A 194,886-nucleotide genomic window follows, 5' to 3' on the forward strand; every position below is an offset into this window, starting at 1 on the left:
GCATTCGGAAATGGATTCACCACCACATTTGTGGTTGCAGTTGCTGTGCAGCCATTCGTGTTTGTGACCGTTACGGAATAATTTCCTGATGAAGCTGCTGAAACATTCGCAATAACAGGATTATACGCATTAGAGGTAAAGCCATTCGGACCCGACCAACTGTTAAGAAAACCGCCGTTTGCAGCGAGACTTAAAGTCGCTCCAGGGCAAACCGGGCTGTTGGAAGTAATAGAAATCACAGGTGCTGGACGGACAGAAATATTCATAGTGTAGCTCATTGAGCAGCCAGCTGAACTGGTAACCACAAGTACATACTGACCGGAATAGGTCATACTAATGTTGTGGAACGTGGTACTCGCATAAGTAGAATGAACTCCGTTTGGTCCAGTCAGCAAATAGGTCGTTCCGGGACCGTAATAAACAGAATCCATTGAAATGGTTATGTCGCCTAATTCACAAGGGTAAAATGGATATGCTGGGCCAACCCAAATATTGTTCCATGCATTCGGATGGTATGTTACTGCTTGGCTTGCTGTCAAAGTACATCCACGATTCTGCACAACAACGGTATAGGTGCCCGGCGATGGATTAAATATTTGTGGATTTTGCTGGTTACTAGTATAATTACCGGGCCCTGTCCACTGGAAACTGGTTGCTCCAGGGGAAGTGGCTGTTAATTGAACAGCACAAAAATAGGGGAGTTGTTGTTGACAGTCAGCGTGGGGGTTTGCACAATTTTGCTCACTTGGCTAACGCATCCACCTGCATCCCTCACAACAAGTCCATATGTTCCAGGTGTATTTACTGTGAGTGTTGGTGTTGTGATATTTCCTGTCCATAAGTAGGTTACTGCACCAGTAGCCTTAACTAGCGAAAGGGCAACGTTGCCCCGGGCAAAGCGTTACTGGATTGGCATTAGATTATCTGCGCGCTCATGTGCAGTTTTTCCAGGAGATCCTTCCACCTCCATACGTTGGTGCACCGCTGTAGCCCGAATTGCTTTGCGTGATCCTGCAAATAAAATCGCCGCCGGGTGAAGGACAAATGGAACAGCCAAAATCTGCACCGGTTCCGCCATAGCACCCCGACCAGTTAACGGTTCCCTGATCATTTAACTTGGTCAGTAACACATCATTGCTTCCATATGGATTGCCTGGAAAATTGTTGACCGACAGGCCTGAATTGCTGTTTGATTCGCCGCAAGCAAAAACGGTTTGAATATTGTCAACGTAAAGGCTGTTGAAGGCATCATATCCAGGCCCCCCGATGAATTTGGACCAAACGAGATTTCCAGTGTTGGTGAATTTTGCAATAATTCCGTCCCCATTGCCCGGAGGGGATGTTGGTGTAGTTCCCAAAGCAGCAAGGTTGGTGCTATTTGTAAATCCAGCGACATAGATATTTCCTGAACCGTCAACAGCTACTGCATTTCCATCATCCAGTCCGCTGCCACCAAGATACCTGCCCCATTGCCGGGTTCCATTCGCCGGATTGATGCTGGCAACAAAAATATCAGTGCCACCGTTAAAAGTTCCGCCCTGAATTCCCGGTGAAGAAATTGCATTATTGCTTGCCGTGAAGCCGGTGATGATAATAGAAAACGGGTTCCCCGGAGGTCCATAGATGCAAACTCCCAGCACCTGGTCGTCGTTGAAACCGCTATAAAATGTGCCCCATTGACGCTGACCAGTGGTTGTGAACCGAGCCAAGAATCCTGCGATGAACCCGCTGGTGTTGGAGATATAGGGCTGATAGGTACCAGCAGTGGCAATTTCGGTTGAGCCGTTGGTGGTTGATGCTCCCCATGAATATATTCCCATATTCATCCACATCGATGCAGGTGCCAACGTCGCCGCCGCTCCCGCCATAATAAGTTGACCATACCCTTCCTCCGCTGGAATTGAATTTCACGAGGAATGCATCGTTGTCTCCACCAAAGTTATTTTGATGAATACTGCTATTGGGGCCGTTGTTTCCAGCAATTCCATTGTTGCTGAAAGTATTTCCTGTAGCGTAAAAATTTCCGGTGCCGTCCACATCGATCGCATAAATAAATTCATTGCCGTTGCCCCCGTAATAGGTAGCCCGCCAACCCCGCCCACTCCAAACCCGACCTCCACCGCTCCAAGACGGCCCCCGGCCGGACGGGCGCTCACCAAGCACACTGACCAAATCAGGATTTGCGCTGGCCAGATGAAATCGATTTGATGCCTTTGTCGTTGCTGTAACCAGCTCTGAAGATTCTCAGCGATTCCGGGCCGGGGGGGCCCCGGGCCCCCCCCGGCCCAAGCCCCCGCAACAGCAGCTAATGGTAACTGATTTTTCAAATGGGTGGCCCATTTAAAATGAATTATATAGTTGAAACAGTGTTGGGGGAGCGTGGGGGGGGGGGGGGGGGGGGGCCGGGGGGGGGGGGGGCCGGGGACTCCTCCACGCGCCGCCGGGAACGGCGGGCCGCCCCCCGCCCCCCGGGGCGGGGGGGGGGGGGGGGGGGGGGGGGGGGGGCGGGGGGGGCGCCCCCCCCCCCCCCCCCCCGGCGCGCCCCGGCCCCGGCCCGGGGGGGGGGGGGGGGGGGGGGGGGCGGGGGGGGGGGGGGGGGGGGGGGGGCGGGGGGGGGGGGGGGCCTGCCTCCCAAGAGAGGCTATTTGGTTGGCATAAAATACGGCAAGCCCTCAAACCACCTGCTCGGTCTTAAACTCCGAATTGGTGTGGAAGGTGATTTCGGGGTAATTCTGCTTTTCCATGTTCAGCGTCCATTCGGAGCCGGCAAGGAAAACCATGTTGTTGTCCTTGTCAAAGCAGATGTACTTGGGTTTGAGCCGCGCGAATTTCTCCAACACTTCCTTGTCATCCGAAGTGAGCCACAGTGCTTTGAAATAGGGCAGCGAATCAAAGTGGCAGGAGGCACCATATTCGTGCTGCAAGCGGTATTGGATGACCTCGAATTGCAATTCGCCGACGGTGCCGATGATACGCCTTGCGCCTGGTTCTTGGGTGAAAAGCTGCGCCACACCTTCGTCCGTGAGCTGCGTAATGCCCTTTTCGAGTTGCTTGCTCTTCATCGGATCATCGTTGATGAGTTCCTTGAAGATTTCGGGCGAAAAGGTCGGTATTCCCCTGAATGTGAAGTTGGAGCCTTCGGTCAACGTATCGCCGATCTTGAAATTTCCTGTGTCATACAAGCCGATCACGTCGCCCGGAAATGCCTCGTCTACGATACTTTTCCGTTGCGCCAAAAAGCTCGCAGGACTGCTGAAGCGCACTTTTTTATTCAACCGCACGTGGTGAAAGAAGGTGTTCCGCTCAAATTTGCCGGAGCAAACCCTCAAAAAGGCGATACGGTCACGGTGGCGCGGGTCGAGGTTGGCGTGGATCTTGAAAATGAATCCGCTGAATTCGTTTTGGGTGGGCTCGATGAATCCTTGGTCGGTCGGGCGTGGACGCGGAGTAGGCGCGATCGTGATGAATTTCTCGAGCAGTTCGCGCACGCCGAAGTTGTAGAGCGCACTTCCGAAGAAAACCGGCGCGATATGGCCGCTGTGGTATTCTTTTTCGTCGAATGCATCGTAAACGCCCTCGACCAATTCGACTTCCTCGCGGAGTTTGACCGCTTGTCTTCCGAGTTCCTTGTCCAGACGTGGATCGTTCAAGTCTTGAATATGAACCACATCCTTGGCCATTTTCTGGATGTCTGCATCGAAGAGGCGCAATTGCTTTTCTTCAAGGTCATAAACGCCCTTGAAATCCGAGCCAATGCCGATCGGCCAACTCAGCGGACGTACCTTGATGGAGAGCTTGGCCTCCAATTCGTCGAGCAAGTCAAAGGGATCTTGTCCCGGGCGGTCCATTTTGTTGATGAAGACGATCACCGGGGTGTCGCGCATGCGGCAGACCTCCATGAGGCGTTCGGTTTGTTCCTCGACGCCTTTGACGCAGTCGATCACGAGGATCACGGAGTCCACGGCCGTCAAAGTGCGGTAGGTATCTTCTGCAAAGTCCTTGTGGCCAGGCGTATCGAGCAAGTTGACGAAGGTGTCATGGTATTCGAATGCCATCACGGAGGTCGCCACGGAAATGCCCCTTTGCCGTTCGATTTCCATGAAGTCGGAGGCCGCGGTTTTGGTGATTTTGTTGCTTTTGACCGCGCCTGCGGTCTGAATAGCGCCACCAAAGAGCAGCAGCTTTTCGGTCAAAGTCGTCTTGCCCGCGTCAGGGTGGGAGATGATGGCAAACGTGCGCCGCTTGCTGATTTCCTTTTCGTTGCTCATGTTTTTCCGTAAACGAGGCGCAAAGATAGGAAAAAATAGGAGGGAGGGGTTAGGCGATGCGTTTCTCGAATTCATTGAGGAATTCGCGGAAGTAGCGGCAGTTTTGGGCGACGGTGTCGATGCGAATGTGCTTGAAGATTTCCGGACATTGACCCTCGCTGTAACTGCTGTTTTCTTTGAGTTCCCTTTTCGGGTTGTCGATCATCATTGGATTGTCTACAAAACTCAATTCCGACTTAGCGAATGCATTGAATCGTTCTATATCCGAAAAGATAAGCGCTTCAAGGGTTTGGATATTAAGCAGAAAAATCCCTCTGCCGTCGATCACCTTGTTGGATTCATTGAAGTAGGTTTGACGCTCCAGCTTCTTTTCCCGATTGTCCTCAAATGCGTCCAGGTCCCGAACAAAAACAATGACATCAGCCTGATTGTTCTCGTAAGCCTTTCTGAGAAGATGCTTCGTCTTTTGAGAATCGAGCATGCTGCCATGGATTTCACGCAGCAAAGTCTTGAAATTGACAATGTTTGCGAACTTCTGCACTAGAAGATTTGCAACGGCCTCCGTGTCATGCGGATGCTCGCCTATGATGCCAACCAGTTTCATTTGACCTTGTCCACCTCCAAATCAGAAAACCGCCAATAATCACTGAGATACATGTCAGACATGAAATTTTGGGCATTGGCGATTTCTTTGTCATCCAAATGCCGAAAAGTGGAACCCTTTTCAGGATCGAAGTCGGCAATGATGATTCGGTCCAATTCGTCTTTGTTGAGGATGTCCAAGACTTGGGGGGAGTGGGTCGTAAGGATGATCTGCTTGTTTTTCGACTGTTCCTTGAGGAAAGCCATGAGTTTTTGGAGTTGGTGCGGGTGGATACCTAGTTCAGGTTCCTCTACCGAAGTTACATAGGAAACAATAGTTGAACCTTTCAATGTGAAATTGATGTGGGAGGACTTACAGACCTCCATAATCAACAGAACAATACGTTTTGTCCCGTCTGAGAGATTCTGGAATGGGTAATAAGCGCCATTAATCTCAAACAAAAAACGAAAACCTTTAGCTTCATAGGTTTCATTCAGTATCCCTGGATCAATCCAACCTTCCTGAACTTTCATGTTGGTAATAGCGGTATATGCTCTTATCCATGGGATCAATTCGTCCTTTAGCTCATCAAAGGACTGTACAAGTATATTGCTAATTGATTTGCCATCAATGTCTTCATGTTTCTCACTCCTCCATTTTTGATTGACAATTTGAGAGAGCTGAGTTATTGAATTCAGGTCGTTCTCATCTTGATACAATTTACTCACAACGCCTTTTCGGAATGACCACCCAGCTTCAAAATTCGTCAAAAAGGGAATGGATTTTGGGATAGAATGCTTGAATAGGAAATTTCCAAACGGTGCAAATCCAGGAAAATCAGTGCTATTCGCATGAACTCTTATCCGTTCAAGCGAATTTTGGATGTTCAAATTTTCAGCATCGAGAACTCCGCGATTCAAAATGCCAAATACAATTGCATTCGGAGAGTCTTTTCCTTGGATAAAAACCAGTTTTGATCCGAAATCTGCCTCCCTCTCCAAAAAGGCAGGCTTTACATTGAGGGTTTCTTTAATCCCCTCCAACAAATTCGTCTTCCCCGTCCCGTTCTTCCCAATAATGATATTCAGCCCGGGCTTAAACGTCACGTCGCAGCTCACGATGGACTTGTAGCCTTCGATATGGGCACTGTGGAGGTAGGGTTTGAACTCTGACATCTTTTTCGAACTTTTTTCAAAGATAGACCAAACAGATATCAATGCATCACTGCAAACCGCTTGGAAACCCCGTCGGCTTGGAGCAAATACATTCCGTTGGGTAGGTGAGAAACGTTGACATCCGCTGAATTGCCTGTTTGGAATGTGATCGGGGCGAACGCTTCCCGGCCTTGTAAATCCAGTACCTTGACATTTGGCAGTTTTCCTGTTGAAACGCTGACATGAAGAAGCTCCTTCGCAGGATTGGGGAAAACATTCATTTGCAGGTCAACATCCACGGTTTCTTCCATGCCGATCGGTGTAAAGGTCGTCAGCGTGTACCGCTTCAAAAAGTCCCAGATATGCCGGCTCGCGTTGATGTCCATGTTGCGGTTGCCGCCGCTGCCCAAATCGCGGTTGGCGCCCGGCCATGCAAAGCCGCCGTTGACGACTTCATACAGCAAAACTTCGCTGTTTTGGTCGCCCAGCCAACGGTGGCTGATGATATGGGAGCCTTCATTGGCGGTGTCTGGCAAATTGACGGTGATTTCGTTGCCGAGTGCATTATTATGTGCTTTCCAGAGGTTGACCAACTGCTGAACGCTTCCCCAAATTCCGGGCAAACCGGTGTAATAGTAGATGACACTGTCTGCCGTGCCCTGAATCATCATCACAGGAACCGGGCGGGTCGTCTGACAATAGAACGCGGCGCTGTCTGCGATGCTGGCGCCGACCGCAGCCACAGCGGCTAAACGACCACTCAGCTCGCAAGCCAAGCGATGCACCATGAATCCGCCTTGTCCCATCCCAACGGCATAAACGCGGTTCAAATCAATTCCGTAGCGAGAATGCAGCGTGTCAATCAAAACATTGATGTAATCAACATCCTTGGTTCCAGAGCCAAATGGCGCATTTTGACCCACATTCCAATCCGAGAAGAAACCCCAAGGATGGCAAACGATGAAGCCTTCGGCGTCGGCAATGGGATTGAACTGTGTCAAAGTGTCCTCGTCGCGTCCGTCGGCGCCGAGGTAATGAAAGTCGAGTAACAAGGGTAGGCTATCATTGGAGGTCCAACCTGTCGGAAGGTGCAAGTCAAAGTTTCTGATGATGTTGTCATGCACAAAGCTGCCAGAAACGATCTGTCCCGCAGAAATTTGGGATATGGCAAGATATGCAATGAAGAGGATCAGTTTTTTCATCGATCGATCATTTTGAACCGTTGAAATTAGCTATCGTTCGCAAACAAACTACATGGCAATCATCAAGGAAGTTGGAATTAAAACAAAAAAAGTGGAACTTCACGGTAAGAATCACTATCAGCTTCTAGAGAAATATATCCTCGGATGATGGCTTTGCTTTGCCGAGTACATTTGTAAGTAATTGGCTTTTAAGCCTCTCAAGCTAGTATTTGCCTTTTAGCAGCTTCTATGAAATCGATCAACCTTACATTGTTTTTTGGCTTTTTCGTGATGGTTTTGTTTCAGCATTCTCCCCTTCGTGCTCAGTGCACAGGCGGGGCCAATGCAGGTTCGATTTCACCCACCACGACCTTTCAAACGATCCCATGTGCCAGAGCAGGAGAGTACTATACGTTTGTGGCGACAGCCGGAGCCACCTATACATTTAGCTTTTGCCAAGGAGGTGGAAACGGTAACGGCATCGATACCTATCTGACGATCCTGGACAATGGTGGCGCTGCAATACCAGGTGCATTCAACGACAATGCTTGCTTTCCAGTTTATTCCGAGGTTGTCTGGGTTGCCACGGCAACGGCCACCTTTCGCATTCGCATCAGCCTGCCGCCTGTAGGTTGCGGTGCCAATGCCACCTGCTTGACGCTCGCCTACCGTATGACCAATCCGCCAGGGCCCGGCGTCAATTGTGGCAATCCCATGATCATCGCAGCGTTGCCCTACTCAAACACTGGTCTCACAACCTGCGGAAACGGCAACACTTACACTAGTGCCCATGCCTGCGGAAGCACCTACATGAACGGCGAGGACTTCATTTTCAGGTATACAAGTCCTGGAAATGAATGTATTAACCTTTCTTTGACAGGCACATCCAACTGGGTCGGGGTTTTTGTTTACAACGGATGCCCCAACACCATCGGCACGACTTGCGTGGCTCAGGCGACCTCGGGGGCTGGCAATCCTTCGCTCAGCAACGTGCAACTCGTCGCTGCGGGAACCTACTATTTCTTGGTTTCCACGTTGCCTCCACCTAATTGCACGCCCTTCAACATTTCGATCAGCCGTTGCCCAACCGGTACGACTTGCAGTTATTCCAGGGTCATTCCAAGCTTGCCGTATTCACAGACTGCACTCACGACTTGCGGTTTTGGAAATGACTACAACAGCACACATGCTTGCACCGATGCCTACATGAATGGCGAAGATTTCATCTTCAGCTATACCATTACCTCCCCCAAGTGCATCGACATTTTCACGACCGGAACCACCAGTTGGGCTGGCTTGTTTGTGATGAACGGTTGTCCAAGTAATGTTGGCACCGCCTGTATTGCCAAGAATGTCAGCATTTTCGGCAACCCGACATTGACAGGTGTGCAATTGACAACGCCGGGGACATACTATATCATGGTGGACACGAAGCCGCTACCTAATTGTACCCCCTTCAACATTCTCGTCGATACCTGCCAGCCTGCCGTACCCTGTGGGTCCAATCCACCTGCTGACAACGGTTGCCTAGGTGCCACCAATATCTCCAACTATACCTCTTTTTGTGGCAACACAGATACCGTCCAATTTACCCCGGACGGGCCTGGAAACCTTCCCGGCACTTTTTGCGGCACGATTGAGAACAACTCCTGGTGGAGTTTTGTCGCAGATACCACCGTCGTGCACTTCTTCTTCACGGTCAGCAATTGTTACTTCGGAAATGGTATTCAGGCACAGGTCTTTTCAACTACGAATTGCACTTCCTTTACGGCGGTTTCTAACTGTTTCAACCCAGGAACTGCCACGAATGGCACGATTACCGCAACCGGATTGGTGCCGGGACAAACTTACTATTTGATGGTCGACGGCTATGCCGAAGACGATTGTGACTACACTGTCTCCTGGGATGGCGGTCCGTTGCCCGTTGAGTTTGGAAGCATCAATGCCCTTTTGGTGGATGGCAAAGTTCATGTGAATTGGGAAACGCAATCCGAAAGCAACTGCATGGGCTTCTTCATTGAGCGCGGCACGCCTGATAATTCCCGTGAAATCAATGGATTCCAATGGCAAGAGGCAGGATTCGTTGAAAGTCCATTCGGAACAACTTCCTCGCCGCAGTCATACTTTTTCATCGATAACGATGCCCCGACCGGAGATGCCTACTACCGCATTCGTGAAATCGACTACGATGGTTATTCGTCCTATTCCGAGGTACTCCGTGTGGTAGATGGGGTTGCCGCTGGAAATGATTTGTTGGAAATATATCCGAATCCAGCGCGTGACCGCATCTTTTTGAGCTTGGCCTTTGCACAACCGGGAGTGGCCAACTTCAGCTTGATTGATGTTTCCGGCAAAGTCATCTTTGCCCAGCAACTCGGTGAATTCCAGATGGGAACTTACTCGCGGCAAGTTGCATTGCCAAACCTGCCGATGGGAATCTATATTTATGACGTCACCATGGGAAATGAGCGCTTCCGCGGTAAACTGATGGTGCAGCAATAAGGGTAACGAACGGCTTTGAGCTGAATTTGAACGCGCGAATTCCTGGTGAATGCGTCCTGAAAGCATTTGTGTTGTTGGCGGAATCAAGTATTTTTCAATTTGGCAGCTACTTGCCTATATTGAGAAAAACTTGAGATATGGCCACCATTGAAACGCAAAAGACTTCCAACCGGGTACTGGAAGAGGGGCAACGCAGCAGCACCAATTTCTTCGATAGCGATCTTGTATTACGTGAATTGCTGGATGAAGCCTTAAACGGGCAAGCCAAGAGCCATTTATTGCCGCTGCTCGAACGATTGGGGGGCAAGGCAGCGACGGAAATGGATGCACTTTCCCTTACCGCTGACCGGAATGTACCCGAGTTGATCAAACGCGACAAGTGGGGACAAACCATCGATGAAATCCGGTTTCATCCAGCCTATTGGAGCCTGATGCAGATTGCCGTCGATTCGCAAATGCTCCGGTTAAAATGGGATCCCGAATTGCGCCAACGGTTTGCTGGTCAACGCCATAAAATGGGATTTGCCTTGGGATACCTCTTTGCCATGAGTGAATCCGGCCAATATTGTCCGCTTTGCATGACCGATGGCGTGGCGCATCTGATCGACCAATTTTGTGAACCGGAAGACAAGGACAGGCTCCTGCAGCACATTTTCACCGCCGACTTGGCTGATTTCTATACTGGGGCGATGTTTTTGACTGAAAAAGCAGGTGGCTCAGACGTCGGCGCCAATTTGGTTGAGGCAAGATCGCTTGGAAATGGCAAATACAGCCTTCACGGCGAAAAATGGTTTTGCAGCAACGTCAATGCGCAACTGATTTTTGCGCTGGCGCGAACGAATCCGGAAGTCAAAGGCACCAAGGGTTTGTCGATCTTCTTGATTGAACGGCAGCTGGAAAATGGTGAACGCAACCCGATCGAGATCGTCAGGCTCAAGGACAAGCTCGGCACCCGCAGTATGGCGAGCGGAGAATGTTTGCTCGATGGAACCGTGGGCACTATGGTAGGCCCTGAATTCCAGGGATTTCGCGTAATGACCGAGATGATCAATCTCTCGCGCATGTACAACAGCGTAGCCGCGCTTGCGGGTGGGCGGCGCGCATTGGTGGAGGCGTGGCAATTCCTCAGTTTCCGGAGAAGCTTTGGGAAAATTGCCTTGGAGCATGCTTTGGTCCGTGCCAAATTCTGGGAATTGGGCGCCTTGCACCTCGCCAATTTTCAACTCGTATGGCGCGCCATCAAGGCGATGGATGCCGCCGAAGAAGGTGATGAAAATGAAGCCGAACTTCTGCGATTTCTCACGCCGATGGTCAAACGGGATTCGGCAGAATTGGCAGTCTATCTCTGTCGGGAAAGCATGGAATTGATGGGCGGAATGGGATACATCGAGGACACGGTATTGCCCAAAACCATGCGTGATGTCATGGTTCTTCCAATCTGGGAAGGCGCGGGTAACATCATGATTTTGGACATGTTAAGGGCTGCATCAAAAAGTAAAGGTTTAGCGTTGTTGCTTGCGGAAATTGATTCGCTGTGCGTCGATAATTTGGTTTTGGGCCAAGCCATCCGAGAGGAAGCAAAGGTGTTGGCAGCGCGTTTTGAACAGATTCGATTGCTCTCGCAAGACGAACAGGAATATCAGGCAAAGGCAGTTTTGCTGAGACTCACACGCTGTTACCAAGCAGCATTGTTGTTGGGAGATTCCGGAAAGGATACGTCGGGAAGATGCTTTGTCGCATTAGATTGGTTATTAAGTGATTGGGTTAATTTTGAGGGCAAACGGAATGCACCGCCATTGCGTGCAGAGATCGACACATTGATCGGATGGGACTTTTGAAAACTTTTTCTGCGATTGGGGCTAAACTTGGGACACCATGATCAGATTCGGATGGTTTTGTCTGCTTTTTGGGTTTTCTGTTTTGACGCTGCATGCACAGGTATCGCTGCAAAAGGCCGATAGCCTGACCTTGCATTTTCCGGGTAAGCCGTTGGAAAAGGACCCTTATCCGCCTGCAGTTATTTTTCTCGATGGATACCTGATGGTCTTCCCAGGTGATTTTACTGCACATTTCTTTCAGAGGCAGGATACCGGATATGTCTATCGATCAACGATCAAGTTTTGGACGGAGAAAAATGGAAAGATCTTTTGGCGCCAAGCTTTTCAGTTTTTCGTCGCCAATGGCAGCCTTTGGGGGATTGGAGACCAGTGTCTCTATCGATATTCACTGACAAAACCGGAATCTCCCATCAAGACAATCAACCTGTTCGCTCCGGGGGGCCAATATTTGGTTGATTGCCCTTATGAACTTGTGAATGTGGGCCCAAAAGAAGGGGACATTTATCAACTTTATCTCCCAACACGCACGCTTTCGAGATCAAAAACGCTAATCCCATCAGACAAAGCCAAGCAAAAAGCAAACGCAGGCGCGATGTTCGCGAGATTCGATTTGATCCTGGACGACATGCCAAAGGTAATTGATCGGCAAGGATACGGGATCAATAGGCAGACAGACTTAACAGCCTTCGTAAACTTCCACTACTCGTGGTTACGCGAAGGAAACATTGTCACCGACGGCCGACAAATCTTCCATAGTACCCATGCCGACGGGAAAATTCGATGCTTCGATTTCAAAGGAGAACTCGTGGATTCAATCAATGCGATTGGAGAGATGTTGCCAAGGCAATACCTGAAATCACCAGATAAATTGACAAGGTCTGCTGTTACGGCCTCGATCGACGCCTCGGGCTACTATGATAACCTGATGACATTCAGTAACAAAGAATACCTCGTTAGACAATATGGATTGCCCAAAGGGGCAGATGGTATACGGGGCAAGCACCTACAGCTCATTAATAAGGTTTCGAAAAAGATCTATGAAATGCCCATTCCCTTGACCATCCACTACCTTAGAGTCGATCGAGACCAACTTTATCACGTCTCCGAATGGGATTTTTCAAAGGGATTTGTGAAAATTCAATTTTTTGACATCCATGTAAAGGAGAATGCCCATTGACCATCAAGGTCGGCCACAAAATGATGCAAGTACATACGTATTTCGAAACGGAAATTTACTTTGAAGCTGGTCCTGCACGGGTCTGGGACGCCCTGACCAACCCGGAAAAGACGCGCCAATACATGTATGGCGCCGTCATACACACAGATTGGGAGGAGGGTAGTCCGATTACCTGGGAGGTTGAGATCGGAGACGAACGGTTCGTTGCAGTCCAAGGGCATTTGAAAGAACTCAAGCTGTTCAAACGATTCGAATTCACCGTTTTTGTACCCAATTCCGGAGTCGCAGACATTCCTGAGAACTACATTACCACGACCTACGAACTGCACCGTGAAGGCGACCGCACACGCTTGCATGTGCGCCAAGGCGACTATTCCAAGGTTGACAATGGTGAAGCCCGCTACCTTGACACCGCCAATATCTGGCAAGCTGTAACCCCCAAGTTGATTGCCATTGCGGAATCCAGGGAATTGCATCCAAGCAATGATCATGCTTGATTTGACGGTGGTTTCCAGGCGCAGCATTCCTAGCTGACTCCAATTCCTAAAGCGGATCATTTTGTATTCCCAATGTCGAAGGCACCCAGCCTGCACCTTTGTCCATTTTCCATTTTCAATTCCCCATTCATTCTTAACTTCGCCAAATGAATGAAAACCTGAATCCCGCCTTTGATCGTTTGGTGAAAATTGTCCAGGAATTGCGCGAAAAATGCCCTTGGGACCGCGAGCAAACCAAGGAAAGTCTGCGCACACTGACCATCGAAGAAACATTTGAGCTCAGCGATGCGATTTTGCAAGACGATTGGCAGGAGTTGAAGACCGAAGCCGGGGATATCTTGCTGCATGTGCTTTTCTATTCGCGGTTGGGGGAGGAGCAAGGCCACTTTTCGACGGAAGACATGATCAATACGCTCATTGACAAGTTGATCCGTCGGCACCCGCATATCTACGGAAATGTACAAGCCGATTCCGCCGAGCAGGTGACAATCAACTGGGAGCAGATCAAAATGGAGGAGAAAAAGGATCAGAAGAAGAAATCCGTACTCAGTGGTGTTCCGCAAAGCATGCCGGCGCTGATCAAGGCTCAACGCATGCAGGAAAAGGTCGCCTCGGTTGGTTTTGATTGGAGCGAACCGGAGCAAGTCTGGCGCAAGGTGCAGGAGGAGTTGGAAGAATTCAAGGTTGAAGCCGATTTGCACAAGGCAAACGGCAACAATCTTGAGAAAATGGAAAAGGAATTTGGGGATTTGCTTTTCAGCTTGGTCAATTTTGCGCGCTTCATCAAAGTGAATCCAGAGGATGCTCTGGAAAAAACAAACCGGAAGTTTCGCAATCGCTTTGAATACCTCGAAGCCAAAGTCGCAGCGGCGGGCGGCAATCTAAAGGAGATGTCATTGGAAGAGATGGATGTGCTCTGGGAAGAAAGCAAAGCGCATTTCGCCTGACGAAAAAAAAGCCTGCTCCAACGAGGAGCAGGCATACCAACTAACCAAACTTACTGATCAACTTATCTTCTTATCTACTTCAGCGCAAAGATCAATTGCCCCGATCGACCGTGACAAAACAAAAGAAACCATATTCTTACATCTAAAAACTGGAAATGCCTGTGATTCAGCGCAGCAGTGATTGGACCTCCAATTGAATGGTGGATTGTTTATCGAAAAATGGCTAATATTAGCCCGGGTCAAATCGAAAGCATGACCACCGCCTATGGCTAGTTCAGAAAACATGGATCCCCTCTACAAGATCATTAAGCAGCTCTCTGAGGAGGAGTTTGATGATATCTATCAGAATCTTACCTCTAACAAGGCTGAGAAAAGCGCGCTCTTCCTCAAGACAATTCGGGAAAGCGACAATCCAGTGGAGGATTTTCTGGAGAAACAGGACATTTCCGCCTCGGCGTTTTATGTTTTGAAATCGCGCCTCAATCAAAAAGTTGAGAGTTTCCTGCTCAATCGACTGGGTGATCCCAAAATGGAGGCCATCCACAAGGTCTTCAAGGTCTATGACCTGATGTTCAACAGCCCCCGGGAAATATCGATTACGACACTCAAGCGTCTGGAAAAGACGATGATCGAGATCGACAATCCCCTCGTGTTGATGGTGGTTTATCGAGCACTAAAAATGCTCCACAACCACGACGATGAAAATCGCAACGAATACGACAAGCAGTTCAATCAGGCGGTCGCATTCTATCTGACAACGGAAAAGGCTATCAATGCCGTCATGGCATTTTTCAGGGCCTATGACCGCTGGTATCTCGGACGTCGCAAAACCGACTTTAACGAGATTATCAAGATCATCGAGAGTGTCAACAACCTCAACAATCTCTACGATTCCCAGCGAATCTATATTTGCAAATCCATCATTCACTTGTATTCCAGGCAGTTTCTGGACCTGCCCGAGCGTGTACTGGACATCATGGATCCGCAAGAGGAGGTCTTCGAACGCTGTTTTACGATCTTGGAAAATGGCAAGGAAGACATTCTCTTCAAAAACATCAACCTGATTTTTGACTTCCTGCGCTACCTCTATTACCACAATCAGAAGGCAAGGGACCGGGAAAAGATCTACTTCGAATTGCTCGACTACAAGATCGAGGAGCTTCTTACCGATTTCAATTTCGGAATGGAATGTTCGCAAATCTTGTTTTTCAAGCTGCAACGCCACCTGAACGAAGACACGTTGGAGGAGATGTTGCAGGATTACAAACAATACATTCGCAAGATCGACATCGATCCGGAGCGTATGGTGACGTTTGTGAACTATTCGATGTTTCAGGCCTATGTCGCCTTTTATTCGAAGAACTACGAAAACGCTTCCCGCATTCTATATCGGATGCGCAACAAGGTCAACCTTCGGAAATTTCCGCACATGGACGCCGAAGTCAAGCTTTTTTTGGCCTTCACCTATGTCTTGCAGGATGAAGTGGACCTAGCCAATCAATTGATTTTTAGCTTGCAGCGTCAGTTCAAGAAAAGCTACTTCAGCGAATATGACAATGGCCGCATGTTCCTGAAAATCCTGTCCAATCGCCTTAGCGGGAAGTCAGCGAAAAAGGTTGGACAGACGAAGAAGCTCCTTGAGGAATACCATGAGGCCAATACTGGCACGCAGGCTTTCCTTCCTTATCTTGATTTGTCGATCGCTTTCAGCAGTAACAAAGCGCAAGATTAAACGGATGGACTGCTGAAGTTGGTTCAGCACGGTGGAATATTGAAAAAGCGCTGGCAATTCAAAATTGTCAGCGCTTTTTCATTTACTCCGTTCAATCAAAAATTACTTAGGAAGACAGTAAAAAAAAAGGGATCAAAAAGATCCCATTTTCTAACTTCTAAAACAAGCCAAAACATCAAATGGTGATGGCCTGAAGATACCGTGAGTTGAGTGGTTTGTTGAGGTATTTCTTGACGAAGCGGTTGCTTGCTGCCCTGTCAATGTCTCTTGGACTGATCGAGGACGAAAGCATGATGATCTTACTCTTGTCAAGGATCGGCGATTCCAGCTTCTCAAATTCCTCCAAGAACTGAAACCCGTCCATGATCGGCATATTGATGTCCAGAAAGATGAGATCGGGCAAATTTTCTGCGACTTTGGCGTTCACACGCAAAAAGTCGAGTGCATCAGTCCCAGTCTGAAAAACCATCACCCTTTCGGAGAAGTTATTTGACTCAATGATCTTCTGATTGATGATGTTATCAATCTCATCCTCATCGATCAGCATTACGAATTTATAAGCTTGTGACATAAAAACTGAAGCATTACTGAAAGTCCATCGCCTTACAAAGCAATCCAAATATAAAGCAGCGTAAGGTTTTTCCCAACATATTTTCAAAAAATTACAAAAAAACTTGCAAAAAATGCAGGACTTGGGAATTCCATTCTTAGGAACATAAAAAAAGTCGCCCTCAGCGAGGGCGACTTTTTTTACATTCTCTTTGAGCGTGATCAGTGGGCGCTCAGGTAGCTTGCGACGCCTTCTGATGTGGCAGTCATCGCATCCTTGCCCTCGGACCAGTTTGCAGGGCAAACCTCGCCTTTTTCTTCGTTGTGTGTCAAGGCATCCACCATGCGGAGTGCCTCCTCGATGTTGCGGCCCAATGGAAAGTCATTGACCACTTGGTGACGGACGATACCAGCCTTGTCGATCAGGAACAGACCGCGGTAGGCTTGCGGTACGCCTTCGAATTCGAGCGACATGTTGCCGTTTTCGTCTTCGCTGTAGGCATACTCGCCAGCAAGGACGTCGTAGTTGCTAGCAATTGTCTTGCTCAGGTCAGATACCAAAGGGTAGGTGACACCTTGGATGCCGCCATTGTTCTTGGGTGTATTCAACCAAGCCCAGTGCGAGAAATGCGAATCCACCGAACAACCAATAAGTTGCGTGTTGCGCTTCTCAAATTCGGCCAATTTCTCTTGGAAGGCCAAAATCTCCGTGGGGCAGACAAAAGTGAAATCCAATGGATAGAAAAACAACACCACATACTTGCCCTGGAATTGGGACAATGTGAAGTTATCTTCGAAGTCTCCGCCGTTTACGACTGCGGTTGCACTGAAATCAGGTGCGGGTTTACCAACTAATACTCCCATATTCTTTACTGTACTTGTATTTTGGAATCAAATAGTTTCAAAGGAACGACCAACTAACGATCGTTTGGCTTCTTGAAATGGTTAACCACCGTTTGCGGTTTTGGTTTCATGATCTTTCTCAATTTTTCAGGCATCCTTCCAATTCGGGGCTCTTTTCTCCACGAATGCATTCATGCCTTCTTTCTGATCCTCACTTGCAAAGAGCAAGTAGAAGTTTTTCCGTTCAAAGAGCAGACCATCTTCAATGCTTGTGTCAAATGACTTGAGCACGGCTTCCTTGGCAAGTTGCACGGCAATCGGGGGCATGGCAGCCACCTGATCGGCGAGATTCAAGGCTTCGTCCAGATAGAGTTCGGGGGCTACAACTTTGTTGATCAGTCCTGCCGCATGTGCTTCTCGGGCCGAAATGAAGCTGCCAGTGAGCACCATTTCCATGGCCCTTGCCTTGCCAATGGCGCGTGTGAGGCGTTGTGTGCCGCCTGCACCCGGCATGACGCCGATTTTGATTTCCGGTTGTCCAAATTGTGCGGTTTCGCTTGCGACGATCATATCGCAGATCATCGTGAGCTCGCATCCTCCTCCCAATGCAAAGCCGCTTACCGCTGCAATCACGGGCTTTTTGGTGCGTTTGATGGCATCCCACTTGCTGAACATGTCTGTTTTGTGCATGTCGATGGCTGTCTTTCCAGCCATTTGCTTGATGTCGGCGCCAGCTGCGAAGGCACGCTCGTTGCCGGTGATGACGATGCAACGCGTCTCCGGGTCGTTGTCGAGTTCGCGGAAAGCGTGCACGAGTTCATCCATGAGCTCCAAGTTGATCGCGTTCAGCTCCTTGGGGCGGTTGAGACGAATCAAACTCACAAAAGGGCGCTTTGCACGCTCCACGAGGATAAATTGATATTCCATTGGGCCAACCATTTAGCCCGCGAAATTAGAAAGAAATCACCGAAAATGCAGGAGAACTAGCGAAGATCGTCATCCGATTCGCTACCGCTTTCCGCCGAAAGCGGCGGGGTGAGCAATTCGACGCTACGCAGCAACTGAAACATGAGCCATCCGACCAAGATGCCGACAAGTGCGGCCATGATAGCCCCGATGGGATAGGTATAGCCGGCATAGATTCTCATCAGTGCAAACACAAACACCAATGCCCACATGGCCATCAGATTCGGGCCTTGAAGCTGTTTGAGCCTTAGCCGCGCAAAGTGAAACACACCCGCCAAGGCAGCAATGCCCCAATCAGGCAAACTCACGCCCAAGGCGCGGCCATAAGCGGGAAGTTCAAGGCTGTGATGGAGGTACTCGAGTTGCACAGGAGAAGGCTGGAAAATGATCTTCGCCAGCAACATCGCCGCCTGGAAACTCAAGATAAACGAGGCCAATCCGAAAAAAAGACTGAAAACACCTGCTCCGGGCTTGGTCAGGTAAGTCACAATGGCCAAAAACACCAAAAATGGCACCCAAGCCTTCATGTCTCCCAGCAGCCCGGAATTCTGTTCCAAAAAATCACTTTGAAACACCGTCCGGATGAACCGGAAGGTACCCTTGTCTGCATCATCCAACCAAACTGCAAATGCACTCATGACGGTTCAACGGCTGAGGGGTTCGCATGTTTCGCAAAAAGAATCAGCCTTGGAGATGTGTTTTCTTCGAATTTTCCGCCGGCATAGTCCCCCCAAATGGTCGTGATTTCAAGTTCTGCCGCAGCAAAAAGCGATTCGAAGAGGCCAAGGTCGAACCCTTTGACACATTCCTTGAAATGATATTCCTTTCCGTCATCGACGAGATCGATGGTTTTGATCAGCATTCCATCTTCAAAGGAGCGGCGAATCGAAAAATGGATGCCTTCCCGGTCAATTTCCTGTGCGGGAACCAAATCTGCCAATACCTTGACAATGTTGAAGAAATCCAGAACAAAAGTTCCATCCGGCACCAGGCTGCGCTTTACATTTATCAGAACCTCGACATGTTCTTCCAGCGTTTCAAAATAGCCGAAGCTGGTAAAGAGGTTCAGAATGAAATCATAATCGCCATCGAGCGGCTGCCGCATGTCGTGCACGGCAAAGCGCAGACCTTCGGTAGCGGAGAGATTGGCGTCCGCGATGCTTGCTGCGGACAAATCGAGTCCGGTTACATCATAGCCATGTTGATGGATGAAGATCGAATGCCGGCCGCGTCCGCATGCCAAATCCAGAAAGCGGGATTCGGGGGGAGGAGCGAGGGCTTGCAGCAAATGGCTGATAAAGCCTTCGGCCTCCGCGTAGTCGCGGTGGCTGTACAAAATCGGGTACCATGGCGAGTCAAACCATGATTCAAACCATTGGCCCTGCATCCTTGGATTCGGTTTGGCGCAACTGCGTGGTCATTTGAGTAATTTTTTCCAGGGTATCGACAAACATGCCGAAGTGCTCGTCCTTGATCGTGCGCTTCATCAGGCGGGCAATCACACGCACATAATGGCTGTATTTGTCATAGAGCTTCTTGCCCTTGGGCGTCAAGTCAAGGTAGACCGCGCGGCGGTCGGTCTTGCTATTGACCCGCTTGACAAACTTCTGACGTTCGATTTTATCGATGATGGAGGTCAAGGTGCTCAGCTTGATGTTGAAGGCATCGCCAATCTCCTTCATTTTGCGACGGCCATTGATCGCCACGTACTGCAAAATCTCCATTTCCAATTCGGAGACTTTGAAATTGTCTTTGATATAGCGTTGATGCCTTCTGAAGACATCCCGCAACTCGATGAGACTTACCTCCAAGCGTTCAAGCTGGGTGGGTTCTCCGGTTTCATTTTCCTTTGGCATAAGCGAAACAGCGCTTTGGTGAATGTCCGGTTTTCCAGACCGATTATTTTTTGCCAGTCAGCGAAATTATCTCTTTCGGAATGATCGCCGATTTGGGTGATAAAGAACGGATGAATGTATTGATATCCAATAACTTAATTGAATATTGATTCCGATGTCGAAATAATTCGAATGTAAATCATTTCGAAGATCGATAAAATCTGTGAATCAAAAAAATACGGTTTCACGGAATTTTTCAAGTCATTTCCATTTTCCGCTTAGTTTTCTGAATTTTGGGAAGGTTGAAAAAGCCTTTTAGACAAGTACAGAAGATGGAAAAATTGATACAAGATTTTGCAGCACAGATGCGCGAGGGGATTGAAATCGGATCCAAGGCTGCATTTACGAAGCCCGAAAATGCGATTCACAATGTTTGCGTGATCGGCATGGGCGGATCGGCATTCGGAGGAGAAGTCGCCAAGAACTTCATTTCGGCAGATTGTCCCGTCCCTTTCGAAATCGTGCGCGACTACCGGATTCCGGGATATGTTTCCAAAAACACGCTTTTGATTGCAAGCAGCTATTCCGGCAATACAGAGGAAACGCTTGCCGCGCTGCATGCTGCCATTCCGCGCGGTCCCAAAATCGTTTGCATTACCTCGGGAGGCAAAGTGCTCGACATCGCCAAGGAAAACGGCTATGATCATATTCTCCTTCCAGGCGGCTATCCGCCTCGCACAGCCGCCGGATTCTCCATCATTCAGCAGCTGTTCATTCTGAAGGGTATGGGCCTGATCAAGGACTTCTCCAAAGCGCTGAACGAAGCGGTGGAGATCGTCGGCAAGTTTGATGGACACGATGATGCGCAGCTCATTGCCGAGCAGATGGTCAAGAAAATCCCGGTCATTTACAGTTCTCCGGCCTTCGAATCCATTTCCATCCGTTGGCGGCAGCAAATCGAAGAAAATTCAAAGCAAATCGCCTTTCACCACGTAATCCCTGAGATGAACCACAACGAACTCGTCGGATGGAAAAATCCTGAGGCATTGTTGGAAGATACGGTGGTGATCATGTTTCGCTCCAAGTACGACCATCCGCGCAACGTCATCCGCATGGACATCTGCCGCGATATGTTCACGGAATATGCAGACGCAGTAGTCGAGGTGAAGGCGGAAGGCAAGTCACATTTGGCGCAGCTGTTTTTCCTGTTGCACCTGGGCGACTGGGTGAGCTATTACTTGGCCCTGCTCAACAATGAGGATTCTATGCCGGTGGTGTCGATCGATTTCCTCAAAAACGAACTCGCCAAGCGCTAATACGATGGAAATTGGGCATGCAGTGGCGTTTTCTAACTGCGCGGGAATGTCCGTGCATCCATTGCATGCTCAACTGACAGGATTAATCTCCGCATGTTTTGCGGAGATTAGTAGTGTTATTCTCCGCAAATCCTGCTATTCACCGCATAATTTGCGGAGAATAGGTGTTCTAATCGCCGCAAAAGCGGCTATTCTCCGCAAAGCTGCCTATTCACCGCAAAATTTGCGGCGATTAGGTGTTCTAATCTCCGCAAAAGCTTCTATTCGCCGCAAAACCTGCACCGAATCATGAAAAAGGAAGTGAAAATCGGTTTGGCGATCCTTGCCGGGGTGTTGTTGCTTTACCTTTCCTTGACTTGGGTGAAGAGCATGCACCTGTTTGCCGTGAGTCGTTCGACGTATCAGATTCGTTTTCAGGATGTTTCCGGACTCAAGGGCGGCGATCAGGTGACGGTTTTCGGGTATCCCTCGGGGAATGTGGCCGCGATTGCGATTGACGGGGAAGGAGCTATTGTGACGATCAATTTGAGTGAAGATATCGCCGTGCAGACCGATGCCACGGCTTTGTTGCGCGTCAAGGAGATCATGGGCGGAAAAACCATCGAATTGACCCCCGGCAAATCTGGCAAGAAGCTGCCACACGATCAGCCCATTCCCGGTAGCACCTCACTGGATTTTTCATCAGCATTCGCCAAAACCGGGGAGTTTCTGGACAAATTCGACGCCAATGACGTCGATTCCCTGATGCAGGACATCACAAGGCTCGTGCATACCTTCTCCGATATGAGCGCGGAGTTGGACACGCTCGACACCCATGGCATGGTCAAGGATTTGCGGGAATCCGCGAGCAGCTTGAACCACATTTTGGCAGATGTTGAGCGCCGCAAATTGGTCGCGAGCATCGATCAAAGCCTCGGCAAGGTCAATCAGTTGGCTGAAAAGGCGGAAACTTCGTTGAATTCGATCACCAAGCTCACAGACCAAATCTCTGAGAAGACCCTTCCCAAAGCCGACAGCATGATGGCCAAAGTCAACGACATGCTCGGTGACAGCGAAGGCATGATCGACGACGTCAAGAAGATTCTGAAGCAGTTTCAGGATCGCAGCACCTTGGCGGGGCAATTGCTCTACGACCCTGCATTTGCCAATCAGGTGGATGGCACCCTCAAAAATTTGGACAAGACCCTCGATCACATTCGCACCAAGAAGATCTACGTGACGATGACGCTGTCCAAAGGGCAAAAGGTCTTCACGGAGGACCCAATCGAGGTCAACGGGGAGAAAGTTAAAAGTGAAAAGTGATAAGCGAAAAGTGAAAAATCGCCCGTTTGTCTGCCTATCCCAAAGCACTGGCTTGGGCTGGCAAACGGCAGTTCGGAGGTCCGAAATGACCAAATTCCCGATGATTTCGCACCCAGTCCAATGAAAAATGCGGATCGCTTCGTAATTTTCGGTCAAAGTTGGCCCGGATTTTGGGGGCAAGATTCAATCGGTTGATTATTGAAACAAGATATGATCAGGTATTTTCTCCTCTCGGTTTTGGCATTTTCCTGCACGATGGCCTCCGCCTCGGTGAAGCTTTCCGGCAGCATCAGCAAGTACAAGTTCACGATGGAGCTCGTATCGTCGACCGTGGACAAGGACTACGGCGTACGCGGACGCTACCAATATGCTGGAAAAACGGCCTATATGGATGTGAAGGGCAATCTTTATGACCATTCTGTTTTGCATCTGACCGAGTCATTTGAAGGCAAGGAAACCGGCAATTTCTACCTCGAATTGGACGACAACGGCGATTGGTCGGGCAAATGGATCGGCAACAACAAAGCGATGGAAGCCAAATTGGTCGTGACAAGCGGCGACATGGAAGAATTGGCACCCTACGATTTGTCTGCCTACACCGAAAAATGCAATTCGGCGCTGACTGGAACCTACGTCCATGAGTATTATTGGATCAACGATTTCCAATACGATGAGTCGGAACCCAATCTCGAGGTCGGATTCAACGGTGGGACCGTCACGATTCAGGAAATTGGCAAGGATAAGATCTCTTTTTCGTTTTCGATCACCTGCGGACCAACCTATCACGGTGCCTACCTCAGTGGAACAGCGACCAAGACCGCTCCGAATGAGTATACCTACAAGCAGTCACCCATGGACGACGGCGAAATTTGCCACGTGACCTTCACATTTGACGGCAAAAGCGTGAACCTCGGGCAGCAATCCGGAAACATGGAATGCGGTTTTGGTGCGCGCGCCTACGCCGAAGGCAGCTTTGACAAAGTCAACAACTTGGTGATCGAAAGCGACGAAGGCGAGATTTCGACGAGGGAAGCCATCGGACTCAAATAGCCGTTCACCAACTAAAAGCGCCTTTTATGTGATCATAGCCTGCACTATCGCGGTTCAGTGACCATGTGAAATCGGCATCCGTCCAAAAGCTGTCATCGCCGTGAACCATTTCAGGTAGCCAATAAGAGGAGAGCTCGTAACTGATTTGATGGTTGAAGCGATCAAGCTGATAGAGCTGCAGGTCCTTTTGTGCTATCGCCAATTTCCAACGGTCCATCCGTTCATCGTCGAAGACAAATTCTCCAGTGCCATCTCCAAGCTTCTTCTGAAAGCGTTCCCAAACCTCATACCATTCCTTGAGGCCCAATGGTCGTCGCATCGGTACAGTGGGTAATATTTTGGGGTTTTTTCCAGCCTTCTGCAAACCAATATCAAATCGTTTCAGAAAGGATGAATCCGGTCGTTGGCTTTTTCCCAAGCCTTCATCCGCTTTTTGAAGCATCATTTCGAGTAGATACTCCAATTCCGGTTCGGATTCCAAGGCATCAGGATCGTAGGCCTCCACCTCCAACATGGTCAGCGTCAGATAATACCATATCGGAGAGTATCGCCGATCCACTTTTTTCAATTCACCAAGAATGTAGCTTCGAAGCGTATTCCGCCTGGTTTTCTCTGCAAATTCGACCTTGCCGCCTGCCAGCCATTTTCGCGAATATTCCGAACCATGCCCAAGTTCGCGCTGCCATTTCCCGTTTTGGAAGAGAAACGCAAGAAATACCGGTTCGTAAGTTCGCTCCTGCCCGAGATAGATCTTTAGCTGATCGAATTCACTGGGTTGATAATCAAAGTCAAAGCACTGTCGAGCATTCAGTTGTGATTCCACCCATTCCGCTGTGAACGCACGCTCAATTTTAGATGAAGGAAAGGCGTAAATCCCGTCCATCGTAAAAACATGGGTTCCCACGCGCTGACTCAAGGTCCAAGTCAAAACACCGGGCTCCCGCTGCTCAGGTTTGGTCAGGGCACAGGAACAAAGGATAAATTGCCGTTGGAGGTCACACATAAGAAAATGCTTTGTTTTCAAAAATAGTGAGCAGTTAGAAGTTATCAAGTAGCAATTGCCAACAAAAATCAATCTTTGCCTGATCCATCACTGCTAACTACTAACTGCCAACTGCTAACTTGCGAACGCATGAATTCATTCGGTAAAATTTTCAGGATCACTTCATTTGGTGAATCGCATGGGGCAGGGATCGGCGTCGTCATTGACGGTTGTCCCGCAGGATTGAAGCTGGATTTGGAGGCGATTCAGCACGAACTCGACCGGCGCAAGCCGGGACAGAGCCGCATTACCACCCAACGCAAGGAAAGCGACACATTTGAATTGCTCTCGGGAGTGGTCGATGGCGTGACAAGTGGAGCGCCCATGGCCTTCCTCGTGCGCAACGAAGACCAACGCAGCAAGGATTATGACCATATCGCGCAGCAATTCCGGCCCAGTCATGCGGATTACACCTATTTCGCGAAGTATGGCATCCGTGATGTGCGTGGCGGCGGGCGCAGCAGTGCACGTGAAACGATCGCGCGCGTGATCGGGGGTGCGGTGGCACGCCAAGTGCTTGCGCAGGTCTGTGGAATGCAATTTCAAGCTTGGGTCAGTGCTGTTGGAAGTTTGAGCTTGAGTTCGAGCAACAGTTCGAATGATGGTTTTGGATTGGAATTCCCCTTCGAATTTGAGACGGACGACTGCGAAATGGTGCGTTGTCCTGATCCGACGATGGCCTCCAAAATGGTATCGGCGATTGATGAGGCACGTAAAGCTGGCGATTCGCTGGGTGGCGTGATCACCTGTTGCATCCGAAATGTGCCGGTGGGCCTTGGGGAACCTGTTTTTGACAAGCTCCAGGCAAGATTAGGCTACGCCATGCTGGGGATCAACGCGGTCAAAGGCTTCGAAATCGGAAGTGGATTCGAAGGCACCCAACTCCGCGGCAGCCAACACAACGACGCATTTTATACCGACGATTCCGGCCAAATCAGAACGCGCACCAACCACAGCGGTGGCGTTCAGGGCGGCATCAGCAACGGGGAAGAAATCTATTTTCGGGTCGCATTCAAGCCCACAAGCACGATTTTGCAGGACCAGGAAAGCGTGGATGAAGCCGGGAAAACGGTCGTTTTAAAGGGAAAAGGTCGCCATGATCCCTGCGTGGTGCCGCGTGCAGTGCCGATCGTAGAGGCGATGGCGGCCCTGGTAATGGTGGATTTTTGGCTGCGGGGGAAGGGAAATAGAATCTAGTAGTTCCTTGAAGGTGCAATCGTACCCTTCAATCACAAGAATTATTGCCTACTCAAAATCTCCCCCAAAGCATCCAAAAACCCGTAGGGATCATCCAAAAAGACAGCATGCGACGCGAGAGAAAGCGTATAAACATCGTTTTCCAGGACTTCTCGGAATTTGGTGATCGCAGCTTCATCAAACAACCCATCATCTTCTCCGAAAATGGCATAGGTCGGGACCGTTTTTGATACTTCCTCCAACAAGGGGAAATGGTTGGCCATGGTGTAGTGTTCCTTGTCAAAAAAGCCCTTCACCGGCGCGCTACTGCTCTTTTTAGCCCATTTTCCAAGCGGACTTTTGTTAAATTTTTTCTTGATCTTTTCTCCCGATTTGAAAGATTCTGATGGACTGTAGAGCCCACTGATCATCGCATACATGAAATTCGTGCTGGAATATTCCAGGGTAGTCGAATCCGATTTTGCCAAGGCCAAAATGCTTTTCGGTCCAATGGTGTCTTCGCGGATGTCCATAGCTACCAGGCAATTGGCTTGTATGGACCGGAAGCATGCGGGAAAATCCATCGGTGCTGAAATGAGTACAATCCCCGTCACCATTTCCGGATAAGCATCTGCAAATTTGACTGCGACTGCCCCGCCAAAGCTATGTCCAAGGAGATAGGCTTTTTTCACGCCGCGTTCCTTGAGCAAGCCGTGAAGGTCATTGACAGCTTCATCGAAGGTATATTCGCCAGTAAATGCCTCCGAACGGCCACACCCGCGTTGATCATACACCAAGACTTGATGGCCTTGCTTTGCCAACCTCGGCGCCATGTCAAATTCGAAATTTGCCGAATTATACCCAGGCCCACCATGCAAGAAAACCAATGTTTTCTCGGCATCGTTGGAGCCAAACCATTGGTGATAAAGCTGCTGCGCATTCACCGAATGCACCAACAAAAGGAGCGACAACGTGAGAAAGTGCTTTGCCATACAACAAAGATAAAAGGAAAGACAAGCAAGATGGCGTTGCAGGTGGCGATTGTTCAAAATCGGCAGAGGGTGGTGAAGTCGTTGTTGCTCGGTTTTCCTATTGCCAATCGATTCATTTTCGTCAATTGCAACCTCATTGCTTAGGTTTTATGTGATTTATCCATAGTGTGATAATCTGGTCCCCTGCGTTGGCAAAACCTAATCCGAATCGACTAGGTGCGCTTTGCCAACTCACTCGGCGGTTGGTGTTTGAGTTGGCAAAGCACTGTTGATAAGGTTTGGGGTCGGTGGCGGCTTTGCCAACTCTCACACCGCGTGCCTAGAGTTGGCAAAACCTATTCCGAATCTTCTCTGCGCGCTTTGCCAACTCTCACACCGCGTTGCTAGAGAGTTGGCAAAACCTCCCTCAACTTGGAGAGACCGCATTGCCAATTCATCGATCGTTTTTATCTTTGAAAAATACCAATCCAATACAAATGGCTAAAACTGAGCATTACTACACAAAGCTAATTCCAGGCAATTTCTATCACATTTACAACCGTTCGATTAGTGAATCGTCGTTATTCAAGGATGAAAAGAACCATGAATTTTTCATTCGAAAGCTAGATTTTTACCTTTCTCCTGTTTTGGAATTGTTTGCATGGTGCTTGATGGGGAACCATTTCCACCTTCTGGTACGCATCAAAACTGAAAGATCGGAAGAAGAACTGATCGTCGAGGAAGTTCACCTTCGTTTTCGGAAGTTGTTCCAGTCCTACGCAGTTGCTTTCAATCTTCAGGAAAAGCGTCATGGCGCCCTTTTTCAAAAGCCTTTCAAGCGAGCCCATGTTGATTCCCCGGAGTATTTCACGCAAATGGTGTACTATATCCACGCCAATCCGCAAAAACACGGATTTGCCAAAGATTTTCGAGAATACAAATGGTCCTCTTACCATTCATTTCTAGACACAAAAAACTCAAAGCTCAAAAAGGCAGAAGTACTAGATTGGTTTGGCGGCATGGAAGGCTTTCTTCGATTCCATGCAGAAGGTAAATTGGAACTTGAAAAGCGGCTTCTCATTGAAGATGACTAGGTAATTTGTGAAATCATTGTATTCGGAACGCGCGGCTTTGCCAACTTTCACACCGTGTGCTGGTTAGAGTTGGCAGAACCTATTCCAATTGATCGGTACGCTTTGCCAACTCCCTCGGCGGTTGGTGTTTGAGTTGGCAAGGCACTGGCAATCAATTAAGTGACCCGTGGCGGCTTTGCCAACTCTTACACCGCGTTCTGGATAGAGTTGGCAAAACCTATTCCAATTGATCGGTACGCTTTGCCAACTCCCTCGGCGGTTGGTGTTTGAGTTGGCAAAGGCTTTGGTTTCAAATAAATTGGCTAGGGCGGCTTTGCCAACTCTCCCAACGCGTTCTGGATAGAGTTGGCAAAACCTATTCCAATTGATCGGTACGCTTTGCCAACTCCCTCGGCGGTTGGTGTTTGAGTTGGCAAAGCTTTTTGTTTCAAATAAATGGTCAATGGCGGCTTTGCCAACTCACTCGGCGGTTGGTGTTTGAGTTGGCAAAGCACTGGTGTCAATCAATATGATATGGCGGCTTTGCCAACTCTACACCGCGTTCTGAATAGAGTTGGCAAAACCTATTCCGAATGCTAGGTACGCTTTGCCAACCCCTCGGCCCGGTTCGGGGTGTTTGAGTTGGCAAAGCATTGTTTAATAAGTGGGGTCGGTGGCGGCTTTGCCAACTCTCACATCGCGTGGTCAGTGAGTTGGCAAAACCGAATTTATTGATACCTAGCCCATCACCCGCCTTGGCGGGCCGTGATCACCTCCAAAGCATCACCCGCTTTCACCAAGGTGTCATTCCATTCGCTACGTGGGACCAACTCCATGTTCAAGGCGACGGCAATGCCTGTTTGCTGAAAAGGGATTCCGATGGCTTCAAACACGTCCTCCAAGCGGTTTTTTCCCTCGGGAAGCGTGATCGCTTCGCCATTCACCTTAATTTCCATGTTCCTTGCGGTAAAGTTCGCCGGTATCTGCGATGCATTTTTCCATCGGAGTATATTGGAAACCAATGGTTTTGGTGATTTTGCTTCCGTCGTAGTTGAAATGATGCCGCGAACTGCGCGTGGTTTCGCGGGTAATGATCGGTTCACGGTTGCGCAGATTGCCCATCCATTCATTGAGCTGTCCAGCAAAATTGGCCACGAAGGCAGGAGGGACGATGGAGGGTGGTTTGACACCCAGGCTTTTGGCAACCAATCCAAAAAAGTCCTTGTAAAGCATGTTTTCGCCCACAAGGACGAAGCGTTCCCCTTCGCAGAGTTCGCTTTGGAGCAGGTCCACGGCGGCGCGCGCCACGTCCTGCACGCTCACAAAGCCGGTTTTCCCGGGATTGTAGAACTTCAGCCCCTTCGCAACGCTGCTGAACAGCTTCGGACTACCCTGATCCCAATGCCCCGGTCCGACGATGATGCCGGGATTGCAAATCACAGCCCGCAGGCCTTCCTCCACGCCGCGCTGAACCTCCTGTTCGGCCAGGTATTTACTCCGACCGTAGGCCGAGTTCAGCGAACTCTTGATCCACTTGCTGTTTTCGTCGATTTTCGGGGCGCCGGCGACGCGGCCCAAGGCTGCAATCGAACTGATGTGGACAAGTTTTTTGACCCCGGCTTCGAGTGCAAAGTTGACGATGTTCGCCGTGCCTTCGACATTGATCCGCGTCATTTCATCCTTGCGACGGGGCCAGAAGCTCACGACCGCGGCGCTGTGAATCACTTGATCCACGCCTTCGAAGGCCACTTCAAGGCTTGACGTGTCCAAAACGTCACCTTCGACCAATTCGACGCCCGGCTCCGCCTTGACTTTCGCAGGATTGCGCACCAACAGGCGCACCTTCTCGCCGCGCGACAACAGCTCCTTCACGATGAATTGGCCCAGAAAACCGGTGCCGCCTGTGAGTAAAATCATTCAGCTTTTGCAGTATATTTGCGCAAATTTAGAACAAAACGCGCAATCATCGTCTTGCATGGATATAGAATCGCTTTTCAGGCCGCTCGAGCCCAAATTGATCCAAAAAAGGCTCACGCTCGACGATCATCGCCTCAGTGATTTCACCAAATTCAACTTCGGCGAATTTCCCTATTGGCAGGGGGCAGACATCGTCATCGTAGGCTGTCCCGAAGACCGCGGCGCCCGTGGTTTGACGGGTTCTGCCATGGCTCCCGATCAGATTCGTAGGCACCTTTATGCCCTTGCCGCCCCCAAACGCGACCTGAAAATCGTGGATTTGGGCAACATGGTCAAGGCTGATCGCATGATTCAGTACTACGACCGTATAGCGGACGTCGTCGAAGAGGTGGTCAAGGCCGGAAAATTGCTGATTTTCCTCGGTGGAAGCCAAGATATTGTCTACGGACAGTACAAAGGCTACCAAAAATTGACCGATAGCGTTGAATATGTCTGCATTGACTCGCAATTGGACGTCGAAGACAGTGATTTTGGCATTCACCACGCGAGCTACAACCACAAAATCTTCCTTCACAGCCCCAATTACCTGAGCAACTTCACCAATTTGGGGTATCAGAGCTATTTTGTACCGCTTTCGCAGAAGGTCAGGCTCAGGAATCTCTACTTTCAAGGTCTCAGACTCGGTGAATTGCGGACCAACCTGCGTGAAGCCGAGCCATTTTTGCGCAACGCAAGCATGGTGAGCTTTGATATGAGCGCCGTTCGATCCGGCGATGCGCCTGGTACTGCAAATCCATCTCCTGCGGGCTTCACCGCGGAGGAAATCTGCCAATTGGCACGGTACACGGGCATGAGCAACCGCGTGAGCAGTGTGTCCATTACGGAAATCCTGCCGATGCGCGACTTCAATGCGCAGACCACCTTGCTCGGGTCGATGCTCGTTTGGTACCTCATCGAAGGGTTTTTGAGCCGCCGCATCGACGAACCTGAAGACCTGTCGCGCCTGATCAAATACAGCGTAAGCCTCCAAGGAGGCATCCAAAATTTGGTGTTCTACAAAAATCCGCTGTCGGAACGTTGGTGGATGGAAGTGCCATATTCCGAAGGAATGGGCAGGAGAGAAGGGCGGACGGAACTTGTGCCCTGCAGCGAAAGCGACTATGAATTGGCGCGGCAGGATGAAATTCCCGAAAAATGGTGGCTTGCCCACTACAAATTGAAATGAAAATCGCAATTGTCGGCGCTGGTTCGGCGGGACTTTTCACCGCTTGGTACCTCTCTCAAATGGGCCACGGCGCTGATGTGACCCTGTTTGACCGCGGCGAACCCGGCCACGGAACGACTTGGAAGGCTGCGGGCATGCTGGCGCCCGTCCACGAAATCGAATTTCAAGAGTTGGATCTCCTGAAAGCGGGCATCGCGAGCCGCGATCTCTATTTCAATGAAGTCGCACCTGCGCTCGGCGAAATCGGGCTGCGGCATTATGGTTCCTTGGAAGTCGGTCTGAGTCAGGACGATACTGCCTATTTGCGCCGGCAATTCGAGTTTCAGCAAAGCCACGGCCTCGATGTCGAATGGCTGAGCGGGGCGATGATCCAAGAAGTCGAACCCTTTGTTTCCAAGAACATCGGGCAGGCGATTTGGAGCCACAAGGATACGCAAGTCGACAATTGGCTGCTCGTCAAGCGTTTGGTGGAGCAACTTCGGATGGCTGCCGTGACCATTCGACCAAATTCCGATGTTCAACATTGGTCGGTAAATGGCGATCAGAAGGTAGAATTGCGGATAAATGGTCAAAGCGAAGTGTTTGACAAGGTCTTGTTTGCTTTGGGAGTGCCTTCTGCCGAAATCCAAGCCAAATTGCCCTACCGCATTTATCCAGTTCGCGGCGAAATGGTCTGTCTGGAAACCCCACAAGATGACTTTCCGAGCACGCAGGTGCGCATCGTGAGCAAGGTTTTGGGAAATGCCTACGTCGTACCCAAGATGGATCGGATTGTTTGTGGATCCACATCCGAAGAAAAGGGCCTTGAAATGGTGAATACAGCGGGTGGGCTTTTGAACATCCTGCGGAAATGCCATGCGGTGATCCCGGCGATCTACGAAATGAACGTACAGGAGATTTGGGCGGGGCTGCGTCCTTCGACCTTGAATCGTTTGCCGATTCTTGCGAAAGAAAAGGATTCGGCTATTTTCCACCTCAATGGACTCTACCGGCATGGGATTTTGCTCGGTCCGGTTTTGGGAAAATCGGCAGCGCGTTTGCTGCTGGGGCTTGAAAGATTGCCCGAAACGCAAGCCTTCGACCTCGAATTGAAATAGTAAATCAGTTCAATGATCACATTAAAGTCGGTATGGAAAGGTTTTCAGGATCAATCGATTCTGGAAGATATCTCCTTGTCCATTCCGAATGGCGAAAAGCTATGTGTAATTGGTCAAAGCGGAATCGGAAAATCGGTGATGATGAAGTTGATGGTAGGGTTGTTGCAGCCCGACAAAGGCGAAATCTGGATCGAAGGGCAGAATGTCACCGAATTTCGACCCAAGGATTGGACGCCGATTTTGCGCGATTTCGGGGTGGTTTTTCAGGGCGCAGCACTGTTTGATTCGTTGAATGTCCTGGAAAATGTTGGCATTCGCATGATCGAGGAAAGGAGCGCAAAACCCGCCGAAATCAAGGAAAGGGTAGCGGAATCCCTGAAACAGGTCGGTTTGGAGCCGAATGAAGTTCTGACCAAATACCCCTCAGAACTTTCGGGCGGCATGCAAAAGCGTGTCGGCATCGCCCGCGCCATCGTCAACAAACCCAAGTACATCTTCTACGACGAGCCCACCACGGGCCTCGACCCCGTCAATTCCGGCCGTATCGACGAACTCATGAACAGCCTCGCGCAGGAGCAAGGCCGTACGAGTATCATCATCACCCACGACATGTACACCGTCAAGACGATCGCCACGCAAGTCGCCATGATCCATGATCGGAGGTTGCATTTTCATGGAACTCCCAAGGAATTCCTTGACAGTCAGGATCCTGAAATTCAACGATTCCTCGCAAGAGCCTAAAACCGAAGATATAAGCATCCCCAATTCTCAATTCTCAATTCTCAATTCTCAATTCAAGAAATGGCCAAACTAAAAACGATCTATGTCTGCACCGCCTGCGGTTTTGAGCATCCCAAGATGCAAGGCAAGTGCAACAACTGCGGCGAATGGAACACGCTTGTTGAAGACGTGATCGACGCAAGTCCGCAGGCCCGTGTCGTCGAATCCTTCGTTTCCAGCCATACCGGCGGGCAACCTCGCCATTTGAATGAGATTGACGACATCCGCGAGCGGCGCATCTTGACGCCGGACAAGGAAATGAACCGCGTTTTGGGCGGCGGCATTGTCGAGGGTTCGGTCGTCTTGTTGGGAGGGGAGCCCGGTATCGGAAAATCGACCTTGCTCTTGCAATTGGCCTTGCAGCTCAGCGGATTGAAGGTCCTGTATGTCTCTGGAGAGGAATCAGAAAAGCAGATCAAGATGCGCGCGACCCGCATTCCCTTCGACAATCCATCCTTGCTGTTGGCTGCGGAGACACATTTGGAGCGCATTTTGCAATTTCACAAAGATCACAAACCAGATATCCTGATCGTGGACTCAATTCAGACCGTTTTTTCGGCGACGATGGAGAGCGCGCCGGGATCGGTCTCGCAGGTACGTGAGTGCGCGCAACGCCTTATGCGCCTGGCCAAGGACACGCAGACGCCGGTCTTTTTGGTCGGACACATTACTAAGGACGGCGCTTTGGCGGGTCCAAAGGTGCTGGAACACATGGTGGACGTCGTTTTGAGCTTCGAAGGCGAGCGCCACAACAGCTACCGCATCGTCCGCACCAACAAAAACCGATTCGGCTCGACGCTGGAGCTCGGCATCTACGACATGAACGAGCAGGGATTGCGTGAAGTCACCAATCCGAGCGAGATTTTCCTCAGTTCGGCGGATTCTGGATTGAGCGGAGTTGCGATTGCAGCGACCTTGGAGGGTTTACGTCCCTTGCTGATTGAGGCACAGGCTTTGGTGACGCCGTTGGCTTATGGCACGCCACAGCGTTCGGCGACGGGATTTGACCTGCGCCGACTGAGCATGTTGTTGGCCGTCCTCGAAAAACGCTGTTCCTTCAAAATGGGGCAGAAGGACGTTTTTGTGAACATCGCCGGCGGATTGCGGGTCGATGACCCTGCCTTGGACTTGGGTTTGGTCTGCGCCGTCGTGTCGTCGATGCTCGACATGCCCTTGAACCGCAAGGTCGTCTTCGCCGCCGAAATCGGCCTCACAGGTGAAATTCGGGCAGTTTCCCGCATCGAGCAGCGAATCGCCGAGGCTGAAAAACTCGGATTCGAACAAATCTTCATCGCCGAAAGTCAGCTCAAAGGCTTGGAAGGAAAATTCAAAGGCTTGAAAATCAAAGGATTTTCGCGTTTGGAGGACGTGTTCCGGGCTGTTTTTGGTGGCGAATAGGCTTAAGGATACACCTGCCGGGCAGGTCTCCATTTTGAGCATGATTTGAGCTATCAATCTATAAATCAATTGTATGTGATCATCGCGAGAAGGATCGACGTCGCTGAAAACGAATTGATTCAAATTCCCATTTTTTCCCCCTGCGACAAATCATTTTTCCTTAATTTCGACCCTTGGAATGACATTTCTCAACCCCATATTCCTCTGGGCTTCGTTTGCGGTTTTAATACCGATCATCGTCCACCTGTTCAATTTCAGGAGGCCCAAGCGCGTTTCCTTTTCTGACATCTCGCTGGTCAAGGAGGTCAAAAAGTCCGTTGTCAAGCGTATGCGGTTGAGACAGTGGCTTTTGCTTGCTGCGCGTATCCTGACGATCTTGGCTTTGGTCTTCCTTTTTGCAAATCCCGTCTGGCGCAAAGACAATGCTGTCGTCGCAGTTGGGAATAGTTCCGTTGCCGTGATCATTGACAACAGCTACTCGATGAAAGGCGGGAACGACAAAGGCGAATATTGGGTTCAAGCCCAAGAATTTGCGCGGGAAATCATTGAAGCCTACGGCCGCAACGACGAATTTCTCGTCATGGGAAGCGATGAGCCCAAGTTGCATTTCAGCTTCGGAGAGCAGCAAGCGGCAGTCAAAGAGATTCGGAAGCTCGAAATCGCCCAAAATACAAGGTCGATGGCTGACATGGTTTCGGTCGCAGGAGACATTTTTTCCAATGCTTCGAATGCACGACGTTCGCTGTATTTTATCAGCGATTTCCAGACCTCTACGGTGTTGCCTGACAGTTTACTCACCTTGAAAATCGCTGATGGCGTGGATGTTACCTTGGTGCCATTGACGACCAGACAATTGAAAAACGCCTACATCGCCGACCACGCGATCACCACGCAGATTATTGAAAAGGAAAAGCCGGTCACCCTTAAGATGACCCTCGTCAATGACAGTCCGGAACCGCTCAAAGCCGTCGGATTACGCGTGGTCACCAACGGGGAAGACCGTCCTGTAGCTACTGAGGACCTGGAACCGGGCCAACGTTTGGACGTGAATGTGAATTTGTTGCCCAAGACTCCGGGATGGCAATCAGGTTATATTCAAATCGATGATCGCCCGATTGAATTTGACAACAAGCGTTTTTTCAGCTATTACGTGCCTTTTCGCGAGAAAATGCTGATCGTCGAGGAAAAGGTGAACCCCAAACTTCACCTGATGTTCGGGGGTGAAGTGGTGGATCAGTTTGAGGTCAAATTCATCTCCTCCAGAGAAATTGCCAGTGAGCAACTGAGTGACTATAAGTCAATTATGCTGGTTGGGCTCAATGAGATTACCACCGGATTGCAGCAAAAGCTCACAGCCCACCTTGCAGACGGGCGCAGCATTTTGTTTTTCCCCGGAGAAGAAATGAACCCTGCGGCCGTCAATCCATTTTTCCAGGCGATGAACTTGGGCCAATTCGGGCAAAAGGTCAAAAATGAGGTAGGGCAAGTGGCAGCGGGAGTGGACCTCGAGCATCCTGTATTTGAAGGTGTATTTGCCAAAAAGACACCGGGACGGAAATTTGATGCGCCTACTGCATACCAGTACTATGATTATCGCCCATCGAATGGCGCAATTCAAAACGTGATCCTTCGCTTGGGCAACGGATCGCCGATCTTGGTGGAGACACGTCCGGAAACAGGCCTGTTTTTCACATTCGCAATGAATCCCGCGGAAAGCTGGACGGATTTGACCATCAAAACGAGCGGATTGGCCTTGATGGTGCAATTGGCGAGGATGATGAATCAGACGCAGCGCGTCGAAGCAGTGATGGATCTTGGTGCTACTTCGATTTTACGTATCACGACGGAAGGCAAGGACATGATTCAAATGCGCGGGACAGAAGGCGATGAAAGTACACCCGAGCAGTTTGTGCAAAGCGGTGCAGTAGTTTTGAAGTTTGACAAGCTCAAACTCCAAGAAGGCAATTTCGACCTTGTTTTAGGTGACAGCATTCTGGAAAAAATCAGCTTCAACGTCCCGGATGCCGAGTCGCAACTTGCCGCACGGAGCGAACAGGAAATCCGCGATTTCTTGGCTAAAACTGGCAATGAGGCGATTCAGGTAAGCGCCGCGATTCGCGGGAGCTTTGGCGCGGAAATTCAAGCCCGCAACGATGGCGTTCCGCTTTGGAAGTATTTCCTGATCGCAGCTTTGGCGTTTTTGATCGCCGAATTTTTGATCTTGCGTGTAGGCACAAAACCCGCAACCACTTGATGGATAGTATTCTATTTCAAGATGTAACAATTGTCGATGTCCACTCCACCTGGAATGGAAAAAAGGCCGACGTCCTGATTGAAAACGGGAAAATCCAGAAAATCGCGCATCCGCATTCCCTTACGTCTTCAAAAACGACCGCGGGAGGATACCTTTCAACCGGTTGGGTGGATATGCGTTGCCAACTCAGCGATCCAGGCTATGAATGGCGCGAAGACTTGGAAAGTTTGTCTGCCGCTGCCTTGGCCGGCGGATTTACCCGATTGCTGACCCAGCCCAATTCAGTTCCGGTCATGGACAATGCCGGGCAGGTACGCGCATTGGTCGGACGCGCAGCTGCATTGCCCATCCACCTACACGTCGCAGGCGCGTTGAGCGTAGGTGCGCAGGGAAAAGACCTCGCAGAATTGTACGACATGGCACAAAGTGGCGCGGTGGCCTTCACCGATGGCCGCAAAGGCACCCAAACTGCTGGATTGCTATTGCGTGGTCTTCAATATGTTGTCCCTTTTAATGGCTTGGTGATTGACTCGCCGCTGGATCAGGCACTTGCAGAAGACTGTATGGTGGCCGACGGCATCAGTGCGGTGCGTATGGGCCTCAAAGGTATTCCGGCGATCGCAGAGCAAGTCAATATTGACCGGGATTTGCGCCTTTTGCAGCATTTTGCTGGCCGCTTGCATATCGGGCCGGTGACTACGGTCGAAGGCTTGGAGGTCATCAGGAAGGCAAAGGCAGAAGGAATCCGATTCACTGCCGAAACTTCTGCGTTGTACCTTTTGTTGGATGCAACTGAAAATGAGGAATTTGACGCGGTGACGAAGGTTTATCCGCCGTTGCGTGAAAAATTGGCGGTGCAGGCCCTCAGGGAAGCGGTGGCCGACGGCACGCTGGACGTGGTGAGCAGTGGGCATCATCCGCAAGGGAGAGAAGAAAAGACACACGATTTTGTGGATGCTTCTTTTGGTGCCGATACATTGGAGACGGCATTTGCTGCGATCGTTACAGGCATGAAAGAAGTTCCGCATTCGTTGGAAGCGGTCATTGCAGCATTGTCCACAAAGCCGCGAACCATCCTGGGATTGCCGAATGCAGGCATTGCCGAAGGTGCCGATGCCGAGTTGACCCATTTCGACCCATTTGGCACTTGGACTCCCCAATTGAGCGACATCCGTTCCAAGTCAAAATACAATCCATTGATCGGAAGGGAATTGCAGGGAATTGTATTGGGAACAATGGTCAAAGGAAAATACTATCCTCGAAACTAAGGGATTCCTATTGGTTGAAAAATGCAAAAGGCGCAACGGATCCAGGTTGCGCCTTTTGCATGCTATACCAGATGATGAAAATCTTATTGACCTACCGTCAAATTGCTTTTAAAGGAGGCTTTGATAGCTTCGATTTCTGCCCGCAAGGTTTCAATCTCTGTCTTCGAAGCCGATTGATCTGCTTGCATTGCCTCAATTTGAGCTTGCTGATCTTTCACGGCATTGACCAACAAGTAGGTGAAGGCCGAAGGGTCCACTTTCAAATATTCACCCGATGCATCCACCATATAAGGTGCAACTTGCTGCAACTCTTGGGCAATCACACCTACATAGACTTTCCCGATGTCTGCTGTGCCGCCGACCCCGTTGTATTCAAAGGTGACAGGGCGAATCGCTTTAAGCAAATCCATTCCATCAGCAAATGGCAAGACGTTGCGCTTGACACGCATATCGCTCAAAGTAGCCCAAGCACCTCCACCAGGCTTATAGGCCGCGCCGGTGGCGTCAAAACGGAAAAATTCGGTATTGGCACCGCAACCCGATCCGCCTGCCTGAATGACAAAAGCATCCACACCATTACAATTGTCGCCGAGATTCACGCGCAATTCGCTGGCATCTGAACCTGCATTGTAGCGGCCCATCCACAATGGATCGCTGTTTTCACTGTTGAAGGTCGGCCCGGCGTTGGCACCGGCAAAGTTGATGACATTGCCAAAGGAAGGAAGCACACCGGTATTCGGCGGATTTGCAATTCCGACGCGTACATCACCATTAACATGCAACCGCACGCTGGGTGCATTGGTGCCGATACCCACGTTGCCGCCAGCTGTTACGCGCATCCGTTCCGTTGCTGCAGTCCTTGTGACGAAATCAACGGCATCGGTGGTGCCTACATAATTGGTTGCTGCATTGGTCCCGCCATTTCCATTCAATGTCCAGGCAAGCGTATTCAGGTTGGTAGTGGAAAGCACCCTGCTCCAAGGCGTTGCAGGGTTGTTGTCGGTCTTGCGGTAGTACAATTCCTGGTCAAAAAAACTGCCGGAAATCTGCAAGGCGTAGTTGTTACCTGCATTGCTGTGGCGTGTATCAATCAGATGCCACCAAGAGTTGGCACCTGCTGGATAGTTTACCGGAACACTCGTTTCAAAAAAACCGGATTGTGCGCCTGCGCTGCCTTGCAAGCCGGCATCATTTCTCGTTTCCGTCCTCGAATTGCTGTTTCCGTAGCCAATCGTTCCGCTCGCCAAGTCAAGCCGGTAAAGCGGGGCAGGGGTTCCGATTCCCACATTGCCCGTGGATAAGACCCGCAACCGTTCCGTATTGGAGGTGCGCAGCACCAAATCAACCGCATCGGTAGTTCCAACAAAATTCGCTGCCGGGCTTGTTCCGGCATTACCCAAAAGTGCCCAATCTGCGGTTCCTGTTTGCCAGGATGGTCCACCAACGGTTTGCGTCAGCACCTGTCCATTGATTCCTGCCGGAATCACCGTCAAGGTACCATTCACATCTGCCCCAACGATTCTCGTTCCAATTCCAGCCAATGGATTTACGCGCACGTTGCCAGCGACGTGGAGCCTTTCAAGCGGCGTGGCAATTCCAATTCCGACATTCTGAGCGGTAACTGTTCCGGCAAGCGCTCCTGCGCTCATCGCAAATCCTGCCAACCATTGTTTGACTTTCATATCTATATTTTTGATGGAGACCCGAGCGTTGATCGAGGGATACTGTTGAATTTCGGATCAATGAGGCAATTTCTCAAAAACTGTCCAAAGAACAAAACAGTGTGGACCGAATAGAAGGGTAGAGGGTTGTGAATTCCGACTGATTTTCTGAGTTTTGACAAAATTTTTGAAACACAGGTGGTTATGGTGAATGAGAAACAAAGGATTGGCAGTCAAGAGGCAATAGCCCTTGAGGAAAAGTACGGAGCTCACAACTACCATCCATTGCCTGTGGTACTGAGCAAGGGCGACGGGGTCCATGTTTGGGACTTGGAAGGCAAGAAGTACTACGACTTTTTGAGTGCTTATTCTGCTGTAAATCAAGGTCATTGCCACCCAAGAATCATCAATGCATTCGTGGAGCAAGCCAAGAACCTCACATTGGTTTCACGGGCTTTTTATTCGGACAAGCTTGGCGTCGCGGAGGAATACCTTTCCAAATACTTCGGCTTCGAGAAGGTTTTGATGATGAATTCAGGAGCTGAGGCTGTTGAAACCGCCATCAAAATCGTGCGGAAATGGGGCTATGAAGTGAAGGGTGTCGAACCCCACAAGGCCAAAATTGTCGTCTGCAGTGACAACTTCCATGGCCGTACCACGACGATCATTTCATTCTCGACCGACCATGGTTCACGCGGCGGATTCGGGCCGTTTACGCCTGGATTTGAGGTGATTCCTTATTCCAGCATCCCTGCGATGGAGATGGCATTGGAAGATCCCAACGTTGTCGGATTCCTGTTTGAGCCGATTCAGGGCGAAGCAGGAGTGAAGGTCCCTGTCGATGGCTACCTGCGGGCGATCCGTGAGCAATGCTCCCGCCACAATGTGCTGATGATGGCCGACGAAATTCAAACAGGCATCGGCCGCACGGGCAAAAAGCTTGCTTGTGACTATGAAAATGTGCGTCCAGACGTATTGATTTTGGGGAAGGCACTTTCCGGGGGGACGATGCCGGTTTCAGCGGTGCTTGCTGATCGGGATGTCATGGATATGCTCCATCCCGGGCAGCATGGTTCCACCTACGGTGGCAACCCGCTTGCCTGCGCGGTCATGATGGAGGCCTTGCAGGTGATGGAAGATGAAGGACTTGCCGACAATTCGGAGCGGTTGGGACATATTTTCCGGGCAAGATTGGATGCATTGAACCATCCAATGCTTGAATTTGTACGCGGAAAGGGGCTTTTTAACGCGATCGGCATTCGCCCGATTGGTGGATTCAAGGCCTGGGACGTGTGCCTGAAGATGAAGGAAAATGGTTTGCTCGCCAAGCCGACGCATGATCATATCATCCGGTTTGCACCACCCTTGGTCATTACCGAAGAGCAGGTACAAGAGGCTTGCGATATCATTATTGCCTCCATCAAGTCTTTTGAGGTAGGGATTTGATCCTTCCTTTTTCCTTCTTTGGAGGAAAGTGACCGAAATCGAAAGATTCAAGCCTATGCGCTTGCGAATCAGTTGAATAGTTTCTATATTCCGAATGCCTACCTGTCGCAGGTATAGTTCGCTCTTGGTCCTTTTCGTTCAGTGCTACCACCTCCATCCATAGGTTGGTTTTGCCGCTGAATTGAGGGGCATTGGAACATCATCCGGCGACTGGGCGGCGAATGCGATGTTTTCGTTTCACTAAATTCCAGATGATTATGACCCAAAGTACATCAGAAGTTCAGGTTGAGCGCGAGGCATTGTTGGCCCGAATCCGAAATTGGGAGCGGGAACTTGACAGCTTGATCGCAGAAAATGGACAAGTGGTCCTCTTTGCGCATCAGGAAATAGACAAAAAGCTTGTGGCGCATTTTGAGAACCAATTTATCATCCAAAAAAACCGGCTTGATCAATTGAAACACCACGTCAAGCTCACCGGCGGAGACCTGAAAACGCAGGAATCGCTCGATGAATTTTCCGGTTTCTTCTCCAAATTACAGTCTGACTTTGTCGCCTTTTCCGAATCATTGTCCTGAATGGACTCTGACGGCGGATTGAAAATTCTGCGAAGATCCGGTTGGCAGCTGAGGATTTGGCTCACCGGTGCCTGATGCCGATCACGTTAGGAATTGGCCAAGCACGGTCGTTGGCGTCGGATTCAAAAAATCCGGTTTCATAGCTTCCAAAAAGGTCGATGTTGCAGTCCTTGGTTTGGAGGTATAGCGAAGCTTCAGGACCTCCCTCAAGGTACATGGCATTGTGCAAGTCAAGGTCGAGATCCAAGAGTTCGTTGATGAAATCGTGGACTGAATAGGGTGACCGGCAGAAAATGAACAAGGCTTTGCCTGATTTGTCCATTCCCATTACCACCATGCTCCATTTTCGAGGCTGCTGTGACCAACGATTGGCCTGCTTGCAATCGATCATCCGGATGCCTTGGGTTACGTTTTGGTATTGATCCAGTAAGGATTTCCAGTTCTGACATTCCCGGTCGATGATCTGAAAGGAGGGCAGCTTGGGTGAATTGGTTCCAAAGGCGATGAAAGTGTTGTCATCGTTGATCCGCGGGTTATAAACTTTGCCTCCCAACTTCATGTAGCCGACATTGGTGAGACCATCCATTTGGAACATTCCTGCATTCACTGCCGCTACAAGCCCAAATTCAGTGGACCATTGCTTGGCTGTTCGGGCCTTCCCTCCATGGTCGGCGGCGGCAAGTAGCTGGAATTCCCACTTGGTTGGATCAATTCGCACCACTTGAATTTTGCGGTTACCTACCTCAGAGGCTTGTTTCGCGGTCAATGTGGCGACTTCCATACCATCCTCCAATTGCTGCCAAATTCCTATGGGTTCGACTTGCGAAACTGCCCAGGAAAACCCGGAAAGGAGCAACATGGCAACGGTGAAGATTCTGCTCAGCACTTTTAGGCCCCGATTGGAAATTGCAGAAGGAGACAGAGATTCAAATCCAAGAGTAGCAGGATTCCCATGACAACCGTGATCCATATTTCTCGTTTTCGGATCGAAAGCAATTCCCTTGGAGTCTTGAAATTCAATAATATAATGGATGATACCTCCATCAATACAAGAAGAGCGATCCAAAATCCCATGAGTCCGGAAATTTCAGAATAGGCGATCTCTAAATAGGAAGAATCGTTTTTCAGATCCACGACGAATAACGAAACCACCACTTCGATCATGGCTAGAAGTGCAAACCCCGAAGCTGAAAGCGTGAGAATATACCCCCACCGTTTGCCAAAACAGAGCAGGATGCCGCCCACCAGGAATGCAATGGTCGACAGCAGCGTCGCGTTCATCAACAGGATCGTGCCTGCCATTTCCTTGAGGTAAAAAGAAAGCGGCATAAAAGCCAACATTTCCAAGGTAGGCTGCAGGATGATGTAAATTTGAACCGTAGGGACAATCACAAACAGGAGCCCCAATACCACAAAAATCCACCTCCAAATAGAAGCAGAAATGGGCAGCGCGCTGGCGGATACGGTACTTTTGGAATCCATTTTCAAATCGAATGGTCAAAGATACCATCCATTTCATGGTGTGCAAAACCCTGGTGATCCGATGGATATCCACAAAGCAATCATTCTCATTGTCGAAAATGGGCAGATTCATTACATCGGCAAAGACGTTATCCACATTGGAATTGTAGGGATAAAGGCGCTGAATCCACAAGATTGACGGCGATACTATCAGCTAAATCGTTCCAGTTCCGATAAACCCTCAGAAAAACTTGGTATTTGACCTTCGATTTGTTACAAATTCACAGGGTGATGTGGATAACTCTAAGGACGAGGATTTGGGAAGGAAAATGGATTGTATTTAATTAGATGAATGGAAAGATATGGGTTGGCCTGATGTCGTTCCTTTTATTGGAAGCATATGAAAAAGTTCAAAATTGTCATCGCCGCTGTATTAGCACTCTGCTTCGTAGAGGGAGCTTGGGCTATTGCCCCGGGCGGTGCCCTTGGAGGCGGCGGCAAATCCGCACAACAGCACCCACAACAAGAAGGTGCCATCGTATCCCAGCCGGCTCAGGCAGCAGGACCGTCTGCTACGGATACACGTCAAATGGAAGCCTCGGACATTACGCCGATCAAAGGCACGCAGGGGCAGCCTGAAAGCAAGGTCGCCATTGGCAAGCCTTCTTCAGAGGGTCAGGCAGGCAACGAATTCAATGAAGCAGAATTTGCAAAGATCGCCTCCGAGAATGCACGCAAGAAAGAGGTGCGCAGCCAACTCAAGCAAGCCTTGAAAAGCTACAGAGATGCGCAGAAATCAGATTCTCCAGACGCACCCAACGACTCTGAGTTGTTGCTGTATGTGATTTTGGCATTTTTGCTTCCTCCTTTGGCCGTTGGTTTGTACATGAATGGCCTTACCACTGAGTTTTGGATCTGCCTGTTGCTGACCATTCTCTTTTACATTCCAGGTTTGATCTACGCATTGATTGTAATCCTCAGGTAATTTACTGAGGTCTAGAAATATTAAAAATCCCTCGGTGACCCCGAGGGATTTTTGTTGTTACGCATTGTTATGCTGCTCGGACAGATGAGATCCAATGTTGGAAGCAAGTAGCGCGTCAATGAACCAGGTGGGAAACCATCTGCATCGATGATCGAAAGGTTGATAGGATAGGACTGCATCAAACGTTCGAATCAAAAGGGTGGAAGCAAAGGCATTCTCGATCAGCTATCAGGTCCAAGGTTCCAAATCGATCAAGGAAATAAGCAAATGCATCGCATTGTTTGACGCGATGGGATATGCAACGCCGCCGAATAGAGACTAAAAAAAAGCGGGCCAAGGCCCGCTTCAATGATCATTTTTTGAGTTTCCAGAAATCTCAGCGGCCGTGTTTCCAGCGGTTGCGCTGACGTGTGCTTCTGAAATTGACGGGTTTGCCGTACTTGGTGTTGAATGTGGAATGGAAGAAGTTCCTGACTTTGGCGCGGCCAAGGATCTCTTTTTGAGCCATTTTGGACGTGTATTTGGCTGTTTTTGCCGAATACCGTGCATGCTGAAAAGGTTTTGCGGAGACGTCACTCGTCTTGGCATCCTTGGTGGATTCGTCCTTTTCTTTCCGACCCCCACCTTTTTCCTTCTTTTCCTTCTTCTCCTTGTCATCCCCACCACCACCGAAGGTCAAATTTACCTCGGAGGATTGCTTTTCGGAGGTCAAAATTGGGCTGGCATTGACCTTTTCCCACTTCAGAAAAAGCACTGCCGCGACGCAAACCACCAACATTTTGATACGCATATCCTTCTTTTTCATGTAAACTTAATTCGAAAGTACAAACAATTCGGCATAACTGCTGCTTTTGACAAAAGGAATCTTATTCTTAATCGGTAAATTTGGACTCTATTTTGAGATGATTTGTTACTCTAATTGCTTCATGACACGTCGGCTACTTACCTTTTTGGGCTTCATCCTTCTGTTTTCCCTTGCCTCTGCACAGTCCACATTTACGCTGAGTGGAAAAGTCCGCGACGCTGAAACCGGCGATCCGCTTGCAGGCGCAGGTGTGTACGCACCCGGGAAAAAGGTCGGCGCTTACACGGATGAAAAAGGGAATTATTCCATTCAATTGCCGGCCGATACCGTGACGGTGGTTTTTACCTTCACAGGATATGGGACTGTGAAAGAGGTCGTAACCTTGACAAAAAACAGCAACCTGGATGTCAAGATCAATGAAACGGGTTCCACCATGGACGATGTTGTCATCGAAGCCAATTCGCTGGAAGAGAAGCTCAATAGCACCCAAATGAGTGCCAATAACCTCACGATTGTCGAGGCAAAGAAGATTCCGGCGCTTTTTGGCGAGGTCGATATCATCAAGACGTTGCAGTTGAAGCCGGGTGTACAATCGGGCGGTGAGGGGCTTTCGGGATTGTACGTGCGCGGGGGAGGACCTGACCAGAATCTGTTTCTTGTGGATAATGCCCCTGTTTACAATCCAAGCCACCTTTTTGGACTTTTCAGCACGTTTAATGGTGACGCCGTCAAGGACGTAACGCTTTACAAAGGCGGATATCCAGCGCAGTTTGGAGGCAAGCTCAGTTCGGTGATCGACATTGGTCTGCGGGAAGGAAACATGAAGAAGTTCTCTGGAAGCGGTGGTATTGGTTTGATTTCTAGCCGCCTATCGCTGGAGCTGCCCATTATCCGGGACAAAGTATCTTTGATTGTGGCAGGTAGACGCACCTATTTTGATGTCTTTACGCGCCAACTGAACATCATCAAAAAGGACAATCCCAATTACAACCCGATCCCGGACTACTACTTTTACGACTTCAATGCCAAGCTGACGATCAAAGCCTCACCACGCGACCAAATCAACGCCAGTTTTTATGGCGGTCGGGATAAATTCCGGTTCAATGCCGGTGATTTTGACTTCAAATTGGGATGGGGAAACTTGGCAGGAGTTGTCGATTGGAGCCACGCCTTCAATTCCAAGCTATTGCTCAAGGTGATGGGCACCTTTTCCGACTATGACTACGCATTTGACAATGTATTTTCACAGTTCAAATTCAAATTGAGCTCTGGGATTCAAGATTTTGCCGGGCAAACACAGTTGTTGTGGAAGCCGACGGACCGCCACAACATCAAATCTGGAATCGCCTATACACATCATGCATTTGCTGTGGGCCGCTTCAATGCCTCAAGTGAAGACAATTCGGTCAATTTCGAGAGTGGCCAGAATTTTACTGGAAATGAACTCGGAGCCTATATCAACGACGAATTTGTAGCGGGCAAAAAGCTCTCTATCAATGGCGGCTTGCGGCTTTCAGGCTGGGTCGGCGGTGACACTTCTTACTTCGGATTGGAGCCACGCGCATCTGCGAAATACAGCATCAGTGACAAAGTGAGCATCAAAGCGGCCTATGCGCGGATGTTTCAGTACGTGCACATGGTTTCGACATCCGGGGCCTCATTGCCGACGGATATGTGGTACCCATCGGGCAAGGTTGTGCGCCCGCAACGGAGCGACCAAGTCGCCGGAGGCGTGAGCATGCTCCTGGGAAAACAATTCCTGCTGAGTGATGAGGTATACTATAAATGGATGAACCGTCAGGTCGATTTCCGGGATGGCGCACAGATCTTTTTCAACGACGACCTCGATGGTGAATTCGTATTTGGGAAGGGGTGGGGCTACGGCAACGAAATCTATCTGGAAAAGAAACGCGGGCCTGGCAAAGGCTTGCTCGATCGTTTGAGCGGCTGGGTCGGCTATACGCTTGCTTGGAATTGGCGTCAATTTGCTGAAATCAATGATGGAAACAAGTTTCATCCGCGATTTGACCGCCGCAACGACATTACCGTCGTCCTCATCGAGGATCTTGGAAAACGTCTCAGTGTCTCTGCAACATGGGTCTATGGAACCGGGAATGCCGTGACGCTGCCGATCGCTTGGATGGTTTCCTCGGATCCCGTGCCAGGAAATGACATTAACATTATCCCAATTTACACCGAGCGCAATTCATTCAGGATGCCCAATTACCATCGCATGGACGTAGGCATGGTGTACAACATCCTTCCAAAATGGGGCGAATCAGACATTACCCTGAGCGTTTACAATGCCTACAGCCGCCGAAACGCCTATTTTCTTTATTTCGATACGGAAACGGAGACGCTACCCGGCACAGGGATTACTACTTTGACTGGATTCAAGGTCAAACAGGTGTCGCTTTTCCCGATCATTCCATCGCTTACCTGGAACTTCAAATTCTAAATCCATGCACAAGAATAGATTCATCGTATTGGTCAGCAGCATTTTGGGGATGCTCGCTTTTGGCTGTTTACCTGAAAAGGAAGTTGAAATCGAGATTCCGCCTTATGACCGGCAGCTTGTCGTCGAATGTTACATGGAAGTCGGAAAGCCGTTCAGGCTGCTTGAGCGAGAGTATCGGCTTTTTTGAACCACAGGACACGCCGATTATTGCAGGTGCCGAGGTGGTGATTTCCCACAATGGAATCCATGATACCTTGCCGCAGGGTTTGTTTTTTGATCCGGAGGGATTGAAGATATTCAACTTTGCTTCGAGCGAAGTCGTGCCGGCCGACTATACCACTCAGTATTCGATTTCTGTCAAGTACCCGGATGGAAGGCATGTCACGGGCGCGGCCAAAATCATGCCTCCGGTTCAGTTGGAGCCGATGACAGCCTCTTTCAATGCAGACAGCAACGCTTCCGTGCTCGTCAGGTGGCTCGATGAGCCCGGGCAACAGAATTTCTACCGTTTGGCATTGTTCAAGGGCAAGGTTTTTGATCCGAATCCTGACAATGAAAATACCCAATTGCTCGATTTCACGCTCGATGACCGCATTGGGGACGGGGAGATGTTCACCGTTGGAACGTTGTTTGATTATCAATCAGGCGATACAATCATCGCCCAATTGTACCATATCGACCAACCTTATTGGCGATACATCAATAGTTTGGACGATGCGGCAAGTTCAAACGGCAATCCATTTGCACAACCTGGCGTGATTCGATCGACGGTTTCCGGCGGAATCGGTGTGTTTACAGGCTACCTTTTCACACGAGATACCTTGATCATTCCGTGATGTTCAATTCCAAGCTGGAGAATCTTGCCTTCTGACTGTAATTTGACCTACAATTTTTCCTGAAAATCAGGTTTCAGGGAAAAACTGGATTATTTTTGCAGTCAAATTGCCGATTGATTCAGTATGCTTGAGAAAATTCCGCTTGAGACGATGCCGCAGGGAAAGAAGGATCCCGCGTGGATGGCCCAGTTTAAAGGTGGGTTGTTCAAGCAGGGTTCCAAGCAACTGCCTTTTCGTCTGTATGAACCTGAGGTGGTTGCAGGTCAAACCTACCCCTTGATCCTGTGGTTGCACGGGGTCAAAGGCCGTGGTGATGACAATCAGCGGCAAATCTCAGCCGGCAACAGCCATGCACCAGCCTTCTTCTCCAATCCGGAGGTACAAAAGCAGTTTCCAGCTTATGTGTTGGTCCCACAATGTCCCGATGGGAAATTTTGGATCAATTTCACCAACCTTCGCATTCGCAGACCGCTGAAAATGGCAATGGCGTTGGTCGAAAATGCCCTTGCAACATTGCCTGTTGATCCTACCCGGGTATATGTGGGCGGGCAATCCATGGGCGCTTTTGCAACGTGGGCCTTGCTTGCCGAGTATCCTAAAACCTTCGCGGCGGGCATTCCCGTCAGTGGAGGAGGAAGTACACGCAAGGCGAAACGTAGCATTGCATCGCCCGTTTGGATTTTCCATGGCGCAAGTGACCCCATTGTGCGCGTGGTGCGTTCGCGTGAAATGCATGAAGCATTGCAAGCTGCCGGAAAATCAGTGACATATACAGAGTTCCCCAATGGACGTCACGACATTTGGCCCGCTGTTTTCACGGAGCCCAATGTCGCCGAATGGTTGTTTGCCAACCAGACCCAAGCGGTCAAACGTCGGCGCTAAACCAATCAATATTCCGTTTCTAATTGACGTGAAGGCTATCTCTGGTGGCCATCATCCTCATCGTGCTTTTCGTCCGGATCAGGTGCTGGAGGCTCAGGTAAGCCCAATTCGTGGTTCAAGTATTTCTTGAGGTTGTAGATGTCCAAACGCTTGGCCATGATCTTTTTATCCTTGTCAAGGAGGTAGATCACCGGTGTGCTATAGATATCATAGAATATCCGGAAATTGGTTTTGTTCTGCGGATCAGCCACGTTTACAAAATCTTCCATTCCCTTTTCCTTGACAAACGCCTTCCATTTGTCGAGTTCCTCCTTGGTGGATACGGCAAATACATTGACGCCGTATTGCTTGTATTCTTTCAGCAGTTCGGCGAGTTGCGGCATTTCCTTTTTACAATGCCCGCAATCATGGGCCCAAAACACCAAGACAGTGTATTTTGCGTCCATTTTGTAAAGGCTTGTCGAATTGCCATTGATATCGTCCATGATCAAATTGACTGCCTTCTCGTCGCAATTGTTGTAGCGCATCTTGTAATAGCGGTCCTTGATTTTGCTCAATTGCGTACTGTCGACCCAATCTGCGCGTCCGCTGACGTAGTAGGAGCCCGCCATGTGTACGTAAATCTTGTCGAAGCACATCTGCTTGCTGCCACTCCACATGTTGGTAATCGTGATCACGCAAAATTTGAACACATCTTTGTTCGCCTGCGCCTTCACCATGATATCTTCAATGCTCATGATGATGGAGTCTGGATGCTGTACCGTGAGCCGATTCAGGTATTCCTTGATTTTGTTCTGAATGATCGGGGAGCGCAGCAACCGCTCATCACTAAAATCCACGAATTGCAAGTACTCAGACTTGTATTTCCTGAACTGAAATATTTTAGCTTCTTCGGCAGACATGCCGGTGGGGGCAGTCGCGACTTCAGGTTCTTGGGAGGCGTAAAGCAATTTCGATACGAATTTACCTTTGTTATCGGCAATCACCTTGTCACGGTAGGCCTTTACCTGCTTGTCAAGGTCTTGGAGGAGCTTGTCGATTTCCGTCTTGCGACCCTCGACCGTCGCCGGATTGTCCTTTTCGGCTTTCAGCTTTTCTGATTCCTTTTGTTTGGTCTCGATGAATTTCAGATAATCAAAGAAAATCGTGTTTTCGTCGCTGACCTTGACCTTCATCGCGGAAACCATGTTGGCGAGGTCGGTCTCCATCGAAATCTTGGGTTCGACGGCAAGGAATTCAAAATACTTCATCCCGGGCACTACAAACAGAAAGATTCCGCCTTCAAGTTCCGTGCCTTTGAAATTCACGATCCCGGTCTTGGGGACGATCATCGTGTCCTTGATATACTGCTTGGTTCCAAGGTAGTAGGCGATCATCGTGGTATCGCCCTCCTTTAAACCCTTGACTTTGAAACTGTAATCATATTCCTTGACATTCGCAGCGTGCACACTTCCGATCGTCAGGAACAAAACCAAGAGCAACAATCCTTTCTTAAGCATTGAATTTGTATTCATCTTTGCCATTCATGATTTGGGCATTGGGCCAAATTTAAGATTATCTCAAGAAATAGGGGAAGATTCCTGAAAACAAATGAATCCGCCAGCATTGGACGACAAAGCAAAGACCCTGCCAGAAGAAAAGGCACTGTCAATTTTGCAATTGATCAGCCAATGTCTTGCGGATTTGCAAATGGGAATACCGGTAGATGAGGGACTGAGTGAATTGGCATCCATTCCGCAACAGGAATTCCTCGCATGCTTCTTGGAGGATGGAATGCGTAAGGCATTCTGGATCAATGCCTACAATATCTTCAATTTGGTAGCTATGCGAAAGCGGATCCCGCAAACCAAATGGGAGCGATGGCAACATTTTTCCAGACGGCAATTTTCTGTGGCAGGTTTTGCAATGAGCCTGAATGACATTGAACATGGAATTTTGCGCAGATCCAAATTTTGGTGGGCACAAGGATGGCTTCGAAATCCGTTTCCCGTCGGCTGGAAAAAGCGATTGCAACTGGAAAAGGACGATCCGCGGATCCATTTTGCGTTGAATTGCGGAGCGAATGGTTGCCCTGCAATACGATTTTATACGGCTACAGGCGTCGAACAAGAGCTGGAATTGGCCACTATGGGCTTTTTTCATTCAGAGGTATTCTTGGAAGCCGACACTATTTGGGTTTCATCGCTCTTCCAAATGTATCTGGGTGACTTCGGCGGATTGAAAGGGTTGCGGAAATGGTTGACAAAATACGGGGCCGAACTCGAGATCGAACAAAAGCGCATTCGATTCAGGAAATATGATTGGACAACCAATCTTCAGAAGTTCAATGAATGAGGCCATTTTGGCGAGCGTTCCATACGCCAAACATGAACCTTTTTTCTTCTAATGGCCCCCCAATGAACAGAATCCACGCATTTTCGTCGAAAAAGTCGACAAGTTATGAACAGGAACGCCATTTCGACCAATACAAACGCATTTCAACTTAATCATCTGATAATCATTTATTTAGGCATAACATGATCATTCAAGAAACTCCGTAATCACTAAGTTATCCTCCAAATATGCCTTTGGAGCGAATCAATGCAGGTTTTGAAACATTGAAAAATTAGCTAGCTTCGAATTGGTTATCTAAGGTTTGTACCATAAATTCTGATTTAGAGATGAAAAACAGATTTGATGAATTGAAGTCGCTCGTGATGTCGCTGGAAGAAGATTTCGCAAAATTCTACCAAAAAAGCAACAAAGCAGCTGGTACCCGCGTGCGCAAAGGCATGCAGGATCTGAAAAACTTGGCACAAGAGATTCGTATCGAAGTGCAAAACGCCAAAAACGACTGATTGTCGTTTTGAAGGAATGAAAAGAATCAAGGCCCCCTCAAGGGCCTTTTTTCGTGGATCCAAGGCAAGAACTCAACCTTAATTGAATCCGTAGCCGACACCGACTCCGGCGCGCAAATCCAAGCCGTCAAATCTCATTCCTGGTTTCTGCGCGACCGATTCATCGCCATCACAACCTGCACATTGCATTGTGTAGACCGATTTTGCAAAGCCATAACGCGGTCCAACAAAAAGGTCGATTGCCAATCTTTTTTTGATGAAAAATTGATATCCGACTACAAATCCAACATTCAACGAATTGATGTTGACATTGACTTCAGCGTTCACTTCCTGGAAAATGTCGGGATCATAGGCAACAATCCCATAGGATTTTTTTACATGCTGCAGGCGCAGGTAGGTCCCAAGATAGGGGCCGCGGGGCACCTGACGCCTTTGAAACGCCAAAAAGTAGCGCAATTCAGGGGTGAGACCGATCAATTTGTAGTCAATGGGTTCCGGAAGGTTCGGCGAATAAACGGCAACCGTTGGTGCGCCGACCGCAAATCCAATTTGACCGGAAAATCTGGTTCCCAAACGTCGCTCCATTTGCACATTGAAAGTCGAAACAAAGAGGCTCAATGGATTGATTTTCAAAACCATGCCAGGGCTCTCACTGATCGGCTTCTGCGCCTTTGCAACCCCATGGAACCCGATTGCCACCGGCAACAGGATCATCAAGGAAGCACGCAAAAACGTTTTGAAGGAAATCATTGCTCAAAATTAGAACCTTTTGGCATCAGCGAAAATCAATTTCTTCAACAGGTTTCAATGAGAGCTGTCAAGACGTTTCGACATTCTGTAAGTTTGCGCAGGACAATGGTACATTCACTATAATCTCAATGGCTACCGAATCGTCTAAAATATTTCCAATTGCCTTCTGGGCGTTGATTTCGTCAGCGGTCATACTCTTGAGTGGAACCTGTCGCAAAGCTTCCTCACCGACAAATATCGGGTCAGATGTACTTTCTACGCAAAGTTTTGTAGGGCCTTGGGTAGCGAGTACCGTGGAAGTGGAGATCGTTTCCAAAGACAAAATTGGCGGGGATGATCACTTGCATTATGAGTCCAAGGAATTGGCAGCACAACAGGGCCGGAAGCCGGCCATGACGATCTACAACGCCGATGGAAGTTACAGGGAGGAGATCTTCTCGATAAGCGACTCATTGGTGCAGTCCAAAGCAGGCTTTTGGCACTTTTACCAAGATAGCCTGTTCATGCGCTTGGATGTCACAGGAAGTCCTAAAATCGCATTCCAAGCCGCCAAGCAGGGCAATGGGCTCAAGTTGTACAGCCGGATAGATTGGGACGGTGACGGGGCCAAGGACGATCAAATGACGGTCTCGCTCAAGCGCCCATGATTGCGCGCATCAACCGCGGCTAACCATCGCAAACATCTCCGCAAGCAGGATTTTGGCAAAGTCCTGATTGTTTCCCAAAGCATTTTGAAATGCCATCCAATCCGGTTTCGCATTCAATGAAAGTACTTTTGCAGATGTTGAGGCATCACTTGAAACACTTTCGCATTTAAGCTTGACGCTGAATGCTTTGAGGCCAGTAGCGTCGGAGATTTTCTTGGCCCATTCAAGGTATGTGCGATGCAACTTGTCGGTGACATCGGTTGCGCCGCCTCCACCGCCTCCAGGATTCTTGACTTGGATCGCTACGCCTTGCAGCACCACTTCGCTGAGGTAGGCAGCTTGATCACGTAGCAGTTGCCTTGTTTCGGCATCAATCTGAACCTTATCTGATTCCGAGGCAGTTATGTTATGACGGTCAATGAGTTCCTCCAAAGTTTGCACGCCATCTCCCGTCAAACGCAAGGCTGTCCTTGTAATTCCTGAAACCAATTCTCCACCGATGATCAAAAGTTCAAGATCCTCGCCCTCTGCCTGCTCTTCGAGGAGCCAAGTAGCATAGTCATCGGCAAAGGTATCGAGATGCAATTCGAGGTCTTGGAGATGCTTGAGATTGGAGGCCACCCCATGCCCATCAACGCTGAATGCCGGTAGACAACGGTAAATCTTGCCTTCGATCCAGAATTCGCCAATCAGGCGCTCCAACTGCGCTGTACTTGTTTGCTCGGAATCCAACTTGAACACTTTGCTGGCAGGAGTGGGGATCGCCAATTCCGCGAGGTAAAAGCGTGTGATCGGGAGGTCGCTGCAAATCGTTGTTCCCAAATGGGAATTGCTGCCCAGGATGGATCCTTGGAATACAATTTCCGTCTGACCGGCATGGGTGAATTTGACAGCTTCCTGTCCCCAGGCGACGGAGAGGTCCTGAACGGTGATTCCTGCGTTTTGGGCGGCTTCGATGAGTCGTTGTTGCATAAGATGATACGTGATAATTCTGGGTGAAAAAGGGAACCTACGATAGGCAAGCAGCAGTTCAGTTGCTTTCGGTGATTTCTCTGGACGGACCTTTTGGAAATTGAATGAGCTGAACGGCAATAATGGAAGTAATGCAGTAAGCTGTAAAGAAGTAAAATCCACTTCGAAGCTCTGCATGCATGTTTTCATTGGTTTTCAAGCTCAAGTAGGCGATGAATACACCGACCACAAAAACATCTGCCATGCTCCATTTGCTGATGAGTCCGACAAATTTATGCATGCGGTAGGTTGCGTTGCGGGAAGGCGAAAGTGCGACAAATCCCATGATCAAGGCTTTTGCAAAAGGCACCAATACGCTGAAAAGAAGTATGAGGAAGGCTACAAAACCGTTTCCGTTTTCATTGAGGCTTCCGATGGTGCCCAAAATACTGCGCGTTTCGTCCAGAACGGATTGCTTTCCAAGCAGCGGTATCGAAAAGGAGGCTTCAAGCGTCAAAAGATCATTCATCAGCCCGGGAATAAGCAAGCCAACTGAAATCAGCAGCAATACAAATCCGACCAAGTTTCTAGGTTCCAATGCCTTCATTCCGCCAAATTACAGGTTGCGCGTTGGATTGTCTCCACTTTGCCTAAAAAAAATCGAGGCAACCACCTTGCGGTGGTCACCCCGTCCTCGTATTAAATTCTTGAGTAGCCCGTATACAAATTAAGGAATGCTCTTGGCGACCACTTTGCCATTGCGCAGGAGCCTGAACTCCACGCGACGGTTGTTTTGGCGACCATTGGCATTGTCATTGGTGTCGATGGGGTCAAGTTCACTGAAGCCCTTGGTCATCAACTTGATGTTTTTCAATCCTTTGTCTTGAAGGTAGTTGTAGGCCATCTGCGAACGGTTTTCTGAAAGCGCCTGATTGTAATCCACCGAACCCATCGCATCGGTATGGCCGGCGATTTCAAGTGACAATTCTGGATGAAGCGCGAGGTAGTTGGCCAAAACATCGAGATTCTTCTTGGAAACATCCCGCAGATCAAATTGGTCGAAATCAAAATAGATGTTCCGGAATTCGAGTGCATTCAGCTCCTTGTAAAATGCCGCGTCATCGTCTGTGGCATTTACAGTGGCATTCCCTGCCTTGATTTCATCTTTGCCGCTTTCGAAACCCGCCTTGATTTCATCTTTACCGCTGAGTCCGGTCTTGATATCGTTTTTAGAAGTAGAAGGGGAGAAGGAAGTACTGCTTTCGCCGGTTCCAGCGTCCACCATTCTATTCAATTCAAGACCACTTGGGTTGTCAAAACCAGGCAATCCCCTCGGAGATGTATGGTCGACGACAATTCCCTCCACACCCTTGCGAAGCCGTACCGATTGGAGCACGACCTCGTCGTTGCGGATGATGCGCAATTCAGTCCGCCGATTGAATTGCCTGCCCGCATCGTTGTCGTTGGTTTCCATTGGCCGGTTTTCGCTGAAGTGATCGAGCACAATCCGATCGGGTGCGATACCTTTTTTGATCAAATAGGCGCGTGCATTTCTTGCTCTTCGATTGGAGAGATCCACATTGTAGTCAAACGTGCCAAACCAGTCGGTATGCGACATCAACGCGACTTTCAAATCTGGATTTTGGGACAGCAGCTCGATGGCCCGATCCAGTTCATCCGCCGCATCAGAACGGATAAAGTCTTGGTCAAAGTCGTAGTAGATGTGTTGAAGTTCTACCGCCGCCCGCGGTATCTCTTCAATCACCTCAGTTGGTTTGACCAGGAACATGTTCTTTTCCAGAAAGACATCATCTTCGTTCAGAACCGGAGTCATGATCGACTCAGAAACAGAGTTGTAGCCTTCAGCACTTGCTACGAGCGAATACGTTCGCTGCGGTTCCAACATAAAATAATACCTGCTGGAATCGGTTCCTGTCAGCACCGAATCCAATACTTCATTGGTCTCAACATCGACCAATCGCACCATTGCTTTGAGGGTGTCCAGTGTTTGGACGTCTTGTACTAAGCCCGCGATTTCTACAATATGGTAGCGACGAGGGTAGGGGTAATAAGGAAATCGAATGTGGTAAATGTCCTTTTCACCATAGCCGCCTTCCATTCCGCTGGCATAGTATCCGCTTTTGCCATCCAACGCCAACACAAAATAGATGTCGTCGTCAGGTGTATTCACGGGCGAACCCATGTTGAGCGGTTCCAACCATGCTGTTTTGTCCTGATCCGCAAATTCCGTGACGAAAATGTCAAAACCACCCATGCTTCCGGGACCATTGCTCGAATAGTAGAGCGTCTTTCCATCGGGGTGGAAATAGGGAGCATCTTCGTCGAAGGCCGTGTTGACGGTTGCACCCAAATTGATCGGTTCCGTCCACTTGGTCTTGCCTTCCTTTTTCACCATGTAAATGTCCCTGCCACCAAACCCACCTGGGCGATCGCTGGTAAAGAACATCACACTGCTGTCTGCGCTTTGGCAGATGCTCGCTTCATAGAATTTTGAGTCGAGCGGACGTTCCACCGTGCTGGGTTCGCGCCATTTTTGCTCGACATCATCAAACTTGGTCACATAGAGGCCACCGGCCTTTTTGTGACGGTAGATGTAGAGCGTCTGACCGTCGGCAGTGAGCGAAATCGTCGCATCATGCCCCGCAGCGTTTACCGGTTTCCCGATATTTTCTCCAGGACCCCATTGGCCGTCTACTTTGTGAGAGACATAGATGTCTTCGTCATAAAAGTAGATTTCGGGCTTGGCGCCCAAGCATTCCGGACGACGGGCAGTGTAGATCAAGACGCTGTCATTGGCTGAAATCACCGGGCTATGCTCGGAAAATTCGCTGTTGATCATGTCTCCCATGTTTTCGATCTTCACCTGCTCGGCATCGGCCTTGTTGGCGAGTTTCTTGGCATACAGACATTGCGTGATCCTGTTGTTCACCCATACATACTCAGGGCTGGATGGCTCATAACGTTCCGAATCCTTGTGGTAGGCCTCTACTGCGCGGTCAAAGTAGAGGTTGTAATGGAGCGTCAAACCATACCAGTAGTAAAACTCCTTGTCAATGTCGGGGTTCAGTTTCTCGACCTTCTCAAAATAGGGAAGGGCCTGATTCTTCTTGTAGGTAATGTAAAGGCATTTTCCCATCCAGAAGTTGTAGTAGGCGCTGTTGGCGTCTTCCTTCAACAATTCCTGAACATAGGGCAAGGCCTGCTGGAACTCTTCGTAGCGAAGATGTTCTTTAGCAGCCTTCAAGGAGTTCTTGTACTCCTTGTTGCTCCCGCCTTTGCCTTGACCAAAGGCAATCGACGAGCTAGCCAGCAAGAAAAATACGAGGAATCTGAACTTCATAATACGAGGAGGTTAAAACATCCGTTCTTCTTGGCAGCCCATCAAGGACTGCTGTTGAAAACTTATAGGATTTCCACGTCTTCCGTACTCAGAGGCGGTCGCAAGGACCCGAACTGCATCAACTGTGGATATGTTGATAAAATTCGATTGCAAGATATGAATTTTTCCGATTGTCAAGTAAAATCTTTGAAATTTTTTCAATTCACTTGATTCGAAGCGCATTTTATTCTTGATATATAGATGTTTATATGTTGATAACTCAACAATAACTTCAATCTTCTAGCGAAATAGACACATTTTGGATCAATGTGGGTAATTGTTGAAGTGGATGGTGTTAGCGTTCTGCAAACCAACGAACTACGCCGAAATTCAAGATTGAAGTGGATTTGAAATGAAAAGCAGTCGGAAATGGACTAATGGTTCTCTTTTGAAAGAATATCGTTAAAAAGAGAAGGCCCGAGCTTTTTATGCCCGGGCCTTCGTTGGTATTTCACAAAAATCTGGAAGGGTTAATTCTCCAGAATTTTCAATTCCGTTCTCCGGTTGAGTTGCTTGTTTTCCTTTGTGTCGTTGGCGACAACCGGTGACTTTTCGCCGTAACCTTTTGCCACCATGCGCTCCATGGGAATGCCCTTCTTCACAAGGAAGTCCACCACGCTCTGCGAGCGGTTTTGTGAAAGTGTTTCATTGTGCTCATCCGAGCCGTCGCTGTCAGTATGTCCGCCAATCTCGATTTTGAGTGTGGGGTTGTCCAGCATCAGTTTGTTGAGGCGCTCCAATTCCGAGACAGATTCAGGCCTCAAAGTTGCCTTGTCGACGTCATAGAAGATGTTGTTGAGCACGATACCTACACCGATTTCAATTTTATCAAGCGCTACATCTTGGACGACTTCTTGGAATCCTTCTGCCTTAGGAATGTTCACGTTCAGGGACTTAAACAGGTATCCTTCACGTTCCACTGTAATACCGTAGTTGCGGCCCGAAGGCAATGAAACGAGGTATTTTCCAGAGGCTGAATTCGAATTGAGTGTTGAAACGACGACGTTGCGGTCGTTGTCGATCACAGTGATTGCACCCTCCAGCGGAAGCCCCGTTTTTGCATCTGTGACGACGCCTTTGAGAATGGTCAAGGCATTGACTACAACAACCGGCTTCAGCGTATCCTCTGTCTTCACTACGACTGCAGGCTTTTCCTCCTCGATTTCGATTTTGTAGATGTCTTTTTCCCCGTAGCCGCCCTCTTTGGCCGATGCGTAGTAGCCGTCTTTTTTGTCAGCCGACAACACGAAGTAAATGTCATTGTCGGGTGTGTTGATCGGGTAACCCAGGTTTTCGGGTGTCGACCAGCTGCCATCGGGTTGCAAAGTGGTTTTGTAGATGTCAAAGCCACCCAAACAATCGTTGCGTCCGGTGCTCGAGAAATAGAGGGTAACGCCGTCGGGATGGAAGAATGGACTGTCGTCGGCAAACAACGTATTGATTTTCGGGCCGAGATTTTTGGGAGCGCCCCATTTTTTGTCGGGTTGGAGTTCGCTCATGTAGATATCGGTGTCCCCAAAGCCTCCAGCGCGATCCGAGGTGAAAAACATCCGTTTTCCATCTGGCGAGATGCTCACTGTTGTTTCGTAGCTCTTGGAATTCACAGGTTCCCCGACCGATTTTGGATCGGTCCACTTCTTTCCATCCAAATGGGATTCGAAGATGTCTCCTCCAGCCGGTGGATTCCGGTAAATGAAGAGGTTTTGACCATCCGGGGACAGTGCAATGGAGGCGTCCATGGCATTGGTGTTGATTTCCTTGATGGGGCGGGGATTTGCCCAGCCTTTTCCTGCTTTGTCGGCGATGTACACGTCTTCCAGTTCACAGGTGGGGTCACCTTTACAGCCGACATTGTCCGGGCGCACAGTGGTGTAGATCAACACGGTTTCGTCGGCATCGATGATAGGGCTGTGTTCCGAAAACTGCGTATTCACCGGAGGGCCAACGTTCACGATTTTTGCCTTCACGGGATTGGCGACTGCTTGTTTGGCATACTTGCAATGCTCGATTTCGCGGGCCATTTCAGCATGGCGGGGTCCTTGTTCGTAATCTTTGTCATCCCACGGGTGTACTGCACGATCGCTTCATCAAATTTAAGCGTGTAATGCAGGCATCTGCCGTAGTAGTAGCTGAGTTCGGGATCCACGTCCTTGTTCAAGCCAAAGGCCTTCTCAAAGTGCGGCAAAGCCTCCTTCTTCTCATAATTCTGAAACAAGCATTTGCCCAAAAGGAACTGAGACATCGAATTGTTGGGGTTGTATCCAACAGCTTCTCTCAAGAATGGGATCGCCGTTTTATATTCGTCGTATCCCAAAGCCTTTTCCGCATTCGCGAGTGCCTTCTTTTCATTTTGGCCGAAAGCGAAAGTGGTTCCGATCCCCAGGATCAGAACCACTGTTATTATCGATATTCTATTCATTCTAAGGAACTTAAACAATCTTGGTGAGAGTAATACTTGCGATTACTCAATAATGAACAATTCAACACGTCGATTCCACTTTTTGGACTCTGGACTGTCGTTGGGATAGATCGGCATTGCCTCACCCATTCCCGAGATATTCAGTCGTTTGGGGTCAATTCCGCGATCAGTCAGGTACTTGGCAACAGCCTTGGCCCGGTTTTCAGAAAGTTCCAAGTTATGGTCCTCACTTGCATCGGAGTCGGTGTGGCCGATCACATTCAGCTTCATGTGCGGGACTTTGTTCATCACGGTCACGACGTTTTCCAAATCCTTGATGTAGTCTGATTTGATCAAATGCTTGTCCACATCAAAAAATTGCCAGGTAATCACGAGCTTGTTGGCTTCCGTGAGTTTCTGCAGGCCGATATCTTCGTAGTGGCTGAGCAATTGACCGCTTGGAGCTACTCCAAAATCCTCATAATAAGGCAAATATTCGTTTGCCTTGACCCTGATCATGTATTTCCGTCCGCTTTCAACCGGGAACATGTAGTTTCCTGTTTTTGGATTCGTCGGCAAAACATCGATGACTTCATTGGTAACCGGGTCAACAAGTTCGACGACCGCATCCAAGGGTTTTTCGGTAACAGCATCTTTGATGGTTCCTGAGACCACGTTGTATTTGCCAACGGAGGAAGCAACCGGCACCACATTGGGATCGCATTGATCCACTTTCACTTCGATTTTGTATTCCCTGCCGCTTACGGGCAATACAAAGCGGTATTTAGCCCCATCTTCGACTACCGCTTTGGCAGTTTCAATTACCTCATCCGTTTCCTGGTCTATCAACATGACATCAGCCGCAACCGGTTTTCCAGTTTCCTTATCCAAAACTGTGCCAGCGATCACGTTGGTTCCTGGGATATCGGTGGATGGCGAAGCGAAATAGAGGTCTTTTTCGCCATAGCCGCCGGGACGGTCGGAGGAAAAGTAGAACCCTTCCGTACCTTCTTTCCAAACAAGGTAAATATCATCTCCAACGCTATTGAGCGGCCATCCGAGATTTTCTGGTTTCCCCCATGAGCCGTCGGGCTGCATTTTGCAGACAAAAAGGTCAAATCCTCCCATACTGTTATGGCCACGGGATGCGAAATACATCCTTTTACCGTCGGGGGTGATGAACGGAGCATCGTCGTCGTAAGGCGTATTGATGGATGCACCCAGGTTTTCTCCAGCAGTCCATTGGCCGTTGGCATCCAAAGTGCTTTTGTAAATGTCCTTCATTCCAAGCCCATCGGGCTTGTCGCTGACCCAATACAAAGTTTTGCCGCCTTCAGTGATAAATACCGAGCACTCGTTGTATTCCTTGGTGTTGATGTTGTCACCAATACTCTCGCGTTTGCTCCATTCGCCGTTTTCTCCCTCTTTATGGGAAACGTAGACGTCACCTTGGTTACGATTGTCGACGTAGTAAATGAGCGTATTTCCGTCTTCAGACAGGTTGATCGAGGCATCATGCGTCCACCGTGGGATCGGTTTGATGAACAATTTCGACTTGGCCCAAACATTGTTGCTGTAGTTCGCCTCGTAAACTTCCTCGTTAATGTCTTCCACATGGAAGCGACGGCGATTGATCTGATTTACACTACGCGGCTTTCTTGTGGTGTAGATCATGTATTGATATTCGTCGGAAAATGTCGATGAGTATTCAGGATAGGAGGTATTGACGTATTCCCCGAGGTTTTCGACTTTGTAGTTGACGACCTTCCGAATGGATTTTGGACCATTTTGACACTGGATAATCCGCATTTTTGTATCGGTATAGAGCCAGCTTTCGGGCTCAAGTCGAGACAGGTCTGCTTGGTAATAGGTGATCGCTTCCTCAAAGTTGAGGTTCATGTGCATGGCACGCGCCAAATAATAGTTGATGTCTTCGGCAATGCTCTGGTCGAGATTGAACGCTGCGACCAAATAGGGAAGTGATTGCGCTGGCTGATCACCCTCATATACTGACTTGCCCAGCATGTAGGCATATTTGGCGTTTTCAGGATCAAGGTTGAATGCGGCTTTCAGGTATGGTGCTGCCTTGATGTAGTCGGCCCGCTTGTAAAAACGCTTTCCTTTGCGGAAGGCTCCTCTCGGATTTGATTCGTTTGCGTAGCCCAGAGAACAAGTACTAAATATAGCCAAAAGCAGCAAGCCCAAGGTAAAAAAGAGCTTTTTCATTTTGCGTTTTTTGAATATCTGCTAAATAATTGATCGAAGCTAAAAGTAAAACTAAAAGCCGAAATTTCAAAAAGCGTTAAAAGCAAAAAAGCGACTCTTTGTGAAGAATCGCTTAATTATTTTTGCTGGAAAACGGCCGGTATTAGCGGCGTTCCCTGATCCTTGCTGACTTTCCAGTGAGCTTACGCAGATAGAAGATACGCTTGCGGCGCACAACACCACGTTTGACCAATTCAACCTTGTCAATGTTAGGTGAGTTGACAGGAAAGATACGCTCGACACCCACGTCGTTTGACATTTTGCGGACGGTGAAAGTAGCAGTGCCACCTTTACCTACACGCTGAATGCAAACTCCTTGGAATTGCTGGATACGCTCTTTGTTACCCTCTTTGATACGCACATGCACGTTGACGGTGTCACCTGCGCCAAATTTTGGGAAATCCTCCCTGCGGAACTCCGCCTCTACCAATTTTATAAGATCGTTCATCTTATTGAGCTTTTAGCTTTTGATGCTGTCCAAGAATTTTAAAAAGGAATGCAAATGTAATGGTATTTCCGTACCGAACAAACTCTGAATAAAAAATATTCATGCAATCATTCATCCAACAAGTCTGGACGTCGCTTTTTCGTCTTTTCCCAGGCCTGTTCATCGCGCCAACGCTCGATATGCGCATGGTTGCCACCCAGAAGCACTGCCGGGACTTCATGCCCCTCAAAGGATGCCGGCTTCGAATACATCGGTGCATCCAACAAATTGCTTTGAAACGAATCTGAAAGCGCAGAAGTCTCGTCGCCCAAGACGCCCGGCAACAACCGCACGATTGCATCGGTCAAAACGATTGCAGCAATCTCGCCACCCGTCAGCACATAGTCACCAATCGAGATCTCACGCGTGATGAAAAGATCCCGCACACGCTGGTCAATTCCCTTGTAGTGTCCACAAAGCAGGATAATGTTTTTGTAGAGGCTAATGCCGTTAACCATTTGCTGATTAAGGACTTCGCCATCCGGAGTCAGGTAGATCACCTCGTCGTATTCACGTTCCGATTTCAGTTTCCGGATCGCAGCGGCAATGGGGGCTACCATCAGGATCATGCCTGCACCGCCACCGTAGGGAGTGTCATCAATGCTTTTGTGCTTGTCGGTACTATAATCACGCAAGTCATGAACATGGATCTCGCAGAGCCCTTTGTCTTGCGCCCGTTTCAGGATGCTCGTCTTCAAGGGACTTTCCAATTGGGCAGGAACGCCTGAAATAATGTCGATTCGCATAGTGATTCAGTACCGTTTCAAATTGAAAAAGCCGGGAAACCCGGCTCTTTCAGTATTTTTCTAGACAGATTATTCGGCAGTTACATTGCCTTCAACCTTTTCGACCAATACAATGACCTTGTTGTTGAGAACCTCGACCACGCCACCTTCGGCTTGGAATTGGCTCTCGCCAGCGGTGGTCTTGACAGTGATCGGTCCCTTGTCGAGGGTCGAGATGACCGCGGCGTGGCCGTTGAGCACCTGAAACTGACCTTCGGAGCCTTGGACTGTCACAGACGAGACTTCGCCCGAAAAGACTTTCCTGTCTGGTGTGATGATGTCAAGTTGCATAATCGTCGCTTAGTTGACTGCTGCCAATTCTTTCTCACCTGCCTCAATCGCTTCTTCGATGCTTCCTTTGAGGTAGAATGCCTTTTCTGGAAGGTGATCAAGGGCGCCGTCCATGATCATGTTGAAGCCTTTGATGCTGTCCAACACATTCACAAACTTGCCTTTGAGACCGGTGAACTGCTCTGCAACGAAGAAAGGCTGGCTCAAGAAGCGCTGCACCTTGCGGGCACGCGAAACGGTGAGTTTGTCTTCCTCCGAAAGCTCGTCCATACCCAAGATGGCGATGATGTCTTGCAAGTCTTTGTATTTCTGCAAGATACCGATCACGCGGGTGGTGCAGAGATAGTGTTCTTCGCCGACGATGTCTGGCGAAAGCACTTTGGAAGTCGATGTCAATGGATCCACAGCAGGGTAGATACCCAATGCAGACAATGGACGTGACAATTCGGTGGTAGCATCCAAGTGGGCAAAGGTGGTTGCCGGTGCCGGGTCGGTGTAGTCGTCCGCAGGGACGTACACAGCCTGGATCGAAGTAATCGAACCGCGGCGGGTCGAGGTGATACGCTCCTGCATGGCACCCATTTCAGATGCCAAGGTTGGTTGGTAACCCACAGCGGATGGCATACGACCCAAAAGTGCGGATACTTCGGAGCCTGCTTGGGTGAAACGGAAGATGTTGTCGATGAAGAACAACACGTCACGGCCACCTGATTTCTCATCGCCATCACGGAAGTACTCGGCGATGGACAGACCGGAAAGGGCCACACGTGCACGTGCACCTGGAGGCTCGTTCATCTGGCCAAACACCAGGGTCACTTGGGACTCCTTCATTTCTTCCATATCCACAGCCTCAAGCGGCCAACCGCCTTCGCCCATCGCATGGTGGAATTTCGAACCGTAACGGATAACATTCGCTTCGATCATCTCACGGAGCAAGTCGTTACCTTCACGGGTACGCTCACCCACGCCTGCAAACACGGACAAACCGGAGTGTGCCTTTGCGATGTTGTTGATCAATTCCTGGATCAAAACCGTTTTACCCACACCTGCACCACCAAAGAGACCGATTTTTCCACCTTTGAGGTAAGGAGCGATCAAGTCGATGACTTTGATACCGGTATAGAGGATTTCAGCCTCGGTGCTCAAGTCTTCAAACTTAGGCGCCGAACGGTGAATAGGATATCCTTTGGGTGAATTGGGCTGTGCAAGTCCGTCAATGGCGGTACCGACCACGTTGAAGAGGCGGCCTTTGATACCTTCGCCGGTTGGCATCTCGATGGTGTGACCAAGGTCAATGACCTCGATGCCACGCTCCAAACCGTCGGTGGAGTCCATGGAGATGGTACGCACCTTGTTTTCACCCAAGTGCTGCTGCACTTCGAGGTAAAGGATCGATCCATCTCTGCGATTCACGATCAATGCATCAAGAATTTTGGGGAGTTGTACCCCTTCGCCGCTGAATTCGACGTCCACGACTGGGCCGATGACCTGCGCGACTTTTCCTTTATTCTGTGCCATTTACTATAAGTAATGTGTATTCTAAGCCATCTCAAAAACGGGGCAAAGTTAGAAAGGCATTTGGGAATAACCAATCGGAGTGAATGAAAATGTTCACATCTTGATTGTGAATAGGCCTGATTGTCCAAATTCGAGGAAATGAAACAGTAAGTCGAATCGCTCAATCCTGAATTCAATTCCCCAAATGAAAATGTACCAATTCAACCCAAATCCTGATTCTGCAAATTCTGCAAATTCTGCTCCATTTTGTCCCATTTCACCCGCGACATCGCCGAATGCTTCGTCAGCTTCTTAAACTGCTTTTCGTCCAAGGCCGCCCATTCCGCCTTGCCAAATTCCAAAATATGGCTCAATGGCTTGAAATCGCCGCCATTGGGGGTCGCAAACGAATTCCAAGGACATACCTGTTGGCAGATATCACAGCCATAAGCCCAGTTTTCAGTTTGAGCGCGAAGTGTGGGTGGGATATTTTCCCGGAGCTCGATGGTCAGGTAGCTGATGCACTTGCGGCTGTCGATTTGATAGGGGGTCAGCGCTTCGGTCGGGCAGGCGTCGATACATTTGGTGCATGTGCCGCAGTAATCCTTCATCGGACCGTCGTATTCTAGCTCAAGGTCGAGGATGATTTCGCCAATGAAGTACCAAGAACCCATTTTGGGGTGAATGAGGTTGGTGTTCTTCCCGATCCAACCCAATCCGCCACGGGTTGCCCAGGCTTTGTCCATGACTGGGGCAGAATCGGTGAATACCCGTGCATTGACTTCGCCGACATTCGCCTGAATCCATTCCAAAACGCGGTGGAGCTTGTTTTTGATCACCTTGTGATAGTCCTCGCCCCAGGCATACGTCGAAATCTTGGGCGCATCCGCAGGTTGATGGTGGGAAGGATCCGGAAAATAATTGAGCAAGACGCTGATCACAGACTTGGCGCCATCAACGAGCAACCTTGGATCAACCCGCTTGTCGAAATGGTTTTCCATCCAAGACATCGTTCCATGCCGGCCTTCGTGCAGCCATTGTTCCAAGTCCTTGGCCTCCTTTTCCAGAAAACCTGCTTTGGAAATTCCGACCAAGTCAAATCCCTGCAACGTGAGTTGCTGCTTGATTTGGGATGTGATGCTGGAGGACAGTGTGAGTGCGAGTGTGAGTGAACAGTGCTGACGCCAGGGCGTCAGTGAGGCAAAGCCTTCAGGGAATCCATATAGAATTTACCAAACAACATCGTCGGAAGTGCGCAATCCCCGTGGTTGAGGTTATTCGCAGTCTCGAAAATGCTTACGGTGGTCGCACCGGCGGCGATGAAGTGGTTGTAGGCCACGATGGTATTCTGATAATTCACCTGATCGTCGCTGCTACAGTAGAACATCTTCACCGGCGTTTTGGGGATCCAATCGTAGAGGTCATTGTCGCGAAGGGCTAACTTCAACGGGTGATTGGGATCGGCTTCGTAAGCTTCCATCACGGAATCCACGATCATGTAGCGCGGTACAGGATTGGAAACATTGTTGATTTCGCCAATCGAATGCGTACCGTCAAACATCGGCGGAATGATCGAGTCATAAGGCGGTTTCAGCAATTTGGTCGGATCATCGACGATATGGTAGATGTAGTTGTAGCTGAAAATTACGTAAGGAAGGTATCCGGGAGTGGGATAGGGGTCATACCCGACAATCACGGCCTCTTGCACTCCCGAACAATCATAGGGCCCGGCCATCGGTGCTGAACCGGTAACGGTAAATTCGTCTCCGTAGTAGTTTTGAATCTCGCGGTGGGTCGCCATCGTGGCATGCCCGCCTTGGCTGTACCCAAAGAGGAACAGGCGACCATCCCATTCACGACCAACCGTCGGCGCAAAGTCCCGGCAGGCGCGCAACATGTCGATGGCTGCGGTTGCCTCCGATTTTGCATGTATATAGTAATGTGGTCCAGGACCTTCGCCAAGGCCAAGGTAGTCAGGCAAGGCACAAAGGTAGCCGCTTGTGGCCATCACGATGCCGATGATCACCTCGCTGCCGCGTTGGCTCGCCATGTTGTAATCGGCTGTTTCCGTCCCGTGTTGATAACTTGCCAGTGGCATCGCCTCCAAATCAACCCCGGTCGGCACCGCAAATGCACCCGAAGCAAGGATGATCTTTCCAAAGGGATCGACCGTTTGGTAAATCATACGGTAAACGGCCACTCCGTATTCTGACCCCAGAAAGGAGGAGGCTCCGCCTCCCAACGTGTTGATGATCGAATCCACTTGGTCCACATTCCACGTTTCCATCAAGGATGTGGCCACAATCGCCCCGCGAGGGTCTGCTTTCGTGATCACCGGCTCCTCGTTAAAGTCCCCGCAACTTACCATGAGGGACAAGCAGGCGATCATCGCCAACACGTAGTTTTTCTTCATACTCTGTTTTCTGTTGGGGTTGAATCCCTTCACAAGTTAGAAAAGAGTTCCCTGATCTCCTGAGGGAAGGATGTCAAAATGTTTAAATGCCCTCTCAGTCGCCATTCTTCCCCTCGCAGTGCGCTTGAGGAAACCCTCCATGATCAGATAGGGTTCATAAACTTCTTCAATGGTTTCGGCTTCCTCGCCCACGGCCGTGGCGATTGTACTCAGCCCGACGGGTCCTCCCTTGAATTTCTCAATGATGGCTCTCAAGATCTTGTTGTCCATGTCGTCCAAACCGGATTCGTCGACATCCAATGCATTGAGCGCATATTTGGCGATTTCCATGGTAATGACACCATCGCCTTTGACCATGGCGAAGTCACGGTTTCTTCTCAGCAATCGGTTGGCAATACGGGGCGTCCCGCGGCTACGCCTTGCGATTTCGAGGGAAGCATCCTTCTCGATGGGAACGCCCAATACCTGCGCCGACCTGCGGATAATCCTTGCCAATGTCGCTGCATCGTAGTATTCCAGTCGGAAGTTGATGCCAAAACGGGCGAGGAGCGGGGCGGTGAGCAAGCCTGTGCGCGTGGTGGCACCCACGAGCGTGAACGGGTTCAAGGCGATTTCCACGCTCCTGGAATTCGGGCCGGATTCTATCAGGATGTCAATCTTGAAATCCTCCATCGCTGAATAGAGATATTCCTCGACGATCGGGCTCAGGCGGTGAATCTCATCAATGAAGAGCACGTCCCGTGGTTCGAGATTGGTCAAAACGCCGGCAAGATCCCCTGGCTTTTCCAGAATCGGTCCTGAAGTCGCCTTGATGTTGGAGCCGAGTTCGTTGGCAATGATATAGCTCAACGTGGTTTTTCCCAATCCCGGCGGGCCATGCAGGATCACGTGATCCAAGGCATCACCGCGCATTGCCGCCGCCTTTACGAAGATTTGAAGGTTTTCCACCAGTTTCAACTGCCCGGTAAACTCTTCAAACCGTTGCGGACGCAAGACAATGTCTTCGTCTTTGTCCAACGCATTTCCCGCGTCCATGATTGGGTCCTTCATACAAGTACAAGTATAGGCACCATCGGGGAATTAGAAATGAGAAATTAGAAATGAGAAGTGGTAGCGGAAGCAAATAGGTGGATCGACCTTCCAATCGCCTATCCAACCTAGAATTCTGGGTATCCTTTGGGTTGTGGATGCGCAAGAAGTAGAATCGCTTTCCGGGTCCTTGCTATTGTGCGTCGCCACGAATCCATTTGTCGCGTTGTTTCAGAGTCCTCCTTTTGAATCCCCATTTCTCATTTAACATTTGCTTGCGCGATTGCTTCGCAATTCTAATTTCTCATTTCCAACCTCTTAGCTATTTCCAACGTGTGTCTCCCGAAAAGTTCGCATATTTGCAGCAGGTAAAACGGGTTGGATATGACATTGATTGCTTCCATTTCAGGTATCAGAGGCACGATCGGCGGAGAAAGTGAAATGAATCTGACGCCTATCGACATCGTGAAGTTCACCTCAGCCTTCGGGATGTGGATGACAACGAAGTCCTCTTCGCGCAAAGTGGTCATTGGCCGCGACGCACGCCCTTCAGGAGAAATGCTGGAAAACCTTGTCAAAGGCACACTCGTCGGGCTTGGGTTCGAAGTGCTGAATCTTGGGCTCAGTACCACGCCGACGGTCGAGATGGCCGTTGTCGAATTTGAAGCAGCAGGCGGGATCGTGCTCACTGCAAGCCACAATCCGCAACAATGGAATGCTCTCAAACTTTTGAATCGCAAAGGCGAGTTTGTGACCAATAAGGCGGGAATTGACATTCAGGAAATTGCCAAGAATGGCTATTTCAACTTTGCGACCATTGATCAAATCGGAAAAGTCACTGAGGTTCAGGGTTTTGTTGATGTTCACATCCAGAAGATTCTGGACTTGCCATATATCGACTCATTTGCCGTGGGAGCCTCTGGCCTTAAAATTCTTGTAGATGGTGTCAACAGCAGCGGAAGCGTCTTTGTTCCCCAATTGCTTCGCGCAATGGGGATTACCGACATCATCGAGGTCAACAGTACACCTGACGGACATTTTGCACATAATCCGGAGCCGCTCAAGCAAAATTTGCTAGATACCTGCGCTGCCATTCAGATGCATGGTTGCGATCTGGGGATCGTCGTGGATCCTGACGTAGACCGGTTGGTTTTGATTGATGAAACAGGCGAGTTGTTTGGAGAGGAATACACCTTGGTGGCCGTAGCCGACTTCATGTTGCAACAGAAGAAAGGTGTGGTGGTCTCCAATCTTTCCAGCAGCCGTGCTTTGCGCGACCTTGCAGAAAGTCATGGCTGCGCCTATTTTGCCTCGGCAGTAGGCGAGGTGAACGTCACTGAAATCATGAAGCGGAAGGATGCCGTGATTGGTGGCGAAGGTAATGGAGGGGTGATCGCCCCTGATCTGCACTACGGGCGCGATGCGCTCGTCGGTATTGCAATTTTTCTCACCCATTTGGTGAAATCGCGCAAAAAAGTATCCGAATTGCGTGCTACCTATCCCGATTATTTCATGTCCAAGCAAAAGGCCGATCTCGACCAAGGCGTGGACATGCAGGAATTGCTGACCCAGTTGGAGGCAAAATACAGCGCCGAGGAGACCAATAACATCGATGGACTCAAAATCGATTTCCCAGCTTCTTGGGTTCATTTGCGCAAATCCAATACTGAGCCGATCATTCGCATTTATTCCGAGGCCAAAACACAGGCCGAGGCTGATCTTCTTGCCGACAATTTCAAGGCGGAGATTGTATCAATGGTTGAAAAAACGCAAGGATAATGAATAGGATTTACCTGGACAATGCTGCAAGTACACCCATCGATCAGGAAGTACTTGAACACATGGTTTCGGTTTTGCGCGACTTTCACGGAAATCCTTCTTCCGTACATGCGCACGGTCGCCAGCTGCGCACGATCATCGAAAAAGCGCGAAAAGAGATTGCAGAAATGGTAGGCGCCGCCCCTTCCGAGATATTTTTCACAAGTGGGGGTACAGAAGCCGACAATCTCGCCATCAAATGCAGTTTTGGTGCCGATTCGCCCTTGGGACAGATCATCAGCACCGAAATTGAGCACCATGCCGTAACGCATTCTGTGGAGCATGTCGCTGCAAAAGGTGTCCCGGTTACTTGGCTAAATGTAGATCAGGAAGGCTTCCCCGACCTCAATCAGCTGGAAGACCGCCTCAAAAACGGTCCACGAGCCTTGGTGAGCCTCATGCATGGGAACAATGAACTTGGAACGATGATCGATTTTGTCCAAGTTGCTGAACTTTGCCACCGCTACGGAGCGATTTATCATAGCGACACCGTGCAGACCATGGCGCATGTTCCGTACAAGCTCAGCGACATTCCAGTCAACTTTGTGACTGCATCAGCGCACAAGTTTTATGGTCCGCACGGGATTGGATTCCTCTACATCAAGTCGGGAACGCGGATTCCGCCGCTGCTTTGTGGAGGATCGCAGGAGCGCAACATGCGCGCCGGAACCGAAAATGTAGCTGGCATCGCAGCAATGGCCTACGCCTTGCGTAAATGCTACGGCAACCTCGAAGCCAAAAACGACCATCTTTGGTCACTGAAAGAACGCATGAAGGCCGGTCTTGAACGATCGATTCCTGGAATCACCTTCAACGGAGCCACCGAAAGAGGGCGTTCATTGCCGACCGTCCTGAACACTGCATTCCCATCCGTGGAAGAGGAATCGATGCTGTTGTTCAATTTGGACATTAACGGCATCAGTGCATCGGGCGGTTCGGCATGTACGAGTGGCAGTGTCAAGGGCAGCCATGTTTTGCACGGAATAGGTTGCACCGCTGCGCGCGCTTCCAACAGCGTTCGTTTCAGCTTCGGAATGCAAAATACGCTTCAAGAGGTGGACGAGGCATTGGCAAAGATTGAAAGCTTTGCTGCCGTTCGCGTATCGTAATCTCTTTATTGTAAGGATTCTACCCATGAAAATGGCCTCAAGAAATCTTGAGGCCATTTTCATGGGTAGCCAAAGATGACAAGTCCATTCACAAGGAAATGCATCCCCCCTGAAAACAGAAAAGACCACTCGGAAGTGATCTTTTTGTGGGGCGTACTGGATTCGAACCAGTGACCTTTGCAGTGTGAATGCAACGCTCTGAACCAACTGAGCTAACGCCCCAAAGCAGTTTTGGTTTGCCTATGGGGATGGGATGAAGTTGCCAATTTGGACTACTTTCTCAAACCCGATTCGCGCACCCAAACCAGCGGTGGGCCCACCAGGGATCGAACCTGGAACCACCTGATTATGAGTCAGGTGCTCTAACCGACTGAGCTATAGGCCCAAAATTCAAAAAACGTAGCTTTTAGCTGCCTTTTTTAAAGGTTTGGCAAATTACGGGAAGGGGAATGGATTTTCAAAATCACAATGGACAAGATATAAAAGTTTTGAGAAAAATTGTTCCTGAGCTGTTCATTTCCGATCTTGGACCGTAGATTTTTCGGTCACTTGAGAAATTCGCTTGCGTTGAAAAACATGACGAAAGTCAGTAAATAGGTTGATGGAACTCACGCATCAGGGTAAACAAGGTGGCTTTATTTGCATTCCAGACACTGATCAAAGTCGTTTATGATTTTCACAGAATATTCTTACAAAACGTTGGCAGCAAAGGTGGACCTGCTGGGAGAAGATGATTTGCTGAAGCGCATTTTCGTCCCGGTGGACTTTTCTGACTGCTCTGATAACGCGATTCGGTATGCAGTGGCAATCGCCATTCGTACGGGTGCAGAGATTTTCCTATTCAATAGCGTACAGGTGCCGCTTCAGGCTGCCGAAATGGCAACCTATCCCTTGGACGCCCTCGAAAAGGAAGCCGCGCATCGAATTGGGAATCTTGCCCAGGAAATCACGAATTGGCTGGACAAGGAACGCTTTCGCAAGCTGAAAGTCCATCATCAGGTTGCCATTGGCTTTGCAGCTGAGGAGATTGCACTAAAGGCCAAGGCGATGGAAGCTGATCTCGTAGTGATGGGCACGCGCGGGACCGGTGCGATTGAGGGGATGATTCTCGGTAGCAACGCAAGCTCCGTCGTACAAAATGTCACCTGTCCGGTGCTCGTGGTTCCTGAGGATGCCGAGTTTCACGGATTTGACCGGATCGCCTATGCCAGCGACATGCACGAGGTGAATGCCAAAGCCATACAGACTTTGGTTCATTTCGCCAGCCATTTTCACTCCGAAATCAATGTTCTGCATATTCTGACCAAGGCTGATGAGCTCTCCACAGAGCAGGCCAATAGCTTTCGCGAACAATTTAAGAAGGTTGCCAAGTATGGTAAGGTAAGCTTTCACATAGCTTATGCCGAGGATAAGTCTGTGGCGACGATGATTGAAGAATTCATGGATTCCAATGCTGTGGAGATCGTTGCGATGGTCACGCATCACCGGAGCTTTTTTGACAAACTTTTCCACCCAAGCCTTACCAGGCGCCTCACCGTACATGCACGAAAGCCATTGCTGGCTTTCCATTGACGGAAAATCCAACCAACGCAAAGACATCGGCTATACCTTTCAAAGACCGGATGAAATCCACTGAAAGCCAAGATACCCGTCCAAAAGAGGCAAAGTTCGATCACATCTGTGAGGCTTTGTTCTCCTCCGCCGCCGAGGGGCTCGTCGTGGTGGACCGTCGTGGAATTATCAAATTGTACAATCTCCGCGCCGAGGAAATGTTTGGATACACCCGCGAGGAAATGCAGGGGCAGCCGGTAGAACTGCTTGTTCCTGAAGCCTTTAGGGCCAAACATGTAAAAAACAAGGAGGGTTATCTTCAAAACCCAAGCACACGGTCCATGGGCATGGGGCTGGACCTTATGGCACGGCGCAAAGACGGAACAACCTTTCCCGTCGAAATCTCACTGAATTACTTCGAATCGGAAGGTGAGCAATATGCCATGGCGCTGATTTCAGATATCACGCGTCGGAAGGCGGTCGAGCAGCAGCTTGCCAAGCTCAACGAGGAATTGGAGGGTCGGGTACAAGAGCGCACGCATGAGCTCAGGGAGAGCCAGCATCTGTATAGCGTGATTGCACGCAACTTCCCCAACGGAAGCATCAATGTGTTTGACAGGGACTTCAATTACATCTTTGCAGAAGGGCGTGAATTGTTCAGAATGGGTGTAACAAGTGACCAACTGGTCGGCACCAATTATCTTGCCCGTCTTTCTCCCGTAGTACGGGAAACGGTTGGCACCAAGCTGAAAACAGTTTTTGAAGGCCATAGCCTTAGTTTTGACCTGGACCTCGAAGATAAGACATTTGAAATCCATGCAGTTCCGCTGCGCGATTCCGATGGACTTATCAGTCGTATCATGGTCGTGGAAACCAATACCACGCAACAAAAGCGCGCCGCGGCAGACATCATCAAGGCGCTGGAGAAAGAAAGACAGCTCAATGAGCTCAAATCGCGGTTTGTCTCGATGGCTTCGCATGAATTCCGCACCCCACTCAGCACAATTCTCACTTCCATCTCGCTGCTCAACAAATACACAGGTGCCGAACATGAGGAGCAGCGGATTAAACATTTTACCAGAATTCGCACATCAGTCCACAATCTCACTGCCATCCTGAATGACTTTTTGTCGCTTGACAAGCTGGAAAGCGGCATGTTGGCGCCGAACGCAGAGGATTTTGACTTGTTTTCCATGGTAGAAGACCTGATCGATGAAATGCAGTCCATCTGCAAATCAGGGCAGGTCATCAAACATGTTTATCAGGGCGAAAAGCAAGTGAAAGTCGATCGCAACATGGTGCGCAACATCATCCTGAACCTGCTTTCCAATGCCATCAAATATTCTCCGGATGGGAAAACAGTTGAAATTCAGGTACATGTAAGCGATGGAAAGATAAGGATGGATGTCCGCGATGAAGGAATCGGGATTCCCGAAGGGGATGTAAAGCATATGTTTGAACGCTTTTTCAGAGCGCACAATGCCATCAATATTCAAGGCACTGGCTTGGGCCTCAACATTGTGAAGAAGTACATCGATTTGATGAACGGGGATATCTGGTTTGAGAGCACACCAGGAAGGGGTTCGGTTTTTAGTTTTGTGTTACCTCAAAAGTTAATGTCATGAAGAAGATTTTGCTGATTGAAGACAATCCAGAAATGCGGGAAAACACCGCTGAGATTCTGGAGTTTGCAGGCTATCAGGTTTCTGCCGCCGTGAATGGACGGGAAGGCATTCAAAAGGCAAGGGAGGAGAATCCTGATTTGATTCTTTGCGACATCATGATGCCCGAGATGGATGGCTATGCGGTTTTGTTCTTGCTCAACAAGGACCCGAAAACGGCTGGAGTTCCGTTCATTTTCCTTACCGCGAAGGCAGATAAGAGCGAAATGCGCAAAGGAATGAACCTTGGCGCGGATGATTACCTGACCAAACCTTATGAGGAAATGGAACTGCTCGACGCCATCGAGAGCCGTTTCAAGCGCAGTGAAATCGTGCGGAAAGACTTCACCAATGACTTGACAGGGTTAAATGCATTTTTGGATGAGGCCAAGGGCAAAGAAGCCTTGGGGAAACTTTCAGCCGACCGCAAAACCAGGGTTTTCAAGCGCAAAGAGAATATCTATTACGAAGGCGAATATCCCAATAATCTCTATTTCATCATCAAAGGCAAGGTAAAAGGCTGGCGGATGAATGAGGACGGCAAGGAATTGATCACCGACCTTTACAAAACCGGTGAATTTCTCGGCTATTTGCCTTTGATTACGAATGTTCCCTTTACTGAAACTGCCACCGCCTTGGAGGAGACTGAGGCAGCTTTGATCCCTAAAGATGACTTTTTGGAGTTGTTTCATCGTGATCGCGACGTGGCTTACCGGTTCATCAAGATGCTCGCAAGCAATGTGCATGAAAAAGAAGAGAAGCTTTTGAGCCTCGCCTACAGCAGCGTGCGCGCGCGTGTCGCCGAGGCACTGTTGCACCTGCGTGATAGATATCAGGAGAAATCAACGGGACCTTTCAGCATCAGCATCTCCCGAGATGACCTTGCTGGAATGGTCGGCACAGCGACAGAATCGTTGATTCGCACGCTTTCTGAATTCAAAAACGAGCATTTGCTTGAAATTTCAGGACGCGAAATCACCGTTCTGGATACCCACGGGCTTGAACGTGCGCGTCAGTACTATTGATTCGCTGAAATTCCATGAGAGAAATCAGTTTTTTCGCTGACCGTTTTCATATCAGTTTTACCGACTTGGGATCAGCTTTGTGGAGTCAAATTCAGTACCCAAAAGACATAACAGGGGTCGTATTCTAAGAAATTGATTATTGGGCCGTTCCAAAGGAGTGCCGACAATTATGAAACAGCGAAGCTATAAAGTCCTTGTGCCGATCGATTTCTCCGAACATTCGAGGTATGCAGTGGAATTTGCGCTGAATTCATTCGGTAGCCGCTTGACACATCTTTTTCTGCTCCATGCCTACAAGGAAAATAGCCCCGGAAATGCCCCTTTGATTTCATTGATCGACATTTTGCGTGAAAAATCAGAACGCCTGATGCAGCAGGAAGTCCTGAATTTGAAGCCATTGATCGATGAGGGCAATGTCATTCTGAAGACCTACAGCAGGTTTGACGGGTTCCTCCATTCGATTTCAGAAATCGCAAATTCAGAGGATGTCGATTTGGTGGTGATTGGCACAAATGGTCATACCCACCCCAGACTCGATCAACGCGATGACGATCCGGGATTTCTGGTGCACAAACTCAACAAGCCCATCTTGCTGGTTCCAAAAATTGCTAATTAGGCCGCATTTTGGTTCCGAATTTGTCTGATTGACTCATTTTCGCTTCTTTTGAGCATTACAATTTTGTGATCTCCGATTCAGCGAAAATGAAGAAAATTCAGTCCCCTTTCCTGCAAATCGCCATCCTGGCATTGATGCTGTTGGGCCAAGGTCAACTTGTGTCTGCTCAAAAACAGCAAATCGCCCTGGAAGACATCTGGCTCAACGGGAAATTCAGACCCGACTTCCCCTCCGAATTCAATTGGATGAAGGACGATAACTTCTATACCGAGCTCGACGGGACCAAAATCGAAAAGTTCGGAATCAAGGATCAATCCAAAGTCGCGACGATTTTGGATATCGCGACCCTCAAAAATCCAGCCGATGGCAGCGAACTCCAAGTCGCCAGCTATCGTTTCAGTGATGACGAAAGCAAATTGCTCCTGATCGGCGAGGCTACACCCATCTATCGCCACAGTACCAAGGAAGCTTGTTTCGTATGGGACAGCAAGTCCAATAAGGTCTATCGCCTACACGAAGGCAGACCCATTTCCTTTGCGACTTTTTCTCCAGATGGCTCTTCGGTGGCCTACATGGCCGACAACAACCTCTTTGCCTACACCTTTGCCACCAACAAGGAATCCACGTTGAGCAACGATGGAAGTTGGGGAAACATCATCAATGGCGGTACCGACTGGGTATATGAGGAGGAATTTGCGTTCGACAAGGCCTTCGCTTGGTCGCCTGACAGCAAAAAGATCGCATTCTACCGCTTCGACGAAAGCAAGGTCCGCGAATTCAACATGGCCATCTACGGCGATTTGTACCCCAAGGATTACAAATTCAAGTACCCAAAGGCAGGCGAGGCCAATGCCGCAGTAGAAATCCACATCTTCGACTTGGCCTCCCATGCGAAAGTGAAGGCTGATGTCGGTCCTGAAGTTGATCAATACATCCCACGCATCACTTGGACCCAATCTTCAGAGAAGTTGGCCGTCATGCGCATGAACCGCCTTCAGAACCAGTTGGATGTATTGTTGGTGGATTCCAAATCCGGCAGCTCAAAGGTCATTCTCAGCGAAAAGGAGGATACCTATATTGAGCAACCCTCTGACAACCAATGGTTTTTTCTCAAAAACGGCAAGGAGTTCCTCTGGCAAAGCGAGGCCGATGGATACATGCATATTTACTTGTACGATCTTGAAGGCAAGCAACTCCGCCAAATCACCAAAGGTAATTTTGACGTTTCCGAATTCTGTGCGCTAGACGAACAGCGCGGATTGATCTATTATTTGTCGACCGCAGACGGCCCGACAGAAAAGCAGTTGTACAGTGTTTCATTGGATGGAAAAAAGACGCAAAGACTCACGAAAGCAGCTGGTTTTCATGGAGTTTCGTTCAGTTCCAACAACAGCTATTATCTCGACAGCTACAGCACCATCGATACGCCGCCCTACACAGGCTTGTACGATCACAAAGGCAGCGAGATCAAAATGCTGAAAGACAACGCCAAACTCAAAGGAGTTTTGGGCCAAATGAACATCTCCAAACCCGAATTTTTCAGCTTCAAAACAGGTGACGGAACCGAGCTGAATGGTTGGATGATCAAGCCTGCCGACTTTGACAAAACCAACAAATATCCCGTGTTGATGCATGTTTACGGCGGTCCGGGCAGTCAAACCGTCAAAAACGAATATGGAAACTCCAACTATATCTGGCATCAGATGTTGGCGCAGCAAGGCTATATCGTGGTATCCGTCGATAACCGCGGTACCGGAGCGAGGGGAGAGGCCTTCAAAAAATGCACCTATGGTCAGCTGGGGAAATTGGAGGCAGAAGACCAAATCGAAGCAGCGAAATACCTCGGAACCCTGGAATACGTGAACAAAGAGCGAATCGGTATTTGGGGATGGAGCTTTGGCGGATACATGACCTCGCTTTGTCTCACGAAAGGCAACGGAATTTTCAAAATGGGCATTGCGGTTGCGCCGGTGACCACTTGGAGGTTTTACGACACGATTTACACCGAGCGGTACCTGAAAACACCGCAGCTGAATGCCAGTGGCTATGATGACAACAGCCCGATCAAATTTGCCAAGCAACTGAAAGGATCCTATTTGCTGGTTCACGGTACGGCCGACGACAACGTCCACTTCCAAAACTCAATGGCTTGGGTCGATGCATTGGTGAGCGCCAATATCCCCTTTGAAATGGCGTTTTATCCCAACAAAAATCACGGGATCTACGGAGGCGCTACGCGGTTCCACCTTTACAACAGGATGACGCAATTTCTGAAGGCGAATCTTTGATTTTAGCCTGCTGCGCAACATTTTAAACGCGATGAGTCTGGCGATTCATCGCGTTTTTTATTCCTCTTGGAACGAAGGTCAGTTATCCAAGGCAGGTGTCACGTGCTTTTCCAAGCATTGTTCGGAAATGATCAGGCGATCAGAAGTGGTTAGGCTTGGAGTGCAAGTCACTGGTGCTCAATGCTGTTTCTCAACTTGAAACAGCATTCAAAAACGACCGGTTTTTGGATTGCTAGAGGTGGATAAAAACATTACCCGCATCGACAACCGATGATTTCAAATGCAACGAGCAAAGAAAATGCGTGATGGGGCTGTGCAGACGATGAACAGTAACTTCAATATGGAACTTCGTCACGCCCAAGAAAACTCGGTTGTACCTGGTGCAATTGGGCTGGGTGCAAAAACAAAGCGGCCCATGTTTCCATGGGCCGCTTTCAAGTCTTAGTCAGTCAGCAAATTATTTGCCTTTGATGGCGTCTTTGCCTGACTTAGGAGTTTCGGTGGTGCCTTTGATGGCATCTTTGCCAGAGGTAGGAGTACCTGTGCCGCCTTTGATCGCGTCCTTGCCAGTCTTAGGATCTGGGGTTGGAGTTGGGGTTGGCTGCGGGGTAGGGGTTGGAGCTGGCTTCACAACTTTCGGACGTGGCTTGCCGGTCTTTGCCGCTTCAGCATCAGCCAAAGAGTCAGCAACAAACTGAGCGCGTGCAGAGTCCGCAGCTGCCACAGCAGCCAATGAATCCATACGTGCTTGCTCAGCAGCAGCTTGGATTTGCATCAAGGAGTCATTCGAGATCGAATCCCTGATGGCTTTCAAACGGGCTTCTTCAGCAGCGCTGTCGCCGCAAGACATGATGCCCAACACGGCCACAAAGAGGCCAAAGGTCATAATGAGTGCTTTTTTCATGATCGGAAATAGCTTTTAATTAAAAACAACTTAAAAATTGATCGGTATTTAATCCGGCGACAAAGGTAATGCAAAAAATATTCTCTATGCAACTACTGGTCAATAGATTTATTCATCGGCAAAGTGGCTATCCGTCAACGTTCAATGCAAACCGATTCCGGCTTTGCTCTATCGTCGGTTCCGCCCCTGCTCAATTTTCTGCGAGGATCATCCGAAATCTTGTTCTTTCAATGCCTCTTTATTGCTTGGAAACGTTTTGAAATCAGGAAATCAACAAGGTTAGGGACCTTGTATAAAATTCTGCCGCCTTTGATGCATTCCGAATTCACATTCTATCTATATTGTCACACTGTTTGATAGTAGTCCAAAAAATTAATCAATTAGGTATGAAAAACATTAAAATTGGCTGGATTGCCACATTTGTTATTTTGGTGTCAATGGTATTCGCAAGCTGCGCAGATGAGTGCAAGGACGTCGTTTGCGTCCAAGGCGAATGCGCGGAAGGTGACTGCGTCTGTAATACCGGCTATGAAGGCCTGGATTGCAGCGTGCCATTCAATGCAAAATTCTCGGGCACCTATACTTTGATCGAATCTTGCACCACGACCGGCAATGACACTTATGATGTAGTCGTGACGCCAGACTCCACCAATCCGTCCCGCGCTAAACTCACCAATCTTTACCGCGAACCAGATCAACTGATTTTGTTGATTGGCAATGATGGTGTCAGTTTCACGATTGACTCTACAAGCGTGAGCGGTGGCAAACTCGTTTCTTCAGGAGCGTGTACATCCAATGAAGCTGGAACCACAATCAATCTATCCTACAAGTTTGTCAGTTCCTCGAGTTCGCCGACCGAAACATGTACCGCTACTTTGACACGTCAGCCTTGATAGAAATCTGTGGATCTTCGACGGGTTTTGCCGCTTTTATCGCAGCAAGGACTTGGAAATCAGGCAATGTCTCGATTCTAGGACAAGTGGAAAGAAGTTGTGCGCTGAAATGATGCTTGTGAAAATAAAATCTAGTATATTTGCCTCGTTATTTTTTTTAATCCAGTTATTAATACCAAAAAAGTTATGAAAAACATGAAATTCGGCTTCATCGGAGCCCTTGCTATTGCAGCAACAATGTTCTTCACAGGTTGTGCTGACGAGTGTAAAGACATCGTTTGCGCAAACGGCGAGTGTGTTGACGGCGCTTGCGTCTGCGACGCTGGCTACGAAGGCACACTTTGCGACGCAGCACTCAATGCTAAGTTCTCCGGATCTTACAGCAACACCGAAACTTGCAACCCTTCAGGCCCTGCTGGTCCATACACCATCACTTTGAATCCAAAAAGTGGTAGCGCAACCGAGGTCAATTTTGTTGGTCTCTGGGAAGTTCCTTCAAACATCGTAATGGGAACTGTCGGAACTGACGGGATTTCTTTCACAATTGAGCGTCAAGTGATCACCACTGGCTTTGATGTTTCTGCCACTGGTACATCCAATGCTGATGGCTCGACCATCAACATCACCTACAGCGTCTTCGAAACCGGTGTTACCACCGCTGCTGACGTTTGTACTGCAGTTTTGACGAAGTAATTCGATCAAGTTTGATAACAAAAAAAGCTCTGCAGACGCAGGGCTTTTTTTGTGCCTTGATTTTTTGTTGTGGCAGCACATACATTTCACAGGTTTTGTGATGCCGCCTTCATCTTCGCAGGCACTACGCCTTGGGTCGAACTTAGAATTTCAATGTCTTTTTTGCAGCATTCCCCAAATTCCCTAACTTTCAACTTCAAATGTCCTCCAACGATGGTGAATATAGATATGCGTAAGGCCTTCAATATCAGTTTAATATTGCTCTCGCTAGCTTGGGTGAGCTCGATGGGGGCTTGCAGTGACGCTTGTCAGGATGTACAATGCGTCAATGGCACCTGCTCAGATGGTGAGTGTTCCTGCGCAGCTGGGTACAGTGGACCTGATTGCGCAAGCGCTTTGAATTCCCGGTTTGATGGTGATTTCGCCTTGACCCAAAATTGCCTGATTCCAGGGAACGAAACCGATACGGTCACGCTTGCTGCCAAATCGAGCGGCCCCCGCGATTTCACCATCCTCGGACTTTGGGGGGCACCACAAAATCTGGTTACAGCCGTCATCGATGAAAATGGGACTTCCTTTGTCCTCGAACGTCAAGCCATCATCACAGGATTTGAAGTGGAGGCCTTTGTCGGAACGATTTCTTCAGATGGCAATACCGTCAACTTGACCTACAGCATCTTTGAAACCGGAGATACCGTGGCGATGGATCAATGTACAGCAACCATGCAAAAATTGCAATGAAACGGAATCTCAACTTTCTCGCTTCAGCCATCGCGATGTTACTGCTTGTAACCGCATTTTTGGGTTGCCGGGACAAATGCAAGCGCGTCACCTGCGTCAATGGAACCTGTGTGGATGGCACATGCAATTGCGATTCGGGGTACTTTCAAGAGGACTGCGGATCGGTAATCAACGTAGGATTCGTCGGAACCTGGACAAGCACCGAGGCATGTACTGCAGGTTCAGATGGTGGGTCGGTAGCCGTCGCAGTATCAGGCGCGAGCAAAACGGAAGTAAGCCTGGTCGGATTGTGGGATTTTGTTGATGACACGATTCGTGCAACTGTTGGACCCAATGGTCTGGATGTCAGTATCGCACGCCAAGCCGTTGGCGCGGTAGAAGTAGCAGGAGAGGGCCTTGCCAATGCATCACAAGACGAATTGAACTTGACTTACCGTGTTTACAATACGGGGCAGACTGTTGCCTTTGATGTTTGCACTGCGGCATTGACAAAGAACTAGGCCTCGCGGATTGGTCGAATCGCTTTTCAAGGATAGCGTGGCAACGGCAAGCCAATTATCCCGAAATTCATTTCCAACATTCTTGAGACCAAGGCAGGTCGCCACAATGGGAAAAAACCTTGGAGGGCCAGCCGTTTCCTTGCCTGGCGAGCGAGGTTAAATGCATTGAAATTCAGGTATTCATGCGGAAGAATTCCGGATTGGGCAACCAAATTGGTCCCGTCAATGAGGCGCATCTTGGGTCCGACCTTTTTTTCATACAACGTGGATATCCAAACAATATCCTGCTTGGATTTGGCGTTGAATTCTAAAAATCCTTATATTAGCCCTTAGTTTTAGAAAAACTTAAAATGCAAAAGAGGCTTCAGTACGTATTTACCGCATTTGCACTTGTTGCTGGATTGTTTTTGACGAGCTGCGATCCCGATCGCAACGACAATCCGGAAGATCCCCCCATCGACAGTGACCCACAAGTCACGTTGATTTCGCCTGCCAATGGCTATGCCTTGGCCAAGCGGGGTGAAACGGTCTCCATTGTATTTGAAATTCACGATAACGAGTTGCTCACCACTTGGGACGCTACTGAAAAGTGGACTTCGGTTTCTGGTGTAGTGTATCAGCCTGAAGTGGCCATTCCAGCGCAACTCGCTGCAATTTCGACCAACAACAGCTTGCGCACAATCAATTACACTGTGCCTTCTGATCCAAATGCGATTCAGATCTACACCACAATTGAAATTGCAGCCTATGCCACCGACAATAAAGGCAAAGTCGCCAAAGGCAAGTTTCGCATCAACGTCATCCCTGATGTCGATGACAGCACCGCCTATGAGTTTACCTCCTACACAGGTGACACTCTTTATAGTGTGACTACGGGTCATGACTATGCTTTTGATTTGATTAACCGCGTATCCGGCAACAATCAGACGATGCCGCTGCCGAATCAGTACATCCGCGAGAGCTCAACCCCACCTGCCATCACTTGGGAGTTGACTACGCCAATCCAAGGCAGCTTGGACAGCACCATCGTCACCACCGACGCTACGCGTTTCAACTACGATGAGTTGACCTACGAGACAACATGGCAGGCATTTGTGACGAGCAATCGCATCGGCAGAAAAAGTGATCCATTGTCCCCTGGAGACATCGTGATCGTGAAAATGCCAACTGCACCGCACTATGCCGTGATCCGCGTGAACACCACCGAAGGTGTCTTGGGATGTGGCTGTATGACATTTGACTACAAGTATTCCCACCAATAAGGAATACCTTTTGAGAAATAGAAAAAGGGGCTGTGATCAGCCCCTTTTTTTTTGAGCATGTACAAGATCGTTCAATTCCTCAAGCATCGGTGGCAGGCCAAAACCAAACACGGCGTGCATTCTCCGTTTGTTTTTGATTTTGTGACGAATGTCCTGCCTCGAAACCCAAGTGCCTCCGGAAATCGCATCGAAGCCTTGCGCAGGCAACTGCTTCATCGCAAGGATATCCTGGAGATCGAAGATTTTGGTGCCGGCTATCGTGGCGAGGCACGACCTGTCATCCGGAAAACCATTCGGCAGGTGATTCAATCTTCCGCAAGAAGGAGAGGTGAAGGGGAATTGTTGAGTAGAATCGTCAGGCACTATGCGCCGCAGCACCTGCTCGAATTGGGAACCAATCTTGGATTCTCAACCATGTATTTGTCTGAGGCTATGGGTTCAGAGAGTCAATTGATTACCATAGAAGGTTCAAAGCAATTGTCGAAGCGCGCAGCAACGCATCTCGCATCCATGGGCATGCAGCCGTCATTGCTTGTCGGCGAATTTACAGAGGTACTTGAAAACCAAATCGACTGGAAAACCTTTCGGCCGGAATTTGTGTTGCTGGATGGTAACCATCGGGAGGAAGCCACATTGGCCTACTTCGATTTTTTGTTGCCGAAATTGGGGGCAGCAGCGATCGTGGTTTTGGACGATATTTATTGGAGCCAAGGCATGACCAAGGCTTGGCAGGCAATTGTGAACCATCCGAAGGTGACGGTGAGCATCGATTTGTTTGACTTGGGGATTTGCTTTTTGGAGAGGAATCAGGCGAAGGAGCATTTTAGGATCAAGACTTGGGCTTTGTGAGCATGGGCTTTTCCTTATATTTGGGCCGCAGAAAAACGAAAACTCAACTTTCATCTGGAATCAACAGCAATCGATAGGAATATGCAGGGAATCAGCGAATACTTGACACCGTTCAAGATTGTCGAGGAATTGGACAAATACATCATCGGGCAAGGCGAGGCAAAGAAGTCTGTGGCGATTGCCTTGCGTAACCGTTGGAGACGCATGAATTCGGCCGATGACATCAAGGGCGAAATCATCCCCAACAACATCCTGATGATCGGGCCAACCGGTGTCGGAAAGACTGAAATCGCCCGCCGTTTGGCGCATTTGGCTGATGCTCCATTTATCAAAGTCGAGGCTTCCAAATTCACCGAGGTCGGTTATGTCGGCCGAGATGTCGAGAGCATGGTCCGTGACCTTGTGGAGCAATCCGTGAACTTGGTCAAAGCCGAAAAGAAAAAGGAGATCGAAGTCAAAGCGCGCGAAAATGCGAATGCGATCATTTTGGATGTCTTGATTCCTCCCGTGCGGAAAAAAAGTCCGGACTCGACCAGCCAGCCTGCCTTGGAAGATGCGGAAAAGAAGGAGGGAGGCAACGAAGAAGAACTGAACGAGCGCACCCGTGAGCGCTTCCGTGAGAAGCTCCGCAATGGCGAATTGGACGATCGCAAGATCGAATTGGAGGTCAATGCCCCCACTTCGCAGGTGCACATCATGGGTCCAGGCGGCATGGAAGGCTTCGATGGGCTGCAAGACATGCTCTCCGGCATGATCCCCAAAAAGACAAAACGGCGTTCGCTTACGGTGGCAGAAGCCAGGGAATATCTCATCGAGGAAGAATCCGCCAAACTCATCGACATGGATGCCGTAACGCGTGAGGCGCTTGAGCGTGCGAGCAACAGCGGCATGATTTTCATCGATGAAATCGACAAAATCGCATCAGGCGCGGGCAAAGGCTCGGGCCCGGACGTGTCGCGCGAAGGCGTGCAACGCGACCTTCTGCCGATCGTCGAAGGCAGCACCGTCAACACGAAACATGGCGCGATCAAAACGGATCATATTCTGTTTATCGCAGCAGGCGCGTTCCACGTCGCCAAGCCAAGCGATTTGATTCCTGAGTTGCAGGGCCGTTTTCCGATTCGTGTCGAACTGAGTTCGCTGACCAAGGACGACTTTGTAAAGATCCTCAGTCAGCCTAAAAATGCCCTGACCAAGCAATATGCTGCCATGTTGGCGGCTGAAGGCGTTTCGTTGACGTTTACCGACGACGCCATTGAAGCGATTGCAGACATTGCATTCAACGTGAATCAAGAGCTTGAAAACATTGGTGCGCGGCGGCTCCATACGATCATGAGCAACATTCTCAACGACATCCTTTTTGATGTGCCTGACCGTATCGACGAGAAGGATTTTGTGATCAATGGCGAATTTGTAAGGACAAAAATCCAACGGATTAGCGGCAAGAAGGATCTGAGTCACTACATTCTGTGATTGGAGCGGGATTTTTGCTATTTTCGTGGACTCCAGTGCGTTCAGGGGGAAGAATTTGAGACAGGAATATCACATCGCTTTTGAGTTGCTCGATGATGCGAGCACGTTGCCCGAAGATGAAAAGGCCTTGCTTTTGACAGCAATGTCAGCGAGTGAAGGTGCCTATGCGCCATTTTCCAATTTTCATGTAGGCTGCGCCGTCCAACTTGCAGATGGCGAAGTTGTTACGGGAAACAATCAAGAAAATCCGGCTTTCCCTTCAAGTCTTTGTGCTGAGCGTACCGCTTTGTATTACCTTGGTTCTCAGGGCAAAGGCGACAAGGTGCGCAAACTGGCGATTCGGGCAAATAGCCCTGAAAAGTTGATCGCTGCCCCGGTGACACCCTGCGGCGCATGCCGTCAGGTGATGCTGGAATATGAGCGTCTCTCAGGCCAACCCGTCATCGTTTTGATGCAGGGGAAGGTCGGAAAAGTGCTGCGTGTGACGGGAATTGCAGCTTCGCTTTTGCCGTTTGGCTTTGATATTGAGTTCTGATTGGCTATATTTGACTAGCTTTATTGCAATAGAAATCCGGGAATGAGAAAAGGGTATCGATTTCAACCACTGCTGCTTGCGACTTTCTTTATTTGTTTGCTTTCTGCAAGCCATTTGTTGGCACAGCAAGATACTTGGGTCAACCATTTTGGATCCGGCTTGGCAGACTCACCTGAGGATATCCTGGTCGACGATGCTGGTAACAGCTATGTTTCGGGGTACTTTCGTGATACCCTTTGGATCGGCACAACCGAATTGATTGCAAGCGGCAAAAATGATGTTTTCCTTGCAAAATTTGCACCCGATGGTCAGTTGGCTTGGATCAACCGCTATGGATGGAATTCGAATGAATTTGCCCATGGACTCGCATTTGATGCGATGGGAAATGTGATCATGGTTGGCGAATACCAAGATTCAACGATTTTTGAGGGAGACACCTTGTTTTCTGGGGATTCGCTTTGGTATGGAGCACCCGCAGAGACCTATGACGTTTTCTGGGTACGCGTGACCCCTTCGGGAACCATGGACAAATTTTGGGGTGGCGGATGGTTTGGCGGCGAATCTTTCAACGAGGTTCAAGTGGGTTTGGACAGCCTTTATTATTTCGCGGGACTGTACCGCACCTTCAACAATTGGACTTTTGCAAACCCTGATGACTTGGAAGGTCTTGGAAGCGGATATGATGATGCCATTTGGGTAAGATCAGATTCCTCGGGCTTTATGGATCACAAGGCTATTGCCGCTGGTCGGTACGTCGACCGTGCAAGCGCAATTGCCTTGGTGGGAGACAGCCTGGTCGTCATGGGCGGCACTTTTCAGGATACCTGTTACTTTCGGCATTCAAGCCAATACGGTATCACCGGCTTTGAAGATGATGTTTTCATTGCATGCTACTCTGATACCGGTCGGTTCAAATGGGCAGTTCAAGGTGGCAGCAAAGCCATTGACGATCTGACCGCATTGGTAACTGATGCACAAGGAAATATCTATTTTTCAGGGGCATACGATTCCTCATTTACGATTGCTGGCCAAACGCTGGTCGGAACGGGACACCTTGATGGTGTCGTCGGCAAGCTCAGTGTGGATGGCAATTTGTTATGGCTCAAGCACTTTGGTGGAATGGGTTTTGACGTTGCACGTGACCTTCGCATCACCAATTCAGGGGATTTGTTGGTCACAGGATATTTCCAACGCCAAATGGATTTGGGATCGGGCATACAGTTGGAAATCGCAGACACATTCGATCAAAATGCCTATGTCGTGAAACTTGACGCCGCTGGGAATGCGCTTTGGGCCAAAAACCTTGGCGGATCCGGCCCCGATTTGGGTGTTGCCGTGGATGAAGACGCAGCAGGATATATCTACGCAGTCGGAACATTTGCAGGCACTGGACAATTTGGACAAGTTTCTGCAACCGCTTTGGGGGGAGAGGACATTTACGTGCTGCGAATGAATGCTGATGGAGCTGTGTTCTCGACAGAAGCTGTTTCCCCTATTTCAAACGTCAATGTTTGGCCCAATCCGGCAAAATCTGAGTTTCAGGTGCAGTTTGATTTGAAGACAGCCTCCGAATTGACTTTTTTACTCTCGGATCTGAACGGTCAAGTGGTCATGGAACAATCCTTGGGCCGCAAAGCAGCAGGCATGGGGAATTTGAGCGTTGATGCTTCACGGCTCCCTGCAGGGTTGTATATCTACCAATTGAGATCAGTGAACGGCGCCTTCGCCGGGAAAATTGCTTTGATGCGCTAGATCCATCAAGTAGGTTTTGTTGGCGAGAATTTTTTGCGACACCACTTTGTCGATGGGGAAGGTGAACATCTCCGAGTCAAGTTCTTCCATGGATATCCACCGAAATGTCTGCGCATCGCCTGAATTCTCCTCAAACGAATGCACTTCCTCTACAACCGGCACTTGCAGCGGTGTACTTAGTTCCACCAGATAGTAGATACTCAAAAGCTGATCCTTTGGATTGAATGCCGAAATTTGAAGGAACTCATTGATGTAGAAAAGTCCCAAGACATTGATGTCGGTTTGGGTTTCTTCAATAAATTCCCGTTTTAGAGCTTCCTCCAAGCCTTCTCCAAGATCATGTCCGCCTCCGGGGAATTTTGTCATCAAATAGCCCCCTCGACGCTCATCGGTCAATAAAACCCGACCTTGTTGATCGCAACAAATTCCATAAACTCGAATGTTGTACCGCTCAGGAGCCATCTCACATGCGAATGAATTCGCGTCTTGATTTTACAATTGCCTTGGAAACCTTAAATTAGTGCCAATTGCGGGAATCGCAAACACAATACATGAATAAGATCCTTCCTTTGATACTGCTTTTATTCCTGGGTTCGGTAGAAATGACCAAAGGTCAAGCCGATGCCGGACTCAAGATTGACAAAAAAATCCCCGTAACCGGCAGTGAAAAATTTGACTTTGTCTTCACGCGCTCAGTCCTTGTCGGCAAAACGGATGGCGTACCGTTTAATGCAAGTCGTTCAGGTGCCTACAGCTTCGGAATCGGATATGGATTCCCCATCGGGAAGTCGCTGGAGTTGAAGTTAGAGCCACGCGTACTCTGGCACAAAATGTACTTTTCCAACACGCCTGACAAGTGGTTTCCATCAAGTGACAGCAGCGCCACATTGGTGTACGAAAAGCAGCGGATTTCCTATTTCGAAATCCCCGTTGCGCTGAAGTTCAAGCTTGCGCGGAGCAAGTACGTGGATGAGAAATCAGACGAAGCAAAGGTCGGGAAGTACAAATTCCTCTTCGAAATGGGCTTCGTTTTTGGACGGAGGCTGGGAAGCACCTACAAAACGCGTCATTATTCCGGCGGGACATTGGCAGCTCCTGTTTTGCCCAAAGTGACGGTAAAATCCAACCGAATTGAAGATTTGGCCCCGTTTCGCTTTGGCCCTTATGTCAGGATCGGTACAAGTTGGCTGTCGGCTTACGGCTTTTATCGCTTGAGCGATCCGTTTTTGGGTTACCGCAGGTTTGGAAACGAGGACGGCTCGAGTCGTTCATACCCCAATTTCACCAAATTGGAACTGGGGATCACCGTCGCGCTCTAACTGGCAATTGGGCTAGGAGGGAAGCCCTCCATATCAAGGCCACTACCACTTAGCGCTTGTTACCCACGCTCACAATGGCATAGCTGAACGATCCTAGAAAATACCTGCTCAGGGTATTGACAGTCTCCTGTTGTTGGTAGTTGAACTGCGCCGTCCTGGAGATGCCAATATTCTTGTTGAGGATGTCATTGGCGGTGATGCGGAGCTCCCCGCGTCCATTTTTGAAGATCTTCTTGGAAACATAGGCACGCCACAAGGGAACAATTTGATTCGAATCAAATCCGGCACCTGAATAAATTGAACAATCCATACCCGTCATCACCACAAATTTCTTTGGCAGGAAAACCGTGATTTCTCCGAAAAGACCTGAGTTCAAATAGCTTTGATTGAGGTTGGTGGCATTGGGGTAGGACGTGACGGTGTAGGAAGTACGACCACCGACACTTGCGTCAAAATGATCCTTGATCTTGTTTTCGAACCGTATGTCGCCGCCATTGGTAAAGCGGTTCACAATGTTCAAATCTTCATTGATGTAAACCAAGCTGCGACCAACCGAGCTGTTTCCGTTCACTGAAAATTTCATTTGGAGCTTCCGAATGGGGGTACTGAAAGAAAGGAAGCCATTGACTTGCAAATCGTTGTCTACGTTGACCGGCATCGTGGTTTGACGCAAAAGGCTGTCAACCGTGGTTCTTTGGCTGATTTTGTTGGTGGTATAGTTGGTGGAAAGCATTGCAAAAAACGAGGTGAATGAAAATTGGTCGAACAAGTTGTAATGAAAACGCAGGTTGTGGGCGTATTCAGCCTGGAGATCAGGGTTTCCGACGGTGATATTCAAAGGGTTGCTGTTGTTGGGGACCGGCTGCAATTGGGCGACGGTGGGTTCGTTGACCCGAGTGGTATAGTTCAACCGGATGTTTTGGCTTTTGGCCATTTTGAGCCGAAGCGCAACCGATGGAAGGATGTTCCGGAAATTTTTGCGAATGGTGGTATTCGTCGTGAAAATCTCACCATTCAAATCCGAATTTTGGAAAGCAAGTCCCGTCGTTACATTCAAGCTTTGATTGTAATAGCGCCAGTTAACTCCCAGCTTTTCATAGCGGTAAGTGGTTTCGTAGGAGCTGGTCAAAAATGGATTCAAAACGGGATTCGCGCCGTCTGGATCCAAGTCAAAAAAGGATTTGTCCAATGTATTGTCGGTCTGTTGATACTGGAAATACCCTTCGAAGGCATTGTGCAATCCCACCGGTTCAGTGTATCCGATACGACCATTGTAGCTGAGCAATCCTTGATCTTGCAGTTGGTTTTGACGCAGGGTATCCAACTGAAGCAGATTCGTATCAGGCCGCAAAAATTGGTTTGCGGAGGTCAAATCACCATCTTGGTCTTGTGGATTGTACCGAAACGAGCCCGTCACCGTCGCAGACCTGCCGCGTTTACGGAATCGGTGCATCAAACTCAAGGTCGGATTGATTTCGCTCAGTCCCGAATTGGACAGGTAATGTTGCTCGCTTTGTGTTTCAAATCCAGAGACTTGGGTGCTGCTGACCGTGTCATTGACCAGCGAATTCCCATCGCTCATTTTATAATTCACGCGCAAGCTCAGTTTGGTGAGCGTGTCCAAATCCTGTTTCCAATACAAGGAAACCCGGTGGTTTTGATTTTTATCGGTTTGATCTCCGTTTTGATTCGTCAAGAAAGAGCCTTCATTCAGAATGGTTTCCTTAAAAAGGTCGCGGCTGATGTCCTTTCGCAGATAATTGTAGAAGTAACTCGTCGTAACCTGCGTCTTTTCATTGGGAGTCCAGTTGCCATTCAGGCCACCTGCGCCTGTGGTGAAAAAGCCCGAATTGGGATTGGAGGAGAGGTTCAGTCCAAGGTCACTTGCCGACATCGCCTGTGTCGGATCGCTGCTGTTCATGAGATTGCCCATTCCGCCGACAAATCCCATATAATCCTTCATTGTGAAGCTTTGTTGGTTGGTATTGTTGGCCTGTCCGAGAAATGAAAGCTGCGACTTGTCCCCAAAGCGATTGAGATTGGCCTTGGATTCAAAACGCTCCTTGGTCCCGTAACCCGCTGAAACATTGCCGAAGTATCCGGTTTTGTAGTCATCCTTCAGCGTGAGGTTGATGGTACGCGTCCTTGTCCCATCGTCAATGCCCGTAAATTCAGAGACATCGCTCATTTTATCGAAAACTTGCACCTTGTCAACCGATTCGGCAGGCAAATTTTTGCTAGCAACCTTGGGATCGTCGCCAAAAAATTCCTTCCCGTCCACAAGAATCTTGGTTACTTCTTCACCTTGCGCCTTGATATTTCCGTCGCGGTCGACTTCCATGCCGGGCAGTCGCTTGAACAGCTCCTCGACACTCGCATTGGGCTGCACAGTAAATGCTTTTGCATCGTATTCAATGGTATCACCCTTGAATCGGACGGGAATTCGCTCGTCGGTGATTTCCACATCATCGATTTTGGAGGATTCGGGCGTCATTTTGAGTTGCCCCATATCCATGGTTGGCGATTCACCGCCTACGGTAAATTGCTTGGCTAAATTCCTGTGCTTCAAATAGATCGCCTTGAACACATATTCGCCAGCTGGGACATCGGCAAAGCTGAATTTTCCATCTGGGCCTGTAATCGCAAAACTCTGCAGAATGCTGTCAGAGGCTTGCAGGAGCATCACGCTCGCAGCAACAAGCGGTTCGCCGGCATCGTCGGTAAGTTTACCGGAAAGTGTGTATTTGTTTTGGGCATTCAGCAGGTTGAAAGCACCGAAAACGATGAAAACGAACAGCAAAGCGAACTTTTGCATACCTGAAAAGGGACTAAATTGACTACCAAAGAATGGGAGAGAGGGTGCTCCAACGGAATTGACATGAATGGAAGCCCCAACTCAGATTATTCGTGACGAATGATCACTTGACCACCACCGCCGGAACCACCCATTCTTGCTTTCCATTCGGCACGCATTTCTTCCATTTTTGCTTTGGCCATTTCATCATATTCGGCCTTGGTAACCACTTTACCACCTTTTGGCTGCTCATAATCGGCCATTTTGATATCCTGCATTGCAACGGAATCTGCCGTGATCGTCGTGCGGCCTTTATCCAAAACGAGCTCCATGATCAATCCAGGTAGTTGGCCATAGCCGTTCGGACCCGCTGAAACCGGAATCGTCGGGCAAAACCAACCCACAACTTCCGTGGTATCCACCATGGTTACCGCCTTTTGGCAGACGTAACCTGAAATTTGCTTGGCTTCTCCCATGATTTTCCATTGGAGCTTGGGGGTTTCGTCTTTGATCAGGAATTCACGCTCAAAGAACTCCCGTTTTTCTACAAATTTCCCCTTTTTGATGTCCCAATAGTGGATCGAGTTGCTGTTGAACATCATGCGACGCATCCCGCCGCCGCCATGTCCTTCGGCATTGGCACGGGCAGTACGCTCAGCATCAATTTTTTCCTGCTTCGGAGCAACCTTATAATAGGCGAATTCAGGGTTGAAGGTCAATTCCCTGAAATTCGTGAAGGTTTTGGGCATTTTCTTCCGCATTTCCTCGATTTGAGCGCGCATCGCAGGATCCATGTCCGCAGGCGGAGTCCAATCGGTCTTGGTTACTTCGGAATAGGTGATGACACCGGAATTGGCAACTTGACCGAAAATGGCCATCGGAAGCACCAACATCAAGGAAAACAGAACTTTTTTCATTTTTGAAATCAGATATTCGATAGACAAAGGTAGCAAACCATGAGCCAATAAGGCAGATAGCAACTGGTTAAACATTGTTAAGTCTTCGAATTGTCTGCCTGTCAGGGGCAAAAACAATGTAGCAACACGTATTTTTTTTCGGTGAAATTGTTTCTAGCTTTGATCTCGATAAAAATGCTGAATTCATGAAATTGATGCGCGTTGCGTTTGCTTCCTTGGTCGTGATTGGCCTGCTGAGCGGTTGTAAAGAGGATTTGGTCAGGATTCCATGTGACGGCAGCAGTCCGGTTTGGAACGGTGAAGTCTTTGAAATCGTGGCTGCCACCTGTTTGGGGTCTAGCTGTCATGGCTCGGGTTCTTCTCGTGGGGATTTCAATTCCTATGCAGGTATTGAGCCCTATCTTTTGGATAACAGCTTCGAAATCTCCGTTCTGCAAAATCGCACGATGCCTCAGAATGGTACTTTGCCGGATTCCTCATTGGCAGCATTGCAATGTTGGCTGGAAAATGGTTTCCCTGAAAATTAAAGCAAATCATTGAGCGCACTCACTCAACTCTATGGACCCAGGTCGTTTGTCGTGATCGAGCGGCATTTTTTACCGCAGGTTCAAGGCGCTTCAGGTTTGGCGGAGGTGGCCGAAGGTTGGCTTGCCATTTGCGATGATTTGCCTGACTTGTTGTTGCTCGACGGCGAAGGAAATTTGTTACAAACGATTCGGGTATCCGCCGAACCGCCAGTGCTTGTCGAGGGTAGAGTTCCAAAAAAGCACAAACGAGACTTTGAATCCATCGCAGACTATCGCCAAGGCAAGGAAACACACTTGTTGATTTTCGGATCCGGATCGAAATTGCCCCAGCGGGGTTTCGTGGTGAAAGCCGTGTGGCTCGATGGTTTGAAATCGTACAAGGAATACAATGCAGCTAAATTCTATCAGCATTTGCTTCAAGTTGCAAAGATTACCGAGGAGCAACTGAACATTGAAGGTGCGACAATCTTTGACAACAAAGTTGCCTTGGCCAATCGCGGAACGAATCAGATTTTTTGGATTGATCTGAAAGAATTCCTGAAATTTCTTGAAACGGATTGCATTGGGCCGATGCCGGCGGTCACCTTGAAATCTTATGTGCTGCCACAGATTATCGGCGTCCACAGCGGATTTTCTGGCGCCGGTACCGACCTGCGTCGGAACCGGATTTACTTTGGCGCTTCAGCCGAAGATACTGTAGACTGGATTCAGGATGGCCATGTACTCGGCAGCTTTATTGGATGGATTGTGAGACCGACAGCAACGGATGGCGGCGACATGCATTTGATTCCGGTTGTTGACGACCAAGGCGAATTTCTCCAAATCAAAATCGAAGCGATTGCCTTGTTGCCACAAGTGGAAAGCCGCGTGCGCATGTTGGCGTTGACCGACAACGATGGCGGACAGTCGGAGATGCTCGTGTTGGAGTTGCGCAACGGTTAGCGGTGATTTTTCAGATCTTGCTGTATACTCTTGATGATGAACAAAATAGCCCCATTTCGCTGCCTATCCGTTTGTCCTATAATTTATGTTATGTTAAATAGAAAAGCAGGCGAATACCCCGTCCTCTTGCTTTCACGTTCGCATTACGAATTTTTAACGTCATTATAATTGCTCAATTCACTCAACTGTCCCCACCTTTGCCGTCGTCTCGGGTTTGCAATGGATGCCGATGTCGCATGGATTGACTTTGGTCAAGAAATTGTCGAACTTCGTAAACGTTACTGATTCGGTACCTTTTTGATAAAAGGCAATGAAAAGGAAAATTGGTTGGTTGATCGTAATGCTTTTTGGGCTGACCATGCTCATGGAAGTTGCTGTCCTCCCCCTATTCACGAGCTTTGCCAGCAAATTTGAATGTTCCGTCATTGCCGAACTCACGGACTTTGAAGAACAGGAAAAACTAGAATCGCTATCAGAACTGCAACTTGCGATTGTTGCGATTCTTCCCGAATTCCAGCTTTTTACGACCGAAGAACCCCTTGAACTAGCCGGAAACCCAAAAAATCCCGATATCGGACTTTCCACAGAAGTCTTTCTTGAATATCGGTCCATCCGGATTTAGATCGTATTCCCATTTCCTGGAGCCAATCCAGGTGATTGGCAAACGCCGAATGAGCGTTTTGCCGATCAAAGTTATGCTTGATTGTTGGTAACCAACAGGATTGCTGCGTCCAATCGCTGCATTCATTCCTGGAACGGTCCGCAAGCACAGCATCACAATTCCAATCCTTTGGTATTTCAAATCGTGTTGCAATGGGAAAAAATTCGATTCATCAGGCGTCCTCGGGCGTCGATACTACCCCCAAACGGGGTTTGGCAGGCTTAAAAAACAATTGGAAAGCAGACCTGATTTCGGGATTTACGGTTTCCTTGATCGCCCTCCCCTTGTGTTTGGGGATTTCACTCGCCTCCGGCGTGCCGCCGATTGCCGGCATTTTTACAGCAATCATCGGTGGGATGCTTGCCTCCCGCGTAGCGGGGAGCAACGTAACCATTAGTGGTCCGGCAGCCGGACTGATCGCGACAACCTTGGCTGCCGTCGAGACACTCGGCGGAGATGACCACGCCGTTGGCTATCCCTATGCCCTTGCAGCAATCCTGATTGCAGGATTGCTCGTCGTGGTGATGGGGATTTTCAAGGTGGGTAAATTGGGAGACTTTTTCCCAAGCGCAGCCGTCCACGGGATGCTCGCCGCGATTGGTATCATCATCATGGTCAAACAATCCTACGTGGCGCTTGGCGTGCAAGCCCCCAAAGGCGAATTCCTGGAGGTGCTCGCCCACCTTCCGATCGCTTTTGCATCTCTTAACCCGGAGATCGTGGTAATTGCAAGCTTGAGTTTGTTGATTCTCATCGTGTACCCGATGATTGACAACAAGTGGATCAAGTTGATTCCGGCGCCGATGTGGGTGCTGATGGCCACCATACCCCTCAGCTTTGCATTCGATCTTTTTCATGAACACCATTACCATTTTGCCGGTAACGACTATGAAATCGGGCACAAATTCCTCGTCAACCTTCCCAGTAATCTCGCTGATGCTGTGGTATTTCCTGATTTTGGCAAACTGGATACGGGTGTGTTTTGGGTTGCCGTGATGAGTTTTGCCTTGATTTCAGGACTGGAGAGCTTGCTCAGTGCCAAGGCTGTTGACACGTTGGATCCTTGGAAGCGCAAATCCAATCTCAACCGCGACCTTTTTGCCATGGGCGCCGGTTCTTCGATCGCTGCTGCCATCGGCGGCTTACCGATGATCTCGGAGATCGTGCGCTCAAGTGCAAACGTCAGCAACGGTGGCCGAACGCAATGGGCGAACTTCTTTCACGGACTATTCCTGCTGATTTTCTTGCTCTTGCTCAAGCCGTTGATCATGATGATTCCGCTTTCGGCATTGGCTGCCATGCTGATCTTCACCGGGTTCCGACTGGCTTCACCCCGTGAATTCATCCATATGTATCACATCGGATGGAAACAATTGGTCGTTTTTCTGGTGACAATCCTGATGGTGCTTGGGACAGACCTGCTGATTGGGGTTGCCGCCGGCATTTTTACCGAGCTCCTCATCAATGTTGCCTCCGGGGCGAAATGGAGCAGCGTTTTCAAGGCAAAAACTTCCATTTCCCAAGTTGACGACACCCTCACGATCAAAGTCAATGGTGCCGCGGTGTTTTCCAACTACCTTTCGCTCAAGCGATTGGTTTCCAGTCACGTGGGAAACCAACACGTAATTCTCGACTTTTCCGATGCGAGATTGATCGATCATACCGTCATGGTCAATCTCCAGGAAATGCAATCCGACTTCAAACGTCAAGGACGCGTCCTTACATTAGAAGGTATGAATCAGTTGACTGCGGTGAGCAGCCACCCGCTTGCACCGCGGATCAGGGCAAAAAAGGAGGTTTCACTCCTGGCAAGTTTGAGCCGCAGGCAACTCGAATTGCTTGTTTTTGCGCTTCAAAACCATTTCGACTTTTTGCCCGAGGAATGGGAAGATCACGATGCTTGGACCGGATTTCCGAGTACGCAAGGCCATCAAATCGACAGAGTTACAAGCGTGTTTGTCAAGAAAAATGCAGGCGCAGTCCTGACCATTGCGGATTTGAAGCTCACCTCCGGTGCGTTGCTCACGCTTGAATCTCAAGAAAACACCTATATGCGGATGGATTTAAGGGATTTTTCAATTCCGACATTCACCCTCACACGCGAAACGGCCATGGACCGTATGGCGGAAGTTTTGGGCGCACAAGACATCGATTTTGAGGCAAATCCAGAATTCTCGGGGAATTTCCTCCTGAAAGGGTTTGAAGAGGATGCAATTCGGCAGTTTTTTGTGCCAGAATTACTGGAACTGCACGAGCAGCATCCCGATCTTTTTGTCGAATCCCTCGGCGATGCCGTACTCGTTTATAGCAATCGAGGGTTGGCCACCGAATCTACCATCAAGGAAATGCTTGCATTTGGAAAGGCATTCTGTGACATTGCATTGATGCAAATGGTAGTCGAGTCATGAAAAAGCACTTCCTTATCTACGCGTTGCTGGCGACGCTGCTGATTTTACCCAAGTCCATTTTTCCGCAAGGCGAAATGAAGCTCAAATTGGATCAGAATGGCGATCGCTACGTGAAATTGACCTTCACCAATCAACTTTGGTTGCGGGCCAATCAAAGCAATCCCGGTACCACTGTGCTTGGCGAACCGGTTGCAAACACTTTTGACATTGGCCTTCGGCGTACCCGAATGCAACTTTTTGGCCAAGTCACCGATCGCATGTTCTTCTATACACAGCTGGGAATGAATAATTTCAATTTCCTGGCTGGAAATCCCGGGAACAGGAAACTCCAATTGTTCATCCATGATGCGCTCGGCGAATACAACGTCTTCAAGGGAAAAACCTTGCTGAAACTTGGCGGCGGATTGACCATTTGCAGCGGATTGTCGCGGTTTACCCAGCCGAGCATCGGTACGATCATGACCTTGGACGTCCCCGTTTTTGCGCAAGCGACTGTGGATCAAACGGATGAATTCGCCAGGAAATTGAGCGTCTTTGCCAGAGGGCAACTCGGTCGTTTGGATTATCGGCTTGCGCTGAGCGACCCCTTCCCCATAACCTCGAATGGCGTCGCACAACCTGCAATCTCCAATGAGGCGACCTTTGCGCAAATGGGACATCGACATCAATACCAAGCCTTTTTCATCTGGAATTTCCTTGAAAAAGAACCGCATGTGACCCCTTACATGCAGGGAACATATCTCGGAAAAAAGAAGATTCTCAACTTGGAGGCCGGCGCAATCTATCAACCCAAGGCAACTTGGAGCCTCGGTGGCGTCGATACGCTCTACCACGACATGTTGCTCTTGTCAGCGGCTGCATTTTTGGATATGCCCGTCGGAAAGGAAGGCAAATCCGCGATCAACGGCTATTTGGGCTATTTTAACCTCGATTACGGACCCAACTACGTGCGCAACAATGGGATCATGAATCCCGCTAATGGCGTTACTGCAATCGGGGGAAGCTTTAACGGGGCTGGAAATGCCTACCCCATGTTTGGTACCGGGCAAGTGGTCTATGCGCAGTTTGGTTACAAACTGCCGGATTCTTTGATGGGTTCGCTGGGTACATTATTACCCTATGCATCGGCTCAGTATGCAAATTTCCAAAAACTGGACGCGCCCGTCTTGGTGGTCGATGCCGGAATCAACTGGCTGATGCAAGGTCATACCCAAAAGCTGAGCCTTGACCTTCAGAATCGGCCTGTATTTGCAGCCGATGCCAATGGCAATCTCGTCACCAACCGGCGAAAAAGTGCGCTCATTCTTCAATATCAAACTTCATTCTGAATCTCACGCAAATGAAATCTCACACTGAAGACCACAACGCCGCCTTGCACCATGCAGGCGCTGCGAATGGAACTGCATTCGATGAACATGAGGTCCTGCATCGGCTCAAGCACTACCTTCCAGCGCAAAGTCCACTCAAGGACTTCGTGCACCACAACACGTTGCATGCTTTTCAAGACCGGAAATTTGAGGAAGGAATCCGCGAGGCCTCCGAAATATTCGGTTACAAGGTGTCTTTGATGCTCGACGAATACCGCTCTGCTTACAAAAAAGGGCAGATTCGGGCCGACATATTTGAGAAAGTGATCCAACTGCATCCGGATGGCACCGCTCCTGCGGATTGGCGCCACCGCATGTTGGAAAAACAATACGGACCCCAACCCAAACCATTGGTTGGCCGGTTGCGGAACGTTTGGCGTACCCGCTATCACTTGGACCTCGACACATTGGTACACCCGCTCCTTTTCCGGATTCTTTGCAGCTACTTGGATCAGGGCGTGTCCATCTGGGATTTTCCAGCACAGGAAACGACCTTTTTGGGTGCCATCCGAGAATTGGAACGCAATGCCTTTTCTAGTTTTTTCAAAACCAAACGTGCCCGGCAGCTTCTCAAGGAAGGAAAATGCAGCATTCAAGACTTGTTGACGATCATCGTCGGCAAGGACACAAGCTTGTATGAGCAATATTTGTTTGACCTTCAATTTGCGCATCAAGGCTGGTCTGGACTTGTCGCACAGGTCGAAGATCACCCTGAATCGTTGCTGGACTACAAACCGATCAGTTTGCACGACTTGATCCATTTTGAATTGCTTTTGGAGATCGACGCGTTGGATGGTCATTTTGGAAGTAAATGGAAGCCTTTGGAATCCATTGAAGACCTGCCGCGAGAGGATCTTTTTGACCATCGAGCGGCCTCAGAATTCCAGATTGTGCTCGCGCGCTGGCAAGAGGCCTTTGAATGGAGCTACTACGACAGCATTTTGGCCGCCGTCAAGTACTCAGAGAAATCGACCGCCGATTTGACCAGACCACCTCGTTTTCAGGCGATGTTTTGCATCGATGACCGCGAATGTTCGCTGCGGCGGTACATCGAAGCGGAAGCTCCTGATTGCGAGACCTTCGGAACCGCAGGCTTTTTTGGCGTCGAATTCTTCTTCCAGCCTGAAGGAGGCAAATTTTATACAAAACTTTGCCCCGCACCCGTTACGCCAAAGTACCTGATCAAGGAATTCGGTTCGCAGTCCCACCGCAAAAAGGACATTCATCTCTCCAAACGTAGCCATTCGCTTGGGCAGGGTTGGTTGATCGCCCAGACCCTTGGATTCTGGTCTGCTTTCCGGTTGTTTTTGAACATTGCGCGCCCGAGCATGGGTCCCGCGATGACCTACGCCTTCCAACATCACGACCGGTTGGCCAACTTGACCATCGAAAATACCGATCCCAACCACACGGAAAATGGTCTGCAAGTCGGGTTTTCCATTGATGAAATGGTGACGCGGGTCGAAGGTTTGTTGCGCAGTATCGGTCTGATCGACAATTTTGCTCCGCTTGTGTATGTCGTTGGACATGGCTCGAGCAGCATCAACAATCCGCATTACGCTGCCTATGACTGCGGTGCCTGCTCGGGGCGGCCCGGTTCGGTGAATGCGCGTGTCGTTTGCCACATGGCCAATCACGAGGCAGTCAGGCGGGAACTTGCCGAACGTGGCATTGTGATACCCGCACAAACGCGGTTTGTCGGCGCATTGCACGATACCTGCCGTGATGAAATCGAGTTTTTTGACGAGGCTTTGCTTTCTCCGCAGCTGATTCAGATGCATGAGGAGCATGTCGCAATGTTTGAACGGGCTTTGGATGGAAATGCCAAGGAGCGCTCGCGCCGATTGGAACTGATTGATTCCCATAAGAATGCGCATTTCATTCATGAACGGATCAAGGCGAGATCGGTTTCCCTCTTTGAACCGAGACCGGAATTGAACCATGCAACGAATGCCCTTTGTGTGGTGGGCCATCGGTCCCTGACAAAACACCTGTTTTTGGATCGCCGGTCGTTCATGAATTCCTACAACTACCGTCAGGATCCTGAAGGAAAGTATCTTTTTGGCATTTTGAAAGCGGTCGCGCCGGTATGTGGCGGTATCAATCTGGAGTATTTCTTTTCCAGGGTCGACAATCAGAAGCTTGGAGCAGGCAGCAAGCTTCCTCACAATGTGATGGGCTTGATCGGCGTCGCCAACGGCGCGGATGGAGATTTACGACCTGGATTACCGAGTCAAATGATTGAAATTCACGATCCGGTGCGGTTATTGGTGATTGTTGAGCATTACCCGCAGGTTGTTTTGAATACCATCCAGCAGCATGCAGAGACCTACGAATGGTTTCTCAATGAATGGGTCCATTTGGTTGCCTACCATCCCACCGAGGGCGAATTGTACCAATTCAAGAATGGACATTTCGAGCACTATTCTCCGCTTTGTGACCACGTAGATAGCATCCAGCAAATTGTACCGATACTTGAAGATGCGACCGATAACATTCCTGTATATCAATTAAAAACAAAATGATCGAGCTACTCCATATAATTGTGATTCTCCCTCTCTTGGGATTTTTGATCAGTGTCCTCATGCCGCGCCAACGAGAACAATGGCTGTCAATGACCGCTGTGTTAACGTTTGGCGGGCAACTTGCCGCTACTTGGGTATTGGTGGGAATGTGGGCTTTGAATGGGTTTGTGATTTTGGATGTCAAGGACCTTGTGCTTTTCGAAACGACGGGCTATCAATACTTCATTGACCTGCATTTTGATGAGATTACGGCCGTTTATGCCATTGTCGGATCATTTCTGAGCTTCCTCGTTGCCATTTACAGCCGTGTGTACATGCACCGGGAATCCGGTTACAAACGGTTTTTCAACACCATTCAATTGCTTTTTGTCGGCTATACCCTCATCATCTTTTCGGGGAACCTTGAAACGTTGTTCATCGGTTGGGAATTTCTTGGAATCTCATCGTTTTTGCTCATTGCCTTTTACCGGAACAGGTATTTGCCAGTTAGAAACGCATTCAAAGTGTATTCCCTTTACCGTTTGGGCGATGTCGGTTTGATCTTGGCGATGTGGCTCAGCCATCACCTTTTTCACGGGAATATCACGTTCAAGGAGCTTTCAGACCCCGCATTTGTCAGTGAGCACCTCCATAGCCATACGTGGATCGGTGTGACGATATCCCTGATGATTTTGTTGGCTGCCGCTGTCAAATCAGCGCAATTGCCATTTTCATCATGGCTCCCACGTGCAATGGAAGGTCCCACCCCATCGAGCGCGATCTTTTACGGGTCACTTTCGGTGCATTTAGGTGTATTTATTTTGCTGCGCACGTTTCCATTTTGGGAAAATCAGCTTTCCGTGCGGATCATGATCGGTGTGCTGGGGATCGCCACAAGCCTCCTTGCGAGTGGCATGGCGCGCGTACAATCTGCGGTTAAAAGTCAAATTGCTTATGCCTCGATTGCGCAAATCGGACTCATTTTCTTCGAAGTTGCGATGGGTTGGGAATATTTGGCCTTGGTTCACTTTGCTGGAAATGCCTTTTTGCGCACCTATCAATTGCTCGTTTCGCCCTCTGTCGTCAGTTATTTGATCCGGGAGCAATTCTACAACTTTGAGCCGCGCATCCGCACAGCCGAAGATTCGCTACCCAAACGATTCATGTACTCCTTATATATGCTTTGTCTCAAGGAATGGGGGCTCGACCAATTGATTCACCGCATCTACCGAGAGCCATTGAAGCGTATGGGGCGCAGCATCAGGTTTTTGAATCGGCGCAACATTTGGTACATTTTGGTGCCTTCCATGCTGATGGGTTTTGGGCTTTTGATGATAGAAGATACGATTCCAACCGAAATACGGCCCTATTTTCCAGCCGCATTTGCGCTCATCGGTTTGGTGGTGGTGCTGCGGGCATTCGTAGAACGGAGAAGTGCCACAATGGGATGGTTCCTGGTTTTAGCGAGTCACCTTTGGCTTGCGCTGGCCATTTCATTCAACGAGCACTTCAAAGTGACGCATACGATCATGTACCTTTCCGGAATCGTGGTGTCGGGAATCGTCGGGCTGATTTGCCTTTATCAGCTCAAACGGCTGGAAAAGCATGTGAATCTCGATCGGCACCAAGGCCATAGTTATGAGCATGACCGGCTTGCCTTGGTTTTTCTCCTGGCTTCTTTGGGGTTGACTGGCTTCCCGATTACGCCTTCTTTTATCGGGGAAGACCTGATCTTCAGCCACATCCACTCGGATCAAATCGCCTTGGCTGCCTTTTGTGCCATTGCGCTCGTCATTGACGGCTTGGCGGTGATCAGGATTTACACCAAAATCTTCATGGGAACCCACATTAAGAGCTATCATGAAAGTGCATACCGGTCATCTTGATGGCTTGTATTTCAGAAGCGGGGTCATTGGAAATAGAATCAGATCACTGAATTGACGCATTTGACGCATGGAGGGGCTAATTTTGAAAGAAAGGTTGGAGGAATTGCTGCTGGAGGAGCATTCTCGTGCGCGAACCGACGAGGTAGCCAACTTGATCGGCGGAGATGCTGACCGGTTTGAAATCGCGTGGGAAATTTTCTGCAATAGCGCACCACCCCTTCCGCAACGCATGGCTTGGGTGATTTCCGTGGTAGCAGATTTGCATCCCGCGCTTGCGTCGCGTTATGCGTCTTCCATCGCTGCGAGGTTGCCTTTTATGCACCATCCCGCCGAAATTCGAGCTTCGTTACGCATTTTGATGTCCACTGCATTGCCAAAGGAGTCCTTGGGAATCCTTCTGAATCAGCTGTTTCCCTGGTTGGAAGATCCCAAGCAGGCAGCAGCGATCAGGGTATTTTCCATGCAAATCCTTTATGACATCAGCAATGTGGAACCCGACCTCAAACGTGAACTAGCCATGGTCATCCAATCACATTCGCAGGAGGCATCGGCGGCGTTTCGAGCGAGGGCGCGCGTTTTGCTCCCAAAATTAAAGCGTGAACTTAGGCAGATGGAGGCAAAATGATCCTGCTTCTACCTTCCGAATGCCTTCCAGATTTCTCGGTTATTATCATGACAAAATTTCGACAGTAGGATGTGGAAACAAAGACCTTTCCGCATCTAATTGGAAATGAAAAGTCGAATGTTCGCCCACTTCAAGCTATTTTTCACGATTCTCCTTGCCCTTGGCTTGCCTTTTCTCGTCCTTTTCATGCTTCCAACCAACATTCGTGAAAGCGTCGAAGCCAACTTGTCCATGTTGGTGGTCGGGATCGTTTTTTCGCTGATTGTTGGGGAACGGCATCTGCACAGGTACCTTCGTGCCCAGAAGCAATAAGGCAGAACTACAGAAAATCAACGTCAGGACCGTGCTTGTGGCTTAGTAACTGCTTGATGGCATCCTTGATCGGCACATCCTCAAACAATACCAAATGAAATGACTTGATCAATGGCGAATGGATTCCGAAATGCCGGATCAAGGCCATGGCCGTTTTTACGGTATTGACCCCTTCGGCGACCTCGTCCATCGATGCAATGATCTGCGCGAGGGTTTCTCCCTTCGCCAACCTGAATCCCACGTCAAAATTCCGGCTGAGCGGGCTGCTGCAGGTCGCAATCATGTCGCCAATCCCGGCGAGGCCCATAAAGGCATTTTTGTCGCTTCCAAACAATTCGCCGAGGCGCATCAGCTCCCGCCACCCCCTCGTGATCATCAAAGCGCGGGCATTTTCACCCAATCCCAGCCCGGTGACCATACCGGAACCAAGGGCAAGGATGTTTTTCAGAACACCTGCCATTTCGACACCGACGAGGTCATTGTTTTCAAAGACCATGAACCGATCAGAACGCAAGGCAGCCTTGCCTTCTTCAATCACTTCATTGAAGCGGCTCGCGATCACGGTGCCGGCCGGAAGGTGTTTGCTGATTTCCCCGGATAGATTCGGACCTGAAATACATCCGATCCGTAGCACACAGCTTTCCTCTGCGATCACCTGACTCATGCGTTTGACTTGGTGCAAGCCTAACTTGAACTCACGAATGTCATGGGCTTCAAATTGAGGAAGTTGCACATCGAGACCTTTTGTCCCGTGAATCAAAATATGCGCCGGCGTGAGGTGCGGCCCCATCTGCTGCATCGCATCCCGGAAGAACTTTGAAGGCAACATCGGAAAGATCAACGTGCAATTCCGAGCCATTTCTGCAAGGTCTGTGACAGCCTTGATGCGTGGATTGATCTGCTGCCCGCGGTGCAACCGTGCATTTTCAATGGCGTCGACGACTTCTTGACGGCGGGTGTACATCCATACATTCCGGTTTTCGGCCAACAGGTTGGCGATGACAGTCCCGAAATTGCCGGAACCGATCACGCCCACGGGCTGTTCGTTGAACAATGGATTGGATGTGTGACTATCAGACATATTTTTCCAAGTCAAAGCCCTTGAGACGGTTGGAGTAGAAATACAGCAAACGCAGATCCTGTGTCAACAATTCACCCTTTTTGCCGCGCAAGAGCGGCTGATTGATGTGGTAAACACCAATATTTTTCAAGCCATGCTCGATGATCGCCCGAATGTCGGTGTGCATGTGCTGCGCAAGGCGCAAGCGCCCGTTGCGCTCGAGTTCGCGCAGGCGCACGTGCAGACGATCCACCGTTTTGAGCATTTCTTCCCGCGGAATGAACAAATCCTCTTCTGGAACATTCAGCAGGCGGTAGATATCACCGTTCTTTTCCCGCAACAGGATTTGCCAGGCAGCAAAAGCCACCAAATGACTGCTGAAAACGACGTTTTCAATTTGGAAGCGCTCCAAAAGCTGTTGTCCAAGCAATCTTGTGTATTCGTGGCTGCGCTGCGGATCGTTGGTTTCATTCCCATTTGATCGGAAATAATCCCGCAGATCGAGTACACGTCCGTATTTATCGATGCTGTTTCCTTCATCGTCCAGCTTATTCCCAAAAAGGTCCATGGCCTCTCCCACCGAAAACACCATTTCGGAGCTGCTTTTGAAGAATTTCCAGGCAAAACTCAGGTTCTTTCGAATGCTTTCGGAGTCATCTTGCAACAGAACAAACTGCTCTTTCCCCTCCTGCCGCAAGAATTCGTCGATCAATCCCCTGCCTTCCAGCACGCTGTGATAGCTGATGACCAGCGGCACGATGAAGATTTTGTGGTCATTGTCATTTCCCTCGAGCAGCAATTTACGCTGTGTTTCGATGGCGGTGCCGAGCAAACCCAGTTTAAATCGGCTTTCCAGGCTTCCGCTCCGCGAGCGCGTTCCACCAGGGAAAAACAGCATATGGCCTTTTCGAAGCAAGACTTCCTCGCTGTAGGACTTCAGAACGGTCAAATAAGCCTTGTTCTTTTTGCGTCGATCAACCCGGAATGCCCCCAATCGCGACATGAAATAGGCCAAAATCGGGTGTCCAAAAAGGTTGATCCCGGCGCCGTACGTGAATGCGGGAAGGCCGAGCGTCTCGATCGCCCAGCCGATCACAATCGAATCCAAGTTACTGAAGTGCGTCGGCACGAGGATGACCGTACCGAGCTTGGTCAATTCCCGGAGTTTTTCCGTCTCGCCGACCAATTGCATCTTTTCCTGCAATTGCATCCGTTGCTTCCGAAAACCACGGAATAGCCCTTGTTGTGCGGCGTTAAAAACCCGTGAAAATCCGAAATTGATGAATTTCCGGGCAAAATTGTATGTGCCCTCTTTGAAGTCGCCTGCAACTTCGCGGGTGTAACGTTCGACAATCTCGTGCAAAAGTGCCCTTACCGCCTCCGGATCCTCATGTCCGGGTTGGGCAAGCCGCTGCAGCTTGTTGCGCACCCGCTTCCAGAATGCGGGATCGTCTTTGGGATCAACTTTCCAGGGATTTTCTTGCAGCCTTACCCGCTCCTGATAATAGATGTCGGCAATGTTGCGCAGGAGGCCGTTCCCCTTACTCAGGTGCTCAAACAATTCGTCTTCCGTGCGTTTGACCACGACGTCGATCAGCTTTTCGCGGTCCTTGGCCATCTTGTAAATGGGCCATTCGCGAATGTCCGGCACGACGGGCGGAAAACTTTTCGGGATATTCGATTCGACGTCTTGTTCCTTGCTCATCCTGCTGGTATTCAAAGCGATTGATCACCGGATATAAAGTACAACTTAAATCCTATCCGGTACACAAGAATAGCTGTCAAGCAAGCGAAAATGCCTTTTTTGCTTTTTCGAGGAAGGCCTTTCTTTCGTCGAGGCCAAGGGTGCCACCGTTGATGCGCTTGGTGATGCTGAGCACGTCGTCCTTGTCAGCGAAGGCATTGAGGTCGCGGGTGCTCCAGTACCAGCCTGCAGCGTCGACGGCAAGATCAGGCTGTGCCACCAAGTCCGGATTGTTGCCGGAGCTCAGGTCTCGCTTGAGGTAAGCACCGTATTTTTCATAATTGGCGCGGCCAGTCAATTGGATCAATCCCCTTCCACGGAATCGATAGCCATCCCCCGGATGCGTATTGCCCAAACCAGTATTGCCTTCATAGCGCAATTGCCAGGAACTTCCCTTTGTCGCGACGCCGTTCGCATCCAATGTCGGATTGGGCCAGATTTCCTCGTTGTAGCGAAAACATCCGCTTTCCTGTGCCACCTGTGCGATAAAATGACAGATTCGTAAAGGTGTATTGATGCTGTAATGCGCCAAGGCGGCGTTCAGCGGTGTAAAGTACTTGTCAATGTTCTCCTGTTTCGCAGTCGCGAACACCAATTTCAGTTGGTCTTTGGAAATGAGATCAGCCATTCTTTCTTCGTTGGTTGCCGAATCAAAATTCATGCAAATGGCAAAACAAGCCTTTGCAGCCATGAAGTTAGGGAATGTTGGAATCAATTCGGAAACCCAAAATCAATTTCCAATGAAAAATGAAATATCCAATCGTGGAGGAATCCAGGATACTGTACGGTAACAATCAGGAATTCTCTGAAAATCAACCCTTAGCCATTCCCAATCTGAGTGCCAAAAGAAAGGCTGCGAAACCTTGTATTTCGCAGCCTTTTTATCTTTTTCCGTTTTCGGAGGATTGTCCTGAAAACCGGATTAGTCCAATCCTTCTTCCTTGAGCCAGCGTTCGGCATCCAAGGCAGCCATACAACCTGTGCCGGCGGCCGTGATGGCCTGACGATAGGTAAAGTCTTGGGCATCGCCGGATGCAAACACACCTGCGACATTCGTGCGGGTACTTTTCCCTTCGGTGAGCAAATAACCTGATTCATTCATCTCCAAAACCCCCTTGAAAATGTCGGTATTGGGCTTATGACCGATCGCCACGAAAAATGCTTTGATCGGAACCACGCTTTCTTCTCCGGAAACACGGTTGCGGATGCGCATACCATTCACCTTTTCTTCACCCAAAACTTCGACGGTTTCGGTATTCCAGTAAACTTTGATCTTTGGATTTTTGAGCACGCGCTCCTGCATGATCTTGGAGGCGCGCATCGCGTCCCCGCGCACGAGCATGTGTACCTCAGAGCAGATTCCGGCGAGATAACTCGCTTCTTCGCAGGCAGTATCTCCCCCGCCAACCACTGCAACTGGCATTTCCCGGAAGAAAAAGCCATCACAAACGGCACAAGCACTCACGCCGCGGTTCAAATACTCGGCTTCGCCCGGTACGCCCAAGTATTTGGCATCTGCACCCGTTGAAATGATGATTGCATCTGCAGTGTGTTCCTCGCCCCCGTCGGTCCAGACTTTGTGCGGATGATGGCTGAAATCGACGCGCTCAATCAAGGAGTAGCGTACGTCGGTACCAAATCGCATGGCCTGCTCACGAAACTCCTCCATCATATCCGGACCGGTGATGCCCTTCGGGAATCCCGGATAGTTCTCGACCTCGGTCGTGGTAATCAATTGTCCGCCAATGTTCATGCCTGTGTACAGCACAGGCTTCAAACCGGCACGTGCGGCATAAATGGCTGCGGTATAACCTGCAGGACCCGATCCGATGATCAGGACCTTGTGGTGATTGGGGTTGGTATTTTCGCTCATAGATATCTTAATTGAGTGGGCAAATATCCTGAAAAAAGATTCAACGTTACGTGACCCAAGTCACCAAGTTACACACGACCGACGGTGGAAAGATTTGATTCGGGCAAATTTCGGCGGCAGAATCGTCGCAGCTGCGCCTGCTTTTCCTATCTTGGCACATCGATACGCTCGGAAAACATCGTTTTGTGCCGTCTTGGTTCTGGCTTCCCGCGATTTTGCTCGTGGGTTTGCGGCTGTTGCATTTCGGCGGCGAATTGGACGATCCGCATATTTGGCGGCAAGCCGACACCGCCAACTATATCTGGGACTTCTACCAAAATGGGGTGGATTTGCTGCATCCTTCCGTCTGTTGGATGGGCGCGCACAAAACCGTGATCTTCGAATTTCCCTTACCCGAGGCAATGGCGACGTGGGTGGCGAGGATCTTCGGGCCTGAATTGTTCTGGAGCCGAATGCTTTTTCTGGGCATTTACCTCGCCGGGGCAGCCTATTTCTTCAAAATCATCCGGTTTCTCCACTCTTCGAATCTTGCTGCGATTTCGACCTTGGTGTACATGATGCTGCCCTTGGGAATCGTTTATTCTCGTGCGGTGCACATCGATTTCAGTGCCGTTTTGTGTGCACATGCGATGCTGTATTATTTTCTGAAGGCGATAGACCGCGAGTCGCGGGGCTATTTCCTGGCGGCGATGATTTGTGCCACGCTGGGATTCCTGATCAAAGTGCCCTATTTGTTTTATCTGGCCTTTCCGGCGGCGGCCTACATTCATCAGCGACGCCAATGGCGTTTTTTCTTGCGCACTTCTCCCCTGCTCTTGCTGCCAATTTTGAGCTTTGTGGCTTGGCAATGGCATGTGACGCGGGTCAATGGCGCGATGCCCGACTGGACATTCATCCCCGAATACCGGAAAATGGATGATATGAAGGGCTGGTATTTTGGCCGAACGGGAGACCGCGAGGTTCTTGCGCACTGGCAATTGCTCTGGGGACGCCTCAAATACGAGATTTTGGCTGTGATCGGTGTGCCGCTGCTCCTGCTCGGCGGCATGATGCAATGGCGGAACTTCGGTGCCAATTTCATGCGGATATGGGCGGCAGGGACCTTGGTGTACCTGATGATCTTTTTCATGTTGAATGTCCATCATGACTACTATCAGATTCCCTATTTGGCACCCTTGGCCTTTTTTGTGGCTTTGCCGCTGCATGGCCTGTTTACTTTCCTTGCGCAGCGAAACCGCGTCGTCGCTGGCCTTGCGCTTACCGTATGCATTGGACTCTTCGCTTTGCAAAGCATCCGCCTGACGGAAGGGAAAAGCCTCAATCCGGGCGAAAAGGAATACTTTGGCAATTATTTCAAGGAAGACGAATTGATTTTGAATGCCGGAGCGATCATTCGCGACCATACCCCGGAAAATGCATTAGTTGTCGCCACATTCGGCGGATTGGATTGCCGCTGCCCCAATTTGCTTTATGCTGCCCGTCGCAATGGTTGGTCGATCGCCAAGCAACACCTGACACCTTCCATGATGCAACGCCTTCAGCAGGAAGGTGCTACCCATTTCGCCTTGCTTCAGATTGATCCGATGTCAGCAGAAATGGAAGCCTACGTCCAACAATTCAAGATGGAGCAGCACTTTGTGAAGGGGACGCATTGGCCGGTGAGGGTATATACTTTAAGGTAGTACCTTCTTTTTCACCGATTCCAATGCGAAGGATTTTCGAGATCATGCGCTCGCTCGAAGCCACACCGCCTTCCATCTACATCCCCACAAAACAATTCGGCCCCGAGAGCCTAAAACTCCCGGGGCCGAATTCAATTCTTGTATTCCGAATCAGTTTCCAACTACGCCCTTGATGTTCAAGGTCTGATAGTTGGCGTCGATGATGCTGATCAGGGCATTGTTGAAGCGCTTGATCGCCATCCCAGCCTGACCGGCAGCCGGCAAGTTGGTCGGTGGTGGATCGGGGAAGTTCTGGTTAAATATCGATCCGAGGAAAGGAACCTGAACGTCGACGTTCACAAACAGGATGCCGACATCGCCGTCTTGGCCGTAGTCGCCACCATCCCCACCGATGATCGTTGGCGTCAAGGTGAGCGTAAAACCGGAAATGCTCAATGGAATCGGTTGATCCAATCGTCCGCCGTCGCCGCCTTGGCCGCTCACGTGACCCGTTGCATTTTGGCCGGCATCGTAGAGGATTGGCAGAACGGAAGAGCCACCCAAACCATCCGCAGCGCCACCGCCGCCGCCTGCACCGAAGCTGATCGTGCCAAAGCCTGGGATGTTCAGAATCGTTAAGGCCACGGAACCGCCGCCGCCGCCGCCGCCAAAGATATAGCCGCCGTTGTTGTCAATGTTGGTGCGCGTGCTCAGGTGAATCGCATCTCCGCCATCCGTTCCCGGATCGCCAAATGTGCCAAAGCTGCCACCTGCACCACCATCACCGCCATGCGCCAACACGCCACCGCGGTTGCGAATGCCCACCTGCGATTGCGGATGCAATGTGCCCGTCGCAAGTGCAGGAACCGTCGCCGATGAAGCATTCACCTCGATGCCCGGCGGAATGTCCAAAACCACGCAGATGGGAATGTTGCTCGGAAGGCTCGCGGCTGTTGCCAAGTTGTAATCGGTCTGATTCGCGATCAAATTGACTTGGATGCAAGAATCAATCACCACTTGGAAAATCTGGATTTTGATCCGGTCCCCGCAAACCGCTTGAACGGCAATCGGAAACGTACCGGGTTGCGCAAATACGTCGGCTTCTACGGTCAGTCGTGATTGACCGGACGCAAAAACCGAATAGGCCGAAAGACTTGCATTCACACCCACAGGCAGGTTGTGCAACAGAAACATCGAAATGCTCTGCGGGTTTCCACCATTCTGATTGAGCGTAATCGTCGTTCCTGTGGTATCGGTTGTGGTACGGTTGATCACACCTGCGGTATCGCTCAGGCTGATGTCAAACAAGCAGTCGTCGCAGTCTTCTTGGAAACTTGCCAGCCAGCAAAGGCCGTTGTAGACCTGCAAAATGCTGTCGGTGGTATTGTAAATGACCAATCCGGTAGCCGGGGCATTGATGGCGTCACGTTGGACAGTCGTCAAACGCGTTGGCAAAAAGCCGCGGTCGGTGGCGTTCAATTCGAGAATCGCCGAAGGATTGGCATTGATGCTGCCGATCGAGACATTGCCGGTCGGACGGTAGATATCAGGGCCGTTTTCGGTCCAAACTGTATTGATAATGGTGTCACCATGAATCGCGATGCCATTTCCGGCAACAAGCAAGGATCCACCCGACAAGGAATGCGGTTCCCATTGCCCAAGGCCTTGGTTCCAGTAAATGACCTGACCGGCGGTTGGAACCGTAGCTGCCAAAGGACGGTTTTGCAGTCCGACGACGGTCAAGTTGGTCGCGCCAATCGCATCACCTGTATGTGGCGTATGCGAAAAAACGGTTCCGGTAAGCGTCAATCCGGTTCCTGCGGTATAAGTCGTGTTTTGATCATTGACGGGAACCCAGTTTGTGCCGTTCCAAGAAAGGATTTGCCCTGGGGTAACGCCGACGGTATTGACGTCGGTGAGGTCATTGAGCGCGAGGTTCACGATGCCCACGCGCTCTGCGTACAGCGCATAAGGGACGGAAATCAGCTCGGAGCTGCCCATCAAGAAGAAGTTGTTGCCGCCATTCGGGTCCATTTCGACCTGCAGCCACTGATCAGCCTGGGTCCATGGCACGTTGGAGAATGTTCCAGTGACGGGCGTACCGCGGCCGACCTTGAGGGCAAACAAGCCAAATTGGTTGGTCGTCGCCGAATGGGTTTCGGAATACTGAACCGGTCCAAAAGCGCCGCCTTGCAAGATATTGATCTTGAGCCGAATTGCCTGATTGGCCAGGATCGTGCCCGCCGCATCGCGTGCCACAGCCTGATAATTCAGGGCCTGCGGCACCCCTTGCGCCCAAGTGGCGATCGTGGTCAAGAGCAAGACTGCAAGCAGCAGAATTGACTTTTTCATATTGTGATTCAATGAATTACGTTGATCTTGTAAATGCTCTTGTGGTGGATGTTCTTGCCATCCACATCATAACTTACATGCAGGAAATACATTCCTTGGCTGATTCCCTGAAGGTCAAATGCATCTTCGACTTGACCGCCGGTGTACTTTTCCTCATAATCGCGCAGTACGTCGACGCCGCGCATATCCGTCCAATGCATTTTAACCTGCCCCGGATACTGCAAATCATAGCGGAAATTCAGTTGCGTACTCGCCGGATTGGGATAAACGACAAATTCGAAGGCATAGTCTTCGTCTTGGATGCCGACCAAGGGCATCAGCGGCTGTTGAAAGCCTTGCGTGAGGAAAACGCCGGAATTGGAGTTGAAGAAGGTCTCGATCATCGCCATTTCGCCCACGGTGAAGCTCAAGGAGGCATTTGCATTGGTATTGGTGAAGAAATCACCTGCTGCGGCCGTCACAAACGGCGTGAGCATTTGGGCCTGCAACCGGCCGATGCCGAGGAAAATGAGACAAAACAGGAGTACGTGGGCTCTTCTCATAGGCTGGATTTCCGACAAAGGGCTAAAGTTAAGTTTTTTTGAAGGATTATTCGATTCTCGAAATATCAAATCGACCTCCAAGTCCACTTTTTATCCACAACAATTGCGGCTATTGCCGTTTTTTCACGCCAAGGCCCTTCATCGTTCGTCGAATTTTGCTGAATCCCTACAAAGGCTCCGCGTCGCGAATCTCGTGTTGTGGGCCAAGTCCGCCCTCCCATTTGCTCACTGCGGAAGTCGCCAAGGCGTTCCCGACAACGTTGGTCATGCTGCGGAACATGTCGCAGAAGTGGTCGATCGGCAAAATCAGGGCGATTCCTTCCGGCGGAACACCAAACATGGCACAAGTCGCCGTCACCACCACCAACGATGCCCGTGGCACGCCCGCGATGCCTTTGCTCGTGAGCATCAACACCAACAGCATCGTCAGTTGCGTCGCGATATCCAGATGTACACCATACACTTGGGCGATAAAAATACTCGCGAAGGTCATGTACATCATGCTGCCGTCGAGATTGAAGCTGTACCCAAGCGGCAAAATGAAGCTCACAATCTGGTTTTTGCAGCCAAATCGTTCCAATTCTTCGACCATTTTCGGAAAAACAGCTTCGCTGCTCGTTGTGCTGAAAGCAATCGCCATCGGATTCATGATGCGTTTGATCAACTGACCGAGGCGCTTGCCCAGAATCAGGTATCCGACGAGCAACAAAACGACCCACAAGGAGGCGATTCCCAATAGGAATGCGCCAAAATACTTCAGATAGACCACGACGATACTTTCCAGTCCATGGACGGCAACGGCGGCTGTGATCGAACCAAAAACACCGATTGGCGCGAAATTCATCACATAACCGACCATTTTCAGGATGATGTGAGCAAGCGAATCCAAGGCCAAAATCACGGGTTTGGCACGTTCGCCGATTGCGGAACAAGCCATTCCAAAGAAAATGGAGAAGATGACAATCTGCAGAATCTCATTCGTCGCCATCGCCTCCACGATGCTCTTTGGGAAAATGTGCGTGACAAATTGTTCGACATTAAAGCCTTTGTCCTTGTCTGCCAACACCTTTTTCAAGTTGATGCTGTCTTGTTTTGCCTTTCCCACGAGGGGTGCTGCGGGCAGCGGAATATTGCTTTTTGGGGCATCCATTGCCGTCAGCGACTTCGAAATGCTGTCCCCCGACAGGCTATCAACAGCAGTCGAATCCAATTTGGCAGTCACTGGAGCAGGTTTTGCGGGTACCTTTTCGGCTTCCGACATCATGGCAGCATGTTCGTCCGTCACTTCAAATCCGGCACCGGGCTGCAACAAATTCACCCAAAAAAGGCCGATCAACAGCGAAACCAAGGATGCTGAAACAAACCACAACATGGCCTTCCCTCCGACCCTGCCGACCGTTTTCAAGTCCCCCAACTTGGCAATTCCGACCACCAATGTCGAAAACACCAAAGGCGCGATGACCATCTGCACCAAACGCATGAAGATCACAGAGAGCAACTTCAGGTTAGGCTCTATTTTGGCAATCGATTGATAATCAAGATTGCGGTTGAGCAAATACCCGACACCGATGCCGACAAGCATCGCGACAAAAATGATCAGGGTAAGCAGATTGCTTCTTTTTTTCATGCCACGCTTCTTTTGAATGCGAGAAAGTTAGGCTTTTTTTCTTCCCGACCGACAAACCGGGTCAACGAAACGCCTCAAGGAATTTGATCGGATTGTCGTCTTTCAGGCATGAAAATTCGCAAGAATCCCCTATTTTTGATTGCAGGGAAACATTCTTCGGGAATTGAATGTTCCCATATTTGTAGATTGTTCGAATTCAATCGCTTGGGGCTTAACGTTGGGGTACCCGGGAAATCAATGTAGTCAATTTTTGCGTCCATGTTGGAAGTAGGTGCAGCACAAAAAGACATTACCGCTTTCAAGGCGGGAATCGGGATGATGGGTTACGGGATGCACTTCAATGTCGTGCATGACATCGAAACCCCGTTGTTGGTGAGGGCTTTTGTCTTTCGCCATCCGGAAACCGGACGAACAGCGGCCTTGGTGGTCGCAGACATGGCATTTATTACGGACTCGGTGAAACGTGGTGTGGTGAAGCGGCTTGAGCGCAAGCATCCTGAATTTGGCCTTCATGAGGAAAACATGCTCCTCAGTGCGCAACATACGCACAGCGGCCCCGGCGGCTACAGCCATTATGGCCTGTACAACATCACCATTCCCGGATTTGTCCCTGAAGTCTATCAGCAACTCGTGACCGGCATTTCGGATGCCTTGATCGAAGCTTGGGGAAAGCTGAAGCCCGCGAAGATCCGCTTCAATACCGGGGAATTTGAGCCGGAAATTCCGGTGGCATTCAACCGGTCAATGAAAGCCTTTCTCCGAAACCCGGAGGCAGCAGGTTTGACCGAAAAAGACAGCCACCTTGCCATTGACCGTGAAATGCGCATGCTGCGATTTGACGGCTTGGACGGAGAAAAAATCGGCGCCGTGAATTGGTTTGGTGTCCATACCACCTCCGTTCACAACGACAATCACAGCCTTTGCTGGGACAATAAAGGCTACGCCGCTGACTTTTTGGAAAAGGACATCCGGCAGACGGAAAATGGCGAAGCTTTCATCGGGGCCTTTGCGCAGGGCGCTGCCGGAGACGTGACCCCTAACTACGTTTGGGACAAAAAGAAAAAATGGACGCGCGGACGGTTTGAAAATGACTTCGAAAGTGCCCGTGACAATGGAAAAATGCAATATGAGAAGGCCAAGGAAGTTTACGAAGGCGCTTTAGACGGACATTTGGTTCAAGGCGGATTGGATTGGGGACAATTGCATGTGAATTTCGCCAATGTGCAAGCAGATCCGGAATTTGCCTTTGGCAAAACGGATGCCCGCACGGATTCCGCCTGTCATGGCCTGGCCTTTTTTGCTGGAACGACCGAAGGCCCTGGAATGCCGCCCGTCGTGAAAGCCGTTGCGAAATTTGCATCGGTGGTGGTAAAAGGCTACGAATTCGCCACACTTCCTTTTCGCAAGAAGTCCTCGCGGTTGGAAATCAAGCAGAAGTACTTCCTGCAAGGCAAGAAAAACATCATTGTCGAGGCAGGCAATCGCCGCATTTTGGGAACAGGGCACGTCAAGAAGCTGATCGTTCCTGGATTTGCTGATCCGACCATCAAATTTTTCAAAGTGCTCCATCCCAAGGGCTGGGAAGAGGACAAGCCTTGGACGCCCCACATCCTGCCGCTTCAAATCCTTGTTTTGGGCGATTTGGCCTTGGTGGCAATTCCGGGAGAACCGACGACCGTCGCCGCACGGCGCATTCGTAAAGTCGTTGAGGACACGATGCTTTCGCATGGCATCCATCAGGTTTTGATTTTGCCCTATGCGAATTCCTATTGCGGATACATCACAACCCACGAGGAATATCAGCAGCAGGCCTACGAAGGCGGGCATACCGTTTACGGGCACTGGACACTGGCTGCATTCCAGACGAAATTCAAGCAATTGGCTGCAGAAATGGTCAAAAAGGCCGACTACCGCGAATTGCAGGGCGATGGAATTCCACCGGAATTTACGGCCGAAGAACTGGGACGCCGCACCCACGACAGTAAGTTGCGCTCCCCTAACGGCTAAAAAGTGAAGGCAGCAACCTATCAAGAATACCGGACGGCATTTGCCGGAACCTCACTCCCATTTGCATGGCTGGACCTGAACCGATTGGAAGCCAATGCAATAGCCATTTCCGCTCGGGCGGGCGACAAAAAAGTGCGCATCGCCAGCAAGTCGGTCAGAAGTGTGGAAGTCCTGCGCATGATTTTTGCGCTTAGCCCAAAATTTCAAGGCCTGATGTGTTTTACCGGTCCTGAAGCGGTCTGGCTAAGCCAAACGGGCTTCGACGACTTGCTGATTGCCTATCCTGTTTTCCAAAGGGAGCAGCTTGCAGCCATCTGTGCCGAAGTCAAAAAGGGCAAGAAATTGATCTGCATGATTGATTCTGCGGAACATGTGCGTCAGTTGGATGCTGTTGCTTCAGCTTCGAATGTCATTCTTCCGGTTTGCATTGACCTGGACATGTCCATCGACCCGCCGGGAATCCATTTCGGAGTTTACCGTTCGCCGATCAATTCCGTCGAAAAGGCGCTTGCCTTGCATGCCGACATCAAACAAGCGAAACACCTCCGATTGAATTCATTGATGGGTTACGAGGCACAAGTTGCAGGTCTCGGGGACCGTATTCCAGGACAAAAGCTGAAGAATATCGTCATTCGGATGCTCAAACGGCGCTCCATCAAGCTCGTCGCAGCGCGCAGGAAAGCCGTTGTAGAAGCTCTAGTCAAGGATGGCGCCCAACTCGAAATCGTCAATGGCGGGGGCGTCGGCAGCATGGAATTCACACGTGATGAAGCCGTTGTCACCGAAATTGCGGCAGGTTCGGGCTTTTTCCAGAGTCACCTGTTTGACTACTACGACAATTTCCGGCATGAACCTGCTGCGGGATTCGCCGTCGAAATCGTCCGTCAACCACAGCCAGGAATGTGGACCTGCCATGGTGGCGGCTACATTGCCTCCGGCTCCATTGGACAGGAAAAGGTTCCGCTCCCCTATTTGCCGGTCGGTGCCAAGCTTCATCCTAACGAAGGTGCGGGCGAAGTTCAGACGCCCATTGTGTACGGAGGCCCCGAGAAATTGCAGCTCGGCGATCCCGTTTTCTTCCGCCACAGCAAGGCCGGGGAACTTTGCGAGCGATTCAACCAACTAGTGCTTATCAAGGACGGCAAAGTCAACGGTGCAGTCAATACTTACCGAGGCGACGGGAAATGCTTCTTATGAATGGAGAATTTAGAATGGAGAATGGAGAATGGTGTACTGAGCGGCCAATTCCAAGCACATAACTAAAACCCGAAGGCGGACCGCCTCGAAGAATCAGCGAAGCACGCGGGAAATTGAGATTTCCTGGGCATTCGGACACTTCAATGGCAAGACCTTAGCGTAACCAGAAACGTCTCAGTCCCAATTTCTCATTTCTAATTTCTAATTTCTAATTTTCATTCCCTTACTCCAAGGAATAAAACCCATGCAATGCATTGCGCACCATGTCGAGCAGGTCGCCGGATCCTGACAGTGCGCCCATCATGCCATACATGGCAGCAGAGCGGCTGTGTCCGAGTTTAGGCGGCTTGCTGCTGCTGTTGTTGGACAGCTTTTTGAACATTCCATCCGGCATGACTGCCCTGACGCCTTTGAATGCCGAAACCTGTGCCTTGGCGGCGACTTTGCTCCAAGAGAATCCTTCCAATTTCTCAACGGCTTTTTGCAGATCGACCAAGAAGTCATCGGCAACATCAGCATGCACCTGAGAAATCGTCAAATGGAGGCTGTCCGGAAGTTGCTGCCGGTCAAAATGCCAGCCCATCATGTGAAGTTCGTCACCCAAAACGTGAATATTCAGGTTATCTGAAGTGAAGGCGACAATGCTCATATCAGGATCCCCAATGACGCTGAGCGATGGGATCGCCGCTATTCCGGCTTTGATTTTTTCCGTTGCCATCATCGAGCGTTTGGCCATTTCCATGTAGCCATTCATGCCGATCGTATTCAAAGCGGCCCATGCCGCCGCAATTGCGCCACCAGGACGCGTACCCAGCATGGTGGTGCTGCCGTAAATTCCGCCGGGCCATTCCGTGTAAACGTAAAATTGATGCTTCCGGAGCTCTGCGTTGCGGTACAGAACCACGGAAGCGCCCTTTGCTGCGTAGCCATACTTGTGCAAATCCGCCGACATCGACGTTACGCCGGGTAGGGTAAAGTCGTAATCTGGAACGGCATAACCCAGTCTACGGACAAACGGAAGCATAAATCCGCCGACGCAAGCGTCTACATGCAGCAAAAGGCCTTTTTCCAGCGCCAAGTCGCTCAGATCGCGAATCGGATCCACGACGCCATGCGGATAGCTAGGCGCCGAACCGACGAGCAAAATCGTATTCGGATTGATTGCCTTGCGTACCGCAGCCATATCCACACGGTAATCCGGGCCTACAGGAATGGAAACGCCCTTGATTCCAAAGTAGTGAAACGCCTTCTGAAACGCTGGATGCGCTGAAATCGGGACGATTACCTCAGGCTCCTTGATTTCGGGCTTGTGTGTTTTGGCCCATTCACGTGCCGTCTTGACTGCGAGCAAGATGCTCTCGGTTCCGCCGGAGCTCATCGTGCCTTCGATCGAATCCCCACCATTGAACAAACTTGCGCACATGGCGACCACTTCAGATTCGAAGCGGCGAAGGCTCGGAAATGCAGAGGGATTGAGTGCGTTCTCAGAAAAAAACATGTTGTAGGCCTCCTGAATCAAGGCCGCACGTTCATCGCCAGGATGGTATACAAGGCAAAATGCTCTGCCATTCTTCCATTCTGTGTCGTGCCCGCGGGAAGCCTTGAGATGTGCGAGCAAGGCGTTGCGGTCGATTCCTGACGTTGGTATTTTTGTTTCTGACTTTGTCATTAAAGTATTGCTTTTGAGTGAGGTGATCAATGAATTGTGAATGAAGGGTTAGAAATGATTCTCCAGAAAATTGAGGGCATTCTTTTGCATCAACTTTTGCACCATTTCTTCGGGTTCGTAGCCATACCAGAGTTCCTGACCAAAGCGGGTGCGCTTTAGGTAATCGACCAAGTCAATCTTCAAATCGGGAAGGCAAGCAGCTTCGGGATACATATCTATATGTGTGATCAAACCATCATAATCGGTTCCAAGCGCCATGAGATCCCATCCACGTTTGTCGCCGACAGCGTCCACCATTTGGAAGATGTTTTGGGCTATGAGGTGGAGAAGGGCATCTTTCTGACCATTCAAATCCTGCAAATTTTTGATTTCCTGAAGCTTGATCTGACTTGCAAGCAAACCTTTGTCCACCATGATCCCGATGAGACCGCCCGTATCAGCGATAATGTTGACCTCCTCATCACTGAGATTGATCGCCCAGTTGTTGAAGCTGGATTTTTTCATTTTCCGGGGCTTGTCTTTCCTCCGCGCACTTGCCTTGATCGTTTTATAGGCGCTCATGCCGGTATGACTACAAACAATCGGAATTTGATCATTGGAATTCAAGCGATTGTGGCTTTCCAGCATCTTGTAATATTCCTTTCGTGCCTTGATGCTCATGTGTTTGATGTCAATCAAGACGCGGCGTCCGTTGTCTTTGGCCAACAATTCATGCATCACCTTCCAACCGAGTGGCGTAATCCCTTCATTCAGACCCTTTTTTTGATTCAGGATCTGGTACAGGCCAGGCTTCAGGCTACGGGTGTGCCCGGTAAGCTCATTGTAAAAGTGATGGGCAAGGTTGATGAAAAATGGCGCAGCTTTCCAAGACTTGATCGTGCCGATGTTTTCGATCAGTTCCCTTTCCGTAGCAAGTTTGCTTCCTTTTTTCTCCGGAAGCCCGCAATTCAGCGCATGGGCCCCTTCGATCGTCACGACCACCGCGATGGTATTGGGATCGCTGTTCACGATGGTTTGCAATTCCTTCCAATTCCCAGCCAATTTATAGCTGAATTGCCCATCCGGCGACTGTCCTTGCCCTTTGCTCAGGAAGCCGTATTGCCCCATCAGTTCTTGGAAATAATTACTGTTTTTGCGCAGCGCCCCCATCTGATTGCCGTCATATCCGGTTACGGCCTGCAACAGCATCTCCGCATTTTCCTTACCCAACATGGCCGTGGGCAGCTTCCGAAGGTTGAGAAAGCCCTTTTCGAATGGATAAAGCGAATCAAACACCACGCGTACATTGCCGGCAGCATAGTTGTAAAGGTTGGCCTGCGAATGCCGGGCAATTTCCCTGGTCTTGAGTCTTGCCCATCGACCGATCTTGCTGTCCAACGTAGGATTATGGGTTTTTTCCCAGAGATTCCTTGTCCCTTCAGACACGGATGCATTGTAAGCCCTGAGCGTAGGGTGTGCGTGAATGTCAATGAAAAAATCTCTCGTCATCTCAAACCGGATATTTTATAAGTGCATCTGCGTCCATCAACGGACACTGGGGTAAAAGGCGATTCAACCACTGTGGATTTTTGTCTGACGGTCCCCTCCTCCTGTTCAAACGCTCCCAGTCATACTTCTACAAAATTCATGCAAGAGATATTACGAAACAAGAAATATTTGATCCTCGATTTGTTAATCTTGTTACGTGATTGTGGTTGCTGTGGATTGTAGGCTGCTAATGCAGGTTTTCAGTCCGCAACAAATCCGGTTCCGCCTGATTATTCTTGGTCAAAAGGCAATGTGAAATTCCCCTCAAATCAATATCTTTGTCTTTCCTTCACCCTAAAAATGGAATACAATGGGAGTTTTTGATTTTGCAAAAAACGCAGGCGCTCCAGCCAGCAATGCCGCCGAAGCAGCGATGAATTTGATGCTCAAAGCCAAGCTCAACGAATACAACTTGAATGTCAAGGATGTACATGTTGAGTATGAAGCCGGCGTCGTGACCGTCACGGGCGAGGCAGCCAATCAAGCAACCAAAGAAAAGGTAATTCTTGCTTTGGGCAATGTCAACGGCGTGAGCAAGGTTTACGACAACATGACCGTGTTCAAAAAGCCGGAGGCAGTGGCCCCTGAACCTGAAGCGCAATTCTATACGGTGGTTTCCGGGGACACCTTGAGCAAGATTGCCAAGCATTTCTACAAGGATGCCATGAAATATCCGGTGATTTTTGAGGCCAACAAGCCAATGCTCAAAGATCCCGACAAGATTTACCCCGGGCAGATGCTGCGCATCCCTGAACTGTAAGTTTTGATTGCGAAGAAAAATTTGAAAATGGGGAATATAACCGTTCCCCTTTTTCCGTTAATAGAACATGAAGCATTCTAGAAAAATGGCCAATATTCGGTTTCTCGTGGGCAGGAGTATGGTTCTAGCCTGTTTGGTGGGCCTTTTTTTGTCCTCCTGCAGCAATCCAAAAAAGGAATTGGTAACCAATGCTCCGTTGATTTCGCAGAATTTCAAGGACGACTACGGCAGAAACATCGTTTTGTCTCGCGTTCCGACAAGGGTTGTCTCACTGGCCTCCAACATCACAGAGACAATCTTTGCGATTGGCGCCGAGAAGCGGCTTGCCGGAATCAGCCATGACAGCGATTTCCCTAATGCGGCCGCAAGCCTCCCCTTTGTGATGACCTATCCCGATTTTGATCTCCCGGGCGTGGTGGCCCTCAATCCCGATCTTGTTTTGGCCTCGACTGAAATTCACGATTCGCGCATCACTGACTTTTTTGATCGCTACAAAATCAACCTTCATTTCCAGGACTACCCTGATCTCGCGGCGGTATTTGAAAGCATTCGTGAAATCGGCCAAATGTTGGGCGCCGAAGAAAACGCAAACAAACTCGCCGATTCCCTTGCAATGCTGACGCAAATGATTGCAGATAGCACGGCGGGGCAAATTAAATACAAGACTGCCATCGTTTTGGGGATCGATCCGATTACCGTTGTAGGCTCCAAAAGCTTCATGAACGACATGATTCAAAAAGCTGGTGGAAGCAATCCCTTCGGTATCCTTCCCGGGAAGTATCCTACGGTATCTGCCGAGCAATTCATTCTTGCTGCGCCCGAATACGTCTTGATCCCCACCCATAACGACCGTGCCTGGAATGATTTGATTGCCTTGCACCCCGAGATTCACACCAGAATCCCAGCGACGGAATTGAACCATGTCTTTCAAATGGAGCCGGAGGCGATTGTCAGGCCCGGCCCGCGCATCGTGGAGGGGCTGGCGTACATCACGCGCGTGCTGCATTCGCGTGTGAACTTGCCTTTGTGACCATTTGCCGAATTCTCTATCAACAAAATCGGCCTGAACTTGTCCCGTTTCACATCCGTGGATGTTGAATCGGTACATATTCAGGCCGAATGATGCGCCTTTCGCGTCTTTATTCTTGCTTTTCGCCGGAAATGGCTTTGCGCATATCCGTATCAGACTGCAAATTTTTGAGCTTGTAATAATCCATCACGCCCATGTTACCGTTGCGCAAGGCTTCGGCGATGGCCAAAGGAATTTCTGCCTCGGCTGCGATGACCTTGGCCCGCATCTCCTGCGCAAGCGCGATAAACTCCTGCTCCTGCGCAACTGCGAGTGCGCGACGTTCTTCGGCTTTGGCATTTGCGACCTTCAAATCCGCCTCTGCCTGATCGGTCTGCAATTTCGCGCCGATGTTTTCGCCGATGTCGATGTCAGCGATGTCAATCGAAAGGATGGCGTAGGCAGTTCCCGAATCCAATCCTTTTTCGAGCACCTTTTTGGAGATCATATCCGGATTTTCGAGCACCATTTTATGGTTTTCCGCAGAACCAATGGTGGTGACGATTCCCTCGCCGACCCTTGCAAGGATGGTTTCCTCCCCTGCTCCACCGACAAGGCGGTGAATGTCTGCACGCAAGGTAATGCGGCTTTTGGCAATCAACTGAATGCCATCCTTGGCAACAGCGGCTACGGGCGGACTGTTGATCACGCGCGGAGTAACTGAATCATGCACAGCGCGATAGACATCACGTCCAGCAAGGTCGATTGCTGCTGCCAATTTGAAGTCCAAATCGATGTTGGCCTTGTCTGCTGAAATCAATGCGTCGATCACAGCATTGATGTTGCCTTTGGCAAGGTAGTGGGTTTCGATTTCCGAGATGGTAATCGTGATTCCTGCCTTGGTCGCTTTGATCAAATTATTGACCACTAGCGACGGAGGGATTTTCCGGAGACGCATCCCGATCAATTGACCGATGCCAACCTTCACTCCTGAAAAAAGTGCCGTGATCCAAAGACCGACCGGTACAAAAAACAGGAAGAGGAAAATGAAGAAAATGGATCCGACAATGATCGCAATGGGCATTATCGGAATATCCTGAGCGAGTGTTACCATGTGCTTTTCAAATGAGGGTTAATAAAGCAAAGGTAATAAATTCCAAATGTGATCAAAGCGAATGTGATTCTAGGCGAATGAATGGTTTGTTCGAAAATCGTTAACTTTGAGTAAGTATTAACGAGGCTTCCCATGTCACTTGCGCGACTCGACAACGAAATATTCTTCAAAAAGGCGTTCACGGACCCCTTTGTTTTCCGTGCGTTTGTCAAAGACATCATCGGCATCGAAGTCAATCCTGAAAAAATTGAAACTGAAAAAGGATTTGAGCCAAGTGTTGGCAATGTGGACTTTCGGTATGACATCTTTGCTGAAGACGTAGCAAAGCGCGTAATCGTTGAAATTCAGAAGGTTGAGTACGATCACAACTTCGACAGTTTCCTTCATTATCACCTGCAGGCAATTACGGAACAACAAACGGGCTCGGGCAAGGGGTACGCCGTGGGCAAAACCGTATATACCATTGTCGTGATCACGGCCCCGTACAAAGCCGATCCAAGAACCGGTGAAGTCTATCAAGATGACGTGTTGATATCGTCTATCAATCCCAAGAATCTCAAGGGGATGGAACGGAGGATTTTCAACCACGAATTGATTTTCCTGAACCCGAATTACCGTGGTAGCGATACGCCACCCAACTATTTGGACTGGCTCCAATTGATTTCTGAAAGCATCTCCCACCCCGAAAATCCAAAGATCAATTTCCTCAATGCAGGTGTACAACGTGTTGCCAGCCTGCTGGATCACAACAACATCAGTCCGCAGGAATGGGAACTGTCCAAGATTGAATATGGCAAGAAGGTGGTCCTGGAAATCAAGTGGGAAGAAGGCATCGAGGAAGGCGAAGCTCGAAAGGCAAGGGAGGTAGGAAGAAACTTGAAGTCAATGGGAATGGATGCCGATACAATTTCCAAGGCTACCGGCTTGTCAGACGAAGAAATCTCAAATCTTTAGGTTTTTTGCCTGATTCCCGTTTTGTTTTGACGAGCGAGCCACTTACCTTTGCACCCTCATTTTCAGTAGGGATAGCATGAAGTTTTTCATCGATACAGCCGATCTCAAAGAAATTCAAGATGCCAACGACCTTGGTGTTTTGGATGGTGTCACGACCAACCCATCGTTGATGGCAAAAATCGGTGTGACAGACTTTCGCGCCCATTATGCAGCGATCTGCGAATTGGTGGATGGGGACGTTAGTGCAGAAGTTTTGAGCACTGATTTTGCTGGAATGATGAAGGAAGGGCTCGAGCTTGCCGCGATTCACCCCAATATCACGGTGAAGGTGCCGATGATCCGCGATGGCGTCAAGGCCATCAAGGAACTGACCCAACGCGGGATCAAAACCAATTGTACGTTGGTGTTTTCTCCGGTGCAGGCACTTGTGGCTGCCAAAGCAGGCGCCACCTACGTCTCCCCTTTCCTCGGTCGTCTCGACGATGTCGGCCACGACGGCATGGATTTGATCCACACCATCCGGGAGATTTTTGACAACTACGGTTATCCTACGCAAATCCTTGCTGCAAGTATTCGCCACACTTTGCATGTGGTGCAATGCGCGCAAGCCGGCGCAGACGTGGCGACGATGCCGCTTTCTGTCATCGATCAATTGATCAAACATCCGTTGACGGATATCGGTCTGGCTAAATTCCTCGCCGATCATAAAAAGAATATTGAAAAATCCGGCCTCTGATCGGGCCTAGTTGATTTTGAATGTTTGTGTGGGGCCTCCGATGGAGGCTCCTTTTTTTTACTTCGCAGGCGAGCTGCTTGCGGGTTGGCCCTTGATCTGTCCCTTTGCAGAGGGTACTCCGGGAACGACTGCAGGTTTGGCAACCACGGCTGGCTTTACAGGCTCAGCAGCCTTGACGGGCGGAACTGGCGCACGGCCCACCGTCCATTTTTTTTCAATTTCTGCCAATCGTTTAGAAATGGCATCCAAATGTGCGGTTTGAGCTGCAATACTTGCTGCTTTGGCCTCTAAAGTTGCATTTTCATACTTTCCAGACTTGCTCGCAAGGCTCAGTGCCTCGGCAGTCTTTGCCAATTCTGCCCTTGCTTCATCGATTCGGAGATGCGCTGCTTGGAAATCGGATGCCTTCACAAGGCTGAATGACTTCGTCGGTCGAGGACCTGCCTCGAACGTATCTACCACGCTTGGTGGCGCCACGACAGGAAATGCCTGCAATGAATCCCGAAAGGCCTTCATGGAGGCGCTACCGCGCATCGCAGCTTTGCCATTCACCAAATTCGTGTCGGCGTTCATTTGCGTTGGCTCCTTCTTGATTTTGTTTTTTTGCGCAACAACTGCATTCGCTGCAAACAGCAATACCATCAGGGCCAAAAAGGAAACTCTTGGATTCATTGATTCAAAACTACCAAAATCCCCACAATCCTACAATCCATGACCAGGCACGCGATGGTAAGGAATGCAACCCACACGACGATTTCGAGGAAGGTTGTTGGTCGGTGAGGTGGGAATTCTTACTTTTAGGCTTGGTTACCTCAGCGTTTCTGTATGAAAAAGATATTTTCGTTCCTATTTATCAGCTATTGCTTGCACCTTGCCGGTTTTTCTCAGCCGGGACAAATGAGCATGGTCAACTTTTCAACGGGATTCAACTCTCCCGTTGACATTACGCATGCGGGTGATGAGCGGATTTTTGTGGTGGAGCAGGACGGTAAGATCTTCATCGTCAATCAGCAAGGGCAACGGATCACCACGCCGTTTCTCAACATTGATCCGCGAGTCAATTCGGGAGCAAGTGAACGTGGATTGCTGGGGCTTGCCTTCCATCCCAAATACGATGAAAACGGCTTTTTCTACGTCAACTATACCAATTCGGCAGGAAGTACAGTCATTTCGCGGTTCAGTGTCACCGCTGACCCAAATGTCGCGGATCCAAACAGCGAACAGATCTTGTTGACGATAACACAGCCCTATTCCAACCATAACGGCGGATGCATCAAGTTTGGGCATGACGGCTACCTTTATATAGGTATGGGTGACGGCGGCAGTGGCGGAGACCCTGGTAACCGTTCACAAAACGGCCAAGAATTGCTCGGAAAAATGCTGCGCATTGACGTCGACAATGGCACGCCTTATGCGATTCCTCCATCCAACCCCTACTTTGGCAGCACGTCAGTTCAAGAAGAAATCTGGGCATTCGGGGTGAGAAATCCTTGGAGATTCAGCATGGACAAGGTCACCGGGGACATGTGGATCGGTGATGTCGGCCAAAATGCCGTGGAAGAAATCGACTTCTGGGCTGCAACGGACACCACCTTCCCAAACTTCGGATGGAGGTGTTATGAGGGTTCGGCCGCGTACAATACGAGCGGGTGCCAAAGTCAATCCAACTATGACTTTCCGATCTACGAATTTCCACATAGCCAAGGCAACTGCTCTGTGACGGGAGGCTTCGTGTACCGCGGCGCACGGTACCAATCGATGTGGGGCTATTATTTCCATACCGACTATTGCGGCGGCTACCTCTGGCAAACACATGACAATGGCATGGGCGGATGGACCACCACCCGCAGCGCGACCACCTTGTCTTCCAACAACCTGGTATCTTTTGGCGAGGATGTTTACGGCGAACTTTACCTAGCCGGGACATCCACCGGGATCATCTATCACTTGCGGGACACCACTTGCACACCTATGGCTTATATCCCCGGCGGAGATACGGTTGGCGTTTGTCAGTCTTCTGGCCAACTGACCTGCTTTGGAGGGCCGACCCTTGATTATCAATGGCAACTCGGCGGCACCAATGTTGTCGGTGGCAATGCTGCTTCATTGGGAGTCAGCGTTGCGGGCGACTACCGGGTAATCGTCAGCAATGGCAGTTGTGCAGACACTTCGAATACGGTTTACGTGCAGCTTGTGCCAGCCCCAATTGTTTCTATGAGCCTTCCATCGGCAAGCTATTGCGATTTTGATGCGCCCGTTGCAGCAACCCTGAGCCCACTTGGCGGAAGTCTCTCTGGCCCAGGTGTTTCGGGTGGCTCATTTGATCCATCGGTGGCAGGTGCCGGAAACTATCAGTTGATTTATACCTATTCCGACAACGGTTCCGGCTGTTCCGCCTCAGACACATTTGATGTTGCCGTTACCGTTTGCGTTGGTGTTGGCAGTCCCAATTCGCCGGACATGAGCCTCAGCCCCAATCCTGGAAACGGACTTTTTCAGCTGGAATTTGAAATGCCAATGAGCGCGGAATACAGTCTGGAGATATTGGATCTTCAAGGCCGCCAACTTCAAAAGATGCAATTCTCTGCCAATTCAGGCCGTGTTGTCAAGGTATTGGACCTTCAGGAATTGGCATCCGGCCCTTATTTCCTGCGTTTACGGATCGGAGAATTGGTGAGCACGAAGAAATTCTCCATTCAGAAGTAATGTAAGTGTGGAAGCCTGCTAAAATTGGGCTTTTTTGAATTCCGGTTTTTGCGGAATCGACGATATTCAACTATCTTGGTGGCAGTAGAAAATCAATCAATAGGATGCATTTTAAAACAAGTTTCAACTCGAATTGGCTGGTCGCTCTGGCATTGGTCATGGCCTTGGGAGCCTGTAAAGGCAAGGTTGATGAAAAGACCGAGTTGATCGGAATCTGGCAATTGCATTCCATTAATGTCAACGGACAAGAAATCGGCGATGGCAAGGGCTACCTCGAATTCAAGACCGATGGTACAGTTTTCAACCGCACAGGTCCCGGGATTTACGACGACGGGAAATACGAAATCGATCCAACCAAGTCGCAAATCGTGATGAAGCAAGATACCTCCAGCCTATTGTACACATATAAGATGGGCAATGATTCGCTGACGATGAAGTCCAACGACAACGGACTTGCCCTGATGCTAAGCGGTCATAAGGTTGCAAAGTTGCCGATTACACCGGAAACCGATGTCATGCCTGAAGGCATGCGCTAGTGGCGACATTTGCTTCATTCGTTTCTCCTGCCTCCCAGCCACAAGTTTGGCTTCGGGATCTTGCAATTGGTTTCATTGGCCTTTGCACCCCTGTTGTTGGGGGGATGTGAGGAATCCAAGCCAGATGAAAAACGCAATGCTTCCGTCATTGGTTATGAATTCTATTCCAGTCTGGATTCCACAGAATCCGATTCGATAGATGCTGTTGCAGCAAGTGGATTGGATTTATTCAGCAGGTTATCTGGAGAAAGCCAGGTTTTTGCAGCTTGGGAGGAATGGCCTGAGATATCCATTCAGTCAAAAATATGCGATCAACTTTCCGCCACACCGACAGCGCAACTTTTTGTATTGTTGGATCCCGAAGCCTATGCGATCGCAGATGATCTGCACTCCAAAGAATTCCCCTTCCAAAACCACCCGCAGGTGCAATTGGAAAATAAAAGCAATCCGAATGCAGGCCTTCTCAGCCCCAAAAGCCGAGCCGCTGCGCTGCTCCTGAATTTGATCCTAGCAACGAATCTACGTCCGCAAGCAGCTGACGATGGCCGATTTACGATATATTCCAGCGCTACATCGCTTGCCAGGCCTACCAATTCCACTATCTCAGAGGCCATTCGCATCTACGGTGACAGCAGTTTATACGGCAGGTGCTTGGCCTATTGGGAAGCCTTGCGCGACAACCGTACCGAATTCGGGTTTGTGACGAGCCATACCTACAGCAATCTTCACGACCATCAAACATGGTTTTTCCCCGATCAGCTTGCCACGGTTCCCGAAAATTCCATGCGGATATTATCCGCTTTGGAGACGGGAATTGCACAAACGCATCAACCTGCAAAAGTGAGACTCGTCGTTTCAGGTGCGGATATTTGTCATGCCCCGTTCTTCGAAAGTCTGGCCAAACTCGCTGTGGAGCAAGAAATCGACCTCAAAATTGTGATTGCGGATACAGAAACGGTGGCAATCGATGCAGTGCATAGCTTGAGTGCATTGGATGACGGTAACCTTCGAATTCTGGCTGCAAAGGATTCGCTACAACGCCATCAACTGTCTTCGCGCATATTGCTGATCGACGGTCCTTATTCCCTGAATGAAGGCGAGCCATCCACACGAAGGAGATTGACCTTTTTCTTCAGCGACGATTTTAATTTGACTTCCCAGCGCCAGAACAGCAGCATTTGGATTCGAATTGCAGACAAACGCGTGTTTTTGGAGGCTGAAAAACACTGGGAACGTATTTGGGCGCTTTCCGAAAACAAGCCATTGACCCAAGCCATTCATTTTGGGAGGCAGCGTCGCTGTACTATTCCCTAAGGATTTACTCGTACACAATGGTGCGGTAGATAAACCGTTCACTTTCATTGTGCAAGCGGTCCACAGAGGTCACTGCGTAGGTATAGGTTTGTCCCGCTTTGGCGGTCAGATCGAGAAAATGGCGTTCCCTGCTTAAGGAAAGGATGTTGCGGGGATCATTCAGGTCATTGACTTGGCCCTCTTCAAAGCGATAAACGACATAATAGGTAGGCAAATCAAGATCCTGAGCAGGTTCGGGAGCCTCCCAAGCGAGATAAAGGCCGTCGGTTTGTGGGTAGACTTTCAAGTCGATCGGACGATTGGGGGGAATGCTGTCGATCCAAGGCATCGAAGGGACAAGCGCAGGGTGATTGTACATTTCATACCGCATGGAGTTGCCGATCCCGCCGGCATTGTCCATGATCGTCGAGCAACGAAACCATGCACTGCCGCAGACCTGATCTTGGGACCGGCACAGCTCGACTTGGTTCACAAATTCGGAAGCCTTGGCCCAACTGGGTTTGGTTTCACTTTGCAGCAGGTAGATGGCGTGACCGATATAAATGTGCCGATCGGAACTTTGCTTGTCCCACCATTCAAGCAAAACATCAAATGCAGCGCGATCACTTCCGATTTTCCAATAAAGCTGCGGCACCATATAGTCCACCCAGCCGTATTTCAGCCATTTTCGCGTGTCGGCATACAACTCGTCATAAGCGCTCAAGGCACGTATCGTTCCACTTCCACGCAGGTCCTCGTCATCGTTTCGCCATACGCCAAACGGGCTGATCCCGAATTTTACCGTCGGGCTGTTCAAAAAGATGCTATCGGCCAATTCCTCTACGAATGCGTCCACGTTGTGCCGTCTCCAAGCCTTGATGTCGTTGAATCCATTTCCGAATGTCCTGAAACTACGGCTGTCTGGAATCGGCTGACCGGCAATGGGATACGGATAAAAATAATCGTCAAGATGGATGCCGTCAATGTCGTAATTCCGCACAACCTCCATGATTACCCGCACAAGGAAGTGTCTCGCCTCCGGCACGCCGGGGTCGAAATACTTGGAGATTCCATAGTTGAAAAACCAATCGGGCCGGGAATTGATCAGATTGTCTTTTGCGACGGAACTCAGGTTGATGTGCGAAAGGGCGCGGAATGGATTGAACCAAGCGTGGAATTCCATGTTGCGCTCATGGCATTCCTCGACCATGAATTGGAGCGGGTCATAAAAGGGCGACGGTGGCATGCCCTGCCTGCCAGAAATATACTGCGACCAAGGAGCGATTTTACTCGGGTAAAATGCATCCCCTGCCGGCCGGACCTGTACAAAAACAGCATTCATCCCGGCAGACTCGAGATTGTTCAGGATTTTAACGAATTCATTTTTCTGGAGATCACTGTGCATATTGGCCCGCGATGGCCAATCCAAGTTTGCCAATGTGCAGATCCAAGCCCCGCGAAACTCGCGCTTGGGTGGCATCGTTGACTGACCGAAAACCGTCACAGCCACCGACAACCCCAAAAGTCCTAACAGAATTTTCCTCCAGCGCATCTGCATCAAGGCAAAGGTACAAAATCCGATCCTAGCAGAATGTAAATCTGAGGAGTGACAGGCAGTAAAATTCGGTGAAATCCAAATTCCGGAAAAAGAAACGGGCCAAGTCCCGAAGGATTTGGCCCGTTCTCAGAATTCAATCGCCGAACTTATTTGCCGACGACGATCTTTTTGGTGCTGATTTCAGCTCCTGCCTTCAACTCTACAGAATAAACTCCACTTGCGACATTGCCGAGGTTCACCTCTACCCTGCCTGAAGTCGCTTGCGTGACCATTTTTTCCCAGATTTTCTGACCGAGCTTATTGTACACCGTCACCGTCAAGTCTTCAGCGGCATCCAATTCGAAAGCGACGAAGAAGACTCCCTGACTTGGATTCGGATAGATTTCCATACCCATTGCTGAACCTGCTTCGACGGCAACCAAAGTTGCGACCGTCGCGGTCACGACTGTCGTACAGCCGTTTGCATCCGTCACTGTGCAGGTATAGGTGCCTCCGGCAAGTCCAGTGGCCGTTTGACCCGTCTGACCGTTACTCCAGAGGTAGGTATAGGGCGCAGTTCCTCCGTTTGGCGTTGCCGTTGCGCTGCCATCCAAGGCACCCGAATTGCTTTCATCGATGACGGTGGACGTTGCCGAAAGTGCAGATGCAGGCTCGGTAATCGTGATCGTCGCCGTTTGGGTGCAGTTCGATGCGTCGGTTACCGTGACCGTGTAGGTACCGGCGGCAAGGTTGGATGCGGTTGCTGTCGTCTGACCATCGCTCCAAAGGTAAGTATAAGGCGCGGTGCCGCCTGTTGGATTAGCGACCGCGCTACCCGTGCTTGTGCCAAAGCAATTCACATTCACCTGACTCCCGATCGCCACCGATGGTGCCGAACTTGCATTGATCGTGACAACGGCAGTTCCCGTGCAGCCTGCCTGATCGGTCACTGTTACTGTGTAATTGCCGGCGGCCAATCCATTTGCCTGCGCCGTAGTTTGACCATCGCTCCAGAGGTAGGTGTAGGCACCCGAGCCACCTTGCGCAACGGCAGATGCGACCCCGTTGGACAATCCGCAACTAGTCGAGGTAAAATTGAAGATGTTTGCGGTCACGGCTGTGGAAGCCCCAATGGTAACTGCACTTGTTCCGGTACATCCCACACCGTCTGTGACGGTGACCGTATAACTGCCTGCACCCAACCCGGAAATGTTCTGAGTGGTGGCACCATTGCTCCAGAGATAGGTGAAGTTTCCGTTTCCGCCTGCTCCAATGGCACCCGCAGAACCGTCATTCTGCCCGCACGTGGTTGGAGAGAACGTAGGAACACTTGCAAACACTGCATTTGAGGCATTGATCACCAAGGTAGCCGTAGCTGTACAGGTACTGACGTCGGTCACGGTCACCGTATATGTGCCTGCTGCAAGTCCAGAAACCGATTGTGTGGTAGCGCCATTGCTCCACAAATAGGTGTAGCTCGTACCGCCCGTTGGCGAGGCCGTGCCAGAACCATTCGACAGGCCACAACTCGATTGCTGCACCTGTGTCACCGAAGCGGTGACGTTGCCTAAGCTTGCAACGGTTACCGTTCCGACTGCAAAACAGTTCGGGCTTCCACTTGTGACCGTAACGGTATAGGATCCGGCGGCTACCCCTGTGATCGTTTGCGTGGTAGCACCATTGCTCCACAAATAGGTATATCCTCCAGGACCACCGGTTGCTGCGACCGTGGCGGTTCCATTGCTCTGACCGCAGGATGCAGGCGTATTGCTCGTAGCATTTGCAGAAACACCCGTAGATGCGGCCACCACTGCAGTTGCGGTTGTGGTGCAATTCCGTGTATCTGTCACGGTCACCGTATAGGTTCCTGCAGCCACATTCGAAATTCCCTGGGTTGTCGCTCCGTTGCTCCAAAGATAGGTGTAGCCTGCAGTTCCGCCGGTTGCACTAGCAGTCGCGGAACCATTTGCCAAACCACAAGATGTCGCAGTTGGTGTTGTGGAAGCCGCCAAAACAGCAGCAGGCTGCGTAATGGTCACCGTTGTGGTGGCCAAACAGCCCCAAGCATCTGTCACCGTACAGGTATATGCGCCTGCGACAAGGCCCGTAATGGATGCCGTTGTAGCGCCATTGCTCCACAAGTAAGTGTAGGGTCCGCCGCCGCCAGTCGGAGCTGCGGTTGCCGTACCGTTGTTTCCATTGCGGCAACTTACAGGCGTATTGTTCGGAACACTTGCCGTCATCGTGCAAGCATTGTCAGCGCAGATGTTGAGCGTCCACGCGGTCAATGTACCGCCATCTTGATCAAACAAATCCTCGATGCGCAGTTTCCACCAGCCTGTCGGCACGGTTCCATTAAACGTGGCAAGATTTCCGCTTGGATGATACGTCAAGCCGCCAGTGATCGGACACGCAATCGTATTATAGGCGGGACCTGCATCGTCAAATTTGATGTTGAAGTTGTCATTATCGGTACACAGGCCATTGAACAAGACGATGTTGGCACCGTTGGACCGATCAGGGTCATACGAAGGTCACTGACCCAAGTATGCGTTCCAACGAGGTTGGTCACGTTGACGTCCGTGACCGTGCCACCGACACCCACATAGATACTGTCGGTAATGATTGGCGTTCCAGTGGAAGAAATCGTTCTTGGAACCGTCGTGCTGATCGGTGAAAAGCATGTCACGTTGTTGGTTGTGAAATTTCGGGTGGTCGAATAGGCACCGTTGCCACAACCATTGCTTCCTCTCACTCTCCAATAATACAAGGTGGTGCTGTTCAAAGGTGGGGCTGGGACATAGCTCGCTGTAAGCAAACCTGTTGCAGTCCGCACGATGTTGGTAAAACCCGCATCCGTCGCGATATCTATGCTGTAGGTAGCACCTGTTTGTGCGGTCCAAGTCATCGTCGGTGCCGTACTCACACCGGTCGCGCCGTTGGCAGGGGAAGTCAGCACGATTGCTGTCGGTGCTGCACTTGTAACTGTCAGGGTTACTGTTGTCGAATGGATACCTGACGTAGCATTTCCTGAAACGGTGATCGTATATGTGCCGGGTGCAATCGCGCCGGTTCCCGAAATGGTCATCGTGGTATTGTTTCCAGGTGTGACCGGATTGGGGCTGAATGTTGCTGTACCGCCGACAGGGACGCCTGTTGCCGACATGGTGACAGCACCCGTGTATCCGCCAAGGCTTTGCACACTGATGCTGTAGACTGCATTGGCAGGCGCGCAGATCGATTGTGTCGTCGTCAATGCCAGCAATGAATAGTCTTGGGTTGGTGCCGTAATTGTGAAGTTGACATCGCTGATGTCAAAAAAGATATTGTTGGCAGCCTTGACCATGACCCTTGCAGTGGTCGTTGGGTTGTTAGGCACAGTCACCGTGAAGGTTCCGGTGTTGGCGACGTTGGTAGCCAACGTGATCGGATAAGTGAGTCCACCATCGGTAGACAAGTAAATGTTCACATTGGCGCAAGAAATGGGAGCAGCGGTGGTGTTGGCCACGTTCCAAGTGACATTCTGTGAAGATGTTGCAGGCCAGGTCACTGCGGTATTCGGAGCAGTGACCACAAATGGTCCCGCTGTACTGAGGACGCGCACGGTCATGGTGTCATTGTCGCCACAGCCACCGCCAGGGTGGTTGTCACGCACGTAACAACCGAACCGCATGTTGCGGGTGACACTTGGCAACACTTCCCAAATGGAAACCGTTCCTGCGGCCAAATCGCTCAAGCGAGGAAAATAACGACTGCCACTTGTCACAGCCGGACGTGACCTGAACTGTGGACCTCCCGTGTTTGTCGCCACCGGAGGTTGTGTGTTGGTAGCATTGTCATACTGCTCCCAGCAATATGTGATCGGATCGTTATCGGCATCAGTAGCAGATGCAGTGAGCACAAAAGGGGTACTGCGGGGAATCGTGAAATTGCTGAGCGTGGTCAATACGGGTTGGTTGTTGGTCAATCCCGGATTGACATCGCAGCTCGCTCCACCCGCCAATAAAAAGGCATAGATTTCTCTCAAACTCACAAAATGGAAGTAATCGTCGCTGTTGTTGGCGACGTTGTGCGTTCCGCATATGCCGGCGTAAGCCATGATGGTGGTCCCGGATCCGGTTTCCATCGCGGTGTTATTGTTTTGATTGCCGTTACATGCATCCTGATTCGAATTAAAGGTGTGGTTACCACCAAATTGATGCCCCATTTCGTGGGCGACGTAGTCGATGTCAAATGGGTCGCCGACCGGTGCGCCGGAACCGGTCACACCACGCGCCTTGTTGGTGGAGCTACAAACAACGCCCAATCCTGCCAATCCACCGGAGTTGGTTCCAAAAACGTGACCAATGTCGTAATTGGCTGAACCGATCACGGTCGTGGTATTGTTCTGATTTTGGGTAATCATCGTGCCTGGATTGCCATTGGTAAATGGATCCGTGGCTGAATTGGTGTAAACGATCAGGTTGTTGTTGGCAATGATATTGAGACGCACCGCGAATTCACGTTCGTAAACGCCATTGACACGGTTCATCGTCGTCACCTGTGCCGCTTGGGCCAAAGCCAGCGTTCCTCCATGGAATGCGGTGTATTCGCCAGTAGCTGAAAGCGCCAAGCGATAGGTGCGTTTGATGCAGTCACCAAAAAGACGAAGGTTGTTTCCTCCTTGTGGCTCCACTTCCTCCGCAGGGTTTCCCACAAAGTCACAAGTCATCACTTTGGAGGTTGCAAAATCCTTGCGCAAGTAAGAGATGTACAACTGCGTGTCTCCCATTGCATACGGATCAATGTAAACAGCGCTTTTCCCGGTGCGCAAAACCATCGCATGAAACCCTTGAGGCGTAGCATCCAACCGGATATAGGCCGTTGGGTCTTCAATTCCTTGACCAGCGTAGGTCCTGATTTCAGGAAACATGGCTGCAAGCGGGGCTTCCATGATCGGCGAATACACGATCCGGAAATGTTCAAATCCGCCTTCAGGCATTGGCAAACTCAAAATGTGCATCGATGAGCCGATCGCAACCGCATTTTCATGGGGTGCTGTCGCCAAAAAGGATTTCATTCCTGCAAAATCCAAACTCATCGGTCGGTACTTGTTTGGGAAAATGTACCGGGTACCGGTGGTTTGCATTCCCTTGGCGCCATGGTCGGTCCATAGACCCTCGGCACTCATGTTCCCACCGAACTGTTGGGCATTGCCATTGCCCCAAAAGGCAAGCGTCATAAGCCCTGTAAAAAGCGAATAGATTAACAATTTCCTCATACCTATTGCAGATTGATTCAACTACCAAACAGATTTTCTCGAGTTAAAGGTACGAATTCCGCCTGATGGATTTTGCCAACTGCCGACAAATCCTGCATTGAATTCGACAAAAAAAAAGGCTTTGAATGTAAAAGTGATGCGGATTCGAAGAAAAGGAAAAGCAAAAAGCTTGATTTCCATTTGGAACCAAGCTTTTTGCGTTTTCAAAATGTGTAATGATCAGGAGTTCCCGCCATCATCCGGGTTATCCGATGTATTCTCCTCCCCTTCAGGACTATCCACATTCTCGCCTTCGGTTTCATCAGCTTCCGCATCAGTCGATTCGTCCTCTACAGGAGGCTCCTCTGATGGGGAATTCGCTTCATTTTTGGGCGAAGACTTCGGTGCGGGAGCCGTCGTTGGCGGCACCGGATCAGGCGCTGGCGTTGGCTGCGGCTCCTGTTTACCAAAGCGCAACCTCAGGAGGCTTTGAAGCTGCTTGTACCAATAAGTCGAACCCAGGGACACTGCCCCCACCGTAAGAATCAAGCCAATGACCTTCATTAACCACCATGAAAACCCGCTACTTTTGGAATCCCAACCCGGACTCCCCGGCAGGATTTCACTCGACCAGCCGATTGGCAATACTTTCGTAGCGTTGATATCCTTATACAAGGTATCCAACGTGGTTTTGATCGAAATCAAGTCGTTGAGTGTTTGCAAAGAATCGGCCGAGGCGACTGTCTTGGTGGAAACAACAATCGAGTCCCCATTCAACCCCTGAAGCGTATCCGTGGTTTGAACCGTGGTCACCGGTGCTGGAACTGCCGGCGCACTCATCCTTGACTCCAGCGAATTGGAATATCCTTGTGCCGCCTGCACCGTTGCCGAACGCAATTCATCGTCGTTCCAGAACATCGTTGTCATTTTCACGGTATCGGCGTTCATGACACCTACAACGACCAACGACACGATCGTCACCCAAGTGCGCATCCGTTGGCGGTACCACTCGGTCACCCCTTCCATCGAATCGTTGAACCATGTTTCGATTTTCGCGCGCAGGGTGTCAAAATGATTGGCGCTGCTGTGTAAAATAGCCAACAATCGTTCCCTGGTCGCAGGGTCCTTGATGGTTTTGATCCGCGCTTCGATCAGTTTGAATTGTTCTTCGTCTGAAAGCGAATCGTTTTTACCCAAAATCTCCAACACAGCACTTGCAAAGTTGCGCGAAGTGATCGATGTCGGGTCTCCCAACTTGTCTTTCAGCGGCGAACTGATCAAATGGTGCTTGTACAATTCGGCAACAAAACCATTGTAGTGCTTGTCATCAAGCAGCCTACCGAGTGCCATTTTCATGTGCTTTGCCCGAAGTTTGCTCAACTTGACGCCAAGCTCCACAATCCCGGAACATATAATGCTGATCGCGAAATAGGCGAATGCCAGACCGATGCCGACTTCGATGATTTCCGTTCCAAACATACTGGTTTTCTAAGTTTTAGGGGTAATTGGTACCCGGAATGGACCATTGACCACTCCAAGCAGGCACAATTTAGGAAATTCTTCATATTTCCCCACAGGAATTTGCTCAACGCAAAAAAGCAAAGGTGCAATGGAGTGAATCCTGCACCTCTGTCCTGCCTTGTGTCAAATTGTTCTTGAAATGAGCAACCTACTCTTGGTCAAGAAACTTTTCGTAACCTTTGATATTCAGCGCTTCCGCGCTTTCAATCACCTTTTTGCGCAACGTTTCTTTGTAGGCGACAATCTTGTCCAGCACTGCGGGATTGCTCGCACCAATGATCTGCGTGGCAAGGATTCCAGCATTTCTTGCACCGTTCAAAGCCACAGTCGCCACTGGAATGCCAGCAGGCATCTGCAAAATCGACAGGATGGAATCCCATCCATCAATGGACATCACGGCTTTTACAGGCACGCCGATAACTGGAAGCGGCGTCACAGCAGCCACCATTCCCGGCAAATGCGCCGCGCCGCCCGCACCTGCAATGATGACTTTGAGGCCACGCGATGCCGCCGAACCTGCATAATCCATCAAGCGCTCTGGCGTGCGATGGGCTGAAACAATGGTGAGTTCGAAAGGAATTCCGAAATCGTCGAGGATGTCGGCAGCTTCCCGCATGACCTTGAGGTCCGAGGTGCTGCCCATGATAATACCTACTTGCGGGTTTTGCATGAGACTGCTTTTAAAGTGTTCTTGACGAAAACTGCCTTTTCCTTGGCAGTTTTTAGGTCGTCTGCGATGATCGTGATATGGCCCATTTTCCGAAATGGGCGCGTTTGTTTTTTGCCGTAAATATGGACGTAAACACCTTCGATGGCCAAAACTTCCTGAATTCCAAGGTATTCCACGTAGCCGGTTTCTCCCGGTTCGCCGAGAAGATTGACCATCACGGCGGCGCTGCGCGGCGTTACGGAGCAAAAGGGAAGGTCGAGGATGGCACGTATATGTTGCTCATACTGAGAGGTATAATTACTCTCAATAGTGTGATGTCCGCTGTTGTGGGGACGAGGAGCGGATTCATTCACCAGAATTTCCCCAGCAGGCGTCACAAACATCTCCACTGCGAGGATACCCACCAAATCCAAACCTTCGGCGACCCGAAAAGCGATTTCCCTTGCCTCGGTTTCCATTTCTCTCGAAAGCGTCGACGGGCTGAAAAGAAACTCGACAAGGTTGGCCGTCGGATGAAATTCCATCTCCACTGAGGGGTAAGCGATCATCTGACCGTTAGGGCGACGGGCCACAATCACCGAAATTTCGCGAATTCCACTTACGAACTCCTCGATCAGGCCGGGACCCTCGGGCAATGCCTCGATATCTTGCTGACTCCTCAGGATATTTACACCGTGACCATCGTACCCTTCCTTGGCAGCCTTTTGCACACAAGGAAACTTCATCCCGCCTTTCAGGAGATCAGCCTTCGAATCGTAAGTATAAAAGGCACTCGTGGGGATTTGGTTGCGTTGATAAAATTGCTTTTGCAGTCGTTTGTCTTGGATAATGCGGAGCGTGCTGGGCTTGGGATAGACCTTGGTTCCCTCCTGCTCCAGCCGTTCCAAGGCAAGAATATTGACGTGTTCAATTTCGATGGTGAGCACATCCACAAGCTTCCCAAATCGGTAAACCGACTCAAAATCCTTGAGATCACCCACTTCAAACACTTCTGCCCTGCCCTTGCAAGGAGAAAAACTCGATGGATCCAACACTGCTGTGCGAATGTCCATCCTTGAAAGGTCTTGAAGGAGCATTTTGCCGAGTTGGCCTCCGCCCAAAATACCCAGCATGAAATCAGAGGAAAAGTAGCGCGACATGGGCGCAAAACTAGCAAAATCACCTGAAGTATTCAGCACCCCGAACTGAATTCAATCGTGTGGCAAAGTTGTTCATGATGGATTTCGCATTCGTCAGAATTGTACAGTTGACACGCTTTTCCACAATTAACGGTCATCGCTGTTTCGGCGGGTTGAAGTAAGTTTGTGGATTCAATTGAAAACTAGCGCGCATGAAGCTTCAAAAACAGATTGTTTACCTTTTGGCGGTCGTTCTGACGACATTTTCCGGGCTACCTGCCCAGAAGATTTTCTGGCAAAAGGCAATTGGCGGTTCCGGCTATGACAACGGTATGCGCATGATTCCGACGGACCACAATTGTTTTATTTTGGCGGGAACAACGGCGTCGACCGATGGCCTTGGTAAAGGAAATCATTCCGTCGACAAGGCAGATATCGTGGTCTGCCGGGTAAGTGCCGAGGGGCAGGTAATCTGGAAAACCTTGGTTGGAGGTTCCAAAACAGAGCAATTCTCCGAAATGAAGCCCACGAGCGATGGCGGCGTGATCATCATCGGCACCACAGAAAGCTTGGACGGAGATGCTGTCGAAAACCATGGTAAAATGGACTTTATCCTAGCCAAGGTGGATCGATTTGGCAAAATCCAATGGACCAAGTGCTTTGGCGGCGTCGGCAACGACCAAGGACTTGCCGTAGTGGAAACGAGCGATGGCGGCTACCTGATCGGCGGCGAAAGCGGATCGCGTACAGGCTCCATGACCCACCACATCGGTGCGTTGGATTCTTGGATCGCCAAATTGGACGGCGGCGGCAAGGTCATGATGGAAAAAACCTTCGGTGGAAACGCCAACGAACGCGTATTGAATCTGCTGGAGCTCAAAAAAGACCGGTATTTGGCGGTTTGCGCGACCAATTCAATTGACGGCGATGTGAAAGATCCCTTGGGCGAAAAGGATGTTTGGCTTGTCTGTTTCTCCAAAAACTTTGACATCGTCTGGCAGCGCACCTACGGTGGCAGCGATTTTGACGAAACCCATCAAATTATCCGCACCAAATCAGGTGACCTCGTGCTTTGCGGAACGAGCTTCAGTGATGACCTCGACCTCGAAGGCAGCCCCAACCGCGGCCAAGGCGACAGTTGGATGTTTCGCATCAGCGATCAAGGCAATTTGAAATGGAGCAAACTCTACGGCGGCGCACGCAACGAGGGTGCAAATGCAGTCTCACAAACACCCGACGGGGGGTTTATCATGGTAGGGACAAGCAATTCCTTGGACAAATTTGTCGAGCGCAACAACGGACTGTATGATGGATGGGTGGTTCGTACCGACAGTTTGGGCAACAAAATTTGGTGGTACAACTTTGGCGGTGAGCAGTTTGAATACCTGTATGACGTCCGCGCCCTGGAAGGTGGTAACTATCTTGCATTGGGATTCGCAGAAAGCATCAAAGCCGACCTGTTGCCGCTGAAAAAGGAACTCGGGAATGACTTTTGGTTCTTCCGCTTTGGCGATCCCGGCGACGACAATGACAATGCACTGCGTAGTCAGCCATATTTGGAAGGTACGGTCAAAAGTGCGGCAACCGGTGAACCGATCAGTTCGGAGATCATTCTCACCGATAACAAAACGATGGCCAATGTCAAAAAGATGAAAAACACCCCAAGCACCGGTTGGTACCAAATGGACTTGCCGATGGATGGTAAATTTTCAGTAATGTTCAGCCAACCAGGCTATATGTTTTATGGACAAGACTTGGACTACCGCTTGCTCGCAGGCGGTCCGGAATTGCGGATCGACCCCGTTTTGGAGCCGATCAAAGTTGGCAGCAAGGTGATTTTGAACCTGATTGTGTTTGAAACGGGGAGCTATGACCTGAAACCTGAATCAGAGCCTGAACTGCGCCGCTTGAAGTATTTCTTGGAGACGAATCCCAAAGTCAAAGTGGAAATCAGCGGACATACCGACGCCACAGGTAACTTGAGTACCAAAAAGGAACTTTCCGAGCGCCGTGCCGCACGCGTACGTGACTGGCTCTTGAAAGCAGGTGTCGTTGGTCGCCAAATGCAAACTGCCGGATACGGCGCCTCCAAGCCGATCGGTGACGAAAGCACAGAGGAAGGCCGTGCCAAAAACCGCCGCGTCGAAGTGGAAGTGGTGGAATTGTTGGACTGAAATTTCCGAAAGCGGCTCGGATCGATTCAAAGCGATTCGAACCCATAGAAACGAGAAAGCCTTTCCTGCGCGCGCGGGGAAGGCTTTCTCATTAGTGTCGATTACATTCCAAAATACAACAGGACTCCAAATAGCAAGGCTGCAAATATTCCGATGCCAAGGCATCCCTTTTTCGAACCTCCTGCGATATTCTTGGTCACAAGCTCAGATGGAAGGCTGATGTCAACCAGCATTTTAAGTTTGTTGACAGGAATTGCGGAGGTGCTTCCACCCGGAAGTGGCTGTGATACTGTGGTTCCATCTTGAATGATCTCACAGGATGAAACGGTTGCGGTTACCATCTCTGTCGATCCTTCACCTCCCAAAGCGTCTGACGCTCCCTTTTGAATTTGGCTGGCGATTTGGGCATTGATGATCTTCCGAATGGTCGATTTGAGCATGAAATTGACTTGGTCCTGCATGAAAAGCAGCCCAAATCCCGTGATTGGATTGCTCATGCTCAGGGAAAGGCTGCTTGTCGGCCGGATATTGACCGTACGCTCAGTGTCAATGCTCTCGGTTGGTGTGATCTCAAAGTCGTAGTCAAACTGCAGGTCACTGGCCAAAATGGTCCAGTCCGAACCTTTTGCCAATTTGCCCTCACCGTCGATGTCGATGTGTTGCCGTTTGATGGCGACGTCAATTTTGGAAATGACCAAATCCTCGTCCAAACCTTCAATATCAGCAACAAAGGGCAACACAATTTCACGCTCAAACTGATCTGCTGAAAATGTCGTTTCCCCTTCGGGAACAGAGATAACTGTAAAATTGAATTCCTCGTTGCCTGTGGAAATTATCAACAAGGGGCTGCGCCAAATAAGGTTACCGCTACCGCTGCGCACGCAAACGCGACATTTTCCTGCTGGAACCGTTGCAAAAACCAAGTTAGCGACCCCGGCCGGCTGGCTGATCCTGATGATTTCCCGGCGTTCAAAGACCGGGATGCCATTGGCGCGAAAATCTTCCTCGTAACGTTCAGCATTGTTGCCACCAAAGTAGCTTTGCCCAGCAAACGATGTATGTAAATTGATCTTGACGGCCATTTTTTTCGCTTCGCAGGTGTGAAATTTTTGTTCAAGCTACAAACGAGGGGATGATTCTGCAAGTTGATCGGAGTGCAAAAGCGCCTGATCGACATACAGATTGCCACAACCCGGCAATTGGCTGGAAGCATACTATAATTCTGGCCACGGGGTCAAGAACGGTTCAGCTACCCAATGTAGGGTTACGAATTTTAAAAAGCAGCATGGTTGCAGGCTGGTTTGTCTTTTCGATTTTCCATGTCGAGACTCGGAACTGGAATTCGTTGCGACTTCCTATCATGGGAATCCGGAGATGTGTCCGCGCGGTCACTTCCCAGGACGGGGCGCAGTCCAAATTGGTGTTGCAGAAAGCCCCTTCTCGTTCCATGGGATTGGGAACAACGGGATTGTAAAAAGTGCCACGGATTTGTGATGCTTTGACAATAAATACATATATTCATGTTTATGAAGTCATTGATTTACCCGACACTATCCGCATGGATGGTATTCTTGTTGTTGTTTTCGTCTGCCGATGCCCAAAATCAATCCCAAGTTGAAATTGACAGCATATCCTCGTGGATAGCGCGAAGGCTTTTTATTCAATCCTCCTCTGCGATGAACGGAGACGGAGCGATCGTACTCACGCCACCGGGACCTGGCAGCTGTTTTTACCAAGGGGATCATTACCAGGTGGTGATACCCACCTTTGCGACGGGTTGCGCACAAACTTTGTTGCGCAGCACGCGGGTCGACAAAGAGGACAGGGTATTTCGTTTTATGAATTGGTTTAGAACACATTACGATGCGTACACTGTCCCTACCCCAACTCCAGAGGCTTCGCATTGGTACTACAAAGTCGGGGGAAATGCCGATTTGAAGGGAAGTCAGGTAGGCTGCTCGTGGCTGGCGGATCCTGCTTATGGCGATGCTGCGCTACCGCAGTTTTGTATCCTGGCTTATGAATTCTACCAATACACCGGTGACACCACTTGGTTCTGGCAGTCTGGGGTCAAAGGGTATCTTGAACAAAATATGGACTACATCATCGATACATTGTTGCAGCCCAACGACTTGACCTGGGGACATGCGACCTATCCATTCAACTTGACGATGGACAATTGCACGGTGTTTTGGGGCTTTGATTTTCTTGGCCGAATCGAACATTTCATTTACCATGACAGGGCGCGCGCGAGCAAATACTTTGACATATCCGCTCGGGTGCGGCACGCGATCAAGACGCGACTGCTCTACACATCCACCAATTTGCCCAACACACCCGACTCAACTTATATCTGGCATGATCTCGGGACAGGCTTTGATACCCTTTTGCTGGCAACGAATTGGTACCCATTGGTGACGGCCACGATCGCACCCCAGGTAAACGGGGTTGACAATCCCTGCGATGCACTCTCAAGAAGGCAACGCGACTTGATCAACCAATATTTTGATGGCAGCCCCTATGCAAGCTGGATCCATGCGTCGCCGCAGCCTCGTCGCACAGATCTGTCTTATGCACATGCCTACGCAGGTGATACAGCGAGGGCAATTGCGCATCTAGCTGCACTCAAAGATACTTTCATGTACAATTTCCAGTACGTTTACACAGGTGCTGATGCCTACTTCCACGCATTGACCTACGAAAAGCTCCTGAAGAAGCCAGATTGCAATGTTGGCGATCTGACGTTGAGTTACTGTCAAGGCGCAGGAGCAGCAGTGAGCGAAAATTCGATTCGTTTTCTGGAAATCGGGGGACTACAGCAGGCGAGCGGGTTCACCAATGGCGTTGCGGACTTCTCCAGTGAATGTTTTGATTTTGTAAGGGATAGCACATACCAAATGGTCCTGTATCCCGGAAAATTTGCAATCACCACCCAGCAATTTGTGAAGTGGCGAATCTGGCTGGATGGCAATCAAAATGGCCAATATGAAAATCAGGAGCTGATTTTTGAGCGAACGGGCAACAATGTCGATCCGATCGAAGCAAATTTGAATATCCCGTTGAATTCCGCTTTGGGTTATGCAGGACTTCGCGTGAGCCTGAAGGCTGACACGAGCATCCTTGCAGGCCCCTGTGCCGTCGGTTTTGATGGGGATGTCGAAAATTTTTGCGTCAAGATCAAAAATGGAATCGTTGGAATGAAGGAGCCCAACCTTCTTGCCAACCTTAAATTCGGTCCCAATCCAGCGGTGTCGGAGATTCGATTTTCCAGATTGCTTGCCCCTTATTCAACTTTCCAAATTTTGGACCTGAATGGCAGGGTTTTGCAAGCAGGTGCGATTCAGGAAAATCAGATCAACCTCGCCGACATGGTGAGCGGTTTATACCTGCTGCAAGTGGTAGAAAATGGACATTCCTACAGTTTTAAGGTAAGGAAGACAGAGTAAGGCACGCCGGATTCCGTCCAATTTGACTTTCTCGCTGAAGATTGCTAAGATTGACTAGCTCAAGCTTGCATTTCCAACTTCAGTTCAATTCGAATGAAAATCCTTCCAAGTTGCGTTTTGTTTCTGCTCGCCCTTGTCCTGCCATTCTTCGTTTTTGCTCAAACCAATGTAGGCGGCACCTATTTTTCCGACCAGCATTGGCCTGCATCGGGCAGCCCCTACACCGTCACGTCTGACTTTCAGATGGCACCGGGCTTCACCCTTACCATTGATTCTTCGGTGGTGGTGAATTTCAGTGGAAATACTGAAATCTTGCTCAAAGGCGGGATTCAAGCCATTGGAACTGCGGCGCATCCGATTGTGTTCAACGGGGCAGGCGCCAAAAACGTCCTGCATTTCCTGGATGCCGACCTTTCTTATTCCCACTTGACCTTCTGCGAATTGAGTGGCGGCGGCACCAATACAATCCTGATAGAAGGAGCTTGCTCCGACATTGGCACGATCGAAAATACTGCTTTGACAGATGGCAAAATTTTCCAGAATCGTTCTATGGCAGGCACCTTCCATATCTATGGTTCACGGCTGCAAGATGTCCTCCTTGAAAGCCAAGTGGAAGGCAGCGGTACCGCCTTGCTTCAAATCGAATCGTCTTCCGTCACCGATTGTATTCTCAAGGGAATTCCAATTTCGGGTGCAGGAATTCCGTTGGAAGTGTTGTCGTCGCAGCTCCAAGGGTGTCATTTCCAGACGGCTGGCTTCAGTAGCATGCCGATCGGGCTTTCTTTCCAAAGCGATACCCTTCAAAATTGCTTTTTTCAATCGAGCTACGTCAGAGGGGTTCTCAATGGCTGCTTGATCACCGATTCTGAATTTTCCAATTTCGGGTTCACCCAACAAAACCACCTAGCCTACGACATCAGCAATTCTCATATCGTGAATACCGATTTTGTAGGCGGATCAATTTTGGGAAATCAGTGGGCCTTACTCATTGATTTCACGAATTGCCTGATCGAAAAAACGGGTTCGACGGTCATGGCATTTGACGATGTAGGCTTCACGAATTCGTCGGTATTGGGCGACGGCACGGGCACTGGAGTCCGAGCTACGTATCTGAATGCCACCCATTCACTCTTTAAGTTGCATGACGTCGGAATTCATTTCGGCCATACCTATCAGCCAACCAACCTTTCCATCGACCATTGCAATATCTGGGGAAACAACCAATACAACGCGATTTGTGACACGACCTACGGCGCGGATGCAACGGGGACTTGGTGGGGAACAAATGATTCCTTGACAATCTTCTCCAAAATCCTGGACTACTACGACAATTTGCTGCATGGCGAGATCGTCTTGGGCAATTGGCCATCCACGCCAGATACCAATGCCCCGATGAGTCCTCCCGGAGGCCTGTCAGACCTTCCAGGGAATGGATTCCATACGATTTCGTGGGATCCAAATCCCGAAACCGATCTCTTGGGGTATGGCATTTACTTCGGGACCACCGATGGCTATCGATATGCCCATTATTTTGGCGTGGGCAATGTGACCACTTACCAACTTCCGGATTCTATTTTCAACCAAGGATTTGCTGTCGTCGCCAATGATGCCCAAGCAAATGGATCCCAAGACATGCTGGAAGGTCACCAAAGTGGATTTTCGCGGTTGGCGGGTCATATTACCGGTGTGGCGGCACAATCGCCACCCTCTCACAACCTGAACCTACGGGTTTTTCCAAATCCGGCATGTCAGCAGGTAACAGTGGATTGGGAATCTCGCAATTCAGAAAAAGTCAGTCTCTTGGACCTGAATGGGCGATTGCTGCAACAATTTGAACTCACCGTTGATCACCTGCAGATTCAGCTATCGGATCTGCCTGCCGGCATGTACCTCATCAAAGTCGAAAACAGAATGCAATGTGCGAGCAAGCTCTTGGTCAAGTACTGACAGCATTTTTGGATCGATTCTCTGTCAGCTTTCTTCGAATTTGATCCAGGTACGAAAATATGCTTGGCAGATCTCAATTTTCAAGGAGCTTCGCCGGCAGACGGTGTCGAATCTCCATTTTCCTTTAGCTTCGCTGAACTTCGTTTTTCAATTCCTTCCGCATTTGCTTGGCCGTCAACGTACTTCCATCATGACTCCATCCCGGCGGCGCAAAGATGTATTTGAGCTTGGCACCCAAGGTCGGCGCCTTGGCGACGTCACGGGCGAGGTTGGCATACTCATGGGTCGCAATCACCAGCGGATTGTTGGTATGAATGTCGGTTGTGATGCCATACACCACCTTTTCCGCATCCAACTCTGGCTCAAAGGTTCCTAGAAGTCTGTCCCAGATGATCAATATTCCTGCATGATTCCGGTCCAGGTAACGCACATTCTTCGCGTGGTGCACACGGTGATGGCTTGGGGTATTGAAAATGAATTCGATGAAGGCCGGAAATTTGTGAACCACCTCGGTATGCAGAAAAAACTGATAGATGAGGCTGATCGTCATCGCAGTGATCACCATCAACGGATGGAATCCAATGAAAGGCAACCACATCCACCAGAAATATTTATGAAAGAGTTCGCCCCAACTTTGGCGAAGTGCAATGGCGAGGTTGTACTGTTGGCTCGAGTGATGGTTGACATGGGCTGCCCAAAACAGTCTGATTTCGTGGCAAGTACGGTGGTGAATGTAAAAGGTGAAGTCTTCCATGAAGAACAACAAAATCCAAGCCCACCAGACATTCGGAATGGCAAATAGCCGATGCTCATAGAGCCACATCATCGCCAAAAACGCCAATGTTTTGGTGCCCATGTTGATGATCGCGCTGCCCACGCCCATGCCCAGACTGGCCCAGGCATCCCCACTTTGGTACGGCGCAAGGTGCTCACGGCGTCGAAGCAAGATTTCGATCCCGATGGAAAGCAGGAAAACCGGGATCGCATAGCCGATCACCGGGTCTATTTCAAGCGGATTCACCTTCATTTTCCCTCCAATCAATTTTTCAGCACTAAATATACGCTGCATGCATAACAAATTCAAGCAACCTGACCGCAATCAGCAGATAGAAAGCCGCAAAGCAGCCACTTTTAAGGGTTGGCTTGCGCGAGGCAATCACCAAGGATCAGCGCTCTTTTGCCTGCCAACTTCGTTTTTACTTTTCGCTTTTCACTTGTCACTTTTCACTACATTTGCCTTCTTTCAAAAATCGCTATGGCACGGATACTGACGGGAATCCAAAGTACGGGGATTCCACATTTGGGAAACATTTTAGGGGCTATCCTACCCGGGATCAAGCTCGCCGATGATCCTCAAAACGAGGCGTTTTTCTTTATTGCTGATTTTCATTCGCTCACAACGATCCACGATCCGGAAGTTCTGAGCGAAAACACATATGCTACTGCCGCAGCATGGCTCGCCTGCGGATTCAATACCGAACGCGGCTTTTTTTACCGTCAGAGCGATATTCCCGAGGTAACGGAATTGACATGGTACCTCACCTGTTTCTTTCCGATCAGCCGGTTGCAATTGGCACATGGCTACAAAGACAAGTCTGAGCATCTCGAAGGCGTTTCTTCGGGCTTGATGTTTTACCCGATGCTCATGGCTGCCGACATTTTGATGTACGATTCCAATATCGTTCCCGTTGGCAAGGATCAATTGCAGCATCTGGAATTCACCCGCGATGTTGCCGAACGCATCAATTCGCGTTTCGGGGAGGATACTTTTGTTGTTCCGGAAGCCCGCATCGACGAAAACGTGCAGACGGTGCCGGGAATTTTCAAGGATGCCGAAGGCAACTTCATGAAAATGAGCAAAAGCTACGGCAACACGATCAACATCTTTGAAGACGACAAAAAACTCAGGAAACGGATCATGCAAATCCAAACGGATGCAACGCCGATGGAGGAAGCAAAAAATCCTGACAATTGTATCGTTTATAAATTACACAGTCTCATTGCACCTGCAGAAAAAACTGCCGAGCTGCGAGAGGCCTATCTCAAGCCTGGAATGGGCTATGGATCAGCCAAGGAACAGCTTTATTTGGCGATTTTGGAACGTTTTGGGGAGGCACGTGAAAAACACGCCTTCTACATGAACAACCGAAAAGAGGTTGATCTCAAGCTACAAGAAGGCGCAGAAAAAGCAGGAACTATTGCTTATGAAGTCCTAAGTCGCGTCAGATCTAGGTTAGGTTACAAAAAACTTGCCTATTTTGGCGGGGACATTTAATTTCACGCTCTATGCACATCGCCATCGCTGGCAACATTGGTTCTGGTAAGACCACGCTTGCTACACAACTATCTAAGTATCTGGGCTTTGAGCCGCAGTATGAGGATGCTGATAGCAACCCATATCTTTTTGACTTCTACCAAGACATGCAGCGATGGTCGTTTAATCTTCAGATTTATTTTCTGAATGCCAGGTTCAAGAAGATCATTGACATCCGGAAGGAAGGAAAAAATGTGGTGCAAGACCGTACGATTTACGAGGACGCACAAATTTTTGCTCCCAACCTGCATGCGATGGGCTTGATGGCCAAGCGCGACTACGAATCCTACAAGTCCCTGTTTGACAATCTCAACGAACTCATTCCCCCACCCGACTTGTTGATCTATCTGCGCGGATCGATTCCGACCTTGGTCGATCAAATTCAGCGCCGCGGCCGGGAATATGAAGACTCGATTCGTTTGGACTATCTGCGCCGCTTGAACGAGCGCTACGAGGCCTGGTACGAAAGCTACAACCTCGGCAAGAAAATGGAAATCGTCATCGACGAATCTGCTCAACTTTCCGGGTCTGATCATGGCCTCCCGATTTGCACTCTCAAGGTGATCATATAATGGTTCAAGCTGAGCGTTGCAAAGAGCTGCATCTAGTTTGGCTTGTTGAGCGGGGTGGCCGGGAGTGTAGGCCTTTGGCCTCCTCCCTCTAAGCCCATCACGGGACACTAGGACAGGTGGGGGCTCCAGCTTGTGCTGCTGCCGAATGGGAAACCAAAAAGCTCCCGAAATCGCAGGCCTGGACAATGGGTGAAGCCTGTTCACCTGACGCGTCGGTGGTTTTGGCTGAGTCCGACCTAAGCAAAAGTTCGCTGCAAGTTTGAAGGTCGGTTGGATCTCTCCGCTGTCAGTGGGGGGATGTGGTAAAGTCGAAACGAGTTATTCTCCGCGTCTTTAACGGTCGCAAGGGGTAAGCTTTGGATAATAAGGAGGATGCGAGGTTCTTACCTACTTCAGCTTCCAAACCCGGATTCCGTCCCATTCACCGATCAATACGTCGAGATGCGGTTGAATCACTGCATTGGTTTCATGTTCACGCGAATTGCTGTATAAGAACTTGGCGTCCTTTTGAATCCAATCTTCAAACTTCACGGGATCAAAATTGGAGACGTCGAAGGTCCAGCCAAAATGCCGCAAGTGAAACAACGAAATGTGGGGACTGAGATCATTCCCGAAGATAATCCGTGCATTTGCCGGACTCGCGTTTTTTAATACTTCGATGTTTTTCAGCAGCCCGACCGGCATGCCCTTTTCGCTCCATCTCCCGTAGGCGCGCAAGCCTGCCGTTACAGGCAAAATCGCTAAAAGTACAATTGCGAGCAGTTTCACCCATTCGGTTTTGAAGGAAGAAAAGTACCGTAATCCGATGATAATCAGGATGAAAATTCCGGGAAGGAACGGAAAAAGGTAATAATCATGGACACTGGTGATCATGTTGATCTCAAAAATGAAATAGGCACCTACGCCTAGGGCAAGCAGCCCAAAGGGAAATGCCAAGGGATGACGGTAGAGCCGTCGTTTGTAAATTTGAACCATCCCGACCAGCAGAAAGGGAACCGCCGCATAATTGACCAGCAATTCCGGGAGAATGGAAAGGATATTCTTACCGATGGACTTCACAATCAAGGGAATGTCTTCTGCCGTCGAATCCAGAATCCCTTTGACGACGCCATTTCCTGTCCATTGTGGAATCACCCAGGCATACCAGTAAAGGGCTGGCGCCAGTAAAATTGCGCCAGCGATGGTCAATAACGCCACTTTGACAATGTTCCTTGCGCGCTCCCGGTACAACGCCGCCAACAATCCTCCGAAAGGCAAGGCCGAGAAGACCACAAAGGGTAATTTGGTCGCCGTCGCCAAGGAAATGAAGGCGAAGCTGAGCAACAAGGCCCAAGCTTTGGAATGGTTGTGCCATTCGAGATACCAAACGACGCCCCAAACCGCAGCCATCAAGGAGAGATTGTCTGGCAGCGGATTGATGGAATAGTAGAAAATCACCGGGGAAAACATCCAGCACCAAGCTCCTGCCAAGGCAAGAAATTTGTCCTTGAATAGGCTGAAAATCAGCTTATAAAATCCGATAACGGTCAAGAACCCGATCAGCCAGCTGAAAATCCGCATTACCCAGACATGGTCCCCAAACACGCGGATAGCCATTCCAATTGCCCATTGCATCACCGGGAATTCCATTCGCTTGAGCCCTCCCTCCCATTCCAGGCTGTAAACATGCGGGTTCAGAATATTGGCATCACCCTCTGCGAACTGCACAATGTTACTTGCCGTTTCGCATTGCCGCCAAGCATGAATGCCCTGAAGTGGCAGGTCAAAAAGAAAAGAATGCATGGCAAGGCTCAGCAAGGGAAATGCAAGCCAGAGGATCCATCGCTGATGCTTCAGGCAATATGTTTTCAACCGCTCCATCAATGCCCGTGACCTTTGATTCCAAACATTTCCTTGATGCTCAGCGTCTTTCCAGCGACAATGATTCCAAAAAGAACCGCGGTGAAGAAGCTGAAAAGGGCGAATGTCGAAGCCGGAACCGCCAGCGTCGGATTGTTCAGCATCATCGAACTCGTCGCAACGGCAATCGCCAATCCGCTGTTGTGAAGCCCCACTTCAAGTCCGAGGGTTATCTGTGCAGGTTTCCCCAATCGGAGGATGCCCGCCGTAGCCCAACCGGAAAACATCGCCAGGATGTTCAATCCCAATGCCCATGGAAAAACCTCCAACAATTCGGAGGCTTCCACCTTGACGTCCTTTTTCTCTACAAAAATTGCTGCAATCATGGCGATGGCCAGCAATATCGGCATTCCCAGTTTGAAATACCGCTGCATTCCGTCGGTCGTTTTGGGCCAAGCTTGCTTCATCCATATCCCGATGATCACCGGGATCACCGTGATCAATAGAATCTGAATCACCGTATCCCAGACCGGTAAGACGAGGGCCGAATTGGTCCCCATGAAGATGTCAAGCGCCAAATTAACGACCAAAGGAATGGTGAAGATCGTGATCAGGCTGTTCACCGCAGTAAAAGAAACAGACAATGCTACGCTTCCTTTGAGCATGTAACTCAGCAGATTGGCGATGGCTCCCCCCGGACATGCCGCGACAAGTACCAATCCGACTTGATGCTCGGGACGCAAACCGCTTACCGCGGCAATGGCAATCGCAATCATCGGCAACAAGACCAATTGACAAACCAATCCGGCAATGACACCGGCGGGCTTGACCAAGATGTTCCGGAAATCTGCGAACGTCAAGGACGTTCCCATGCCAAACATGATCACGCCCAATACGATCGGCAGCAGATAGGTGGAGAAGAAATGCGTTTCGATCATGGCTTTGCGGGGACTTCCCGTTTGTAAAAGACGAATCCGTTTTTGGTCTCAAATCGTTTGAAAAAACCAAACCATCCTTCAAATTCTGCGGTTGCCTTGTCGATGCGGGTTACGAGGTAGACCGGCTTGTCGATTGGACCTCCTGCAAGCCATTTCCCCAGCGAATCCGGTGGAATCGTCGTTGGCTTGGCCTTTCCATAGAAGTAGTGGGCGTAGGATTTGTATCCTTCGACCATGATATAGGCATCCTCCTGAGCCTTTTCCTCAAAAAACCGGATGGCAGTATTCTGCGAATAATCTGCAATACGCGGCAGTACCAAGGCATTCAATCCGTTCATAAACAACGGAATACCAATCATGAAGGTGACAAAAAAGGCGCGATAACGTGACTTGAACAGAAAGTAAAACCCAATGATGCCAGTCAGCACAAAAATCAGGCCCGGCAGAAACTCCCATCCGGTCCACAGGACCTCGGCACCGAGTGCGGCCTCCATGAAGGTATTCGTGGCATGCGCCCGAAGCCAGTCGATGTTCCCGACAATCAAGCCAATACTCAGTGTGGCCACACCAAACACCACGAATCCAAGCAAATAGATCGCGGTGGTATCCCAACGTAGCCTTCGCGCTTCGCTCCACAGCCGGTCCACATAATAGGCCGCCAAAAAGGTGCCCGGGAAATACAGCATGCTGGAATAATGCACGATTTTGGTTCGTACGATCGTGAACAGAACTAGAATTACCCAAAACCATACGGTCATCATATTCCGCATTAACCGATCGCCGCCTTCCAGATTTTTCATTCCCATTCCACGGAATGCAAAGGCCGACATCGGAAAACATCCCACGAGAAAGACGAGAAAATGATAGAAAAACGGTTGTTCGTGGCCCGCAACTGCTTGCGAAAACAATTCGGCTTGGTACACAATGAATTTGCGCACGGTCTCCAAGCCATCCTCGGAAAAAAGGACAATGCTGCCAAACCAGCTCAGGATGACCAACAGATAGATGCCTGTAAACTTCAGCAAGGCCATCCATGCGATATTCTTGCGGTCCCAGATCAGCTTCCAAGTAAAATAAACCAATATCGTTACGAGCAAGGCTACAGGCCCTTTGGTCAAGGTTGCCAGTCCGATCCAGAATCCAGCCCAGAGCGGTGCCGTTGCAGGCTTCTCCCCGACCGATGCGCGTTCAAAATGAACGATTTGCATCAAGCCCAAGAATATCAACAAATTGAACATCGGGTCGATGATTCCCGATTTGAAATAGAGAAACGGCAGCAGGCTGATGAAGTAGAAGGCTGTGGCAATCAGGCCGAACCTCCGTCCGCGAAGGCGGCTGCCTTGCGCATACAGACACATCAAAGTGATGGCACCCACGACGACATTCGGGAAACGGGCAGCGAAGGCATTGACGCCAAAGACCTTCATCGATAGGACCTGCATCCAGATGAACAATGGCGGTTTTTCCCAGAAGGGCTCGAAATTGATCTGAACTTGGAAATAGTTGCCGGTGACCAGCATTTCACGGGCCGATTCAGCAAAATTGATTTCGTCCCAGTCAAAAAGTGGGGCCGCATTCAAAAAAGGCAGGAAGCAGACCAAAGCCAAGCCACCAATGATCAGCAAATCTCGAATCGAAACCGTGGGGCTAGCTTTCATCAGGCCCAAATTTGCGGATTCCTGAGGGAATTTGGAAATGTCAAGTAACAGAAGGTCCTTCAAATTCCAGTGCCAGGAATCCGAATACTGACTTTCTACCAATCATTCAATTCGAAGCGCTTCTCAAAGGTCACCGGCACCTGTTTCCGGATGCCATGCGCCTGCGCCAGCACGGTACCCTGCACGCGTACCAATGTAGAGGTTTCGCCTTTTACGACACGCGATAGCGCCCCAAATATGCCACTGATCACTTGTTTGGCACTTGTCTGCACATCAAAAAAGATCGTTGTGGTGCTGGACTTGACCAAAACCTGTTTGCCTCGATTGTGCGCCTCCCCTAGCTTGCTACCGTTCATGTACAGCTCGAGGTCATACGCCAACATCTTCAGCTTGAAAGGATTCGGATTGTGAAGGTCCAGCCCAAGCGAAAATGTCTGCCCGTTTTCTTCGGATCTCCCATTCACGCTGAACTTGGAAATCCCTTGAAAAGTAGGTTCCTGAGGAATTTTGCAGCCGGCCGTTACCAAAGTGAGCAGGAAAAACAGGCTCAGCAGCAGCAATTGACTGGGTTTCAATGCCATCAATATTCGAGGGTAATGTAAACCGGAAAGTGATCAGAGAAGCCATCTTCCACATAGCGCTTGCCGATAAACGTACGTTTCGGGGCGTCTTTCCAGTCGCCTTCGTCCGTTTGGCGCATCCACTCGGGATTGTAAATATTGGCGGATCCTTTTTGGTAATGCACCAACGACTTGTTGGTAATCATCGCCGTGCTGACGATCATTTGATCAAAGAGATTCCATCCACCCTTGAATTTGAGTGTCCCACGACCTTCAGCCTTGATTGGCGCCATGCAGTTGTAGAGGAAGGTTGCGCAGGCTTCAATCGAATCCCGGCCTGCCCGCAGCGTTTTGTTCATGCTCATGTCTGCCGGCTCGTCGTTAAAATCGCCCATCATGACCAGATTGGCCAAGGGGTCGAGATTGAAAATCGAGTCTACAACCGTGCGCAAAGTCTGGGCAGCGCGTTCGCGTTTCCAGGAAGATTCCTTATCCCCGTCCCGACGCGATGGCCAATGGTTGACGATGAATGTCACGTCATGCTTTTTGTCCAAAATGCCTTTCACCAACAGGATATCGCGGGTTGCAAGGTCCTTGTTCTCAGGAAAAAGTACCGGATAGGCCTTCGAATACAACGGTACAAAACGCTTCGTCTTGTAAATCAATGCACAATCGATGCCGCGCTGATCTGGCGAATTGGTGTGAACGATACCATAGCCCTTCTTTTTGAGGGCAGCCGTTGCAGCAAGATCTTCGAGCACTTTACGGTTTTCGACTTCGCACATACCGAGGACATCAGGCCCATCGGGATTTCCAAGCTGGGAAATGGCCTTGGCCATGTTGCCAAGCTTCTTCTTATACCGTTCATTGGTCCACTGATTGGTTTCCGGCAGGCAGGAATTCTTCGTCGTTGATGGCAGGATCGTCTTCGGTGTCAAGAGTTTTCCATGTTGTAAAACGCCACGGTCAGCGTCTTCATTTTGTCTGGAGGCGAAGCGGGCTTGGGTTTCCCTTCAGGCCCACTTGCATTCAATCCCAACGAAAACATGCCGAAGGCGGCCAACAGGAAGTATTTGGAAATTTTCATCTTCGTATTCTATTCACGAGCTTAAGAACAAAGTCCGTACCGAATCCGATTATTTGCGCAAGTATTTCACATATTCCTTGACTTGCTCGACCTGCGCATCGTTGAGATCAGGGTGACCGGCATCATGCCTTTGCCATTCTTAATGATCGAGAGGATGTCTGCATCAACCAATACCGAGACTTGGAGGTTTTTGGCCCTTGGATTCCAGCAGCGCCGTCGCTGCCATGGCAGAGTACGCAGTATTTTCATACAGCGGTTGACCAGCTTTCACTTTTCCATGTCCACACCCGCCTTTCCGTGTCAATTGCTTTCGTGGCCACACTACGAAGTGCTTCTGGCTTTGCATAGGCCAAAGCCATACAGCCGGCCAAAACCACAAAGGCAAAACCCGTAAGCGCTACGCTGTTGCGCTTGCTGCCTACCACGCCCAGCGGAATCGAAGCCAATACCAAGGCAAATTTTACCCAGACGTACGGTTGAATCCCATCTACGCCCTGTGCCTGCCTGACCATCAGGAAAATGCCAGTGCCCAACATCAAGGTGGCCAGTACGATATGCGGAATGCGCATTGCTTTGGTGTACTTTGCCAAGGCCTCTTTGCTTGCCGCAGCCATCAAAACTACCCGAATGAGCAGCTGCAAGAGGTAAAGCGAAACTACGAGGGTATGCGAGTGCAGAATTCCTGTATCCATGAAAATGCTGTTTTTTGTGCTTTGAACAGCGCAAAGTTAGCGGAAAATTCGGCATGTCCGTCGTCGAATTGGCAGTCTGTGCAATCTCCCAATCCAAATAGCAGATCGCAAGAAAGCGGATAAATCCCGCCTTGAGGGAGGATTTATCCGCTTTCTTTCATTGCGAAGAGACGCCAATTAAGCGATCAAGGCAGGGTCAGCACCGTCGAATACGTGCCCACGGTAAGGATTGCTTGATTGTCGCAACCCGTATTGCCATAGTCGATCGTGCGTTTTTCACGGCCTTGGGGCGTGACACTCCAAACACCACCCACAACGTGCTGACAAGAAAGCTCAACGCGCAGAGGTTGCTCCACCTGCGACACAAACGTCAAGCCGTTACGGGCGGTTCCCGTGGCGGACCCGGTCACCTCATACACATAATTACTCGCGTTGAAGCTCCCTTCACCTTCGATCCAGGTTGTGGTGCGCGTTCCTTGCCAGCGGATCGTGCCTTGCGTCGGATGCGTAAGCACGGCATTGGAAACGTCGGTCCAACTCAATTTGTTATTGGCATCACGGCCATTGACCGTTGTGGTGGCAGTGAACGAGAATCCATAACCCGCTACCGTGTAGCATTGTGGCGTAATCACGACCGTGCTCCCTGCATCTTTCCATTTTCCGTTGAAGGAGGCGTGCAACATGCCTGTGCGCAACCGCCCATCGAGACAGTTGCTGCCTGTTCCAAAATCAATGGTTAATTCGGCGGTGGTGGGGCTCGTAATCGTCACCGAGGCCACCGATGTAGGACAGAAAACGCCATCCGTTCCAGTGGTCTTCCGTAAATCGTGCTGTCCACGGGTAGTGCCTTCCGTGTCGACCAAATTCCGGATCGCGTTAAATTCACTGTCCGCGAAATTGTTGTCAATCGTGGAAGTGAGCTCACCATCCCATTGTTGGCGCTCACGGTTACAGGATGCAAATACCAATACGAAGGCAAATGCAATCGCGAGGCTGTAAAAGTTGATTTTCAATTTCATGGCAATCTTTTTTCGAATCAGATGGCAAAAACCGATCCAAAAGATCAGAAACCTGTCCGCTTTTTTTGTTGCTCCCGCATGTAGGAACCATGTTGCGGGTGGTTGCAGTTTTTGCGCGGATCCCCGGCGCAGGAGGAGACTATGCCCAGCAGCATCGACGCGGTGAGCAGCAGCAAAATGTTTCGTTTCCAATTCATAGGCTCAAATTACGGAAAAACCGAGAAATGAGAAATGAGAAATGAGAAACGAAGTTCAGCGAAGTCAATTGCGAAGCAATTGGTCAAGTGAAAAAATGAGAAATGCCCCGAAGGTCCATTTCTCATTTCTGATTTAATTCTTAATCTGACTATTCCGCTTTATTCCAGCCCTCGGTGCCGATCAAGGCTTCGAGTTTGGCTTCCAGCTCTTTCAATTCCTTTGGTGCATTGCGGATGTCGTTGACGCGTTTGGTTTTTCCATCGATCGTCACAATCGTCACAACACCAGGAATGTCGGCAACTTCACCGCCGTATTCTTCTTCAAAGTCCCAAAAATGGGCATCGATGATCGATTGGCTCAATGCCTCAACAGTTTTGGCGTCCAGTGTTTTCTTGTAGTTTCCCATCATCTCCACTGCACGACGACCGTTGTAGGTCGCATTGCCTTTGGCATCCACCGTGATGTTGTAAGCAGGGCAGTTGCCACGGCAACCTGTATGCTGTATCTCCAGGGAAAAATCGCTAGCCACCTTGGGGCTTCCGCCAGTCTTGGTTTTGCAGGCTGCCATGAGCATCATGCAAATCGCCAGCAGAAAAAACGTTTTCGAAATAGCTTTCATCGGATTTCAGAGGGTTTTTTATGCGATTAGGGGTACAAATCCCCTGCCAAGTTTTAACGGCGCTTTTTGGGCGGAGTCGTCTTGGCACCTTGTGATTTACCTTCGCCACGACCTTCGGCACGTGAAGCTGCAATGTCACGCTGCTTTTCCTGTTGCTTAGCGGCCCAACGTTCCAACGTTCCCTTTTTCTTGTTGGGATCGGCTTCAATTTTCTTGGCCTTTTCGCGCAAACTGTCCATCAGTTTCTCGTCACTCACAAAATACTTTGTGATGATCGTCTGACTGATCGAGATCAAGTTGGAAAGGAAATAGTACCAGCTCAAACCGGCTGAATAGCGGTTCAAAAAGGCCAAAAGGAAGATCGGCATGATGTAGGGAAACCATTTCATCACTGGATTGGCCGTCTGTTGCGGCTGCATCCGTTGGTTGATGATCGTGTATCCAAAGATGGAGGCCGTCATGAGGAGTGTAAACAAGCTCACGTGATCGCCATACATCGGGATATTGAATCCCAGGTCCCAAATTGAATCGTAGGTGGAAAGGTCAGGCGCCCAAAGGAAGGACTGTTGACGCAACTCAATCGCATTCGGGAAAAAGAAGAAGAGTGCGATCAAAAACGGATACTGTACCAGCATCGGCCAACAGCCCCCAAACATACTTACGCCATACTTTCGATAGATGGCCATTTTGGCCTGCTGAAGCTTGGTTGGATCATCCTTGAATTTCAAGTCCAATTCCTTGACTTCGGGCGTGTTGTTGACAACGCGCATTTTGGCCGTGGAAATGTAGGTGCGATACGTCAAAGGATAGATCAATGTCTTGATGATCAGACCCAAGAGCAAAATGATCAACCCGTAGCTGCCGATAAAGCCTTCCAGAAAGTTGAAGATCGGAATCGTCAGCCAGCGGTTCACATACTGAAGCGGACCCCAGCCGAGGGCAATCTGCTTGATCATGTCCCGGTCATAGGTCTTCAAGATCTTGAAGTCCAGCGGGCCGGCATAGAATTGAAAGTTGACGGAACCATTGGGGATTGTGGCAATCGGAATGTCAAATTGGGCATTCATCAATTTGACAACGTCACCGGAATTTTCATTGGCTGGATCTGGCGGAATAGGATTGGCATGGAATACCTTGGCATTGTCCAAGCTTCCTCCATCCTTTTCTGTCATCAGCGTATGCGTAAAAAACTGACTGTGGAATGCGATCCAGTCCACGCGGTTCTCAGCCTCAACAGGTGCTTCGGGCTGCGAAGTGGCACCTAGATCCTCCACGGATCCCGATTCGCGGTAAAACAGGGAGGTTTTCTCGCGCATCAACTCCATGGTCTTTTCAGTCTTAGGAATTTCTGCCTGCCAGTTGACCGACATTTGCTTTTTCTGGGCAATCGTTTCCATGCCCGACTGCTTGATTCTCAAGCCATAGTCGTAGGCATTCCCTTTAAAAACGTAAACGTATTCAATGAAATGTGTCTCATCGACGGCAGCCCTGAACGAGATCGAATCCTTGCTGTCACCCGTCACGACCAGCTTCGTTGTGGTCGATGTCGGTGTGAAATAAAGGTCACTCGTCGACACATTGGGGTATTTTACATTCGCAGCCTGCATGAAATTCACGGAGAGCCCGTTAAATTCCCTGTCGGTTTGAATGGGAAGAATCATGCTGTCAGCAGTTTGGAATTCCTTGAGTTGCAAGGCGCCAATGCGACCACCCTTGGTGTGAATTCCGATTTTGTACTTGTCGGTCTCGACCTCAAATACTTTGTCCTCGCCTTCATACAGATTGGCAAATACGCCGTGTTCACGTGATTTTTCAGTTGCAATGGCAGCGTCTTTGGCGCTGTCGCTCAATGCATTGAATGCTGCAGTGTCCATACCCATGGGTACTGCAGCGACAGTTCCGGCGGCAGTGTCTGCCGAACTTGCACCCGTTGCTGACGTTTCCGTAGGAGATTTTGGCTGTGGAAGCGGCTTCTGCTCGCCGTCGGAGCTAAAAAAGAAGGTCCAAGTGAGCACGATGCCCGCGATCAGTATCAGACCAATGATGGTGTTCCTATCCATTTATTTGGATTGAGCAATGATATCTTTGAAAATAGGAGGCAAAAATAGTTCAATTTTCGGAATTGCAAATGCGCGAAATTCAGGATCCGATTCAATCCGCGGAGCTTTCGAGCGGCTTCATCCGAGTTTTGTAGGCAAGTGCCGCCTTGATAAACGAAACAAACAACGGATGCGGATTTTCCACCGTCGACTTGAGTTCAGGGTGGAATTGCACGGCCACATAATAAGGATGTGATGCGAGCTCCACGATCTCCACGAGCCCAGTCTTGGGATTGGTGCCCGCGACACGGATTCCCGCAGCTTCGTATTGCTTCAGGTAGCTATTGTTGAATTCATACCGGTGGCGATGGCGCTCGACGATCAACGGCTTTTTATAGGCCTTGATTGCCAAACTGTCTTTCGTCAGTTCGCATTCAGGGAACCCAAACGCATCGTCCCTCCCATTTGTTGGACCTTTTCTGCGCCTCCATCAGATAGATCACCGGATTGGCGCATTTGGGTTTGACTTCGGAAGTGTGGCAATCCTTCAAATGGAGGACATTCCTGCCAAACTCAATGACCGCGACTTGCATTCCAAGGCAAATCCCGAAAAAGGGCACTTTATTTTCCTGGCGAATTTAACGGCTTCGATTTTACCTTCTATTCCGCGTTCGCCAAAACCTGGGGCGACCAGGATGCCGACCAACTTCTTGAGCATTCTTGCGGCATTGGTTTCATTGATGTCTTCGGAATGGATCCATTTGACATTCACTTTAACCTCATTTTCAGCACCACCATGCACAAAAGCCTCGGCGATCGACTTGTAGGCGTCCTTCAATTCCACATATTTCCCGATCAAGCCAATGTTGACTTCGTCGATCGGATTTTTGAGCCTTCCGACGAATGCCTTCCACTTCTCGAGTTCGGGGTAGGTTCCGGGTTTGAGCTTGAGCCGCTTCAAAACCACTTCATCAATTTCTCTTTGCGCATGAGCAGCGGGACCTCGTAGATGGTCTCTGCGTCCATGCTTTCAATCACCCCATTTTGCGGGATGTTGCAAAAGAGGGCGATTTTGGCTCGCAGTTCGCGGCTGAGTTTGTGTTCTTTCTACACACAAGCACGTCAGGCTGTACCCCGACTCAAGCAGCATCTTGACGCTGTGTTGGGTCGGCTTGGTTTTCAATTCGCCCGCAGCGCTCAAATAGGAATCAGCGTGAGATGGATCACCATGCTGTCACTATTTTTCATGTCATAGCGCATCTGCCGCACCGCCTCTATATAAGGCAGGCTTTCAATGTCGCCGACGGTTCCGCCAATCTCGGTGATGACGACATCAAAATTGCCCGTTTCGCCCAAAAGGCGCATCCGGCGTTTGATTTCATCTGTGATATGCGGAATCACCTGCACGGTTTTACCGTGGTACTCCCCCATTCGCTCCCTTTTGATCACCGTTTCATAAATGCGGCCGGTGGTCACGTTGTTGCTTTGCGAGGTGGGCGTATTGAGGAATCGCTCATAGTGCCCGAGGTCCAGATCGGTTTCTGCCCCGTCATCGGTCACATAAACCTCGCCATGCTCATAAGGATTGAGCGTGCCCGGATCAATGTTGATGTAGGGATCAAACTTCTGAATGGTGACCGAGTAGCCGCGCTCTTGCAGCAATTTGGCCAATGAAGCTGAAATAATCCCCTTTCCAAGGGACGATGTCACACCGCCTGTGACGAAAATATACTTTGTCAATTTACCCATTGAAAGGAGTGTACTTATGGACTTCAAAGTTAGGTGATGCCCCCGAAAGTCTTGAAAAAATTCGAAAAAGATTTGCACAGGCCCGAAAATGCGGGTTTCATGCATGAGCAGGCCCCTCCAATTGATGTCATGTATTGGCAGGACATGTCGTGGTTTATCTTTCGCGGCAGTAAATTTATTTTCACCTCTCCCATACGGCTGAGGTTCATAGTCAGTGCCAAAAGAGGCCCAATTGCATGCAAAATGGCGCTTGCCCTAACGCATACGTTGAGAATGGGGATATTCCCTTTGAGGGATATTTCGAAAGTCGTAATTTAGTGTTGTACCTAAATCGTTTGTCTATGAAAAAGTTCTTCACCATCCTTGCGGCATTTATGCCGCTCACCACCCTCATTGCTCAAACGTTTTTGAACCAGGAATTCGGAACAAGCGCCGAAACGGTCGCTGAGTTCCTGAAAACCAAGCACTTGGTACACGCCACAGTGTTGGATGAAAACACGATCGTGGCGTCCACCGAAACCTACACGGTCACGTACCGCTTTGATGAAGACGGATTGTACAAGATCGAAACGCTGAGCGATTTCAGCAATCGCAACGACGCAACCAAGAAGGCCATTGATTTCAAAGCGCAGTATCTTCAAGAGACTGCCGAGATCCTGGACCTGAGCTCTGGCAACGAAATGGCACGTTTTGCAGCCTTGAAAGGCAGGGAGTTGCACGAAGTCAGCACCCACGCCCTTGGCAAAAACGGCGCCCAAATCAGGATTGTCGCCTTGGATCTAGACCGCGCCCCCGGCGTGGCGATGAACGAGTTGCGCCAAGACAATATCCTTTTCTCAATGACAAACCGCTGATGCAAATATGAAGCTGTCTAAATGTTGATCGATGTTGAAGCGAGGCCCGGATTGGGCCTCGCGGTTTTTTATGGACCTCAAATTAGCGCTCAAAGTCCTCCTTGTCGTGAATGGTCAGCTTGAAGATGTATTCATCGCCTCCATAGCCCTTGACTTCTTTTTGCATCGGCGGAGTTTCATCAAAGTCATAAATTTGGGAGGTAGTGGTTGTTGAGAACCGAAGCAATCCAGGCTTATCCAACACGACAAAGAGCAAATCGTTGAGATTAATATCTCGGAGGTCCTTCGTATAAACGATCTCTTGTGCAGAGAGAACCTTGTCACCTCCGAGGAGACCGATGTACATTCCTTCGCTAGCCTCCATGTCAAAGACCATCGAATCACCTAGTAACCCGCGTGCGGCGTAGCGATCCGAAGGATTCCTGAATGTGATGTGTTCCCAAGAGCCTGCCCCAACGGTGAAGCTTTTCCCGTCAAGCTCCAGGCGCCCTTCCTGATTGGAACGGTTCACGACATAAACTTCACTCCGCCAAGGATCAGTTGTGAAAAAGAGATAGATCGCGAGGATGGTCAAAATGACTCCGGTAGGTGCCAATAGCGCGGTTGCCAATCGATTCCCCTTTTCAAAAATCCCGCCTTGATTGACTTTGACAACAAGCCACCAAAAAAGCAACAGCCCTGGTCCGCCGATGAAGCCAACCCATTCCATTGTCCAAATCCAGTCGAGGCTTACGAATGTGAATGTTGTCATTGTTGCGCTTTTTTGTTGATTGTGCGTTCTGTTGGCCTTTTGGCTAGCAGTAGGAATGCAAAATAAACAAATTCAATCTATTGGATAAGTGTTGGTTATATTGATATCAAAAAAAGCCTTCACCAACGTCATTTTCGACTCTGAGAAGCCCCAATGACGTTTCCATCACTTGGCAAAGGTTCAAACCAATCGGGCAAACCTTCCATTTGTTCTTCTAGCACCACCTCTTCCTCCAACGCCTCGATTTCTTTGTGATCTTGAAGGGCTTGCTGATAGGTCTGGTGCAAAATCAAGATATAAAGCCAAGGGATCAGGGACCAGATCAAATTTACCACACACCACGCAATGATCGGCGTCTTGAAGAATTGGAATTGGAAAATATCCGACTCCTCTGAGACCAACCTCCCGGTAAAGGAGTACTCCAACAATAGCAGGAGAACTACCACCAACGGCGGGCCGGAAATCGCCGCCATTGCGCGACTGAGTGCCTGGTAGTAAGGAATTTGGGTCAGTGAGTCAAACCAATTGAGTATATATATCCAAACAACAAGGAAGCCGATCATAGACAGAAACAATAAAAAGACCCCGAAGCTGCTGTCGAGGATTGGGAAATGCTCCATGAGAAACAATCCCGCAGCCCACAGAAGCGCGACAGCGTGTACGGCACAAGCCAAAGAGGCCAGAATGATGGTTGCCGGTCTGAAATTTCGCTTCCGTTTCGTGCCGAGAATCGGCATGTTTTTGGGTAGGAAGCCGCGGTGCAAAAGCCAAGGCACCAAACAGAAGATCCCAAACAGCCAATCTGCTTCAGACAATGTGCTTGCCAAAGCTGCGGTCCCGAACGCCACAAAGGATGCCCAAAGCAAAACCTTTCGAATCAAAAATAGGATCAAGCCGGTCGTTCATCGTTTCTGTACCGTTTGGTCAAGCTGTCAAAGCAAAATCCATGCGGGCTTATTCATGCTAGGCCACCGCACTGATTTCAAATCTACCGAGGTTCCTCAAACCGGGCAAGTGGTTGCAGTTGGAAATCAGATGTCGGCTGATCGGAATGAATTCAGGAATTGCTGCAGAAGTCTAAAACAACGACAACTGCCCATCGGTCCTTGGGCGCTTGAACAGCGAGGTCGTCATCGGCGGAACGACGACTGCCGGCATGTACTTCTCATGCGCAATGCGGAAAAGCCTGCGAATCGACTCCGCCATGTTGCCCTCCCCTTTCAGGCGTGTCCCGAATCGGCTGTCGCCCAAGCTTCCGCCGTGGGCTTCTGCGACCTGTTTCAGTACCTTTTCGGCCCCGTCAGGGAGGTTTTTCCGAATCCAGTCGGTGAAAATCTCGCCGATTGTGCCATTGAGGCGAACCATGGTAAAGCCGGCCGAAACGGCACCTGCCGCTGCAGCTGCCTTCATGATCGGCACCAATTCGTCGCTTGTGAGCCCCGGAATGATCGGCGCAATCATCACACAGGAATGCCTGCGCGTGTGAGGCGCTCGACCGCATCCAAACGCTGCATACTCGTGGCTGTGCGCGGCTCCATGGCGCGCCGCAACTCTTCATCCAACGTCGTGATACTCATGTTCACCCGCACCAAATTGTCTTTGGCCATCTCAGTCAAGATGTCCAAGTCCCTTAGCACCAGGCTATTCTTGGTGATGATTCCCACCGGTTGCTTGAATTCGGCCATCACTTGGAGCATTTTTCGGGTATGCCAAACTTCCGCTCGGCCGGTTGATAACAATCGGTGTTGCCGCTGAGCATGATCGGCTTGCATTCCCAGTTTTTCTTACCCAACTCCTCTCGCAACAATTCGGCAGCATTTTCCTTGACCACGATTTTTCTTTCGAAGTCCAAACCGGCACTCATTCCCCAATACTGATGCGTCGTGCGCGCATAACAATAGGTGCAGCCATGTTCGCAACCTTGGTAGGGATTGGCTGAATAGTCCAACGGGATGTCGGGACTCGGAACTTGATTGATGATTTTGCGCGGATGCTCCATCAAATATTCCGTCCGGCTGTTTTCGAGCATCGGTTCGTCCAAGGCTTCCGAAGTACTCCTGCACATACCGCGTCACCAAATACGGATTGTGCACGTTGTACTGCGCCCCGCGACCTTTGAAATAATCTTGCTGCTGAACCATACACGACGAATATGATTCCAATATTAGCAATTGCGCCGATGAATTGCAAATTATTTTCGAATAAATGCAAATAAAAGACGCAATCAGTCTAGAATATTTCGAATTTGAGCTACGGAGACTGATTCGATGACAGGCCTCAACTTTCCAGTCCGACTACAGCGCAGATGGGGCAATCGTTGGTAACATGGCCTTTGGCTTTACAAAACTGCCTCCCGAAGTAGATGATTTGCAGGTGAAGCTTCGCCCAGGATTCCTCGGGAAACAAAACTTTCAGGTCTTTTTCGATTTGCTCTACCGTCTTTCCCTCACTCAATCCCCATCGATTCGCCAAACGGTGAATGTGCGTGTCCACCGGAAAAGCGGGTACACCAAACGATTGAATCATCACCACGGAAGCGGTTTTGTGGCCTACCCCAGGCAACTTTTCCAATTCAACGATATCTGCGGGCACAATTCCCTGATAATCTTCAACCAACATTTCCGAAAGCCGGTGAATGGCCTTCGATTTGTTGGCTGATAGCCCGCAGGGACGGATGATTTCCTCGATGGTGGCTATGTCCAGCTTCGCCATCGCCGCCGGATGATCCGCAAGCGCAAACAAGGCAGGCGTAACCTTGTTTACACGCTCGTCGGTACACTGCGCACTCAGCAAAACCGCGATCAACAATGTAAACGGGCTGGAATGATCGAGCGGAATCGGCGGATCAGGATATTGCTTTTCAAGGAAATCCCTGACGAACTCGGCTTTTTCTAGGACACTCATCATTCGGGCAAAATTGCAAGAACCGGCATGATTCTCAAACTTCGAAGCAACAACGCAACGTAAATAGGTCGACAGCAAGGGAAAGCGAAGAAAATCAAGGATTCTTTACTTTCGGAGGTCAATTTTCTGCGCATCGTTTCCAATTGTCCGTTATTCATTCTAATATTGGGACTCAAAATTTCTAGGTAGAAAGCCTCAAAATATGAAGTTGCACGAACATCAGGCAAAAGAAGTCATCGCCAAAGCTGGCGTTCCCATCCAACAAGGCAAGGTTGCCTTCTCGGTGGCGGAAGCAATGACTGCCGCACGCACCCTTTATCCCAATCCGACAGGCAAGGAATGGTTTGTCGTCAAGGCCCAGATTCATGCGGGTGGCCGTGGCAAAGGTGGCGGTGTCAAATTGGCAAAATCACTGGAGCAAGTCGAGGAAAGGGCAACGCAAATCCTCGGAATGAACCTGATCACGAAGCAGACCGGGGAAGAAGGAAGACTTGTTCGCCGGATTTTGATCACGGAAGACGTCTATTATCCTGGCGCCCACGAGCCCAAGGAATACTATGTCTCCATGACGCTTGACCGTGTGGTCGGCCGACTCGTGATCATGGCCTCCGCAGAAGGTGGCATGGACATCGAAGAAGTTGCCGAGACCCATCCTGAAAAAATCATCAAGGAATGGATCGATCCTGTGATCGGACTCCGCGATTTTCAGGCACGCAAGATTGCTTTCAAGCTCGGTTTGCCGGCTGAAGCCATCAATGGCGCTGTCTCGATGCTGATCAAGAGCTATCAAGCGTACATGGACAATGACTGTTCGCTGCTCGAAATCAATCCGATGTTGCTTACGAGCGACCTCAAGACGATTGCTGTCGACTGCAAGATGGACATTGATGAAAATGCATTGTACCGTCAGCCGGAATTGGCCGCGATGCGCGATTTGTTTGAAGAAGACGAATTGGAAATCGAAGCTTCCGAGCATGGCTTGAACTACATCAATCTCACTGGAAATGTGGGTTGTATGGTCAATGGTGCAGGTTTGGCCATGGCCACAATGGACATGATCAAGCTTGCAGGCGGTTTCCCTGCCAACTTCTTGGATGTCGGCGGCAAGGCAAATGCTGAAACAGTTGAGGCTGCTTTCAGAATTATCTTGAAAGATCCCGCAGTAAAGGTTATCTTGGTCAATATATTTGGTGGCATTGTCCGTTGTGACCGTGTTGCCAACGGTGTTGTCGAGGCTTACAAAAATATTGGAAACATTTCTATTCCGATTATCGTAAGGCTTCAAGGGACCAACGCAGTCGAGGCTGCGCAGATCATTGACCAATCGGGTTTGAAAGTGACATCTGCCATCACGCTTGCAGAAGCAGCGCAGAAGGTCAAAGAAGCCCTCGAAAATATTTGATTTTAACTTTTCGGTATTAATTTTCGTAAAAGCAGGTTAGTTGGGTTCTAGCCTGCTTTTCTTTTTATAACAAGCCAAGCCGGAATCAGTTATCATCAAAAACACAGTCAGATTCATGAAACCAAGGTTTTACGCATTCGCGCTTCTTTTCTTCCCCTTCATTTTCCCAAGTCTCAGCCAAGCACAGCTTGAAAAGTCTTTGCTCTGGGAAATTTCCGGAAACGGACTTACGACTCCCTCCTACCTCTATGGCACGATGCATGTCGGCGACAAACGTGCGCACGACTTTTCAGATGCAACGATGAATGCCTTCAAGCAAGCCAAGGCCTTTGCCGGCGAATTGAACATGGAAGATGTCGATCAACTTGCCGTTTTGAATCTGATGAAACTGGATTCGGGGAAGAAACTGCATACCTTTTTTAGTTCCGAGGAATGGACCAAAATTGAAGCATACTTCAACACGAAGCTCCACGTGAACCCCAATGACTTTGATGACTACAACACCTTCTTTTTGTATTCGATGATCGCGCAGAGCCAATTCAAGAACCAAAAGGGCGAGGCTGTGGACCTGTATTTCTTTTCGGAGGCCAAAAAAGCCGGAAAGAAGTTGCTGGGATTGGAAAAGGTAGAGGAACAAATCGCAGCGATTGGCAGCATGCCGCTGGACGAGCAAAAGAAAATGATCCTGGACGCTGTCGAAGGCAAGCAAGGCAACGGCAAGAAGGAGCTCAAGAAGATGATGAAATACTACACCAAGGGCGATCTGGAGAGCCTTCTGAAATTCAGCGAGGATACCGAAATGGGTCCTGAATTCGAACGCGCGCTGATCATAGACCGCAACCACCGCATGGCAGACCGTATGGTACCCTTGATGGAAGCACAGTCCACGTTTGTCGGTGTAGGCGCTTTGCATTTGCCCGGCGAAGAGGGCGTGATCAACCTGTTGCGGAAAAAAGGGTATTCGGTGAAGGCTTTGAAGTAGGATTCGAAATCGCTCAAAATTGCGGGAGGCTCGTGTTTGGAGCATCCCGTCGGAAAACAAAAATCCCGGAATCTCAATGAAACTCCGGGATTATGTGGGCGATACTGGATTCGAACCAGTGACCCCTACCTTGTCAAGATAGTGCTCTGAACCAACTGAGCTAATCGCCCATTCCTTAGAATGGATTGCAAAGGTAAGCGTTTGATTAAAATTGTCAAGCACTTTTTATTGAAAAAAGTAAATTTTCAATAAAAAAGCTGCCAATCAGCAACATTCGTTTGGTTTTGCCAGTTCCCTCTACTACCTTCAACTTCGGCGCTGCAAGAGGATTTTACTTGCAGCTCAAATGATTTGGAAACGAAAACTGAAAATCCTCCCCCTCAAGAGGGCGATCCGGAACCGAGTGCTAGCCATTCAGTTCCATTCCTTTATAGCTCACTCGAAGACCGTGCACCCGCCATTATCTGGGCAGAACAATGGTCTAAATGGGTGTACAAAGGCGACATCCCACTCTCGCAATTCCCTACTTTTGAGGCCTATCTCGACGAATTCCCCTTCCAAGTGGAGGTGTCCCAAGATTGTGTCGTAGTGACCGATCCCGGATTTGGCAACGGCGCTATCGAATGGGTTTCGCGGATTCAAACTTGATAGCGGAAATTGGATCGGGGCATTGACGGAAACAGATACGCACCAAGGAGCAACGGAATGCAAGCTTTGGATCGGGCAATGGCAAGATGGCGAATGGATCGAATTGACGGACTTTGCCTTGCCTGCAATCTCCAGAGCCGATTTTTTTGGTCCTGAAGCCGATCCGCAGATTCTCGAGGACTTTGAGCTCGTTTCCTTGCAATATGTGCTGCCCAAGTCAGGCGACACCCTGCAGATTCAGGCGATGCCCAATGCGGAATTCCAATGCTTTGACGGCAAAATCTCGCATCCGGACTTGGCCGAGGATGCCGCCCAATTCATTTGCGAAGCTTGGATGAGTTTCAATCCGCAGGCGATCCACTGCACATTTGACCGCCATGAAGGCCGATTCTTGCGCGTTGGCAAGTGATCCGTCCGCTCCTGAAAAATACTTCGAATGTCGAAACATTTTCCGTCACCGGCGGTTCAGTTTTTTCATGCAGTTTTGAATTCCGCACACGATGAACAAGGTTAGGTTGTTTCTGTTTGGGCTGCTTTTCGCCCTCCCCTTTTTTACTTTTTCACAGGCCGGCAGCCCTAAAATCGATCCTTTGACGGTGACAATTTCGCGCGACGAATGGGGTGTACCCCATATTCACGCTAAAACTGATGCCGGTACCGCCTACGGACTCGCTTGGGCCAATGCCGAGGACAATTTTCACGACATGCAGCTCAATATGCTCATGGCGCGCGCCCGTCAAGGCGAAGTCCTGGGTAAAAATGGCGCGATCGTCGATTTTGCCGTGCAGATGCTGCGTGTGCGCGAGCTTGTGCGCGACCGCTACGAGGCAGAGGTTTCGCCGGAATTCAAGCGGCACCTCGAAGCCTATTCCCAAGGCGTCAATGAATATGCTGCAATGCATCCCGAGGCCGTGCCGCAAAAAGCTGTTCCCCGTCGATCCCAAGGATGTCTTGGCGGGTTATGTGGTGTCGTTGGTGCTGATGGAAGGCGTTCACTTTCATTTTCTGAACATCCTCGAAGGCCGTGCCGGAGAACCGACACCGTATTCCTTGCGTGGGTCCAACGGCTTTGCGTTTAATTCCAACAAAACCGCTGACGGACAAACCTATTTGGTGAACAATTCGCACCAACCTTTAGATGGCCCGACGGCTTGGTACGAGGCCCATCTCTCGAGCGATGAAGGAATGAACGTGCTCGGCGGATTGTTTCCGGGCGGCGTTTCGGTATTCGCAGGCTGCAATCCCGATATCGGTTGGATGCATACCGTCAATCAGCCCGACTTGGTGGATGTCTATCACCTGGATATGAACCCCAAAGGCAAGCTGCAATACCGATTCGACGGCGAATGGAAACAACTCGAGAAGGTCAAGGCCAAAATGAAGGTAAAAGTCGGACCGATCAAGATCAAGGTCGGAAAAACCTCCTATTGGAGCATACACGGCCCTGTTTTGCGCCACAAGAAGGACTTTTATGCCCTGCGCTTCCCCGCGATCATGACCATCAAGGCTGCAGAACAATGGTACAAAATGGGCAAAGCCCGCAGCTTCACGGAATTCCATGAGGCCATTGAATTCGGTGGTTTGCCAAGTTTGAACATCGTGTACGCCGACCGCCGGGACACTATTTTCTACATCGACAATGGCCTTTATCCCATCCGGAAACCAGGCTACGACTGGCTCGGGCTGCTTCCCGGCGACACTTCCGACGTGGTTTGGACCGAATTCCACCCCACGGAGGACTTGGTTCAGGTCCTGAATCCGGCGTCGGGTTATGTCTTCAACACGAACAATACACCTTTTAACAGCACAGCGCCGGCCGACAATCCGCAAAGGCCAGGACTTTGATAGCCTGCTCCTCACCTACCCGATCGAAAATAACCGCAGCCTGCGTGTGCAGGAAATCATGTCGGAAATGGGCAAAATGGACTGGAATGACCTGCTTCGACTCAAGTACGACCAACAATATCCCGACACCTTCCTCATTTTACTTTCTGAGCAACATCAACTGCATCTACGACCTCGACACGGTGGCCTACCCTGAAATCGCTGACGAAATGTCGACGATCCGTGCCTGGGACCGGCGCTCCAATGCCGGGGGCCATCGTTGAGCCTTGTTCATCAAACCCACGACTACCTGTTTGCCGATGCCCGCAAAAACAACCCTCGCTAAAGTCGAAAGATGCTATCCCGCAGCGCACTGGTGTCTGCATTGACCAAGGCGAGCGGGTACCTACACAAGCATTTTTGGAGCGGTTAGTCCCCTTGGGGAAATGATAAAGCGACATGTTCTGCGGCGACGAAGACTATCCGATCGGCGGCGCACCCGACAGCGTCATTTCGGCGATGTATGCCCACGATTGGAAAATAGGCCGCAGCGCAGCTACTATCGGCGACGCTGCATCCAATTGATCCGCTTCACCCGAACAAGGCGTCAAAACCGGTCCGTCCAACCCTGCCAGAAACGGCAATGACGAGGGTTCACCCCACTTCAACGACCAAATGGACATGTACCTCAATCAGAAGACCAAAGAGGAAAGCCTTGATCCTGAATGGGTAAAGGTGCATACGAAGGAGAAGTATCACCCGGGGGGAGGAAGTGAAAAGTGATCAGTGAAAAGTGAAAAGTGAAAAGTGCACAGATGAGATTGACGGCAACGTTACACAAAGGATCTAACTGAGACAGCTTCCAAACTAGACCAAATACTAGCCAATTCTATCGAAGTGAAGTTCATGGCGGTTGCGGGCAATATGTCATTGATTCTTGAGTCATGAGCCAACAGTTTCGATATGACAATCCGAACAAGCGAGACTGGATCAATCTTGCTCCCATCTTGCCATTTTTGCTAGAATAATGCATCTTTGGAAAAGGATTGCACGAAAGAGAAACAGAGGATGAAACCAGTAAAGGCCCACCCGAACTCGCCATTGGCGCAAATGATGCCCAAAATCTTGGAAGACAAGAAGTGGTTTAACGCCTATCTCCGTGGCGAGATTACAAGGGAAGAACTAGAAGCTAAAGGTGTCAAGCTTGTCAATCCCCTATAACTTCAAACGGGTTAGCGAACTTGATTATGAGTTCCTTACAGAGAACAAAATTCGCTACCGGGCCTCATTTACCGATGCATCTGGATATTTTCCGAAAAATCCAGAGTTTTCTCACCAAGTCCGTGGATTCGGCTTTCAAATTCCTGATGTTCATGCGACGCAAATCCCGCCAGACCCTCGCGTCGGCGCAACGATTTCCTATTTAGCTCTTCAATATTTCGAACAAAATCCAGAGGGCATACTCTTTTTCATCCACGACAGTTCCGACGGAAAGGAACTAGGTTCCTGAGAAATCTCTGGCATGCTTTCATAACTTGATTATTTTAAAAAAATGCCTAGTTTGGACGTCATGAGGACGATATTCATACTAGCAATCATTTTTTGTTCCTATGATCGCATTTTGGGGCAGACAAGCTACGACTTTCTCCTTAGTGGCATTTCCAAGTCCAACCAACAGGATTTCCTAGGAGCAATCAGGGATTATAACCAAGCAATCGCCCTTGATCCTTCCTCTCAACACGCTTATAATAACCGAGGTAGAGCAAAGGCATTGCTAGGTGACCACCGAGGGGCAATTGTGGATTATTCAAAAGCAATTGAACTTAACCCTGCCTTCTTTGAGGCCTACTATAGTCGTGGGGTTCAAAAGGCAGAACTAAATGACCACCGAGCGGCAATAATTGATTTTAGCGAGGCAATTAGAATTGATCCTGCATATTTTGAGGCATTCGTCAATCGAGGAAATGCTAGGCGAGAAGTCGGAGATTTTACTCTATCCATTGCTGACTACAACAAAGCCATTGAAATTAGTCCGAATTCCCCCATTGGCTATTACGGACGTGGATGCACGACAATTCGCTTAGGAAGGAAAGAATCTGCGTGCCTAGACTTTTGAGCAAGGCAGGAGAATTAGGTTATCAGGAAGCTTACGATGTAATCGCGATCTAGTGTCAGTGAGCTTGACAATCACAGCTAGCTCACTATTAATGAGGGAGGTTAAGAATGTAGATCACAAACAATAGCCTAACATTCGATGATCTGTAGGATATTTTATTAGAAATAATGCTATAAAGATAGACACCTTGAAAAACTGCCGAGAAAAAAGAATGTTGAAGGCGAACCGATTTACTTCAATCTACCACCGACCCCATTCATCGTTGAAAACCAAAGCCCTTTGTGCTAAAACTTTGGGGGAAGGTCAAGCTTCCGTTTTGTCTTCTAACATTAAAGTATTCAAGACCGAGATATTGCACAAATTTGGAACCACCTCAGGTCAAGACGGAGTACCGCTTCCTAATTAGATTTTAAGCCGACAACGATGCACTTCGTTCTTTACTTAATTTTGTATGACGGTGCTGAGTAGCTAGGAGCCTTATAGGTCGGTGTCGAATTATTGGGAGCCTTGTAGGAAGGTGTAGAGTGGCTAGGAGCTCTATAGGATGGTGTTTGATAACTGGGAGCCACATAGGTCGGTGCCGGAGCATCATTGAAAATTGGTTTGGAGTTGCTGGGAGAGTTGTACGTTGGTAATGGATAGTTCGGGCTCGTGTTCTGGGGCAATCATTGCCCCTTTCACCAGTGTGAGGATTGACGTTTGGTTTAGTAGTGTAATTGTCGTTTATCGTTTTGTTTGGATCAGTACGATAGTGAGGTTCGACTTTTGTTCCATTGTCGCGATCGTATCCATCCACTTTGTGGTAATTGGGATTCACTTGACTATGGACAGAAATTGAAAGACAGGCTAAGGCTAAGAGTAATAGGTATTTCATAGTGATAAAAATTTAGAGGGGTTAGGAATGGCCTCACGCTGGTCATATGAGATCTTTAGAGACTAGTTCAAAACTAATCAAAGGATACAACAAAACCTACTCAGACAACTGAAGGCAAGTTGCAATACCCACGACAGTTGAATGAATACGAGTAAACTACCAAAAACCATCTTGATCAATTCCAACGGGACAATCGAGCACAATCATCTAGTTTGCTGATGCTACGACCCGACATAACGGGAGCATGAGGAAGGTCAGATAGCGTATACAAAAGTGCATCAAGCACAATTTCTACCCAGAAGCCACTACATGTCCGACTCAAGTTTCTTCACTTGCCAGAAGGTCTTGAGATCGTTTATCATCTTGTCCTTATCTTTATAAAATACCTTATGCCCATTTTTATCAGAATAATCGATCCCGAAGGCTGTACTTTGCTCCCACTCATTCATCTTCTTGTACAATGGTAAGTCTGTATTGACATACTTGGCCCTCACTTGCGTAAGGGGCTTGGTTTCCCAAACCTCTCAGGGGAGTCGAACCCCCGACCTGCTGATTACGAATCAACCGCTCTAACCAACTGAGCTAAAGAGGCACGGGCCAAATTTACAGTAACTATTCAGAAACAAGCAATTTTTGGCCGAAAAAATTGAAATTGGCGCAAAGATTCGAATCATGAAGGAAGTCCAAGGCTACGAATGGGTCACGAAACCTACCCTGATGCTCAATGCAGCAATCGCAAAATCCAATATCCAACGGATGGCCGACAAAGCGCGAAGGCTTGGGCTTCAGTTCCGTCCGCATTTCAAAACCATTCAGTCGGCAGAGTTGGCGGAATGGTTTCGGGCGGTCGGCGTGCAGAAGATCACGGTCAGTTCGATTGAGATGGCCACTTATTTTGCGGACAACGGCTGGAACGACATCACGGTTGCTTTTCCGGTGAATGTCCGCGCCATGGCGGCGCTCAACGATTTGGCCTCCCGCATCAGCTTGGGAATCCTGATTGCCGACGTCTCGGCTTTGCCCAAATTGGCCGCGGGCTTGCAGCATCCCGTTCGCGCTTGGATCGAAGTCGATACCGGCTACGGCCGCTCGGGCTTGCCTTGGGACGACGCCCTTGCCCTTGCGGCCGCAGCCGAAGCCATCGTGCAGGTTCCGCAGCTGACATTCGCAGGGATCCTCGGGCACGGCGGCTATACCTACAATTCTCATGGGCTCAACGAGATTCTCGCTGCGCATGAAAAGGACATTCAGCGGTTGGCGGCGGCAAAATCGGCTTTGTTGGATGCTGGTTTCAAGGACTTTGAAACCTCGACGGGCGACACGCCAGGCTGCAGCCGTGCAGAAAACTTCGAAGGCGCAGACGAAATCCGGCCGGGGAATTTTGTTTTCTATGACATTCAGCAACAGCAGATTGGGTCCTGTGGGTTCGAGCAAATTGCAGTCGCATTGGCTTGCCCTGTGGTGGCCGTTTACCCGGAACGAAACGAAGTGATCGTCCATGGCGGCGGCGTTCATCTGGGAAAGGATGTGCTGCCCCGAACCGCCTTCGGCGCGAGCTACGGAGCCATTGCCCTTCCGAAACCCGGTGGTTGGGAAATGCCGGAAATGGGTTGTTACCTTCGGAGTATTTCGCAAGAGCATGGCGTGGCCGTTTTGCGACCGGATTTGATTCAAAAGATCGCGGTGGGTGACCTTTTGATGGTGCTTCCTGTGCATTCCTGCATGTCTGCCGACCTCATGGAAAACCTGTATATGGTCGATGGGTCGGATCCGCAACGGCCGGTGAGGATGATGAAATCAGAGAAGCATTGATTTGTCCAATTTGGTTTCTTGGCGAAAATTCGGCGGATGCTGCTTTTCCATCCAAAATTTTATATAAATTCGAAAGGCGGGCATGGCATTTTCCGCGAATCTCGGTTCAGAAGCTGTACAATTTGATTGTCAGCGGATTGAACACAGGAATGTGAAGTAGTGTTTTAGAAAAGAATCATGACATCTATGGGTTGGAATTTCAGGGGGATATTCACGGCTACTTTATTGGGCTGCATTGTTTTCATTGCCGGGTGTGCAAGCAAGGTCTATTACACAGATGATGCCCGCCTCGCATTGGAAGCGGCCAAAGAAGACGTAACCAAGCTTCAGTTTTACAACGACAAAGAATTTCTGTTGCGTCGCAAGACCACAAGTCGTCAGTTGGAGACGGTGGAAGGTGTCGTGGAGAAGACCGAAGGATTGCGCGTGCAGGACCTTCGCATTCGCCGGGGAACGCCTTGCCGCTTGGACAGTGTGAGCGGCAATAGCTATTGGATTCGGTTTGAACTGGGTCAGGGTGAAACGCTTCGTTTTTACAAGAATCAATATGATCATTACCAAATTTGGGCAGACCGCTGGCACTCAGGCCGCGGCAATATCGTCTACGGTGGCAAAGACTACATCATCGAGCGTATCGGCAATGATTGCCTGTTGATGGTCAAAAATTCGCAATCATTCAGAAAGAGTAATCAGAAGAAAGTCGCCGAGGGTGTTGATGTCAACGAAGATATCCGCGAAGTACCTCTTGATTCAGCGGCTACCGAAACGCCCAATAAATGATCCCAACTGCGATTGTTGCAACCGCACATCTGAAAAGAAAGCAATGAAATCGAAATATTCACTCTCCATGTTGATTTGGGCAAGCCTCGTGGTTTTGACCATGATGGCCTGCAAGCCCAAATCTGTGTTTTTGGAGTCGGTGCGCGTCGAGCTCGATACATCCGATGTTGACTTGCGTAAAGTGCAGTTTTTCAACGACAAACCGATCATCTTGCGTAGAAAAGCAACGGAATCCGACATCAGGCAAAGCGGTGGCAAAATGGTCGAGGTCGATGGTGAGCGTGTGCAGGAAATCCTCATCAAAAAAGGAACCAAGGGTGTAATGGTCGGCGACAAAAACGGGAAGATGCTGATCGCCTTCGAACGCGGGGAAGGAAAATACCTTCGGTTTTACAAGAATGCGAAGGGAGCCTATCAAATCGACGCCGACAAATGGGTGAACCGACGCGGAATGGTGACCTATGCAGACTTGGGCTTCGCGATTGAAACTGAAAGCAATGATGTTTTGCTGATGTACAAAGAGCAAAAGAAGTTCCAATCTGCGTCTGAGCAGCGCACCGTCAAGGGGCTCAAAGTAGTGAAGTCCAAAAAGCCGGGTAAATAACCCCTTGTCCTCCACGTGGACGGCATTTGTTGCCCGTCAAATGTGCGTCCTTGCCACAATTGTCGATCATACGATTAAATTCGCAGCATGTCCACGAAGAAAACCACGGATTCCAAAAGCCAATCGGCTTCCCTGCCACCTGTCAGCCTTGCTGACCGTCAAAGCTTTATCGCCTCGGGATATTTCCCATTTGCCATTATTTTCCTCATCGCCTTCGTGCTGTATGGCAATACGGTGATGTACGACTATGCGCTCGATGACTCCATCGTGATCACGAGCAACAGCTACACCAAGGAAGGTAATTTCGGCAAAATCTTCTCTACGGACGCATTCGAAGGCTTTTTTGGGGGGAAACGCGATCTCGTCGAAGGAGGACGTTACCGGCCGCTCAGCATTGCAACTTTCGCCGTCGAATGGTCCATTTCACCCAACAACCCTTCCTTTTCACATTTCAATAACGTTGTGCTGTATGCGATTTGCGGGATGTTGCTCTTTGTCTTCCTTCGAATGGTTTTTCCCGAAAAGGATGCCTCAAAGTGGTGGATGGGCGTACCTTTTTTGTTGACCTTGCTGTATTTGGTGCATCCGATCCATACCGAGGTGGTTGCCAATATCAAAGGCCGCGACGAATTGATGGCTTTGCTGTTTCTCTTGGCCGGAATGATTGCTGCGTTCAAATACATGGATGCAAATCGACCGCTATGGCTCCTTGCCGCTTTTGTCAGCTTTTTCCTCGGCTTGATGTCCAAGGAAACCCCGCTCCCATTTGTCGTCATTTTGCCCATAACGATCCTCTTCTTTCGCAAGGCAAAGGCTTCCAAAGTCGCGCTTGCTTCCTTGCCCTTCCTCCTGGCAACAGGCGCCTACCTCGCCATCCGCTTCAGCGTCTTGGGTACAGACGTCGGCGGTAAAGGCAGCGGAACGGAAATCCTCAACGATCCCTTCCTCTTTGCAACAAGCGCGCAGCGTACAGCCACGGTTCTCGAAACTTGGGGCATGTACTTGGTCAAGCTGATCGCACCGATTCAGCTTTCGCATGACTATTATTTCAATCAAATTCCGCTGACGACGTTCAAGGATCCTATCGTCTTGGCTGCCATGGCGGCAAATATTGGCTTGCTCGGCCTTGGTATCTGGCTCGCAGCCAAACGCAATCCGATTGGATTTGGCATCCTGTTTTATTTCATCAGCTTCTCAATCACGTCCAACTTGGTGGTGTCGATCGGCACAACCATGGGCGAACGTTTTGTTTTTGTTCCTTCGCTCGGTTTTGTCATCGCCTTGCTGTTTGCACTCAAAGCGCTTGCAAAAAGCATGAAATGGAGCGACAAAACACTGTTTTACGGACTGATGATCGTGATCGTCGTCCCTTTTAGCCTCCGAACGATCGTTCGGAATCAGGCCTGGAAAGACAACTTCACGCTCTTCACGACCGACGCCAAGACGTCTCCCAATTCGGCCAAGGTGCGCACTGCGGCCGGTGGTGTGATGATCGAGCGCACGGACGAAAAGGGCGTTTCAGCATCAGAACAGAACAAATTGCTGCGCGATGCCATCGTTCACCTGAATGCTGCGGTCAAAATCTATCCTGAGCACGGCAACGCTTGGCTGCTCCTGGGAAATGCCTACCACAAGCTGGAGGACTACAACAACTCGATCATTTCCTATCAGAATACGATGAATTTCAGGCCCTTGCTTTGGGATGCGTACAAAAATGCGCAGATCACGGCACGGAAGATGAAGCGATTTGACTTGGCATCCGGATTTTACAAAGTCGAATTGGAACGCAAAACGGCCAACAAGGTTGCCATCGGTGCAGACTTTTGGTTTGACCGCGCCAACAATTACGAAGAATGGGGTCAGCACGCGGATTCGGCGATCTGGGCTTATGGCGTCGCATTGCAGAATGATCCCAAAATGGCCAAGGCCTACGGGCAAATGGGGCGCGTTTACGGCATGCAATTGCAGGACTTTGACCACGCCATCGAGTTTGGGGAAAAAGCACTTGCCATCGATCCCAAGCTCGACTGGGTCTATGAAAACGTCGGAATTGCCAATGCAATGAAATCGAATTTCCCTGGTGCCATTGCTGCATTTCAACGCGGATTGCAAGTGTCCCCCAATAGCGCAAAGCTTTACTTGAACCTCGCGCTCACCTATCAAAACATGGGTGACCAAGCGAATGCCGGCGCCGCATTTGCCAAGGCATTCGAGCTCGACCCAAGCTTGAAGCGATAGCCACAACCGGTTGATTAGCTGGATTTGAAAACAATTTCCCGCCGCTGATGGTCTAGGCTTCATGTCAAAAATCAAAGCGATTATCACAGGCGTTACCGGCATGGTCGGCGAAGGCGTCCTTTTGGAATGCCTGCAAAATCCAGCCGTCGAATCCGTGTTGGTGCTCGGTCGCAGAACCTGCGGCTACCAGCACCCGAAGCTCAAGGAGGTTGTGCACGCGGATCTCTATGACATTGAGTCCATTGCATCCCAATTGGCAGGCTACAATGCCTGTTATTTCTGCCTTGGAACGAGTTCGGTAGGAATGAAGGAGCCCGACTATTTCAAGGTTACCTATACGCTTACCCTCGGCATCGCCAAGGTTCTTGCGCAGCAAAATCCAACGATGACCTTCTGTTATGTGTCGGGTGCAGCAACCGACGGCACGGAAAAGGGAAGCAGCATGTGGGCGCGGGTCAAAGGCAAAACGGAGAATGACCTGGCGAAGCTGCCGTTTAAACAAGTGTTCAATTTTCGTCCCGGATATATGCATCCGACGCCCGGCCAAAGGAACGCACTCTCCTATTACCGGTGGATCAAGTGGATGTATCCCTTCTTTCGCGCAGTAACACCGGGATGGGTTTCCACGTTGCAGGAGCTCGCCTTGGCGATGATTCATGTGACGGAAGCCGGGTATCCAAAACAGGTTTTGGAGGTCAGGGATATCGTGACTGCAGCCAAAGGTTGATCGCTTTAGCTTCGTCTTAGGAAGTGGACGAATGGATGATATGCCTATTTGTATTGACTGAAATTAAAAAGTCATAAATAGCTGTATATTTGAGTTTTATAATCTATTATTACATATTCAAACAATTAAATTAAGCCATTCGAACGGAACTATCCATCGACCTGTTTTGTCCATTTCCATTGTAGTTTTATTGCAACAATTGAAATCCAATTCACTGTAGTAAAACCATGACATTCGTCATTCCGAAGCCGTCCAAATCTCATCGAAGCGGTATGTCGCAATTCCCTAAATTTGCTCAGCCGCCTTTGACGCGGACACATTGAACGAGAACTTCGAAATATGATTACCCCTACCACTCCCTATCTTTTTTTTACAGGCAAAGGCGGCGTTGGCAAGACCTCATTGGCCTGCGCCACGGCATTAAAGCTTGCTGACGAAGGGAAAAGGGTTTTGCTCGTAAGTACCGACCCGGCCTCCAATTTGGCGGATGTATTGGCAAGCAGTGTCACGGAAGTGGCCAAGCCGATTGACGGTCAGCCGAGATTGCATGCGATCAACATCAACCCCGAGGTCGCTGCCGAAGAATACCGCGATCGGGTGATTGCGCCCGTGAAAAGCATCTTGAGTGGTCCGGAAATTATCCAGCTCACCGAAAGCCTTTCAGGTGCTTGCACCACCGAAATCGCCTCTTTCGATGAATTTGCAAGGTTTATTGCCGGCGAAGGTGATGCTGCCCAATACGATGTCATTGTCTTTGATACCGCGCCAACCGGGCACACCCTCCGCCTACTGGAATTGCCCGCTGCATGGAGCAGCTTTGCCCTGACAAATCCGGCGGGTGCTTCCTGCCTTGGGCCCTCGTCGGCACTCAAAAGCAGTCAGCAGCGTTATCAGACCGTGGTCGAGCGCTTGCGTGATCCCAAAACCACGACCTTTTACATCGTGGCAAGGGCAGACAAACATTCGCTTGCAGAGGCCGCACGCACGACAACCGAACTTTCAGCACTTGGAATGAGCAATCAGAAATTGCTGATCAACGGGGTTTTGCAAGCTCAAGATTCATCCGATCCTGTCGCCAACAAGATTGTGAACTTGGCCAACCATGTTCTTGATCAGATCCCGGATGATCTAGCAAAGCTTGAACAATCGACCTTTCCGCTCCTGCCTTACAATGTTTTAGGTCTTGAAAAATTGCGCAGCTTACTGGATCCCGCCAAACGTTTGGCGATTCTTGAGGCCTCGGCCAAATCCGGGACTGCCATCGATCACCACCTTGGCGGAATCACCCAATTGGTCGACGAATTGGCTGTGCAGGGCCACGGCTTGATCATGACCATGGGCAAAGGTGGGGTCGGCAAAACGATTTCGGCAGCGGCCATTGCCACGCTGCTCGCCCGTAAAGGCTTTGCAGTGCACCTGACGACGACCGATCCGGCCGCGCATATCCATGAATTCATGGCGCAATTGAAGGATCTGCCCGGAACTTTGACCGTGGACCGCATCGATCCGCATGTCGAGACGCAGCGTTACATGGACAAGGTGATGGCACAAAAGGGCAAAAACCTGGACGAAGAAGGAAAACGATTGCTCGCCGAGGATTTGAAATCGCCCTGCACGGAGGAAGTTGCGGTGTTCCATGCTTTCTCCAAAGCGATACAAACTGCCAAGCGTCAGTTCGTCGTCATCGACACCGCCCCGACGGGGCATACCTTGCTTCTGCTCGATACCACCGGCAGCTACCACAAAGAGGTGCTCCGCCATTCCAATCTTGCGGCCGACCGGATCAAAACCCCGTTCATGTACTTGCAAGATGCCGAATTTGCCAAAATCATCCTTGTGAGCCTGCCCGAAACCACGCCTATGCGCGAGGCCGCGAGCCTGCAAGACGATCTCGGACGCTCGGGCATCCGCCCCTATGCCTGGGTCATCAACCAATGCCTCTCTGCCGTGCCCAACCTTCGTGATCCCTTGCTGCGCCAACGCGCTGCAAATGAAGGTGCTGTAATCGATCAAATCGAGCAGTCGTTGAGTCAACGCGTCTTTGGCATTCCCTACCTCACCTCCGAAAATGTACTCGCGGAATTGGTAGGCGAATCCGTTCCTGCGGTGTAATCGGCAATCGGCAGACGTGGATTTTCGAGGAATCTTTGCATGACAATTCCGGAGAATGCTTATTTTTCCTAGATGGATCATGCGAAAGCACCCACGCAGCCTCAAAACGGTTCCCGGCTCAAATTGCGACTGGTTTTCCTGCCGTACATCGCCTTGGCGGTAGGATTGTTGTTGGTATACACCGGCCTGCGTTGGTTGCTGGACATCAAGCTGGAAATTGTCCCTCTCGGCGTCGAATGGCTTCAAATTTGGATTCCCGGACTACTTGGACTTGGAATTGTCTTTCTGGTGATGCGACGCCGTTTTGCCCTGCTCAACCTCCGCGGGGAACGCGCCGACGGCTATTTTTATTACCCCATTCTGGTTGGTCTGTTGGCTGCGGTGCCGGTGATGGTGACGCAATTGTACGTGGAACAAGCAAGCTTTTCGCTCGTTGCGCTCGGGAAACCATCCGAAATCGATTTTCAGCAACCTCAAAAATATTACCGGTTTGATCAATTTGCCGTTGACAGCATGATTTCCGGCGGCGTGGCGATGGAAGTGACCCGAAATGATGGCAGCAACGACTTCACATTGCACCTTTACATTGCACTGCCCATCGTGGATTCCGCCGCCAACGATCCTAACGGACGGTTCAATGTCTGGTTTTGCCAGGAGTATCTGCAACGAATGAACGACAACCTCTCCGATGCGGAGAAGGATACGATTGCGGAAGAGTTTTTTGAAACGTCGGTTGCCAGTTTTCTGAATTTCGACCTGACGACCGTCTCCTTTTTTGAGAATGAACCGCAATCGGCCGACCGGGAAGCCTACGAAACCGCGATTGTAAAGCAAGGGCAAGTGGACGCAGGCAGCCCGATCGTACTGCTGGTCGCGCATTCGGAAGCATTCGAAAACCGCACGGGCAATACCCTCTTTTGGTGCTTCGGGTCATTCGCGATTTGCAGCCTGATAGCGTTGATGATGTTTCTGATTCCCAAATTGGACCCCGAGGAGTTGCAACGATTTCGGGAGCGGAAACCGATGTCAGAGGATGAATTTGTCGATTTTCTGCGTTTTTTCATTCCCCGGGCACCGCATTGGATGACCGTGATCCTCATTGACATCAACATTGTTTTGTTTCTCGTGATGGCCTTGAGTGGAATGAATGTCTTTTCTCCAGACGCATTGACTTTGTTGAAATGGGGTGCTTCGCATGGGCAATTGGTGGTCGAAGGTGATTATTGGCGCCTGTTGGTCAATACTTTTGAACATGCCGGAATCCTCCATTTGGCCATGAACATGTTTGGATTGGCGATTACCGGCATGTTGACGGAACCCATTCTGGGAAAATGGCGTTTGCTGATCGTTTATTTGGTTTCCGGCATTGCGGGAAGCCTCGCAAGTGTGTTCTGGAATGCCAACGTCGTCTCGGTGGGCGCCTCGGGTGCGATCTTCGGATTGTTTGGTGCGATTTTCGCCTTGTTGATCACCGGATTCATCCCCAAAGCTGAGAAGGCCATTTACAAGTACCTGCTGATCGTTTATGGCTTGGTAAGCCTCCTTTTTGGCTTTCTCAATCCGACGACAGACAATGCAGCCCATATTGGCGGATTGGTTGCCGGATTCATTTGCTGTTTGGTGCTTGCATTTCTTTTCCGAAAGCAACTGACACCCAAACCCGATTAAAATCCGAGGACTTATTCAGCAAGCCACTTGTCCAACTGATCCGCGATCAAGGGATAGTCGACATTCGCTGGAATATGCTTGGCTCCTTTCAGGGTCACGGTTGCCTTCAAGGTTGGAAAACAATCCCTGAGCCTTTCCAACGCCTTTTCTCCCGGAAAGAAAATGTCATCTTCCGCCACCATTGCATAAACCGGTGCCTGAAACCCTTTGACCTCCGACGCTTTGAGCAAAGGAGGACGACGGTAATCCATCTTCAATCCCGTAAGCGTAAGCTTTTGAAATTGAACGGAATACTCATCTTGGAGTCAAGTAAAATGCCTGCATGAATTTGAGAAGATGCTTGTCCTTTTTGGTCATTTGAAAGCGGATCAGCGGAAACATCAAACGCGTGAAGCTCTTCCATCCTCCCCCGTTGACCAAACCCGAAGGAACCACAAAAATTGCCTTGGAAACGCGCTGCGGCGCAAACACGATCAGCCGTTGCAACAAAAATGCTCCAAACGAAACGCCAATAACCGGTACCTCGGGCAGCCCCAGCCCTTTCAGGACTTCATCGAGCCATATACCGTAGCTGTTGTCATCGATCGGCGGACGCGTTTCAGCACTTTTGGTCGATTGTCCGATCGTATCCACCGCGTAAATCCTGTATTTATCCACCAAGGAGCGCATCGCCTCCAAAGCCATCGGCGCTCCCGCATTGATTCCATGCAGCAAAACAACCGGAGGGAGATGCTTTTCCCCCGCAACGATCACATGCGTCTGGCCAAATCCAGTTTCTATATATTCCTCGGAATAAGTCGGCAAACCACATGCCGCGAGTTTTGCATCGTACAAGGCCAAAATCGCCGCCTTTGCTTCGGGGGATTTATAAATCGTCGGAGGAGTAACAGTAGCCATTTTTTCGTAGGTAAATTGGAAGAACAACGCAAAAATAAAGACATTTTTGATATTTAGGCCAATTGGACTAAATTATTATTTGATTAGTTTTGTAGGATGAAAACCAAGGATCGGATCAAAGCTGTCGCCTGTGAATTGTTCAATCAACATGGGCTTTCCGAGGTGACTTTGCGCGATGTTGCGCAGGCAATGAACCGCGCCTACGGGAATATCACCTACCATTTCCCCAACAAAGAAGCCGTGGTCATAGCGCTTTACCAGGATATGGCGGAGGGGCTTTGGACGATTTCAAGCCAATTTCAAGCGAAGCAAGATCTCTTGGAAGTCATTTTGCGGGCACCGGGAGACACCTTTTCCCTGTCCATGCGCTACCTTTTTTTGTACAAGGACTTTCTGGAGATCGTCCGCCATTTTCCCGAAGTTTCCGAGGCTGCTCGACAGTCCAATACGATGCGCAAGGGCAAACTCAAATTGGTCATGCAGCAGCTGCAGTCGCTCGGCGACCTGAGAGCGGAATTGAGCGACGCCGAATTGGACTATCTCATGGAGCTGAGCGGGGCCATGCGGACATTTTTCTTCGTTCAACTGACGCCCGAGGAATTTCATGATCCCGATCTCGCGGCCAAGTACGTGGCGTATGTCAACAGGTTGCTGTTCCCTTATTTGACGCAACAGGGACAGGAGCGTTATTTGGCCATTCTTGGGAAATGGTGAATTTGCCTGCAATGCAGGGGCCGTGTGCAACGCAATGAGCAACAATGGAATGGCGTTTTGAATGACCCGAAATATGATCGATTTCCATTTCGAAATTGGTCTCCATACCTTACATTTATGGCAAATTCGAAGTCATGAAAAGAAGACACCTCCCCGAACTCGAAGACGAAACTTGGTTCCCCACATTTCTGCGGGATTACGGGACCGATTATCTGCAATTTCTGGTGAATGCAACTGGATTTTACAAGGATTTGGTGCCGACGATGCAGCGCGGGCTTGCGAAGGCAAAGCAGAAGGTCGTCGTGGACATTGCAGCCGGCGGCGGTGGCGGCTGGAAAAAACTCGGTCCCGACTTGAAGGCTGCCGAACCTGATGTGAAGGTGATTCTGACCGACTTTTTTCCCAATTTGCCTGCATTCAAGGCCTTGGCTGCCAAGGATCCCAACCTCTACACCTTCCGTACTGAATCGGTTAATGCGCTTGACGTGCCCAAGGATTTGCAAGGTTTGCGCACGCAATTCCTTTCGTTCCACCATTTCCGGCCCGAGGATGCCACCAAGATTTTGCAGAATGCAGTGGATTGCCAATCGCCGATATTGATTGTGGAAGCTACCGAACGGAACGTAGGGAACGTCATCAAAATGATCTCCACCCTCCTCATTTCACCGTTTTTGATTCCATTTTCGGGCCCATTGAAGTTCGGAAGGCTGTTTTTCACTTATATCATCCCGATTTTGCCACTGTTTATTGCTTGGGACGGTGTGGCATCCGTCTTTCGCAGCTTCTCCTGCCGAGGTCAAGCCGCCAAATGGTCTCAAGAATGCCAACAGCTTCACCTGGGAAAATCGGTTGGCAAGGCAAAGTGCTGCAAAATTTTGGTGTCTAGGATTGCCGAAAGAGGGTTGGTTCACATGATAATCTCCCTGAAAATGGCCTTTAACGACCCCGACATTCGGAATCTCTTTTTCCACGACCAACTCATCGGTAAGGTTTGGGATACGCATAACAGCTTGGTTTCGACGGATGGTCAGTTTGAATGCATTATCACCGAGCCATGTTGGTTAGAGTTTCTCTCTGATTTCGAATTGCTCTTTTACGGGATGATGGAAGACGGGCCAAGGCATTTTGAAGCCGTGATCGCTGCCTTATCGATCGCTTATGGCGAGGAAGTTTTCGAGGAAGATGCCTGGCGAATTGAGGACGAGGATGGTTCGTCGGCGCAATCCCTCTGGCAACCCCCATTGATCGACTTGGAGAATGGACGGATTTCCCTGCGGATCAATAGGTATTCCGAATGAGGAACGACTTGATGCGCCATCAACTTACGACGCTGGTTACGGGCACTTTGGCTTGCTTTGACTTGGCAGCAACCTTCAATATGGAAACTCCCAAGACGACTCCCCGGTCTGAATCGTATGGCCTTCACTTGGAGGTTTGTCTCGGTGTCGGAATTACTGGGTAACAAAATGCATCGCAATTCGCTCACAAACAACGCGTAGTATTTATATTCAGAATGAAAACAGCATTCGATTTCGAAACCTACGCACTCAAAAACAGCTACGTGCTGGATTTTCGAGGATGTCCGTTTGTGACGTTGTTGGACGAGACGATCTTCCGTCCTTCATTTTACATCCAAATGGCCATTTTCGGGGCTGCCATCCAAATCACCAAGACGGAAATCGTTTCAGCGGATGAAAACAAGATTAATTTGAAGGTACTTTCCTCCGAATGTCCTGTATCGCAATTCGTTAGGTTGTGGAACCGTGCGGAGGCGATCAAGGTGTCGCCCTTCCACTTGCGGGACTTTGGACCTGTGGGCCGCGACGGCTCCATTTACAGCCTGACGATGGGCCAAGGCACCAATTTCGCGACCTTCAATTGGTGGACGGCGAGTTCACAACACCCTGAATGGGCCGCACTCGACGTTTGGATCGAGGAATTTCTCGCTTTTGAACGCAACCTGACCTACCGTGAAATTTGGCAAATTGAAGCGGCGATGATGCAAGACAAAACCCTACGGACGGAGAGCTTCGCCATGGAATTCAGGCGGATTTAGACTTTTTTTATAGCGTCCGCATGGTAAATCCGAGAAAAAATCGCAAATTGTGATCAAACTCACTTGAGACAATCTTTTTCAATTAAATCTTAATACAACCTGTTATGAGAAAATTCGCATTGACAATTGCGGCCATTTTGGTCATGGGATCGGCATTTGGGCAAGTCTGGAGCTATGATTGGCATGGGGCGTGTAGAAAGGTTGCATACCACGACACCAAGCTTGCTGGCGATGGTCTTTTCTATTCGGCGCGAATGGACATTATAAAAGTCCAGTCGATTTAGACCCAACGACGTCAATGATTTTTCCCGATAGGTAATTGGAATGCTTGGGCAATTTTCTGGCCAGAAAATAATTGAATGGTCGTATGATGGGATTTACAAGGAGGGACATTCGTGTTCGTGGTATAGCGATGGAGAGTTGGGCAATTTGCGGAACTTCGGATTCGACCTTGACCTTGACCTCCAACCCCAATTTGCAAGCGCTACAAATTCGCTTTCCAGTCCTCGGAACTTTATACGCATGTTAACAATTCCGACTGGAGGATATTTTAAGGCTTGCACTACGGATATCCGCGCCACCATTTTGATAAAACTGGCATCTCTATGTTGCTGGAACCTTTATTGTTCACTGGGGGCATTTCTGGTGCCAAACAGATATTGAACTTCTTCCGGGATAGGATTCCTCACCAAGCACCTAAAATCTGCTTTGGGCAAAAAATGGACATGCAGAACTCTGGGTGAAATGGACTCAAAGGCTGATGTCGGAGGTCCAGCTTTGAAGTAAGCCCTTGGTGATAAAGTAAATTCGTACTTTCCTCTTTTGGAGGCCTCGTTTGATTTGGATCCTAACTCCTTGGGAATGGATATTTTCTACAAAATAACCTGATCACCTCATGCTAATGCACATTTGTTTCTAGGATGGATACAAACGGAGGTTTCGTCAATGCTATCTCATTTCGCGCAACTTGGAGGATTTGAACCTTGGGATGCTTCTTTCTTGCAGATGATGGCGGTTTTTGTCGTTGGGGTCTCAATGCACAGGAGATGACTCATCATCGAAGCAAATGGCAGTTTTGCAGGTATTCGATCAACGGCTGATTATTGGCACCTGATTGCGAGATTTGATCAAACGAACAATTTGTCATGGTCAAAATCCTTGTATTCAAATTATGTGCTTGATATTAGAAAAATTTTGAAACGAATTCCTGGATTTATGTCAACGGTCATTTTTACGATAGCCTATTTGAGGTATCCGGATCAATAAGACAGCTTTTCAGACCTCTCAACCCAGTGTTGAACCAAGTATATAAGTACAAACAACGGGAATAATTTGGGATGGATTGTAGATCGGCCAATCAATTTCGCGCCAGGAAATTTTGCAGATGCTCGCAGGACTGCCGGTAATCAAGGGAAATCCTGGGGCATTTCCCAAAGGGTCTTGAATTCGATTCAAACCAGAAGTAGATCCATCCGGCGAGTTTCCCTCAACCGAATGCCACCTTGACTCCCTCAACTACAATGGAAAGAAGCTCGTCAATACGGAGCTACGTCCTAAACCTAACGACGGCTTCGTCAACACCCAAAGCCCCCATTCCCCCGCACAAGTGCTGGTCTACCCCAACCCAACCACGCAGGATCTCCGTATCCAAAGCGAATCCCCCTTCAGCAAGGTCACTTTGCAAGACCTCCAAGGCCGCGTTTTGATGTCGCAGACCTTCGACGCTGTCCAAAACCAAACTTTGGACATGTCGGCAATCAGCAGCGGAGTCTATTTGCTGACGATCGAAGGCGAGATGGGACGCGTCACGTCCAAGGTCGTGAAGCAATAACCTTCCCTCGATTACGCTCAAAATTTCGAGGGCAAAGTGGTTCGACCTGATCGAAATCCACTTTGCCCTCGTTCATTTTTGAATATCCCTGAACCGCCTGACTTTAGCACACTTTCAAGCTTCCAAACCGCATTCCACCCACAAAATATTCGTAAAATTCACATCCTGCGAGTCGGAAATTTCGGTATCAAACCCTATATTTAGGCTTTGTGGCCAATTTGAAGGTTTGAATGCAAGCTTTCAGTTTGTCTTTGGTCATTCAACGGAATACATCAAGATACATTAAATGATGCGAAATTTTTACGCTTTTCTCCTTGCTTGCTTTGGACTTTTTGGCATTCAGCAGGTGAATGCCCAATGTCCACAAATTACTTGTCCAACGAACATTACCACCAATGCCGCGAATGGCAACTGCGCTGCTACCGTGAGCTTTGCTGCTCCGGTAGGCACCAATCCTTGTGGTGGTTCGACAACAGCCACATTCAACTACACAGGTGCGCAACAAAGCTTCACTGTTCCTGTAGGCATCACGAGCATCACCGTGGACGCCCAAGGCGCGCAAGGTGGCGGCAATGGTGGCCTCGGCGGACGTGCGATCGCTACGATCCCAGTTACGCCGGGCGAAGTGCTGCAAGTATGGGTCGGTGGCAGGCCAACTGCACAACTTGGCCCAGGTGGATTCAACGGCGGCGGTGCGATTACCGTCGAACCTTGTGGAAGTGGTCCGACGTATTCGTGGCCTGGTGCAGGGGCATCTGACATTCGGCGTGGATCTGGTTATGCCAATCGACTGATTGTCGGCGGCGGCGGCGGCGGTCAAGGCTGGTCGACGGGTCTTGGTGGTGGCGGCGGCGGCACGACCGGTGTCGATGGCGCAGCCTCTTGGATTGCTGGAACCAATGGAAAAGGCGGCACACAAATCGCCGGAGGTATCGGTGGCTTTTACTCTGGAAATGGACAATCGTCACCCAATGGCACCCTAGGTGTGGGTGGGAATGCATCACCGTTGAATACCTATTGCACCGGCGGTGGTGGTGGCGGCGGCTACTATGGTGGTGGCGGCGGATATGTCTCTGCAGGTGGCGGTGGTTCAAGCTATGTCGCTTATCCCGGGAATACTTCAACGTCAACAACCGCCTCATTTCGTGCTGGAAACGGAGTGTAACGATCTCTTATACTGGAGCTGGTTCAGCAACAACCACACAAATCGCCGGACTTGCAAATGGCGCCTCCTTCCCCGTTGGCACGACTTCCAACACCTTTTCGGTGAGCGATGGTCTTGGAAATTCAGCCTCTTGCTCATTTTCGGTGACGGTGGTTGACGCCCAAGCACCCTCCATCACCTGCCCTGCCAACATCACCGCCAACAATACCGTTGGCACTTGCGGCGCGGTTGTCAACTACGCAGCACCTGTTGGCACCGACAATTGCAGCGGTGTCACTTCGAGCCGTACAGTTGGCCTTGCGAGCGGAGCTTCCTTCCCGATTGGAACCACTACCGTCACCTATCAGGCGACGGATGCCGCCGGTTTGACCGCAACGTGTTCGTTTACAGTAGCCATCAGCGACAATGAGGCGCCGGCCATCACCTGTCCATCCAATATCGTCGCCAACAATACCACAGGAAGTTGCGATGCGATTGTGAGCTACAATGCACCAACGGGCACCGACAATTGTACCGGCGTCACCTCAAACCGCACTGCAGGACTCGCAAGCGGCTCAACTTTCCCGATAGGCGCGACGACCGTTACCTATTTGGCGACTGACCTCGCTGGCTTGACCGCCACCTGTTCATTCACCGTCACGGTCAATGATACCGAAGCTCCAACCATCAATTGTCCATCCAATGTGACGATAAACGCAGATTCAAGCACTTGTGGTGCCGCCGTTTCGTTCAATACCCCAGCTGGTACTGACAATTGTGGTGCAGCAACGACCCTGCAAACAGCAGGATTGGCGAGTGGTGCTACATTTCCAGTTGGTGTTACGACACAGGTGTTTGGCGCAACAGACGGGGCAGGAAACACCACAACCTGTTCATTTTCAGTAACAGTCGTGGATATTGAGACGCCAACAATCTCTTGCCCATCCAACGTTTCAGCAGCTGCAAATGGTGCTGGCTGCACAGCGACCGTCACCTACAACACACCGGTTGGAACGGACAATTGCACGAACTCCTCGACAGTATTGTCGGGCGGTTTTGCCAGTGGTGCAGCATTTCCTTCCGGTGTCACAACTGTGACGTACACCGTCGCGGACCAATCTGGAAATTCTGCAACGTGTTCATTTACAGTAACTGTCAGCGGAAACGTCAGCAGTACGCAAAATTTGACCATTTGCAATGGTGCTAGCGTGACTGTCGGAACAAATACCTATTCGACGGCGGGGGTTTATACCGACCTTCTTGCGAATGCCTTCGGATGCGACTCTGTTGTAACGACCGTCCTGTCCGTGACCAACGTGAATACGGGAACGACCTTGAATGGCATCGTGTTGTCGGCAGCCGCCAACGGCGCAACCTACCAATGGCTGGACTGCGACAACGGCAACGCTGCGATCAGCGGAGCAACTTCGCAGACCTTCACGCCTTCGGTAAATGGCAACTATGCCGTCGTGGTGACCGAAAATGGCTGTACCGACACCTCGGCATGTACGAGCGTGACCGTTGTGGGATTGCAGGAAGCATTCGGCAGCGAATTCAGTTTGCATCCCAACCCCAGCAATGGATTGGTCACCATCGAATTCGGACAATCCTTGTCTGATCTTGAGATCCGCGTGACCGACTTGACGGGCAAGGTTTTGTATGCCAAGGACCATGTCAACGGCAATCAAGTGTTGCTGGACATGCGTTCGTTGAGCCACGGTGTGTACCTCGTCGAGGTGCGCTCCGCTGACTTGCGCAAGGCTTTGCGCATGGTGGTGCAATAAGTTTTTGAGTTTTCATCGATCGCCGCTGCTTCGGATTGTCTGGAGCAGCGGCGATTTGGTTTTATAAAAGGCTCGAGAGCGTTGAAGGGTTTCGAACTTCGTTCCTAGAAACCATTCCAAATAAACCAC

169 protein-coding genes, 4 tRNA genes and 6 pseudogenes (1 of these 179 running past the window's edge) are annotated in these 194,886 nt (G+C 49.7%); 97 read left to right on the plus strand and 82 right to left on the minus strand.

All coding sequences use genetic code 11. The annotated features are described in order from the left end of the window. From IPN95_02800 to IPN95_02825, 6 genes are all read right to left on the minus strand, one after another. Positions 1–266, minus strand: partial view of a hypothetical protein gene (locus IPN95_02800; protein MBK9448344.1) — the 5' portion only. The gene continues 244 nt to the left of window position 1, outside the view; only the first 266 of its 510 coding nucleotides appear in the window; the start codon lies at positions 264–266; its stop codon lies off the left edge, out of view. A gap of 666 nt (positions 267–932) precedes the next feature. Then, positions 933–1,820: an SBBP repeat-containing protein gene (locus tag IPN95_02805; protein MBK9448345.1), complete on the minus strand. Its 888-nt coding sequence runs from the start codon at positions 1,818–1,820 to the stop codon at positions 933–935. Positions 1,821–2,672: 852 nt separating this feature from the next. Then, complete coding sequence (locus IPN95_02810; protein ID MBK9448346.1) at positions 2,673–4,268, minus strand: peptide chain release factor 3; 1,596 nt, start codon at positions 4,266–4,268, stop codon at positions 2,673–2,675. Between the two features lie 49 nt (positions 4,269–4,317). Continuing rightward, positions 4,318–4,872: a DUF4276 family protein gene (locus tag IPN95_02815; protein ID MBK9448347.1), complete on the minus strand. Its 555-nt coding sequence runs from the start codon at positions 4,870–4,872 to the stop codon at positions 4,318–4,320. After that, positions 4,869–6,026 carry an AAA family ATPase gene (locus IPN95_02820; protein MBK9448348.1) on the minus strand — a complete coding sequence of 386 codons (1,158 nt, stop codon included), beginning with the start codon at positions 6,024–6,026 and terminating at the stop codon, positions 4,869–4,871. The genes IPN95_02815 and IPN95_02820 overlap by 4 nt, the downstream gene beginning before the upstream one ends. A gap of 38 nt (positions 6,027–6,064) precedes the next feature. After that, a complete protein-coding gene (locus tag IPN95_02825; GenBank protein ID MBK9448349.1) occupies positions 6,065–7,207 on the minus strand; it encodes a T9SS type A sorting domain-containing protein in 1,143 nt (380 codons plus the stop codon). 228 nt (positions 7,208–7,435) lie between these two features. On the opposite strand from IPN95_02825, the gene IPN95_02830 reads away from it, so the two are divergent. From IPN95_02830 to IPN95_02855, 6 genes are all read left to right on the plus strand, one after another. Beyond that, positions 7,436–9,688: a T9SS type A sorting domain-containing protein gene (locus tag IPN95_02830; GenBank protein MBK9448350.1), complete on the plus strand. Its 2,253-nt coding sequence runs from the start codon at positions 7,436–7,438 to the stop codon at positions 9,686–9,688. A 137-nt stretch (positions 9,689–9,825) separates the two neighbouring features. Next, positions 9,826–11,526, plus strand: coding sequence for an acyl-CoA dehydrogenase family protein (locus IPN95_02835; protein ID MBK9448351.1), 1,701 nt, complete (start codon positions 9,826–9,828; stop codon positions 11,524–11,526). An 82-nt stretch (positions 11,527–11,608) separates the two neighbouring features. Then, on the plus strand, positions 11,609–12,703 hold the full coding sequence (locus tag IPN95_02840; GenBank protein MBK9448352.1) for a hypothetical protein: 1,095 nt from the start codon (positions 11,609–11,611) through the stop codon (positions 12,701–12,703). Positions 12,704–12,723: 20 nt separating this feature from the next. Next, complete coding sequence (locus IPN95_02845) at positions 12,724–13,200, plus strand: SRPBCC domain-containing protein (GenBank protein ID MBK9448353.1); 477 nt, start codon at positions 12,724–12,726, stop codon at positions 13,198–13,200. A 146-nt stretch (positions 13,201–13,346) separates the two neighbouring features. Next, positions 13,347–14,147, plus strand: a complete 801-nt coding sequence (mazG, locus tag IPN95_02850) for a nucleoside triphosphate pyrophosphohydrolase (GenBank protein ID MBK9448354.1) — start codon at positions 13,347–13,349, stop codon at positions 14,145–14,147. Positions 14,148–14,412: 265 nt separating this feature from the next. Next, a complete protein-coding gene (locus IPN95_02855) occupies positions 14,413–15,879 on the plus strand; it encodes a hypothetical protein (protein MBK9448355.1) in 1,467 nt (488 codons plus the stop codon). A gap of 175 nt (positions 15,880–16,054) precedes the next feature. On the opposite strand, the gene IPN95_02860 is transcribed toward IPN95_02855, so the two are convergent. From IPN95_02860 to IPN95_02885, 6 genes are all read right to left on the minus strand, one after another. Next, positions 16,055–16,426: a response regulator gene (locus IPN95_02860; protein ID MBK9448356.1), complete on the minus strand. Its 372-nt coding sequence runs from the start codon at positions 16,424–16,426 to the stop codon at positions 16,055–16,057. Between the two features lie 224 nt (positions 16,427–16,650). Then, positions 16,651–17,292 (minus strand): peroxiredoxin, encoded by a 642-nt coding sequence (locus IPN95_02865; GenBank protein MBK9448357.1) that lies wholly within the window; start codon positions 17,290–17,292, stop codon positions 16,651–16,653. Between the two features lie 126 nt (positions 17,293–17,418). After that, positions 17,419–18,198: an enoyl-CoA hydratase/isomerase family protein gene (locus tag IPN95_02870; protein ID MBK9448358.1), complete on the minus strand. Its 780-nt coding sequence runs from the start codon at positions 18,196–18,198 to the stop codon at positions 17,419–17,421. Between the two features lie 56 nt (positions 18,199–18,254). Next, positions 18,255–18,875 carry a hypothetical protein gene (locus tag IPN95_02875; protein MBK9448359.1) on the minus strand — a complete coding sequence of 207 codons (621 nt, stop codon included), beginning with the start codon at positions 18,873–18,875 and terminating at the stop codon, positions 18,255–18,257. Then, a complete protein-coding gene (locus IPN95_02880; GenBank protein ID MBK9448360.1) occupies positions 18,872–19,624 on the minus strand; it encodes a class I SAM-dependent methyltransferase in 753 nt (250 codons plus the stop codon). Before IPN95_02880 ends, IPN95_02875 begins: the two co-directional genes overlap by 4 nt. Then, on the minus strand, positions 19,605–20,093 hold the full coding sequence (locus IPN95_02885; GenBank protein MBK9448361.1) for a winged helix-turn-helix transcriptional regulator: 489 nt from the start codon (positions 20,091–20,093) through the stop codon (positions 19,605–19,607). The genes IPN95_02880 and IPN95_02885 overlap by 20 nt, the downstream gene beginning before the upstream one ends. A 311-nt stretch (positions 20,094–20,404) precedes the next feature. On the opposite strand from IPN95_02885, the gene IPN95_02890 reads away from it, so the two are divergent. The 3 genes from IPN95_02890 (at position 20,405) to IPN95_02900 (ending at position 23,740) form a co-directional block, all read left to right on the plus strand. After that, positions 20,405–21,388 carry a bifunctional phosphoglucose/phosphomannose isomerase gene (locus tag IPN95_02890; GenBank protein MBK9448362.1) on the plus strand — a complete coding sequence of 328 codons (984 nt, stop codon included), beginning with the start codon at positions 20,405–20,407 and terminating at the stop codon, positions 21,386–21,388. 288 nt (positions 21,389–21,676) lie between these two features. Further along, complete coding sequence (locus tag IPN95_02895) at positions 21,677–22,690, plus strand: MCE family protein (protein MBK9448363.1); 1,014 nt, start codon at positions 21,677–21,679, stop codon at positions 22,688–22,690. Positions 22,691–22,900: 210 nt separating this feature from the next. Then, complete coding sequence (locus IPN95_02900) at positions 22,901–23,740, plus strand: hypothetical protein (GenBank protein MBK9448364.1); 840 nt, start codon at positions 22,901–22,903, stop codon at positions 23,738–23,740. Between the two features lie 4 nt (positions 23,741–23,744). Here the strand turns inward: IPN95_02900 and IPN95_02905 are convergent, their stop codons facing one another. Further along, entirely contained in the window at positions 23,745–24,743 is a 999-nt protein-coding gene (locus IPN95_02905; protein MBK9448365.1) for a hypothetical protein, read from the minus strand. 129 nt (positions 24,744–24,872) lie between these two features. Here IPN95_02905 and aroC point away from each other — a divergent pair, with 129 nt between their 5' ends. Continuing rightward, positions 24,873–25,979, plus strand: coding sequence for a chorismate synthase (gene aroC, locus IPN95_02910; protein ID MBK9448366.1), 1,107 nt, complete (start codon positions 24,873–24,875; stop codon positions 25,977–25,979). 41 nt (positions 25,980–26,020) lie between these two features. On the opposite strand, the gene IPN95_02915 is transcribed toward aroC, so the two are convergent. Next, positions 26,021–26,950, minus strand: coding sequence for an alpha/beta hydrolase (locus IPN95_02915; GenBank protein MBK9448367.1), 930 nt, complete (start codon positions 26,948–26,950; stop codon positions 26,021–26,023). A 452-nt stretch (positions 26,951–27,402) separates the two neighbouring features. On the opposite strand from IPN95_02915, the gene IPN95_02920 reads away from it, so the two are divergent. Next, positions 27,403–28,023: a transposase gene (locus IPN95_02920; GenBank protein MBK9448368.1), complete on the plus strand. Its 621-nt coding sequence runs from the start codon at positions 27,403–27,405 to the stop codon at positions 28,021–28,023. A 725-nt stretch (positions 28,024–28,748) separates the two neighbouring features. Here IPN95_02920 and thiS read toward each other — a convergent pair. Then, entirely contained in the window at positions 28,749–28,958 is a 210-nt protein-coding gene (gene thiS / locus IPN95_02925; protein ID MBK9448369.1) for a sulfur carrier protein ThiS, read from the minus strand. Next, positions 28,948–29,919, minus strand: coding sequence for an NAD-dependent epimerase/dehydratase family protein (locus IPN95_02930; protein ID MBK9448370.1), 972 nt, complete (start codon positions 29,917–29,919; stop codon positions 28,948–28,950). The genes thiS and IPN95_02930 overlap by 11 nt, the downstream gene beginning before the upstream one ends. Positions 29,920–29,977: 58 nt before the next feature. On the opposite strand from IPN95_02930, the gene IPN95_02935 reads away from it, so the two are divergent. The 6 genes from IPN95_02935 to IPN95_02960 all read left to right on the plus strand — a co-directional run bounded on the left by IPN95_02935 (position 29,978) and on the right by IPN95_02960 (position 37,941). Next, positions 29,978–31,144 carry a formimidoylglutamase gene (locus IPN95_02935; protein MBK9448371.1) on the plus strand — a complete coding sequence of 389 codons (1,167 nt, stop codon included), beginning with the start codon at positions 29,978–29,980 and terminating at the stop codon, positions 31,142–31,144. Then, on the plus strand, positions 31,141–32,241 hold the full coding sequence (locus tag IPN95_02940; protein ID MBK9448372.1) for an FAD-dependent oxidoreductase: 1,101 nt from the start codon (positions 31,141–31,143) through the stop codon (positions 32,239–32,241). The genes IPN95_02935 and IPN95_02940 overlap by 4 nt, the downstream gene beginning before the upstream one ends. A 12-nt stretch (positions 32,242–32,253) precedes the next feature. Further along, positions 32,254–32,982 (plus strand): ATP-binding cassette domain-containing protein, encoded by a 729-nt coding sequence (locus IPN95_02945; GenBank protein ID MBK9448373.1) that lies wholly within the window; start codon positions 32,254–32,256, stop codon positions 32,980–32,982. A gap of 60 nt (positions 32,983–33,042) precedes the next feature. Continuing rightward, positions 33,043–34,419, plus strand: a complete 1,377-nt coding sequence (gene radA / locus IPN95_02950) for a DNA repair protein RadA (GenBank protein MBK9448374.1) — start codon at positions 33,043–33,045, stop codon at positions 34,417–34,419. Between the two features lie 178 nt (positions 34,420–34,597). Continuing rightward, complete coding sequence (locus tag IPN95_02955; protein MBK9448375.1) at positions 34,598–36,673, plus strand: BatA and WFA domain-containing protein; 2,076 nt, start codon at positions 34,598–34,600, stop codon at positions 36,671–36,673. Then, the gene (locus tag IPN95_02960) at positions 36,673–37,941 is read left to right on the plus strand and encodes a dihydroorotase (protein ID MBK9448376.1); all 1,269 of its coding nucleotides are present in this window, start codon (positions 36,673–36,675) and stop codon (positions 37,939–37,941) included. The genes IPN95_02955 and IPN95_02960 overlap by 1 nt, the downstream gene beginning before the upstream one ends. An 83-nt stretch (positions 37,942–38,024) precedes the next feature. Here IPN95_02960 and IPN95_02965 read toward each other — a convergent pair whose 3' ends face one another. Next, on the minus strand, positions 38,025–39,623 hold the full coding sequence (locus tag IPN95_02965) for a tail fiber domain-containing protein (GenBank protein ID MBK9448377.1): 1,599 nt from the start codon (positions 39,621–39,623) through the stop codon (positions 38,025–38,027). Positions 39,624–39,806: 183 nt separating this feature from the next. Here IPN95_02965 and rocD point away from each other — a divergent pair, with 183 nt between their 5' ends. Together rocD and IPN95_02975 are read left to right on the plus strand one after the other, a co-directional pair. After that, positions 39,807–41,048, plus strand: coding sequence for an ornithine--oxo-acid transaminase (gene rocD, locus IPN95_02970; GenBank protein MBK9448378.1), 1,242 nt, complete (start codon positions 39,807–39,809; stop codon positions 41,046–41,048). Between the two features lie 257 nt (positions 41,049–41,305). Beyond that, entirely contained in the window at positions 41,306–41,623 is a 318-nt protein-coding gene (locus IPN95_02975; protein MBK9448379.1) for a hypothetical protein, read from the plus strand. A 61-nt stretch (positions 41,624–41,684) separates the two neighbouring features. On the opposite strand, the gene IPN95_02980 is transcribed toward IPN95_02975, so the two are convergent. Beyond that, the gene (locus IPN95_02980; GenBank protein MBK9448380.1) at positions 41,685–42,509 is read right to left on the minus strand and encodes a phosphodiester glycosidase family protein; all 825 of its coding nucleotides are present in this window, start codon (positions 42,507–42,509) and stop codon (positions 41,685–41,687) included. A gap of 2 nt (positions 42,510–42,511) precedes the next feature. Then, entirely contained in the window at positions 42,512–43,036 is a 525-nt protein-coding gene (locus IPN95_02985; GenBank protein MBK9448381.1) for a hypothetical protein, read from the minus strand. Positions 43,037–43,064: 28 nt separating this feature from the next. Here IPN95_02985 and IPN95_02990 point away from each other — a divergent pair, with 28 nt between their 5' ends. Further along, positions 43,065–43,283 (plus strand): hypothetical protein, encoded by a 219-nt coding sequence (locus IPN95_02990; GenBank protein ID MBK9448382.1) that lies wholly within the window; start codon positions 43,065–43,067, stop codon positions 43,281–43,283. A gap of 390 nt (positions 43,284–43,673) precedes the next feature. Then, on the plus strand, positions 43,674–44,069 hold the full coding sequence (locus IPN95_02995) for a YqaE/Pmp3 family membrane protein (protein ID MBK9448383.1): 396 nt from the start codon (positions 43,674–43,676) through the stop codon (positions 44,067–44,069). 376 nt (positions 44,070–44,445) lie between these two features. Here IPN95_02995 and IPN95_03000 read toward each other — a convergent pair whose 3' ends face one another. Beyond that, positions 44,446–44,874, minus strand: coding sequence for a hypothetical protein (locus IPN95_03000; protein ID MBK9448384.1), 429 nt, complete (start codon positions 44,872–44,874; stop codon positions 44,446–44,448). A 121-nt stretch (positions 44,875–44,995) separates the two neighbouring features. On the opposite strand from IPN95_03000, the gene IPN95_03005 reads away from it, so the two are divergent. From IPN95_03005 to IPN95_03020, 4 genes are all read left to right on the plus strand, one after another. Beyond that, on the plus strand, positions 44,996–47,332 hold the full coding sequence (locus IPN95_03005) for a TonB-dependent receptor (GenBank protein MBK9448385.1): 2,337 nt from the start codon (positions 44,996–44,998) through the stop codon (positions 47,330–47,332). A gap of 4 nt (positions 47,333–47,336) precedes the next feature. After that, positions 47,337–47,519: a hypothetical protein gene (locus tag IPN95_03010; GenBank protein MBK9448386.1), complete on the plus strand. Its 183-nt coding sequence runs from the start codon at positions 47,337–47,339 to the stop codon at positions 47,517–47,519. After that, a complete protein-coding gene (locus IPN95_03015) occupies positions 47,494–48,168 on the plus strand; it encodes a DUF4249 family protein (GenBank protein ID MBK9448387.1) in 675 nt (224 codons plus the stop codon). The genes IPN95_03010 and IPN95_03015 overlap by 26 nt, the downstream gene beginning before the upstream one ends. A gap of 123 nt (positions 48,169–48,291) precedes the next feature. Beyond that, on the plus strand, positions 48,292–49,050 hold the full coding sequence (locus IPN95_03020) for a dienelactone hydrolase family protein (protein ID MBK9448388.1): 759 nt from the start codon (positions 48,292–48,294) through the stop codon (positions 49,048–49,050). A gap of 35 nt (positions 49,051–49,085) precedes the next feature. On the opposite strand, the gene IPN95_03025 is transcribed toward IPN95_03020, so the two are convergent. After that, positions 49,086–50,564 carry a redoxin domain-containing protein gene (locus IPN95_03025; protein ID MBK9448389.1) on the minus strand — a complete coding sequence of 493 codons (1,479 nt, stop codon included), beginning with the start codon at positions 50,562–50,564 and terminating at the stop codon, positions 49,086–49,088. Between the two features lie 76 nt (positions 50,565–50,640). On the opposite strand from IPN95_03025, the gene IPN95_03030 reads away from it, so the two are divergent. Together IPN95_03030 and IPN95_03035 are read left to right on the plus strand one after the other, a co-directional pair. Continuing rightward, the gene (locus tag IPN95_03030; GenBank protein ID MBK9448390.1) at positions 50,641–51,384 is read left to right on the plus strand and encodes a DUF547 domain-containing protein; all 744 of its coding nucleotides are present in this window, start codon (positions 50,641–50,643) and stop codon (positions 51,382–51,384) included. A 326-nt stretch (positions 51,385–51,710) separates the two neighbouring features. Continuing rightward, the gene (locus IPN95_03035) at positions 51,711–51,887 is read left to right on the plus strand and encodes a histone H1 (protein MBK9448391.1); all 177 of its coding nucleotides are present in this window, start codon (positions 51,711–51,713) and stop codon (positions 51,885–51,887) included. A 78-nt stretch (positions 51,888–51,965) separates the two neighbouring features. Here IPN95_03035 and IPN95_03040 read toward each other — a convergent pair whose 3' ends face one another. Next, the gene (locus tag IPN95_03040) at positions 51,966–52,637 is read right to left on the minus strand and encodes a DUF3575 domain-containing protein (GenBank protein ID MBK9448392.1); all 672 of its coding nucleotides are present in this window, start codon (positions 52,635–52,637) and stop codon (positions 51,966–51,968) included. 128 nt (positions 52,638–52,765) lie between these two features. Here IPN95_03040 and IPN95_03045 point away from each other — a divergent pair, with 128 nt between their 5' ends. After that, positions 52,766–53,284 carry a hypothetical protein gene (locus tag IPN95_03045; GenBank protein MBK9448393.1) on the plus strand — a complete coding sequence of 173 codons (519 nt, stop codon included), beginning with the start codon at positions 52,766–52,768 and terminating at the stop codon, positions 53,282–53,284. 9 nt (positions 53,285–53,293) lie between these two features. Here the strand turns inward: IPN95_03045 and IPN95_03050 are convergent, their stop codons facing one another. From IPN95_03050 to ruvB, 13 genes are all read right to left on the minus strand, one after another. Continuing rightward, on the minus strand, positions 53,294–54,256 hold the full coding sequence (locus tag IPN95_03050) for a hypothetical protein (protein MBK9448394.1): 963 nt from the start codon (positions 54,254–54,256) through the stop codon (positions 53,294–53,296). Between the two features lie 58 nt (positions 54,257–54,314). Further along, positions 54,315–54,842, minus strand: coding sequence for a paraquat-inducible protein A (locus IPN95_03055; GenBank protein ID MBK9448395.1), 528 nt, complete (start codon positions 54,840–54,842; stop codon positions 54,315–54,317). 120 nt (positions 54,843–54,962) lie between these two features. After that, the gene (locus tag IPN95_03060; GenBank protein MBK9448396.1) at positions 54,963–57,596 is read right to left on the minus strand and encodes an OmpA family protein; all 2,634 of its coding nucleotides are present in this window, start codon (positions 57,594–57,596) and stop codon (positions 54,963–54,965) included. A gap of 509 nt (positions 57,597–58,105) precedes the next feature. Then, a complete protein-coding gene (locus IPN95_03065) occupies positions 58,106–59,656 on the minus strand; it encodes a PD40 domain-containing protein (GenBank protein MBK9448397.1) in 1,551 nt (516 codons plus the stop codon). Next, positions 59,599–60,030, minus strand: a complete 432-nt coding sequence (locus IPN95_03070; protein ID MBK9448398.1) for a CDC27 family protein — start codon at positions 60,028–60,030, stop codon at positions 59,599–59,601. Before IPN95_03070 ends, IPN95_03065 begins: the two co-directional genes overlap by 58 nt. Before the next feature lie 66 nt (positions 60,031–60,096). Further along, the gene (locus tag IPN95_03075; protein MBK9448399.1) at positions 60,097–62,259 is read right to left on the minus strand and encodes an OmpA family protein; all 2,163 of its coding nucleotides are present in this window, start codon (positions 62,257–62,259) and stop codon (positions 60,097–60,099) included. Between the two features lie 142 nt (positions 62,260–62,401). Continuing rightward, a complete protein-coding gene (gene rplS / locus IPN95_03080) occupies positions 62,402–62,746 on the minus strand; it encodes a 50S ribosomal protein L19 (GenBank protein MBK9448400.1) in 345 nt (114 codons plus the stop codon). A 107-nt stretch (positions 62,747–62,853) separates the two neighbouring features. Beyond that, positions 62,854–63,531 (minus strand): tRNA (guanosine(37)-N1)-methyltransferase TrmD, encoded by a 678-nt coding sequence (gene trmD / locus IPN95_03085; GenBank protein MBK9448401.1) that lies wholly within the window; start codon positions 63,529–63,531, stop codon positions 62,854–62,856. A 69-nt stretch (positions 63,532–63,600) separates the two neighbouring features. Continuing rightward, positions 63,601–63,861: an ATP synthase F1 subunit epsilon gene (gene atpC / locus IPN95_03090; protein MBK9448402.1), complete on the minus strand. Its 261-nt coding sequence runs from the start codon at positions 63,859–63,861 to the stop codon at positions 63,601–63,603. 9 nt (positions 63,862–63,870) lie between these two features. After that, entirely contained in the window at positions 63,871–65,379 is a 1,509-nt protein-coding gene (gene atpD / locus IPN95_03095) for a F0F1 ATP synthase subunit beta (GenBank protein MBK9448403.1), read from the minus strand. Positions 65,380–65,579: 200 nt separating this feature from the next. Further along, the gene (gene queG, locus IPN95_03100; GenBank protein MBK9448404.1) at positions 65,580–66,509 is read right to left on the minus strand and encodes a tRNA epoxyqueuosine(34) reductase QueG; all 930 of its coding nucleotides are present in this window, start codon (positions 66,507–66,509) and stop codon (positions 65,580–65,582) included. A gap of 41 nt (positions 66,510–66,550) precedes the next feature. Further along, a complete protein-coding gene (locus tag IPN95_03105; protein MBK9448405.1) occupies positions 66,551–67,771 on the minus strand; it encodes a hypothetical protein in 1,221 nt (406 codons plus the stop codon). A 36-nt stretch (positions 67,772–67,807) separates the two neighbouring features. Next, positions 67,808–68,821, minus strand: coding sequence for a Holliday junction branch migration DNA helicase RuvB (gene ruvB, locus IPN95_03110; GenBank protein ID MBK9448406.1), 1,014 nt, complete (start codon positions 68,819–68,821; stop codon positions 67,808–67,810). Positions 68,822–69,184: 363 nt separating this feature from the next. Between ruvB and glmM the strand changes: the two genes are divergently transcribed. Together glmM and IPN95_03120 are read left to right on the plus strand one after the other, a co-directional pair. Beyond that, on the plus strand, positions 69,185–70,579 hold the full coding sequence (gene glmM, locus IPN95_03115) for a phosphoglucosamine mutase (protein MBK9448407.1): 1,395 nt from the start codon (positions 69,185–69,187) through the stop codon (positions 70,577–70,579). Then, positions 70,579–71,727: a cysteine desulfurase gene (locus IPN95_03120; protein MBK9448408.1), complete on the plus strand. Its 1,149-nt coding sequence runs from the start codon at positions 70,579–70,581 to the stop codon at positions 71,725–71,727. Before glmM ends, IPN95_03120 begins: the two co-directional genes overlap by 1 nt. A gap of 147 nt (positions 71,728–71,874) precedes the next feature. On the opposite strand, the gene IPN95_03125 is transcribed toward IPN95_03120, so the two are convergent. Continuing rightward, a tRNA-Val gene (locus IPN95_03125) sits at positions 71,875–71,949 on the minus strand. Positions 71,950–72,038: 89 nt separating this feature from the next. Beyond that, positions 72,039–72,112, minus strand: a tRNA-Ile gene (locus tag IPN95_03130). Between the two features lie 284 nt (positions 72,113–72,396). Between IPN95_03130 and IPN95_03135 the strand changes: the two genes are divergently transcribed. From IPN95_03135 to IPN95_03155, 5 genes are all read left to right on the plus strand, one after another. Further along, positions 72,397–73,299, plus strand: coding sequence for a universal stress protein (locus tag IPN95_03135; protein ID MBK9448409.1), 903 nt, complete (start codon positions 72,397–72,399; stop codon positions 73,297–73,299). A gap of 50 nt (positions 73,300–73,349) precedes the next feature. After that, positions 73,350–74,903, plus strand: coding sequence for a PAS domain S-box protein (locus IPN95_03140; GenBank protein MBK9448410.1), 1,554 nt, complete (start codon positions 73,350–73,352; stop codon positions 74,901–74,903). Then, on the plus strand, positions 74,900–75,964 hold the full coding sequence (locus tag IPN95_03145; GenBank protein MBK9448411.1) for a response regulator: 1,065 nt from the start codon (positions 74,900–74,902) through the stop codon (positions 75,962–75,964). The genes IPN95_03140 and IPN95_03145 overlap by 4 nt, the downstream gene beginning before the upstream one ends. 169 nt (positions 75,965–76,133) lie before the next feature. Next, positions 76,134–76,580, plus strand: a complete 447-nt coding sequence (locus IPN95_03150) for a universal stress protein (GenBank protein MBK9448412.1) — start codon at positions 76,134–76,136, stop codon at positions 76,578–76,580. 86 nt (positions 76,581–76,666) lie between these two features. Then, positions 76,667–78,868: a S9 family peptidase gene (locus IPN95_03155; GenBank protein MBK9448413.1), complete on the plus strand. Its 2,202-nt coding sequence runs from the start codon at positions 76,667–76,669 to the stop codon at positions 78,866–78,868. Between the two features lie 457 nt (positions 78,869–79,325). Here IPN95_03155 and IPN95_03160 read toward each other — a convergent pair whose 3' ends face one another. Then, complete coding sequence (locus IPN95_03160; GenBank protein ID MBK9448414.1) at positions 79,326–79,772, minus strand: hypothetical protein; 447 nt, start codon at positions 79,770–79,772, stop codon at positions 79,326–79,328. Positions 79,773–80,158: 386 nt separating this feature from the next. On the opposite strand from IPN95_03160, the gene IPN95_03165 reads away from it, so the two are divergent. The 9 genes from IPN95_03165 (at position 80,159) to IPN95_03205 (ending at position 88,470) form a co-directional block, all read left to right on the plus strand. Beyond that, entirely contained in the window at positions 80,159–80,665 is a 507-nt protein-coding gene (locus IPN95_03165) for a hypothetical protein (protein ID MBK9448415.1), read from the plus strand. 186 nt (positions 80,666–80,851) lie between these two features. Then, positions 80,852–81,358 carry a hypothetical protein gene (locus tag IPN95_03170; GenBank protein ID MBK9448416.1) on the plus strand — a complete coding sequence of 169 codons (507 nt, stop codon included), beginning with the start codon at positions 80,852–80,854 and terminating at the stop codon, positions 81,356–81,358. 228 nt (positions 81,359–81,586) lie between these two features. Next, positions 81,587–82,099 carry a hypothetical protein gene (locus IPN95_03175; GenBank protein ID MBK9448417.1) on the plus strand — a complete coding sequence of 171 codons (513 nt, stop codon included), beginning with the start codon at positions 81,587–81,589 and terminating at the stop codon, positions 82,097–82,099. Then, positions 82,096–82,599 carry a hypothetical protein gene (locus tag IPN95_03180; protein MBK9448418.1) on the plus strand — a complete coding sequence of 168 codons (504 nt, stop codon included), beginning with the start codon at positions 82,096–82,098 and terminating at the stop codon, positions 82,597–82,599. The genes IPN95_03175 and IPN95_03180 overlap by 4 nt, the downstream gene beginning before the upstream one ends. A gap of 350 nt (positions 82,600–82,949) precedes the next feature. Further along, on the plus strand, positions 82,950–83,861 hold the full coding sequence (locus IPN95_03185; protein ID MBK9448419.1) for a hypothetical protein: 912 nt from the start codon (positions 82,950–82,952) through the stop codon (positions 83,859–83,861). A gap of 57 nt (positions 83,862–83,918) precedes the next feature. Continuing rightward, a complete protein-coding gene (locus tag IPN95_03190; protein ID MBK9448420.1) occupies positions 83,919–84,710 on the plus strand; it encodes a class I SAM-dependent methyltransferase in 792 nt (263 codons plus the stop codon). A 90-nt stretch (positions 84,711–84,800) separates the two neighbouring features. Next, complete coding sequence (gene hslU, locus IPN95_03195) at positions 84,801–86,183, plus strand: ATP-dependent protease ATPase subunit HslU (GenBank protein ID MBK9448421.1); 1,383 nt, start codon at positions 84,801–84,803, stop codon at positions 86,181–86,183. A 55-nt stretch (positions 86,184–86,238) separates the two neighbouring features. Continuing rightward, positions 86,239–86,718, plus strand: coding sequence for a cytidine deaminase (locus IPN95_03200; protein ID MBK9448422.1), 480 nt, complete (start codon positions 86,239–86,241; stop codon positions 86,716–86,718). A 42-nt stretch (positions 86,719–86,760) separates the two neighbouring features. Continuing rightward, positions 86,761–88,470, plus strand: a complete 1,710-nt coding sequence (locus tag IPN95_03205; GenBank protein ID MBK9448423.1) for a T9SS type A sorting domain-containing protein — start codon at positions 86,761–86,763, stop codon at positions 88,468–88,470. On the opposite strand, the gene IPN95_03210 is transcribed toward IPN95_03205, so the two are convergent. Beyond that, positions 88,426–88,932, minus strand: a complete 507-nt coding sequence (locus IPN95_03210; protein MBK9448424.1) for an NUDIX domain-containing protein — start codon at positions 88,930–88,932, stop codon at positions 88,426–88,428. The genes IPN95_03205 and IPN95_03210 overlap by 45 nt on opposite strands. Before the next feature lie 89 nt (positions 88,933–89,021). On the opposite strand from IPN95_03210, the gene IPN95_03215 reads away from it, so the two are divergent. After that, on the plus strand, positions 89,022–89,789 hold the full coding sequence (locus IPN95_03215) for a hypothetical protein (protein MBK9448425.1): 768 nt from the start codon (positions 89,022–89,024) through the stop codon (positions 89,787–89,789). A 49-nt stretch (positions 89,790–89,838) separates the two neighbouring features. Here the strand turns inward: IPN95_03215 and IPN95_03220 are convergent, their stop codons facing one another. Together IPN95_03220 and IPN95_03225 are read right to left on the minus strand one after the other, a co-directional pair. Beyond that, the gene (locus IPN95_03220; GenBank protein MBK9448426.1) at positions 89,839–92,604 is read right to left on the minus strand and encodes a TonB-dependent receptor; all 2,766 of its coding nucleotides are present in this window, start codon (positions 92,602–92,604) and stop codon (positions 89,839–89,841) included. 86 nt (positions 92,605–92,690) lie between these two features. Then, positions 92,691–93,500: a GLPGLI family protein gene (locus tag IPN95_03225; GenBank protein ID MBK9448427.1), complete on the minus strand. Its 810-nt coding sequence runs from the start codon at positions 93,498–93,500 to the stop codon at positions 92,691–92,693. A 185-nt stretch (positions 93,501–93,685) separates the two neighbouring features. On the opposite strand from IPN95_03225, the gene IPN95_03230 reads away from it, so the two are divergent. From IPN95_03230 to IPN95_03270, 9 genes are all read left to right on the plus strand, one after another. After that, positions 93,686–94,027, plus strand: a complete 342-nt coding sequence (locus IPN95_03230; GenBank protein ID MBK9448428.1) for a hypothetical protein — start codon at positions 93,686–93,688, stop codon at positions 94,025–94,027. Between the two features lie 9 nt (positions 94,028–94,036). Next, positions 94,037–94,969 (plus strand): hypothetical protein, encoded by a 933-nt coding sequence (locus IPN95_03235; protein MBK9448429.1) that lies wholly within the window; start codon positions 94,037–94,039, stop codon positions 94,967–94,969. 310 nt (positions 94,970–95,279) lie between these two features. Continuing rightward, positions 95,280–95,591 carry a hypothetical protein gene (locus IPN95_03240; protein ID MBK9448430.1) on the plus strand — a complete coding sequence of 104 codons (312 nt, stop codon included), beginning with the start codon at positions 95,280–95,282 and terminating at the stop codon, positions 95,589–95,591. A gap of 191 nt (positions 95,592–95,782) precedes the next feature. After that, complete coding sequence (locus tag IPN95_03245; protein ID MBK9448431.1) at positions 95,783–98,038, plus strand: SulP family inorganic anion transporter; 2,256 nt, start codon at positions 95,783–95,785, stop codon at positions 98,036–98,038. Further along, positions 98,035–99,366, plus strand: coding sequence for a hypothetical protein (locus tag IPN95_03250; GenBank protein ID MBK9448432.1), 1,332 nt, complete (start codon positions 98,035–98,037; stop codon positions 99,364–99,366). The genes IPN95_03245 and IPN95_03250 overlap by 4 nt, the downstream gene beginning before the upstream one ends. Before the next feature lie 11 nt (positions 99,367–99,377). Then, positions 99,378–101,930, plus strand: coding sequence for a DUF2309 domain-containing protein (locus tag IPN95_03255; GenBank protein MBK9448433.1), 2,553 nt, complete (start codon positions 99,378–99,380; stop codon positions 101,928–101,930). Beyond that, positions 101,927–103,795 (plus strand): hypothetical protein, encoded by a 1,869-nt coding sequence (locus tag IPN95_03260; protein MBK9448434.1) that lies wholly within the window; start codon positions 101,927–101,929, stop codon positions 103,793–103,795. The genes IPN95_03255 and IPN95_03260 overlap by 4 nt, the downstream gene beginning before the upstream one ends. 67 nt (positions 103,796–103,862) lie before the next feature. After that, the gene (locus IPN95_03265; protein MBK9448435.1) at positions 103,863–104,420 is read left to right on the plus strand and encodes a hypothetical protein; all 558 of its coding nucleotides are present in this window, start codon (positions 103,863–103,865) and stop codon (positions 104,418–104,420) included. A gap of 105 nt (positions 104,421–104,525) precedes the next feature. Beyond that, a complete protein-coding gene (locus tag IPN95_03270) occupies positions 104,526–104,732 on the plus strand; it encodes a hypothetical protein (GenBank protein ID MBK9448436.1) in 207 nt (68 codons plus the stop codon). Positions 104,733–104,739: 7 nt separating this feature from the next. Here IPN95_03270 and IPN95_03275 read toward each other — a convergent pair whose 3' ends face one another. From IPN95_03275 to IPN95_03285, 3 genes are all read right to left on the minus strand, one after another. Beyond that, entirely contained in the window at positions 104,740–105,813 is a 1,074-nt protein-coding gene (locus tag IPN95_03275) for an NAD(P)-dependent glycerol-3-phosphate dehydrogenase (protein MBK9448437.1), read from the minus strand. Continuing rightward, a complete protein-coding gene (locus IPN95_03280; protein MBK9448438.1) occupies positions 105,806–107,497 on the minus strand; it encodes a 1-acyl-sn-glycerol-3-phosphate acyltransferase in 1,692 nt (563 codons plus the stop codon). Before IPN95_03280 ends, IPN95_03275 begins: the two co-directional genes overlap by 8 nt. A gap of 76 nt (positions 107,498–107,573) precedes the next feature. Further along, positions 107,574–108,197, minus strand: a complete 624-nt coding sequence (locus IPN95_03285) for a glycoside hydrolase family 19 protein (protein ID MBK9448439.1) — start codon at positions 108,195–108,197, stop codon at positions 107,574–107,576. Between IPN95_03285 and IPN95_03290 the strand changes: the two genes are divergently transcribed. Continuing rightward, a complete protein-coding gene (locus tag IPN95_03290; protein MBK9448440.1) occupies positions 108,151–108,327 on the plus strand; it encodes a hypothetical protein in 177 nt (58 codons plus the stop codon). The two genes, IPN95_03285 and IPN95_03290, sit on opposite strands and share 47 nt — an antisense overlap. Positions 108,328–108,458: 131 nt before the next feature. Here the strand turns inward: IPN95_03290 and trxB are convergent, their stop codons facing one another. Beyond that, positions 108,459–109,409: a thioredoxin-disulfide reductase gene (gene trxB, locus IPN95_03295; GenBank protein ID MBK9448441.1), complete on the minus strand. Its 951-nt coding sequence runs from the start codon at positions 109,407–109,409 to the stop codon at positions 108,459–108,461. Positions 109,410–109,594: 185 nt separating this feature from the next. Between trxB and IPN95_03300 the strand changes: the two genes are divergently transcribed. Further along, positions 109,595–111,091, plus strand: coding sequence for a glycosyltransferase family 39 protein (locus tag IPN95_03300; protein ID MBK9448442.1), 1,497 nt, complete (start codon positions 109,595–109,597; stop codon positions 111,089–111,091). Between the two features lie 150 nt (positions 111,092–111,241). Here IPN95_03300 and IPN95_03305 read toward each other — a convergent pair whose 3' ends face one another. The 4 genes and pseudogenes from IPN95_03305 to IPN95_03320 all read right to left on the minus strand — a co-directional run bounded on the left by IPN95_03305 (position 111,242) and on the right by IPN95_03320 (position 115,471). After that, positions 111,242–113,422, minus strand: coding sequence for a hypothetical protein (locus IPN95_03305; protein MBK9448443.1), 2,181 nt, complete (start codon positions 113,420–113,422; stop codon positions 111,242–111,244). A gap of 8 nt (positions 113,423–113,430) precedes the next feature. Beyond that, positions 113,431–113,964 carry a T9SS type A sorting domain-containing protein gene (locus tag IPN95_03310; GenBank protein ID MBK9448444.1) on the minus strand — a complete coding sequence of 178 codons (534 nt, stop codon included), beginning with the start codon at positions 113,962–113,964 and terminating at the stop codon, positions 113,431–113,433. A gap of 166 nt (positions 113,965–114,130) precedes the next feature. After that, positions 114,131–115,228 carry a dicarboxylate/amino acid:cation symporter gene (locus tag IPN95_03315; GenBank protein MBK9448445.1) on the minus strand — a complete coding sequence of 366 codons (1,098 nt, stop codon included), beginning with the start codon at positions 115,226–115,228 and terminating at the stop codon, positions 114,131–114,133. A gap of 30 nt (positions 115,229–115,258) precedes the next feature. Continuing rightward, positions 115,259–115,471, minus strand: a pseudogene (locus tag IPN95_03320) (cation:dicarboxylase symporter family transporter). 378 nt (positions 115,472–115,849) lie between these two features. Here IPN95_03320 and IPN95_03325 point away from each other — a divergent pair. Both IPN95_03325 and IPN95_03330 read left to right on the plus strand, forming a co-directional pair. Then, positions 115,850–117,598, plus strand: coding sequence for a neutral/alkaline non-lysosomal ceramidase N-terminal domain-containing protein (locus tag IPN95_03325; protein ID MBK9448446.1), 1,749 nt, complete (start codon positions 115,850–115,852; stop codon positions 117,596–117,598). Between the two features lie 3 nt (positions 117,599–117,601). Beyond that, entirely contained in the window at positions 117,602–118,795 is a 1,194-nt protein-coding gene (locus IPN95_03330) for an amino acid deaminase/aldolase (protein MBK9448447.1), read from the plus strand. 223 nt (positions 118,796–119,018) lie between these two features. Here IPN95_03330 and IPN95_03335 read toward each other — a convergent pair whose 3' ends face one another. Both IPN95_03335 and IPN95_03340 read right to left on the minus strand, forming a co-directional pair. Next, positions 119,019–120,464 (minus strand): aspartate aminotransferase family protein, encoded by a 1,446-nt coding sequence (locus tag IPN95_03335; protein MBK9448448.1) that lies wholly within the window; start codon positions 120,462–120,464, stop codon positions 119,019–119,021. A gap of 48 nt (positions 120,465–120,512) precedes the next feature. Beyond that, the gene (locus tag IPN95_03340) at positions 120,513–121,952 is read right to left on the minus strand and encodes a membrane dipeptidase (GenBank protein MBK9448449.1); all 1,440 of its coding nucleotides are present in this window, start codon (positions 121,950–121,952) and stop codon (positions 120,513–120,515) included. Between the two features lie 349 nt (positions 121,953–122,301). Between IPN95_03340 and lysM the strand changes: the two genes are divergently transcribed. Together lysM and IPN95_03350 are read left to right on the plus strand one after the other, a co-directional pair. Continuing rightward, positions 122,302–122,751: a peptidoglycan-binding protein LysM gene (gene lysM, locus IPN95_03345; GenBank protein MBK9448450.1), complete on the plus strand. Its 450-nt coding sequence runs from the start codon at positions 122,302–122,304 to the stop codon at positions 122,749–122,751. Between the two features lie 67 nt (positions 122,752–122,818). Continuing rightward, positions 122,819–123,781 carry an ABC transporter substrate-binding protein gene (locus tag IPN95_03350; GenBank protein ID MBK9448451.1) on the plus strand — a complete coding sequence of 321 codons (963 nt, stop codon included), beginning with the start codon at positions 122,819–122,821 and terminating at the stop codon, positions 123,779–123,781. A 109-nt stretch (positions 123,782–123,890) separates the two neighbouring features. On the opposite strand, the gene floA is transcribed toward IPN95_03350, so the two are convergent. After that, positions 123,891–124,874 (minus strand): flotillin-like protein FloA, encoded by a 984-nt coding sequence (floA, locus tag IPN95_03355; GenBank protein MBK9448452.1) that lies wholly within the window; start codon positions 124,872–124,874, stop codon positions 123,891–123,893. Between the two features lie 132 nt (positions 124,875–125,006). On the opposite strand from floA, the gene IPN95_03360 reads away from it, so the two are divergent. Beyond that, entirely contained in the window at positions 125,007–125,828 is an 822-nt protein-coding gene (locus IPN95_03360; GenBank protein ID MBK9448453.1) for a hypothetical protein, read from the plus strand. Between the two features lie 76 nt (positions 125,829–125,904). Then, positions 125,905–126,564: a fructose-6-phosphate aldolase gene (gene fsa / locus IPN95_03365; GenBank protein MBK9448454.1), complete on the plus strand. Its 660-nt coding sequence runs from the start codon at positions 125,905–125,907 to the stop codon at positions 126,562–126,564. Between the two features lie 57 nt (positions 126,565–126,621). On the opposite strand, the gene IPN95_03370 is transcribed toward fsa, so the two are convergent. After that, positions 126,622–127,236 carry a hypothetical protein gene (locus IPN95_03370; GenBank protein MBK9448455.1) on the minus strand — a complete coding sequence of 205 codons (615 nt, stop codon included), beginning with the start codon at positions 127,234–127,236 and terminating at the stop codon, positions 126,622–126,624. Positions 127,237–127,389: 153 nt separating this feature from the next. On the opposite strand from IPN95_03370, the gene IPN95_03375 reads away from it, so the two are divergent. From IPN95_03375 to IPN95_03385, 3 genes are all read left to right on the plus strand, one after another. Beyond that, on the plus strand, positions 127,390–129,270 hold the full coding sequence (locus tag IPN95_03375) for a PQQ-dependent sugar dehydrogenase (GenBank protein ID MBK9448456.1): 1,881 nt from the start codon (positions 127,390–127,392) through the stop codon (positions 129,268–129,270). Positions 129,271–129,374: 104 nt separating this feature from the next. Continuing rightward, positions 129,375–129,806, plus strand: coding sequence for a lipocalin family protein (locus IPN95_03380; protein MBK9448457.1), 432 nt, complete (start codon positions 129,375–129,377; stop codon positions 129,804–129,806). Positions 129,807–129,881: 75 nt separating this feature from the next. Then, positions 129,882–131,120: a hypothetical protein gene (locus IPN95_03385; protein MBK9448458.1), complete on the plus strand. Its 1,239-nt coding sequence runs from the start codon at positions 129,882–129,884 to the stop codon at positions 131,118–131,120. Between the two features lie 4 nt (positions 131,121–131,124). On the opposite strand, the gene IPN95_03390 is transcribed toward IPN95_03385, so the two are convergent. The 6 genes from IPN95_03390 to IPN95_03415 form a co-directional block, all read right to left on the minus strand. Next, complete coding sequence (locus tag IPN95_03390; GenBank protein MBK9448459.1) at positions 131,125–132,651, minus strand: family 10 glycosylhydrolase; 1,527 nt, start codon at positions 132,649–132,651, stop codon at positions 131,125–131,127. Positions 132,652–132,803: 152 nt separating this feature from the next. Continuing rightward, positions 132,804–135,128, minus strand: a complete 2,325-nt coding sequence (locus IPN95_03395; GenBank protein MBK9448460.1) for a T9SS type A sorting domain-containing protein — start codon at positions 135,126–135,128, stop codon at positions 132,804–132,806. Then, positions 135,026–137,896, minus strand: coding sequence for a hypothetical protein (locus IPN95_03400; GenBank protein MBK9448461.1), 2,871 nt, complete (start codon positions 137,894–137,896; stop codon positions 135,026–135,028). Before IPN95_03400 ends, IPN95_03395 begins: the two co-directional genes overlap by 103 nt. A gap of 219 nt (positions 137,897–138,115) precedes the next feature. Further along, complete coding sequence (locus tag IPN95_03405) at positions 138,116–139,354, minus strand: hypothetical protein (GenBank protein MBK9448462.1); 1,239 nt, start codon at positions 139,352–139,354, stop codon at positions 138,116–138,118. Between the two features lie 190 nt (positions 139,355–139,544). Next, on the minus strand, positions 139,545–140,066 hold the full coding sequence (gene purE / locus IPN95_03410; protein ID MBK9448463.1) for a 5-(carboxyamino)imidazole ribonucleotide mutase: 522 nt from the start codon (positions 140,064–140,066) through the stop codon (positions 139,545–139,547). After that, positions 140,048–141,205 (minus strand): 5-(carboxyamino)imidazole ribonucleotide synthase, encoded by a 1,158-nt coding sequence (locus tag IPN95_03415; GenBank protein MBK9448464.1) that lies wholly within the window; start codon positions 141,203–141,205, stop codon positions 140,048–140,050. Before IPN95_03415 ends, purE begins: the two co-directional genes overlap by 19 nt. A gap of 191 nt (positions 141,206–141,396) precedes the next feature. Between IPN95_03415 and IPN95_03420 the strand changes: the two genes are divergently transcribed. After that, on the plus strand, positions 141,397–143,358 hold the full coding sequence (locus IPN95_03420; protein MBK9448465.1) for an OmpA family protein: 1,962 nt from the start codon (positions 141,397–141,399) through the stop codon (positions 143,356–143,358). A gap of 101 nt (positions 143,359–143,459) precedes the next feature. Here the strand turns inward: IPN95_03420 and IPN95_03425 are convergent, their stop codons facing one another. Continuing rightward, entirely contained in the window at positions 143,460–144,440 is a 981-nt protein-coding gene (locus IPN95_03425; protein ID MBK9448466.1) for a hypothetical protein, read from the minus strand. A 444-nt stretch (positions 144,441–144,884) separates the two neighbouring features. On the opposite strand from IPN95_03425, the gene IPN95_03430 reads away from it, so the two are divergent. Together IPN95_03430 and IPN95_03435 are read left to right on the plus strand one after the other, a co-directional pair. Then, positions 144,885–146,804: a T9SS type A sorting domain-containing protein gene (locus IPN95_03430; GenBank protein MBK9448467.1), complete on the plus strand. Its 1,920-nt coding sequence runs from the start codon at positions 144,885–144,887 to the stop codon at positions 146,802–146,804. Between the two features lie 93 nt (positions 146,805–146,897). Beyond that, complete coding sequence (locus IPN95_03435) at positions 146,898–148,751, plus strand: T9SS type A sorting domain-containing protein (protein ID MBK9448468.1); 1,854 nt, start codon at positions 146,898–146,900, stop codon at positions 148,749–148,751. Positions 148,752–148,875: 124 nt separating this feature from the next. On the opposite strand, the gene IPN95_03440 is transcribed toward IPN95_03435, so the two are convergent. Beyond that, positions 148,876–149,778, minus strand: coding sequence for a sterol desaturase family protein (locus IPN95_03440; protein ID MBK9448469.1), 903 nt, complete (start codon positions 149,776–149,778; stop codon positions 148,876–148,878). Between the two features lie 228 nt (positions 149,779–150,006). Here IPN95_03440 and trpS point away from each other — a divergent pair, with 228 nt between their 5' ends. Continuing rightward, positions 150,007–151,026, plus strand: a complete 1,020-nt coding sequence (gene trpS, locus IPN95_03445) for a tryptophan--tRNA ligase (protein MBK9448470.1) — start codon at positions 150,007–150,009, stop codon at positions 151,024–151,026. A gap of 11 nt (positions 151,027–151,037) precedes the next feature. Then, the gene (locus tag IPN95_03450; protein MBK9448471.1) at positions 151,038–151,637 is read left to right on the plus strand and encodes a deoxynucleoside kinase; all 600 of its coding nucleotides are present in this window, start codon (positions 151,038–151,040) and stop codon (positions 151,635–151,637) included. A gap of 387 nt (positions 151,638–152,024) precedes the next feature. Here the strand turns inward: IPN95_03450 and IPN95_03455 are convergent, their stop codons facing one another. From IPN95_03455 to IPN95_03515, 13 genes and pseudogenes are all read right to left on the minus strand, one after another. Next, on the minus strand, positions 152,025–153,497 hold the full coding sequence (locus tag IPN95_03455; protein MBK9448472.1) for a glycosyltransferase family 39 protein: 1,473 nt from the start codon (positions 153,495–153,497) through the stop codon (positions 152,025–152,027). Then, positions 153,497–154,414, minus strand: a complete 918-nt coding sequence (locus IPN95_03460; protein MBK9448473.1) for a bile acid:sodium symporter family protein — start codon at positions 154,412–154,414, stop codon at positions 153,497–153,499. Before IPN95_03460 ends, IPN95_03455 begins: the two co-directional genes overlap by 1 nt. Beyond that, entirely contained in the window at positions 154,411–156,072 is a 1,662-nt protein-coding gene (locus IPN95_03465; protein MBK9448474.1) for a glycosyltransferase family 39 protein, read from the minus strand. The genes IPN95_03460 and IPN95_03465 overlap by 4 nt, the downstream gene beginning before the upstream one ends. Before the next feature lie 95 nt (positions 156,073–156,167). After that, positions 156,168–156,653 (minus strand): LEA type 2 family protein, encoded by a 486-nt coding sequence (locus IPN95_03470; GenBank protein ID MBK9448475.1) that lies wholly within the window; start codon positions 156,651–156,653, stop codon positions 156,168–156,170. Next, a complete protein-coding gene (locus tag IPN95_03475) occupies positions 156,653–157,570 on the minus strand; it encodes an endonuclease/exonuclease/phosphatase family protein (GenBank protein ID MBK9448476.1) in 918 nt (305 codons plus the stop codon). The genes IPN95_03470 and IPN95_03475 overlap by 1 nt, the downstream gene beginning before the upstream one ends. Further along, positions 157,567–157,719, minus strand: coding sequence for a hypothetical protein (locus IPN95_03480; protein ID MBK9448477.1), 153 nt, complete (start codon positions 157,717–157,719; stop codon positions 157,567–157,569). Before IPN95_03480 ends, IPN95_03475 begins: the two co-directional genes overlap by 4 nt. 66 nt (positions 157,720–157,785) lie before the next feature. Next, positions 157,786–157,968: a hypothetical protein gene (locus IPN95_03485; protein MBK9448478.1), complete on the minus strand. Its 183-nt coding sequence runs from the start codon at positions 157,966–157,968 to the stop codon at positions 157,786–157,788. Next, on the minus strand, positions 157,965–158,411 hold the full coding sequence (locus tag IPN95_03490; GenBank protein ID MBK9448479.1) for a SirB2 family protein: 447 nt from the start codon (positions 158,409–158,411) through the stop codon (positions 157,965–157,967). The genes IPN95_03485 and IPN95_03490 overlap by 4 nt, the downstream gene beginning before the upstream one ends. Positions 158,412–158,596: 185 nt before the next feature. Then, on the minus strand, positions 158,597–159,430 hold the full coding sequence (locus tag IPN95_03495; GenBank protein ID MBK9448480.1) for a hypothetical protein: 834 nt from the start codon (positions 159,428–159,430) through the stop codon (positions 158,597–158,599). A 44-nt stretch (positions 159,431–159,474) separates the two neighbouring features. Next, positions 159,475–159,627, minus strand: coding sequence for a hypothetical protein (locus IPN95_03500; protein MBK9448481.1), 153 nt, complete (start codon positions 159,625–159,627; stop codon positions 159,475–159,477). A gap of 149 nt (positions 159,628–159,776) precedes the next feature. After that, entirely contained in the window at positions 159,777–160,247 is a 471-nt protein-coding gene (locus tag IPN95_03505) for a hypothetical protein (GenBank protein ID MBK9448482.1), read from the minus strand. A gap of 53 nt (positions 160,248–160,300) precedes the next feature. Beyond that, positions 160,301–162,307, minus strand: coding sequence for a membrane protein insertase YidC (gene yidC, locus IPN95_03510; protein ID MBK9448483.1), 2,007 nt, complete (start codon positions 162,305–162,307; stop codon positions 160,301–160,303). Between the two features lie 91 nt (positions 162,308–162,398). Beyond that, positions 162,399–164,035: pseudogene (locus IPN95_03515) on the minus strand (CTP synthase). A 341-nt stretch (positions 164,036–164,376) separates the two neighbouring features. Between IPN95_03515 and IPN95_03520 the strand changes: the two are divergent. Further along, the gene (locus IPN95_03520) at positions 164,377–164,889 is read left to right on the plus strand and encodes a hypothetical protein (protein MBK9448484.1); all 513 of its coding nucleotides are present in this window, start codon (positions 164,377–164,379) and stop codon (positions 164,887–164,889) included. A gap of 82 nt (positions 164,890–164,971) precedes the next feature. On the opposite strand, the gene IPN95_03525 is transcribed toward IPN95_03520, so the two are convergent. The 4 genes and pseudogenes from IPN95_03525 to nth all read right to left on the minus strand — a co-directional run bounded on the left by IPN95_03525 (position 164,972) and on the right by nth (position 168,544). Next, positions 164,972–165,640 carry a hypothetical protein gene (locus IPN95_03525; protein MBK9448485.1) on the minus strand — a complete coding sequence of 223 codons (669 nt, stop codon included), beginning with the start codon at positions 165,638–165,640 and terminating at the stop codon, positions 164,972–164,974. Between the two features lie 128 nt (positions 165,641–165,768). Then, a complete protein-coding gene (locus IPN95_03530; protein MBK9448486.1) occupies positions 165,769–166,533 on the minus strand; it encodes a hypothetical protein in 765 nt (254 codons plus the stop codon). Between the two features lie 184 nt (positions 166,534–166,717). Continuing rightward, positions 166,718–167,781: pseudogene (locus tag IPN95_03535) on the minus strand (PA0069 family radical SAM protein). A 136-nt stretch (positions 167,782–167,917) separates the two neighbouring features. After that, entirely contained in the window at positions 167,918–168,544 is a 627-nt protein-coding gene (gene nth / locus IPN95_03540; protein MBK9448487.1) for an endonuclease III, read from the minus strand. Positions 168,545–168,746: 202 nt separating this feature from the next. On the opposite strand from nth, the gene sucC reads away from it, so the two are divergent. Both sucC and IPN95_03550 read left to right on the plus strand, forming a co-directional pair. After that, positions 168,747–169,946, plus strand: a complete 1,200-nt coding sequence (gene sucC / locus IPN95_03545; protein ID MBK9448488.1) for an ADP-forming succinate--CoA ligase subunit beta — start codon at positions 168,747–168,749, stop codon at positions 169,944–169,946. A 115-nt stretch (positions 169,947–170,061) separates the two neighbouring features. After that, a complete protein-coding gene (locus IPN95_03550; GenBank protein ID MBK9448489.1) occupies positions 170,062–170,928 on the plus strand; it encodes a TraB/GumN family protein in 867 nt (288 codons plus the stop codon). 95 nt (positions 170,929–171,023) lie between these two features. On the opposite strand, the gene IPN95_03555 is transcribed toward IPN95_03550, so the two are convergent. Beyond that, a tRNA-Val gene (locus IPN95_03555) sits at positions 171,024–171,098 on the minus strand. A gap of 181 nt (positions 171,099–171,279) precedes the next feature. On the opposite strand from IPN95_03555, the gene IPN95_03560 reads away from it, so the two are divergent. From IPN95_03560 to IPN95_03590, 7 genes are all read left to right on the plus strand, one after another. Continuing rightward, on the plus strand, positions 171,280–171,576 hold the full coding sequence (locus tag IPN95_03560) for a hypothetical protein (GenBank protein ID MBK9448490.1): 297 nt from the start codon (positions 171,280–171,282) through the stop codon (positions 171,574–171,576). 22 nt (positions 171,577–171,598) lie between these two features. After that, positions 171,599–171,985, plus strand: coding sequence for a hypothetical protein (locus IPN95_03565; GenBank protein ID MBK9448491.1), 387 nt, complete (start codon positions 171,599–171,601; stop codon positions 171,983–171,985). A gap of 91 nt (positions 171,986–172,076) precedes the next feature. Then, a complete protein-coding gene (locus IPN95_03570; GenBank protein ID MBK9448492.1) occupies positions 172,077–172,655 on the plus strand; it encodes a penicillin acylase family protein in 579 nt (192 codons plus the stop codon). Continuing rightward, positions 172,558–173,421, plus strand: a complete 864-nt coding sequence (locus IPN95_03575; protein ID MBK9448493.1) for a penicillin acylase family protein — start codon at positions 172,558–172,560, stop codon at positions 173,419–173,421. The genes IPN95_03570 and IPN95_03575 overlap by 98 nt, the downstream gene beginning before the upstream one ends. An 86-nt stretch (positions 173,422–173,507) precedes the next feature. Further along, positions 173,508–173,684 (plus strand): hypothetical protein, encoded by a 177-nt coding sequence (locus IPN95_03580; GenBank protein MBK9448494.1) that lies wholly within the window; start codon positions 173,508–173,510, stop codon positions 173,682–173,684. A 920-nt stretch (positions 173,685–174,604) separates the two neighbouring features. Next, positions 174,605–174,910 carry a hypothetical protein gene (locus IPN95_03585; GenBank protein ID MBK9448495.1) on the plus strand — a complete coding sequence of 102 codons (306 nt, stop codon included), beginning with the start codon at positions 174,605–174,607 and terminating at the stop codon, positions 174,908–174,910. Positions 174,911–174,970: 60 nt separating this feature from the next. Continuing rightward, the gene (locus IPN95_03590; GenBank protein ID MBK9448496.1) at positions 174,971–175,516 is read left to right on the plus strand and encodes a tetratricopeptide repeat protein; all 546 of its coding nucleotides are present in this window, start codon (positions 174,971–174,973) and stop codon (positions 175,514–175,516) included. Positions 175,517–176,908: 1,392 nt separating this feature from the next. Here the strand turns inward: IPN95_03590 and IPN95_03595 are convergent. Then, positions 176,909–176,982 (minus strand) — tRNA-Thr (locus IPN95_03595). A gap of 80 nt (positions 176,983–177,062) precedes the next feature. Here IPN95_03595 and IPN95_03600 point away from each other — a divergent pair. The 7 genes from IPN95_03600 (at position 177,063) to IPN95_03630 (ending at position 186,331) form a co-directional block, all read left to right on the plus strand. Further along, complete coding sequence (locus IPN95_03600) at positions 177,063–178,202, plus strand: alanine racemase (GenBank protein ID MBK9448497.1); 1,140 nt, start codon at positions 177,063–177,065, stop codon at positions 178,200–178,202. A 177-nt stretch (positions 178,203–178,379) separates the two neighbouring features. Further along, the gene (locus IPN95_03605; protein MBK9448498.1) at positions 178,380–178,982 is read left to right on the plus strand and encodes a hypothetical protein; all 603 of its coding nucleotides are present in this window, start codon (positions 178,380–178,382) and stop codon (positions 178,980–178,982) included. A 43-nt stretch (positions 178,983–179,025) separates the two neighbouring features. Continuing rightward, positions 179,026–179,586: a hypothetical protein gene (locus IPN95_03610; protein MBK9448499.1), complete on the plus strand. Its 561-nt coding sequence runs from the start codon at positions 179,026–179,028 to the stop codon at positions 179,584–179,586. Positions 179,587–179,673: 87 nt separating this feature from the next. Then, a complete protein-coding gene (locus IPN95_03615; protein ID MBK9448500.1) occupies positions 179,674–181,824 on the plus strand; it encodes a hypothetical protein in 2,151 nt (716 codons plus the stop codon). Positions 181,825–181,885: 61 nt separating this feature from the next. Then, positions 181,886–182,551 carry an NAD-dependent epimerase/dehydratase family protein gene (locus tag IPN95_03620; protein ID MBK9448501.1) on the plus strand — a complete coding sequence of 222 codons (666 nt, stop codon included), beginning with the start codon at positions 181,886–181,888 and terminating at the stop codon, positions 182,549–182,551. Positions 182,552–182,890: 339 nt separating this feature from the next. Continuing rightward, positions 182,891–184,663, plus strand: a complete 1,773-nt coding sequence (arsA, locus tag IPN95_03625) for an arsenical pump-driving ATPase (GenBank protein MBK9448502.1) — start codon at positions 182,891–182,893, stop codon at positions 184,661–184,663. 72 nt (positions 184,664–184,735) lie between these two features. Beyond that, positions 184,736–186,331, plus strand: a complete 1,596-nt coding sequence (locus tag IPN95_03630) for a rhomboid family intramembrane serine protease (GenBank protein MBK9448503.1) — start codon at positions 184,736–184,738, stop codon at positions 186,329–186,331. A gap of 11 nt (positions 186,332–186,342) precedes the next feature. Here the strand turns inward: IPN95_03630 and IPN95_03635 are convergent, their stop codons facing one another. Then, positions 186,343–186,582: a hypothetical protein gene (locus IPN95_03635; protein ID MBK9448504.1), complete on the minus strand. Its 240-nt coding sequence runs from the start codon at positions 186,580–186,582 to the stop codon at positions 186,343–186,345. A 43-nt stretch (positions 186,583–186,625) separates the two neighbouring features. Beyond that, positions 186,626–187,228 carry an alpha/beta fold hydrolase gene (locus IPN95_03640; GenBank protein MBK9448505.1) on the minus strand — a complete coding sequence of 201 codons (603 nt, stop codon included), beginning with the start codon at positions 187,226–187,228 and terminating at the stop codon, positions 186,626–186,628. A 96-nt stretch (positions 187,229–187,324) separates the two neighbouring features. Here IPN95_03640 and IPN95_03645 point away from each other — a divergent pair, with 96 nt between their 5' ends. The 10 genes and pseudogenes from IPN95_03645 to IPN95_03690 all read left to right on the plus strand — a co-directional run bounded on the left by IPN95_03645 (position 187,325) and on the right by IPN95_03690 (position 194,757). Then, a complete protein-coding gene (locus IPN95_03645) occupies positions 187,325–187,942 on the plus strand; it encodes a TetR/AcrR family transcriptional regulator (protein MBK9448506.1) in 618 nt (205 codons plus the stop codon). 134 nt (positions 187,943–188,076) lie between these two features. Beyond that, positions 188,077–189,240, plus strand: a complete 1,164-nt coding sequence (locus IPN95_03650) for a hypothetical protein (GenBank protein ID MBK9448507.1) — start codon at positions 188,077–188,079, stop codon at positions 189,238–189,240. After that, complete coding sequence (locus tag IPN95_03655; protein MBK9448508.1) at positions 189,237–189,404, plus strand: hypothetical protein; 168 nt, start codon at positions 189,237–189,239, stop codon at positions 189,402–189,404. Before IPN95_03650 ends, IPN95_03655 begins: the two co-directional genes overlap by 4 nt. Before the next feature lie 51 nt (positions 189,405–189,455). Beyond that, a complete protein-coding gene (locus tag IPN95_03660) occupies positions 189,456–189,998 on the plus strand; it encodes a hypothetical protein (protein MBK9448509.1) in 543 nt (180 codons plus the stop codon). Between the two features lie 104 nt (positions 189,999–190,102). Then, entirely contained in the window at positions 190,103–190,282 is a 180-nt protein-coding gene (locus IPN95_03665) for a hypothetical protein (protein MBK9448510.1), read from the plus strand. 1,322 nt (positions 190,283–191,604) lie between these two features. After that, the gene (locus IPN95_03670) at positions 191,605–191,829 is read left to right on the plus strand and encodes a T9SS type A sorting domain-containing protein (GenBank protein MBK9448511.1); all 225 of its coding nucleotides are present in this window, start codon (positions 191,605–191,607) and stop codon (positions 191,827–191,829) included. A 289-nt stretch (positions 191,830–192,118) separates the two neighbouring features. Continuing rightward, positions 192,119–193,026 (plus strand): annotated as a pseudogene (locus IPN95_03675) (HYR domain-containing protein). 9 nt (positions 193,027–193,035) lie between these two features. Continuing rightward, a pseudogene (locus IPN95_03680) lies at positions 193,036–193,392 on the plus strand (HYR domain-containing protein). 168 nt (positions 193,393–193,560) lie between these two features. Then, positions 193,561–193,884 (plus strand): annotated as a pseudogene (locus tag IPN95_03685) (HYR domain-containing protein). A 132-nt stretch (positions 193,885–194,016) separates the two neighbouring features. Continuing rightward, positions 194,017–194,757 carry an HYR domain-containing protein gene (locus IPN95_03690; protein ID MBK9448512.1) on the plus strand — a complete coding sequence of 247 codons (741 nt, stop codon included), beginning with the start codon at positions 194,017–194,019 and terminating at the stop codon, positions 194,755–194,757. The last annotated feature ends 129 nt before the right edge of the window (positions 194,758–194,886 follow it).

It is taken from the genome of Bacteroidota bacterium, from assembly GCA_016718825.1.
GTDB lineage: Bacteria > Bacteroidota > Bacteroidia > J057 > JADKCL01 > JADKCL01.

Excerpts from the sequence above, each read along its gene's own strand:
- IPN95_02995 (MBK9448383.1), top strand. The coding sequence starts at position 43,674 with ATGGAAGCCTCGGACATTACGCCGATCAAAGGCACGCAGGGGCAGCCT.
- nth (MBK9448487.1), bottom strand. The coding sequence starts at position 168,544 with ATGAGTGTCCTAGAAAAAGCCGAGTTCGTCAGGGATTTCCTTGAAAAG.
- IPN95_03665 (MBK9448510.1), top strand. The coding sequence starts at position 190,103 with ATGAGAAAATTCGCATTGACAATTGCGGCCATTTTGGTCATGGGATCG.
- thiS (MBK9448369.1), bottom strand. The coding sequence starts at position 28,958 with ATGGAAATTAAGGTGAATGGCGAAGCGATCACGCTTCCCGAGGGAAAA.
- IPN95_02880 (MBK9448360.1), bottom strand. The coding sequence starts at position 19,624 with ATGCAGGGCCAATGGTTTGAATCATGGTTTGACTCGCCATGGTACCCG.
- IPN95_03550 (MBK9448489.1), top strand. The coding sequence starts at position 170,062 with ATGAAACCAAGGTTTTACGCATTCGCGCTTCTTTTCTTCCCCTTCATT.
- IPN95_02975 (MBK9448379.1), top strand. The coding sequence starts at position 41,306 with ATGACCCAAAGTACATCAGAAGTTCAGGTTGAGCGCGAGGCATTGTTG.
- IPN95_03270 (MBK9448436.1), top strand. The coding sequence starts at position 104,526 with ATGAAAAGTCGAATGTTCGCCCACTTCAAGCTATTTTTCACGATTCTC.
- IPN95_03405 (MBK9448462.1), bottom strand. The coding sequence starts at position 139,354 with ATGTTTGGAACGGAAATCATCGAAGTCGGCATCGGTCTGGCATTCGCC.
- IPN95_03045 (MBK9448393.1), top strand. The coding sequence starts at position 52,766 with ATGGCTACCGAATCGTCTAAAATATTTCCAATTGCCTTCTGGGCGTTG.
- IPN95_03370 (MBK9448455.1), bottom strand. The coding sequence starts at position 127,236 with ATGAATCCAAGAGTTTCCTTTTTGGCCCTGATGGTATTGCTGTTTGCA.
- IPN95_03400 (MBK9448461.1), bottom strand. The coding sequence starts at position 137,896 with ATGAGGAAATTGTTAATCTATTCGCTTTTTACAGGGCTTATGACGCTT.
- IPN95_02820 (MBK9448348.1), bottom strand. The coding sequence starts at position 6,026 with ATGTCAGAGTTCAAACCCTACCTCCACAGTGCCCATATCGAAGGCTAC.
- IPN95_03360 (MBK9448453.1), top strand. The coding sequence starts at position 125,007 with ATGTCACTTGCGCGACTCGACAACGAAATATTCTTCAAAAAGGCGTTC.
- IPN95_02830 (MBK9448350.1), top strand. The coding sequence starts at position 7,436 with ATGAAATCGATCAACCTTACATTGTTTTTTGGCTTTTTCGTGATGGTT.
- IPN95_03600 (MBK9448497.1), top strand. The coding sequence starts at position 177,063 with ATGAAGGAAGTCCAAGGCTACGAATGGGTCACGAAACCTACCCTGATG.
- IPN95_03440 (MBK9448469.1), bottom strand. The coding sequence starts at position 149,778 with ATGAAGGTGAATCCGCTTGAAATAGACCCGGTGATCGGCTATGCGATC.
- IPN95_03055 (MBK9448395.1), bottom strand. The coding sequence starts at position 54,842 with ATGAAGGCATTGGAACCTAGAAACTTGGTCGGATTTGTATTGCTGCTG.
- IPN95_03005 (MBK9448385.1), top strand. The coding sequence starts at position 44,996 with ATGACACGTCGGCTACTTACCTTTTTGGGCTTCATCCTTCTGTTTTCC.
- IPN95_03570 (MBK9448492.1), top strand. The coding sequence starts at position 172,077 with ATGAACAAGGTTAGGTTGTTTCTGTTTGGGCTGCTTTTCGCCCTCCCC.
- IPN95_03485 (MBK9448478.1), bottom strand. The coding sequence starts at position 157,968 with ATGAAAATACTGCGTACTCTGCCATGGCAGCGACGGCGCTGCTGGAAT.
- IPN95_02935 (MBK9448371.1), top strand. The coding sequence starts at position 29,978 with ATGGATATAGAATCGCTTTTCAGGCCGCTCGAGCCCAAATTGATCCAA.
- IPN95_03230 (MBK9448428.1), top strand. The coding sequence starts at position 93,686 with ATGAAATTGATGCGCGTTGCGTTTGCTTCCTTGGTCGTGATTGGCCTG.
- IPN95_03660 (MBK9448509.1), top strand. The coding sequence starts at position 189,456 with ATGAAAACAGCATTCGATTTCGAAACCTACGCACTCAAAAACAGCTAC.
- IPN95_03155 (MBK9448413.1), top strand. The coding sequence starts at position 76,667 with ATGAAGAAAATTCAGTCCCCTTTCCTGCAAATCGCCATCCTGGCATTG.
- IPN95_03500 (MBK9448481.1), bottom strand. The coding sequence starts at position 159,627 with ATGAATTGGAAACGAAACATTTTGCTGCTGCTCACCGCGTCGATGCTG.
- IPN95_03590 (MBK9448496.1), top strand. The coding sequence starts at position 174,971 with ATGAGGACGATATTCATACTAGCAATCATTTTTTGTTCCTATGATCGC.
- IPN95_03480 (MBK9448477.1), bottom strand. The coding sequence starts at position 157,719 with ATGAAAATTTCCAAATACTTCCTGTTGGCCGCCTTCGGCATGTTTTCG.
- IPN95_03190 (MBK9448420.1), top strand. The coding sequence starts at position 83,919 with ATGTACAAGATCGTTCAATTCCTCAAGCATCGGTGGCAGGCCAAAACC.
- IPN95_03635 (MBK9448504.1), bottom strand. The coding sequence starts at position 186,582 with ATGGATTACCGTCGTCCTCCTTTGCTCAAAGCGTCGGAGGTCAAAGGG.
- IPN95_03375 (MBK9448456.1), top strand. The coding sequence starts at position 127,390 with ATGAAAAAGATATTTTCGTTCCTATTTATCAGCTATTGCTTGCACCTT.
- IPN95_03170 (MBK9448416.1), top strand. The coding sequence starts at position 80,852 with ATGAAAAACATGAAATTCGGCTTCATCGGAGCCCTTGCTATTGCAGCA.
- sucC (MBK9448488.1), top strand. The coding sequence starts at position 168,747 with ATGAAGTTGCACGAACATCAGGCAAAAGAAGTCATCGCCAAAGCTGGC.
- IPN95_03010 (MBK9448386.1), top strand. The coding sequence starts at position 47,337 with ATGCACAAGAATAGATTCATCGTATTGGTCAGCAGCATTTTGGGGATG.
- IPN95_03220 (MBK9448426.1), bottom strand. The coding sequence starts at position 92,604 with ATGCAAAAGTTCGCTTTGCTGTTCGTTTTCATCGTTTTCGGTGCTTTC.
- IPN95_03105 (MBK9448405.1), bottom strand. The coding sequence starts at position 67,771 with ATGAAGAAAAACTACGTGTTGGCGATGATCGCCTGCTTGTCCCTCATG.
- IPN95_03020 (MBK9448388.1), top strand. The coding sequence starts at position 48,292 with ATGCTTGAGAAAATTCCGCTTGAGACGATGCCGCAGGGAAAGAAGGAT.
- IPN95_03310 (MBK9448444.1), bottom strand. The coding sequence starts at position 113,964 with ATGAGAAGAGCCCACGTACTCCTGTTTTGTCTCATTTTCCTCGGCATC.
- IPN95_03245 (MBK9448431.1), top strand. The coding sequence starts at position 95,783 with ATGGGAAAAAATTCGATTCATCAGGCGTCCTCGGGCGTCGATACTACC.
- IPN95_03495 (MBK9448480.1), bottom strand. The coding sequence starts at position 159,430 with ATGAAATTGAAAATCAACTTTTACAGCCTCGCGATTGCATTTGCCTTC.
- IPN95_03225 (MBK9448427.1), bottom strand. The coding sequence starts at position 93,500 with ATGAAAAAAGTTCTGTTTTCCTTGATGTTGGTGCTTCCGATGGCCATT.
- IPN95_03050 (MBK9448394.1), bottom strand. The coding sequence starts at position 54,256 with ATGCAACAACGACTCATCGAAGCCGCCCAAAACGCAGGAATCACCGTT.
- IPN95_02825 (MBK9448349.1), bottom strand. The coding sequence starts at position 7,207 with ATGAAAAAACTGATCCTCTTCATTGCATATCTTGCCATATCCCAAATT.
- IPN95_03425 (MBK9448466.1), bottom strand. The coding sequence starts at position 144,440 with ATGGCCGTCAAGATCAATTTACATACATCGTTTGCTGGGCAAAGCTAC.
- IPN95_03420 (MBK9448465.1), top strand. The coding sequence starts at position 141,397 with ATGAAGCTTCAAAAACAGATTGTTTACCTTTTGGCGGTCGTTCTGACG.
- IPN95_02900 (MBK9448364.1), top strand. The coding sequence starts at position 22,901 with ATGATCAGGTATTTTCTCCTCTCGGTTTTGGCATTTTCCTGCACGATG.
- IPN95_02835 (MBK9448351.1), top strand. The coding sequence starts at position 9,826 with ATGGCCACCATTGAAACGCAAAAGACTTCCAACCGGGTACTGGAAGAG.
- IPN95_02915 (MBK9448367.1), bottom strand. The coding sequence starts at position 26,950 with ATGGCAAAGCACTTTCTCACGTTGTCGCTCCTTTTGTTGGTGCATTCG.
- IPN95_02845 (MBK9448353.1), top strand. The coding sequence starts at position 12,724 with ATGATGCAAGTACATACGTATTTCGAAACGGAAATTTACTTTGAAGCT.
- IPN95_03460 (MBK9448473.1), bottom strand. The coding sequence starts at position 154,414 with ATGATCGAAACGCATTTCTTCTCCACCTATCTGCTGCCGATCGTATTG.
- lysM (MBK9448450.1), top strand. The coding sequence starts at position 122,302 with ATGGGAGTTTTTGATTTTGCAAAAAACGCAGGCGCTCCAGCCAGCAAT.
- IPN95_03505 (MBK9448482.1), bottom strand. The coding sequence starts at position 160,247 with ATGAAAGCTATTTCGAAAACGTTTTTTCTGCTGGCGATTTGCATGATG.
- trpS (MBK9448470.1), top strand. The coding sequence starts at position 150,007 with ATGGCACGGATACTGACGGGAATCCAAAGTACGGGGATTCCACATTTG.
- IPN95_03175 (MBK9448417.1), top strand. The coding sequence starts at position 81,587 with ATGCGTAAGGCCTTCAATATCAGTTTAATATTGCTCTCGCTAGCTTGG.
- IPN95_03180 (MBK9448418.1), top strand. The coding sequence starts at position 82,096 with ATGAAACGGAATCTCAACTTTCTCGCTTCAGCCATCGCGATGTTACTG.
- IPN95_03655 (MBK9448508.1), top strand. The coding sequence starts at position 189,237 with ATGAGGAACGACTTGATGCGCCATCAACTTACGACGCTGGTTACGGGC.
- IPN95_02955 (MBK9448375.1), top strand. The coding sequence starts at position 34,598 with ATGACATTTCTCAACCCCATATTCCTCTGGGCTTCGTTTGCGGTTTTA.
- IPN95_03250 (MBK9448432.1), top strand. The coding sequence starts at position 98,035 with ATGAAAAAGCACTTCCTTATCTACGCGTTGCTGGCGACGCTGCTGATT.
- IPN95_03305 (MBK9448443.1), bottom strand. The coding sequence starts at position 113,422 with ATGAAAAAGTCAATTCTGCTGCTTGCAGTCTTGCTCTTGACCACGATC.
- IPN95_03350 (MBK9448451.1), top strand. The coding sequence starts at position 122,819 with ATGAAGCATTCTAGAAAAATGGCCAATATTCGGTTTCTCGTGGGCAGG.
- trxB (MBK9448441.1), bottom strand. The coding sequence starts at position 109,409 with ATGAGCGAAAATACCAACCCCAATCACCACAAGGTCCTGATCATCGGA.
- IPN95_02815 (MBK9448347.1), bottom strand. The coding sequence starts at position 4,872 with ATGAAACTGGTTGGCATCATAGGCGAGCATCCGCATGACACGGAGGCC.
- IPN95_03185 (MBK9448419.1), top strand. The coding sequence starts at position 82,950 with ATGCAAAAGAGGCTTCAGTACGTATTTACCGCATTTGCACTTGTTGCT.
- IPN95_03265 (MBK9448435.1), top strand. The coding sequence starts at position 103,863 with ATGGAGGGGCTAATTTTGAAAGAAAGGTTGGAGGAATTGCTGCTGGAG.
- arsA (MBK9448502.1), top strand. The coding sequence starts at position 182,891 with ATGATTACCCCTACCACTCCCTATCTTTTTTTTACAGGCAAAGGCGGC.
- IPN95_03490 (MBK9448479.1), bottom strand. The coding sequence starts at position 158,411 with ATGGATACAGGAATTCTGCACTCGCATACCCTCGTAGTTTCGCTTTAC.
- IPN95_03150 (MBK9448412.1), top strand. The coding sequence starts at position 76,134 with ATGAAACAGCGAAGCTATAAAGTCCTTGTGCCGATCGATTTCTCCGAA.
- IPN95_03615 (MBK9448500.1), top strand. The coding sequence starts at position 179,674 with ATGTCCACGAAGAAAACCACGGATTCCAAAAGCCAATCGGCTTCCCTG.
- IPN95_03210 (MBK9448424.1), bottom strand. The coding sequence starts at position 88,932 with ATGGCTCCTGAGCGGTACAACATTCGAGTTTATGGAATTTGTTGCGAT.
- IPN95_02865 (MBK9448357.1), bottom strand. The coding sequence starts at position 17,292 with ATGGGAGTATTAGTTGGTAAACCCGCACCTGATTTCAGTGCAACCGCA.
- IPN95_03650 (MBK9448507.1), top strand. The coding sequence starts at position 188,077 with ATGAAAAGAAGACACCTCCCCGAACTCGAAGACGAAACTTGGTTCCCC.
- IPN95_03065 (MBK9448397.1), bottom strand. The coding sequence starts at position 59,656 with ATGGCCCGCGAAATCGAGCATTGCAAGTATGCCAAACAAGCAGTCGCC.
- IPN95_03035 (MBK9448391.1), top strand. The coding sequence starts at position 51,711 with ATGAAAAACAGATTTGATGAATTGAAGTCGCTCGTGATGTCGCTGGAA.
- IPN95_03605 (MBK9448498.1), top strand. The coding sequence starts at position 178,380 with ATGACATCTATGGGTTGGAATTTCAGGGGGATATTCACGGCTACTTTA.
- yidC (MBK9448483.1), bottom strand. The coding sequence starts at position 162,307 with ATGGATAGGAACACCATCATTGGTCTGATACTGATCGCGGGCATCGTG.
- IPN95_02960 (MBK9448376.1), top strand. The coding sequence starts at position 36,673 with ATGGATAGTATTCTATTTCAAGATGTAACAATTGTCGATGTCCACTCC.
- IPN95_03240 (MBK9448430.1), top strand. The coding sequence starts at position 95,280 with ATGAAAAGGAAAATTGGTTGGTTGATCGTAATGCTTTTTGGGCTGACC.
- IPN95_03465 (MBK9448474.1), bottom strand. The coding sequence starts at position 156,072 with ATGAAAGCTAGCCCCACGGTTTCGATTCGAGATTTGCTGATCATTGGT.
- IPN95_03315 (MBK9448445.1), bottom strand. The coding sequence starts at position 115,228 with ATGATGTCGGAAGCCGAAAAGGTACCCGCAAAACCTGCTCCAGTGACT.
- IPN95_03610 (MBK9448499.1), top strand. The coding sequence starts at position 179,026 with ATGAAATCGAAATATTCACTCTCCATGTTGATTTGGGCAAGCCTCGTG.
- IPN95_03215 (MBK9448425.1), top strand. The coding sequence starts at position 89,022 with ATGAATAAGATCCTTCCTTTGATACTGCTTTTATTCCTGGGTTCGGTA.
- IPN95_03455 (MBK9448472.1), bottom strand. The coding sequence starts at position 153,497 with ATGGAGCGGTTGAAAACATATTGCCTGAAGCATCAGCGATGGATCCTC.
- purE (MBK9448463.1), bottom strand. The coding sequence starts at position 140,066 with ATGCAAAACCCGCAAGTAGGTATTATCATGGGCAGCACCTCGGACCTC.
- IPN95_03640 (MBK9448505.1), bottom strand. The coding sequence starts at position 187,228 with ATGGCTACTGTTACTCCTCCGACGATTTATAAATCCCCCGAAGCAAAG.
- radA (MBK9448374.1), top strand. The coding sequence starts at position 33,043 with ATGGCCAAACTAAAAACGATCTATGTCTGCACCGCCTGCGGTTTTGAG.
- IPN95_03430 (MBK9448467.1), top strand. The coding sequence starts at position 144,885 with ATGAAGTCATTGATTTACCCGACACTATCCGCATGGATGGTATTCTTG.
- IPN95_03260 (MBK9448434.1), top strand. The coding sequence starts at position 101,927 with ATGATCGAGCTACTCCATATAATTGTGATTCTCCCTCTCTTGGGATTT.
- IPN95_02930 (MBK9448370.1), bottom strand. The coding sequence starts at position 29,919 with ATGATTTTACTCACAGGCGGCACCGGTTTTCTGGGCCAATTCATCGTG.
- IPN95_03435 (MBK9448468.1), top strand. The coding sequence starts at position 146,898 with ATGAAAATCCTTCCAAGTTGCGTTTTGTTTCTGCTCGCCCTTGTCCTG.
- IPN95_03040 (MBK9448392.1), bottom strand. The coding sequence starts at position 52,637 with ATGATTTCCTTCAAAACGTTTTTGCGTGCTTCCTTGATGATCCTGTTG.
- IPN95_02805 (MBK9448345.1), bottom strand. The coding sequence starts at position 1,820 with ATGGGAATATATTCATGGGGAGCATCAACCACCAACGGCTCAACCGAA.
- IPN95_02855 (MBK9448355.1), top strand. The coding sequence starts at position 14,413 with ATGGCTAGTTCAGAAAACATGGATCCCCTCTACAAGATCATTAAGCAG.
- IPN95_03630 (MBK9448503.1), top strand. The coding sequence starts at position 184,736 with ATGGATCATGCGAAAGCACCCACGCAGCCTCAAAACGGTTCCCGGCTC.
- IPN95_03165 (MBK9448415.1), top strand. The coding sequence starts at position 80,159 with ATGAAAAACATTAAAATTGGCTGGATTGCCACATTTGTTATTTTGGTG.
- fsa (MBK9448454.1), top strand. The coding sequence starts at position 125,905 with ATGAAGTTTTTCATCGATACAGCCGATCTCAAAGAAATTCAAGATGCC.
- IPN95_03340 (MBK9448449.1), bottom strand. The coding sequence starts at position 121,952 with ATGACGAGAGATTTTTTCATTGACATTCACGCACACCCTACGCTCAGG.
- IPN95_02885 (MBK9448361.1), bottom strand. The coding sequence starts at position 20,093 with ATGCCAAAGGAAAATGAAACCGGAGAACCCACCCAGCTTGAACGCTTG.
- IPN95_03280 (MBK9448438.1), bottom strand. The coding sequence starts at position 107,497 with ATGAGCAAGGAACAAGACGTCGAATCGAATATCCCGAAAAGTTTTCCG.
- IPN95_03645 (MBK9448506.1), top strand. The coding sequence starts at position 187,325 with ATGAAAACCAAGGATCGGATCAAAGCTGTCGCCTGTGAATTGTTCAAT.
- IPN95_03140 (MBK9448410.1), top strand. The coding sequence starts at position 73,350 with ATGAAATCCACTGAAAGCCAAGATACCCGTCCAAAAGAGGCAAAGTTC.
- IPN95_02905 (MBK9448365.1), bottom strand. The coding sequence starts at position 24,743 with ATGTGTGACCTCCAACGGCAATTTATCCTTTGTTCCTGTGCCCTGACC.
- IPN95_02965 (MBK9448377.1), bottom strand. The coding sequence starts at position 39,623 with ATGAAAGTCAAACAATGGTTGGCAGGATTTGCGATGAGCGCAGGAGCG.
- IPN95_03120 (MBK9448408.1), top strand. The coding sequence starts at position 70,579 with ATGAATAGGATTTACCTGGACAATGCTGCAAGTACACCCATCGATCAG.
- IPN95_03000 (MBK9448384.1), bottom strand. The coding sequence starts at position 44,874 with ATGAAAAAGAAGGATATGCGTATCAAAATGTTGGTGGTTTGCGTCGCG.
- rocD (MBK9448378.1), top strand. The coding sequence starts at position 39,807 with ATGGTGAATGAGAAACAAAGGATTGGCAGTCAAGAGGCAATAGCCCTT.
- IPN95_02810 (MBK9448346.1), bottom strand. The coding sequence starts at position 4,268 with ATGAGCAACGAAAAGGAAATCAGCAAGCGGCGCACGTTTGCCATCATC.
- IPN95_02875 (MBK9448359.1), bottom strand. The coding sequence starts at position 18,875 with ATGAGTGCATTTGCAGTTTGGTTGGATGATGCAGACAAGGGTACCTTC.
- IPN95_03580 (MBK9448494.1), top strand. The coding sequence starts at position 173,508 with ATGACCTGCTTCGACTCAAGTACGACCAACAATATCCCGACACCTTCC.
- IPN95_02895 (MBK9448363.1), top strand. The coding sequence starts at position 21,677 with ATGAAAAAGGAAGTGAAAATCGGTTTGGCGATCCTTGCCGGGGTGTTG.
- IPN95_02870 (MBK9448358.1), bottom strand. The coding sequence starts at position 18,198 with ATGGAATATCAATTTATCCTCGTGGAGCGTGCAAAGCGCCCTTTTGTG.
- IPN95_03075 (MBK9448399.1), bottom strand. The coding sequence starts at position 62,259 with ATGAAAAAGCTCTTTTTTACCTTGGGCTTGCTGCTTTTGGCTATATTT.
- IPN95_03290 (MBK9448440.1), top strand. The coding sequence starts at position 108,151 with ATGAGATCAGCCATTCTTTCTTCGTTGGTTGCCGAATCAAAATTCATG.
- IPN95_03275 (MBK9448437.1), bottom strand. The coding sequence starts at position 105,813 with ATGTCTGATAGTCACACATCCAATCCATTGTTCAACGAACAGCCCGTG.
- IPN95_03575 (MBK9448493.1), top strand. The coding sequence starts at position 172,558 with ATGGAAGGCGTTCACTTTCATTTTCTGAACATCCTCGAAGGCCGTGCC.
- ruvB (MBK9448406.1), bottom strand. The coding sequence starts at position 68,821 with ATGAAGGACCCAATCATGGACGCGGGAAATGCGTTGGACAAAGACGAA.
- IPN95_03025 (MBK9448389.1), bottom strand. The coding sequence starts at position 50,564 with ATGAATACAAATTCAATGCTTAAGAAAGGATTGTTGCTCTTGGTTTTG.
- IPN95_03135 (MBK9448409.1), top strand. The coding sequence starts at position 72,397 with ATGATTTTCACAGAATATTCTTACAAAACGTTGGCAGCAAAGGTGGAC.
- atpC (MBK9448402.1), bottom strand. The coding sequence starts at position 63,861 with ATGCAACTTGACATCATCACACCAGACAGGAAAGTCTTTTCGGGCGAA.
- floA (MBK9448452.1), bottom strand. The coding sequence starts at position 124,874 with ATGGTAACACTCGCTCAGGATATTCCGATAATGCCCATTGCGATCATT.
- IPN95_03525 (MBK9448485.1), bottom strand. The coding sequence starts at position 165,640 with ATGACAACATTCACATTCGTAAGCCTCGACTGGATTTGGACAATGGAA.
- mazG (MBK9448354.1), top strand. The coding sequence starts at position 13,347 with ATGAATGAAAACCTGAATCCCGCCTTTGATCGTTTGGTGAAAATTGTC.
- rplS (MBK9448400.1), bottom strand. The coding sequence starts at position 62,746 with ATGAACGATCTTATAAAATTGGTAGAGGCGGAGTTCCGCAGGGAGGAT.
- IPN95_03205 (MBK9448423.1), top strand. The coding sequence starts at position 86,761 with ATGAGAAAAGGGTATCGATTTCAACCACTGCTGCTTGCGACTTTCTTT.
- IPN95_03620 (MBK9448501.1), top strand. The coding sequence starts at position 181,886 with ATGTCAAAAATCAAAGCGATTATCACAGGCGTTACCGGCATGGTCGGC.
- IPN95_03325 (MBK9448446.1), top strand. The coding sequence starts at position 115,850 with ATGTTGGAAGTAGGTGCAGCACAAAAAGACATTACCGCTTTCAAGGCG.
- IPN95_03145 (MBK9448411.1), top strand. The coding sequence starts at position 74,900 with ATGAAGAAGATTTTGCTGATTGAAGACAATCCAGAAATGCGGGAAAAC.
- IPN95_03380 (MBK9448457.1), top strand. The coding sequence starts at position 129,375 with ATGCATTTTAAAACAAGTTTCAACTCGAATTGGCTGGTCGCTCTGGCA.
- aroC (MBK9448366.1), top strand. The coding sequence starts at position 24,873 with ATGAATTCATTCGGTAAAATTTTCAGGATCACTTCATTTGGTGAATCG.
- IPN95_03285 (MBK9448439.1), bottom strand. The coding sequence starts at position 108,197 with ATGAATTTTGATTCGGCAACCAACGAAGAAAGAATGGCTGATCTCATT.
- IPN95_03470 (MBK9448475.1), bottom strand. The coding sequence starts at position 156,653 with ATGGCATTGAAACCCAGTCAATTGCTGCTGCTGAGCCTGTTTTTCCTG.
- IPN95_03060 (MBK9448396.1), bottom strand. The coding sequence starts at position 57,596 with ATGAAGTTCAGATTCCTCGTATTTTTCTTGCTGGCTAGCTCGTCGATT.
- trmD (MBK9448401.1), bottom strand. The coding sequence starts at position 63,531 with ATGCGAATCGACATTATTTCAGGCGTTCCTGCCCAATTGGAAAGTCCC.
- IPN95_03390 (MBK9448459.1), bottom strand. The coding sequence starts at position 132,651 with ATGCGCTGGAGGAAAATTCTGTTAGGACTTTTGGGGTTGTCGGTGGCT.
- IPN95_02890 (MBK9448362.1), top strand. The coding sequence starts at position 20,405 with ATGGAAAAATTGATACAAGATTTTGCAGCACAGATGCGCGAGGGGATT.
- IPN95_03415 (MBK9448464.1), bottom strand. The coding sequence starts at position 141,205 with ATGTCGCGCTACTTTTCCTCTGATTTCATGCTGGGTATTTTGGGCGGA.
- IPN95_03450 (MBK9448471.1), top strand. The coding sequence starts at position 151,038 with ATGCACATCGCCATCGCTGGCAACATTGGTTCTGGTAAGACCACGCTT.
- IPN95_03255 (MBK9448433.1), top strand. The coding sequence starts at position 99,378 with ATGAAATCTCACACTGAAGACCACAACGCCGCCTTGCACCATGCAGGC.
- IPN95_03520 (MBK9448484.1), top strand. The coding sequence starts at position 164,377 with ATGAAAAAGTTCTTCACCATCCTTGCGGCATTTATGCCGCTCACCACC.
- IPN95_03335 (MBK9448448.1), bottom strand. The coding sequence starts at position 120,464 with ATGACAAAGTCAGAAACAAAAATACCAACGTCAGGAATCGACCGCAAC.
- IPN95_03030 (MBK9448390.1), top strand. The coding sequence starts at position 50,641 with ATGAATCCGCCAGCATTGGACGACAAAGCAAAGACCCTGCCAGAAGAA.
- IPN95_03160 (MBK9448414.1), bottom strand. The coding sequence starts at position 79,772 with ATGAAAAAAGCACTCATTATGACCTTTGGCCTCTTTGTGGCCGTGTTG.
- IPN95_02990 (MBK9448382.1), top strand. The coding sequence starts at position 43,065 with ATGGGCAGCGCGCTGGCGGATACGGTACTTTTGGAATCCATTTTCAAA.
- IPN95_02860 (MBK9448356.1), bottom strand. The coding sequence starts at position 16,426 with ATGCTGATCGATGAGGATGAGATTGATAACATCATCAATCAGAAGATC.
- IPN95_02945 (MBK9448373.1), top strand. The coding sequence starts at position 32,254 with ATGATCACATTAAAGTCGGTATGGAAAGGTTTTCAGGATCAATCGATT.
- glmM (MBK9448407.1), top strand. The coding sequence starts at position 69,185 with ATGACATTGATTGCTTCCATTTCAGGTATCAGAGGCACGATCGGCGGA.
- atpD (MBK9448403.1), bottom strand. The coding sequence starts at position 65,379 with ATGGCACAGAATAAAGGAAAAGTCGCGCAGGTCATCGGCCCAGTCGTG.
- IPN95_02940 (MBK9448372.1), top strand. The coding sequence starts at position 31,141 with ATGAAAATCGCAATTGTCGGCGCTGGTTCGGCGGGACTTTTCACCGCT.